This is a genomic window from Nostoc sp. (assembly GCF_036917135.1).
Lineage (GTDB): Bacteria > Cyanobacteriota > Cyanobacteriia > Cyanobacteriales > Nostocaceae > Nostoc.
Genome location: NZ_JBALEA010000091.1, coordinates 57,672 through 288,357 on the forward strand (window position 1 = coordinate 57,672; position 230,686 = coordinate 288,357).

The following is a 230,686-nucleotide window of genomic DNA, read 5'->3' on the forward strand; positions in this document are numbered from 1 at the left end:
AAAGTCTCACGACTACACTCAACCGTCCGGTAAAACTGGGAAGAGTCACACAATTTTCGTTGACGGGAGTGCAGTTTGGGGCTTCAGCTATCCCAGCCACACCCACAGATCCAGATTGGGCTGCAATCGAATCTGTGGAGGTGGGTTTTGACCTGTTGCAACTAATCTTTAACCGCCACTTGAAGCTAGATGTCACCTTAGTCAATCCAGATATTTACATTGAACAGGATGACCAAGGGCGCTGGGTTTCCACTAAAATCGCGCCGTCAGGTGAAGGCGCCGCGATTAAAACCGATTTGGACAATTTGCGGTTTCGCAATGGCAAGCTAGCGTTGACGCCGCAGAAGAGAGCGGGGGAGCAGGGGAGCAGGGGGGCAGGGGGAGCAGGGGGAGATGGGGGAGTAGCGGAATCAACATCTTTATCTCCCTCATCCCCGGTAACGTTTTCTCAACTGAATGGATCTGCCCAACTTTTAGCGAACAACCAGTTGATCAGGTTTGAAGTCGGTGGTCAAGCAGACAGTGGTGGCAGTATTTCCATTCAGGGAGAGACGCGTTCTCGGATGCTAGCAGGGAACTTTCAGGTGCGATCGCAAGATTTGCTAGCTGCGGATATTACGCATCTGATTAAGTTACCAATTAACTTACAGGCGGGTCGAGCCAATGGCGACTTATTAATTCGATTGACGCCAGGAGAGCGCACTTTATTGTTTGGCAGTGCTTCTGTGCAAGGGGTAACAGTTCAAATACCCAAAGTCCCGCAACTGTTGACCAATAGCCAAGGAAATCTCCGCTTTCAGGGAACGGAGTTGCAGTTGGATAATGTCACTACCAACTACGGCAAAATTCCCCTAGTGGCTACGGGAATTATCGACACTAAAGCAGGTTTTAAGTTGGCAGCGCGTGTCAATGCGGTGAGTTTGGCTAATGCTCAGGAGACTCTTAAGGTAAAACTGCCTGTGCCGATTGCTGGACAAGTACAAGCTTTTTTGCAGATGACTGGATCAATAAAAGAGCCAATTATCTCCGGCTCAGTTGCCACGATCCAAACTGCCCGAATTGATCAGGTTGATTTTAATAGTATCAGTAGTAAGTTTGAGCTTGTTACTAGTTCTTCTTTAATTACCCTAAAAGATATTCAAGGTAAAGCCAAAGTTGGTGGTGAAATCACTGGCGCTGGCACAATTCAACTCGGTAAAAACCCTCAACTGGATTTAAATTTCGCCGCCAAGAATGTTCCAGGGGATGCGATCGCCAAAGTTTACGAAACAACACCCAATTTCCAAATCGGCAATGTCTCCGCTACAGCCCAACTAACTGGCGCTCCCACTAATGTCGAAACTGTGGTACAATACCAAGCCCCTAATGGAACTTACCCCGGAACTGGCGAAGTTGCGATTGCTAGCGATCGCACCGTCTCTTTCCGCAATGTGGCTCTGAATGTCGGTGGTGGTATAGTCCGGGCAACTGGTAGTTATGCCAATCAGCATTGGCAAACTGTGGCTGTTGCCTCTGGGGTAAAATTGGAACCCTTTGTAGATAAAAGTCAACTGCAAAATGTCTCTTTGGCGGACGCACAGTTTAATGGTCGTCTCATTCTCTCAGGCAGCACAGCACCATTTAAAATTGCCACGATTCGCCCTGATGGTGCAGAAGTTCAAATTGGTGGCGGCACAGTTGCAATTTCTAATATCCAACTGGAAGACCAAAGCTTCTCTGCTCAACTTGTCGCTAATGGTGTGCGATTGGGACAAATATTGAAACAGTCTCCCCCAGCTTTAAAGAATCCATTGGCAGGTACCTTCCAAATCGCAGGCAATAGAGAGAATTTCAGCCTGAAAACCCTCCGTGGCACTGGTGAAGGTAGTCTTGCTATTGGCGGTGGTACGGTTACAGCCTCTAATATCCAACTGGCTAATGGTGTGTATCAGGCGCAAGTTCAGGCTAAGAATGTGCCTATGCAGCAGTTGGCAGCAGTCCCAAAGCAGTTCCACGGAGCCTTAACTGGTCAGTTCAACGTAGCAGGTTCTGTTGATTCTTTTAAACTGCAAACTATCCAAGCCAACGGTCAGGCGCGGGTAAATGTTGCAGGTGGAACCATTACAGCCTCTAATATCCAACTGGCTAATGGTGTATATCAGGCGCAAGTTCAAGCAAATAATGTCCCATTGCAGCAGTTGGTAGCAGTCCCAGCGCAGTTTCGGGGAGCCTTAACTGGTCAAGCAAACGTGGCGGGTTCTGTGGAGTCATTTCAACCGCAAACTATCCAAGCCAGTGGTCAGGGACGGCTGAATGTTGCAGGTGGAACGATCGCAGCCTCTAATATTCAATTGTCCAATGGTCGCTATCAAGCTGTAGTTAATGCTGCCGGTATGCAATTAAATCGCTTAAATCAGCAATTGCGTGGTCAATTTGGCGGTCAGTTGCAATTAGCTGGCACTGTGGGATCATCCAAATTAGCTGATGTGCGTGCTGCTGGACAGGTGCAATTATCCCAAGGTCTCCCCGGTCTTGAGCAACCCTTGAGTGCTGCGATCGCGTGGAGTGGTGAAAGGCTGACCATTGAGCGAGCAACTGCTCCCGGTTTAAATGTTACTGGTAACATATTAGCCAATGCCAAAACAACAGGTATACCGGAAATTACTGCCCTAAATCTCAACGTCCAGGCGCAGAATTATAACCTCAAACAGTTACCATTCACTCTTCCTAATCAGGTTGCTGTGGCGGGGAAAGTTGATTTTAATGGACAAATCACTGGTAAGCTGCCCTTACCAAATGTAGTCGGGCAAATCAACTTACGAGACTTGGTTGTTCAAAATATTGCTTTTGAGCCGTTGTTAACTGGAAACATCGATTCAGCACAGGGACGCGGTTTGAATTTGAATTTGGCGGGTAATAGCGTAGACCCGAAGGGGCTTCTCGCCAGAGATCGCCTCGACTTCAATTTAGATGCCAATAATCACCCGAAATCCTTCTTAGTCAAATGGCAGCAAGCATCAGCCACAGGTAATGTTCAAGGGAATGATTGGGCGCTGAAAGTTGCAAATTTCCCCTTACAAATATTGAATTTGACTCCGCCAGCAGTTACTCGCCTGGGTACTGGTAAGATAGCTGGGTTGTTAACTGGAGATTTGCTATTTAATCAGCAGACATTGGCAGCAAAGGGGAATTTAGCGATCGCCAGCCCAGAAATTGGCCGTCTTAAAGGCGATCGTTTAGCTGCTCAATTCCGTTACGATAATGGTAAAGCCACAGTTGCAAGTAGTGAATTTCTCAAAGGCAACAGTCGCTACGCCCTTGTCGGTACTTTGGCTCAAACCCCTAAAGGTAATCAACTACAAGGTAAACTGAACATCAACCAGGGTGAGATCCAAGATGTTCTAGCTGTGGCACAGATATTTGATTTACAAAATTTGCCAGGTGGTTCAGCAGAAATCTACGGCACAGCATCGGATCTGACCACCACACCCCAAGGAGCGCTAAATCAGCCCTTATTAACCCAAATCCAACGGTTTTCTGAAATTGAAACCCTAGTAGCAGAACAGGAACAACAGCGACTTGATTCCACTCCCATCCCGGACATAGCAGATTTAAAGGGGACTTTCAACGGGGAAGTGGCTGTAAATACAGCTACAGCCAATGGATTATCAGTGGATTTTAATTTGAATGGACAAAACTTTGCTTGGGGTAAAAAGGAAGAAGAAAATCGTTTTTATACTGCTGATAAAGTGATTGCCGAAGGCAACTTTGAAAACGGTGTTTTGAGTTTGCGACCTTTACGAATCGAATCTAAAAATAGGCTGATTGCCTTCACGGGGAACGTTGGTGGTGATCAACAATCTGGACAGCTGAAGGTGAATAATTTTCCGGTACAAGCATTGAATAATTTTGTCAAACTGCCTGTTGGGATCACAGGTAATCTTAACGCTACAGCAGCCTTAGCAGGCAGCATTGCCAATCCGCAAAGTAGAGGAGAATTGCAAATCACAGAAGGAATGCTAAATCAGAACAAAGTAGAGTCAGCAACAGCAAGTTTCAGCTATGCTAACGGACGGTTAAACTTTGATAGTACTGTCGCCGTTGCCGGACCAAAACCTGTTAATATTACTGGTAGCATCCCTTATAAATTGCCTTTTGCAACCGTTGCACCAGACAATGAGCAAATTACTCTGGATATGAAGTTAGAAAATGAGGGATTGGCACTGTTAAACGCATTTACTAATCAAGTGGTATTTGAGAAAGGTGAAGGAGAAGTAGACCTCAAGGTACGCGGGACAGTGCGAAAACCCGAAGTAGAAGGAATTGCTACTGTCAATGATGCTACTTTTTCAGCCCAGGCTTTGCCAGGTAAGCTCAAACGTGTTACAGGTAAAGTGCTGTTTAATTTTGACAGCATCTTAGTACAAAATCTTCAGGGTAGATTTAGTCATGGGAAGGTAGAAGCGGCTGGGGAAATTCCCATTTTCAACAATGACAACGTGACTATCAACAATCCCCTAACTGTTAACCTCGAACAGCTAGCGTTGAATCTCAAGGGACTTTATCAGGGAGGAGCTAGCGGCAATTTGCAGATTACTGGTTCTGCCCTGAATCCCATAATTGGCGGTAAAGTAAATTTATTTGATGGTCAGGTATTGCTGGCAGAATCTACCGATGCCACTTCATCTACAAATAATAGTAATCTTGGCGTATCACCTACAAAAGCCGATAAAGAGAGCAAAGCTGAAATTGGGAGCGGGACTGGAAATGCGAACGCCAGATTTAATAATCTAGATTTGGAACTAGGCAAAAACGTCCAAATAACTCGTCCCCCGATTCTCAGCTTCCGCGCCACTGGTAATCTTATCGTTAACGGACCAATCAATCAGCCAATACCCGGTGGCACTATCCGCTTAGAGAAAGGTGGCGTGAATTTATTTACTACCCAATTTAATCTTGCTCCTGGCTATACACACACTGCAACTTTTAGTCCCTCTCAACCCCGCGATCCCGACTTAGATATTCGACTATTTGCCAAAGTACTGGACGTAACTCAAAGTAATGATTTTGGTCGAGTAAATAACACAGGTTTATCAGCCTTAGAGAGTGTTCGAGTCGAAGCCACTATCAACGGACTGGCCAGCAAACTAAATGAAAATCTAGAACTAACAAGCAGCCCATCACGTAGTCAAACCGAAATTGTTGCTCTTTTAGGAGGTGGGTTTGTAGACACCCAAGGACGTGGTGACAGTACTTTGGGTCTAATTAACATTGCAGGTTCGGCTGTGTTAAACAATTTTCAGTCGGCTTTTAGCCAGATTGGAAGTACCTTTGGCTTAAGTGAATTGCGGATATTTCCTACCGTTCTTTCTGAGAATCCCGAAGCGGGAAGAAGTAATTCCACTTTGGAATTAGCAGCCGAGGCTGGGGTTGATATTTCTTCCAAAATCTCCGTTTCCAGTATCAAAATTTTGACAACAAATGACCCCTTTCAATGGGGTGTTAATTACCGGATCAACGATCATTTTCGTGTCCGTGCTTCCACTAATTTAACCGATGATAGTCAAGCTGTAGTAGAGTATCAAAGGCGGTTTTAAATAAAAAATAATCTTAACCACAGAGACGCAGAGAACACAGAGTTAAGAGATTAAAGAGGAAATTTTTGAGCAAAATTTTTACTCACCTTGAAAGGGCTAGTGCTAATAATTTCTTGCCCAGTCCCCAGTACAACCAGTTGAATGCGATCGCTTTATCAGTAAACAAAAAGCGTTCCCCAATTGGGAACGCTCTTTTTTGATAAATCCTGTTAAGATAATATGAATTTAAATGGAAAATTGCTAGTTGCTAAAATCAGGCATGGAGATTTGCTTGTTCCTGCAACCAAGGATCTACAGGTTGCCCATCTTTGCGACGTAACTCAATTTCCACTACCATCACTTCTTTGGAACCAGGAGGGGCGGGTTTTTTATGGAAAATAATGTCATAATCTTCTGGATTGTGTTTGCGTTCTTTCAACCATTCCTGTACCTTGGTTGTGGCAAAAAATGATTGCCCTTGCTCGAACATTCGAGTAATCTGCAATTGCAGTGTATAAGGATTTATGCGACTCATTTTCTACCGCCTTTGTTAAGTTAGTTTGAGGACAAGCAATCTGCTTATCCTAGATAATCTAATGTTAGTGCGGTAGATCAACACATAACAAAAATGTCAAAAAGTTGACTACGCTCTACCACTAAAGTTGTACGTATACTCAGGGACGAGGGAAGGGATTAGTTAAGGATTGTTCAGCATTTTCTACTGCCTCCACAACATTTAACCACTCAATTCTGCTATAGATTGGAGAGAGGCACGCCGCTTCAAAAACTGACCAACAGACTGGGATGGTTGTTATGAAGAGCAAAAATCAAACTGTTTTCGCTTTAATTATAAAATACACTATTGTATTTTTACCCTTACTTCTATCCTCTGGAATTGCCAGTGGACAATCTGCACCATTAGCTTCCCCAGCGCTAACTCCTACTCCGGTGTTATCTAATCAGGAACGGGAAGAATTAGCCCGACTTAGAGCAGAAAAGCAAATTCAACACCAAGTCCAATCTGATTTTAAGGGTGCTTTTAGCCGTACAACTATCTTACTTGATGTTTGGTTAGTTATATTAAGTCTATTTCCAATCGCAGTCATTGCTTTATTATGGCTTCTGCGACGGGTGATAATTCGTGAAATTGCTGATAGAGCGATGCAACAACTAGAGGGAATGGAAAAATTGCAAAATCAGCTAATATCTGTTAAACAAGAGGCTGAAAATGTTATTCAAGAAGCTAAAAAAATAAATTATGAATTAGCACAGGAAACAGATGCTCTACAACAAAAAATTAAGAATGGACAAGAGAATATATCTATCTTTACATCTGAGTTAGATTTAGCTAAAGCACAGGTATTAAGTAGATTAGAAACTGAACTCAAAAAATCTCAAGAGAATATAGAAAATTTAGAGTCGAAATTTGCCTCTGGGGTATCTAAGTTAGAGTTGGATGCTCAACAACAAAGAGATATAGTATTGGAGAATCTAGGAAAATTAGTATCTGTCATCACAGAGGAACTTTCTAATTTAAAGTTAGGTGTGCAACAACAGCAAGAAATAGCTGTTGCTGATTTAGAAGTATCAAAGTCGGAGTTCAAATCTCAACTTTGTGGATGGCAATTTGATGCTCAAAAACAAAAGGATATAACTTTTGAAAGTTTAACAAAATTGCAGTCAGAGTTCGCTGATAAATTATCAGAATTACAGGTTGATGCTCAAAAACAAAAAAATATCATATTTGAAAATTTAGGAATATTAGATAAAGACTTGAAATTTCAATTATCTGAGTTACAGATAGATGCTCAGGGGCAAAAAAATAAAATTGTTGAAAGTTTAGGAGCATTGCAGTCAGAGTTTACCGATCAACTATCTGAATTACAAGTAGATGCTCAGAAGTGCAAAGAGTTAATCATTAAAAATTTAGAAAAATCTGGTTCTGAGTTTACTTCGCAATTCTCAGAGTTACAATGGAATGCTCAACAACAAAAGATGATCGTTTTGGAGAAATTAGAAAGATTAGAAACTGAGTTTGTCTCTCAACTTTCTGAGTTAAAATTAGATGCTCAAGAAAGAAAGAATCTCATCCTTCAAGAACTAACTGAAATTACACCTGAATCTATCCCAGATGTGATGAAATCTGAAGTTGAAGAAGAAATCCAAGAACAGCCACAACAACCGAAGTTCACTGCTGATGAATATGTAAAACAGGGAGATGGGCTGTTTTCCCAAAGGCGTTATGAAGATGCGATCGCAGCTTACAATCAAGCGGTTAAAATCCAACCAGATGAGGCTGTGGCTTGGTTAAAACGAGGTTTAACCCTCGGAAGGTTAAAACGCTACAAAGATGCGATCGCATCTTATGATCGAGCTATTCAGATTCAGTCAGATTATCATCAAGCTTGGTGCGATCGCGGCGTTGCTTTTGGCAACTTACAACAACATCAGCAAGCCTTTGCCTCCTTTGAAAAAGCTACACAAATCAAACCTGATGATGCAGTTGCTTGGTTAAATTGTGGTCTTTCCTTAGTAGCATTAGAAAAATACGAAGAAGCAATGGTGTCTTTAGATAGAGCTTTAGAATTTCAACCTAATTCGCCCAAAATCTGGGATAAACGCGGTTATACTTTGGTAAGATTGGGACGCGATGACGAAGCGATCGCTAGTTTTGACAAAGCTTTAGAAATTAAGTCAGATTATGCCAGTGCCCATTACAACAAAGCAGTCTGTTACGCACTGCAAAGACAAGTTGAACGATCTCTGCTAACTCTACAACAAGCGATTGAACTTAATCCCAGGTATAAAGAAGACGCAGCAAGTGACCTAGATTTTGATGATATTGCCGATGATGAGCGTTTTAAGCAGTTAGTCGCAGCCTAAAAATCTAAAAATATTAATTACTCTCCCCCAGTCCCCAGCGATGCACTGAGCTTGTCGAAGTGTCCCCAGTCCCTAGTCCCCACTCCCCCCACTTCGATTCTGTTCCCCAGACATCGCTTTGAGTTTAGATGTAAAAGAGTCAGAGCGATCGCTTTTTTCGGGAGTGAATTGCCCGATTGGGGCATGAATAGTCGCAGGTGGAAGCAGTTTTAGCTGTCGTTGATCGCGCCTTGGTGGTGGGGAAGGCACTGGACTTTCTTGGGAAGTTTGCCTTTGGCTGACAGCAGACGATAGCTGAAGGGTTGCTGAAGAGGTAAATTTCCCAGAAAGGGGAGACTTTAGGACAGTTTTATTGTCTCTATCTTCCTGCTTCCCCTCTTCTTCAGCTAAAGATGCCTTTAGTTCGGAACTTTTCAGCTGTAGAGTTGCAGTATTGCTGTGTTGATAGCCGTTGCGAATCTTCGCTGGTGGTAATTGAGGACTCATCACTTTCTCGACAATGGGGTTTTTCTTGGCTGGCGGTAGGGATGGTGCAGCCAATGAGGTTAAGCTTTGGGGAAATTTGCTACAAACCATGCGTTCAAATTCCATGTTGAAATGATATGTAGCCTGATCCCGGCGCTGCCAAAATACTAAGATTTGTTGCACAGAAACCGCTTTATAACGACCTTGATATAATGCCTCAATCACTGCCAGGTGTAGCCAATTAAGTGGGTATTGCGTTTGCCAACGCTCAACTAGCTCATTGGCACTATACCCACTGAGATCGAAACTATAGTTAATTAATAAGGCGATCGCCAAGTTGGCAGAAGTATCTGGAAGTGTTGTTAACATGGGGCTATTAGCTTGAGGCAATAGGTCTAAGATTTGTCACCCACCGCATATTAGCCTAACGTGCTTTTAACTACATAGTTTTTTTTTCTACGAGTTACCAAGCCGATAGGCAGTGTTCCCTATTCTACTTGTCAAGTTCTGGAATGCAACCCTACATAGACTGATTTAATCGCAGATGTTCGCCCAATGGCAACTAATGCCTGATAAAACATTGCTGCAACTTCGGCACGTGTTGCCAGACGTAAAGGTGCAAGTAGTTTGGGATCTGGATAGTTGACAACTATACCTCTTTGTGTCGCAGTAGCAACTGCTTTTCGGGCATAGTTGGGAATAGTCTGACGATCGCTATATACTTCTAAAACATCGCTATCAACAGCTGATAGTCCCAGTCCGTTGACTAGGGAGACAATCACCTGTAGTCGTTGCACATTTTGATCGGGGCGGAAAGTGCGATCGCTAAATCCGCCAACAAAGCCACCACTAGCCGCGATTTGGATAGCGCTATCAGCCCAAAAATCCTTGGGTACGTCGGTAAAATTAGGTGCTGGGACTTTGGGTAATGGGTTAAAGGCGATCGCTACCATATCTGCATACTGGGCGCGAGTTATGGGTTTATCTGGCTGGTAGCTACCATCAGCAAAAGCACGAGTTAAATCCATGTTCAGTAACGCCTGAATAAATGGTTTTGCCCAATGTCCATCTAGTTCGGGAGACGCGGGGAGTTTTTGAGATGGGGATTCTGTCGGAGTCTCCGAGGAACTAGTGCTAACTGCGACTTGATTGGCTGGGATCAATTCAACTAAGCCCTTCACTAGAGCCGGATTTAATTCATTACCTACGGAAACCAGTTTTTGGGTAGTGGCATTATATAAATCAAATTCATTATTATCACGAAAAATATTAGCGGCGGGATCTTGGGTATTACCTAAATCGGGAAGTGCATTACCATTGATAAATAAGCCACCTTGGGTATTTTTAACAATGAGATTTTGACGTATTACAGGTTGGGCGTTGCGAGAAAGTGCGATCGCCGCGCGATTTTCTGATAATTTATTATTGGCGATCGTCGGAGCCGCAAAATCACTAATTGCTATCCCTAAAGGGTTTCTTTGAAATACATTCCGCAGTACTTCTCCTTGGCTATAACCTGCCATCACTAACCCGCTAGCAGCATTTTGCACAAAGATGTTATCTACAATTGTGGGTTTGGCAGTGCCAGTGGTAAATATACCTTCTCGCCCACAGTCCCTCAAAGTATTGTTAGCTAAAGTAGGTGCAGCCGATTCAATCCAGATACCAGTACCTTTGGCAGAAGGATTGGTGACAGTTACACCTAAAAGACTGGCATTATCTCGTAAAAGCAGCGTAATATTTTGCATCCCAAAACTGGGACTTTGATACTCACCACTGCCAGAAATTACAATCCCTACACCTTTATTAGCTTCGTTACCCACCACTGTCACCCCTCCAGGGATGATCATTGGGAACACCTCACCACTAGCGGCGCTGTAAGTCCCCGATTCCAGATGAATTATCGTCGGGATTTGGGTTAATTTTAAGGCATGGGTGAGACTTTTAAACGGACTCAACCGTGAACCAGTATTAGTATCATTCCCTGTCATAGGGTTGACATAGAGTGTGACAACGAGGCTAGAGTTCACCATTGATAGTTGAGAGTCAATTGTTTTAATTATGACAATCATAAACAACACTACTTGTAGTAAACTTTTTTAAAGTAGTATCTTCCTCTGTCGAAAATATATCTGCCCTACCATTTCTTGCAAGTGGCGGCTGTGTACACACAAGGGACTGACAAATAAAAAAATATCCAACTATTTCTTGTGGGGTGGGCGTCTCGCCCGCCCATCATTAGGGGTGCTGGGGTTTAATTAAGCGACAGCGAAACCCAGCTTACACCCAATGGGAAATAATACAATGTGAGCGATCGCCTGACTAACTTGGGAAATACTGAAATTAGAACAACCAAAAGAGTATTAAAAGTAGTAGAAAATTGTCTCAGTGCTAATCTTTCCCAAACAGATCGTCAAGTGGTAATGCAAGCGATTTCCACTATTCGAGAAAAGTTACCCTTTTTGATTGATTTGACTACAGAAGAACGTAGATCCTTGTCTAAACTCGGTGACAAGAGCCTCAATACGGTTGGGATAAGGTTTTTTGATGACACGCCGCTAATCGCAAAGACGCGATCTAGGGCGTCTCTTGCCTTAACCAAACCGTATTGACAAGAGCCTAGCCTTTGTCAACCGTCATGGGGATACTCCTGGCAGCACTGCAATGAAGTGTTACTGTCAGGCTATCAAGGCTCGTGGCTGGTAGTTCCTGAAAAATTTTTCAACAACTGGTTAGAGGCGAGTTGGCTTTGGGATTGCTAGGTATGCCCCCTACCTCTTCATTAAGGGGTGGAATTCTCATCTAGGATTGTTCCTTCTATATTGGCTCCATCTAAATTTGCTCCGTTCAAATTTGTCTGGTTCAAATCTGCTTGAGTGAGATTTGCCTGGGATAAGTCAGCTACAGTTAAATCTGCACCACTTAAATCGGCTCCATCTAAATTCGCCGCTATCAAGCTTGCTTCGTGCAAATCCGCGTCACTCAAATTAGTGTCAATCAGTTTCGCAACTGTCAAATTAGCGTGATTCAAATTAGCTCCTTCCATTGCAGCTCCATCCAAAATCGCTCCATCCAAAATCGCGCCGCTTAAGTTGCTACCACTGAGGTTAGCATTGCTCAAATCTGCTCCATTTAAGTCCGTGTCAATCAAACTTGCGTGGGCTAAATTAGCGTGACTTAGATTAGCTCCATCTAAAATTGCTCTATCTAAAATTACGCCACTGAGATCGGCTTCTCTTAAGTTGGCCTCACTCAAGTTGACACCAGTAAAGTCTCTGACACCTGCGGCATAGTTTTTTAGGAGTTGATCTGCTTTCATATCTGTCGCTGTGCTAAGGAACGTTTAATTGATTACCCAGACAGGCAGTAAATTCCCAGCACGCGCCACTGAGAATTGGTGCGGTAAATTAGAGTAGAGTGAATATTGAATCAACTTTATCTAGATTAGCGATTCTTAACTACTGGCGCGACTACCTAGAGTTGTGAGTTAGTTTCATCCTTGGGAGAGATGTTGCTGCCTGAAAAATTTCAGCATTAGTGCAAAGCGATCGCTATACTCAATTGTGGTGTTCGTCTGGCAGAGGTTATGGCAAAACCAATTAGTATTCTTTTGCAGACTACGATTCCTACGACTGAAAATGACTGGAGTATTTTTCGTTTCTCGATGTTACAAGATTACTTAGCATCGATTAAAGACGAAACAGGAAACTCCTTATTTGAAGTTACGGGACGCGATTACCAATCAGATGGAGTAGGTGGTGACTCAGTTTTAAGTAGTCTCGACAAATCAAATTTTGATCAACTTTGGCTATTTGGCTTAGAGGTAGATAAGGGTTTAACCGAAAAAGACATTGCCGGAATTAATGCTTTTCGACAACGCGGCGGCGGAATTTTGACAACACGCGATCATCAAGATATGGGCTGTTCCATGTGTGGTTTAGTTGATATTGGTGATATGCATTATTTCAATACCAGAAATCCCGATCCCGACGAATCTCGCTGTTGCCGAGATGACTCATACACAACTGATATATCCTGGCCCAACTATCATTCTGGAGCTAACGGCGATGATCAAAAAATTACCATTGTTGAACCCATTCACGAACTTTTAAAAAATCCTCATTCACCTTCGGGAACTATCGAATTTTTTCCAGCACATCCCCACGAAGGCGGTATTGGCGCACCTGTGGGCAATACAAACGCGCGGGTAATTGCTCTGGGTAAAAGTTTAGTTACAAATCGTAACTTCAATCTGGTTGTAGCGATCGAGCATCATCAAGATGAACAGGGGAATATACTAGGACGAGGAGTAGCTAACTCTAGCTTCCATCATTTAGTAGATTACAACTGGGATATTAATAAAGGCTGTCCCACTTTTGTAGAGGAACCACCGGGAGATGGTATTAAAAAGGAGCCACGCGCCTTAGAAGATATCAAAATCTATGTGCGTAACGTCGCTTTTTGGCTAGCGAATTGATTTGAATTTAAGTATTCCCCCGTAATACTAATAGTCTGTCAAACTAGTTTTGATGGTTTGTAGTAAGCACTTTAGTGCTTTAGAAAATAAGGACTAAAGTCCTTACTACAAACTTGTCCAATACAGACAAGGTGATTTCCGAGAAAGAAAATACCTGTGTTGGCGAGTGTCGAAACCAACGGCGGCGGTATATTTATTCCTGTAAATCGCCCAACTGTTGGGGTTTACGTTTCCCCGCCAACCACTACATCTCGAATTCGCAGACTAGGGCCACCACAACCCACTGACAAGCCGTTTTGCCCTCCCTTACCACAACCGCCGGATTCATCCCAGTAGAAATCATCACCAAGTGCCTCAATATCCGCTAAAGTTTGGAATACATTTCCCGAAAGCGTTACATCCCGAACAGGTTCAGCAATTTTGCCGTTCCTAATCATCCACGCTTCCCCAGCACTAAAGGTGAACATTTCCCCATTCGTCATCCCACCCAACCAATTACGGGCATAAACTCCTTCTTTGATATCGGTAAATAAATCTTCAACTGGTGTTTTACCCCGTTCAATCCAGGTATTTGTCATCCGCACAATAGGACTAAAGTGATAGTTGAGACATCGGGCGTTACCCGTAGGCGCTTCCTCCAATTTGCCGGCAGTTTCACGAGAATGTAAACGTCCAACTAAAACTCCATCTTTAATTAATTGAGTAGTAGTAGCGGGTGTGCCTTCATCGTCGTAAAAATAGCTACCGCGATGTCCCTCTGGGGCGGCACCATCAAAAATTTGGAGTTCTTCTGGGCCAAACCGCCGTCCAATGGTCATGACTTCTAGCAGATCGGGGTTTTCATAAGCCATATCAGCCTCAGAAAGATGTCCGAAGGCTTCGTGGACAAATAAACCCGTGAGAATTGGGTCAATGACTACGGTGTAAGTATTACCTTTGACTGAAGGCAGAGATAAAGCGGCGATCGCTCTTTGAGCTGCTCCTTTGACTTGTTCATCCAAATCAGTTAAATCTTCGTAACCTTTGCGAGAGCCAGTAGTTTCCCGTCCAGTTTGGACGGTTTCGCCATTTCTGGCGGTGGCGGCAAAGCGCATTTCCATATCCACCCAAGATTGCTCGATCAAAGTGCCTTCTGAAGTAGCGATGATCACTTTTTGGGCGCTGTCACCGTAACGTACCGAGGTAGTGGTAATGCGAGGATCAACGCTTTTGAGCAATTGGGCATAGCGATCGCACAATTGTTTTTTCTTCGAGAGGGCGATTTGTCGAGGATCGGTGCCTTTTAAGGGGAGAATGCATATAGCTTGCACCGGGTCAATGGGTGCAAGTAAAGTTTCTTCATCACCAACCATCCGCGCCGCCGCGATCGCTTCTTCAATCCGATCTTTGATTGTCGCCAGCTGGTTAAAGGAACTCAACCCCCATCCGCCTTTATAACAAGCGCGAATATGTCCACCAATAGAGATGCCTTCACTGAGAGTTTCTACCTTGTCGCCACGCAACAAGATATCAGTCCCTTCTGCTTCTTCAAGGCGAATCATCAGATAATCTACACGCCCTGAGTAGCGGGCGATGAGGTCAGAAAGTAAATTTTGGGCATCAGCAAGTGTAGTCGGCATTTCCAGGTAGTAACCAATGACGAACTGCATTTATTTTGCAATTATTTGGGGAATTTCTGCTAATCAATATTGGGGGCTGGGTACTGGGGGCTGGGTACTGGGGGCTGGGTACTGGGGACTGGGGACTGGGGACTAAATTTTTCTCTAATCCCCAATCCCTAATCCCCAATCCCTAATCCCCAATCCCCAATCCCTAATCCCCAATCCCCAATCCCTAATCCCCAATCCCTAATCCCCAATCCCCAATCTTTATGTACTTCTAAGTTACGGTGGGTAAGAACTGAATGATGTGCTAAGGTAGTCAAGTGAGAATAAAATTCGGTTACAGTGTTTGTTTTTAGTATTGACAGGCTTTTCCCTTTTGGTCTTAACAAGCTTGTCTCCGAAATCTAAATCTCTACACACCTATGATTTTGGAGATAATGCATGTCAATTTATGTAGGTAATCTATCCTACGAGGTCACACAAGAAGACCTCAATTCTGTTTTTGCCGAACACGGTACTGTAAAACGAGTTCAGTTGCCTACTGACCGTGAAACAGGACGTCCACGCGGCTTTGCTTTTGTAGAGATGGGTACAGAAGCCGAAGAAACAGCTGCCATTGATGCTCTTGATGGTGCTGAGTGGATGGGACGTGACTTGAAAGTAAATAAGGCTAAACCGAAGGAAGATAGAGGCGGTTCCTTTGGTGGTGGGAACCGAGGCAACAGTGGTGGTGGCGGTGGATACAATAGAAATCGCTACTAAACTTTAAGATCCAAAATTAAGTTTTAACGTCTTAAGGGCAGAATCATTATCTGCCCTTTTTGCGCTCCGGTCTACTGGATGGCTTAAAATTGCCCAGTACCAATTAAGTAGGAGATGAAAATGACCCAAGTATTTGTGGGCGAAAATGAAGGAATTGAGTCAGCCTTACGTCGATTTAAGAGAGAAGTTTCCAAAGCAGGTATTTTTCCAGACATGAGAAAGCATCGTCACTTTGAAACGCCTTTGGAAAAACACAAGCGCAAAGAAGTCGCAAGACACAAACAACGTAAGAGAAATTTTCGTCGTGATTGACAATTAGCGATACCTCCGGTAAGCTATGCTAACTCACCTTCTCGTTAGATTCTTAGCTGTCGAATAGGCGATCGCTGTACTCCAAAAGAGAATCTAAAGAGTAGGTTCTGACCTTCGGAAACCTTTCCTGCTGTAAGATATCTATCAAAATCATTCTGAATTTGTTTTAGTTCCTACTGTTCTGCATCGGTGAGAGGTTCCAGGGTTGAAATACTCACGCCCGCTTAAGCCTCGGTGATTCTTGACGCTTCAACGTATTCTGCTACCAAGGTAGTATTACAATTCCTCTGCGTCCATTTAGAGTCGTGGCGATTCCCCATCCCGACTTGTTCTATATTTTTGGCTGCGTTCCCATCTCTATCGTGTTCAGTATTGCAATTTAAACAGAGTATTGAACGAATAGAGAGGTCAACTTTACCCCATCGAAACCCACAGTTAGAGCATACTTGGCTCGTGGGTTCCCATCTATTAATTACGCGAAACTCTCGAACATATTAATATAATTTACTAGTGACGCATTGACATAAAACACTAAATATATATTATGGAAAAGCCTAATTAGTAATTACTTGATAACATCGGCAGAGTAATAATAAACTTTGTCCCATCACCAGGCATTGACAAGCAGTTGACTTGTCCATTGTGTTTATCAACAATAATTTGGTAGCTGATTGCTAATCCTAGCCCCGTTCCCTTGCCCACGGACTTGGTTGTGAAAGATTGCTCAAAAATCCGAGCCTGCACCTCAGTAGACATACCAGGGCCATTATCCTGAATGCAAATTGTGACGGTTTGTTGCTGAAGATTAACCGATGTAGTAATGGTGATGATGTTTGGACAAGCAACAATCTCTTGATCGGAGTGGTTTTGATGGAGTTCATCAAATGCATCAATGGCATTGGCAATGATATTCATGAACACCTGATTAAGTTGTCCAGGATAGCAGATGATTGGAGGTAAATCACCGTATTGTGTTACAACCTGGATTTTAGTGCGATCGCCCTTACCTTGGAGTCGATGTTTCAACAGCATTAAGGTGCTATTGATTCCTTCGTGAATCTGAAACTCCACCGGAGATGAAATATCTGCGCGAGCAAAAGTTCTCAGAGAGAGGCTGATATCTTTAAGACGGGTAATTCCCTGGTGCATTGATACCAGCAGTTTTGGTAGATCCTCTGCCAGATACTCCAAGTCGATTTCTTCAATCAGCTCTTGAATTTCCGCGTCTGGCTGCGGTAGCTTCTGCTGTTGTAAGTTTACCAAGCGAAGCAGATTATTGACATATTCCTCAATATAGGATAAATTTCCGCTCACAAAACCAACCGGATTATTAATCTCATGACCAATACCTGCAACCATCTGGCCGAGAGCGGACATTTTCTCACTCTGGATCATTTGTAGTTGGGTTTGTTGTAACTGGTGTAGAGATTGAGTTAATTCTGCGGTGCGCTCTTGCACACGTTCTTCTAATGTGCGAGTCAGATGGGAAATTTTGAGGTGTAATTTTAAACGGGCAATGACTTCTTCCTGCTGGAAGGGTTTGGTAATGTAGTCAACTGCACCTATTTCCAATCCCGCCACCTTGTCTGTAGAATCGGAGAGGGCAGTCATGAAAATCACCGGAATATTCTGAGTGATGGGATCGGTTTTCAACCTGCGACAAGTTTCAAATCCATCAATACCTGCCATCATCACATCCAAGAGAATGAGATCGGGATGAGCATAGGCTGTTTGTTCGATCGCTGACTCTCCATCTGTCGCCATGAGAGCTTTCCAGCCACACCTCTGAATGGCTTCAGATAGCAACTTGAGATTGTTTGGATTGTCATCCACCAACAAAATACGTATTGGTTTCGAGAGAGGAACAGCGATCATGGATGTAACTCCGTTGTGACAAATGATTTGAGGAACTTACGGATTTTTCCGGTTTGGAAATTAGCAGTGAGTTTGGTTAACTCTGCCGCGAAGGGAGCTAGCTGACTGTTTTGCTCAATTAGCTCTCCTAATATTCCCTCCATCGCGGAGATATCCCCCATCATTGCCAGATGATAGAGTTGTTGCAAAACATCCTGGGATGGTAAAACCCATTCACTACTAGTTACCTGCTCACCTTTGGGAGGTGAAGATTGAGCATATATCCACTCTACTTTCAACAGCGATCGCAGTCTATTGATTAGTTCATCGATTTGGAGGGGTTTGGATAGGAATGCTGTTGCCCCTGCCTCTAAACTACGCTGGCGATTTTCCTCAAAGACGCTGGCACTAGAGACGATAATGGGAATAGAGCTGGTTTCGGGATTCCCTTGGAGATGAAACATTAGTTCAAAACCATCCATGTTGGGCATAGCTAAATCGAGCAGAATCACATCTGGATTGTGTTCATTTGCCACCTGTAGCCCATGTTTGCCATCGTTAGCTTCCAGGGTTCGACAGCCAATTTGTTGCAACATACTGGTCAACATAGAACAGTGGTTGCTATCGTCATCGACAATGAGAATCTGAGGCGCATTACCCCGAATTCCGATAATTTTCTGGGCAGTTGGGGGAGTCGTTCTTACTTGCCAGTCATGATCCAGTGATACTGGTACTGTCAAATCCAGCCAAAACATACTTCCTTGCCCTGGCTGACTCTGCACCTGGATTTGGCTGCCCATCAATGCGGCAATTCTTTGGCTAATGGCCAATCCCAAGCCAGTACCTTCAGATCGCTGCCCTGCTTCACCCACTTGCTCAAAGGGCAAAAAGATTTTCTGGAGTTGGTTTGGTAACATCCCAATACCCGTATCTTCAATTTGAAAACGAATCTTGGGGGTTGGGGATTGGGGATTGGGGAAGGTGGGGACCCCTCTGGGGATAAGGGGTAATGGGGATTGGGTATTCTCTTTGTCCCCCTTGTCCCTAGTCTCCAGTCCCCAGTCCCCAGCCCCCAGTACTTCTACCTTGAACGTTACGCCACCACTATCTGTAAATTTGATCGCGTTGCCCAGCAAGTTAATCAACACTTGCCGTAGCCGTTTTTCATCGACTTCAATGGCAACTGGTAGGCGATCGCTAATTAAGATATTAAATTTAATGCCTTTCTCTTCGGCCCGGATACCACAAATCTCAGTCACACCATGTAAGAAATTGGGCAGATGCACATTGGTTACAACCAAATCCAATTTCCTTGCTTCTATCTTCGAGAGATCGAGAATGTCATTGATCAGCATCAAAAGGTGCGATCCGCATTGGTAGATAATGCTGACTCCTTCTAGGTTTTTAGCTGTCATGTTTGGCGATGCTTGTAGTACCTGGGCAAAACCAAGGATGCCATTGAGAGGTGTGCGTAGTTCGTGGCTCATATTGGCGAGAAACTCGCTCTTGGCCTGATTGGCAGCATCGGCAGCTTGCTTTGCCTCAACCAATTCATGAGTTCGTTCTTCGACTTTTGTCTCCAGGGTTTTAGAGTAATCTAATAGTTGACTGTTGGCAATTTCTAGTTGACGATTTGTTTCTTCTAACTTCTGCTGTTTATAAGCGTTTGTTGTGGCAATCACACTACCGATAAATGCGGCTAAGGCTGGTGTTACCGGAATTAAAACACCATGCAAAAATATCCCATATCCACCCCCTATGATGGCTCCAGTGATGCCTACAGTTGCCCAAAGAATTTTGCCACCGGGAACCTGTCGTCTGGTACGCGCACTAGCTAACCACCAACTGCCCGTAGAACCGATGACAGAGCAAAAAACAATCCAGAGTGATAGAAAAGTTCCAGAAACGCCTTTTAATCCGGCTTTTCCTGTTTTTGCGCCTTGTACTAGTTGGTGAGCAATGTTGGCATGAATAACCACACCTGGAGTTGGTTTTTGAGCCGATACCCAGGAAGAGAAAGGTGTGCTGAAGAAATCATTGGTACTAGAGGCGATTGAGCCAATAAATACCATGCGATCGCGCATCAAATTTGCTGGAATTTTCCCTGCTAAGACATCGCGCATGGCAACTGTCCGAAATGCTGCCTCTGTTCCATACCAATTGAGCAGAATTTGATAGCCTCCTAAATCGGCATCGGTATAACCTGCTTCTTGATTTTGCAGTGGTAAGTAAATTTCTTTGCCCAAGCGGAACTTTTGCTTTTGGGGGTCAATGTTTTCTAAGCTAATTTTTTCAGCTTCGAGGTACTTCAGGGCGACAAGGGTTGCAAGTCCGGGTTTAAGGGTGTTTTTCTCTTTGGTATCTTCAGCTGTCAGAAGCACCCGACGCACAAAGCGATCGCCATCCAATACCAAATCGGCTAATCCTACCTGATCCTTTTTTTTCAATTCCGGTGGGGGATTGACACGTTCGCCGGTAATTTTCTCGACTCCGATCAAATTGGGAGTGTTGCGAAAAACTTGCACAAGTTGCTCATATCCGCTTCCTTCGGGTAAATCTCGATAGAGATCCAATCCAATGGCGCGGGGCTGTTGCGATCGGATTTTTTCTAGTAATCGTGCCAGCGCCCAGTCTGGAATCGGCCATTTCTGCACCGATTGGATATCGCGTTCATCAATTGTCACAATCACAATTTGATCGGCGATCGCCTGTGAGGATCGCTGACGAACCCATTCGTCACGAATTTTCCATTCCGGTAAATTAAAAAGTCCCAACGATTGCCCAACCATAACCGTCAAGGCAACGCTGGGAGTAATAACTAAAACGCTGCGAGTGCGTTGGATAAAAGCCTGGAATCTGCGCCACATATTTGTGCTATCCGGTTATCTGGGTCAACCTTGATGGAGCAACACCCCACCAAAACCTGTTTAGAATTGACCTGACATTAACATTAGTTAATCGATGCTGTGACAATCTCCTTCAAACTCACTGAGGATAGAAGTTCTTCCCATTGTTTGCGGAGGGTTACATCGTTAGGTTGGGCGGTGTATGTCGCTGCAAGTGTTGCCACACAGTCATACCAAACACCGTATTTCCCCAAAGCAGTAGCCCGCTTCAGAGCATCTTGCTGTTGCATTGCTGTTGCCAACTCTGCACTGGGCTGGATACGCTGAACCCAACCATCGACGTAAGGCGTACTTGGGCTGAGTTGTCCATCTACTTTGAGTGCTAGGAACCATTGATAGTTTTTACCAATGGCTAAAGCGGGTGCATTGGCTGGTAATTTGATCGCCATTACCCCAGTTTTCCCCGCAACTGGAATAGTCATTTGATGTTGCATATTGCCAGCTTCATCCTTGAGGCTGAACACCGCTTCTTGGGCATTGGAAGCCGGGAGATACACCAGAATTGTGGGACGTTCAGACACTGTTGTGCCATAGAAGTTTTGGGGCAAGAGGGCGATTAGTGCTGCTGGTTGTGTTGCACTTACAGTCGATGGATTCAAATAGTAATTACCTACGCGAGAAGCTCCTCCAGTTGCTTGTTGAGGTGTACCTTTTCCGGCAGCAGGTGTAAAGAGATCGCCCCGTGAAGCTCCCCCAGTTGCTTGTCTGGGCGTACCTTTCCCGGCGGCAGGTGTAAAGAGGTTGCCCCGTGAAGCTCCTCCCGTTGCTTGTCTGGGCGTACCTTTCCCGGCGGCAGGTGTAAAGAGGTTGCCCCGTGAAGCTCCTCCCGTTGCTTGTCTGGGCGCACCTTTCCCGGCGGCAGGTGTAAAGAGGTTGCCTCGAGAAGCTCCTCCCGTTGTTTGTCTGGGCGCACCTTGCCCAGCAATAGGTGTAAAGATATTACCCCGAGAAGCTCCTCCCGTTGCCTGACTAGGAGAGCCATTGTTAGGGGGTGGGGTAAATGTAACAGCATGGGCACTAGTCCATGCACTGCTAGTAATCAGAGTGATGACGCTCAATATACTAGCTAAATATCGACGTTTCATGATGTTTTACCTCATCTAATTGAAATGTGAGACAAAATACCTTTCCTTTGACTATGGACAGAAGCTCAGAGAATAAGTCCAAGCAACAGTCAACAGATTTTAAATTTTGGATTGGTGACACCTACAAGAGGTTTACCATAGCGGGATATTAGTCCGGCATGAACAAAAGAATTTAAAATTGGCACAGTCAAATTAGGGAACTTCTAGTATAGGAAAAGCTTCGTGGGAATGCTGTAAATATTACATGATATATTTGGGTTTGAGTACGTGTGATTACTTATTTAAATCCAGTTGCCAATCAAAACAAAGCCAGACCAAAAGAAGGGATCGCGGAAATCAGTTTGGCGAATTAGGTTAATTTGTGCTTGTCTGAGTGCTTCGGCTTTAGTGATTTTGGGCTGTCGCAGTTGGTCATAGAAGCGAGTCATCAGCATCGCGGCTGCCTGATCTTTCACAGGCCAGAGGGTGGCGATAGTTGAGCGAGCGCCGGATTTGACAGCCAAACCCGCCAGTCCCAAGACGGCGCGATCGTCTCCTGCGGCTGTATCGCAGGCACTTAGTACCAACAACTCGATAGCTTTTGATGGATCGTTACCCCGATTTTTCAGAAGTTCAGATAACTCCTTAACGTTGACTTCTCCATCCCAAGTGAGCAAGAAGGTATCTTCGAGGCGAGAACTAAATTGTCCGTGGGTTGCTAGGTGGACAATACCTGCGCTACTAGATTTCACCCGTTCAGCCAGGGCTTGACTAGTAAATTCCTGGTTCAGCAACATCGAGGAGGATACGGTTTTGGAGATTTGTTTCACTTCTGATTCGACGGCGGGCAAAGCCGCAAAGCCAGCACGAGCTTTGCTAATACCACCCACGATCGCACTGATCTGGTTTTGATGATGCGATCGCGTTGCCATCAGTTGCAATCCTGGTGAAAGCGCCACTGCATACTTCTCAATCAGATATTGCTTACCGTCAGAAAGAGCTGCTATGGGAATGTTCCGTAACCGACCATCCAAAACAAACACCAATGTCTTCGTATCAATAAATGCTTGCTCTTTTTCGGCTGGACGAATCAACCAATCATAAATCTCTTGGGAAAATCGCTCCCGATCTTTGGAGTCCGAGACAGGATTGAGAGCAACCAAAAAGTTGTCTAAAGTCTGCTCAATTTCAGCTTGAGATTTGTGAGTGATATATGAACGGAGTGGTTGCCCTGCTTTGGAGACGATGACTGTGAGACGATCTGGTAGGATGATCGGATAAAGGATGGTTGCAGTGGGATCAACTTGATCAATTTGTTGAGTTCTATCTAAACAGGCTTCCCGAAAAAAGTTATCCAGTTCCGCAATTTGCAGTGCCTCAATCAATTCACGAGCTTGCATTAATGCAGCTTGACTCGGTTGATTATCTAGAAGTAAGCCCACCAATTCTCGGTAAACAGGCTCAACGCTGCTGCGAAAAGAGAATTGGAGATCAGGGTTGATGGCCACCAAATCCCCCCGCAGTGCTTTTAAGGCATTGACGGCTTCTGTATAGGCACTAATTGCTTTTAAGCGATCGCCTTGTTGCTTATACAACTGTCCCATTTCCCAGGCAGACTGAGCAATAATATCGTTAGCTTGGAGTTGACGGGCAATGTCAAGGGATTTCTGAGTTAACTCCTGTGCTTCAGATAACTGCTTTGTACGACGATAGAGTTTTCCCCACTCATGCAGTGCATGAGCTTGAGCTTGAGTATCTTGGATTTGCTGTGCAGATTCGACTGTGGCTCCCATCAGTTGCGCCAAATCTTTGAGCGGTAGAATTTGGTTAGAATTTGACTGGTGATTGAGGGTGGCAACAAAATTGATCGCTGCGAAGAGGGAGGTGTGACTGGGGGGCAGTTCCCTAAGTTGTTGGAGTAGTTGCGGTGCGAGTGGGATAGCAAACTCAGCTTTGTCGTAATGGAGAAAAAGTTTGAACTGAGCTAAACGCGCTTGCAACTCATCGCTTGGGTTGCTGGCTAAGAGTTGAGCTTGTTCAAAGTAATCCAATCCTGTTTCGGGATCTTGCAAGTCAACGGCAGTTTGTCCCAGACTAATCAGGATAGAACTTAATTGGGGTTTGGCTGCAATTTTCTGAGCGATCGCTAAACTTTGCTCTAAAATCTGTTGACTTTTGCCAGAATCACCAATTATTTGCAAGGCTAAACCAAGCGATCGCAATCCACTAACTTTGATTTCATTATCCGCCATCCCTTGAAGTTTTTGAGTCAGCGCCTCCAATTGTTGTTTAGAACGGCGGTAAAATCCTAAACTTTGTAAAGCTTGTGCCTGGTTGATTTGACTACCCAAGCTGCCCATTTGATCACCGGCTTGTTCATAAAACTTTTGGGCTTGTTGCCAACTTTCCAGAGCGGTTTCAGCTTTGCCAGTGTGCAATTGCAAATTTGCCTGGGTATTGAGTACCTGTGCCCAAATAATTGCATCAGCAGAGGGTTTAACTATTTGCAATAGTTTCAGACTTTGCTCAATAGACTGTTGGGCTACTTGCCATTGATTAAGTTCTTGTTGTGCTAGTGAAAGGTAACTTAAGGTCAAGGCTTCGTTCAGGCGATCACCTTGGGTATGATACTGTTGTGTTGCGGTTTGCCAAACCGTCACTGCTTCGGTAAAGCGCCCCGATTGGTAGAGGTTTCGTCCTTGTTCTAGCCAATTGGTGGGTTGGGAAGAAGAGAAGGCTGGGGTTGTTACTGGTGGAGATGCTTTTACAGGTGTAATGATAAATGCTAAACATAAAGTGAAAATGCTGAGGCTGACATATAGCCAACGAGTTTGTTTAATTCCGAAAAACATAAATAATTACTTATTATTGAGCAGTTTATTTCAAGATTAGTCACGATTCAAGTGTTCATGAAATCACTAATAGATGTATATTGCCCAACTTGTAATGGGATCTATCAGTTGATGAGCGATCGCATACAATTAAACTACTGTGTCATTCCGGGTTAACCTATGACCACCTTCAATCGCCGCGATGCAGATTTATATTTTCCCGACAGCGACGGTAAGCCAATGGCAGACAATACCGAACAGTTTCGTTGGATTGTTCTAATTAAGGAAAATCTGGAAATTCTGTTTGCTGATGAACGGAATGTATTTGTGGCGGGAGATTTGCTCTGGTTCCCGGTGAAATCGCGCTTAATCTCACCAGTTGCACCGAATACAATGGTGGTGTTTGGTAGACCAAAGGGACGGCGGGGATCTTATAAACAGTGGCAGGAAGACAATATAGCCCCACAAGTGGTATACGAAATTCTCTCCCCCAGCAACAATGCTCTTGAGATGGAACGCAAGCTAGAGTTTTACCAGACTTATGGGGTGGAAGAATACTATCAGTATGACCCAGACCGCTACGAACTCAAAGGTTGGCGTCGTCTTGATGAACAGTTGCTACCAATTGCTCAGATGGATGGGTGGACGAGTCCTCGGTTGGGGATTCGGTTTGCAGTGGGCAACCATGAACTGGTGATTTACCGACCAGATGGGCGGAAATTTTTGAGTCCGGTGGAGTTGGAGCAACGGGCAAAACAGGCAGAGCAACAATTGCAAGATATGCAAGCGCTGCTTCAGCAGTACCGCGATCGCTTTGGGGAATTAGACCATTAGGGACTGACAAATAAAAAAATATCCAATTAACTCTTGTGGGGTGGGCGTCTCGCCATTAGTGTCAAGTTAAGCTAAAACTTCCTACGTCAATAAGCATTTATGCTTAAAAATGTGGTTTAAAAGGGACAAAAAACGAACTTTTTCAGGGATTATTAATGCTTTGTTTATCAGCATCACTGCCAGGTTGCGTATAAAACTCATAAAAAAATTCACATTTATACTTCGTTCCAAACAAAACCTATCGTTGACAAATGGGTTTTAACTTTAAGTTGACACTAATGGCGTCTCGCCCGCCCTATGGACTGGGCGCTGATGTTGCCCACCGCACAATATTCGATAAGTAGGTGGGCGCTAAAAAACACAACTATATTAAGAAATGTAAATAGCTTAAAAGTTTATATTCAAAGCGTTTCTGGGGATTTACATAAGTTTACGTAGTTCGGTTTAATTGTGCCTACCTACTTAATTTATTTCTTGGAGTTCCCTTAGCTCTAGAAAAATTAACTTTTGGTCACAGCAGCACAGGTTAATGGTTGCTGCACCTGAGCGGAAGATTTATCTGCAACTAACTCGATTTTTCCTTGGGCGTTGCGATGCCAAGATGTAGCTTGAATAAGAGTTTCTGGAGCGGTGGGTATTTGTGCTTGTAAAGCTTGTGTTTTGCGGTATGCTGAGAGATCGCGGATATCAGACCAAGTGCGTAGGCGTAGCCCGTCGTAGACATCGCTCCCAATTTGCTGCGTTGGATTTTGCGGAATTCCACCCCGTCCTGTTGCCACAAAACTACTACCAGTATTCTTAGAACAACCTGTAGCAATTTGTTGGGATGAATCAACTAAATTTACAGGTAATTCGACTAAACCAGAACTGGGGTCAACGCCAAAATTATTAATATCTACCGTACCGTTAACCCCAAATTGGGAACTGGCTGTGATGTCGTTTTCTCTTGTGAGTTCGTTACGGTATTTTAGCCCGAATATGCCTTGGGTGTTGATTTGAATGTTGCCCCCATTACCTTGGACTGCGTTGGCGATGATATCGCTATTTTCCCAGCCGACGATGATGGGAGAGTTAATGGTGATGTTGCCACCATTGCCGATACCACCTGCATTAGTAACAATTGAACTACCACGACGCATGATCAAGTCATTTGCCTGGATAAAAATATTACCGCCTTCACCCTGAAAAGTAGCGGCGGTAAGGCTACTACCATTGTCAAGACGGATTGAACCTGCATTAATTTCAAGTTTTCCAGCATCGCCAATGCCTTGATGATCAACACCAACAATCGCCCCATCTGTAATCTGCAAGCGTGGGGTGTTAACAACGAGTTTACCTGTGTTACCTGTGATTACATCTGGTAATCCAAGTAGTTGCCGAATGGGTGGTGGAAGTAATTCGGCCCTAGCACCAATTCGACTTGGGAAACGAGAAATACTACTCATTCCACTGACTTCAACGGTATCAGAAGCATTGATTAGCAAATCCCCTCCATTGCCGCTATTTACGGTAGAGGCAAGGATACCTCCTCCATCCTGTACTCTCAGTTTGGCAGTATTAATAGTTAATTGGCCTGCATTTGCTTGGCTGAATGTGCTAACCACTATGAGGCTATCATTCAAATTTTGCCCCATCACTTCGATGAAATCAGCAGCATTAATCGTGATATTACCTCCCATACCATTTGCCAAGCTAACATTGTCGATCTGAGCACCATCTAAAATCTGCAATTTTTTGGTAACTACTCGAATATCACCACTTTTCCCCGAATTGCTGGTGTTAGTAATCAGTGAACTGCTCAATCCACTAATAGGTGATAATCCCACAAGTTGAAGCAAATCTCCAATTTCCACAGAAATATTACTTCCTGAACCTTTACCAAAATTGAATCCATTAATAGTACCACCATCGTAGAGGAATAGTTGGGAGGCAGAAACTAAAATATTACCCCCAGCACCATCACCAAAATTATCAGCACGCAATAGACTTTGTGGAAATCCATCAGTGCCAACTCCCCCCAGTTGCAATGACTCACTAGCATTAGCGCTAATCTCGCCTGAATTATTGCTTCCTTGATTAACTAATAGGGCAGCAGACCCATCTTGCAAGCTAATATTTCGACCCTGGAAATGAATAGAACCCGCAGGGGTGCCACTGGCATCGGCAAGGGATTGATGGGACAGATGAATATTCCCAAATTGCTTTATATTGTCATAATCAAAATTCCAATGAGGAGAAGAGGTGTTGAGATTAACTGTGCCATTACTGGCGCTACCGAGTTCAATATGTCCAGAAGGTGCATTTAACACTCCACCATCTAAGGCTACTTCTCCCCCGATCAATGCCAAGTTATTACCAGAGGTAACGCTTAATCCTACAGGATTGTTACTTCGATCCAGAGGAGAACCTATAGCATTACCAATATTAATTAAACGGTGTCCGGTGTTTTGGACGGTAATATCTCCCGGATTTTGCCCCATTTGCAACCCAATTGGCACACTTATTGTTAACAACGGTGTAGCACCGGGATTAGTCGCACTAAACTCTATTCCATCGGCAAACTTAATGCTATTCGCCGTCGTTCCCACAAACGAGCCGCCAATATTCAACGAGGCATTTTTTCCAAACACAATCCCCCCCGGATTCATTAAAAACAAACTTACAGGATTATTACCGTTGAGAGTTTGAATTAATCCATCAATATGGGAAACATTTCCACCTGTCACCCGACTAAATATGGTAGTGATATTTGGCGTGTTGATTAAATTAAAGTTGGCAGAACCACCTGTAGGCACAGAGAAATTACTGAAACTATGAAATAAATTATTACCTTTTTCAATACCGTTAAGAATTGTGAAATTATTACCATTTGGATTAACAATGGTGTTGATTGTGCCATCGGATGTCACTTGAGCGTTGGCGCAACCACTCCAAGGGACTATCGCCCTTAGCATGATTCCTGGAGTGAATAACAACCCACTTATTAATATAAATAGAAAGGGTACGACTCTCATCACCAAAGACTTCTTTTACTGATTTAAAGTTAGAGTTCCCATTCAGGGCATGATTAATAACATGATTAACTTTTGGTCACAGCCCCACAGATTAATGGTTGCTGCACCTGAGCGGAAGATTTATCTGCAACTAACTCGATTTTTCCTTGGGCGTTGCGATGCCAAGATGTAGCTTGAATAAGAGTTTCTGGAACGGTGGGTATTTGTGCTCGTAAAGCTTGTGTTTTGCGGTATGCTGAGATGTCTCGGATGTCAGACCAAGTGCGTAGGCGTAGCCCCTCGTAGACATCGCTCTTCATTTCTTGCGTGGGATTTTGTGGTATTCCACCCCTTCCTGTAGCTACAAAACTACTACCAGTATTATGAGAACAGTCTGTAGCAATTTGCTGCGATGAGTCGGTAACATTTGTTGGTAGTTGTACTAAACCAGAACTGGGATCAACGCCGATATTATTAATTTGAACGGTGCCGTTGACATTGAATTCGGAACTGGCAGTGATGTCATTGGTGAGGTCGGTTCTGGGGGTGAGGGTATTGCGAAAAGCTAGACCAATAATGCCTTGAGTGGTGATGTTAATGTTACCGCCACGACCTTGGACTGCATTGGCGATGATGTCGCTGTTTTCTAACCCAACAATTACTGGTGCGTTAATCAACAGGTTGCCACCATTACCGTTGCCCGCAGCAGTGGCAGAAATTAGGCTATCATGACGCATTAGCAGATAATCTTGTAAGTTTAATTTGACATTACCCCCGTTCCCAGAGGCGGTTGATGCGGTGATAGCACCTTGGTTGTCAAGGAAAATAGAGTTGGCGTTAAAGAGCAAATCCCCTGCTCTACCTGGGCCATCATTTTTGACGGTCACAAGTGCCCCATCTGTGATGCGTAACGACGGGGTGTTAATCGTGAGGGAACCCGCATTCCCGCTGGGAATGGCAGAAAGTCCAAAGGTAGCTTGAGTGCCTTGATCGATAATCACGGCGCTTGAACCAATGAAACTAGGTAGGATTGATCCAGCGCCTCTACCCCTGATATCTACGGAGTCTGAAGCGTTAATCGTCACGCTACCGGCTGAACCGGTGGCAACGGTGCTAGACCCTAGAAAGCCACCGTCTCGAATCACTAAGCGGGACGTCTTGATGAACGTATTATTGGCATTGCCAGAACCGAGAACCGATGTAAACAAGGAACTTGGGAATAATGTAATGGGGTTGTTGCCAGCAATCTCGATCAAATCTTGGGCATTCACTCGCATCGTTCCACTCTGTCCAGAACTCAGGCTTGTAGAAGCAAGAGAGCCAGCATTCAGAAGCCTCAGGCTGCCCGTAGAGACAGTCAGATCCCCAGCGTTGGCGGCGGAGAATGTGGTGGTTAAGATCAATGAAGGCAGAACTAGATTGACGGGGGCAAAGCCATCGATATTGGTTGAGTCTGCAACATTGACTGTTATATTGCCACCAGGTGCTTGAGCAAACTTCCGATTATTGATTTGTCCACCATTTTGGAGGGATAGCTGGGCGGCAGAGATAGTAATATCGCCCGTCTGACTCGTTCCTAAGTTGTCGATTTGGATGAGGCTGCCCTGTCTTCCATCGGGTGTATTCCCAGTCAGGTTAAGAGTCCCGGTGGCATTGACTGTAATTCCAAGAGACGGTTGTGTACCAAGGTTTTGGATCAAGGCTACCGAACCCTCGGTGAGGTTGATATTCCGTCCAAGTAATTGGATCGAGCCGTTGCTACCACTGGCATCTAACAGAGATTGCTGGGCGAGATGGATATCGTTGAATTGTCGCACCTCTGAGTAATCCCCGACCCAGCCGGTAAGAGTGGGATTGAGTCTGATTTGCCCATCGCTGACACTGCCTATTTCCAAATGCCCGCCACCTTTAACGGCTGCAATGCCACCAGTGAAGTTAACTGTACTGCCTAGAAGCGCCAGTGTATTACCAGCCCTGACTTCCAACCCACTGGGATTCTGGCTGCGATCTGCGGGAGTAAAAGATCCACTGGTCAGGCGATGTCCATTTCCTTGCACGGTAATCTCTCTGGAATTTTGCCCCATCTGCAACCCAATCGGCACACTCATTGTCAGCAACGGCTTTGCTGTTGGATTTAAGGCACTAAATTCTGTGCCATCGGCAAACTTAATACTGTTCGCCGTCGTCCCCACAAAGGAGCCGCCAATATTCAACGAAGCATTTTGCCCAAATATAATCCCGTTGGGATTCATCAAAAACAAACTTACTGGGTTACTACTATTGAGCGTGCTAATTAACCCATCAATATGAGAAATATTCCCACCAGTAACCCGACTAAATATGGTTGTAATATTTGGTGTGTTGATTAAATCAAAAGTCGCCGAACCACCCGTAGGCACAGAGAAATTACTGAAACTATGAAATAAATTATTACCTTTTTCCAGACCATTAAGAATTGTGTAATTATTACTACTATGGTTCACAATGGTGTTAATTGTGCCATCAGATGTCACCTGAGCGTTGGCGGAGCCACTCCAAGGGAGTATCGCTCTTAACATCATCCCTGGAATAAATAACCCAGTTGTAAATATAAATAGAAAAGCTAGGACTCTCATCACCAAAAACTTCCTTAACCTGATTTCAAGTTATAGTTCCCGTTGCGGGCATTATTGATAACATGATTAATTTTTGGTAACAGCAGCACAGGTTAATGGTTGTTGTACATTGGCAGTAGCAATATCAGCAACTAACTCAATTTTGCCCTGAGGGTTACGATGCCAGGAAGTAGCTTGGATGAGAGTTTCTCTTGGTGCTGATATTTGGGCTTGTAAAGCTTGTGTTTTTCGGTATGCAGAGATATCGCGGATATCAGACCAAGTGCGTAGGCGTAGCCCGTCGTAGACATCGCTCCCAATTTGCTGTGTTGGATTTTGCGGTACACCACCCCGTCCCGTTGCCACAAAACGACTGCTAGTATTATGAGAACAACCTGTAGCAATTTGTTGGGATGAATCAACTAAGTTTACAGGTAATTCGACTAAACCAGAACTGGGGTCAACGCCAAAATTATTAATATCAACTGTACCGTTAACGCCAAATTGAGAACTAGCGGTGATGTCGTTTTTTGGAGTCAGCTGAGTCCCATATTTTAAACCGAAAATACCCTGAGTCGTAATGTTAATATTACCACCCTGACCTTGGACAGCATTAGCAACAATATCACTGTTTTCTAAGCCCAGAATAATAGGTGAATTGATGAGAATGTTGCCACCGTTACCCGTGCCACCTGCGGTTGCAGTTACGTTGCTGCCATGACGCATAACTAAAGTATTAGCTTGCAGATTAATAGTGCCACCGTCACCGGATTTAGTAGCTGCCGTGATGCTACCAGCGCGATCGAGGAAAATTGTATCCGCATTGATGTAAAGGTTTCCAGCATTGCCAATTCCCAGATGCTCAACCCCAACATTTCCACCATCCGTGATTTGCAGGCGTGAGGTGTTGATCAGCAAGTTTCCCACCGTACCTGTGGGAAAAGGCGGTAAGAAAAACCGCTTCTGAAGGATTACAGGGAGTACTTCAGCCTTTGCACCAATTCTGCTGGGTACACCAGAAATACTACCAATGCCACTAACTTCTATTTTGTCTGAAACATTCACTACCAAATTACCTGAATTTCCACTTGCCAAAGCAGAAGCACTTACGGCTGCACCATCCCGCAGGCTCAATCGAGGAGTATTGATAGTCAATTGACCTGCATTTCCCTGACTGTTTGCATTCACCACGATCAAACTTGTAATCCCAGTGAACGCATTTTCTCCAATCAATTCGATCAACTCAGAGGCGTTAATGGTACTATTCCCACCATCTCCCGTTCCACCACTAAAATCCAATATTGCACCACCTTCTTGAAGCCTCAATTGCCTGGTGGATATCTCAACATTACCTGCCCGTCCAGAACCAAGCGTGTTTGCACTCAGCACACTCGCAAAACCGCGATTAGTAAGGGAAGACCCAATCACTTCAATCGAATCTGCTGCCGTTGCAGAGAGTTTTCCCCCAGTCCCTGCACTGAAGTTCTGGGAACTAACATTTCCCCCATCCAATATCCGAATGTGTGCCGCAGATATCACTAGATTGCTCCCCACACCTGTCCCCACATTGTCGGAATGTAAAAAGTTGAAGTCAAAGCCAAAGGTACCCCCTCCCAGCATCTCAAATAACTGACTGGCGTTGACGACAATATCCCCGGTCTGTTTATTTCCCTGATTGAACAATAAGGCTCCAGAACCGCCTGTCAGTCTAATATTCTCACCCTGGAAGTGGATGGAACCAGCAGGATTACCACTGGCATTGGCAAGGGCTTGGTTGGAAAACTGGATATCCTTAAACTGGTGGATATTGGCATAGTCAAACTTCCAGGTGGAGGTATCTAGATTGACTATTCCGGCACTAGCGCTACCCAGTTCGATGTGTCCAGAGGTCGCCTGCAATACGCCGCCGTCTAAGCTAATAGTTCCCCCCAGCAATCCCAGGGTCTTGCCGGAGGTGACGCTTAATCCTGTGGGAGTTGTGCCCAGCCTTAGGAGATTATTCTGACTAGAATCCAAGCGATGCCCGGTGTTTTGGACGGTAATCGCCCCTGGGTTTTGTCCCATCTGTAAGCCAATTGGTACACTGATAGTTAACAATGGCGTACTTTCGGGATTAACTGCACTAAATTCCGTCCCATCGGCAAACTTAATACTATTCGCGGTCGTTCCCAGAAACGAGCCGCCAATATCCAACCGGGCATTTGCCCCAAACACAATCCCCGCAGGATTCATCAAAAATAGACTTACCGCGTTATGACTATTAAGTGTGCTAATTAACCCATCAATATTAGAAATATTCCCACCTGTAACCCGGCTAAATATAGTTGTAATATTTGGCGTGTTGATTAAATCGAATGTTGCCCAAGCACCAGTAGGTACAGAGAAATTACTAAAACTATGAAATAAATTATTGCCTTTTTCTATACCGTTAATAATTGTAAAATTATTGCCACTTGGATTGACAATGGTGTTATTTGTACCATCAGATGTCACTTGAGCGTTGGCGGAGCCACTCCAAGGGAGTATCGCCTTTAGCATCATCCCTGGAGTGAATAACCCAGTTGTTAATATAAATAGAAAAACTAAGACTCTGATCACGAAAAACTTCCTTAACCTGATTTCAAGTTATAGTTCCCGTTCCGGGCATTATTGATAACATGATTAATTTTTGGTAACAGCAGCACAGGTTAATAGTTGTTGAACATTGGCAGTAGCAATATCAGCAACTAACTCAATTTTGCCCTGAGGGTTACGATGCCAGGAAGTAGCTTGGATGAGAGTTTCTCTTGGTGCTGGTATTTGGGCTTGTAAAGCTTGTGTTTTGCGATATGCTGAGAGATCGCGGATATCAGACCAAGTGCGTAGGCGTAGCCCGTCGTAGACATCGCTCCTCACTTCCTGAGTGGGATTTTGCGGTATACCACCCCGTCCCGTTGCCACAAAACTACTGCCTTGATTACTCGCGCAGCCTGTAGCAATTTGTTGTGACGGATCTGTGATATTTGCTGGTAGCTGGACTAAGCCAGAATTAGGATCAACGCCAATGGTATTGATTTGCACATTACCATTTACACCGAACTGTGAACTCGCCGTAATATCATTTTCAGGGGTGAGTTGGTCACGAAATTTGAGTCCAAAGATGCCTTGAGTTGTGATTTGAATATTGCCCCCCTGACCTTTAATAGCATTAGCAATAATGTCGCTATTTTTTAAGCCGACGATGATGGGTGCATTGATGCTGATATTACCCCCATTTCCTGAGCTACCAGCTGTTGAGGTTATCAGGCTATTGTCTTGCAGAAGCAGCAGGTTTTTGGCGGACAACGTAATATTGCCACCATTACCGGATTCTGTTTGTGCCTGGATCAACCCTTGATTCTTTAATTGGATGGTATCTGCACTGATGTTGAGACTGCCACCATTTCCACTGCCTTGACTGGTGACACTGACTGTCCCGCCATTAGTCAGCGTTAGGCTTGGTGTGGTAATGTTCACAGTGCCAGCATTCGCTGTTAGTATATCTGGCAAACCGAATTGCTGCCGCAAGAAGGGATTCGGTCGGATGGTAGAGGCGTTAATACTACTATTACTTGCCCGACCTTGACCACTGATTGCGATCGATTCGGTGGCGTTGATGCTCAAATCCCCTCCATTCCCGACAAAAAATGTGGTGGCGGCAACTGTTGCCCCATCCAGAATTTGCAAGTTCGCGGTATCCAGCATCAAGGTTTTGGCACTCCCGGTGGCAAATGTAGTTGAGATAATATTGCTGTAAAGCCCAGAGGGGCTTTCTCCCTTGACTGTGGTGTTGGTATTGTGAATCGTCACTTTACCACTAGAGCCACTGCCAAAGGTAATCGAAGATAATGAGCCACCGTTTGATACCAGTAGATTATTACCATTGATTAAGATATCACCAGCATTCCCAGTGCCTTGTGTGTTAGTATTGATAACGCTAACGTTACTAGGATTAGTGGGTTGGAAGCCAGACAGATCGATAGCGGTTGCATCAATGTGGATATTGCCACCCGGAGCTGCTCCAAAAGTGGCGCTATACAACAACCCTCCCTGCTGGAGGTTGAGCCTGGGAGTAATGACGCTGATGTTCCCGCCAAATCCAATACCCAGAGCTTCACTACGTACTCCACTGAGAATCTTAGTATTAAGTGTTATGCCAATTATATCAATTCCCTCCGTAGCCTGAAGGCGAATGTCACCGCCAGGGAGATTGCCGAAATTTTGCGCCAGCACCAGAGAGCCATCGGTGAATTGAATTTGCTTACCCTGAATTTGCACCGAACCTGCATTCACCCCGCTAATATCTAATAGCGATCGCTGTGCCATTTGAATATCGCCAAAGCTTTGTATGTCCCCATATCCCAATGTATAGCCCTGTGCAGTTGGCATCAGGTTGACCAATCCTGCACCACTCACACTACCCAATTCAACTCGCCCTTGTTCGGCGAGCAGGGTTGCCCCATTTAGATGTAGGTCGCCACCCACCAAAGCTAGGGTGTTTCCCGACTGTACCCGCAGTTTTGTAAAACTAGGAATCCGAGTCAGGGGAGCCAGAGCCAGTCCACTAGCATTGATCAAGGAGTATCCTGTGCCTTGAACTGTAATCGGTGCAGAATTACTGCCCATTTGCAAACCAATGGGAACATTGATACTCAATAACGGGGTGGCTTGCGAATTAATGGCGCTAAACTCAACGCTATCGGCAAATTTGATGCTGTTGGCAGTTGTGCTGATAAACGAGCCGCCAATATTCAATTGAGCATTTTCCCGAAACACAATTCCCGCAGGATTCATTAAAAATAAACTCACAGGATGATTACTGTTGAGAGTTTGAATTAATCCGTTTATATCGGAAACATTTCCACCCGTAACCCGACTAAATATAGTTGTAATATTTGGCGTGTTGGTTAAATCAAAATTTGCTGAAGTACCTGTAGGCAAAGAAAAATTACTAAAACTATGAAATAAATTATTACCTTTTTCAATACCGTTAAGAATATTAAAATTATTCCCACTTGAATTGACAATGGTGTTAGTTGTGCCATCGGATGTTACTTGAGCGTTGGCGGAGCCACTCCAAGGGAGTATCGCCGATAGCATCATCCCTGGAGTGAATAACAACCCACTTATTAATATAAATAGAAAGGGTACGACTCTCATCACTAAAAACTTCCTTAGCCGGATTTAAAGTTAGAATTCCCATTCAGGGCATGATTAATAACATCATTAACTTTTGGTAACAGCAGCACAGGTTAAAGGTTGCTGCACCTGAGCAGAAGATTTATCTGCAACTAACTCGATTTTTCCTTGGGCGTTGCGATGCCAAGATGTAGCTTGAATAAGAGTTTCTGGAGCGATAGGTATTTGTGCTTGTAAAGCTTGTGTTTTCCGATATGCAGAGAGATCGCGGATATCAGACCAAGTGCGTAGGCGTAGCCCGTCGTAGACATTCCTCCCCACCTGCTGATTAGGATTTTCTGGTATCCCACCACGTCCCGTTGCCACAAAACTACTACCAGTATTATTAGAACAGCCTGTAGTAATTTGCTGTGATGAGTCAGTAATATTTGCTGGTAGTTCTACTAAACCAGAACTGGGATCAACGCCGATATTATTAATTTGAACGGTGCCGTTGACATTGAATTGGGAACTAGCAGTGATGTCATTGGTGAGGTCGGTTCTGGGGGTGAGGGTATTGCGAAAAGCTAGACCAATAATGCCTTGAGTAGTGATGGTGATGTTACCGCCACGACCTTGGACAGCATTGGCGATGATGTCACTGTTTTCTAACCCAACAATTACTGGTGCGTTAATCAACAGGTTGCCACCATTACCGTTGCCCGCAGCAGTGGCGGAAATCAGGCTATCATGACGCATTAGCAGATAATCTTGTAAGTTTAATTTGACATTACCCCCGTTTCCAGAGGCGGTTGATGCGGTGATGCTGCCTTGGTTGTCAAGAAAAATAGAGTTGGCGTTAAGGAGCAAATCCCCTGCTTTACCAGGCCCGTCATTTTTGACGGTAACATAAGCCCCATCTTTAATGCGTAACGATGGTGTATTAATTGTTAGAGAACCCGCATCACCTGTGGGAATGGCAGGAAGTCCAAAAGCAGCTTGAGTAGCTGGGTCGAGAATCTCGGCAGTTGAAACAATGCGGCTAGGCACGATTGAGCCAACAATGCGCCCCCGGATATCGATGGATTCTGAAGCATTCACCGTGACGCTACCGCTTGCACCTGCGCCGACCGTGATAGACCCTAAAAATCCACCGTCTCGAATCACCAATCTGGATGTGTTGACGAATAGACTATTGGCATCCCCGGATCTGATAGTGGATGAAGTCAAGGCACTGGGTGATAATGTAATGGAGTTGTTACCAGCAATCTCGATCAAGTCTTGAGCATTGACTCGGAGCGCTCCAGTTTGTCCAAAACCAAAACTTGCAGAACCGATAGTGCCACCATTCAGAAGCCGGAAACTGCTCGTAGAGACGGTAATATTGCCCGCGTTAGCAAAGGAGTATGTGTTGGTTCCGATCCCTGAAGTCAGAATGGGATTAGCGGGGGCAAAGCCATCTATATCGGTTGAGCCTGCAACATTGACTGTTATATTGCCACCAGGTGCTTGGGTAAGCGTCCGATTACTGATTTGTCCACCATTTTGGAAGGATAGCTGGGCGGCAGAGATAGTAATATCGCCCGTCTGACTCGTTCCTAAGTTGTCGATTTGGATGAGGCTGCACTGTCTTCCATCGGGTGTATTCCCCGTCAGGTTAAGAGTCCCGGTGGCATTGACTGTAATTCCAAGAGACGGTTGTGTACCAAGGTTTTGGATCAAGGCTACCGAACCCTCGGTGAGGTTGATATTCCGTCCAAGTAATTGGATCGAGCCGTTGCTACCACTGGCATCTAACAGAGATTGCTGGGCGAGATGGATATCGTTGAATTGTCGCACCTCTGAGTAATCCCCGACCCAGCCGGTAAGAGTGGGATTGAGTCTGATTTGCCCATCGCTGACACTGCCTATTTCCAAATGCCCGCCACCTTTAACGGCTGCAATGCCACCAGTGAAGTTAACTGTACTGCCTAGAAGCGCCAGTGTATTACCAGCCCCGACTTCTAACCCACTGGGATTCTGGCTGCGATCTGCGGGAGTAAAAAATCCGTTGGTCAGCCGATGTCCATTTCCTTGCACGGTAATCTCTCTGGAATTTTGCCCCATCTGTAAACCAATGGGTACACTCATGGTTAATAAAGGCTGTACTGTTGGATTTAAGGCACTAAATTCTGTGCTATCGGCAAACTTAATACTGTTCGCCGTCGTCCCCACAAAGGAGCCGCCAATATTCAACGAAGCATTTTGCCCAAACATAATCCCGTTGGGATTCATCAAAAACAAACTCACTGGGTTACTACTATTGAGCGTGCGAATTAACCCATCAATATGAGAAATATTCCCACCCGTAACCCGACTAAATATAGTTGTAATATTTGGTGTGTTGATTAAATTAAAGTTGGCAGAACCACCTGTAGGCACAGAGAAATTACTGAAACTATGAAATAAATTATTACCTTTTTCAATCCCGTTAAGAATATTAAAATTATTACCACTTGGATTGACAATGGTGTTAGTTGTGCCATCAGATGTCACTTGAGCGTTTGCAGTTAACATCATTGCTGGAGTGAATAACGCAGTTGTTAACATAAATAAAAAGGGTACAACTCTCATCATAAAAAACTTCCTTAACCTGATTTCAAGTTAGTGTTCCCCTTTAGAACATTATTTATAACATGATTAATTTTTGGTAACAGCAGCACAGGTTAATGGTTGTTGAACATTGGCAGTAGCAATATCAGCAACTAACTCAATTTTGCCCTGAGCGTTACGATGCCAGGAAGTAGCTTGGACGAGAACTTCTGAGGATGCTGGTATTTGGGCTTGTACTTTCTGTGTTTTGCGGTATGCCGAGAGATCGCGAATATCAGACCAAGTGCGTAGGCGTAGCCCGTCGTAGACATCGCTCCCAATTTGCTGTGTTGGATTTTGCGGTATCCCACCCCGTCCCGTTGCCACAAAACTACTGCCTTGATTTGCAGAACAACCTGTAGCAATTTGCTGTGATGGGTCTGTTACATTTGCTGGTAGTTCTACTAAACCAGAACTGGGGTCAACACCAAAATTATTAATATCTACCGTACCGTTTACGCCAAATTTGGAACTAGCAGTGATGTCGTTTTCTCTTGTGAGTTCGTTACGGTATTTTAGCCCGAATATGCCTTGGGTGTTGATTTGAATGTTACCCCCATTACCTTGGACTGCGTTGGCGACAATATCGCTGTTTTCCAAGCCGACGATGATGGGAGAGTTAATGGTGATGTTGCCCCCATTGCCGATACCACCTGCATTAGTAACTATTGAACTACCACGACGCATGATCAAGTCATTTGCCTGGACAAAAATGTTACCGCCTTCACCCTGACCAGTAGCGGCAGTAAGGCTACCACCATTGTCCAGCCGGATTGAATCGGCATTAATTTCAAGTTTTCCAGCATCGCCAATACCTTGATGGTCAACGCCTACAATTGCCCCATCTGTAATCTGCAAACGCTGGGTGTTGAGAGTAAATTTTCCCGTGTTACCTGTGATCACATCTGGTAATCCAAATAGTTGCCGAATGGGTGGTGCAAGCAATTCTGCCCTAGCACCAATCCGACTAGGAAGATGAGAAATACTACCCACTCCACTGACTTCAACGGTGTCTGAAGCATTGATGACCAAATCCCCTCCGTTTCCGGTATTTACAGTAGAGGCAACTATGCCTCCTCCATTCCGCACCCTCAGCTTGGGAGTGTTAATAGTTAATTGACCCGCATTCCCTTGGTTATAGGTACCGACAACTATTACGCTGTCAGCCAAGTTGTGTGGATTTTCTCCACTGACTTCGATGGAATCAGAAGCATTAATCGTGGTATTGCCTCCTCTACCAGTTCCCAAGGTAGAATTGCCGATTACAGCACCATCTAAAACCTGCAATCTGTTGGTAACTACTTGAATATCACCACTTCTCCCAGAACTCTTGGTGGTTATGTCAAGTGAACTGGCAAATCCGCTAATCGGTGATAGTCCCAGAATCTGAAGCAAATTCCCAATTTTCATCGAGATATTACTTCCTGCGCCTTTACCAAAATTGAATCCATGAACAGATCCCCCATCCTGGAGGAATACTTGTGAGGCAGAAACCACTATATTACCCCCAGCACCATCGCTGAAGTTATCAGCACGCAACAGACTTTGGGGAAATCCATTAGTGCCAACTCCTCCCAGTTTTAACGATTCACTAGCATTAACGCTGATATCACCGGAATTGCCACTTCCTTGATTAACTAATAGGGCAGCAGAAGCATCATTCAAGCTAATATTTCGACCCTGGAAGTGAATAGAACCCGCAGGAGTACCACTGGCATCGCTAAGGGATTGATGGGAAAGCTGAATATTACCAAATTGCTTTATATTGCCATAATCAAAACTCCAACTAGGAGAGGAGGTGTTTAGATTAACCGTTTCATTACTGGTGCTACCGAGTTCAATGTGTCCAGAGGGTGCATTTAAGACTCCACCATCTAAAGCGATTTCTCCCCCTACTAATGCCAAGGTATTGCCAGAGGTAACACTTAATCCCACAGGATTTTTGCTTCGATCTGGAGAAGAGGCAAAAGGGTTGATTTGGAATGTCAAACGATGTCCGGTGTTCTGGACGGTAATTGCGCCAGGATTACTGCCCATCTGCAAACCCACAGGTACACTCATAGTCAGCAAGGGTGTTGCAGTCGGATTGACAGCACTGAACTCGACTCCATCTTTAAACTTAATACTATTTGCCGTCGTGCCCAGAAACGAACCACCAATATTCAACGATGCATTTTCTCCAAACAAAATCCCCGCAGGATTCATCAAAAACAAACTTACCGGATTATTACTGTTGAGAGTTTGAATTAATCCATCAATCTTGGAAACACTTCCACCCGTAATCCGACTAAATATAGTTGTAATATTTGGTGTGTTAATTAAATCAAAAGTTGCTGAACCACCTGTAGGTACAGAGAAATTACTGAAACTGTGAAATAAATTATTACCTTTATCAACACCGTTAAGAATAGTAGAATTATTACCGCTTCGGTTGACAATGGTGTTGGTTGTACCATCGGATGTCACTTGAGCCGTTGCTCGTAGTAACATTCCCGAAGTGAATAACCCACTTGTTAATATAGAAAATAGAAAGGGTACGGCTCTCATTAGCAACAACTTTCTGTACTTGATTTCAAGTTAGTGTTCCCTGACTCGTATTATTTATAACATCATTAACTTTTAGGAACAGCAGCACAGGTTAATAGTTGTTGCACCTGTTTAGTCAGTTTATCTGCAAATAACTCAATTTTCCCTTGGGCGTTTCGTCGCCAACCTGTGGCTTGGACAAGAACCTCACTAGATTCGGGTATTTGTGCCGTCACTGCGCTATTTTTCCGATATTCAGAGATGTCGCGGATATCAATCAGACCAAGTGCGACACCGAACAGCCCGTCGTAGGCATCGCTCCCCACCTAAGAGCAAGCGATGAGGGCTTATGATGTACCTCATCTGATCAGGAAACGACATACATCATCCTTAAATATTAAGTAATAATACTTATGCATTACTTACATAATTGAATATTATTTACATTCTGTTTATAATTACTGCCTTAAAACTAGCTAAACTTTATACTTCAGAATACAATTAACTTCTTCGCTATTTCTTAGAAAAACATCCTATCCAACTTCATGATTAATTTAATTAAATGTCATTAGTTATACCATTGTAGTAGCAGCTTACATGATTGATATTAGAGAAGTAGTTTAAAAACATCGCTTGTCTAATAAATGAATAAGAAATGGGCTGCTAAACGACTGACAATCAATCTCACGTCAAGCGAGGCACAGAAGCTTGAACAATACTGTTCAATAACTGGGAGACCTGCAACTGATGTAATTCGAGAGTTAATTCGCTCTCTCGCTCCAAGAGAGGAAAAAGTCTCTGAGGTCTAGAAAATCAGACTGGACAAAAAATAAAACCAGCGTAAGTACATCTCAATTTTTGGGTGAAATATAGTGCTGAACATTTATTAGCTATCAGTGAATCCCCATAACTAAAGTTAGGGGGTTTAAATAAGGATACTCTCTGACAAAGTGACGTTCCTAGCAGACTCTCGATTACTCGCTAATGCTAACAGAGTGGAGACTTCCTCCACTCTGAATTTTGCGTTAGATATTGTCTAATCACCACAACGAAAAATATCAGAATAAATAGTAATCTTACTGATTTTTTCTGGAAAAATGTAAGTTACATATAGTATCTGTTATGTATTTACTTATACTTCTCAAGTATTAAGAATTTAACTGTAATTTATTTAATTATAAATTAATGATTATAAAAACCTTGGTTAGAAATCAGCTAGAGGTCGGCAAGTTCGTGGGTAAACTGAGGATTTTTGCTGGATTTATAACACTCAACTTTGCGATGCCTGCGGCGAGCGTAGCTATCGCAGCAGTATTTTGCAACTATCAGGATGCGATGTCTACGACGGGCTGCGCCTACGCCCAGACTCCCAATCCTCAGATATTACCCCCAGGTAGATTAGAAGATATTCCTGAAACTCCGTTACCGTCAGACGTTCTGCCCAAGCCAGCAGACGATAATCAATTGCTTCCATCCCCACAACTACCGAATCAGCCGATTCTAGAGCAGAATGACCCTAATGCCAAATTTCGGGTTGATCGGATTGAAGTTATTGGTAGTACAGTTTTCAAACCAGAACAGTTTGCTGCTGTCACAGCTTCCTTTGTAGGACGGGAACTGACCTTTGCAGAGTTGTTGCAAGTTAGAGATGCGATCACGAAGCTCTACAGTGATAAAGGTTATGTGACTACAGGCGCGTTGATTACACCGCAGACAGTAGAAACCGGGGTGATCAAAATTCAGGTGATCGAGGGTAGTGTGCAAGAAATCAAAATTACCGGCAATAGACGATTGCACACTCAATACATTCGCGATCGCATTCAACTTGGTGCCCAAAAGCCGCTAAACATACCACACTTACTAGAGAAACTCCAACTACTCCGCCTCGATCCGCGAATTAAAAACCTGTCAGCCGAGTTGCAGACAGGTGTACGTCCGGGAAGCAATGTGTTGCAAGTTGAGGTTGAAGAAGCAGAAACTTTTCAGATGACAGCAACCTTAGATAATGGGCGATCGCCCAGTGTCGGCAGTTTTCGTCGGGGAGTGGATCTGCAAGAAGCCAATTTATCGGGTTTGGGCGATACCCTCAGTGTGGGATACGCTAACACCGATGGCAGTAATACCATTAATGCCAATTACACGCTACCGATTAACGCCCACAATGGCACCGTATCCTTCGGTTTTAGCGAGGGATGGAACCGCGTGATTGAAAAACCATTCAGCGTCCTTGATATTCAGTCAAATAGCCGATCTTACGAATTGGGCTATCGGCAACCACTGGTGCAAAAACCAACCCAAGAGTTAGCGATGGGGCTGTCATTCTCGCGCCAGGAAAGCCAAACTGAGTTGGGTATTGATAACATTGGGCCGTTTCAGCTTTCCCCAGGTGCAGATGCAAACGGAAAAACTAATATTTCTGCCCTGCGATTTTTTCAAGAATATACCCAACGAAGTAACCAATATGTATTTGCGGCGCGATCGCAATTGAGCTTTGGGGTAGATTGGTTTGGTGCAAACGTCAGTGATAATCAACCAGATAGCCGCTTTTTCGCTTGGCGGGGACAAGCGCAGTGGGTGCGGCAATTAGCACCAGACACTCTATTTATCGCTAGGGGCGATTTCCAATTGGCAGCAGATTCCTTAGTGCCTTTGGAGCAATTTGGCCTTGGTGGACAGCTAAGTGTACGGGGCTATCGCCAAGACGCATTACTCACAGATAATGGGCTGTTATTTTCGGCAGAATTTCGAGTACCCATTGTCCGCGCTCCCAAGATTGGCGGGGTGCTGCAACTGACGCCCTTCATTGATGTTGGCAAAGGCTGGAATGTCAAGGGCGAAAATCCATCACCGAGTACGCTGCTTAGTACTGGGTTGGGGCTGTTGTGGAAACAAGACGATAACTTATCAGCCCGCCTAGATTGGGGCATTCCCCTGATCTCGGTGGAGGGTGAAAAGAGTAGTCTCCAGGAAAATGGGCTGTACTTCTCGGTACACTATTCACCATTTTAGCTTGAACTAACTACAGTGTAGGTAAATCATATCTATCTTGATCTTGAAACCTGTAGTTTTTCCGTGATGAAAAGGATTTGCTCTCATCCCCCAACCCCTTCTCCCAGATATGGGATTCGGGGAGGCAGAATTTCAAAGTCCCTCTCCCAGACATGGGAGAGGGATTTAGGGTGAGGGCAAAAACTACGGTTCTCAACTTAGATCAGGTTTAGTTCACAAGGAATATTTATGTAACGAATTAGGGAACACTATTTATATAAGTATTGCTGGATAAGTATTGCTGGAAACTGAGCGATGAAAGCACCCTCTATTTTCTGGGATTTGGTTAATGGAATTTTGACAATTGGGATGTTCCTCTGGTGCGGTTCTGCTAACGCTCAAATCACCTCAGATGGCACACTCAACACCACTGTCTCCCAAACTGGCAAGAACTTTAGCATCACTAATGGCAGTGCCGCAGGCAGTAACCTGTTTCACAGTTTTCAACAATTTTCTGTTCCCACAGGTGGTTCGGCCACCTTTAATTTAATCAACACCCCCAACATCTCCACGATTTTCAGCCGGGTGACAGGAGGTAGTGTTTCCAAGATTGATGGGTTGATCAATAGTACCAAGTCAGTCAATCTGTTTTTACTCAATCCCAGTGGAATTATCTTCGGCCCGAATGCCAGGCTAAATATTGGCGGGTCATTTATTGCCACCACTGCCAACAGTGTAGTATTTGCTGACGGGTTTAAGTTTAACGCCACAAATACAACATCCCCTCTGTTGACAATCAGCGTACCTGTTGGACTGCAACTCGGTCAAATGCCCGGAGCGATTCAAGTGCAAGGAAGGGGTAATGATGGTATAGTTCCTACCAGCAATTTGGGAATTGTGGCAACTCCTGGACAAACCATTGCCCTTGTGGGCGGCGATGTCAACTTTGACGGTGGCGTGATTACTGCTCCCATTGGACGGATTGAGGTGGGTGCAGTGAGCAATGGTACTGTCAGTTTGACACCCAGCCCGGCAGGTTGGCAGTTGGGATACACCCAAGCCCAAGAACTGCGGGATATCAGCTTCACAAACCGCTCGTCTCTCTGGAATCCCGATCCTGTGGGCAATCCTTTTGGGGGGATTCAAGTTGTCGGACGGGATATCAGCTTAAATCAATCTCAAATTGCTGCCGCAACTGTGGGTAGTAGACAGGGGGGAAGTATTACAGTCAATGCCGCGCGATCGCTCTCCCTTGGTGGAGTCAATGCCAATGCTCAAGCCCCTAGCGCTTGGATTGTCAATCAGGTGGCATCAGGCGCAACGGGGAATGGGGGAGCCGTGAATATTCAAGCAGGGCAGTTGACTTTACAGGATGGGGCAGCAATTGAAACCCTGAGCTTAGGTGCAGGAGCAGCAGGTAGAGTGGATGTACGAGCCGATACGATCACCGCCAGTGGTACTGTTCCTCTCAATTCGCCATTAGCATCGACTGGGAGTAGCAATAGCCGCATTAGCAGTGAAAATTACGCATCAGGAGTCGGGGGAGATGTGACTGTAGTGGCGCGGCAACTAACTTTTAAGGAAAGTGGTGGAATTTTAACGGGTGTCTTTCTTGGGGCTACAGGGCGTGGGGGCAACATATTCCTCAACGTGGCAGAAGATATTTCCGCGATCGCCGCACATCCGCTCAGTTTCACTCCTAGTGGAATTGCTGCTTACACATTAGGCCTTAGCAATGGCGGCAATATCTATGTCTCCACAGGGACATTGCACTTCTTAGATGGAGGAGACATTTTAGCCGCCTCTATTCGGATCGCCGGAATACCTGGGACGGGTGTCGGCAATGCGGGCGATATAACGGTAGTGGCGCGGCAATCCATAGATATGGCAGGTGCATACCCAATTTCACCAACCCTGACTAGCGGTATCGGTAACTTTACTACAGGCTCAGGGAATGGGGGTAATGTGTCTGTGACTACCCCCAATTTGACACTACAAGCTGGAGCCGTCTTGCAGGCAAGTAGTCTGCCACTGTTGAGCGTATTTGGTGACGCTAAACAGTCCAATAATTTAGGAAATGGTGGCAACCTCACCGTGAATGTGGCAGATCGCCTTAGCATCACTGGGATAAATCAGTTCACAAAAGTTCCGACTACTGTGGGAAGCAGCACATTAGGCAATGGTTCAGCTGGGGATGTGATAATTAAAACCAATCACTTGCTCGTCCAAAATGGTGCATCAATCAGCACAAGCACCCAAGCTACAGGCAATGGAGGTACATTAACTATCCAAGCAAATGACATTTTGATCGAAGGGAAGAATATATTGCCTTCTGCGATCGCTGCCAGCGCACCCATTGCAAATCAGATTACTAGGCAATTTTATGGTTTACCAGATGCTCCTACGGGTAATGCAGGTAAGTTGAGCATCACCACAAAGAACCTCACAGTGCGCGATCATGCTTATGTCAACCTGACAAACTCTGGCACGAGTAATGCTGGACAATTAAGCATCCAAGCAGATCAAGTTTCTTTGGATAACGCTCTTATTCAGGCAACCACTACCTCTGGGCAAGGTGGCAATATCAATTTAGATGTTGCAAACAATCTCTTGCTCCGTCATGGCAGTACAATCACAACAGAAGCAGGTGGCAGTGGCAACGGTGGCAATATCACCATTAATGCTCCCCTCATTGTCGGATTAGAAAATAGCGATATTATTGCCAATGCTTTTGAGGGCAAAGGTGGCAATATTCAAATTACCACTCAGGGGATCTTTGGTCTCAAATATCGGCCTCAACTGACTTCTGAAAACGATATTACTGCCAGTTCAGAATTTGGCATTAACGGGAATGTGCAAATTACTAACCCTGATGTTAATCCCAATTCCGGGTTGATGCAACTCCCAGTTAATTTAGTTGATCCATCGCAGCAAATTGTCACAGGCTGCGCCAACAATCAAGGCAGTAGTTTTGTGGCAACGGGACGCGGTGGCATACCGCAAAATCCCAATCAGCAAATTGGGAGCGATGTCTACGACGGGCTACGCCTACGCACCTGGAACGATATACGAGATTTATCAGATTACCGCAAAACAAGTCAGGTGAATACCCAAATAACTCAATCCCCAGAGATTCTTGTCCAAGCTACTTCCTGGTATCGCAACGCCCAGGGAAAAATTGAATTAATTGCGGCTCAACCAGCCCATGTACAACCATCTTTAACTTGTGCTGGGGTGCCAAACAATCAGTCCCGAATGAGTAATGAGTAATGAGTAATGAGTAATGAGTAATGAGTAATGAGTAAATACCCATTATTTATAAAGTAAAATTTAATTGCCACATTTTTTTAATTATGATTAATCATAACGCAAATATCAGTATTCAAGAAAGAACAGAAAATTTTGCAATAAGAGTTATCAAAGCTTATTCTGAGCTAAATAAAAGACCTTTTGATGACGCTGGTAAAATCTTGTCTAAACAATTTTTAAGAAGCGGAACATCAATAGGTGCAAACTCTTCAGAAGCTAAGTATGCACAATCAAATAAAGACTTTATCAATAAGTATTCTATAGCCTTAAAGGAAGCCAATGAAACCCTTTATTGGATAAAAATAATGATAAAATCGGAGTTAGTGTCAAAATCAAAATTTCAAAATCTGATAGAAGAGAATGAAAGAATTATTAAAATATTAACAACTTCAATCAACAAGTTGAAAGAAAAATAAAAAATAATCCACTCATTACTCATTACTCATTACTCATTACTCACTACTCATTACTCATTACTCATTACTCATTACTCATTACTCATTACTCATTACTCATTACTCATTACTCATTACTCACTACTCACTTCTTCTTCTTCAACAAGTCATGTGCTAATAATGTATCGGCAGCAGAAATAATCACATCAAATGACATTCCCGACTTTTCGGCAATATCTAGGAGAGTATGGTGGCCATCAGATAAATTTAAAACCCATAAGATTGCCATTTCATTTAGCCCGCTATCTTTGTTACCACCAGCTGCCCGATATATTCCTCTTTTGCCTAACTGTGGCTCACATTTGGGATTTTTGTTGTAGTATACTTCGTTATTGTTGAGGATATACAATATCGAATTACATTGAGAGAATGACTCGGCAAGATATTGGGGTTGAACAAAATTTAAATCATCTGCTGAAGTGTGATATTCAGGAAAACTACCATGAGGCGATCGCATCAAGCAACCTACAGCTAAATTAAATCCAGGTGAGCAATATTGTCGCTCATCATAGCCATAAGGGAAAAAATCTATAATTTTGTAATCTTGTTTTGAGCTTTTGAGTACATAAGCAGCAACTTTATCGATTTCAGTGTCACCTCTACGGCTTTTTTTGTAAGTAAAGTTACCTGAATCTCCTAAACAAGTTAATACCAAACCATGCTTAATATTATTGACTTTCGCCTCGTTGAGAGCCAACCATGTAATTGAGCCAATGGTTCCGGGAATCCAGAGAAATCGATAGGAATATTTTGGTGTCGTTTGACTTAAATATTTAGCGATAAAAGTAGCGATCGCAATTCCCGAAAGATTATCATTACAAAGTGAAGGATGACAGGCATGGCAAGAAATTAAGACTTCATCACTACTTTCTCCAGGGATGAAATACTCGCCATAAGTCAGATAACCTGGTTCGAGGGAAGAATCAATACATACTTCATATTCTCCATCTTCTAGTTGTAAATACTGATTGTGACTGAGGCAAAAGCCCCAACTTTCCTTGTAATATGATGTTCGGTAAGGAATCCAATTAGGATAATCAACAAGTGTAAATAGATGTGATTTTAGTTCTTGAAGAGATAGCTTTTGATGTACTGGAATACTATAATTAACAACGTGTAGATTCGAGTTAGCAAAATCTACAACTTTCTTACCTTCAGAGTTTTTAATATAGGCATCTTTAATATTCCATTCTCTCGGAACTGTCCAATCAAATACCTCAGTTCCCGTCGGCACTTCGTGGGTTGATAAAGGAATATGCTGCTGGATAATTTTCAGAGTTTCTCTAAAACCATTACCTGTAATACTGCGACAGATAGGATATAGCTGATAAACTAGTTGATAAAGTTCCTGAGCAATTTGCTCTGAGGATATTTTTATACTACTAACATTCATATATTTTCAGCTATTTTAAATTTTCAGAAAGTAGGGGTTTGGTAAATGGGCGGATGCTGATATCAGTAACTTCAGCAGTAGGAGGCAAGCTAAGTGCATTGATGACTACACTTGCCACATCTTCTGCTTGTATTAGGCGTTCCGGGTGATAAATTTTACCCTCCATCTCGTGAATTTTTGCTTGCATAGGAGTTGCAGTCCGCCCAGGAAAGACACTAATAACACGTACTTGGTCAGTATTAACTTCTTCTCTAAGACTATCAGCGATCGCTTTTAGGGCGTGTTTGGTTGCTGCATAATGTCCTACATTAGCACTTGCTCTCAAGCCCACAGATGAATTGATAAACACAATTTGACCATGCTGGATTTTGAGCATGGGTAGCAAAGCTTGAGTCAGCAAGTAAGGAGCGCGGACATTAGTACGATATTGTTGGTCGAATTTGGCAACGGGGGTAGTTGCAATCGTACCCATTGAGAAAATACCAGCGTTGTGAATCAGGATATCAACTTGCCCAAAATCTTGCCCAATAGAGACTATGAGTTTCTCAATGTCTTCATCCAACGCCAGATCAACCTGATAGCTTTTGGATTTGGGTGAAGTCTGCTGAATAGTGTGAGCGATCGCTAAGAGTGTTTCTAAACAACGCCCCACTAGACATAATACAGCACCTTGTGCCGCCATTTCCAAAGCGATCGCTTTACCAATACCGCTACTCGCTCCTGTCACCACAACAATTTGGTCAGTGAATTGACTGATCATTTTTTAGATATGACCGTGTTTTTGATTGTAAGTGAGTTAAATAAAGCCCAATTCCTGTCTTTATCAGCTATTTCACTCACAGGTAGAGGCCATTCAATATTGAAAGCTGGGTCATCATAACGATAGCCATTGGCATATTCTGGGGCGTAGAAGTCACCCATTTGATAAGTCACTTCGGTTTCGTCACTGAGCGTTTGGAACCCATGAGCGCACATATCTGGAATATAGAGACCAAGGCGATTTTCAGCAGTCAACTCTATACCAATATGAGCTAAATAGCTAGGAGATTCTGGACGCAAATCGATAATTACATCATAAATAGCTCCCCGAATACAACGCACCAACTTTGTTTCCTGAGAAGGAGGCATTTGATAATGCATACCCCGCAACGTTCCTTTTTTATAGTTAAAAGATAAGTTGCATTGGGCAATAGTCGGCTTTAAACCCCGATCTTCAAATTCCTGCATACAGAAACTCCGAGCAAAAAAGCCCCGAATATCTCGGTGCAACTCTAAATCAACAATAAATGCATCTTTTATTTTAGTTTCAGAAAGTATCATGAATTTGCAAAATAAAATCTAGTTTTTTAGAAAAATATTTTCCGACAGTAAAATGCTTCAGCATACTTACTCGGTGAATTTGATTCAATCCCCCGAATTCTGAGAATAGAACGAAAAGTCTCTTCTGTAAACCACTGCTTATTATTTTGGGTAGGAAATGCATCCAAAATATATTGAATTTTTCGGCGACAAAGTGCCTCATCTAAATGGACAAAGAAATTAGGAATACCCAAATCACCATCATATTTGGGTATTTCATATTCCAAAATTAAATCATTTCTAAAGGTATTCCAAGTAAACTCAGAAATTAAGCGGTGATCTTGGTGGCGATCGTCTCGGTGATGAGTAAAGATGATATCTGGTGAAAATTCTTGCTTCAACTGCTCAAAGCATTCCTTCACCTCTATCCCTTGAAAGGGTAGAAAACCATCTCGAAAATTTTTAATGATAATTTTCTTTTCCGGGATTTCTTTTAAGAAAAGACTGGCACTTGCTGTTGCTTCCTGCGCTCTTTCTTCGTTGGAACTAAAGACAACCCAATAGACAACAACATGCTGATAATTCTCTATCAGCTTTAAGATTGTGCCTCCACAACCAATCTCGATATCATCGCAATGAGAACCGAGACAAAGAATTTTGTACTCAGATTCTTCTGTTTTATTCAAGCTAAGTTGGATCATATATGCCTGACTTCTAGTTGTTCATCTCCCCATACTTCCCAAGGTCTTTCGCCTTGAGCATACATATCATCTAACTGTTGCTTCTCTTTAAAGGTATCCATTACCCCAAAAAAGCCAGTGTATTTATAGGCAAAAAGTTCTTTTTTGGCAATCAGTCTTTGGAAAGGCTCAAGAACAAGTTCTTCGCCACGATTAATATAGTTAAAAATTTCTTTTTTAAAGATAAAATATCCTCCATTAATCCAAATATCACGTTGTTTGACATCTTTGATATCCCTTACCAAGCCATCCTCATGCATATCAACTAGGTGAAAACTTTGGCTTGGTCTGACACACAAAAAACTACCGATTTTATCACGCTGATAAAAATTATTAATATACGTTGGTAGATGCAAGTCTGTCAAACCGTCACTGTAGTTAGCTAAAAATACTTCTTCTCCTTCTAAATACTTTTCTACTGCCTTGAATCTTTGTCCAATATTAGCAGTTAAACCTGTATCTACAAATGTGATATTCCAATCTTGAATATCCCGATTAAATAACTGAATATTACTTCCGTTGGAAAGGCTAAAGTTATTAGAAAGCCATTCATTGTAATTCAAAAAATAGCTTTTAATTAGGTCAGCCTTGTAACCAAGACATAAGATAAAATCTTTGTGCCCATAGTGAGAATAGTATTTCATTACATGCCATAATATTGGTCTATAACCAATAGTCACCATCGGCTTAGGAATACTTTCTGAATACTCTCTCATTCTGGCTCCTAAACCACCGCAAAATAAAACTACTTTCATGTTAATTACCTTTTTTGATGATAAAAAATATTAAATATAGCGGTTCTCGTTCACGTGAGGTACACCCCTAGGGGCAATTCATGAATTGCCCCTACACCTGGCGATTTAATTTTGTACCGCATCTGACTGGGAACCGCTATAAATATTAAACATTTAAGAGTAGACATTAATTTCAGGAATTGGTACAACAAATTTACCTCCCCAATCACGAATATAAGCTATTTGTGCCATAATTTCATTTTTCAGATTCCAGGGCAAAATTAGTACATAATCCGGCTTTGTTTCGGCAATTTTGTCTGGATGAAAAATCGGAATATGAGTTCCTGGCAAAAATTGACCTTGTTTGTAAGGGTTACGATCTACTGTATAGTCAATAAAATCTGTACGGATACCACAATAATTTAAGAGAGTATTTCCCTTACCTGGAGCGCCGTAACCAACAATAGATTTTCCCTCTCGCTTAACTTTAATCAAGAAATCTAATAATTGGCGTTTGGTTTCTTTAACTTGTTCACCAAAGGAAAAATAGTATTCTAATTGCGTAAATCCAGCCGTTTCTTCTCTATATTTCAGTTCTGATACTTGCTGGCTAACGAGTTTGTCAGAGTCTTCGTTGTGGCGGGCATAAATTCTCAAAGAACCACCATGAGTAGTTAATTCTTCTACATCAAAAATTGTCAACCCGTGAGCCGCAAAAATCTTTTCTACGGTGAGGAAAGAAAAGTAAGAGAAATGCTCATGGTAAATAGTATCAAACTGATTTTCCTCCATTAACCGCATCAGGTGGGGAAATTCCATAGTAATTACACCATGCGCTTTGAGGATAATTTTCATCCCTTTGACAAAATCATTGAGATATGGTGTGTGGGCTAAGACATTATTTCCTAGTAATAAATCTGCCTGTTTGCCCTTAGCAATTTGTTCTTGGGCTGTCTCCTGTCCAAAAAATTTGACAACTGTCGGAATACCTTTTTTAATTGCTACCTCAGCAACATTTGCTGCTGGCTCTATTCCTAGCGCTGGAATGTCTTTGCCAACAAAGTATTGCAGTAAGTAGCCGTCATTACTAGCAATTTCTATTACCTGACTTTCCTGGTTTAATTGGAAACGCTCTATTACCAAATCAACATAATTTTTGGCGTGTTGCAACCAGCTATCAGAGTAAGAAGAGAAATAAGCATAGTCGCTAAAAATATTTTCTGGGCTAATGTATTCTTGGAGTTGAACTAAGAAACACTCCTCGCAAACATAGACATGGAGAGGATAAAAAGGCTCTACTTGATTGAGTTGTTTGAGGCTGCGATAGCTTTCGCAGGGAGGAGACATACCTAAATCTACGAAGGTATGGTGCAACCCTGTCCCGCAGAACATACAGTTACCAGTTATTGGTTGATTATTTGTTGGTTTTGGTAAATTCATACATTTATATTTTTATTTAAACACTTCGCCAGAAGAAATCTTGATCGATTTGCTGAGTGCGAATGAGATACTCCAGTTGTTTCAGACGAGTAAACCCTCTAGATTCAAATGTTTCTCTATCCAGATCAATTTGCTGGAAGACATTATAGAGTTGTTGGGCACCGCGCTGGGCATCCCATTCACATTTGAATCCTGGTAAATTTTGGTTAATTTTATTAAATAAAACCCGATAGCTACGGTTGTCAGGATCGTGTTTACCAAAGCTCAATTGACAATCTGTAAAAACATCTGCAACTATCTGAGCAATTTGTTTGACTTGGTAGTTGCTATTTGTATCACCGACATTAAAAATTTGGTTGTGAATTACATCACGCGGAGCTTCTAAGGTACAGCTAATTGCTTTGCAGATATCCAACAGATGAACTAGGGGACGCCAAGGTGTACCGTCGCTGTTCATCTTGATTTCTTTAATTGTCCATGCCCAACCTGCTAGATTATTTAAGACAATATCAAAGCGCATTCTTGGGGAGGCTCCATAAGCTGTGGCATTTCGGAGAAAGGTGGGAGAAAAGCCATCATCAGCAAGGAGTTTCACATCCTGTTCGACAAGTGCTTTGCATTTGGCATAAGCTGTTTGGGGATTGATGATAGACTCTTCGGTAACGTGGTCTTCAGTGGCAAAACCATAGACACTGCATGATGAAGTATAGACAAAGCGTTGGATTCCAGCTGCTTTCGCCAGCTTCGCTAAATCTACTGAGCCTTTGTGGTTGATATCGTAAGTGATGTCAGGGGCTAATTGACCTAAAGGGTCGTTGGAGAGTTCTGCCAGATGAACGACTGCTTCCACACCTTGCAAGTCTTCTGTTGTGATGTGGCGGATGTCTTTGTTGAGGGTTTTGGCAGTTACTTTGGTGCCGTTATATAGCCAACCTACTTTATAAAAGCCTGTATCCAAACCAATAACTTCATGACCTTGTTGGATTAAGAAGGGAGCTAATAAGGAGCCGATATAACCTTCAGTTCCAGTTACAAGTATTTTCATATCTAGCGTGCGATCGCATTTTGTGGGGGGTTTAATTCAGTCGTAATACTTTGTTGTAGTGCAATGCCCAGGTAATGGTGGGCTTCTGTAAGATCAGGCTGAAGGACAATTGCCTGACGATAGTAAGCGATCGCAGTCTCCCAATCACCTACTTGGGAGCGGCTTTCTCCCAATTGGTAGTTTAACATCCCATAGTGAACCTGCTGTTCCGGCAAGAGTTTTCCCTGGGCGTGGAGAGCATTACCCAAATTCACATCGGCTTCAGTAAATTTAGGTTTTAGCTCTAAAGCCTTTTTATAACACGCGATCGCTTCATCCCACTCACCTTGTTGATAAAAAGTGTAGCCCAGATTGTTGTATATTGGGGCTGAATCTGGGCGCAGTTTCAGTGCTTGACGATATGCATCTACAGCTGCGGTCAACTCTCCTTGTGATTGCCGTAAATTAGCCAAACTAAACCAGATGTTGACTGAATTTGGCTGGGCTTGTAATGCCCTACTCAGCAACTCCTGTGCCTTCTGAGGATTCCCCATCTGTTGAGTCAGAATACCTAATCTGTACAATGCTTCTGGGTGATCTGGCTGAATATCTAAAACTTGGCGGTAAGCTTGTTCAGCTTGAGTAAAGCGATTAGCTTGGTAATGTTGAAGAGCTTGTTGCAGCATTTCAATTACACTGTCAACACCTACAACTTCAGGCAAAGAACCAAAATTAAAATAAAGTGAAAACTGTTCTACAGAAATATATTGAAACCCTTGGTTTTTTTCTTTGAATTCTGGAGATAGTGGAACCAGTTTTGCTTCTTTGAATTTATTATCAAAAAATTGATTAAGGTTTTCTGAATGGCTACCATAGTTCCCTAGCCCGCAGTCTTTTTTTAAAAAACGTGTATGCCAGAAAATAAAACCTAAATAATAGTATTCCAGTCCATCCCACCTAACTAGAGAAAATAGCGGATCGTGGGGATTTTTTGCAAATATATGATTGGGTGAAACAGTCCAATATGCTAGGTCTCCGTCACCCAGAGCAATGTCATTTAAATTAATGCAATACTGGCTATTATCTGGGTTTTTCCAAAGATTAAGTCCAGAAAAAAACAAGGCAGTATTTTGAAGCGGATTTGTCTTCAATAAATTATAAATATCCTTGAGGTATTCAGGAATACCAACATGATCTCCATTGATCACAACACATGTTTTGTATCGCGTTTGACTGAGGTTAAAGTTAGCATAAAAGGTAAAAGTATTGATGTTTGTTACATCTAATTCTAATTGCTCTTTTGTATTGGGTGAATATACCCGTTGCAAGTAATGAAAAGCTCTGATTTTAGGATAATACTTCCTCTCATATTCTGCAATAATTTGAGGAGAATTATCTGTGCAATCATTAAAAACAATAACTAATTCATCTATGGCATCAATCCAACTGTCAATCACCTGTGCCAAAAACTCTGCCTCATTATGAATTAGCATCACGCCACTGATACCATCTTGTCGGTTTTCTGGCTCAAAGGAAGATTCATTAATGACTGGATGCTCAACTTGGATAATTGCCATAGCTTTTGTACCTCTGTGTTTAAATTACAATAGTTATATTGATGGCTACGAGATTTTGCTGTGATTTCTACAGGAATATAATCCTCGAAAATCTCAATCGCACGTCGCAGGCATCTACCCTGAGAACCTGATAGTATAGGTTCGTTGGTTCTGCTGTTGGGAAATTTTGCCTAAGTTGAGGTGAACTTCTCTGTAGTTGGCATTAAGTTCCAAGAGTTTTTGATAACAGGTGATCGCCTCTTCTAACTCACCTTGTTCTTGCAGCGTCAACGCCAAGTTATAATAAGCTTCTAGCAAATCTGGCTGTAGTGCGATCGCTTGCTTATAAGAAATAACCGCAGTCTTCAAATCCCCTACTTTTTTCCGAGCCGAACCTAATTTGTGATTTAATTGTGCATAATGGAGTTTTTGCTCCCTAGAAAGCTTGCCTTGTTCGTAGAGGATATTACCTAAACTCACCTCAGCTTCAATACAGTTGGGCTGTAGTTCCAGGGCTTTTTCATAACAAGCGATCGCCTCTTCAAATTTACCTTGTTGTTGCAGTGTGTAGCCCAGATTGTTGTGTATCGCTACCAGATTTGGCTCTAGGACTAAAGCTTGTTGATAAGCTGCTTGCGCTGCTGTTAACTGGCCTTGAGCTTGATGCAAATTGCCTAAACTGAACCAAGCCTTGACAAAATTTGGCTTAACCTTAACGGCTGCATTCAGAAAATTCTCTGCCTCTTGAGGTTGACGTAGCTGTTGCGCTAACATGCCTAACCCATATAAGGCATCAGGGTGATCTGGTTGTGCTTCCAGAATCTGATGATAAACCTGCTGGGCTTCAGTTAAGCGATTAGCTTGCTGATGTTGAACAGCAAGTTTGAGAGCTACAGAAATAGCATTTATGTAACTCTTTTTGTCAAATCCTACATTTATTTTAGGAATAAACTCAAACATTTTGATAATTTCTTCCTTGTATTTAATTGGTAGTTTTATTAAACATTCTAATCCTATCCCATCTTCCATCTCAGAAAACAAAATCATATTATATATGATCTTTAGTGAGTCGCTTAACTGACGATTTTCCCAACAAACATCGAGTTTTTGGAAAATATCCTGATATTGATAAAATTTAGATGCATAAAATTCATCATGTGTATAATATTTTTTTCCTCTTTCGATTATTTTCCAAAAATCTTTCCCAAAAAATTCTTGTTCCCTTTTAAAACTTTCTGTATTACCATGCTCACGATAATAGGATAAATTTTTTGGCAGATAATACCATTTCAAATCAGCTTTGCTTGCCCGTCTCCAATATTCCCAGTCTGCATAAAAACGAATATCGTCTGCAAAATTACCAATTTTATCAAAAACTTCTTTATGGAAAATTGTGCTATGGATGTGGAGAGGATTTCCATAGATAAAATTGTTTATGAATGTATCTCCAACCCATCCCTCCGATTCTAATGCTGGAGACTCAAAGGTAATTTCATTCTGGCTGTTGATATTAAAAAAACGTGCAGTAATTAAATCAGCATCGGGATATTGATCGACTACATTTTCCCATTCTATAAATGCATCATCCATCACCCAATCATCATCATGAAGCAAATATATCCATTCACCATTTGCCATTTGTAAACCCATGTTTACGTTTTTGAATTCTCCTTGGTTTTCTTTTTGACAGAAATAATGAAATACATATTTTTTCTGAGTTATTTCTTGTTCATATTTCGATATTATGGCTTCAATATCATGACGATTTATACTGGTACTGCCATCATCCATTAACAGAATTTCAGTGCTTCCTTGATGATTTTGTCGCAACAAACTTTGCAGCCAATCTTCTAAGTAAGTGACTCGATTATATAGAGGTGTTATGATTGTGAATTTAAAGCTTTCTGAGCTTGAGTAATCTTGAAGAATAGTCATAATTTATATATTGTAACTGTTCGATAAATTTAGATCACTTAAACTTTTCTCTAACTTGAAATTGCTGAAACTACTCTCAATAAACGTTAATTGCTTCGTCAAATAATCCTTAGTTGGTGCATAGTATAGCCCAAGTTGTTGTAAATAGGCAATGAGTCAGGGACTAAGACTAGAGCTTGACGAGCAGGTATGTTTCGTTCCATAAGATAGAGATTTTGTCAACAGTATGTCCGAAAAATAAGCCTTGAGTTAGCAATTGGAACTTTTCGATTACTAACTCAACGACATCATAGAGTTTACGGTTAGCAAAGCCTCTCACAGAAAAGCCATCCCTATTTTATTGGGCGGTCAGATTTTTTAATTACCTGATTGTTTTAACTTAGACGCTTGTAAATCAGAGTCTTTTCGGGAATGAAACAAGCAATTAGCCTTAAGGCGATTTACAGGAATAAATATACCGCCGCCGTTGGTTTCGACTTCGCTCAACCAACTGAGAGATCGAGAGTTGAGCGAAGCGATGCACTGAGCGTAGTCGAAGTGTCGAAACTCGCCAACACAGGTATTTTCTTTCTCGGAAATCACCTAAGTAAAGAATATTGATTGAGAGTTATTAATCTGACTGGCACTCACACCGGAAATTAGTATTGTTTCTTGATTAAATGAAGAACCTAATGTGAGGATAGCACCATTACTGGTATCTGCTATACTACCTAGCTTTGTCCAACCATCTAATACAATCTGATCAATACCAACCTGGAAATCTTGAATGGTATCAAAGTCATTTTTAAACAAGGTATCGCTACGTTTGAAAGTAAATGTGTCATTACCAGCCCCACCAACCAAGACATCACTTCCGGCACCACCAATCAGAGTATCATTACCCAAACCTCCATAGAGTGTATCATTGCCAGCGCCACCTTTTAGCAAATCATTACCTTGTCCGGCGTCGAGGATATCATCACCTCTATTTCCATTTAGCGTATCATTCCCTAAGCTGGCATAAATTTTGTCCGCACCGTTGGTTCCCGTCAGATTATCGTTCCAAATCGTGCCATAGATAAAATCTTGACCCAGGTTGCCAATTAAAGTATCTCCTGCCAATTCAACATTACTGGTATTAATTTCGACTATAGTTAGGTTAGTATCGCTATTAAAAGTCCGTTGATAAGTCCCAACAGCACTACCATTCACGAAGTCACTACCATTGTTGCCATCAATATCATAACTTTTATTACGACTGTCAATCGTAACATTGCGACTACGACTAAAGGTTAGATTCCCCAGTTGATTAGAGGAGACTAATTTACCCTGGACGCCAAAATAATCTATAACTACGGGATTATTAGGGTTTGTGGTGTCTAACACTAAAAAAGTGCTTTTAGACTGAGCCTTGTTATATTCAACGTTACTATTTTCAATTTCTTTAGCTGTCAGTGCCAAATTTGCTGAAAAGTCAAAAGAGAAGAGTTGATCGGCGCCAACTGTAAAACTAGCAACTACCTTTGTTTCGGTGTTGGAATTACCTGTAAACTGACCATCTGATCCAGTGACTGTAGCATTGGTGAAGAGTGAGGAAAAAGTTGGGTCATTGCTAAAACTCGTTCGAGCATTACCAATAGCATTAACTACGCCACCTTGAACTAATAAGTTCACCTGGGCATCAGTCAAGGTTGATGAGGGATTTTGACTATAGTCTGAAAAAGTAGTATCCCCTTGAGCAGTAGCATAATTAGGATTAGAATCGGAAGTGGGAGCTGGGCTGGGATTGAGATTGAGTCTGAGTCTGCCATTGAAAATAGTTGAGTTTGAGCGTATACCTCTTAGTCCTGCTCTTGATGACATAAAAACCTCTATTGATTTTGTTAGTTGTAGTAGTTCTCGATTGGGTGAGGTATAGTTTCGACCTCCCTGCTTCTTAGTAGAGAAGCTGGGAAATTTTCCTCTTCCCGCGTCGGAACGGGGTTAGGGAATTAGGTCACGCCGTGTGCAACTTTATCTCAAACCTAACCCCCAATCCCTTCCCTACAAGGGAAGGGGAGCAAGAATCAAAGCCTCTCTCCGTTTCGGGGAGAGGTTTGGAGAGGGGTTCCAAGAATAAGTCGCACATCGCATTAGGTCTGTCTGTATACCTGTACCTCACCGAATTGAAAACGGCTATAAGATTCAAAGCTTTTTGATCGCAAGCAATATCTACGACGGGCTGTTTGGTGGCGCTTCTTCCATCTTTCCTTGTTCTTTCAGTACCACCTCCAAGTTATTATGGGCTTCTACCAAATCAGGTTGTAGTGCGATCGCAGATCGATAATAAACAACAGCAGTTTGCCAATCAGCTGCTTGTTGGCGGACAATGCCCATCTGATAATTCAAGTCAGCATAATAGGCTTGTTTCTCTGTTGAGAGCTTCCTTTGGGCAAAAAGCGCATTCCCTAAATTGACTTCCGCTTCTATGCAGTTGGGCTGAAATTGCAGAGATTTTTGATAAGATGCGATCGCTTCCTCCCATTTACCTTGTTGTTGCAAGGTGTAGCCCAAATTGTTGTAAATTGTCCCGGCATCTGGCCGCAAGGCAATAGCTTTTTGGTAAGCGTCTTCAGCTTCTGGTAATTGTCCTTGGGCTTGACGCAAATTGCCTAAACTAAACCAAATTTTCACAGCGTTAGGCTGAACTTGCGAAGCTGCACTCAAAAATTTCTCCGCCTCGGTAAATGCACCTTTCTGCTGTGCCAGTATCCCTAACCCATATAATGCTTCTGAATAGTCTGGTTGTTTTTCTATCACCTGACGATATAGCTGTTCAGCTTCGTCTAAGCGATTAGCTCGATGATGTTGAACTGCAAGTTGAAACAGTTCAGCAACATCTTGGGCATCAAATTGTCTTGGTTTATTAACCACCTGCAAAAGAAAATCTTCTAGCGCTCTGACTGGCTTTAAATCGCCATATAATTTATGTTTATTTTCTGCAACTTGCTGGGAGATATATTGCCTATATTCAGCATCTTTCCCCAGACGGATGGCTATTTGCACATATTCTGCTTTATTTGAAGCGATCGTCTCTTCTATACCCATCATCTTCAAAATTGCCAGAGAATGCCGTCCCCGCATCAGTTCTCCTGGTAAAGTGACAACCGGAATATTATGGGCAATAGATTCCAGGGTAGAGTTACATCCAGACCAACCAATACTATCCAAAAAGACATCTGCTAAAGCTGTAGTCCCAGCAAAATCACTGTCATTCAGGTTAGACAAAAATAAACAGTGATTTTGATAATCCAACCCTAATGCTGCAAAAGCATGGTTTAAACGTTGGCGAAATACTTCTGTAACCTCTTCACTTGGGTGTTTAATAAACACAAATTTAGAATTCTCTAACTCTTTAGCAATGGAGGAGAAAACATCATCATGATTTGGCAAATATTTAAATAATGACTGACAACACCAGAAGAAAATATCATCCTCTTTTAAACCTATATCTGGTTTCTTAATTTCTGCGGGTATAATTCCTAAAGGTATGTAATGAATAGATAGATTTGGTAATCTAACTAATTTTTCTGTATAATGTTCTTGAGCATTTTCTGTTTCCATTAAATCACTGCTCAAGTAATAGTCAATTGTCGGTAATCCACTGGTATCAGGGTGTCCCCAAGATGTCATTTGAATTGGTGCTAATCTGAGACAACCAAGTTGGACTGTCATTTGCTCCATCCCAAATTCTGGGAAAATTAGGATATGTAATTTATCTTGCGATATTATTTCACACAACTGTTCAACTGACTGAACACCATGAATAAATTTATCAAAAGTCTTGTTGGCACTGATTGTTAAATTGTCTTTTTTTATCCCAGGCTGATAACCAAATAGTTCAAATTCACTTCTATCTAGATTTTCTATCCAACCTTTAATAGGAATTTTCCAATTAGAATGATTATAGAAAAATGCTGAGATAATACCAACCCGAACCTTTTGATTTTTATCTAAAATTGGCATAGCAAGCGGCTGGCTATATTGGGGATAGCGACTCGACATAATCTGGCAAATCATTTCCCCATAATTTCGCTGTAAGTCTCGGTCATTTAAGCCTTGATATGCTAAATAAAAGGGCTGAAATGCTCCCACAGCCTCGGCTGCTTTTGCCCGTTCTTCCTGATTAGCTAATTCATAACCTTTAGCTAAATTTTGTAAATGCTGTTGATACTGATTTCGTCTGAATTCAATTTCATCAACACTAGAATAAATAATTGGCAGTTGGCTGATACAAATACCCAATTTAGCGCTAGCATAGTTTGGCGTAAGTTTGACAGCTTGTTCAAACGCCTCTACTGCTGCTTGCATTTTGTTATTATGTGTAAATGCTATTCCTAAGTTGTGATGGATATAATCAAGATCAGGTTGAATTTTAATAGCTTGTTGATAGGATTCTATGGCGGCATCAAATAGATTGAGTGCCGCCATAATATTTCCTAAGTTGTTATGGCTAATTGCAAAATCAGGTTGAATATTTAAAGCGGTTTTGTAAGCTTCTATTGCTTTCTGGAATTTTCCTTGTTCCTCGAAAACATACCCTAAGTTATGATAGGCATAATGATAATCTGGTTTAATTTTTATTGCTTGTTGGTGAGAATTTATCGCCTCATTTAATCGCCCTTGTTTTTGGAGTACATCTCCTAAATTAGTATGAGCTGATACAAAATCTGGCTGCAATGCAATAGCTTGACGATAATATAACTCTGCTATCTTGAAATCGCCTGCCTGTTGCTTACCGAAAGCAAATTCATGATTTAAGTCTGCATAGCGGACTTGTTCTTCTGGTGACAGCTTTCCTTGAATGTGAAGAATATTACTGATATTGATTTGCACTTCTATGCAGTCGGGGAGAATTTCCAGTGCTTTTTTATAACAGGCGATCGCTTCTTCTAGTTTACCCTGTTGTTGGAGAGTAAACCCCAAGCTGTTGTGTATTGCGGCTGCTTGTGGCTCTAATTGCAGGGCTGCTTGAAAAAATTGTTCTGCATTTTGATATTTTCCCTGCTGCTGCGCCAGCATACCTAATCCATATAACGCCTCTGACTGCTTGGGATTTACGTCTATTATTTGACAATAAACCTCTTCGGCTTGGGTGAAGAGCTTGGCTCGTTGATATTTGCTTGCGAGTTGGAGAGCCTCAGAAATTGTAGTCACGTCGCTTTCCTCCAAATTCAATTAATCTTTTATTCCCATATCTGCAAGGAACTCAAGTTTCTGAAACTTATAACTGAACTCGCTTAAAATCCACTGATTGATTACTCACTAAACTTAGTACAGCATTTCTTAAGTTTGTAGCTTTTTTCAACGCAGAGGTACGCAGAGTTATCCCAAATTTAATTGGGTACGAATTTGTGCAATTTTGTACTTCGTTAAAACGAATTTTACCTTTCTCTACCTTTCATGGGTTTACCAAAGGCTTAAGGCTACGGGAAAGTGTTTCACTTATTACACGCCAAATCGAAAAATGCCTAGATTCGGAGGTTTGGTTGACGCACGAAACCAAACAAATACCTTGGGTTTCCCTTCGCTCAACCCAACCTACAAAAAAATGGCGAAGGTATTGTTATTACTATTAACCCAGAGTTTCAATTCAGGGCGGGCAGACAGCACAGAGTGTAGCCTGGGTTGAGGACTACATATTGTAAAAATTTATTGCGAAAACATCTCTTTGAGGTCAAACAATGTATTTTAGGTAAAAGCCGAAGGTTCAAATGAGCTAAGAGCCTTCGGCGATTTATGAATCTACTAGATTTTTGAGCCTAACTCTACTTGCAAAAGTTAATACTTTTTGTGAGTAGAGTTTAATTCTTATTAAATAAGTCGGTCACTGGAAATAAACCAAATTATGTTACTAAACGTAAACAGGTTTAAAACCCTTACGAATGACTAAACACAAAGCATAGCCCTCGCCAGTTAGCTTTAATTGCGCCGACCTATTTAATTACTATCAGCTGCTAGAAGCCGAGCCTGATGCGTAAACGGAAGAACTAGTAGGAGTAACGCTGATAACAAGATTACCTACAGTGTTTGTTGTGTTGCCGGTTGCAGTAACACTAAGATTTCCACTAGCGGTGTTGGGGGTAGGCTTAGGTGCTGGGGCTGGGGCTGGGGCATTATAACGATGATGACCACCACCAAGCACGTCTCCTACGGAAACACTAACTTCTAAGTAGTTTAGATCAGAAATAATCATTTGAGTTTCTCCTAAATTTCGTAACTTTGTTTTGGAATCTTTGTAGCCAAATTGTTTTTGTTGCCTACATACTTAATATAGCTTATTTTTCAAGAAAGTCAATCTTTTTTGAGAAATATTCGATTAAAAAAACTAATATGCTTAAGTTGGATTATCATCATTTACAGTATTAATTGAAAATAGAAAAAATCGGATCGGAAATTTAGGCAGTAATGAAAATTATTGCCGCCTAGCAAGAGTTATAGCAATTTAAGGTAGTTTTTTAATTGCGCTAAAATAGCACTTTGTAGATTTATTTACAAAACACTAAAAAAGAAAAATTATTGAGTTTTTAAGTAAAGAATACCTGTATCCACAAGCTTTTTGAAGGCTAGACATATCTATCCTAAATTAGGAGAAATAAGTGAGCTACAAAAATATTTGGAATTTCAAAACTTATTTAGTCTTGGTGAATAACATATCTAGTGATTCCTTCGGCGATCCGTCTGAGTCTATTTGAGTAACTATTTTCATCGCGTTGATTTGTTGCTTTAACCAATCAGCAAATAATTCTGTAATGATTTTTTGGCGCAACTGTTCATCTAATTGGGGTTGAATGACTTCTTCCACCCAAATTAAATACACTCCCTTGGGAGTCGTAATCGGTTTGAGAGCTTCTGGTGGTGCAGCAGCAAATACAGCCGCTCCAATCTCTGGACGAAAATCTTTGCGATATCGGAGTCCTTGATATCCATAAGCACGGCGGAGTTCTGGTGCTGGGATATATAAACGAGCGATTTCTGGAAAATTGATTTCGCCTTCTTCTAGGGCATAAAAAACCTCTAAAGCCAAGTCCCGATCCTCGAAGACGACTTCGTAGGTAACGGCGGCGATATATTCTAGTTGGTGTTCATAAAAGTGTTTTTCGAGTTGATGGGAAAATAGATGATTCGCTAACTTCCGCGAAAGAATGTTGTTGTAGGCTAATTCGTCAAACTCATTCACAGACAGGTGGTGTTTTTCTAGCCATGTCCAGGTGTCTTTAGCTTTAACAAGCTTCTTCGCGAACCTTAATTCATCTCCTTGTTCCTGTACTTCTTCTGGTGTGACTGTAATTCCTGCCTCTTGAGCCGCTTCAGCAATAATACTTTGGGATGCGATCGCTTCCACAACATCAGGGATCTGACAGGAGAGTTTGAGACTGTGAATGATATCTGAACTAGAAATGGTCAGATTGTGGGGCATAACATGATATTGGGTATTGGGTATTGGGTATTGGGTATTGGGTATTGGGTATTGGGTATTGGGTATTGGGTATTGGGTATTGGATATTGGATATTAGAAAAACTCTTCCCTAGTCCCTAGTCCCTAGTCCCCAGTCCCGATCGCTCTAACTACATCTGTAAACCGCCTTTTTGCAGCTTCTTGAACGGATCTAGAACAAAGTCAATCACCCGCCGTTGACGAATGATGACTTCAGCATTTGCTGTCTGTCCGGCACCTAATCGAATATGTTTGTTGCCACTTTGGACATACTGCTGGTTTAGGGTGATTACTAACTCATAGGTTTCGGTGTTGCCTTGGGGTGTTTGGCTAACCTTCGAGTCAGGAGAGATCCAAGTAACTTTTCCTGGCACAATGCCATACTCTTGGAAGGGATAAGCATCAAACTTGACTTTTACTGGCATTCCTACCTTCAAGAAACCGCTATCCTGATTAGGCATACTTGCTCTGAGTACGAAGTCTGCATTGTTGGGTGCGATTTGGGCAATCCTTTGACCGACTTGTACCACTGCACCTGCCTTAGTGGTGGGTAATTCAAAAATCACGCCATTAATTGGCGATCGCACCACTCGTTGCTGAATTTGAAGTCTTGTAGATGTCAGCTCGCTTTTAGCCTGAGCGACGTCTGATTGCGTTGCGGTTATTTGTGTCTGTATATCTTTTAGCTGTTCCTGATTTTTCATTACAGCCAGTTCTCCGGCTTGCACAACACTTTTATAGCTACTTTGTTCCTCTTGCAGTCTGAGTTTTGCTTGTTTGATATCAGACTCCAAGGTTTTGATAGTTACCTGATAACTATTTAGCTCTTGGGCTAAACGCAATTGGGCTTGTTTAATATCTGATATGGACTTTTGATAAAGTCGTTTGCTTTCTTGCTCTTGTTTTTTGAGTTCATCAATTTGGGTATCAGAAACCGCCCCTTCGTTAACGAGTTTAGTATAACGGGCAACTTGCCTAGAATCTATACTCAAACGGGTTTTAGCCGATTCCTGATCATCTCGACTGGTGGAAATTTGCTCCTCTGCTTGTTTAACTAATGATTGTTTTTCTAACTTCTGGACGTTATAGCTACTCAATTTGGCATCCAGATTTTGCTGTACCTGGTTAAGTTGAGCGGTTTTTTCTAATTCTTGGGATTTATTTTGTTGCTCTAAAAGGCTAGTTGACATTAACAGTTGATTTTTGAGCAATTCCAGTTGGGATTGCCGATTTTGTAGCCCTTGCAATTTGCTTTGGACTTGTTGCAGTTCTGTTTGCAGCAAATCGGAGTCCAGTTCCATTAGAACCTGTCCGGCTCTGACTGTATCTCCTTCTTTGACCATAACTGCTTTGACACTCCCACCAGTTTGAGAGTCTAATTTTTGAGTTGCGCCTTGAGGTTCTATACGCCCTCTGGCGCTGGCAGTCTCATCTACTTTCGAGAGAGTTGCCCAAGGTAAGAATAGACCAGTAAAGGCGATGAGTACATACAACAAACCACGAGTCCAAACTCTAGGTAAGGCATTGAGCAATCCTTCAGTACCGTAGTGCAAATCTTGACTGTCATTTTCTGCCTCGGTCTGCTCGTTAAACTCTACCGATTCTTCTTGCTGTGTGTAACTTTGATGCTCATCTTGGGGAAGTGGGGATGATCTATTGGGATTTGGCATGGCTTTATTTGGGATAGGGGAGTTGGGATAGGGGAAGGTGGGGTCACCTCTGGGGATAAGGGGTAATTGGGAGTGGGGGGAGCAGAGGAAGAAGAATTATTAATGCCCAATACTTCTCTTCGAGAGGCTTCGCCAACGGCTTCGCTCAGTACAAGTGGCCAATACTTCGACTTACCTCGGCTTCGGCTCCATCGAGCGAAGTCGAGATGCTCGGCACAAGTCGCGGTTCCTGAGCATAGTCGTTCGCGTAGCGTCTCGTAGAGAAGGGCAGTACAAGTGCCCCATATCCAATGCCCAATTAACTAACTTGAGCGAGTTGTTGTTGATTCAGGTAGTAATAATGACCTTTTTTAGCGATTAATTCGTCGTGGGTACCGCTCTCTACCAAAACGCCTTGATCTAAAACCAGGATTAAGTCAGCGTTGCGAACTGTAGAGAGGCGATGGGCAATAATTACACTTGTGCGCCCTTGAAGAATTGTTTTGAGATTGTTTTGAATAATTCGTTCTGATTCGGAATCTAGGTGGCTGGTGGCTTCATCAAATAGTAATAACCGAGGATTTCCGAGCAAAGCCCGAGTGATCGCTAGGCGTTGGCGCTGTCCACCAGAGAGCATACCTCCACCTTCACCAATTTCAGATTCGTAACCCATCGGAAGTTTTTGAATAAATTCATCGGCTCCGGCATATTTTGCTGCTTGGATAATTTCTTCTGAAGAAGCATTGGGATGAGCGATCGCAATGTTTTCGCGAATACTCCCACCAAACAGAAAAGTATCTTGATCTACAACGCCGATTTGAGAACGGAGCGATCGCATGGAAACACTACTGATATCATCACCATCAATGAGTATTTTTCCATCTGTCGGTGGGTATAAACCCAAAATTAATTTACTGAGGGTTGTTTTTCCCGAACCGCTCCGTCCCACGACTGCAACCATCTGTTCCGGCTTAATTTCAAAGTTGAGATTTTCTAGTACGTTAGTCTGACTTTCTGAGTGATAACGAAAGGTAACATTCTGAAAACAAATGTTACCGCGAAGCTTACCCAACGACTTGCGGGGTTTAGTTTCTAAGTCTTCTTCTGGTTTCGCCTCCAACACATCATTAATGCGTTCGGTAGAAATCACGATTTCCTGTAATTCATTCCACAGCAGAGCAAGTCGCTGGAAAGGATCTAAGACGTTACCCACCAGCATATTGAAAGCAACTAATTGTCCAATACTCAGTTGGCCATTAATTACCTGGGTTGCTCCATACCACAGCAATGAAGTATTCACAAAGGTTTGGATGACACCACTGATAATTTGCAGGCGATTGCCAATTATTTGAGCATTAAAGTCTTTTTTGATTAAATCATTCAGCAGTTCTTCCCAACGCCAACGCACTGTCTGTTCAATTGCTAATGAGCGGACGGTACGAATTCCACTTAGGGATTCGATCAGATAGCTTTGTTCTTTGGTACTTGCATTAAAAATATCTCTGGAGATGCGGCGCAAAATACTTGTGCTGGCCAGCGCCAAGATAAAAAATGGCGGTACAGTACACAGCACGAATAATGCCATCCGCCAGCTATAGGAGAACATCAAGGCCAGATAAACCACTAATGTCATCATATCCAAGACAATGGAGAGTGTCTGACCAGTCAGGAAGTGCTGAATTTTCTGGTTTTCTTGGATGCGCGAGACTATATCCCCAACGTAACGCGACTCGAAATAAGAAAGGGGTAAGCGGAAGGTATGTTTGATAAAGCCTACGAGTAGGGCGATGCTAATGCGGTTAGCAGTATGAAATAAGAGATATTGCCGTATAGCGTTGACAGCCACACTAAACAACCCAAAAACAATCATCCCCAAACCAATGGCGTTTAAGGTTGTCACACTGCGTTGCACAAGTACCCTGTCGAGCAACAACTGGGTGAATACTGGCGTTACCAGTCCAAATAATTGAATTACTACCGAAGCTATAAAAATTTCTACCAGTGTCCGATAGTGAGGTTTGATTAACTCAAAAAATTTCCAGAAGCTTCTACTTTCGTCTTTAGCATTTTTGAGTAGGGCTGTAGGTTCCAGTAACAATGCATAACCAGTCCAACCTGCTTGAAATTCAGCTTTTGTTAGGCTGCGTTGACCAATAGCCGGATCACACACAATCACCCGCTTTTTGGTGATTTCATAGACAACAATAAAATGTTTGCCTTCCCAGTGGACAATTGCAGGTAAAGGTTGTTCTGCTAATTTATCAAGAGTGGCTTTCACCGGACGGGTGGCAAAACCCAGGCTTTCTGCTGTTGTTGCCATCGCCTTCAGAGATGCACCGTTGCGGGTGACGTTGGTCATATCCCGCAGGCGATTGATACTATAATGTTTGCCCCAATAGTTACCAACCATCACCAAACAAGCAGAGCCACAATCAGCTGCACTTTGTTGGGCATAGAAGGGATAGCTCTTGGTGATGCGTTTCCACCAATGCCCCATTTGTACTTTCGGACTGGGAAAGTACAAACGCGATTTTTTTGGCTGTTCTTCTGACTGCTTCTCTCTTTGGGGAAAAGGAATAATTTTAGATTTTGGAGATTGGGAAGTTTTTTCCCCAGTCCCTACTCCCCACTCTTGACTCTCCAATCCCCACTCCCCCAACTCCGGGAAGTATTCTAATGCTGTTTGCTTATGGTCATTTTTCAGAATGTAGGCAATGGTTGGTTGGGTTGCTTGCCAATCTCCTTGTTCTGGTTGGGCAAAGATTGTACCTGGTGTCAAAGAATGACCTTCAGAATGCCCCAGTTGACCTCTGTACAATAGCCACAGTTGCGAATCTTGGGATATTTGTGGATTTACAGAGCCAGTTTCTAACTGGTGGCGCTCAAAGAGAGATAAAGCTTTGAGCATTCCTGGAACTTGTGATGTATGGCGCGGAAATTGTGATGCATGGCGAGATAACAACAGCAAATCCCAAAGTTCTGCATGGGCGAATAGGCGATCGCGAATGCTAGGATACTTCTCTATCAACCTTTGCAATACATCTTGCCGGAAATAGCCAAGTTTTAAGTTTGTCGAAGCTCTGACTACATAAGCACTAAAGTTAGCTTCGGGAAACAGAGTTAGTTCGCCAAAAAAAGACCATGCACCAAAGGTAGTGATTAAATTTTCAGAGCTATCCAATAGTCGTACTTTACCTGTGAGGACAATGTAGATACCAGGATTAGTCTGTGCAGATTGCCAGAACTGCTTTGCTACTGGTGGCTCCACAATCTCCATTTCTGCCAGGAAGTTTTGTAATTCTTTTTCTGAAAGCTTTGCACCTAAGTTGTACAAGAGCCTTTCACCCAGATGTTGCTCAGAAAGCACTGGAGGCATTTTCTAATCTCCACAACAGAATTTAGTTATCAGTCTTAATCAGATTCAAAAATTAATTAAAGATATTCGTCTAATGCCGTATTTTCACTGAGGAAACCCTAAGTCTTCTTAGAGTATTATTAGGAGGATAAAGGATGGTAATAACTATCTTTCTTTTCCATACAAGGTATTTTTATTTGGTGGAGAGCCTTATTAGTACCAGTTAATGTAACAATTTTGGCAATTACCAGCGCCCGTAATTGATGATTAAGAGGAATTATTATCAAAGTGACCAAGATTTGGTAAGTCCAGCGATCGCCATGCAAATTCTTCCAGTTCTCAATCACCAACGGTCAAAATTTTTCCAGCTATTGATTGTTAAGGAAGGTGTCCTGGGTAAAAATTAGGTTTCAGGCTCTTGAGTAAGACCTGACCCGGAAAAAGCCTTACAAAGAATGATTTCAGACTTTTCTAAGTTTTTAACAGCATTATCTTGACTAAAATGGTGTGACATAATTGTGTTTCCATTGAGTCCTAAATTATGGGCAAACCTAATCCATCGCAGTTGTGCTATCAAAGCCTGACAGCAAAAAGACCACAGACACAAGTCTAATTGACCCTAGAAGGTTAATTAGATGTTTACACAATGTGGAATTGGTATCTAGTGTTATTCACCTAGTGTTTTGCAAGTCTAGGGGATAGCCTCGGGCATAGCCTCAGTGTCTACGATGCAACCTCGATCACTAAAAAGCTAGCTTTGGGTAGGCTACAGGAAGTAGAAGATTACAAAAACTAGAGAACAGATCACAATTTGGTTTAAGTGATACTTTACTAATAAAGTAAAATTTTACCTAAACAAATGTTGCTCAAGTTCACTTGGAAGATTCCAGAACCAACCAATTCTTTCCCAGCATTGTCTAGTATCTGTAAGGTAACATCTAGCAAATCATTTGACGCTCATATTATACCTCCGATGATGTGATAAATGCAAGTGATCAAAAGAAAATTACAAACATTATATTTACACAATTAGCTTACACTGCTCAACTTTAAATTTGAATATTTTATGAGTTTCTTAATGTATTTTTTTTTAGAATGACCTAATAGGTAATTTTTATTGAAAAAATATATTTAAAACCCATTTATACATTAAATCTTTAAACATCTAAGTGGCGTAGCATGATAGAAGTCATAAGGCCTTATATTGTTTATTTAACATTTATACTAATTTATTTGAGTTAGCAGTGAGATGAAACACGTTAATACTGTGATCGAGAACACAGCCTAGCAAATTCTTGCAATCATAGCATTTTCACAATGTAAAGATATGGCAGAAATGCATATCATAGCTTGATATAAGTTGAAAAAGATCCGTGATGTTTAAATGAGCCTATAGTTAAAAATATTCATGTAAAATGTTTACGTCACAGTTAGAGCAAGCAGTGCTAGACACTTTTGTAGCCAAAGGCTTAGAAACTCTCCTTAATATTTTCGAGCAGGTTGAAGCTCTGACCAAAGATTTTGCCCCCCGTGCAGGGGCACACAACAAAGATACTTCTTTTCCCCCTGCAAAGAGCCTCTTGTTGAACGAGAGCTAGGAATGGCAGCTAGAGGCGGATTGCCCGGGACAATTGCCCAAGGAACAGCAGAGGGCTGGCGTTTAACAGGACATAACGCAGTACACCACGGGCAGTTCCATTCTCAGCTACTTTGTTGTTTGGGCACGGACAACTGAGAATGAACCCTAAGTTAGAAGTTTTCTGGTTCTGCCTGATCTGCCAGGTTTGCGAATTGTCAAAACCTGGGATCACCTGGGGATGAGAGCTACAGGCAGCCACGATCTAATTTTAGAGAATGTATTAATTCCCTGAGAGTATGCTCTAAATATCAGCCCCATATCAGTTGCACCATCTTTTAAGCCACTGATTTTCCACTTGGGGCAGTTTCACAGTGAGTGCTTTATAAGCTAATCGGCATTTACAGCTATTTTCAGGTAAATAGACCACGCGGTAGGGGCACAGCATGCTGTGCCCCTACGACAGATGTGGTTCAAATACATGAAAACTGCTGTAAGTTGCATAATCAAGGCGCTCATGTTGCCCACCCCACAAAGAGATTAGACTTCTTGCATAAATCAAAAACAAGAACCCCACCCCGCCTTTAACTTACGTAAAAGTCTCCCCTCCCGAAGAGCGGGGAGGGGTGTTAGGGAACTTTTGCAAGAAGTCTATTTATAGTTTGGCTCAAGATATTGACAAGGGCGAGTTTGACACTCTCAGCACTGAATGGCACTAAGAAAACCCTAAAGGCTTGTGTTCCCTAGTTCCCAGCCTAGAGGCTGGGAACTAGGGAACACAAGGGCTGTATTTTAATTTAGTACCATTCCTCTCAGCACTAAAGTGTCTGAGATTCTCAAGAATCAGAATCTCCATAGATACTGATCCGCCAAATAGCCTCTAGACAGTCCCTACGATCGCACCACGAGCAATATTAATTAGGTAAGCAGACTGACGCATAGAGCGCAATGCACTTTCATCGATCAAGCCCCAAAAGCTTTAGCACGGCACGAAATGCGATCGCTTGACCGATATTTCCTGTACCGAGAATTAACAAAGTTGTGTCTGCCAACTCTTCGAGAAACACTCCTCTTACCCAAGTGTGTTCATCCTGCAATGTCTGCAATTTTCGCAGATTCTTGGCATGATAGAGCATGAATGCTAGTACAAATTCCGAAATTGAAATTGCGTGAACTCCTGCGCCATTAGTGAGGATAATATCCTTTTGCAAAAAATTTGGTGTGAGGATGTGATTCACGCCAGCACTCGGTGACTGTTGCCAACGCAGTGCGGGTGCTGCTGTCAGTACTTTGTCAAGGGTAGAAGTTTTCAGGTAAAATCCGTTGACATAAACTTCTGCATCACTGGCATCACCATCCAGATTACCTTCACTATCCACTTCCACAACATCTATATTAGATTAGACATCTCCGAAAAAGAATTGTTTTGACGTAGCAGTGCTACGTCAAAACAAGGGTTCTCGGTAACGCATATTTAATTTCTGGAGATGTCTATTAGACGGTAGGTGTGGCTCAATATCTGCAATGAGATGATCGGGTAAAATTAATTTCACCATTTGCCACTCCCTGATTTTATTTTGGATTTTGGATCGCACCTTTGGTGCGCTTTCAGCACAACTTGGATTTTGGATTATGCAACCCAAGCTTTAGTACCTCTTCATTTTTAATTGTTGGCGTTGCTGATTGCGGGATGAAAAATAAGTTTGCGTTATTTCAAAATCCTTGTAGAGACGTTGCATTGCAACGTCTCTACATCCAAATTCATACCTCGATTCAGCAACACCTAATTGTTTAATATCCTGCTTCTTTGTCTACTACATTTCGTAATGGTTTACCAGCTTGGTAGCGCTTCAGATTGTCGATAAATAGTGCTATTGAACGCTGTTTACACGGTGGTAAACTACGCCATTCATCAGCACCCACTACTTGATCAAAATTTGGTAGCTCTTGGGGATGACGGCGACTGCCAATTATTATTAAGCCGAAGGGTTTAGCACGGGCAGCAATTTCTTGACCAATACCACCAGCACCGATAATTAGCAAAGTTGCATCTGTTAACTCTTGGATGGTGGATGGTAAAGCCTCTTTTTCAGTGACGTTCTGCCTGTAAAGCATATAATTCTCGCAGGTGTTTGGCATGAGCCAATATATAAGTGATCACAAATTCGGCGATGGGAATTCCATGTACTCCCGCCCCATTTGTGACGATAATATCTCTTTTCAAATAAGTTGGTGTCAGGATGTGATTAACTCCTGCATTTGGTGCATGATGCCAACGCAGTGAAGGTGCTGCTTCTAGTATTTTATGCAGCGTCGGACTTCTGGATAAAAACCAACTGAAATAAACTTCAGCATCCCTAGCATCCCCGTCTAAATTTCCTTCAAAATCTACACTTACAACCTCTGTCTCAGGCGGTAGATGAGGCAGAATTTCAGCAACGATATCAAGCGGCAAAATTAGCTTCATTGTAGATTACCTCTTCTTTCTTTGCAGGGCTAAACTTTAGAAAATAGCTCTGTTTAGTCAAAAATTAAGTGCTATTTTACCTTGGCATAAATTATGATATTAAAGTAAGAATATCTGAATTTCTAGTTAATCTTTAAAAACATAAACTCCAGATCGAAATATTGATTATTAAATTTATACGCCATTTTCTCTATTCCATATATTTGAAAACCCAAAGATAAATAAAGTTGTTTTGCGAAGAAATTACTTTTAACAACATCAAGTAATAACATTTCTAACTCTTTAACAAGTTTTGCTCTTTCAATTAATTCATTTAGTAATAATTTACCTATACCTTTCCCTTGATATTCTTGTTGAACATACATACTACTAATATATGCTTTGTGCCTGAGCTTTATTCTGGATTCTTGATGAAATGCAACTATTCCAATTAACTCTTTATTCTCAAAGCAGCCCAAAATAAAGTTATTGTTATCTACTAGTATTCTATCCCGAAATTGTTCTATCGTCTTAATTGCTTCTTCATGATAAGTTGTGCCAAATGAATCTTGATTTTTATATAAAGCTTCTAATCTGATCTGTCTATAATTTTCTGCATCATCCTCTGTTAGTTCTCTAATTATCATTAGATTAAATCTAAGTAATTGATATTTATTGTTTATTTTCAATAAAGCGATATAAATTAATAATTATTATGTTCAAATACGGTTCAGTTAAGAATTGTTGGTATTGATTTTAGGCATATAGAGACGTTGCATTGCAACGTCTCTACAAAAGACATCTCCGAAAATTAATTCTGCGTTGCTCGAAATCCTTGGTAGGGACAATTCATGAATTTTACCTACGTCATTTTCGGAGATGTCTAAAGGATTTGGAGCTTAACTGAAGCGTATTGTATTATGTTCTAGTTTATCTATATCGTGAATATAGAAAAAATCACCAAGAGGTGCAGAGAGCAGAGTTGAGAGGTTTTTTGAGTGTTCATAAACAATTTTCGATTGCTATAGCTGCTTTTTAAGAGGAAGTTTTAATCTGGAAGTAGCCTATTTTACCGCAGCTACCTCAAGCATTATATTAATCAACTAACAAAAGCTAAATCTCAACTACTCAACTGCAACAATTGGTTATTTGCCTGAGTACTTTGATTGCTCATTACTCGCTGAAGAATTGCTTCTCTGATATTGATAAACACTTCACTACTTCTATCTCGCGGGCGTGAAAGTCTCACAGATAAATCCAGAGAAATCTGTCCTTCATCAATCACTATAACTCGGTCTGCCAGTGCCACAGCCTCTTCCACATCGTGAGTAACCAAAAAAGCAGTAAATCTTCGCTCTTGCCATAAGTTTTCAATTAATTGCTGCATCTCTAGGCGAGTTAGAGCATCTAATGCTCCCAGAGGTTCATCTAGCAACAATAAACGGGGCTGACTGACTAACGCTCTTGCTAATGATATTCGTTGCTTTTGTCCACCAGATAAAACGTAAGGCCACTCATCAGCCCGATCTTTGAGTCCGACTTTATCGAGTGCCCACAAAGCCTTCTCATGCCAATTACCTTCTAAGCCCAACCCCACGTTCTGAACAACGCGCTTCCACGGTAGCAAGCGTGGATCTTGAAACATTACTGTTACAGAGCGGCTGAGTCTACGCAGTGGTTCTCCATCCAGTAGGATTCCGCCTGAAGTTGCTTTATCTAATCCAGACACAAGACGCAATAAGGTACTTTTACCACAACCACTTCGTCCGACAATAGCGACAAACTCACCAGTTTCAACTTCTAAATTCAGCGAGTTTAAAACAGTTTTTTTACCAAAAACCTTCGTCAAATCCAAAATACTTAGTTGTGTACCTTGTATAGCATTAGAAATCACTTGGAAAACCTCCTCTTTTAGAACAATTGGGATTTAATTATTTAATGAGACGTTCAAGAAAGCAAATCACACTCGAAATGAATAGAAGTCAAAAGTTAAAATCAGGACTTTTAAACCTTTGACTCTGATGATTTTAGCTTTGATAATTGGGATTCCAAGCCAAGAATTTTTTTTCTAATCCTTTGGCGATCGCATCTGCTAATTTACCCAGCAGCGCATAGATCACAATACTCAAAACCACGACATCAGTTTGCATAAACTCACGGGCATTCATTGCCATATAACCAAGCCCGGAATCGGCTGCGATCGTTTCTGCCACAATTAGTGTCAGCCACATAATCCCCAAGGAAAAACGGACACCAACCAGAATCGAAGACAAAGCTCCTGGAAAAATGATTTGCCACAGAAGTTGTGGTGTTTTCAATCCATAGACTTTTCCCATTTCAATTAGTCCAGGGTCAACACTGCGGATACCATGAAATGTATTGAGATATAACGGGAAAAATACCCCTATTGACACTAGAAATAATCTAGCTTGATCGCCAATACCAAACCAGAGAATCACTAGCGGAATTAATGCTAAATTTGGGATAGTACGGAGCATTTGTAAGGAACTATCCAATAATTTTTCTGCTACAGGGGAAAAGCCGTTGAGCAATCCCAAACCGAACCCAATACTACCACCAACTATAAAACCAGATATCGCCCGCCCAGCACTAATGCCTATATTTTGAAACAGTTCTCCGGTGGAGCCTAGTTTAATAGCTGTAGCGATTACGCCACTAGGGGCTGGTAAAATTCTGGTTGAAAGTAAACCAGTTCTAGAAGCAAGTTCCCAAAGAACTAATACCGTAATCGGCACAACCCAGGGAATTATTTTCTGGACTTGCGGGTTGTCTAACACCTCCTTCAGGGATATATTGCTGTTGCTTTTGGTGTGTTTAAGGGTAATAGTCACGTCGCTTCGCTCCAAATTCAAAATTCAAAATTCACTCATTACAATCCCCATAAATAAATTTAGGGGCTTGTACACTTTTGTGTTTCGGTCATGAAGCACTTGTTAGTTGTTTAGCAAACTTTTCATTGACGACAATTTCGCTAACAGAACTCAATATTGGTGGCGTTAAAGGTGTAGGTTCGCTCTGTAAAGGTAGGCGTGGAAATAATAATTCAGCAGTGCGATACGCTTCTTCTAAGTGAGGATATCCAGAGAAAACGAATGTTTCTATGCCCAGTTCTTGATATTCCAGCATCCTAGCGGCAACGGTGTCGGGATCTCCAACTAGGGCTGTACCAGCACCACCCCGCACTAATCCAATTCCTGTCCACAGGTTGGGGCTAATCTCTAAGGTTTCTCTACTACCACCATGTAGTTGACTCATGCGGTGCTGTCCTTCAGAATCAGAATTAGCTAAGTCTTTCTGAGCTTTTGCGTTAGCGAAGCTCGCCGAAGGCATCGCATCCTCATCCACATACTTAATTAGCTCATTGGCTGCATCCCAAGCAGCAGACTCGGTTTCTCGCACAATGACATGCAACCGAATCCCAAAACGTACTGTTCTACCAAGTTCCGCCGCCAGTTGCCGAACTTGGGCAATCTTTTCGGCAACTTGCTGTGGTGGTTCTCCCCAAGTCAGGTAAACATCAATGTGTTTAGCAGCAACCCGCTTGGCAGCAGCAGATGAGCCACCAAACCACAAAGGTGGATAGGGTTTTTGAACTGGTGGGAATAAAAGCTTACCGCCTTTAATATCCAGGTACTTTCCCTGAAAATCAACTGTTTCCCCACTGACGATACCCCGCCAAACTGTAAGAAATTCATCGGTTAAATCATAGCGATCGTCATGACTAAGATGTAAGCCATCTCCAGCCAGTTGCACCGGATCGCCACCTGTTACTACATTAATCAACAATCTTCCTTTAGAAATCCGGTCAAATGTTGCCGCCATCCGTGCAGCAGCACCTGGAGAAGTAATTCCTGGACGAATTGCCACGAGAAACTTCATTTGCTTGGTGACAGATATGAAAGCGGCGGCGGTAATCCAAGCATCTTCACAAGAACTCCCTGTGGGTAACAATGCGCCCGTGTAGCCTAAACTATCCACAGCTTGGGCAATTTGCTGCAAATAATCAGGTGTGACAACACGAGAGCCAATATCTGTACCTAAATAGCGTCCGTCATGAGATCCAGTAGGAATAAACCAGAGAATTTGCATTTTTGTCAAGGTATGAGGGCTTAATCTACTATAAATCGACACAATTACCGTAGATTGTAATCAGTATTTTACAGCAAATTTTTTAAACCGCCAGTTATAGATTAACGATTCATCAAGAATAACTGCCCAAAAAATTGACTCTTTCGTGGATAATCGTGGTAATCATGACATTTTTGCTGTCACAATGGCTGTCGTGAAGAATACAAGTTTTATGTTAATTACCCACACATTTGCTGACGTAGTAAGTAGGTGGGCGCTAAAAAACACAACTAGATTAAGAAATGTAAATCGCTTAAAAGCTTACATTCAAAGCGTTTCTGGTGCTTTACATAAGTTTACGTAGTTCGGTTTAATTGTGCCTACCTACTTAAGTGTCAGCTTCCGGTTTCATCAAAAAAAGCCTTTCTAGCTTGCGGTTTCTTGGTCTGTGCTTCGATAGAGGTTATGATCGCTGATGGCTAAGACTATTTAATACAATATTAATGATTAATGAAATAGACCACTAGTACCGCAGGGCAGAATTCCAAATTTCAAATTCCAAATTCAAACTAGGTTTACAGCGTAAGCGTTTCATTGATTTGCAATGGGTGGTTTATTTACGCCGTGCTGTACTAAGTCGATAGGTGGGAATAAACCAAACTATGTTACTAAAAGTAAACACGCCTAAAACCCTTACCAATGACGTAGGCGCTTCTCTACGAGACGCTACGCGAACATGAGTTAACTTTATTTACGCCCACCTACTTAGTTTCCAGAAGTAAACTTTTAAATAATTAATTAAAGAAAGGGCAAATTTGAGAAAGATGAGTTTTGTTACAAAAAAAGTAGGGGTAGAGTTCTAGTGTGGAACTTGAAAGCTGGTATTTTAATACTCATACTGGGTTGCATAATTGCAACTGGTATAGCAGTATATCTTCTTGGCGGCATTGAACCAGCACAAATTCAAGCTTTGCTGAAATCCTTTGGGATCTGGGCACCGATTATTTATATTGGTTTGTACGTTGTGGCAACTATGTTAGTTTTGCCGTCAACGGTGCTGAATTTGACTGGAGGTGCAATTTTTGGCCCTTGGCTGGGTACTGTCTGGACTAGTGTTGCAGCAGTGATTGCGGCAATAATTGCCTTTGTTTTTACTCGGAGTATTGGACGCCAAACAGTTACAAAACGACTAGCAGGACGCTGGCAAGCTATGGATGTTGAGGTACGTCGTGGTGGGCTTTTTTATATGTTTGCCATTAGACTCGTACCGATTATGCCTTATGGCTTGGTCAACTTTGTGGCTGGACTGACTTCGATCAGCTTTAAAGATTATGTTCTAGGTACAACACTTGGTACTGTTCCTAGTGTCTTACCTTTTGTACTACTAGGTAGTTCTGGTTTAAAAGCAGTTAAGACAGGTGATTTGTTGCCGCTAGTACTCGCATTAGGTTTAACTGGAATCCTGATAGGGGGGTCTACTTGGTATCGGCATCGTCTGACTTTTCTGAAAAAAGCTGTAGAAAGCCTTAAAAAATCAGACTCTTCAGATGAAATCAACCCGAAGAATAAATAAAGTTATCGCAATCTGACTTGAGTGTTGCTATATATACTGAGAACCAAACCTTTATGATTACAACCAGTCTGTTAGCTTGGCTGTTCAAAAATTAAACAGGACTCATAGATGATACCAAAGTATTCATTCATTGTTCCAATTTATAACGAAGAAGAAATTATTCCTGAACTATACCGCAGACTCAATATAGTTATGAATCGGATGGATGGTCTTGTTGAATTAATTTTAATCAATGATGGTAGCCGCGATCGCTCCTTACAACTACTACGAGACCTCCATCAAAAAGATCCGCGCATTTGCTATCTGAGTTTTGCTCGTAACTTTGGACACCAAATTGCAGTTACTGCTGGTCTCAATTTTGTCCGGGGTCAAGTTATCATCATCCTTGATGCTGACTTACAAGATCCTCCAGAACTAATCCCTGATATGGTTGAAAAATGGCGACAGGGCTATCAGGTCGTCTACGCTCAACGCACTCAACGCCTTAAGGAAGGATGGTTTAAGCGTTTTACTGCCTACTTCTTTTATCGCCTCCTCAAGAAGCTTGCAGATGTAGAGATTCCAACTGATACGGGTGATTTTTGTTTAATGGATCGGCAGATCGTAGATATTCTCAATTCTATGCCAGAACGCGCCCGCTATATTCGTGGTTTGCGTTCTTGGGTTGGCTTTCAGCAAACATCAATTCGGTTCGAGCGCGATCAGCGCTTTGCTGGGGAAGTTAAATACACTTTCAGCAAATCCTTGGCACTTGCCATAAATGGTCTAGTGTCCTTTTCAATTGTGCCACTGCGATTATCAACCTACTTAGGCTTAGTAGCGGCGGCGGCGGCCATCTTCATGGCTTTATTAGTCTTATATTGGCGGCTTTTTGTTCCCCATTCGCCTTTAACCGGGTTTACGATTATTTTGATGGCAATTTTCTTTCTCGGATCTGTGCAGTTAGTCAGTGTTGGTATCTTAGGCGAATATATAGGGCGCATTTACGAAGAAGTTAAAGCCAGGCCACTCTATACTTTGGCTGAGGTGGGTGGTTTCTATTACAAATCCTCCAACTCAACGAATAATTCTGATCAGCTAGATAAATTATCTTGAACAAAAATTTATCCCACACCTCCCTACGGGTCGAATCTAGGATGAATTTTTCATAATTGCAACTTATTAAAACGATGTTCTGACTTCGGCAATCTTTTGTTCTACTTACCGTGGAAATTGTCTAAAATCTGACTATCTGCGGCGATTACCTACGGTACGCTACGCGATCGCAGTTGGTTTAGTTGACTTAGCCAAGAATTTTGACATATTTTCCACTCATAAAAAAGTACTGGGTCTTGCATTGTACCAAGCTCTATGCAAAGATGATTCTACATAAAATCCGGTAAATCTATCGGCTTATCGGGTTTAGCTAAAAAATTGATGCTGTCAAAATATAGCTGATTACAAATTAGTGTTTTCAGCTAATGTTAATTGGCAAATAATAACTTGAATCTAAATCAAGTTTTAGTCAATGTCAGTAGCCATTGATCAACTTTGTACAGCATAACTCTCTAATGGTTTAGCAGAAATATTTGATTAAGAATTAATGCTGGTTTTCTGCCCAAATTAGGGTTAATTGATTCATCTTTAAGGTTGAGGAGTTAAGGAGTCATGTCAAATTTTTGCTGGAATTATAGATCGATCCTATTACTGCTTTCGTTGCTAGATATTCTAGCTATCCTGGTTTTTTACCCAGCTAAAAGTCAGGCTGAACTGCCTAAATCTAACGTATCTACTCTGGAAGTAGAAGTGAACAAAGCTCCCGAAGCAGTTGTCAATCAAACAGTAGAAACTTCAATTGCACCAGTAACTCGTAAAAAGGCTACTAATGATCTCCCAGATCAAGTAACATCCGTCTCGCAATTATCAGATGTTAAGCTGCCAACTAATAAAAAAGCTCCAAATAATTCTGCCGGACAAGTGACATCTGTATCGCAACTATCAGATGTTAAGCCGACAGACTGGGCATTTCAAGCATTACAGTCTCTAGTTGAGCGCTACGGTGCAATTGCTGGATATACAGATGGCACATTTAAAGGCGATCGTTCCCTAACACGCTATGAATTTGCAGCTGGGTTGAGTGCAGCTTTAGATCGCCTCAATGAACTAATAGGGACTTCAACGACAGATTTAGTCAAAGGAGAAGACTTAGATACCATCAAAAAACTACAAGAACAATTTTCTCCAGAACTCGCTCAACTTCGGGGACGCGTAGATAGCTTGGAAACGCGAACTGCAAAGTTAGAAGCAACTCAGTTTACCACCACAACCCAACTTATTGGTCGAGCGCAGATTGTTGCTAGCGAACTTCTGGCGGGCAATAACGTCGTTACTAAGACACCAGCACCTCGCAATGTCACACTTCAAGGTTTAGCTTCTTTAAGGTTAAACACCAGTTTTAACGGTAAAGATTCACTAGGTATAACAATAGGAGGTGGAAATATTGGATCATTGGGACAAACAAGAGCTGGATATTTAGGAACTTATGAGGGGAGAAGTGCTGATAACTCCAGTATTACTTTTGCACCCAATGTGGTTATTGTCAGTGGTATCCGCTATCGGTTTCTACCTTATCCAAATACCCAAGTCAACATTTATCCCCTGTCTGATGGAGCTAGTGAGATCGGTCTTTCTGGTCCCATCAACCCATATTTTGAATCGTCTTCTGCGACAGGTGCGAATGGGATTTCACGATTTTCACGACGGTCTTTGGTCTATAACTATGGAGATAGCGGACCCGGTATTGCCATACTTCAGGGATTAGGTAAACAGCTTCAATTCGGGATAGCGTACAGCGCACCAAACGGTAACAATCCCGGAGCTAATAATGGCTTGTTTAAAGGCAGGTATTTAGCTTTAGCACAGTTAATATACTACTCTTCTAATCGGAATTTTCGGGTGGCTGCAACTTACGTTAATACCTATAGTCCACCAAATACTCTAGGTTTTAGTGGAACAAATTTCGGTCCAGCAGTCGGGAGTAACCTGGTAAACAGCACCGTGGCTGGAGCGGGAACTGTGGGCAACCTTTATGGTCTACAGGCGTTCTATCAAGTTAATCCCAAGTTGGCAATTAATGGGTGGGTAAGTTATGGCGCACACCGCTATTTGGGGTATGGAGATGGTGAAGCTATGGATTGGGCGGTAGGACTGGCATTCCCGGATCTTTTTAGTCAAGGTGCTTTAGGAGGGTTTTTAGTTGGTATGGAGCCGAAACTCATCAGTCTTAGTAAGGGTGTAGATTTGGGAGCAGGTGCGGGACAAGCAGACAAAGACCTTTCCCTACACGTTGAGGCATTCTACCAATATAAAATCGGAGATCATATTGAGGTTACGCCAGGTTTGATCTGGATTACTGCACCGGATTCTAATTCCAGCAATCCTGATAGTTTATTTGCTTGGGTTCGTACTGTATTTAGGTTTTAACCTTTGACACTTCCCTGCCTTTTTCACCTCTGGCTGGAAATGCTGCTCGTGGCGACTCTGCGCCAGCAAGGGAGGCGGCAGCCTCTAAGACGGCATTCCCAGTCGGAGACTGGGAACGAGACAATTTTGATGGGTGAATAAGTTCGTAGTAAGGACTTTAGTCCTTAATTTGAGCGCCCAAGCGCTCACTGCAAACCAAGCATATAACCGACCCATCCATTTAATGCTACAGATGGATTAATCCGATAAAACGCTTCTGCACCATAAGTATTTGCTAAAGTTCCGGCTCCAGCCACAGTGCTGTTTACTAAGTTACTACCGATGACTAGGCCGGATCGCAGCAGGTACATCTATATCCCATGAAATTGTGAAAAAAGCAAGCGCTTTTGAAAGATATTCCAGTTTACTTGACATAAATTTACGTTTGAATTTGTTTGTGAAAGTGCTTGCTTTTTGTTGGAAACTGTGAAAAGCTGTGTTATATCAAACTACGGTTATCTGATAAAGATAAAGTAGTTTTTCAGGAGCTAATCTACTGGCAAGCTTCGTTAAGGAGCCGTAAGTTAAGGCGACTAGTAAGTTGGCAGGCAGATTTATTGTAGTGTGCAGCATCGGTGGGGTGAAGACTTTAGGGCTTACGCAAAACTAGACGCTACCTGAAAATATCGATGGGGGAAATTGTAGATGCTGAAGACGTTAACAACTGATTTTGAACTCGATTTAGAAGCAGATGTGCTGGTGATTGGAGGTGGCCCGGCTGGAACTTGGGCAGCTTGGAGTGCTGCATCAAGTGGAGCGAGAGTTGTCTTGGTAGACAAAGGATATTGTGGTACGACTGGATGCGCTGCTGCATCTGGAAATGGTGTGTGGTATGTGCCACCCGATCCAGAAGCACGAGAAACAGCAAAGGCGAGTCGGGAATCTTTAGGTGGGTTTTTATCCGATCGCAATTGGATGGATCGAGTACTGGATCAGACCTATGCAAACGTCAATCAGTTAGCAGAGTGGGGTTATCCCTTCCCTACCGACGATGAAGGTAAACCCTATCGGCGATCGCTCCAAGGGCCGGAATATATGCGGCTGATGCGGCGGCAAATTCAACGGGCAGGAGTAAGAATTTTAGACAACAGCCCCGCCTTAGAATTACTGGTAGATGACGATGGTGCTGTTGCTGGGGCAACAGGTGTGAACCGTCAAACTGGTGAGAAATGGATAGTGCGATCGCAATCCACAATTATCGCAACAGGCGGCTGTGCGTTTCTCAGTAAAGCGTTAGGATGCAACGTCCTGACAGGGGATGGTTATTTAATGGCGGCAGAAGCTGGTGCTGAGATGTCCGGTATGGAATTTTCTAATGCTTACGGCATCTCCCCCGCCTTTTCTTCAGTTACCAAAACCCTGTTTTATAATTGGGCAACTTTCACCTACGAAGACGGTACTGTAATTCCGGGGGCAAGTTCTCATAGACGTTCAGTAATTGCCGAGACATTGCTGCAACAGCCAGTTTACGCCATCATCGACAAAGCGGCAGAATCGATGCGGGCATCTATGCGTTTAGCACAGCCCAACTTCTTTTTACCCTTTGACCGTGCAGGCATTGATCCATTTACTCAACGTTTCCCGGTGACTCTGCGTTTAGAGGGAACTGTGCGCGGTACTGGAGGAATTCGGATTGTCGATGAGAGTTGTGCTAGTTCTGTACGGGGACTCTATGCGGCTGGAGATGCAGCGACACGGGAACTAATTTGTGGCGGATTTACTGGCGGTGGTAGTCACAATGCTGCTTGGGCAATATCTTCTGGCTATTGGTCGGGGAAATCGGCTGCTGAATATAGCCGCAGCTTGGGAGAACAGAGACGACTAGTTTTGGGAGTTGGGGAGGTAGGATTACAGTGTGGGGGCGATCGCTCCTTAGCAACTGATGAAGTGATTCAGGCAGTCCAAGCTGAAGTATTTCCCTACGAAAAGAACTATTTCCGTACACAACAAGGTTTAACCGAGTCTTTGGCTAGGTTAAATCATCTTTGGCAAGAACTCCGCAGTAGCCAGGTAACATCAGAAAAAGAGCTTCCCAGGGCGCGAGAAGCGGCGGCGATGGTAGCTACAGCACGGTGGATGTACAGCAGTGCCATTGAACGTAAAGAAACTCGTGGTATGCACAGACATCTAGACTATCCAGAACTTGATGCTAACCAGCAACATCACTTGATTAGTGGCGGATTAGATCAGGTTTGGGTGAAGAGTCTGCCTTTACATACTAAAGAAAAGTCACAATCCAAAATAGGAGCAGCAGTGTGATTGAGTTGGTCAGCGAGTCGCGGTGCATAGAATGTAATATCTGCGTGAATATTTGTCCAACCAACGTGTTTGACCGTGTGCCAGATGCGCCGCCAACCATTGCCCGACAGAGTGACTGTCAAACCTGTTATATGTGCGAATTGTATTGTCCAGTTGATGCTCTTTATGTTGCACCAGAGAGTGATATGACGACTTTAGTCAACGAGGCAGAATTAATAGAAGTTGGGCTACTGGGTAGTTACCGTGAAAACATTGGTTGGGGACATAAACGCACTTCAAAAGCAAAAGCCGATCAAACATTCCAAATTCTCAAGCAGATTAAATAGTAACGCGATGTGCAGCTTATCCTTAGAACCCCGCTTCCATTCCTCTCCCACACTGGGAGAGAGGTTTGGAGAGAGGTCAGAATATTAAGTCGCACGTCGTGTTAATTAAGTCTTTCAAAGGTGCAACTTCCATGCTCAAAGGCTCAACTTCCAGGTTCAAAGGCTTCCTAGTTCCCTCCTAACCAATAATTCCTTGATGGTACAGAGCAAGTATCTGTGGAATGAATCCAAAATCCAAAATCCAAAATTGTTTAATCCATTTGAAAATTCAGGTAAAATGCGATGACTATTGCACTAGACCGTCCACAAAAAACCAAGTCTGCTGAAATTCGGGAAAAACTGGGTTATCCGATCATTGATACGGATGTACATACCCAAGAGTTTCCCCCAGCATTCTTGGACTATTTAGAGCAAGTTGCAGGAACTGGGATCGCAGAGCGTTTTCAAGAACACTTACCCGGTGCATCTCGCTCTAAATGGTTCAAGCAATCTTGGGATGAACGCCGCACTTACCGCACCGCCCGCCCTCCCTTCTGGACTCGTCCCACTAACGATCCCCTAAATTTAGCCACTGTTAGTTTGCCAAAGTTGTTGCACGAACGCTTGCAAGAAGCTGGTACAGACTTTGCTGTTGTGTACCCCAACTTGGCAACGATGGCACCACACATCGGCAATGAAGAGATGCGGCGGGCTGTTTGTCGGGCAACTAATACTTACCACGCTGATATTTTCCGCCCTTATAGCGATCGCTTAACACCCATTGCTGCTATTCCAATGAATACGCCCGAAGAGGCGATTGAAGAATTGGAATATGCAGTGAAAGTGCTGGGACTCAAAGCAATTCAAATCCCCGGACACATTCGCCGCCCGATTCCCGCCTTCGAGAAGTATGGCGAAGAAGTAGCTAACGAAGCCATTTGGATTGACACCTTTGGCTTGGATAGCAAATATGATTACGATCCTTTCTGGGCTAAGTGCGTAGAACTGAAAGTTGTACCCACCACCCACTCTTCCGGTATGGGCTGGATCAATCGGCGTTCCATTAGCAATTACCAATACAACCATATTGGTCACTTTGCATCGGCTGCGGAAGCATTATGTAAATCTTTATTCTTTGGTGGCGTAACTCACCGCTTCCCCACACTCAAGTTTGCTTTCTTAGAAGGAGGTGCAGCTTGGGGTGCTAGTTTGTACACCGATTTAATTTGGCACTGGGATACTCGCAATAAAGACCATTTGGTGGAAAACAACAATCCCGCCAATATCGATCGCGAAGAACTGCTAGAACTCTATACCCGTTACGGTGGCGAATTAGTACATGGCCGTTTGGATCAGCTAGGTAGTGGTTTAGGTTTCCACGCTGAGTTATTATCTCCCCTAGAACCAGGAGATTTGGATGAATTCGCCGTTGCAGGAGTTACCAAGCCAGAGGATATCCGCGATCGCTTTTTGAATCACTTCTACTTCGGCACAGAATCAGATGATACCCGTGTAGCTCAAGCCTTTAACCGGAAAGCTAACCCTTATGGCGATGCCTGCGGCGGGCAAAGCCAACGTGTTAAAGCATTCTTGGGTTCCGATTCTGGTCACTGGGACGTACCTGATATTACTGCGATCGCTGCTAATACCTATTCAATGGTAGAACGCAAGATTATCACCGAAGAAGATTTGCAATACTTCCTGTCAATTCATCCCTTGGAGTTGTATACCAGCCTGAATCGTGACTTCTTTAAAGGTACGACTGTTGAAAAAACAGCAGATGAATTTTTGGCAAGCAAGGAGTAGAGGGAAGAAACTGAGGGACTAACAAAGGGATGATATATGGCGACTACCAAAAAATCACAAGTCATACTCCGTGCTTTTGATTCTAGAAATTTCAAGTTGTTCTACACAGGTCAAGCAATTTCTCTAATTGGTACGTCAATGACTCAGGTAGCTACTAGCTGGCTGGTATATCGCCTTACTGATTCTGCTTTGTTATTGGGTGTAGTAGGTTTTGCTAGCCAAATTCCCACATTGCTTTTAATTCCTCTGGGTGGAATTATCGCCGATCGCTCCAAGCGTCACCACATTCTCCTTGTCGCTCAAATTATGGGAATGCTGCGGTCTTTAGCTCTAACGTGGCTAGCCCTAAGCGGTACGATAAACATCTGGTACATTGCGTTTCTTGGTGTATTGCAGGGGATAATCAACGCCTTCGATATTCCAACTCGACAAGCCTTTCTACCAGAAACAGTCAGTAAGGAAAATCTTGGTAATGCGTTTGCGTTGTACTCTTCTCTTGTGAGTGTCACAAGTATGTTAGGGCCAGCGATCGCAGGTTTGTTAATTGCGGCTGTAGGTTCAGGGTTGTGTTTCCTTGTCGATAGTATCAGTTACATTGCTGTAATTATTGCTCTTTTAGCAATAAGGCTCGATCCCAAAAAAGCTGTGATTTCCACACGTAAACCTCTAGAAGAATTGAGAACTAGCTTTAACTACGCCATAGGGTTTTTGCCAATTCGCTCTATCTTGATTGGTTCGTTTTTAGTCTGCTGCGTCTGGGGATTTTACTTAGCTTTGGGGCCGATTTTTGCCAAGGAGACTTTACAAGGCGGGCCTAACACCTTTGGTTTCTTGATGACAGCTTCTAGTTTAGGAACCCTAGCCGGTGGTATCTATTTAACTAGGCAAGGAAATGTAAATGGATTAGGTAAAGTTTTGGTACTGGGCATAGCTTTTATGGGAGTGAGTCTGATTGTCTTTGCTCTATCTCGTGTGTTCTGGCTTTCGTTCCTCTCACTGTTGGCTGCTGGTTTCGGCTTTATTTTGCAGATAATTGCTGGACGAACTCTACTTCAGTTGTTGGTGAGCGATGAAAATCGTAGTCAAATCACCGGTCTTTACGTTATGGCATCTACAGGCGCAGTACCTATAGGTAACTTGATCGCTGGCGCACTGGCAAGCCGCATCGGTGCTGTCAATAGTATCATCCTTGGTGCGAGTTTCTGTATTCTCGGCTCACTCTTTTTTATGCAACAGATTTCTACTTTCCACGAGCAAGTAATGCGTAATTCATAACTCAATACTCTTGTACAGACGCAATTAATCGCATCTTTACTCACCACTTATGACTCAAATTAGGAGACTATCATGACGATCGCTCTAGACCGCCCACAAAAAACTAGGTCTGCTCAAATTCGAGAAAAACTTGGTTATCCAATTATTGACACCGATGTACATACCCAAGAATTTGAACCAGCAGTCTTGGATTATTTAGAACAAGTTGGTGGAACTGCACTTGTTGAACGTTTCAAAGAGAATTTACCAGGATCTTCACGTTTTAAGTGGTACAAGCAAAGTTGGGAAGAACGTTTTGCTTATCGCACAAATCGCCCTAACTGGTGGGGTCGTCCCACAAAAAATACTTTGAATTTGGCTACCATTAGCTTACCCAAGTTGCTGCATGAACGCTTGGAAGAAGCAGGTACAGACTTTGCCGTGGTGTACCCCAACTTGGCAACGATGGCGCCGAATATCGGTAACGAAGAAATGCGGCGGGCTGTTTGTCGGGCAGTTAACACCTACCATGCTGATATTTTCCGCCCTTATAGCGATCGCTTAACACCCATTGCGGCAATTCCCCTGCATACTCCCGAAGAAGGGATTGAAGAGTTGGAATATGCAGTGAATGTTCTCGGACTCAAAGCGATTCAAATCCCCGGTTATGTTCGTCGTCCAATTCCTGCCTTTGAGAAGTATGGCAAAGAAGTCGCTAACGAAGTGGTTTGGATTGATAACTTTGGCTTAGATAGCCAGTATGATTACGATCCATTTTGGGCTAAGTGCGTAGAATTAAAAGTTGTACCGACAACTCACGCTTCTAGCCAAGGTTGGACAACTCAGCGATCTGTCACCAACGCCCAGTACAATCACATTAATCACTTTGCCTTTGCAGCCGAAGCATTATGCAAATCGCTGTTCTTTGGTGGAGTTACTCGGCGCTTCCCACAATTAAAGTTTGCCTTCTTAGAAGGTGGTTCAGCTTGGGGTGCTAGTCTATACGCTGATATTATTTGGCACTGGGAAACCCGCAACAAACAACACTTGTTATCAAATAACAACCCTGCTATTATCGACAAAGAAGCACTCGTAGAGTTATATACTCGTTACGGTGGCGAACTGGTAGATGGACGCTTAGATAAAATTGGTGACGGTTTAGGATTCCACCATCAACTATTGGCTCCAGAAAATCCGGGCGAACTCGACGAATTTGAACTAGCAGGAATTGAAAAACCAGAAGATGTGCGCGATCGCTTCTTGAATCATTTCTACTTCGGTACAGAATCAGACGATACCCGTGTAAGCCAAGCCTTTAATCGTGCAGCTAATCCCTTTGGCGACAGAGTTAAAGCCTTCTTAGGTTCCGATTCCGGTCACTGGGATGTGCCAGATATCACCGCCGTTACTGCCAACGCCTACTCAATGGCAGAACACGAAATCATTACCGAAGAAGACCTCCGCTACTTCCTCTCAATCCATCCTTTGGAGTTGTACACCAGTCTCAATCAAGACTTCTTCAAGGGTACAGGTGTTGAGAAAGCCGCAAACGAATATTTGGCGGCTAAGAAATAACTGTCATTAGTCATTAGTCATTTGCAAAGGACTAATGACCAATGACAATCACAACGTTCCATGTTCCATTTCCTCTGTTCACTTGTAGCGTGGGTCTTACCCACTCTACATTTCTCTTAAATAACGAACCGCAGAGGCGCAGAGGACACGGAGAAATGAGAGTTGAAAAATATCCTAAAACTGATGCAAAAATCCTCTTTATTCCTCCTCCCTCTGCGTTCTCTGCGCGGCAGTCGCTCATGGGGGAAACCACGCCAGATGCTCCACTTGGGGAGACCCCAAGACCGCGCTGCCTTGTCTCTGTGGTTCGTTTATTTGGATAATTTATTGCTTACAAATCCCTAAAAGGACGGTTTTTTATGGTGCTAGAAATTACAAAACCAAAAGACTACATTGACCTAGCAACTTCTCTATCCAAGAAACTTGCTCAATCCGCAGTTGAACGGGATGCTAAAGCTGGAGTTCCAGAAGAGGAAATTAATAAACTACGTGAAAGTGGTTTGTTACCCCTGATTGTACCCAAGCAATATGGTGGCATTGGTGCAACTTGGATTGATGCCTTAAAAATTGTCAGAAAGCTATCAAAAGCTGATGGTTCAATTGGTCAATTATATGGTAATCATCTCAATTTGACGGCTTTGGGTCACGTTTCCGGCACACCAGCCCAAAAAGAAAAATATTATCGAGAAACTGCTAAAAATAACTTATTTTGGGCAAATGCCATTAATACAAAGGATACAAGGCTGAAAATTAACCCAGAAGGCGAGAATTTTCGGGTTAATGGTGTTAAAAGCTTTGGTACAGGTATTTCCGTGGCAGATTATCGGGTATTCTCTGCTTTAGAAGATGGCGTAGAATTGCCCTTCATATTCATAATTCCCAAAGACAGGGAAGGGTTAGTTTCTAATCAAGATTGGGACAATATTGGGCAACGTCGCACTGATAGCGGTAGTTATACATTTAATAATATCCTAGTAGAGAAAGATGAGATTTTAGGGCCATCCAATCCCCCTGATAGTGCCTTCTCAACTTTTCTTGGGATTATTGCCCAGCTAACAAAAACCAACGTTTATCTAGGAATTACCAAAGGAGCCTTCGCCGCCGCTCGTGAGTACACTAAAACTATTACTAAACCGTGGATTACATCAGGGGTAGATAGTGCGACTCAAGACCCATATATTCTGCATCATTACGGAGACTTTTGGGTGGAAATTCAAGCTGCGATCGCACTAGCCGACCAAGCAGCCGAGAAAGTACAAGCAGCCTGGGATAAAGATGTATCGCTGACTTACCAAGAAAGGGGAGAAGTTGCGATCGCAGTTTCCGCAGCCAAGGCATTAGCTAGCCGTGTAGGTATAGATATTACTAATCGGATCTTTGAAGTTACCGGAACTCGCGCCACAGCAACCAAATATGGATTTGACCGTTATTGGCGAGATTTGCGAACCTTTACCCTGCACGATCCTGTTGACTACAAATTGCGTGCGATCGGCGATTGGGTACTCAACGATCAGCTACCCGTCATCACCCAATATTCTTAGGGCATTGGTTATTTCTCTCTCCACCTTTATCCCCAAAGACGCGATGAATCGCGTCTCTACAAAATCTAAAATCTAAAACTTGTACTGAGCGAAGTCGAAGTATCCAAAATCCAAAATTGATATGACTCAACTAAAAACACTTCCTACCTACGACCCAAGTTTATTTGAGGGAGCTGCTGAAGCCTACGCTCAATATAGAACCAAATACCCACCCGTTGTATTCGATAAACTAGCCGAAATATTTAATCTCAATGGTGAAGGACGACTCCTTGATTTAGGTACTGGCCCAGGATTAATTTCAATTGCTCTGCGAACCAGATTTGAAGAAGTTGTGGCGATCGATCCCGATCCCGGCATGATTGCAGAAGCCAAACGCCAAGCAGCAGCAGTCGGAGCAAATAATATTACTTGGTTAGAACAAGGGGCAGAGTTAATCGACTCTAGTTTAGGGAAATTTAAGTTAGCCACTATTGGTAGAGCCTTCCACTGGATGGAACGTGAACTAGTCCTTGAACGCCTTGATGAATTGCTTATTCATGATGGTGGACTAGCACTGCTTCAGACTGGTGACAGCCCTTGGGAAAGCAATCTACCTTGGAAACAAGCTGCTGTTGGAGTAGTGAAGAAATGGTTAGGTGAAGAGCGCCGGACTGGACAACGAGGACAAGGCATTCGTAAACCAGTCGATCCTCCCCATGAAGTCGTAATTGGCAATTCGGCTTTTGCTCGTCAAGAAAACTATGAAGTGCCATTTGAAAAATCTTGGACTGTCGATAGTTATCTCGGCTATTTATACACTACAGCCTTCTCTCTGAAAATTTTCTACGGCGATAACGCCCCAGCATTTGAAAAGGATCTTAGAGAAGCGTTACTAGCAGTTGAGCCGTCTGGACATTTTACAGAAGAACTCAAAGCTACAATTTTAGTCGCTTGGAAGCACTAACAAAATTAAACGCTAACAATACAGAGTTTCACTTCCAAATTTAAATCTTCCACTAGCACCAGATTGGAGTGTGGCTCTCTCACTCCACTTCCTAAATTTTGCCTCCTAACAATTAAATTTTCAGTTCCTCGAGTCGTTGCAGGGTGGGTAATACCCACTCTCTTCCCTAATTTCATAAATGAAGTTTTTGAGTTTACAAAAAATACTTAATTATTGTAGATTTAAAATAAATTAATAGAGAAGATTTTTTGCTTTTACATTGCAATTAGTCATCATTTTTCTAACCACCTCAAGGGGAATCAATAAAACAATCTATGTCAGCTTTAAAAGGAAAATTTGAATTCAGAAAAAGCCAGAGAACAACACGTCGTTCCTTGTTGTTTGCTCTTGGCTACTGCTTAATACTATCAACAGCCCTATCAAGTTGTAGTGAAACAAAAAATAACACTCAGCAATCGGTAGCTTCCCCTGAGTCGGTGGCTTCATTTAGCACTACAGACAAATCAACTGAGAAGCAAGTAGTGCGGATTGTGCGTTCAAAACAACTTTCCGCTCTAGCAGTTTTAGAAAAGCAAGGTTCCTTAGAAAAGCGATTAGAGCCTCTGGGTTTTAAAGTACAGTGGGCTGAGTTTGCGGCTGGTCCACAACAGCTAGAAGCCTTGAATGCAAATGGACTGGATATCGCATCTACAGCCGAATCGCCTCCTGTATTTTCACAAGCAGCAGGAGCGCCTCTTGTTTATCTAGCTACCACACATCCCAGTGGTAAAGCAATTTCACTTTTAGTTCCCGTAAATTCTCCGATTAAAAGTGTCACCGATTTGAAAGGAAAAAAAGTAGCTTTCCAGAAAGCCTCCATTGGTCACTACCTATTAGTTAAAGCATTAGAAGACGCAGGACTAAAACTCAGCGATGTCCAATCAGTTTTTCTAGCGCCGCCAGATGCAAATGTGGCCTTCAGTCAGAACAAGGTAGATGCTTGGTATATTTGGGAGCCATTCGCTACCAGAAATGAACAAAAGAAAATAGCTCGTGTTTTAGCAGATGGTGGTAAGTTGCGAGATACTGGCAACTTTTACTCAACCTCACGCCAGTTTTATCAGGCTCATCCTGACGTAATCAAAGTGTTTCTAGAAGAGCTACAAAAGACAGAAATTTGGACTAAAGATCATCCGAAAGAAGTTGCACAACTGCTTGCTCCTGTAACTCAGCTAGATCCACCGACTCTAGAAATAATGCATGATAAATATGACTATGGGGTGCTACCAATTACAGAGAAAACTATTATCAAGCAACAGGAAGTTGCAGACAAGTGGTATAGCTTAGGACTTATCCCCAAAAAGGTGAATGTTAGAGACGGGTTTTTGACACCTGAAGAGTACGCCAAAATCACTCCCTCAGACGTGTTAGCGAATAAGTAGTTATCCCCAACCAGAAATTAAAACACAGGAGAATATTATGACTACCTCGACTTTTTACTTACAACCCATTTTTGCAAGACCGGAATGCATGCCGCTTTTTATATCGTTTGGAAAAAAATATTCCTTTAATTAGTCCCATCTTTCTTCATCCTTTAGTGAGGACACATCCAGAGAGATTTCTCAACTAGACTAAAAGACTTGATTCACCAAGATAAATCTATATATCAATCCTGAATCATTTGTGAAAAACAATAACCCCGACCTCTCAAAGAAGTCGGGGTTATGCAAGTTGCAATTATCATAAATAAAACAAGATTGCTATAGTTATCTTTATATAAATAAATCAAAAGATAATAAAAATTGTCTAAATGTCACGCTAGATCCTTATAAAGATAAATATTAATAATTTTATTGTTTTCTTTAAAACTAGTGTTTATCAATACTTCATTTCCAGAACAAACTCGATAAAATCTAGAGTGAAATTGATGGTTGTTATCACTCCTTAAAAATGCGATAACGAAAAATCTTAAATTTAAATAGACAAAAAATGTTATGGCATTTTTAAAATCTTTGGAGACTCTCAAGTGTTCTAGTAAGCTGCTGCAATCAAAAATCAAAAAGACAAAGACTGTATATGAGTATAGCCTAAATACTAAATCTAAAGATGGAGTACTTACACCATAAGAATATGCAGCATTCACACCTGATTCAATTAAATCTAATAAGTAAATAATTTAAATCAACTTTACCAAGCTGGAGATTTAAGTTATTAACTGATGTTTTTGTAGAATCATTCAGACATGAAGTATGTTTTTTCAAAGCACCTATAATACCAATTTACTACATAAGAAAAGAGATTTGTTCAATTAGCGTAATCTCAATTTTTAATCATAAATTGGTGTTCTAGGAGGTTGATAGAACAACTTCCTATTATCTTACTTGCTTTTGAAAGTAAGACTGACAACTTAAAAGCTAAAAATTACGAGGAAAATCACAACTGATGAACAAGCTATTTCAACCACAACGCCGCACAGTTTTAAAGCGTATTGTCCAATATTCAGCACTGGGACTGTTTACTTTATTATCTCCCTTTGCAGCTAGCCTTGTGCAAAGCAGCCAAGCGCAGACCGCCAAAGTAATTAACTTGGCCTATCAAAGTTCTGGTGATATTGTCAAAGCCAGAAAATCTGTTGAGCCACGTTTCAAAGCATTGGGTGTAACCGTGAATTGGGTTGGGCCATTTGCAGCCGGACCGCAATTGATAGAAGCGTTGAATACAGGTAAGGTGGATATTGGTAGTGTCGGAGAGACACCTCCAATATTTTCCCAAGCCACAATCCCAGGCGTCCCTCAATTTGTCTATATTTCTGGACGCACGCCCACCGATGGGACAAACCAAGGTATTGTAGTGAAAGCTAATTCTCCCATTAAGACAGTAGCGGATCTTAAAGGTAAGAAAATTGCTTTTCAGGTAGGGTCGAATGCACAGTATTTACTAGCAAAAGCTTTGCAAGAGGTAGGGTTAAAAATTAGCGATATTCAAATCGTTGCTTTGACTCCAACTCAAGCCCGCGACGCCTTTCTTCAAGGCAATGCTGACGCCTGGGTGGGTGGCGATCCCTTGTTAGCTGCTGTGCAAACTACTAATACTACTCCGATTCGGATTTTGAGAAATGCAGCCGGAATTAACACCCTAGGCGGATTTTATCTTGGCAGGCGTTCATTTGTCACCCAAAATCCGACATTGGTGCGAGTGTTTTTAGAGGAAGCAGAGACGGCAGGGGAATTTGCTGAAAAAAACCCAACCATAATTGCCAACGAGTTAGCTCCAACTCTGAATTTAGATGTAGCAATTGTGGAAAATGTGGTACGCCGTAGTGCTTATAGATTGAGAAGACTGACACCTGCGATCATTGCCCAACAGCAGGGCGTTGCTGATTTTTACTTTGCACAAAAAGCCATCCCACGTAAGGTAGATATCCAACAAGCGGTTCTTCCTAATCTACAATATCAAGGCATCACACCTGATAATATCAAGTAACAGTAAACAGGTAGAGGCAGGTTTATTCAGCTATTAAGTTGGCTGGCTTTATTAGTTTGCCAAGATAGCTGTAAAATTTTGCTGAAAACACTTGCTTGGCGTTAATTTCTCCAGCATAGGCAGTAAATGCGATCGCCAGAATTTGTATTCCTTGCTCTGATGGCAGAATTCTCAACTGCCGCATCAACATCTATTCCATCCACTACTGACATCCCAATTTTCCTTAAAAGTTTATAGAAAGGGGCGGGAAACTGCATCCCCAGGTGTCTGTAGAGGAATAGCCACCCCGCCGCTTTAGTCATTAGTCATTGGTCATTGGTCATTGGTACTAATGACTAATGACTAATGACTAAAAACTCCACCCACAAGGGGATGGAGTTTTTTGTTTATTTTTATACCAGATATTGCAATGTAGCAGATGCTATAACTCTGAGTGCATCTATCTAGGATTATAGAGGTAGGGTTGTGTACTACATCAACTATCCTGACTTTTCACGTTATGTGCAAAAGCCACGAGAAACCTAACCCCCTACCCTACTAGCGTTGGGGGAAAATTCAAAGTCTCTCTCCTTTAAGGATAGGAGAGAGATTTTCCAGATACCGTGAAAAGTCAGATCAACTATCATGCAAGCTATTTAAGCTAGTATATAGAGTTGTTTCAATCTAGGGGATGAGAATATGAGGGTTTGGCTTGCCTGCTTTTTGGTGCTGTTTGCTTTGGCGGAACTGTTTGACTGGTTGCAAGAGTTTAATCTGCCATTACCTATCTATATTTTGGGTGGCGCTTTTTTAGCTGTTGCTTCTAACTATGATAAAATATTTGACTCTTATTTTGCTGATTCCAGCATTGAAGCATCACTCGAACAGCCCCAGTTAGATTCACTAACCCCATCTACTAATCCGATTTCTTTCCCAATTGCCAGTCCTGTTGAAGATGCTCAAATATCTCAAGCAGATGATTAAGCCGATCGCTTGTCTTATTCTATGGTTGACGCTGCACCAAGCCAGCTTTCAGAGTAGAAATACGCCAATACCTCTAACCAGCGAGTAAATTGCTACATTAATAGGAGCTTCAGGTTAACTAGTTTTAACCTAGAGTCCGAAAATTCAGTTCTGCGCCTGCAACATCTACCCAATTCAGGCTACCGCCTCAATGCCGTGATTAGTAGACTATTAAAAAAACTCCGTGTCCCCTTTGTCAAAGTTCAGGATTCCCGTGAAACTTCTAAGAACAAAAGCTGGCTGCAAATTATTTTTGTTACCAGTGTAGGAGTTACCGCCCTTATCTGGGGAGTTCGGGAACTCAAATGGTTACAGCCTTGGGAGTTAAGAGTTTATGACCAGATGTTGCGATCGCATCCAGCAGAAGCACCCGATCGGCGGATTTTGCTAGTAAAAATCACTGATCAGGATCTCAAACGAGAGAAATGGACTCTATCACATCGGACAATCAATCAGCTGTTAAAGAAAATAGAGTCTTATCAACCGCGAATTGTTGGTTTATATATTTTCCAACCAGAAGACAGTAATTTGGCGACTAATTTCCCAAATCAAGATAACATTATCAGCACTTGTTTGTTCAGCAGTTTGGGTAGAGATGAAATTCCACCACCGCTTAATTTCCCTATAGATAATGTTGGGTTTAGCGATGTGGTTGCTGACAATGAAGACGACCAAATTCTCCGCCGCAGTTTGTTATTTGCTTACTCTACAGACAAAAAATGTACAACATCATTTGCATTTGGTGCCCTAATTGCAATTGATTATTTGCAAAAACAAGGTATTGAATACCAGTTCACTAAAAAAGGAGATTTTCAGTTAGGTAAAACTCTGTTCCCGCGTTTACGAGCTAATTCTGGTGGCTACCAACATTTGGATGCAGATGGCTATCAAATATTATTAAATTACCGTCATCCTAACAGCCTCGCTGATCAAGTGACCCTCTCACAAGTCCTCAGTGGCCGAGTCAACCCCAACTTAGTTAAAGACCGTCTTGTAATTATTGGCACCACAGCAGCTAATCTCCTTCCAGGTGGCTTTTATACGCCTTACAGCGCTTTGCCAGATCAACCAGCCAAAATGCCTGCTCTGTTTGTTCATGCACAGATAGCAAGTCAAATCATCAGTACAGTGTTGGATGGGCGATCGCTAATTTGGTATTGGCCTAACTGGGTGGAACTTATTTGGGTATGGGGCTGGTCGCTTTTAGGTAGTATTTTAGCATGGCGGTGGCAAAATCCGTTGATGTTGCTAGTGGTGGAAGCGACAACTCTACTTGGCTTAGTAGTAATCTGCGTTGCTTTGTTTTTGCAAGCCGGATGGGTGCCGTTAATCCCTCCGGCTCTAGCTTTGGTGATTAGTAGTATCTGTGTGCTTGCTTATACTAGCTACCAAAATCAGCGTCAAACTCAGGTGATTATTCTGCAAGTTGAAAAACAACAAGAAGCGATCGCGCAATTAAATGTACTCTTAGAAGATAAAACAGCATTTCCCGACTCGTCTCTTGATTTTCCTCCCCCAGCTGATTCACCAGAAATAAAATCAGGTGATTTGCTTTTAAGTGGACGCTACAAAATCTCTAAAAGTCTTGGTGCTGGTGGATTTGGTCGGACTTATTTAGCACAGGATACTCAACTACCGGGTAATCCTATTTGTGTAGTTAAAAAGTTAATGCCAGCCCGTCAAGATACACGATTTTTGCAAATTGCTCGCAGGTTGTTTAATAGTGAAGCTGAAATATTACAATCTTTGGGTAAACATCATCAGATTCCTGAACTACTTGCTTATTTTGAAGATAACCAAGAATTCTATTTAATTCAACAATATATTGAGGGACATACCCTAAGTGAAGAATTACCACCTGTACAGAATGTACAAAACGAATCATTTGTAATGGAAATGCTCAAACAAGTTTTAGAAATTCTAGAATTTGTTCACCAGCATCGAGTGATTCATCGTGATATTAAACCGACTAATATTATTAGATGCGCTGAAGATAATCGCCTGGTATTGATTGACTTTGGGGCTGTAAAATTGATGCAACCACCGAGTATTGACCAAACAGAATTAGCCACAGTCGCCATTGGGACGCGGGGTTATGCACCTCCAGAACAATTTGCCGGTCATCCCCGCTTATGTAGTGACATTTATGCTTTAGGAATGATTGGGATTCAAGCCATAACTGGGATAGCACCGCAAGAACTCCATCCAGATGCAGAAACGGGTAATGTGATCTGGCGGCAAGCAGCAGAAGTCAGCGAAGAATTAGCGGCAATTTTAGATAAGATGGTTTACTATCATTTTAGCGATCGCTATCAATCAGCCGCCGCAGTTTTACAAGATTTGAAACGTTTTTGAATTAATTGAACTGGGGATTGGGGACTGGGACATGCATCAATTCACTTCTAGCGCCCCTAAAGCTTTTAAAGCAGATATTGTGGTGATTCTGTCCCGATTTGCTTGCAGACTTGCTTAATCAAGCACTCTGTCACATATTCCATCACCACAGGTTGCTGTGTGAATCCTCCTGTATTGCTTTCTATCAAGCTACGCCAGCATAAAGATTCGAGGACTGACATTAATTTAGGCTTAGGCAATATTGGTGTGAAGGCTGTTTGCAATTCTGTGGAGGAAAACTTGCCCCGATTAATTGCCAGCCAGTACATCACTTGCTGCTCAGAGGTGGAGAGTCTTTTGAATTGTTGTTCTAGGAGATTGCCAATACCCTGAAATACGGTTGTGCCTTCGGCAAAGAAGCAGGCGATGTTACCTTCATGTAAGTCCCGAATGGAGGTGGCGGCAATTTTCAAAGCTAGGGGATTACCACCGTAACACTCAACCAGTTGGCGGGTTTCGTCTTCGGAGCCTGATAGCCCTTTGAGTGTCAGAATCTTTTGTCCGGCTGCGACTTCTAATCCTGATAAAGCAAGGGTACGAACTGGCAAACCATCACCTTCCAAAGCCGCGACTTCAGTAGGCTTTTCCCGACTGGTGAGCAAGACAGAGCTTTGATGCCCAGTTTCTCCTAATCGCCACAGGAGTTCGCCATAGGGTTCGTAGCCCTCACGGTAACAGCCTGTCCCTTTACCTTGCTGCAATAATGTGTCGAAATTATCCAGAATTAGCAAGCATCGAGATTTGCGGAGGTACTCGATTAAACAAGTAATTTGCTCATAAGGGGAAGCAGGCAATATGGTAACTTGTTGATGAGAAAGGATTTTGACGCACTCCGTCGCCTTGTCATGGAAAAAAGGTGCATGTCGGAGCGATCGCCAAATCACATATTCAAATTCTCCCTGTAATTGTTCTGCTAACTTCACCGAAAGTGCGGTTTTTCCCATACCACCCATACCTAGCAGTGCCACTACACGAGAGCGATCGCGCACAATCCATTGGCTGAGGGTTTTTAATTCAGTAGTACGTCCATAAAACTGGGAAACGTCGATTGCTTCCCCCCAGTTTGTGTAGTTTGTGGAGGGTTGAAAGTTGAAAGAGGCGCTGATGTTTCTATTCTTTTGTAGCTGTACGGTTCGCTTCAGTACTCCGTGCAGGTTCTTTTTGATCACTTTTTCGCCCAAAGCTTGAGAGAGCGATCGCCATAAATCCGAGCCAACATCTTTGATGTGACCGGGGTCATAAGTGACTGCTCGCGCCATTTCTAGGTAAGTTTTCCCTTCCCAAGCGTAGCGAAATACGATTTCTTGCGCTCTCGTTAAGCGTCCTCGTTCTAATAATTGCTCAACTAGTGCGATCGCTTCTTCAACTGTCATTTATTTCAGTGGTAATACAGGGTAACTACAATATTCCCACCCTAAACTTGATTTTTTCATGAAGTTTACGTAAATCTACGAAAAAGACCCGACCTTTTCCCGACCTTTCTCCGACCTTTTCCGACCGACAAACTTGATACCAGACCCTTAGAGTAATTTGTAAGATCACATCGATCGAAAATCTAACCAAATACCCAAGGCAAAGACATGACTTATTACTATTTCGGCACAAGTGGAAATGATTATCAAAATTACACTGGTTCAGACAGTATTCTTGCATTCGGTTATGAGGGAAATGATACTATCTATGGCAATACTAACAACGATGACCTCAATGGAGGTAGTGGCAATGACTACCTAAATGGTTGGACAGGTAACGATAAAATATACGGTGACTCTGGTAGTGATACTTTATCCGGTTACTCTGGTAACGATACTTTATACGGTTCTAACTCAACTGCCTACAACAGTTATGAATATGATGTCTTAAATGGTGGTAGTGGCTACGATACGTTTGTTTTAGGTACAAACTATAGTGGAAACTTTTATCAGGGATCTGGCTACGCTACGATCCAAGACTACAATGGTGCGAATGACTATATCCAAGTCAAAGGAAGTGCAAGTTCTTATTATCTTAGTAAAACTGCAAATTATGGGGGAAGTAGTGCCCTTGATACAGCGATCTATCAGAACAATGGTGACTTGTTAGCAATAGTTCAAGATACAACTAGTATACAGTTAACCAGCTATTATTTTACCTTTGTCTAGTCCTACTACAGTGTTGAAATAACTTTACAGTTATAGCAAGGGACTTGGAGGTTAGGACATTAACTGATGATAAAACCTATATACAAACAGACTTTCAACCCAGTTCCCAGCGATGCACTGAGCTTGTCGTTGGCGCAGCCTCTCCAAGAGTTGTGTCCCCAGCGATGCACTGAGCTTGTCGAAGTGTCCCCAGTCCCCAGCTATATATTAACCCGCTCCTGTCAACACTATAAAAACACATTTTCCTAGTTTTCAGCAAAAAAAATCGCCCCCTGAATTGAGGAGGCGCATCACCTTGTAGAGACGCGATATATCGCGTCTCTCGTTTTAGCTAGCAACGTATTCTTGGACATTAGCCCGACGGCGACGCAGATGAGCCAAAGCTTGATGCTCTAACTGGCGGACGCGTTCACGGCTGAGATTCAATCTCTCACCCACTTTCGCCAATGACATTTCATTACCATCTTCCAAACCAAAGCGTAAAGCTACAACTTCTCGCTGTTGCGGGGTTAGTTCCGCTAGCAGGTTGTTCAAGTCTTGGCGTAAGAACTCCTGGTTGGTGTAATACTCTGGTGATGGTCCATCATCTTCGAGCATTTCTTGCAACTCGGTATCCTGGTTTTCACCAACTCGCACATCCAAAGACACTGGTTGACGAGCCATATTCAGGTACTCCCGAATCTGAGCCGGTTCTAGTTCCAGTGCTTTGGCAATTTCGGCTGGACTCGGCGATCGCCCCAAGGTTTGAGCTAACTCGCGTTGCACTTTTTTGATTTTGTTCAGTTTCTCGGTAATATGGATCGGTAAGCGGATAGTACGACCTTGTTGAGCGATCGCACGGGTAATGGCTTGGCGAATCCACCAGTAAGCATAAGTCGAGAATTTATAACCCCTCATTGGGTCAAATTTCTCCACACCCCGCTCTAATCCTAGTGTTCCTTCCTGAATTAAATCCAGAAACTCCATATTCCGCTTTTGATATTTTTTAGCAATAGCAACTACCAAGCGCAAATTCGCTTCGATCATTTTTTGCTTTGCCCGCTTACCTTGCGCCACCGTTTGTTGCACTTCGGTTTCCGATTGTTGAACGTGGTCAGCCCACTCTGACATATTCGGTTCGCGTTGCAGTTTCTTCGCCAAAGCTTCCTTAGCGTCGATGAGCGTCATCATTTGTTGCACCTGCTTCCCAAAGACAATCTCTTGTTCGCGGGTTAGCAGTGGTACACGACCAATTTCTCGCAGATAGGTTCGCACCATATCAGCCGTGAATCTGGTGTTGAGGTTTTCAGTTTGGGTATTGACAGTAGGCATTGGTGCGATGTCCTCTACTCCGTAAGTACAATGTATATTTTCTTAGTAAACTGAATCTGGAAGGTAGTACATCTATCACGAAATATTGGAAGCTATCAAAAGTAATTATCAATTGATTCAGCCGTTCTTAAGACGGTAAACCCCCAATGATCGGTTCCCCTACCTTCCCTAAATTTTCAATTTCTTATAAGCACGTTGGTTGTTTTTGAGAATTCTTCTTTTGGCCAGTTACTAACGCAACTGGAAAATCCGAAGTCGGTATGAGTTCTACTTAGCTTTATAGTACAATAAATCAGGCAGATAGTAAACTATCTTCAGATAAAGCCTATAATTATAATTCAAAAGCGGTCGTTAGAGAAAAAATTTTAAAGTTCCTTGAAATTACTGACTACATCTATAGTGACGCGAAAAACCCCTCTTCTGTTGCGAGAAAGTAGCCGGATAACCGAACTTAATTTACTGTGACAATGGAGGGATGTTACGAATTGGGCATGGAGCATGGGGCATGGGGCATTCACGAATGACCAATGACCAATGACTATCTAAAATCCCAGGTCGGCTTTGGCTAGTTCAGCAGCTGCGAATACTTCTGCGTCAGGTTTTTCTTCCCAGGCTGGCTCACCAATTTCTTCGTAAAAAGTTGCGTCGTAAGGCCGGGTACGTACTACTACTGGCATGGGAACGGCATGACCCAATATTAAAGCTTGTTGCTTCGAGTCTAATTTTGCCAACACCGATCGCAATCCACTACCACCAGAGACACCCGTGAAAATCGCGTCAATGTCTTTTTCATCATTCAGCAAAGCGGTAATGCGAGTCCCAATCTGGGACATAACTTCATTATCTATGCCTGATGGACGTTGATCAACTACCAAAAGTGTGACAAAATACTTACGCAGTTCACGGGCAATAGTCCCAAAAATAGTACTTTGTACCACTCCTGGGTCTAGAAAACGGTGCGCTTCTTCAATGGTAATCATCAATGGCGTGGGGCGATCGCAAGGATTTTTGCTTTGGAGAAATTTATCTGCTTTCTTGACATAATGCTCGTGAATCCGCCGGGTGATCATATTCGTCACCAACATATAAGAGAGCATATTAGACTGGGAACCAAATTCTATCACAACATTCTTCCCAGATTCCAGGCACTGCACAATTTTACTAATATAATTCTGGGGGCAAACCGCTCGCATATACTTCAAACTATCCATCCGCAAGAGTTTGCGCTGCAATGCCATAATCGAGCCTTTGTGTCCACGCTTCTCGTCGCAGAACATCTCGATTTCTTCGTTACTCATATTCAGCAACTGGACAATCCAAGACTTACCAAACTCGCTATACAAAATATTGGCGTTATCGAGGGCTGCGTCAGAGAGTCCTAAATCTCGACTACATAACTTAATATCTTCAACTTCTATTTGCTCATAACTCAAATAAAGTTCTTGAGCATCACGCACACCCCGGCGCTTTGTCGATTCGGGGTCGAGGGTGTAAACTTCGACTTTACTAGGAAAAAGTTGCTTTAATCCTTTAACAGTACTGACATTTTTACCTTCTGCAACAGCTTCCCAGCCATACTCAGAGTGCATATCAAAAATCAAGTTAACTGCGGCATTTTTACGGATAACGCCAGCTAAAAGTAGCCGTGTTAGAAATGATTTACCAGTACCAGATTTCCCAAAAACCCCATTACTTCGTTCTACGAAGCGGTTTAAATCGATGCAAACCGGCACATCCATATCTAAAGGTTTGCCGATGGAAAAATTGCGCCTTTGGGGGTCATCTTCCCAACCAAATACCCGGCGAAAATCGTCAACACTTGCTTCGTAAACCTGACTAAAGTGGCTAGGAATAGTTTTAACGGGTAACAATTCCATCGTCGTGCTGGTTTGTGGCACAAATGAAGCCAAACCCGTCAGCGATGGCACAAAAGGATTTGCCGATTTGCCATTTGTTGGGGAGAAAGATTCTTCCGATTCGGGAGTGAACATCAACATCGGCGCAAGGTTGATAGTACCATAAGTACCACTTCCGGCTAAAACATCTCGTAAAAAAGTGTCTTCCCAACTGGGGGGATTAGCAATAATTCGGGCATTAGCAGCTCCCAATGCTACATCTGTCAGCATACAAAAAAAACGCGATCGCATCCCTTGCACAACCAGAAACTTACCCACCCGCATATCTTCCACAGAAATGTCAGGATGCAATCGCACTTCTAACCCTTCAGTCAGAGAACCTTGAATAACCGAACCTAATGGTTGTCTCGAATTCATCTGATTTGTCATTTGTCATTTGTCATTTGTCATTTGTTTTTCTCTCCCCAGTCCCCAGTCCCCAGCGATGCACTGAGCTTGTCGTTGGCGCAGCCTCTCGTAGAGAAGTGTCCCCAGTCCCCATTCCCCAGCGATGCACTGAGCTTGTCGTTGGCGCAGCCTCTCGTAGAGAAGTGTCCCCAGTCCCCAGTCCCTAATCAATCTGAATCGAAGTTGGCGAACTTCCCGTTGGTGGAGTAGTACTAATTAACGGTTTGCGGAATTGGGCATAAAGGCGATCGCGCCAGGTAAAGAATGGTTCATAATCTATATTCTCGGCAAAGATTGGCAATCCTTTACCTCTAATAGAAGCTGGCAAATCCAGATAGGGGCCAGGGGGAAACTTGAGCAATATCGATAAGCCAGCCACGGCTAAGTCAGCTAAAGTCGGCTCATCTCCTGTTAAATAAGGGCTATCTGCCAATAATAAAGTCAAGGCTTCTAAGTCTTGTTTTAAGGATGCGATCGCTGACTGTATCACATCTGGACTGTAACCAACGCCAAAACCGAACAGTGTCAAGAAATCAGTCGGCACTCCTTCAACCAGACTTTTAAATATATCGGGTGTTGAGGTGGGTAATAAAGACTTGCGGAAATTTTGATCTTGACTTATAGCAGCAAATAGTGCTTTGCGACCTTTGATGCCTATAGACTCATCCGCCCATTCTTCTATTAATAAAGTTAAACCCCGTTTTTTGGGATCTTGCGGTATTATTGGGCGATCGGGATACTCTAAGTCTAAATACTTAGCTATCTCCGTAGAATCCGCAATATATTTATTACGATCCTTTAATACCGGGACTTGTTTCTGACCAGTCAGCCGGAACAGTTCTACTTGCCCAATCCCAGGCGTAACATCTATTTTGCGGTAATCTAGTCCTTTAAAATCTAGAATTAGGCGCACTTTCTCTGAGTATTGAGAGAGTTCCCATTGGTATAATTCCAGCATTTCTTGTATACCTTGTAACTGGTCAACTTCTTAACTTTACAATTGTATCTTTAGTTTAAGTAATTTTTATTGGCATTAGCGCTCTTCTATGAATCTGGAGAGGGAATAATCCAGGCGATTAGAAATCGCGGCTACACAAACTCTCGTCCACCGACACGGACTAAGCTGTTGCGCTTTTAATTTGCACTAATATTTTTTGAAGATGATTGTGGGGTGGGCAACATGAGCGCCCTGATAATGCAACTTGTACACGTAACAGCTTAACGTCAAAATAGGGTTTCAAATTTAATCTGAGGATAGTAATAAAAGAGCGTTAGTTGCTTAGTTGTCTCTTTAATTGACATTAGGTTTAACTGATGCTTGATTTTTAGTAAAATTACTAATGGAAAAAATATTTTTTTCTGATTGATTAAAATATCAAATAACTAAATAATTTGATTCGGTATATTTTAGAAATAAATCTAACCGCTCAGTCTTGAGTCTTCAGCCGTCAATTTAACTTCTGTCACCTTTAGCGTCAGTTAGAATATTTAGGTATTAATTCTCTGTACTTTTGCTGCTGAATAATCAATGGTTAATTCCCAGATATGGTCTTCTTCCGTATTGGATTCAGGATTTTTGAATCACCTATTGGTTTACGTACAAGTTTGTATATAAATTGGCCTTTCAAGTAGACTCTTTCTCCGAAGTTCATCTAACCCTCCAGGAGACCCCACCATATTGCTCTTAGCAATTGGTGGTGGGTAGTTTACTGTAACTCATAACTTCTAGCTGTAAGATTTTCAAACACTCTTAGATTTTACGCTACACCAAGTGGGGCTTTTTAACTCTTTTTGGTGTGATGCAGAAAATTTGCTCAATATACATAAAAAATATATGCTAGATATATTTCATACTTATTAGGGTGACGATAAGGGTTGATGCTTTACCACACAAGCAGAAATTCTTCTGAGAAAAAATCTTACTTACCTCTTCCGTTAGATTTTGTGACTAACAAAATGTTATAAATCTTTATGTAATGTGAGAACAAAAAGACAAACAAAATTTATGAAGACAAATTACAGCAAATTGCTGACCATGTTGGCAGGCATAGCAGGATTTACTAGTTTTAGCTTTCTGGTTACTTTACCATCTGATGCGAAATCGGCACTAAATCCTAACCCCAGTATTTTCAACGAAGCTCCCTACAATCAGAGTCAACGCCTTCAAGCAAACGCTCAATACACACCTACTGAGGCTGCTTCCCAAAGAGAAAAGGGCAATACCAAAGCCGAAGAAGTAGCACAAAAAAGTGGTGGAACGTTAAATTCCAGACCAAGTATTTTCAACGAGCCTCCCTATAACCGTGGTGGTGGTGCCACACCTGCTGAAGTTCCACTCCGCACCCCACGTCCTACCCCGGAAACTCAACCTACCACACCACCAACAGAAGTACCATCTACTGAAACACCTACCACGACTCCACCAGGCCCGGGGGCAAGCAGCAATCAAAGCAAAAACTTGTTAGCCTTAACAGAGTCAAACGCTTCCTTTACCACCTTAACCAAGGCTTTGAAAGCAGCAGGGTTGACCGCAGCTTTGCAAGGCAAAGATAACTTAACTATTTTTGCACCCACTGATGCAGCTTTTGCTAAGTTGCCACCAGATGCTTTACAAGAATTGTTAAAACCAGCCAACAAAGAAGTATTGCTCAAGATTTTAACTTACCATGTAGTACCTGGTAAGGTATTGTCCAGTGATTTGAAGTCTGGCGAAGTTAAAAGCCTTGAAGGTGGCACAATCAACGTTAAGGTTGATCCTGCTACTGGTGTTACCGTCAATGACGCTAAAGTTACCCAGGCAGATATCACAGGCAGCAACGGTGTAATCCACGCAATTGACCAGGTAATTTTACCTCCTGACTTGTAGTTCTGAGATATCAGTACAACCTGTAGCAGACTAGGTTGGCATTAAGTATTAATAGGAAAAATCCCGTTCAGATGTTAATTTTGGGCGGTTTTTTTTGTAATAGTGCCTAACCGTTCTTCCAGAATGGTTAGGCAGTTATACAGAACATCAGCGACGGTCGTTCCGATGATCGGAAGTTGACACTTCGACTGATTGCGATCGCACACAGCAATCATACAATGTCCAGTGAGCAACGCTGTAGGCGTTATCTTTACTGACTTACTCAGACTTTTTTGGTTATAGGCTCGATATTACATCTCGTGCAACTGCTAAAGTCTGATCAATATCCTCTTCAGTGTGAGCAAAAGACGTAAACCCAGCTTCAAATTGAGAGGGTGCTAAGTAAACACCACGCTCTAACATCCCGCGATGGAAACGTCCGAATTTGGCTGTATCAGACTTTTTCGCATCTTCGTAGTTATGAACTGGACCAGAGGTAAAAAATAAGCCAAACATGGCGCTGATTTGACCACCACAAACCTCATGACCATTTTCTTTAGCAATTTGCAGCAAACCATCTGCTAGCTTTTTAGTAATCCGCTCAAGATACTCGTAAGTACCTGGCTTTTGCAGCAATTCTAAAGTCTTAATGCCAGCAGTCATCGCCAAGGGATTACCAGAAAGAGTCCCAGCTTGATATACCGGACCTGCGGGCGCAACCATTGACATAATATCTCGGCGACCACCATAAGCCCCGACTGGCAAACCACCACCAATTACCTTGCCCAAGGTCGTTAAATCGGGAGTAACCCCAAATTTTTCCTGCGCGCCGCCGTAAGCAATGCGGAAGCCTGTCATCACCTCGTCAAATACCAATAAAGCTCCATGCTCGTGAGTCAGTTCCCGCAATCCTTCTAGGAACCCAGCATCAGGTGCAATAAATCCGGCATTGCCAACAACTGGCTCAAGAATGACACCAGCAATCTCATCGCGGTTTTCTTCAAACAAGGCTTTAACTGCTTCTAAGTCATTGAAAGGCGCGGTTAGAGTAGTACTAGTTGCCGCTTTAGGTACTCCCGGTGAGTCTGGCAAACCAAGTGTAGCAACACCAGAACCCGCCTTCACTAGAAACGCATCGGCGTGTCCGTGGTAGCAGCCTTCAAACTTGATGATTTTGTCTCGGTTGGTGAAAGCCCGCATCAGCCGCAAAACTCCGATACAAGCTTCAGTTCCAGAGTTGACAAATCTGACCATTTCGATGCTAGGAACGGCATCAATAACCATTTCTGCCAAAACATTTTCTAGGACTGAAGGAGCGCCGAAACTGGTACCTTTTTCTAAAGCTTCATGCAACGCTGCAATGACTTCTGGATGAGCATGACCGCAAATAGCTGGTCCCCAAGTGCCTACATAGTCTATGTATTGATTGCCATCTATATCCCAAATATATGCGCCTTTAACACGATCAAAAACTATGGGTTGTCCACCCACAGATTTAAAGGCACGAACTGGAGAACTGACTCCTCCTGGCATGAGGTTTTGAGCTGCGGCGAAGACTTCTTGTGATTTTGTGGTTTTAATTGTCGTATTTACCAAGGTTTTCTCCTAAATAATGGCCAATAAAAAGCTCTATCTTAGGATAGGGTCAAAGAGTGCTTAGAATTTCTATCCTATAGAAAAATTAGCTGAACCAAAAAAATAACAAGATGTTATACAAGTCCAATGAAGACTTGACTTTTGATATTCAAACTCAATGATTTGAGGCATACCAGAATCTTTCCCCAACTATATTTGCATCACTGTAGGAGTATTTCACAGCAAGATAATATAGTTCAATTGAAAAAATGTGCCCGTTGCCCTATTCAGAATGGTATCGTGAATCCATAAGTTATTCTCATTAGAGCAAACTAGCTAGTATGTCTTCTAAGGATTCGCGATCGCTGCATTACACCATCCCTGTTGAGAAAATTCGCTACGATGAACGGGGTTTGGTGCCTGCAATTGTCCAAGATTACTTGGATGGTACTGTCCTGATGATGGCGTGGATGAATCAGGAATCATTACAAAAGACTTTGGCAACTGAGGAAACTTGGTTTTGGAGTCGTTCTCGGCAAGAGTTGTGGCATAAGGGGGCGACTTCAGGGCATATCCAGAAAGTCCAAAGTATCCGTTATGACTGTGATAGTGATGCGCTGCTCATCGGGGTAGAGCAATTAGGAGATGTTGCTTGCCATACTGGAGAGCGCAGTTGCTTTCACCAAATAGAAGGGAAAATTGCCCCACCACCAGGGGATACATTGTCGCAATTATTTCAAATAATATGCGATCGCCGCGACAATCCGATTGAAAGCTCCTACACCTGTAAACTATTCGCAGGTGGCGATAACAAAATTTTGAAAAAGATCGGTGAGGAAACTGCTGAAGTGGTAATGGCTTTTAAGGATGATGAAGCAGATGCGATCGCAGGTGAAGTGGCTGATTTGCTATATCATACTTTGGTTGCCTTAGCTCACCATCAAGTTGATTTAAAATCGGTATATCGCAAACTCCAAGAACGTCGCCAATAGATTTGAGGATTATGTTTAGGACTAGGGCGTGTTTTCAAACTATTTGTTTACCCTTCTAACTTTTTAGCTCCCCCTAAATCCCCCTTAAAAAGGGGGACTTTGATTCTTTTCCCCCCCTTTTTTAAGGGGGGTTAGGGGGGATCAAAACGTTGTGGGGCTAGGTTATAAGACTTGTGTGTACACCCTAGCCTTTTTAAGGGGAAGTTGGGGGGATCTAAGACTTTGAAAATATGCCCTAGTCCTAATGTTATATAACTCCAGCTTCATTTAGTCACTAGTACGGGTGTTCCTATTTTCACGAATTCATAGAGTTTACGCACATCCCGGTTATACATCCGAACGCAACCATGAGAAGCTGCTTTCCCAACAGATTCTACATTCGGAGTACCATGAAATCCAATTTCGGCCTTTCCATCCGTCCAAAATCCAATCCAACGTTCTCCTAGAGGATTATCTGATGAGCCTGGAGGAGAAATTGGTTCATTAGCAAACCCAGGTAAAGGGTTTTTCCAAGCTGGGTTTTGCACCATGTGAATAACTTTAAATTTGCCTGTAGGTGTTTCCCATCTAGGTTTACCAATAGCTACTGGGTAGCTGGCTTGTAAACTGTCACCCCGATAAACGTAAAGTTTTCGTTCATTAAGTTTAAGTAGCAAATGGATTTCTTGCTCAGAAGTCTTGGGAATTATCGGCTCTATGGGATGCTGGAGTTTGAGTAATAATCGGCGCTTTCGCTCAGAGTAGTTAGGAATATTTGACTGTAATGGTAGAGGGTTTAATTCAACTTGAGAAGAGTTTGGTTGACTATTAGTGACCTGAGCAGTGGCGTATGACTGAAGCGACATCAGTACTGCTATTGTCGTTAAGCTAAACTTAAAAGTACTACAAAAATACATCCTACGTATCATTTTCTGTTGCATTAATTATTAATATTATGATTACTTTTAGTAACCAGAAAAAATTGAGAACTCAGACACCAACTAGCTTTAAGTCTTAATTCTGAATTCTCAATCTCCAAATTACTAAATATCGCAAATCAAAAAAGTTCTACCATAGTCCTGGAATTCCATTAGATGAAGGTGCTGGTTGGGGGTCTTGTGTTGGAGCTTTTGGTTTTGGTTTTACTTTTGGTTTTGGTCTTGTACCTGAATTTGAATTACCACTTGAAGGTCGGTCTGAGTTTGTGGGTGTTTCGTTTGTAGTTGCGGGAGTTTTCTTTGGAGTTACGGGAGTTTCATTTATAGTTCCGGGAGTTTCGTTTGTAGTTGCGGGAGTTTTCTTTGGAGTTACGGGAGTTTCATTTATAGTTGCGGGAGTTTTCTTTGGAGTTACGGGAGTTTCATTTATAGTTGCGGGAGTTTGGTTTCCAGTTGCGGGAGTTTCATTTGTAGTTGCGGGAGTTTGGTTTCCAGTTGCGGGAGTTTCATTTATAGTTGCGGGAGTTTGGTTTCCAGTTGCGGGAGTTTCATTTGTAGTTGCGGGAGTTTGGTTTCCAGTTGCGGGAGTTTCATTTATAGTTGCGGGAGTTGCGGGAGTTGCGGGAGTTACGGGAGTTACGGGAGTTACGGGAGTTACGGGAGTTACGGGAGTTACGGGAGTTACGGGAGTTACGGGAGTTACAGGAGATGAATCCTGCGCTAGAGTTACCTGTGGTAAAACAACTACACCAAAGTTTGCGAAGAAGAGTAACCAAGCAGTAGAAACAATGAATTTAAATTTTTTAGATGACTTTTGTTTCATTTTTCGTTAATAGAGCTGATTTACATTCAGTATTAATATTTATCATTATTAAGTATGTACTACATATACTACATTAATATTTTCTAGATATTACATGATAAATTGCTTCCTGGCAATTCTCCCTTCTGCCAAATTCCACTTTTAGAAGATCCATCTGCGGATTGAAATATTCCTTGCCCTTCACAGTTCCCAGCTTTAAAATTGCCTCGATACTCACGACCATCTTTCCATCTAAGTTTTCCTAGCCCCTCAAATTGATCATTGACAAATTGACCTACATAATCTTTACGGAGAAAATAGGTGCTTGGGGTATATAATAATACGCCGCAACCATTGCGCTTACTCTTGTCGAATAGTCCATCGTATCGAGTACCATCCTTAAATTTCATTACTCCCTTACCAAAGGGGTTATTATTTTTATCTTTATCCCCATAATATTCAGTACCATCTGGATACTTTATATCGGGTTTTCTAGTTGATGGAATTGAAGTTAGTTGTGAACTGCAAGGTAGTGAAATAAATTGTTCAGTATTTTCAGTTATTTGGGGAGATTGCTGTCTGAGAAAATAAGATAATCCAAGCATCGCCACTACTCCTACTCCGATTACAGTTGCAGCTAAAACTGCCCCATTAAATCCAAATGTCTGCCTGGTTGTTGATTTTTGTTTTACAGGAGAAGCTGAATAACTTGGAGCTACAACAGTAGTCGGAGATGTTGAGTACGCCAGTGTTTGTAATGCCTGTGCTGCTGACTGGTAGCGTTGGCTAAAGTTGTAACGCACCATTTTTGTTAAGATATCACCGAGGCGATCGCTGACATTTGCCCAATGACGCCAGATAATTTCGCCATTTGCATCTTCTGGGAATTCTTGAGGTATTCTACCTGTCAAAGCTTGAATAGCAACAATCCCCACTGCAAAGATATCGCTAGACAACCTGGGCTTAGAACTCGCTTGTTCATTAGGCATATAACCATTGGAGCCAATGATAATAGTCGAAGTCACTTGACCTTGAGTGTTTTCTGCCAAGCCTTCAATTTCTTTAACTGCTCCAAAGTCAATCAGCATAATCTTGCCATCCTCACGCCGGCGCATCAAGTTTTGCGGCTTGATATCTCGGTGGATAATATTCTGCTCATGTACCACTACTAAAACTTCCAGAATCTCCTGCAACAGTCGAATTACTTGAGCTTCACCCCACGGCTGGCCAGGAATTATCTCTTTAGACAATTCATGTCCATCCACGAATTCTTGTACTAGATAAAATTCCCCATTTTCTTCAAAATGAGCGAATAACTTAGGTATTTGCTTGCTCAGGTTACCTAAGCGGTATAAAACTTCTGCCTCTTTATCAAATAATCGTCTGGCGATTGGTAAAACTGTTGCATTGGAGGTTTTCGGTTTTAAGTGTTTGACAACACACTTAGGCTTGTTGGGCAAATCTAAATCTTCAGCTAAATAGGTATCACCGAACCCACCGCTTCCTAAAAGCCCTACGATTTTATAGTGGTTGCGGAGAACTGTATTTATCAGCATCCATCTTACTCCGTAGGATGTTGTTGGCTAGATTGTACCACTTTTACGGCCCCTCACTCCCTTTAAAAATAGACAAGCATGCAAAAGTCGCCTAAGAGCCTTGTTGGGGTATGTAGGGTACATTTGTACGGTTATTGGACTACAGTATACTGAATATCTCAGTACAGGTAAAAATCCTTACCTTGACATCCTCACCGCACTTCTAGGGCGGTGATTCCTAAACCTCTTGCTGAAATCGCCGTGGCTAGCAACAAAGTGCCCATTCTCCAGAATCAGCCAAAGAACCACCGACAATCCGCCCTACAATGCCGGAAATTGAGGCGCTACCCAAAGCTACCCCAATACTGGCTGCACATAAACCAAGTTGATTGACAAAAAAGATGCGGACTTCTGCGAACCGTTAAATGTCATAGTTTAGTGACATTTTTGTAATTCTTATCATTGGCTGCAATTTTTCTCACTAATTCCACAGAATTTCCACAGGTATTTTCGCAGTTTTCCACAGGTGTTATACGAGCTAATAGGCTTCCTGCACTCTGACTGGGGATTGTTGATTATAAGCAGCAAAGAAGTTTAAGGACTGAGTTTTTATTAAGTAAAGTAACGAAAAAGAGACTCTAATACTGATTCCTTCGTTCGTATTTATTTTTTATACCACCAGTTTTAACATTTCGCAGCATTGACAAACCCACCCCCTCTTGGCGCACAATGATTCGGCTTGCTTTTGTAATCCGTTCAACCGTTGGCATCAAATGTGTAAAATATATTACCACCAGATGTGGGCGTAGATTGTCGGGCTGGCGAAAGAGCGTGTGAAGTAGCCTTGGCACTTCACCGCAAGCAACTTGTCCCTTTTGATTATCCTCATAGGAGGAAAATCTCATGAAATCAACGGTTAGCATCTTTACAGAAATTCCTGAAACACTCCACGAATCCTTAAAAAACTACTTAGAAACCCATCCCGATTGGGATGAAAATAGAGTATTGACGGCGGCGCTATCATTGTTTTTACTCCAAAATGGAGGTAGCGATCGCCGGGCTGCTCGAGTCTATCTGGAAACTTTATTCCACCACTCCTCAGTAGAAATGCCCAGAGTCGATTTGCCCGCAACAGCTAATTTACTAGACACCCCATAGGTACTGGTATGAAGGGCGTTATTCTGGCTCATGCCCTCTTGATGGGGCACGGCATCCCGTGCCCCATTAATGGGATTTTAAGCCAAAGCGATCGGCAATATTACAACAAAAAAGATCAGAATCTACTGATCTTCAAAAGGTTCCAATAGTTTCTCCGGTTGCCAAAACTAGTTGGTAATAGTGCAAGATTTACCTTGTTCTCAGTCTCCGACTGGGAATGCCTATGTTGGGGTTGCTGCCTCCCTGACTTGCGGCAGCAGCCCAATGAGTATTGTTTTCAGCCTCTGACTAAAAACGGGTTTTTTAAGGGGCTTTAGTAGCGATCACACGATCAGAAAACTCTTCCTATTCCACAGTCCTCCCCAACAAGAGATGCCGAAGTCGTTTTTTTGCTGGCGCTACCCGTTGACACCAATCCAAAACCATGTATTCCTCCGAGATCCAACCTAAGTGAGGTACACCCGTAGGGGCACGGCATTGCCGTGCCCCTACACATCGTTATGTAATGTTGTACCGCATCTGAATGGGAACCGCTATAAATAAATACCTCAAATAACTGTCTGACCTGTATTTGAGGAATATCTACCAATTTTGATTGTCTAAATTTATCTTTTACTAAAGCCAAAGAAATTCCCTAACTACTCCCCCAAAAGTTAACAGTCAAGAGTTAAAAAACTCTAGACTATAAACTTAGGATTTGGCTTCCAATTGCTGGGGGTGAGCAGGAGATTCAAACTTATACCCTACGCCACGTACAGTTTGAATTAATGCTGGCTGACTAGCATCAATTTCGATCTTCTTGCGAATTTGGCCGATATGGACATCTACAACCCGTTGGTCGCCGACATATTCATAGTCCCACACCTCTTGGATTAGTTCTGCCCGCCGCCAAACTCGACCTGGATGACTTGCTAAAAAATGCAACAAGTCAAATTCCAGAGCAGTTAAGGGTACTGCTTGGTTATTAAGTGCTACCTCCCGTCGCACCGGATCAATCATCAGTTTTTCAAATACCAAGCGTTTCTGCTCGGCCGTAGTTATCACTCGCTGACGCCTTAGAATAGCTCCGACTCTGACTTCCAGCTCTCCTAGTCCAAAAGGTTTGGTGAGATAGTCGTCAGCACCTTTAGCAAAGCCGCGAATTTTGTCAGCTTCGTCAGCACGGCTAGTCAACATCAGAACAAAAACACCATTACGACTTTGCATCTCTTGGCAGAGGTTAAACCCGGTTACATCTGGTAAATTCACATCTAGAATCACCAAATCAGGGTTAAACTGCTCAAATAGATTTAAGGCTGTCTTTCCATCTTCGGCAGCCTCCACCTGATAGTTCTGCTTAATCAAAAAGCGTTGGATTAAATTCCGAACCGCAGGGTCGTCGTCAACTACAAGAATCTTGGCAGGAGCCATGACCATTACTTTGCACAAAAATTCGTAAGATTAACAAGAGGTTTGCGTAAAAACGCAGTTGCCACTTTGGGACTAATTAAGAATCTACATGGCTACAGTATGAGAATCCTGATTATTCAAAAATAAATACTCTAATCAGGATTATCGGCAATGAGAACGCTAAACTTCTGTTAGCCACAGGATGTAAGCGCTCTGAACTTTAGCCGTAAGCCTTCTTGATCCCAGTGAAGTGGTAACTTAAAACGTTTCAATTTTAAATCGATATGCGGATATATACCACAAGCGATTATTCAGTATAGTTAAAAAAACTCTATTACGGCACAGTAAGTTGCCAAATTTGAAACAGTAAAGTTAATTTTTTCATAAAAACTATGCATTTTAGGTACTCTCCGTTCAAATTCTAGATTAGAGCCAGAATTAGGCAACGACATGAGGGTATACACGGAGTTATAGCGATATGTTAAAGTGACTGTAGTTGAAATTGCAAAGTCGATCAAACTAACCCGTGCTACTATCCTGGTAGGGCGTAAAATAGATCGAGACTTTGGTTTAGATCAAAATAAAACCTAAAGCTGTTTTTTGTTCGACAAAAATTGCCTCTGACTTAGGCTGAAGTAACAAACTCCCATGAGCGATCAAAATCCCTACGAAAAACTTGGGGTATCAGAAGAAGCTAGCTTCGATGAAATTCAAGATGCTCGCAATCGCCTATTCGAGCAACACAATGGCGATGCCAAGCATTTAGAAGTAATTGAAGCGGCTTACGATGCGATTTTAATGGATCGCTTGCGGATGCGCCAGGAAGGTAAAATCAAAGTCCCTGAACGCATCCGGTTCCCAGAGTTGCGAGTGCAATCGGCTCCTAAAGAAAGTCCAGCCCCTCGCCAGCAGTCACCTGCATGGCTGCAACGGATGCTCGATCAGCCAACGCCTGCGGATATACTCTTACCAGGAGCTTGGTTTCTGGGTTTGAGTTCTATTAGCCTGTTTTATCCAGAGGGAGGCGATCAGGTTTTGCAGTTGGCGTTGGTGGTTGGGGTAGGTACTACTATTTACTTTCTCAATCGCAAAGAAGGCAAATTTGGTCGAGCAGTTTTGTTCACCCTGGTCAGTTTAATAGTTGGCTTAATCGCTGGGGGACTAGTTGCTAGCTGGGTTCTATCACAAATATCATTTACAGGTCTAGGAACAAATCAATTATCTACTGTAGTGACGTTTATATTGTTGTGGTTGGTTAGTAGCTTTCTACGCTAAATCGTTACCCGTAAAGAAGCTTCTAAAAACTTCTAAAAAGAAGATGTGGCTGATGTGTGTTATTTATTTGGATGTAACACGCGGTAAGGGTCTATATGTGTGCCCTTACCATGTAGATAAGTGTATCTTAAAATAGTTCGTAGTTAAGTTTTGTAACGGGGTCTAAATCCCCATTACAAAACTTGCCGAGACTCGACTGAACGCTAATATGATTCAAGTTGTTACAGCATAGAGATTTCTAGACAAGACGTTTAGGTTTTAGGACTAAATCTACAGCAGTGCTAAAATCCTTAACGATTAAGTCGGGGTGATAAAGTTCTAATTGGGTGCGATCGCGGATACCTAATTCTACAGCCATCACCTTAATGCCGTGATTTTTCGCAGCAGTAATATCAGCTTCCGTATCTCCCACCATCCAGGTATCAGCAGCTGGGGGTAGTTCTTTCAATGCCCTAGCCATCAATAAGGGCTTATCTTCAATATCACGAGTTTTAACGTAGTCATTACTCAGGCAATAACGACGATCTTCTGGGAAAAATCTACCTAAATCGTATTTGTTGAAGGCATACTCTAGTTCTCGAACTCGGCGCATGGTCATAACTGCTAAATCAATTCCAGCTTCTTGAATTTTTAACAGTGCGTCAACAGCACCAGGTGCGAGAGTGTCATAGTTGAAATAATGTTCTGTATGCACTGTTTGTCGCCGCAATTGGGCGAATTCTTGGGCTTGGGCTTCGTCTAAGCCAGAATTTAAGGCGATTTGTTTTTCGGGAATGCGCGATCGCTTTAACTGCCAAAATTCCCCTTTCGGAAGTTCTTGCACTACTTGGTTTGGGCGACGGGTTTTCTCTAAGCAGAATTGATAAACACGGTAGTACCGTTCGGAAACATCAATAATTGGACCGTCGAAGTCAGTAATCAGTCTTAGCATCGGCGGAAAATGTTAATTTTAATTAAAATTATCTCAGATATTTGTCGATACCGTTCAGTTAAGCCCAAAACCCTTGGTAGAGACGCGAAATTTCGCGTCTCTACAGGTCTAAAATCAGCACCAAAAATCCTTAACCCAAGCGTATTGAGATATATGTCCCTACTTGGCTCAAATATGAGTTAGCGATCGCCTTTACTCTGGGTTCGCTAGCTACGGTAACACCCTGAAGTTGCTAATTTGGCCTGAATGAGGGGAGAATCTATCAGTCAGGTCAAACTAACTTTCCAAAACGTAATAGTGGATGTTACAGAATTAGTCAAAGTTTCAATTATTCTCTTGCTTGTTGCTACAGGTGTAGCTCTGCTGTCCCGGCGGTTGCGAATCCCTTATGTTACAGGTTTAGTATTAGCAGGTTTGCCCATCACCGAGTTATTGTCTCGACGGATTGGTTTAAATCCATCTCTAATTTTGAATCTTTTTTTGCCAATTCTCATCTTTGAAGCGGGTATTAATACTGATGTCAGCCGTCTACGCAGCACCTTTAAACCAATTGCCCTACTAGCTGGGCCTGGGGCTGTGCTTTCTAGCGCGATTATTGCCGTTGTGTTGAAATTTGGGCTGGGACTGAGTTGGATACCTGCCTTATTTGTCGGAGTAATGCTGGCAAACACTGATACTGTTTCTATGATTGCCGTCTTTAAGGATATACCAGTGCCTGCCAGACTTTCCACCATCGTTGAAGGAGAAACTCTATTTAATGATGCAACTGCCTTAGTTTTGTTCAACCTGATTTTGCAAGTATATTCAACAGGTTCAGTCACATTTATAGAGGGAATCGAACAACTACTATTTATCTTTCTAGGAGGCTGCGTTCTGGGGTTGGTTTTGGGCTACTTGAGCATCCCTGTATTCGCCCGTTTAGATGATGCTCTCAGTAGTCTTTTACTGACAGTCGCAGTTGCATTAGGAACTTTTCAGGCTGGGCAATTTCTCGGTGTGTCGGGTGCTGTGGCCGTAGTTGTAGCTGGATTGATTTTTGGGAATTTAGGGCTTTCTCGCAATACTTCTGCTTCTAGTCGCATCACCTTGTTAAGTTTCTGGGAATATGCCAGTTTTACTGTCAACACCTTTATTTTTCTGCTGATTGGTGTAGAAATAAACTTGGTGACGCTCTGGAAAACTTTACCTGCAATTCTACTTGTAGTTTTAGCTTATCAAATTGGGCGAGTTCTTACGGTCTATCCGCTACTAGCAATAGTTCGTTGGATTGACCGCCCAATTCCGCTACGCTGGCAGCATTTACTATTTTTCGGCAACATCAAAGGTTCATTGTCAATGGCTCTGGCGTTGAGCTTACCTGCTACACTCCCAGGGCGAGAAGTTTTGATAGCTATAGTCTTCGGCTGTGTGTTGGTGTCGTTAGTGGGACAGGGTTTGAGTTTGCCTTGGGTGGTAAAACGCTTAAAGTTAACTAAATTTTCTGAAGTTCAACAACAGGTTGAAGAATTGCAAGCCCAGTTGATAACGGGTAAGGCAGCACAAGATGAATTAGATAGTCTGTTGAAATCAGGGGTGTTACCAAAAGCTGTTTATGAAGAGATGCGTTCAGGTTATCAGGTGCGAATTGCCAGTGCAGAAAAGATACTGCGGGAACTTTATAATCGTCGCCCTGATGAGGTGGAAGGCGAAGGTGGTAAGAGTAGTAAACTTGAAGCCATTCGTCGGCGTTTGCTGTTGGCAGAAAAAGGAGCGCTCAATGAGGCAATGCGGAAGCGAATTCTCTCGGAAGAAATTGTGCGCGGGCGGATACAAATTCTTGATGAACAATTGTTGAAATTAGAAGATGATTAAGTAGTTGTTGGGTATGGGGCATAGGGGATAGAAAGAGATATTTTTATTCCCTAGTGTGCCCATTCGAGCGTTGAGGTTTAGGTCGAACTAATTAATTTTTTTTTCCAGGTAGAGACTAGGAGCAACGCAAATCTCGTAATATGAACATACTTCAAAAACTACTTATACCAATTCTGGTTGTTATTGTTTGTATTTTTCTTATAGCCTGCTGTTGGGTTGGCAATATTTTCCCCTTACTACTTGGCGAGAAAATCTGGCTTTATAAAAACCCTGATGTAATGGAAAAAGAAATTCTACACAGATTACCTGTCGGCAGCTCCGTTGATAAAGCTAAAGCAATAATGAAACGAAATGGCTTTAAATGTAAAGACATCCAAAACGGAGTGTACTACAGATATAGAGATATTAGAATAGATTACAGCAAAGGTACTAAACATAGCCACGTAAATTTTCTAGACTGTGAAATTAATAAACCTTCCCTAATTAACACGCAATACTGGTGGACACAGATTGAGTATAAAAATGAAAGTGTTACACGTGTTTCTGTGTCATATCGTAATGTAGGACTTTAATTTGTCTAGTTAGTCGTGCCTGAAAAATACAAAAATACTAGTTTGAGCTTCGTCGATGAACCTTGTATACTCATTAATTATGTCTAACTACCGAGAACTAAAGGTAAAGATATATATCTAAAGATAGAATAGGATTAAGTATTTTCTCCTTCTCTTCCTTTGCGGTAGCCTGCGGCAAGCCGTTCCGCGTCTACGTTAAAAAATTTACTTTGACAAAGAGTTAAGCCTAACTGAACCGTATTCATATATAGCTACCCTAAATCGTTTTTGAGAAACTACAAATCACAAATCAGCTTTTTAAGATTCTTATTTTAAAGGCGATCGCGTATAGTTATTTTGACTTTTAATGACTCTACCAGGACTGATAAAAGAAATTCCCTGTTGAAAGTCAGTACCAATCATCACTGCCTCCACTATGGGTTCGGATATTTCTGTTTGGGCTACCCACTCGACAATAAAGTTTGCGCCTAAACCTCCACTGGTGTCATTTCTATTTATAAAAAAATCTGTAGAAGCTAGGGCATCAAGTTGAATCGGGCGCTCTAAATACTGTTTAACTAGCTTTCCTTCTGAGTTATAGTAGCGCACAGAAGTAATAATAATCGGCTTGGTCAAGTCTGTATTCCGAATACTGAGGGTAACTGCTAACTCGAAAATCTCCTGGCGATTGTGATGATAGATATGAGAGTATACCGGAACATAAACAGTTTGACCGCTTGCTATCTTAAAATTCTTATCCAGCGTCACTGTTTTTTGCACCGGGGTTGCTTGAATAGCACTAGGTTGTGACTTGGGGGGAATATTTGCTGATTCACAAGATGCAAGAATAATAGCGATCGCTAAATAAATATGTGGATACGGTTTCATCAAAACTATCTACACCAATTTTATATATGTATCTAGCTAACTGCCCTCAACATTTTTGTTGAATAAAATCAATGACTTGATGTAAACATCCTGGTTTAGTCACAATCAACACGGTTGAATGAGGTTCCAGTATTGTACTGCCGTTAGGAATCATCAAATCTTCGTGGGGATGAGATTGATAGCCAATAATTAGCGAACCAGTAGGGAATTGGGAATCCTGAGCAATTTCGGCAAGGCTACGGCCAGCAACATAGCAATTGTTGGGGATGGAAAGTTTCAAAACCTCAATCTGTCCCTGCTCAAAATGCATCATTGATTCCACTTGGGGATATTCAATGGCATTCACCATTGTTGAAACTGATAGTTCAACAGTACTGATAATGTGGTTGGCTCCAGCTATTCGGAGTGGTTCGGCAAAATCGGGGTGGCGCATCCGACTTAAAATATGGGTGACTCCGTAGTGTTTGGCAAGAGTTACCATTGCCAAGTTTAAGGCATCACTTCTCAGAGATGCTGCTAAGGAACCGGCTTTGCGAATCCCAGCTTCTAACAATACTTCTGTACTCACAGCACTGCCTTCAAAAGCCATTGCTCCTACTTGTTCACGGGCGTAGCGGCAAGCGATAGGATCAATGTCAATTACAGCAACAGTATGTCCTAGTTCTACCAGTTTTTGCGCTAAACTTAAGCCCACTAAGCCGGCTCCACCGATGAGTACGTACATGAATCTTCCTGATATTCTGGGGATTTTTACTTTACTTTACAGGTTAACAAAATAGTTATTGGGCATTGGGCATTGGGCATTAGTGATTATAGCAGTTCTCAATTGCATGGAATACAGACCTAACCCCCAGCCCCTTCCCTGCTAGCGTTGGGGAGCAAAATTCAAAGCCTCTCTCCTTTTAGGAGAGAGGTTTGGAGAGAGGTCAAAACTGTACTGCACCCAAGCGAGAACCGCTATAGTAGCCATCTCTAGAAATTAAATATGCGTTATGCAGAACCCTTGTAGAGACGTAGCAGTGCTACGTCTCTACATTTTTTTCGGAGATGTCTAGTTAGGGAACTCCAAGAAATAAATTATCCAATATTGTGGGGTGGGCAACATGAGCGCCCATAATATGGCTCTCGTGTCGCCCACCCCACAAGAGTTAATTGAAGATTTTTTTATTTGGAAGTCCCTTAGTTATTAATTTTGCTTCCACAGCGATTGGAGGTTTTTTCAGTTGTAGTTTTTGAATTGGTGTTTTTCGAGTAACTCTTTAACTTGAGCAGCTACCAAAGGATGTGGATCTTTTTGTAACTGGGGGAGGATTTGCAGGAGTACACGATGTGAAACCATATTTAAGTATGCGATCGCAGCTTCCCTGACAAAGCCGGTTGGATGACGCAAACTCACTAATATCTCAGCACTGGTTAGTCGGATGCGTGTCACTTGAGCATAATGAAAGCAGCAAGCTAGACACCAGTCAGAAAGTAAGTTACCCAACATCAGCAATCTGTGGAGGCGATCGCTAATTATCATATTCTCATATTCTCCGATCTTGGCCTCTACAAGATGTTGCAATTTTTCCGACTGTGGCCGGTTATCTAAAATATTCAGCAATAATGACTTTGAAGACAAAGTTATGGTATGCTCTAGGATTTCTAACCCCCGTGCTAAGTTTACCACTGAGAGCGATCGCAGATTGAAGGATGCTGCCTGCATCTTTTCTGGCGAGTAAAGCAGTCTCAGTAACAATAGCAGCCGCTCTTTGACATCCAATTCCAATTCTAAAAGGGCGCGTTGCAGTAACTCAGAGACAATCACAACCCTCTCACTGGATTGATAATTTTCTTTTTCGTCTAGGGTTTTGAAGTCAATGTATGCAGCGTAAATCTCACCTAAAAACTTTAATTCCTGCTTAATTAAATTTTCTACCCGACTTTCATAAAACCGATCTACTAAACCTTTAATTCCTGGTTGTTTATGTATTTTTAGTAAGCTGCGAAGAATATGATCTCTAGTAATACCCCAAGATGTTTCTAAGTTTTCCCATAAAGTCTCTAATGCTTCCTGAGTACCGACTTGAGCAATGGTGCGCCAAGCATACATCCGCACTACTTCCGGTTTGTAACTATTAGTAGCCAACCGCAACAGCATTTCTAACGCTTCATTTTCCAGTCGCATTAGGGCTGACATTGCTGTACTACGAGTTGATTTGTAATAAAGTGCTGCAATCAGTGCCGAATAGTACTCTTCTAAATGGGTTGCTGCAATCATTTCCAATACAGCACAGCGCACCCGTAATGACTCATCTTGTAATAAATTTGGGATGTGAATCCGCAACGCTTGCAAATAAACTGCTTCTCTGAGCGCTCTAACTCCATTCACCCGTTCCCGTTCTTGCTTATGAGTCAACATCCGGCGCATAGTTTGGGTAGCCGCTACCTTTTGCATAGGCGTTCCCTGGCGTAAGACTAAAGCGGCGGCGGTGGCGCGGATGAGTGAGTTTTGCCGGGGGTGTAAATATCCTTCTAAAAGGCTTAAATTGGGATTTGGTTCAGCCAGCCAAACGTAGCGCAGCGCTAAGGCAAAAACTTCGGGGTTAGTTTCTTGAGATTCTTCTAATAAAGGACGGATGGCGGGTAGATAAGCCGAATTTACACCTCCCGTCAGCATCACCTCCAGACTTTGGCGTTGCAAATCTGGGGTTAATTTCACTAGTAGAGGTGCTAAAACTTCCGCAGCTCCTTGCAAGTCCATTTGGGCTAAAAGTTCAATGCAAGAGCGTTTATCAGCCTCACTGCCTTTTTCTGCTAAAGCTTTGACTACTCCCTGTTTGAAGAATCGTAAGCCCATATTGGTTGCACTTAATTGACCCCGCGCCACACTCAAGACTAACAGTTCAACATAGCGCGATCGCAATTCCCAAACTACTTTTAAACAGGTGGCAGCTATCAGCATTGTTTCTGCGACTAACACCCACTTTTGCAATGGTACGGGTACAAACCGTCCACAAAATAATATAGTTGCAAAAATTAGCGCTCCTGTCAAACCTGTGGCGATCGCTTCGGCGGTTCCCCCAGATAAAGTCTGCATCCGACTGCGAATTCCCTCTGGAATCGGTTGGTACAGGATGGGACCGCTACTCATGACAAAGGTGTAGCGCAGAAGTTCATCAAAGAATTTGACAATTATCAAACCCCAAAAAAAGCTTTGCGATTGCATAGCTGGAATTAAATGCAGCAATACCAGCACCCCTGGGAGTGAAAAGCCAACGGTGATTGGTAAAAGTGTCGCCGTGAAAAATACCCCCATGCGTTCGATGAGTCGGCTAGAGATAAACCACTGCAACAACAATTCACACAGTCCCAACATCCCACCAAACAGACCCAAGAAACTAGCGAGTTCTCGGTCGCCTAAATTCGATTGGAGTTCGCGCAGATACTGAAAATCTATTAACAACCCAATGACTTGCAACAGTCCGACAAAAGCAAACAACTGCCAAACATAGCGCTTCAGTGGACTTTTAATGAAACGCTCTCGTGAAGCTTGTTCTTCAGGAATTTGTCTTTGTGGGGTTTCAGGAAAAGCTGCTCGATAGTGATGAGTTAAATAGAATAAAATTCCCGATCCTAATAAAATGACTACACAGGCAATGAGGACAATCCTATTTAGGGTGGTGTATTGTACTAGCCAAGGCAAACTAAAGCCACTGATGACATCTGCGACTAAAAGACCACTACTCACCAGTGGGTAAGTGCGCTTAATTTCCCGAATGTTAAATAGTTGGTTGGCGACGATGGAGATGTTGAGGTCATTGACTACATAAAGTGCATCTACCCACAGCCGCAGCAGAAATACCGAAATAACTGCCAGGTAGGAAAATTGCGAACCCCAACGTAATACTATTAATAAAACTAATGGCACCAACATACAAGGTGCGATCGCCACAATCACCCGCCGTAAGGGGAAAATCTTTTGCAGCCAAGAGTATAAAAAAACCAGTCCGGCACTCATCACGGCGCTGGCAATATACATCCACGGCAGCAGGTGAGTGCCATATTCATCCAAAAACAGCGCCACCGTACTGTCCTCTGCCCACCGCAATCCTACACATACAGTAGTGTAAAAAAGAAACATTATCTGAGTTCGTTCACTCTCCTCTGGTCGGAGATTCACCCACTGTAGTAGTCGTGTTAGAACACCTTTATTTGTAGCCAACCAGTAATTTTTCAGTTCCATGCAGTTTTAGTTTCTGGTAGATATCACCGTTTCAGGAGGCAGGGGACAGGGGACAGGAGTTCTTTAATTTTGAATGCGTGAATTTTGAATTGATTTCCCCTTCATTCCCTGGAAATAGCAAAAGTCCTGAGCAACTGAGTATTATGTTTCCCACTCAGCCTTCAGGACTATCGATTTCAGATAAATTTAATTCACCTCAGAGGTAGGGGCGCACAGATGTAAGTCCAAAGCGCATATTGCAGCCAAAGGAAAAATGAGAAAATCCCCTGGCAGAAGTCAGGGGATTTCCAAACTCGGTCTATTAAGCAGTTAGAAGATTATTTTTTGGGCGAGATGAGCATCATCATGTTTCGCCCTTCTTTTTTAGGCGCTTGTTGAAGCTCACCAAAAGGCTCCAAATCCGTCGCCATTCGCTTAAGCAAATCTTCTGCTAAGTCGCTGTGTTGAATTTCTCGACCCCGGAACATCACAGTTGCTTTGACTTTATCGCCATCTTTCAAAAAGCGCTCTGCTTGCTTGACACGCACGTTGTAGTCGTGTTCTTCTATTTTGTAGCGCATCTTAACTTCTTTGACATCAGCCGTGTGCTGCTTTTTCCGGGCTTCCCGCGCCTTTTTTTCCTGCTCAAACTTGTATTTCCCGTAGTCCATAATCCGACAAACCGGCGGGTCAGCTTTATCACTGATTAGCACCAAATCTAGCTCTTTTTCTTCTGCTAGTTGTACTGCTTCCTGTGGGGGCATAATTCCCATCTGGGCGCCGTCGGTGTCAATAACCCGAATTTTTGGGAAGCGAATTCGTTCGTTAATTTGCGGCAGATCGCGAGTTCTTTTCTTCTCAATCACAGCCATTATGATTTGTGGGAGTTCTTAATGAAGGATTTGGTGTGGTCTAGATTGGTATGCCTCTGATAGGCAAAATACTCAACTAACTCAGAACTGAAAACATCGTCTACAATTCTAGGGTAACTAATCCATAAAATAGTTGCCTGGTAGTATTTGCCATTTTACTAACTCTCAGATAATTTCTCTGCAATAGTTAATCTAAATTACACAACCTAGACTCTGTTAAATATTATTACAATTATTTAGCAATCCTTTTGGCGATCGCAAGATTGGGGACTGGGGACTGGGGACTGGGGACTGGGAAGATTTGAATGGAGATTCAAACCCCAACCAAATCTTACTCATATTTTATTGCCCAATGCCCAATGCCCAATCCCCAAACTCCTACTTCACTATGGTGACAGCCTGATGATCGGATCGGTGTACATTAAGATAAGTAAAGAAAACGCTTGGAACTAAATGGCAGCTCTCAGCTTACAAGAAATTTCTACTCAGTTAGAAAGTCCGAATTTACGCGATCGCATGGTAGCCCTTGCTAATCTGCGTCATGTTGACCCTGAAGATGCAGTCCCTTTGATTAAAAAGGTACTAGACGACGAATCTTTGCAACTGCGATCGATGGCAATATTTGCCCTCGGAATCAAGCCCACGCCAGAATGTTATTCAATTTTGGTAAAAATTCTCGAAAATGACCCCGATTATGGTATACGCGCTGATGCCGCCGGGGCCTTAGGATATTTGGGTGATGCTAGAGCCTTTGAGGTGCTATCGCGGGCATTTTATGAAGATACTGATTGGCTAGTACGCTTTAGTGCAGCCGTTTCTCTCGGTAATATTAAAGACCCCCGCGCCCGTCAAATTCTTCTTCAAGCATTGGATAGCAAAGAAGTAGTGTTGCAACAAGCTGCAATCTCTGCACTGGGAGAAATTAAAGATATTGAGTCTGTCGATAAAATTCTGCGCTTCGCCCAATCAGATGATTGGTTAGTCAGGCAGCGTTTAGCAGAAGCCTTGGGGAATCTTCCTACTCCCAAGAGTGTCTCAGCCTTAAAATACCTAGAAAAAGACAATCATTTCAACGTTGCTGAGGCAGCCAGAATTGGCCTCAAGAAGCTTGAGGAAATAGACAATCAAGCTTAATTTAAAACCTCCTGCTACCTTTTAATAAATAATTAAGTGGGAATCTTAGCATTTTGATGTAGGGTAATTTAATTCATGAATATTGAAGAATTTTTTCAGTTAAGCGCTGGTAAATGGTTTTCTCATCGTACTAGTCAACATTTGGCTTTTAACCAATCTGAAAATAGCAAGTCAGACATCATCATTGAGACGCTGGCAGTAGATCATCCAGAAGTGATCAAACTGTGTCAAAATTATGAAATTAATCCTAGTTCTGCTTCCTATGCTACCAAAATTACCTGGAACGGCATAGTGGAAAAGGATCAACCAAAACACAGTGGTTCAACTGTCTTAGTGTCAGTACCTGATGCGGATAATCCTACTCAAGGTAAGTTACTGCGAGAAATAGTTGATGCTAATAAAACTCCAGTTGCCGGACGCTATAAAATTGACAGTGACGGTGCTTTAATCCTAACTACAGAGGATGAAACCATCTCGTCAGAGGAACGCTTGTGGTTTGCTAGCCCCAATTTGCGAATGCGGGTAAATGTCCTCAAGAGTTTTGGTGGATTTAGTATAACTTCATTTACTTCTGAGATTCGCATGGGTGGCTTTCCACCAGCTGCAAAGGCTTCGGAAGCGGCTAATTCAGTATCTAGTTAGTTAGTTTGATGATAAAATATTCCCTCCGTATCTGGGGGGAATTAACTAGAGATGGGTTAGCATTAGCGAATTACGAATTAAAACGCTACATCACAGCAGCTTGAAAAATCTGGTTTGGAGTGAGATTCAATTCAGAAAAAGTTTGGGAGATAATGCAATCGCTATCTCTAAACTTACTTATCTGATATTCCCCATCAACTAAGTTACAAATGGAAATTGTCGGTTGTTTAGGATTACCGATAAAATTACGTCCACCCAAGGCAGCATAATCGACAATCCAGTATTCCGGGATACCCATCTCTTCATAGTCAGCATACTTCAAGTAGTAATCGTCCCGCCAATTGGTTGATACAACCTCAATTGCCAAAGGGATTGATGCACCCAAACTAACGGTAGATTGTTTTTTCCATAACTTTTCGTTTTCCAGATTTGCACGATTTAGCACCAAAATATCTGGGAAGTAACCAGAATCTTTTTCAGGAGGTCTAACTATAGCTTGGTTGGGGATAACGTAAGGGAGGTTTAATCGGTCAATTGAAGCACTGAGCTTTATTGTCAAAAATCCTTTAACTTCTTCGTGTTCCCCTACTGGTTGCGCCATTTCAACAATTTCTCCCTTATGTAGTTCGTAGCGTACTCGTCGATTTTCGGGTAGCCAATCGACGAATTCCTCAAAGGTTACTAGCTTGGGTATTGCTTGAGTCATAGATGATAGAGAATTAGTGCTTTGGAAATATTATCTCTAATCTAGGCGACTGCCGACAGCTTTTCTACCATTTCAGGCTTTGATTAATTAAAATAGCTGTAAGTTGCACATCGCATAACTTCTATTTTTAGACTAGCGATCGCTTCCACTGATCTGGGAGAGTGTCACAATAGCTATACTGTATGTAGCAATATATTTTGAATTAATTATGGTTCAATTTATCCAAGCTCATAATGTCAGCCTCGCTTATTTAGAAGCGAGATTTGGTCTGCAACAAACTGAAGGTCAAGATTTTTTTACAGAGTGGTTTGAGGCTCTACCAGAAATCACAGATATAGAAAAACAATATTTAAACAGAGTTAAAACTAATTTTATGAGATTGGTCAAACACCCACCAATCTTAGAAAATGCAGTAAAAATGCTAGTTGTATCTCCTTTATTAGACTTGGCGGGATTCTATGGTGAGCCATTTTTTCTTGCTACTGAAGAATCTCTAGAAATCGCTTTAGAGGATGAAGAAGAAATTATCAGAGGGCGTATTGATATTCTAGTTATTCAAGAAAAATTCTGGTTGTTAGTAATTGAATCTAAAAGAGCTAGTTTTTCTCTTTTAGCAGCCATCCCTCAAACATTGACTTATATGTTGGCTAATCCTAATCCAGATAAACCTGTGTTCGGATTAGTGACTAATGGTAGTCACTTTCTTTTCATTAAATTGAGCAAGCAGAATACATTAAAGTATGCTCTTTCTGATGAATTCACCCTTTTAAAGCGACAAAATGAATTATATCAAGTTCTCAGAATTTTAAGAAAAGTAAGTCAAAGTTTGAGTTAATAATTATGTCTAATCGTCCTATATACCTTGATTCTCACGCTACTACACCCATAGATGAAAGGGTACTAGCAGCAATGCTCCCCTATTTTACAGAAAAATTTGGCAACCCAGCAAGTATTAGTCATGTTTATGGTTGGGAAGCAGAAGCAGCTGTCAAACAAACGCGAGAAATTTTAGCAGCAGCAATCAACGCCACACCAGAAGAAATTGTTTTTACAAGTGGTGCAACAGAAGCGAATAATTTGGCGATTAAAGGTGTTGCCGAAACTTATTTTAAAAAAGGTCAGCATATTATTACTGTAGCTACTGAACATGGTGCAGTTATTGATCCTTGTAATTATTTAAAAAGTCTTGGTTTTGAAATTACTATTCTCCCTGTTCAAAAAGATGGATTGATTGATTTAACTGAGTTAAAAAAAGCTTTGCGTCCTGAGACGATTTTGGTATCTGTAATGGCTGCAAATAACGAAATTGGGGTGTTACAGCCTTTGGCAGAAATTGGGGAAATGTGCTTTGATCGCAATATCATTTTCCATACCGATGCCGCCCAAGCTATTGGTAAAATTCCCTTGGATGTGCAAGGAATGAAAATTGATTTGATGTCGCTAACAGCACATAAAGTATATGGCCCCAAAGGTATTGGAGCGCTGTACGTCCGCAGACGCGATCCCAGGGTAAAATTGGCTCCCCAGCAGCACGGCGGCGGTCATGAACGGGGAATGCGTTCTGGTACATTGTATACACCGCAAATTGTCGGCTTTGGGAAAGCTGTAGAAATCGCTTTGGCTGAACAAGCAACAGAAACCCAACGCCTCACCCAGTTAAGACAAAGATTGTGGGAACAGCTTTCGCAAGTTGAAGGAATTCATCTCAACGGACATCCGCAACAGCGATTGGCGGGAAACTTGAGTATCAGTGTTGAGGGAGTGGATGGAGCCGCGCTTTTGCTAGGATTGCAGCCAGTAATGGCCATATCTTCTGGATCTGCTTGCTCGTCGGCATATACTGCACCTTCCCATGTTCTCACAGCATTGGGACACCCCCAACAGCTAGCTTATGCCTCGGTGAGGTTCGGTATTGGACGGTTTAATACAGAAGATGAGATTGATCGAGTGGCAAAGCATGCGATCGCTACCATTCAAAGTCTACAAAATAAACGGTAAGCATGAAAGCCAGCAATGCCTGTTTTTTGCCGCAGGTATTGCTACAAATAGATATTATCTGTGCGATTGCCGTATCCGCTCAATAAATCGCGGTAGTAACTACAGTATTGAATCTGAACAATGGCAACTACCGTGCTACCCAACGTTTCAGCAGACACGCCCAAGTACAAACAGTATTGAAATATGATGATAACCGTCAGCGTTTACAAAAGCAGATGAACGACTCAATATCAGAACTTATTTAGGAAATAGGGGTAAAGTTAGAATTTAAAGAATTATTATAGCGGTTCCCATTCAGATGCAGTACAACGTTACATCACGAGGTGTAGGGGCACGGCAATGCCGTGCCCCTACGGGTGTACCTCACGTAAACGATAACTGCTATAATAGTTGCCTGTGCAAGTTAACTAACGAATTAAATAAAATAAATCAAATCCAACTTTCTACAGGAAATTCCCTGACTTGACGCATTCTTTGAAAATCACTATCTGATGTAACGAGAATTAATGAATGGCGTAAAGCTGTAGCAGCAATCCACAGGTCATTTTCACCGATGCCAATTTCTTGTAGTTGAGTTGTTTTGCGTTTACTCTTTTCTTTGGCTGCAAATCTTTTAATAATTTCCGACTTGAAATCTCCGTAAATTTCTGCCGTTTCATCATCAATTGGATAAATATCAATTCGGTTGAGAAATGTGCGAATTTTGATGAGATTTGCAGTTTTTTGTTGGGAGTTTTGTGCCATGAATCTCAGTTCACCTGCCACAATAGCACTGGTGGCGAGTGTAACCTTACCTACTTCCCGAAAGTGATTGACAACTTTTGGTTCACCTTCTATCAAAAAAGTGCAATGATTTGTGTCAAGCAAATACATTCTTAAAATTCCAGTGGCATACGAGTATCATGAACAAGCTGAAGACATTCTCTGATATCATCACCTGACCAAGTTCCTGCAAATTCTAGTAAATCTTCAGCTGTAGAACCACGTAAGTTATTTGTACTTGACTGTTTTGCTGTATGACTGGTTTTGATTTCTCGAATAAAATTAAGTGCTTCTGTTAACAATTCTGGTGGTAAAGTTTCTATTTCTTGGATTAATAATTCTTTGTTAGTCATCTTCTACCTCTAATCATCGTCCTTACTTTCCACATTGTAAACGGTAGGAATAGCGGTTCTTCCACCGTGCTGCTGACGCACTTTCTCCCGTGCTAGTTCACCCGCACGCTCTCCTCATTCAGCAACGACTCAATTTTATTTAGAATTTCGCCTTGGCGTAAATGGCATCACCGTGTCAAAACGGGAAAATTAAATTGACCTTACCTAACTTTGAGTAAATATCAAGATTGGCGTGTGAATTTAACTGAGGTAGTAAAATTCCATACAAGGCTAACTGGTATTTAATTAAGTGGTAACTCAGATTTTAGAAAATCTCTGCAACTTTTCCTCCATGCCAACATTACCCTGTAAGCCTCCTGTGTGTACTAGTAATAAGCGATGCCTGCGGCAACCCCTTTGGGGAACGCCTTTACAAAAAAATCCCTGCTGTAGTAAATCCATCACTCCGTAAAACATTTTTGCGGTATATACGTAATCAAGGGGTACGCCATGTTCCTGTGTAAACTGCTGGCTGAACAGTAGCAAATCGTCGTTCACCTTTGCATAGCCGCCGAAGTGGTAATCACATACCAATTCCCAAGAAGCTGGAGAATCAACTGGCGAGGGTAAATCAGAGGCGAGGTAATTTGTCAATAAACTTTCCATTTCTTGTGCCAGAAATGCGCCATTTTTCAGAACGGGAAAAGCGATCGCTCTTTGTCCTTCAGACAACGAAAGGGCAATACCAGCCAGCGTGGTAGCTGTACCGCAAGCTACGCATATATGATCAAATGCGTAGGCGTAGCCAGCCGTAGGCATCGCATCACTAACATCATTAACTATCTGACTTTTCACCTCATCTAATGCGAAATCTAACCCCCTAACCCCCTTCCCTACGAGCGTTGGGGGAAAAATCAAAGCCTCTCCCCTTGTAGGGGAGAGGTTTGGAGAGAGGTTTTCCAGATGCCGTGAAAAGTAAGCACTAACTATCTCAGTGCAACCGCGCACACCATTTAAATTACTACCACCTTCGGGAATGATAAACACCTCACCAAAACGTTGTTGCAGATATTCTTGTAGCGCTGATGTGTTGCGCTGTCGATACATCTCGCGGTTGAGGTACACCAGTTGCATACCCTGTTGTAAAGCAAAACTTAGTGTCGGGTTCAGTGGTAGCCTCTCCTCTCCACGAATTACGCCGATAGTACGAAAACCGAAAAGATTCCCAGCCGCCGCAGTTGCATAGATGTGATTGGAATAAGCGCCGCCAAAAGTCAGCAGCGTGTTGAAATTTTTCTCCTTGGCCTCCAAAAGGTTGTATTTCAGCTTGAACCATTTGTTGCCGTTAACTAAGGGGTGCATGAGATCGAGGCGCAGCACATACAAATCAACATCAGCGTCACGGGCAATTTCGCTATTGATTTTTTGTACGGGAGGAGGAAAAAACATTAACGATATCTGTCCAGATTCTAACTTAGAATTTCCATTCTCTCACGTTGATTTTTGAAAAAAAAGTAATGATCAACATTGAGTAATTCAATGGTAAATCAATCAAAATAAAGAATAAATCTTTCTGATGATTATCTTTAGAAATTAGCATTTTACTAATTGAGGATTTCAGGTAAATATAAGAAACATAACACTCGCTCCAGACAATATTTTTTTGGGAAAAATAAATGGTCGCACTCACACAGCTTACTCAAGTTATTCCCAATCCAGGACGCTTGACGGTTCAAACTGTTGAAATTGCTCCTCAAACGACAGCTATCCGTTGTCTAGACTGGGATAGAGAACGTTTTGATATCGAATTTGGTTTACGGAATGGCACAACCTATAATTCTTTCTTAATTCAGGGAGAAAAAGTTGCCTTAGTTGACACATCTCACCGCAAGTTTGAGCAGCTATATCTAGATATACTGGTGGGATTAATTGATCCGACTAAAATAGATTACTTGATTATTAGCCATACAGAACCAGACCACAGTGGCTTAGTAAAAAATATTTTAGAATTAGCTCCCTCGATTACTATTGTCGCTGCTAAGGTAGCTATTCAATTTCTGGAAAATATGGTTCACCAGCCTTTTAAATCAATACAGGTGAAAACTGGAGAACTATTAGATTTAGGTGACGGACACAAATTAGAATTTATTTCTGCACCTAACTTACACTGGCCTGACACAATTTTGACTTATGACCACAAAACTTCGACTCTCTACACCTGTGATGTGTTTGGGATGCATTACTGCGATGACCACACCTATGATGAAAATATTAGCTTAATAGAGGAGGATTTTAAATATTACTATGATTGTCTCATGGGGCCTAATGCTCGCTCTGTATTAGCAGCTTTAAAGCGGATTGAAAAGTTAGAAATAGTCACAGTTGCTACAGGACATGGCCCATTATTACAAAACTATATCTCCCAATGGCTCGGATGGTATCAGAACTGGAGTTTAGAACAAGCAAAAACAGAGACATTAGTGGCGCTATTTTATGTTGAAGATTACGGATATAGTGAGCATTTAGTCCGTACCATAGCTCATGGATGCGCGAAAGCAGGCGCGTCAGTAGAATTAGTAGCTCTCAATAATGCTGAACCTCAAGAAGTTCGAGAATTAGTTGCACAAGCTTCTGGTTTAGTAATTGGAATGCCAAATCAATCTTCGGCGATCGCTCAAGCTGCTTTAAGTACGATTTTAGCTGCTGTTCATAAGAAACAGGCAATTGGTTTATTAGAGTCAGGAGGGGGAGAAGATGAGCCAGTTTATCCCTTACGCAATAAGTTTCAAGAACTAGGATTAATTGAAGCCTTTACACCGATCTTAGTTAAGGAAATTCCTACCCAAGCAACGGAACAACTTTGTGATGAAGCGGGGACAGACATGGGTCAATGGTTGAACCGCGATCGCACCATTAAACAAATCAAATCCATCGATAGTGAGCTAGAAAAAGCTTTAGGGCGCATTAGCACAGGATTATACATCATCACCGCCAAAAAAGGAGAGGTTCAGAGTGCGATGTTGGCTTCGTGGGTGACACAAGCGAGTCTTGAGCCTTTGGGAGTGGCGATCGCAGTATCCAAAGAACGGGCAATTGAATCCTTGATGCACGTTGGCGATCGCTTCGTTTTAAATGTTTTAGAAGAAGGCAAATATCAAGGATTAATGAAACATTTTATCAAGCGTTTTGCTCCTGGTGCAGACCGCTTTGCTGGAGTGAAAACATATCCCGCTAACAATGAATCGCCCGTTTTAGCTGAAGCTTTAGCTTACATGGAATGTGAAATTACTAGCCGTATGGACTGCGGGGATCATTGGGTAATTTATAGCACAGTCCAAACTGGAAGAGTTGCCAAGTTAAATGCACTTACCGCCGCCCATCACCGCAAAATTGGCAATCATTACTAAATTGGGCATTGGGCATTGGGCATTAGGCTCTTCTACTCTCCACAGACGCGATGAATCGCGTCTCTACAACACACTCCTAAAAAACTATGCATAAATCTGCTGAGAATACTCCAATTACTATGTATGAAATCAATCGGGGGCGCGTTGTCCGAACCTTGGAATTTATCCAAGATATAATTGTAATTTCTTTGTGTATAGGTTTATTTAGCTTCATGGTGCTTCAGGTGAGAGATATGTTTCTCTCTTTACTTCCGCCTCTAGATTTTCATGCTGTTACTGCCGATATTCTCTTTTTACTCATCTTAGTTGAGTTATTCCGACTGCTGATTATTTACCTACAGGAACATCGAGTATCTATTGGGGTAGCTGTCGAAGTTTCCATTGTTTCTGCTTTGCGAGAAGTCATTGTTAAAGGTGTTCTAGAAACAAGTTGGAGTCAAGTTTTAGCAACTTGTGCCTTTTTATTAGTGCTGGGAATACTACTGTTTCTCAGAGTTTGGCTACCCCCGACCTTTGAAGGTATCGACCCGGAACAAGAAGCATCTAAACGCTATAGAAGCCGAGCCAACTCTGAATTAATAAAAACTAATGGTCATTAAGAGTGGGGAGTAGGGAGATGAGGGGGACAATTCCCAATTCCCAATTCCCAATTCCCAATTCCCAATTCCCAATTCCCAATTATCAACAAAGCTTATTATGTCTGCAAATACTTTAACTACCAGCCATCCTAGAGATGTGCAAGTTGCTGAAATTGGTAAAAATACTCTGATTCTGCGATCGCGCACTTGGGACAGACTAAAATTTGAGGTGGAGTATTCCCGTCAAAAAGGAACTACGGCGAATTCTTATCTGATTCAAGCTGATAAAAAGGCTTTAATTGACCCTCCCGGCGAATCTTTTACCGAAATTTACCTTCAGCAACTAGCAGAACATCTAGACTTTAACACCCTAGATTACATTGTTCTCGGTCATGTCAACCCCAACCGTAGCGCAACTTTGCAAGTATTGCTCTCTGAAGTTCCTCAAGTCACTATAATTTGTTCTCGCCCCGCCGCCAATGCTCTAAAAATCGCCTTTCCCAAATGGGACTCACGTATTCAAGCGGTGCGATCGCAGGATACTCTAGATTTAGGACAAGGACATGATTTATCATTTATCACCGTACCAACTCCCCGGTGGGCGGATGGACTTTGTACCTACGATCCCGCTACCAAAATTCTCTACACAGACAAACTTTTTGGCGCTCATATTTGCGAAGATACTTTGTTTGATGAAGATTGGAAGGGATTAGATGCGGAACGTCGTTACTATTTTGAATGTCTCCATGCGCCCCAAGCTAAACAAGTTGAAGTGGCGTTAGATAAAATATCGGTTTTGGGAGCCAGATGTTATGCCCCAGCACACGGGCCAGTTGTCCGTTACAGCCTGAGTCGTTTTACTTATGATTACCGTCAATGGTGTCAAGGGCAAAAATCTCAGGAATTGCGTGTTGCTTTGCTTTATGCTTCTGCTTATGGAAATACAGCAACTCTAGCAAATGCGATCGCTCAAGGTTTGATTCAAAATGGAATTAATGTAGAATCGGTTAACTGTGAACTAGCAGATTCTGCCGAGATTAACCGCATTGTCGAAACCTGCGATGGCTTGATTATCGGTTCACCCACTTTAGGCGGACATGCACCGACTCAAATTCAAACAGCTTTAGGAATAGTCCTCTCGGTGGCGGCTAAAACTAAGTTAGCAGGGGTGTTTGGTTCCTATGGTTGGAGTGGCGAAGCAATAGATTTAATCGAAAGCAAGCTGAAAGATGCCAATTATCAACTAGGATTTGAAACAATTCGAGTGCGTTTCAGCCCTACTCCTGAGATTCTCCAGCAGTGTCAAGAAGCAGGTGCTTCCTTTGCCCAAAACTTGAAGAAAACCAAAAAACTGCGTAGTTCCCGTCAGATAGTCACAGAAACCCATGTAGATCGTACCGAACAAGCAGTGGGGCGGATTATTGGTTCTCTGTGTGTTGTCACAACTCGTGATGAACAAACTCACAAAGGCGTTTTAACTTCTTGGATATCTCAAGCAACTTTTAACCCGCCAGGAATTATGATTGCGATCGCTAACGAGCAAAATGCAGATTTAATGCATCATCCTGGTGATCAATTTGTGCTGAATATCCTCAGAGAAGGAAGAAATCTGCGACGCTATTTTTCTCGTCATAGCACTTTAGGAGATAACCCCTTTGCAAATCTTGCCACAAAAACTGCTCTTAATGGTTGTTTGATTCTAAATGAGGCATTAGCCTATTTAGAATGTACGGTGCAAAATCAGCTTGAATGTGGCGATAGATGGTTAATTTATGCCGTCATCAATCACGGTGAAGTGTTAGAAAATGATGGTGTCACTGCTTTAGAGCATCGGAAATCTGGTAGCTATTATTAACCTGACTTTTCACAATCTTGCCCGTCCCTTGTATTTCGGGGCGGCAAGATGCCCACCCTACAAGAATCATCCTTTAATTCAGCAAAGCCAATTTTGCTTTACTATTGATCACCCGTTCTTAACTTTACCCTTTCTATAGATGCTTTAATACCCTCAATAATTAAACCAATTGTTTGTATTTCCTGTATTTTTTGGGAATACTTTACACAGTATTGGTTATAAATATGGCTTTTTTAAACAAAATAAACTGGAATTTCCTACGTAAAAATGCTCCAAATAGCTCTAGGATAAATCCATCTGCTCCAAGCCTTCAACCTGTAGTGCTAAAGAAACCTACGACACCATCAACCCCCAAAAACCTTGCCGAATTAGAGCATGAAATGGATTTAGAGGCGCGGGTTCTCAAAACATCCCCTCAGCAACTGCATAGCAAAGCCAAGGGAGGTATAAGTAGACTTATTTGGATAGGAATACTTGTAGGCATTCCCATTGGTGTCGTTTGGGTGGCGAACCAGCCTTACCCGGTAATTCGCCGTCCGGTGATGCTCCATGCACCTTTTTTGCTGTTACCTAGCTACATTAGTATGGATAATCACTATCGGCAGGCGTTGATATCAGTCGAGCAAGCTGAACAATTGATTGAAAAAGCTACTAGTCCTGCTGATTTGGCTTTGGGAGAACAGAAGCTACAAGAAACACAAAAACATCTAGATCAGTTACCAACCTCCTTTGTTAACGATTGGTCACAATACAGATATTGGTGGTATGACTCACAGTTCAGCATCTACGGTTTTAATGCATTTCGGAGTAAAGTTGGACAGCTAGAAGCTAAGGTTTTTCAAGAAAAGAATGCCCAGTCCTTGCTTACCGATAATATGCAGACCCTCTTAAATGCAAAACAGCAATATGAACAGGCTGCAACAGCAACTGATAAACAAGCTGCAACAAGTGCTTGGCAAATGGCACTTAATCAATTAGATCAGATTCCTGGTCAAACGCTAGCAGGAAAAACTGTACAAAATCAACTAGATACCTACAAGCGTGAGTTTAAGGAAGTTGTTGGATTGGCCGCAGGGAACGAGCGCATCTGTGCCTTAATCACCGCAGCGCGGCAATTTTCCTGGCAAGCTGCCAAAGCTGGTCAAAATCCGCCGCACACCGTAACTGAATGGCAACAGATCGAAAATTTGTGGATAGAAGCAATTGAGCGGCTCAAAGAGATTCCTTCAAAAGACGTGGCGGGTTATACCGAAGCACAGAAGTTATTAGCAATTTATGAGGCTAATTTAGGTCAAGTTAAGGTAAGGCGGCAAGCTGAGGCAGATGCTGTGGACGCTTTGGAGTCGGCGCAACAACAAATCAAAAGCTTGTTGGCTTCAATTCCTGCTGATGCTCATGATGGAGAGCGCAATCGTGTGTTTAGCCAATTGCAGAGTATTATTAATCAATTAGAAAAGGTGCAAAATGGCACAACAGCCTATCTAAAAGCTCAAGAGTTACTACTATCGGCAAATAATAAACTAAGGCAACTAGAGGTTAAATAATTAGATATCGTCGGCTCTATTATCATTATTGATGCCATTAGTCTTCCTGGCAATCGCTAGAAATTTACTTATGTTTACGACCCTAAAGCACGTAGTCCTCAGCATCTTAAGCCTGGGGACTTTTTTATGTCTCATATACCCAAAGTTGTTGGAGTATTAGTCTAAGAACTTTAGGGATATAAAATAGGGGTAGGCTTACCCTTCCCTGAGAGAGTAAGCATTTGTTGAGCATGATTAATGAGTATGATTTCATACCTATTATTCAGGCTCAAATGTTGAAAGTAGGGTATTTGAGTATTTAAGAGTGAAGGCTGAAAGTATTGTTATTATATGTAAATTTATGATCGAAGTTGAACATCTAAGTAAAATATACGGTTCCACCCCAGCGATTACTGATGTCACTTTTAGCGTCGAACCTGGGGAGATTTTAGGGTTGTTGGGCCCCAATGGCGCTGGTAAAACCACAACCATGCGGATTCTAGCTGGTTATTTACCGGCAACCAATGGCAATGCCCGGATTGCTGGTTATGATGTCCATGAAAATTCTCTAGCTGTCCGCCAACGCATTGGTTATTTACCGGAAACACCACCGTTATATCCAGACATGACGGTGGAGGGATTTTTGCATTTTGTCGCCCAAATTAAGGGAGTTCCAGCAGGCGATCGCGCCAATAAGGTAACAGCCGCGATCAAACGCTGTAATTTAGAAGATAAGCGTCGGGTGATTATCCGCAAACTCTCCAAAGGATATCGCCAAAGGGTAGGAATTGCTCAAGCGATCGTCCACGATCCCCCAGCGATCATTTTAGATGAACCCACCGTTGGACTCGATCCTCGACAAATAATTGAGGTGCGGAATTTAATTAAAAGCCTCGCTGGTACTCACACAATTATTCTTTCCACGCACATTCTGCCAGAAGTAAGCATGACTTGTAACCGCGTCGCCATCATCAATCGCGGTAAAGTTGTGGCAACTAATACCCCAGAAAACTTGATGACCCAGTTGACAGGTGGCTCCGGGTATGAGTTGGAAATAGAAGGAGAAGCAGCCCTAGCGAAACAGGTATTGCAAAAAGTGGCGGGTGTGAGTTTGATAGAATCAATTCCCACAGCTGGAATGCACGGCGAACTCCCGGAAAATCGCGCTTACCTGCGGGTGATATCGCAACCGGGAAAAGAACCAGGAAAGGATATTGCCACAACATTAGTACGTGCAGGATTCGGTTTACATGAATTGCGGCGTGTTAACGCCACCTTAGAAGATGTATTCTTGCAACTGACCACAGAAGAAAAGAATTTCGAGACTGAGGTAGACTTAGCAGCAGACAACGAAGGAGAGGCAGCGTAAATGGGTATAGTGCTGAGTAATATTATTGCCATTTATCGCCGAGAGTTACAGAGTTATTTTGTATCACCTTTGGCTTATGCGATCGCAGGTATATTTTGGTTACTATCGGGTTTATTCTTCGTAATGATTTTGTTAGGGCCAGATGGCATTTTAGTAGAGGTAGCGGCAATAGATTCACAAGGGCAACAAATGGGAGTACCAGTACCGCCCATAGATGTCCCCTACGAATTTGTGCGGGCATTTTTGGAGCGCATCGAATGGCTATTGTTGTTTATCCTGCCAATACTCTCAATGGGACTCTATGCCGAAGAACGGAAGCGGGGCACTTTAGAACTGTTAGCCACCTCACCAATTACCAATTGGGCGGTAGCTGTAGGTAAATTATTCGGGGTGCTAACATTTTTTATCACAATGGTTGTACCCATGCTAGTGTTGGAAGCGATCGCGATCGGCGGCTCAAATCCACCAATGGCACCCTCAATTCCCTTACTCGGTCATTTTGGATTAATCTTGCTAGCAGCAGCAATTTTATCTATAGGAATGTTTATTTCCTCATTAACAGACAGCACAATTCTCTCTGCCGTTCTCACCTTTGCAGTAATCTTATTATTGTTATTGATTGATTTAATCGGCAAAATTATTCCTGGCCCCGTCGGCGAAGCCTTAAGTTATCTGTCATTGCTGAAACATTACAACACCTTAATCCAAGGAATTTTCGATACCAGCACCTTAATTTTATTTGCCAGTTACATTTTTTTGGGCATCTTTCTCACCGCTCAATCAATTGATGCACTGCGCTTTCAAAGGCAGTAGTTATATGTCATTGGTCATTGGTCATTTGTCATTTGTCAAAAATTAGTGACAAGTAAAAGTATATGGACGTTTGATTCCGGTTCCCCCCTTAAAAAGGGGGGTTAGGGGGGATCAATAAGTGCAAAGATACAGCCAACCACTTTTAAAACATCCTCTAACTACCGAACAGATAAATGCAATCAAAATAATCATCAACGAACTAGCACCCAAATTAAACTCCTACCTAAATTCAATTGGCAATGTACCAGATGACAAATGACAAATTATATGAAAATAGTTGCAAAAAAGAAACTGTGGAAATATCTATTTTGGTTAGGCCCGTTCCTAATTACTGTGGGCTTAACAGTTGGGTTAGTCTCTGAACAGTGGGGACTAATCCCATTAGCATTTATAATTACGGGAATTGTCATCAGTGGATTGGGGATAATATGGCAAAGCTACGAAACTAACTGGTGGAAACGTCGTTCTACCCAAGCTGGGACTAATGCCCTAGTAGCGACTCTAGCAGTATTAGCAATTTTGGGATTGATTAACTTTTTGGGCACTCGCTACCACCTGCGGGCAGACTTAACAGAAACTCAATTGTTTACCCTTGCGCCCCAGTCACGGCAATTAGTGAGTGTCTTACCGCAGCCAGTTAAAGTGTGGGTGTTTGATATTAGCCAGAATCCCCAAGACCGAGAACTGCTAGAAAATTATCAGCGACAAAGCTCAAAATTTAAATATGAATACATCGACCCCCAAGCAAGACCAGGACTTGCAGAAAAGTTTGGCGTTAAAGATTACGGGGAAGTTTATTTAGAATCTGGGGATAAACGGCAATTAGTACAGACAGTAAATGAAAATCAGCGCTTATCGGAAGTCAGATTAACTAGTCGGCTGCAACAACTAACAAATTCTACAATAGCCAAAGCTTACTTACTGCAAGGTCATGGCGAACGTCAACTTTCGGCTGGTAAAGGTGCATTTTCACAAGCAGTTCAAGGATTAGGCGACAAAAATTTCACAACAGCACCGCTAAATCTAGCAGAAACTTCCAAAGTTCCTCAAGATGCTGCTGTTGTAATAGTAGCTGGCCCCAAGCGAGAATTGTTTGAGGGAGAAGTTAAAGCCTTACAAGAGTATCTAAATCGGGGCGGTAACTTACTGCTGATGATTGATCCCAATACAGATCCCAAACTTGACAGCTTGCTACAAGAGTGGGGTGTTCGTCTGGATAATCGTTTAGCAGTAGATATTTCTGGGGAAAGCGTAGTGGGACTTGGCCCTGCTGCGCCTGTAGTCACAGAATACGGTCAACATCCGATTACCAAAGATTTCGGTAACGGTAATTCTTTTTATCCAATAGCCCGACCACTGGAAATTACCTCTGTACCTGGTATCGAAGCTACTCCACTGCTGCGAACTAAACCCTATCCCAACAGTTGGGGAGAAAGCGACCTCCAAAGCGAAAAATTGGAGTTTAATGCAGGTAAAGACCTCAAAGGACCTCTGACCTTGGGTGTTGCTTTAACTAGAAAACAAGTAGCTAAATCTACTTCCACTCCCCAAGCTTCACCGACACCATCACCAACCACTCAAAGCAAAACTAGCGCTACTCCTTCACCCTCCCCCAAAACTCCGCAAGCTTTACCATCACCAACCACCCAAAGCAAAACTTCCCCCACTCCCTCACCCTCCCCCAAGACTCCGCAAGCTTTACCATCACCAACCACTCAAGGCAAGGCTTCTCCCACTCCCTCATCTCCCCCTACTCCCTCATCTCAAACAGCCACCGAATCCCGGTTAGTAGTTTTCGGAAATTCTAGCTTCGCCACCGATGGCTTGTTTCAACAGCAACTAAATGGAGATGTATTTCTCAATTCAGTTACTTGGCTAAGTCAACAGGATCAACAACCCCTTTCCATTCGCCCCAAGGAACCGAAAAACCGTCGGATAACCCTGACAACCACCCAAGCGAATCTTTTAATATTGTCGTCTTTGTTAGTTTTACCCTTAATTGGGTTCGCGGCGGCAGTTATTATCTGGTGGAAACGACGGTAAGAAGTGAGTTAGGAGTTAGGAGTTATAGTGGCTCCCAATTGCATGGAATACAGACCTAACCCCCAGCCCCTTCCCTTCTAGCGTTGGGGAGTAAGATTCAAAGCCTCTCTCCTTTTAGGAGAGAGGTTTGGAGAGAGGTCAAAGCTGTACTGCACCTAAGCGAGAACCGCTATATAACTATTAACTCTTTAGTAATGCCCAATGCCCAATACTTCGACTTCGCGGTAGTTGAGCGTAGTCGAAACTCAGTACAAGTGCCCAATGCCCAATATTTAAAAAATGAAATTGCCGCGAACGACTTTAATTTTAATACTGCTAGCGCTGGGTTTAGGTGGTTTTGTTTACTTCTCTGAAATCCGGGGTGCAACTGTGCGAGAAGAAAATAAGGAACAAAAGCAACAAATTTTCTCTTTTAGAGAAGATGATGTACAGTCTTTAACAGTCAAGACAAAAAAACTCACCTTGAATCTGGAACGTAACCGTGAATCTAGTAACCCGAAGTGGTTAATCAAATCTCCGATATCGGGGCTAGGAAATGATGCTATTGTTTCTTATTTAATGGATTTATTGGTTAAAGGTAAGAGCGAACGCACCTTATCAACTCCAGCAAAAGACCTTACAGAATTTGCCTTAGATCAACCCCAAGCAACTATCAATATCACCCTGAAAAACCGACAAAGCCATCAGTTGATTTTAGGTAAATCTAACTTTAACGGTAGTTTCTTGTATGCTTTAACTGACCCGGCTACAAAACCCAATGGGAATATAAATGTGCTGTTGGTTTCTACAGATTTTGCAAATGCCGTCAATCGGGAATTATCAGAGTGGAAACAACCTGTAGATAATAGTCAGAAACTTCCTCCGCTCATTATTCCTAAACCGAGTCCGACAAACAGCAAATAATTAATTCAAAATCTGGCGCTATTACTATGACAAATCCGACAGCAACTTTGCTGATTTCCTGCCCCGATCAACGGGGATTGGTGGCAAAATTTGCCAATTTCATCTATTCTAATGGTGGTAATATTATCCATGCAGATCAGCATACAGATTTTGCTGCTGGGTTATTCCTCACCCGCATTGAATGGCAGTTAGATGGATTTAATTTACCGCGAGAATTTATTGCCCCTGCATTTAATGCCATCGCTCAACCTTTAGGCGCTAAGTGGGAAATACGTTTTTCTGATACAGTACCACGCATTGCTATTTGGGTAAGTCGGCAAGACCATTGTCTATTTGACTTAATTTGGCGACAACGCGCCAAAGAGTTTATTGCTGAAATCCCTTTAATCATTAGCAACCATTCTAATTTAAAGGTAGTGGCAGAGCAATTTAATATCGAGTTTCAGCATATTCCTATTACTAAAGACAATAAATCAGAACAAGAATCCAAACAACTAGAAATACTACGCCAGTACAAAATAGATTTAGTTGTATTGGCAAAATATATGCAGATTGTTAGTGCAGATTTTATTATTCAATTTCCGCAAGTTATTAATATACACCACTCATTTTTACCAGCTTTTATCGGAGCCAACCCTTATCACCGAGCTTTTGAACGGGGTGTAAAAATTATTGGTGCAACGGCTCATTATGCCACTGCTGATTTAGATGCAGGCCCAATTATTGAACAGGATGTAGTACGAGTTAGTCACCGTGATGAAGTTGATGATTTGGTGAGAAAAGGCAAAGATTTGGAGAGAATTGTATTAGCAAGAGCGGTGCGATCGCACTTACAAAATCGCGTATTAGTCTATGGTAATAGAACAGTAGTATTCGAGTGATTCTACATCCAAATAAAATAGTTCAGCTTTGATGATTGAGCAAACGGCTATATCTTTGGTAGCAGGGGTTTTTAGTTTCTGCTTTCAGGTGGAATTTTTACCACGCATATTAGACACCTGGTGAAATTAAATATGCGTTACCCAGAACCTTTATAAAGACGTAGCAGTGCTACGTCTCTACATTCTTTTTCGGAGATGTATATTGTTTTATATATTACTAAGTATCTATGCATGAATAAATTTAAAGTTTGTAGTAAGGACTTTAGTCCTGATAATCCTTGCTCTGAGCGATAAATCACTCACTACAAACTAGAAATATATTAAGAAGCTTCTTTAGTCTTATTTATAAAGATTTCAGCCAATGCTGCTCACTGTTATGAAGTATGACCAACTAGACACACTTTTGACATAACTTTGCAACATATTTGTCATTTAGATAGGTTTTACTTAACCTTACGTCAATGTCAATGTAAGTAAATTTGATGAATAAAACCTCTATAGGCTGGCTCAGTATGCTGGTACGGCTCATATAGAGTCTCATTCGTTTTTCACCTTGTGGAAATATGCCTTTATAAGGAGTGATAAATGCTAGCCAGATTTTCGCGTGTTTTCAACGATAGTTCTAGAAACGTTAGACGTAAAGTTATCAACATCTATGCGTTCCTGATTAGCGTGAATATTTTGATCTGGGTACTTGCCCTCATTGCATTTCACAGCTACCCCCTTTTGCTTGGCACCGCCGTATTAGCTTATAGCTTTGGTCTGCGTCATGCTGTAGATGCCGATCACATCGCCGCGATTGACAATGTTACCCGTAAATTGATGCAGGAGAACAAACGACCTGTTTCTGTTGGGTTCTTCTTCTCTCTAGGTCATTCCACCGTTGTAATTTTCGCCTCTGTTGCGATCGCTTTAACCACTGCAACTATCCATAACAACTTTCCCAGTTTTGAAAAGGTTGGGGGGCTAATTAGCAGTAGCGTTTCTGCACTTTTCCTACTAGCAATTGCAGCAATTAATATGGTGGTGCTGTGGGATGTTTATAAGACCTTCCAAACCGTCAAGCGAGGGGGAATCTATGACGAGCAATCCTTAGATGAATTTTTGAACCAACGCGGGCTACTCGGTCGCATCTTCCGTCCTTTGTTTCGGTTGATAGATAGTAGCTGGCAAATGTTTCCTTTAGGTTTCCTTTTTGGTTTAGGCTTCGACACGGCCACAGAGGTAGCACTGCTGGGGATTTCTGCAAATCAAGCCGCTAAAGGTTTGCCCATCTGGTCAATCCTAATATTTCCAGCTTTATTCACCGCAGGTATGTCCCTAGTTGACACCACTGACGGCATTTTAATGCTTGGTGCTTATGGCTGGGCTTACGTCAAACCAATCCGCAAGCTGTACTACAATATGACCATCACCCTTGTTTCTGTATTAGTTGCTGTGGTCATTGGCGGAATTGAGGCTCTGAACATTATTGGCGATCAGTTACAACTGAAAAGTCCATTTTGGGATTTCATTAGTCAACTAGGTGATAACTTTGGCACAATTGGTTACTTAATCATTGCCATTTTTGTATTCAGTTGGTTACTTTCGACCATCATCTACAAAGTCAATAAGTATGATGATTTGGAAGTCACTAGGGCTACAAATGGTAAAGATAATAAAAATAGACATTGAGCTTATTATTATATGCGCGACATAAAAGAAAATATTATGACCCCTGACAACTTCATCGTCCGTACAATGAACAGGTCGGAAATTGATTTGGCCATTACTTGGGCAGCAAGCGAAGGTTGGAATCCAGGAAGGTATGATGCTGAATCTTTTTATCAAACTGACAAAAACGGTTTTTTTGTGGGCGAGTTGAATGGTGAGCCGGTGGCATGCATTTCTGCTGTTACTTACGATCAACACTTCGGCATTCTAGGTTTTTACATTGTCAAACCCCAGTTTCGTGGGCAGGGGTTGGGTATGAAAATTTGGAAGACAGCAATTGACTATCTAGGTGCTGACCGTAATATCGGCTTGGATGGTGTAGTAGCTCAACAAGATAACTACAAAAAGTCTGGTTTCCAAATCGCTTATAACCATATTCGTTATGAAGGGGTGGGTGGCGGTGTTGTGCCTGCTGGTATCATCGAACTGAAAACAGTGCCTTTTGAAGAGTTGGTGGCTTACGATTGCCAACTTTTTCCTTCTAAGCGTCCAGTATTTCTGCAACATTGGATTGAACAGCCAGAAAGTACTGCTTTCGGGTTTCTCAAAAATGGATATCTTGTTGGTTACGGAGTTATCCGGCCTGCACACACAGGTTTTCGGATTGGGCCACTGTTTGCTAATGACGAACAGATTGCTGAAGCATTATTTCAAGCCTTGCTTGCACAAAATCCTCATGCTCCAGTGTTTTTTGATGTGCCGGATACAAATGTACAAGCAATTAACTTAGTTCAACGTTACCAATTGCAGCCAGTCTCTCAAACGGCTCGGATGTATACTAAAGAAATTCCTAGTTTACCTATTAATCGTGTCTTTGCTGTGACAAGTTTGGAAGTAGGTTAGAAACGGAAAAACAATGTGTTTAGGATTGCTATATACAATTCCACTGTGAGCGCGTGAGTTTTCCTATTAGTCCGTCTACGTCCAAGTTGATAACTTTTAAAAGCATCTTCATGAGTAATCCTCAATTCCCTCGATAGCACTGCTCGCCGATCGCAGTAGAGAAATTTCTGACCGTGCAGGCAAGGAGTTGTAACTGTGCGTTCCGAGTTAAACCTTCAAATGTTAATGATCGGCAATTATCCGATCAACAATTTGCTTCATGCCTGCTGGCTGAAAATTATTATCACGCATACGAGCTAAGATCAAATCTCGAAACCTTTCATAAGGAATACCTCGCCCAAATCTTCCTACAAAGAGCTTTATAATGTCGCGCCCAGGAAAAATTCTACGCCAAGTGCCATTTCCAAGAGATGTAGTTGCTTCTAAGCGATATTGTCTTTCAAGGTCAATGAGATGTTTTTCAGAAAGCTCGTTTAAAGTCAATTTTTCAATGCGATCATGGCATCGAGCAACTGCTTTTGCAAGTTCAGATCCTACAGATTGGATACTTCGATCAAAACCAAGATCAAGCTTGCTTTTAAGTTGGCGATCTGCTTGCTTAAGCAACCGATGTGTAACCACATTAGTAATTATCTCAGAAGCGAACTCCGTAAGCTGTTTCTTAATATCTTCTTCCGTCGCAACTTCTTTACATAAGGCATTTATATCCCTGAGAACTTGGAAAATGAAATGTGGTTCGAGGAGATAGTTCTCAATATGGTAAACATCCCAACTCATACGATTGGAATTTTCTAGCACATCTGACTCATCTGTATCGCGGTCAGTTACAGCGTAAAACTTTGCAGGGATATAACGCCGCGCATTCTCCAGTACTTCGTAAAGGTCTGCAACTCGCCTTTTGTTACCACCTGATATAAAGTTGACTGTATCTGAAAATTTTGGGAATAGCTGACTAACCATCCAACGGTCAAACTCAGTATTACCTCCACCTTCAAAAATTACAATTTTGGCACCTGGGCGGTAAGCTGCAAGGTCTCCAACGAGGTCAATAATTATTCGCTCAACATCTTCATCTGCTTTAACTACCGTAGCCTGATTTTTACTCTCAAAATTGCTAGATGGCTGGATATGAAATACTCGGAAGTCATCACGCTCAACTGCTTCTCTGATAAGAGTGTCAGAATGCGTAACTAACCATAACTGATTTCCTAATGGCTTTCCAAGATTATTGTGATAAAAAGATGCTAAACCACTTATCAAGCGTGGATTTAGGTGAAGTTCAGGTTCGTCCATTAGAAGTACAGAATTTCGAGGAGCCGTCTTCCGTAAACGCAGATAACCGTAGAGAACTTCCTTCTCACCAGAACTTAGCTCATTGATATCATGTATCGCACCAGAGGCCGTTCGTACAGGAAATAAAAGCTGTCCATCAGCCTGCGGTTGCGCTCCTAGAAATTCTTTACCAGGGAAAAAAGTTGTAAACAGTTCTTTTAATGTATTGGTTAGCGTGTCAATTTCGCCACCTGTTGTGCTAATCTCTTTCGCAAGAAGTTGACGAATATAGCCTGAAGCCATTTCTGCCTTCAAGTTTAAATATTTGTTTGTGTAGTTGTAGAGTGTATGTTGCCGCAATTGCTGTTCATTCGACTCAAGACTGAGGTTAATTGCGTTAATTTTTTCACGGGCGTAATTTCGACCGGCTCCATGATAATCAATGATGCCAATATGCTGGGGCTTATAATTGCCGAATACAAGCTCAAGAATTTGTGATGGTGCTATGTTTATAGTACTATCAGGCTGTATTTTGATACGACCAATGTGAGAAGTCTGCTTTAAATCATTAATCAGAGATGAAACTGTCTCTCTGGTACGCTGTTCTACAATAGGCGTGTATATGCGTTGTTCCATTGCCAGGGATTCTGCATTGGTGAATCCCCCCTGCCCATGTTGAAGTGAGACCCCCTGCCAAATTTGATTTTGTAGGAGACGACTTGCATTATCTTGTAACCGCTTATTTGCCTCATTTAAAAGGTATTTCTTTTCTTCAGCAGATAGCAAAATCTCTACAACTACTTCTAGTGGCTGATTCTTATCTTGAAACAGAGATAAGATATCCCCTAGACTACTCGTATTAATTTGGAATTCATTGAACCACTGCTGCAACTCATTCTGCTGATAACCTCCATAGACTGACTTTAACAGTCGGATTGCATCCAAAACGCATGACTTACCACAGCCGTTTGGCCCAGCAATAACAACAACCTCGCTCAAGTCTGTAAGCTGAAGACCAGTAATCGCACGAAAATTTTTGATTTCAAGGCTACAAATACGCATTATTTAACTTTAAGACTAATTACTAGCGACATTCCATTTGAATATAGGCTATCTTATTGACGTTTGATAGTGGAATAGTAAAAATTAAGCACTCTATTATTCACATAAATTGAGTCATCCAAAGATGAATGGCGTGAAGAATTGAGCGATCGCACTTTACGAAAATCTCCTCGAACAGCAGGAAAAAGCTCACAACGAAACTTTGGAACAACGTGAGGCTGAAAAGATGTGGATTTACCAAAAGCGCCAAGAACTTGAGGAAGTACAGAATCGGCTGGAAATCATTCTCAGTAAATGCGCCATTGTTTAATCGGCAAATTTACAAGTGTTAGTATCTAGCAGAAATTTCACAGGATTGGTTCGCGTTCTGGTTGTTGTTCTTGGGGATGGCGAAAGAATGTTTCATCCATAGAATTCAGTCAGGGGATATTCTGGGGTTTCAATTTGGGTTTCTGGTTGTAGGGACTCAATAAGGGTTTTTAGCAATGTCAAGCCTCGGCTAAAGTCGAGTTCTTCGGTGAGTTCAGCCAGGGGGGATTGACGGAAGAATTCTGAGAGTTTGGTGGGTTGGTCTGGGTGAGTGTTGTGTGTGGTCAGGCTTTGGGCAAGAAGTTGGATAATATACAGTTTATCGTTGGGGGAAAGCTGAAGGAGTTGTTGTTCGAGTTCTGGGATAGCCATGATGGGGTTTAAGTGGAGGATAATGAAGAAAGATTAAGCTGCACTCAGAAAACTCTCAATGAGCCAAACTAGCCTAAATTTAGTTGCAATATCTATCTTTCTCATGACCCTATCGGTACTGCTGGGGCCATTCTTAAACATATCACCGGCAGTACCAGCGATCGCTACCTTCACCATCTTAGGCATAGCGACATTAGATAGTTTCAGCTTGCAAGGCAAGGGTGGTACTATCTTTTTAGATTGGATTGCTGGTTTTTCAAAAGAACACCGCGATCGCATCATCCATCACGAAGCAGGACATTTCTTAGTTGCTTACCTGTTGGGTATTCCCGTTACAGGCTACACACTCAGCGCTTGGGAAGCCTGGAAACAGGGGCAACCTGGGCAAGGCGGTGTTAGCTTTGATGACGGCGAATTAGCATCTCAACTAGAAGTAGGTAAAATCAGTGCCCAAATGGTAGACCGCTATTGCACTGTTTGGATGGCGGGTATTGCTGCTGAAACCCTAGTTTTTAATAATGCTGAGGGTGGAGGTGATGATAAAAACAAGCTGATAGGAGTCTTGACAATTTTAGGCTTTTCTGAATCAGCTTATCAACAGAAATTGCGGTTTCATGCCCTCCAAGCAAAAACTCTACTCCAAGAAAATTGGTCTAGCTACGAGGCTTTAGTTAATGCCATGCGACAACGCACTTCGGTAGAAGATTGTCGTGCTGAATTAGGAGTAGCGAGTAGGGAGTAATATCATGTCCGCCTGATTACTTATTAAACCCGAAGAACCCCACCCCGCCAAAGCTACGCGCCAGGTATATAACAATCCTAAATCATTTGTGAAAAATTAGATCCCCGACTTCTTAAAGAAGTCGGGGATCTGGACATCGCGCATTTTCACAACTCCTGCAAGGATTTCTATATTGGCAAAGATTGAAATGCTCCCTTCATTAACATTATCTTCAACACAAATACTATTCAAGTCTGGCGCGGAGTGCGGGAGATGGAAAGAGATTTTCAAATCCAGCTTGTCGCTCCTCTAAAGATTCTAAAGCATCGTTCCAAAGACTTTCATAATAAAAGAAGGTTACACCTAGACCGCGTTCTTGGGCAGCCCGCACCTGAGACTTAATTTGCTGCATGGGAATTGGATTATTTCTTAACCCTGTCATAATGCCAATTGCAGTTGGAATGATTTGTTGCGCTTCTTGAATTTCTTGGCGGGAAATATTTGCCACAAAACTTTGCAGATTCGGACGATAAACTTGCACAATTAACTCGTCCACAATATTTTGCCGCATCCAAGTTAGCCAATCTTGTAGTTGAAACTTGTAAGCGAAATCATAATAATTGGGAGCAACAGAGAAAATCGCCTGCGGTTTTCTCTGCTTCACAGCTTGGTTAAGTTGTACCATAAACGCCGTAATTTTATCTGCCCGCCACTTTACCCAGTCTGCATCTTGAGGATCATTTGGGGGAGCATTATTAGTTTCTTGGGTGTACAAGGCAACTGTATATTGATCATAACCAAATTCGTAGGGCAAACTCGTATGATCGTCAAACTGAATGCCATCGGCATCATATTGGGTGACAGTTTCTAGTACAAGATTGGTGATGAACTGTTGCACTTGTGGATGGAACGGATTAAGCCACATAACCTCACCAGCCGCACTGATTGAAGTTTGGCTACCATCCCGCTTTTGTGTGAACCAATCCGGGTAATTTAGCGCCAGTTCTGAGGTTGGGGGAGCCATAAAACCAAATTCAAACCAGGGAATCACCAGCAATCCTTTACGATGTGCTTGGGTAATCAGGTCTGCGAGAATATCATGTCCATCTGAACCTCTGGAGACAAAAGGTTGAATCCCTGCACGCTGCGCTAGGGCGCTAGGATACATCACATAGCCAGAATTCCACACCACAGGATAGATTGTATTGAAGTTCAGCCGCCGCAGTTCACTCACCGCATCCTGCACTTTGGCGCGACTTTTGAGGGTATCAAAATCATTAGTGGTCATCCAAACCCCGCGAATTTCCTGACGGGGTATCTGTGCGATCGCAGGGATGAAACTGTCTACCAGCAATACCGTAACAAAGGATATTAAAATGAGAATGGGAAAAAGATACTTGAGCGATCGCCGCCAACTTTGAACAATAAAAGATGATTTCATAGATTTGAATGATGCATTAACTACCCACACACGCCATTGCTAGTTTTTATAATTGAATCTACTAACCATATAGTCTACAAGTATTTATGCTCACTACAGGATTGGTAAGTTGGTAGTTGTTCGTTCCTTGCTTATAGAACTTTTGCACCAGAAAAACTAAAGCAGACCTAGCAAAGTTATAAGATGCTTGACGTAGTTAGTAGTAATTAGTGCCAATAGATATTGGAATAGGGAATTTGGCATTGCTTATCTTTAAGATTAGGACTAGCCATTTCAAGGTGGGTAAAAATTTTGGTCAAAGAATCCCTCTTTACTCTGTGTTCTCTGCGCCTCTGTGGTTAGATAAATTACTTTTAAACCGCAGAGGCACAGAGAACACAGAGAGGAAATCAGAGATTTTCTGAGTCACCTTGAAAGTGCTAGTCCTAAATATATTCAAGGAGACTTTGAGCAATATACTCTGCAAGCTTGACTGGAACAGCATTTCCGATCATTTGTTCCAGGTCTGTTTTTGTCCCTTCAAAAATAAATGTTTCAGGAAAAGTCTGCAAGTAGCTTCTTTCAATTGTAGTCAATGGGCGCAAGTTTTCTGTAACGTTGACTGGATCTTTAGGGTGTTTCTTATAGGTTTTAGGAATAGGACGATTAACTCCTCTTACTGTTGGGCTGGGTTCATCAATACTAAAAATTCCTCTTCTTTGGTAACTTCTTGGATGTCTGTAGTAATATTCAATTTCTAATTTATTTCCCAGATAATCTCTAATAGTCATTGGTTTATCTGCTAATCTTTTTTTGAGGTAAGGTTCTAGACTTTCGTCTTTTCCTTGTAACTCCCCAAAGCAAAAAAATCTTTTTCGCTTTTGAGGTACACCGCACAGACTAGCATCCAAAATTATTTCACTTAAACCATATCCAGCAGCTTTCAAGATTTGTCTAGCCTCTTGATATTTATTACTTTTACGAAATAGGTCTACGTTCTCGATCACAAACCACTGAGGAAGTACATTTGTAATTATTTCAGAAAAGACAATACTTAAATCCCCTCTTCCTAAATCTTCATCACGTTTGCCGGCACTAGAAAAGTCTTGGCACGGGGGACCACCAATAATAATTTCAGGACACATTTCTCTAAAAAATTCATAGTTTCTCTTCAAATTATTCAGATCGTAATTAAAAATTTCATGGCTAAAGTTTTTTCGATAAACATCTATAGCTGGTTTCCAATTATCAAATGCTGCTACAATATTAAAACCAGCATTTTGAAAGCCTAAAGATAACCCTCCACAACCGGCAAAAAGGTCTAAAACTCTAGGTGAAGAGCTTTTTATATTATCTATATATTTTTCTTTCATACTTTTATATATCTTTTAATTCTTCATATTCTAGTATGTACACGTAAAGTAATGTGTTTAATAAGACTTTTAAATTTACGAACCTATTCCATGCCCTACCTGTGTCACAATAAAGAACTGTAATAAGAAAAATATTGTTAAGGTAATTTAGTGAGTCCAACTGCTCAATCCACGGCAAGTGCGCGTCGCGTAGTATTTCCTTTTACGGCAATTGTGGGCCAGGAAGAAATGAAACTGGCGCTGCTATTGAACGTGATTGACCCCAAAATTGGGGGTGTAATGATTATGGGCGATCGCGGCACCGGAAAATCCACAACTATCCGAGCGCTGGCGGATCTGCTGCCAGAAATTTCTGTGGTTGCTAATGACCCCTTCAGCAGCGATCCTAGCGACCCCGACTTGATGAGCGATGAAGTCCGCCAACTGTTAGAACAAGGGGCGGAAATTCCCGTAGCTCACAAAAAAGTCCAAATGGTAGACCTGCCGCTAGGAGCCACAGAAGACCGAGTTTGTGGCACAATCGACATCGAGAAAGCTTTATCTGAAGGTGTCAAAGCCTTTGAACCAGGATTGCTGGCAAAGGCTAACCGAGGCATTCTCTATGTGGATGAAGTCAACTTACTAGATGACCACCTTGTAGACGTGTTACTCGACTCCGCCGCCAGTGGATGGAACACTGTAGAACGGGAAGGTATTTCTATCCGTCACCCAGCGCGTTTCGTGCTTGTGGGTTCTGGAAACCCCGAAGAAGGCGAACTACGCCCCCAACTGCTCGATCGCTTTGGGATGCACGCAGAAATTCACACAGTCAAAGAACCAGCCTTGCGGGTGCAAATCGTGGAACAACGGGCGGATTTTGACCAAAATCCCCCAGTATTTCTCGAAAACTACAAACCCCAGCAAGAAGCATTACAAGAGCAAATTGTCAATGCTCAACAGCTTTTGCCAGAAGTAAAAATTGACTACGATTTACGGGTGAAAATTTCTGAAGTCTGCTCAGAACTGGATGTAGATGGTTTGCGGGGTGACATTGTTAGTAACCGCGCCGCCAAAGCCTTAACAGCTTACGAAGGACGAACTGAAGTTACAGTTAATGATATCCACCGCGTAATTACGCTATGCTTGCGTCATAGACTGCGGAAAGACCCCTTAGAATCGATTGATTCTGGCTACAAAGTCGCCAAGGTTTTTAGCCGCATCTTTGGAGTGGAACTACCAGAAAGTGATACTGCACAAAAGAACGGCACAGGTCAGAAATTAGGGGCTAGGAGCTAATTAATTTTAGATTTTGGACTTCGACTTCGCTCAGTCGAACGATTTTGGATTTTTCCTTCAATCCAAAATCGAAAATTCAAAATCTAAAATTGGCAGAGTCTAACTCAATATTTAGCACTCAAAACTGATTATGAGATTTTGGTCTTTTTGGTTCAACAGCTTTGTTTTATCTAGCCAATACAACCCGCCCAGGTTTGTAGAATTATTGATGCTTTTATTAGCGATCGCAATGCTGGGAATAGCCAGTATTTTACCCGACAGACCGTATTTAATCTTAGGTTTGAGCTTAGTAGTTGGGGCATCTATTTCCATCTTAGTGCGGGAAGCGATCGCGCCTTCACCCCAGACGCGAATTACCCAACTAACAGCATCCCTATTACTCATCATTAGCCTCTATGGGTTTGCTGACTTAATGTACAGTATTTAATGGGGAATAAGAAATAGGCAAGCAACTTAATCAACAATGCCCAATGCCCCAATCACCAATTCTGCATTTCCACCAATTCCATACACAAATCATTAATTTGCTCTAAATCAGGTTTGTGAGGTAGAGCAGATTGTTCGCAAACAACTTCCATTTTGGCTACCAAATCTTCTGCCATTTTCATCACTTGCTCATAAGAATATTCACCCTTTAAAATAGCTTTTAAATCTTCAACATCACCAGCTATTCTCCTATCTACAATCACTTCACCTTGTCGCAATATTTCTACTCCACTGCGTAACAATCTAATGCAGTGCATCCCATGTTTCAGGTCATAACCCGACTTTCTTTCCATTTCTGCCCTAGCCGGATTTCTATTTTCCTGCCAAGATAAGTAAGCTTTCCATTCTCTTAAAGCTATTTGATAGCTTTGGCTTTTCTGAAGCAGACGGATAAAATCTTTACGGCTATTGGTGAACTTTTGGGTATATTCCAAAGTTTCATCGGGTAATGTATATTGTTTTAATACTCCTTTAAAATCAATATCTGCTGTCAGTAATTGATATAATTGTTCCGCTTCTTCCAAAAACTCAATCCTTCCTCTGATTAAGTTATAAAGATACTCCAGAAAAGCATTTAGCTCATCTTTACTCAGGGGTGTTTCGCCTTCTATAGCGAAGTCAGATGGTATTGGTTTTTTTTGTGGTGGCTTTAACAACCATTTACGATGAGTTTCCATCTTTTTGATTTGGGCAAAAGCATAACCAGTGTAAGTATGTTTCACCTTCTTACTCAAAAATAGCTGTTTATGATTAATTAAATGCTGTCCTCCTGTACTTAAAAAAGGATAGTTATTTAACCAGAGCAATTCTAAAACATTGGGATTCGCCCCCGCTAACAACTGGAGGATTTTTCTTAATTCATATATAACCGTGTCTTTGTTGCTATCCAGAAATGAAAATATTCCTGGTTCATCCCAACCAGTATCTTTTTGTTCTATGCGATCAAATCCTAAGTAGTACCTTTTGGGTGCGATAAATACTCCCCGATAATCAAAGTCGGAATCAGGACGATTTAAACCATAGCCGTGGCTACCTGCTAAACCAATTAAAATACTTCTTTGCTCAACTTCTATTCTTTTCATATCACCTGATTAAAATATAGTCATCCTAACTCATGAGTTAAGCAGGTGGGTAGATGGAGAACAGAGAAAGGATTTTTAACTACAGAAATGCCCCTAAAGGAGATGATGCAATGGTATCCCCTTGAGGAGCAAAACTTGTCAATTCAGTTGTTCCTACACTTTCGGTTTCCTAGAGCCAGAATTATCTAGGATGAATGTGGCGTCTAGTTCCCCATCCTGGATTGACAATGGTGGCTAAATCTTCTTCAGACAATTTGTTGATCTCACTGTCTAGTTCTTGGACGTTGAAATCATAGCCACGCTCTTGAGCAATCTTGATGAAGGCTTTTGGATCAGCTGTTGCTTTGAGTTTTTCCTGTAATGCTTGATCTTCTTTTACGGCTTTAAAAAGTCGGGCAGCATTTTGCTGTGTCATGACAATCCATCTCCTGTTTGAAATATCAGGTTTGAATGTAGTAATTTAACTCCTAGGATTTACTAACTTCTGCAAAGAATTCCTTAATTAAGCATCTATATTTGATATTAAAACAAAGAATAAGAATGCATTGGTTTTGATAGAAAAATATATAATAACACTGTTACTTTTTTTGTAAAGTTCAGCCCTCAGATAGTAGCAATTTTTAGTTAAAAAGCATTAATTCTGACTTGTAAATTATATTTACATTCCTGCTGGTGGGCAATGTCTACGACGGGCGTAGATGCAGCATCTGACGACTGTTGGCTAATTCATCGCCACTCTGGGGAAATTAGCGATCGCCAAATACTCAAATTAGCTGATTTTTCCTCTTCCGGCTGACCAGATGCCAAATCCCAAAATTCTGTTATGGCTTGACTTAACACCTGTTAATAAAGTAGTATTTTAGATTGTCTGTCTAATTCCTGCTCGGATCAGGTAGACATATTACAAAAGCTGGTAAAAGCGTCTCTATAAGAGATAAAAACCAGCTACCTGTACGGCAACCTCAAGGACAATTCCATGACCTACGCAATTATTGAAACTGGCGGCAAACAAATACGAGTAGAGCCAGGGCGGTTTTACGACATTGAACTGCTTGCTACCGAACCAGATGAAAAAGTTACAATAGACTCCGTATTACTCGTGCAGCACGAGGGCGAAGTCACCATTGGACAGCCACTAGTGACAGGTGCGACTGTAGAAGGGACTGTAATGCGACACTATCGGGGTCGTAAAGTCCTGGTATACAAAATGAAGCCGAAAAAGAAAACTCGCAAAAAGCGGGGGCATCGTCAGGAAATTACCAGACTTATGATTGACTCCATCACCCTTAATGGTGCAGTGTTTGCTGCCCAAGGAGCAACGGAGCAAGAAGTCCCTGTTGCAGATGACACTTCCGCCGAAGAATTTGAAACTGCTGCTGAATAATAAAAAGAAGTAGATACACAAGAGGAAATCATGGCTCATAAGAAAGGAACAGGTAGTACACGTAACGGTCGTGATTCTAATGCCCAACGTCTGGGTGTCAAACGTTATGGCGGTCAAGTTGTACGTGCAGGAAACATTCTCGTGCGTCAGCGTGGTACCAAATTTCACCCTGGTAACAACGTCGGTATTGGTAGTGATGACACTCTGTTTGCTTTAATCGACGGTGTTGTAATGTTTGAGAGAAAGGGCAAAACCCGTAAAAAAGTTAGTGTTTATTTACCCATAACTGCTGTTGAGGCAGCCCCTGTTGAGGCAGTAGCAAGTTAGAGCGTTAGGGTGGGTGAACAGTTGCCCACCCTATTTGCTAATTCCCAACAGTTACTTAAAAGTCGCTTTGTTTCTCTGTCGCCCATAGATTAGTATCAGAAGCATCAAAAGGCACAGGTTATTCACTAACAAAATATTACAGAAAAGACATCTCCAAAAATTAAATATGCGTTATCCAAAACCCTTATAGAGACGTAGCAGTGCTACGTCTCTAGGGACTGACAACAAATAAATTCTCCAATCTTGTGGGGTGGGCAACATGAGCGCCTTTGCCTATGGGCGCTCATGTTGCCCACCCCACAAGAAGTAGTTGAGTATTTCTTATTTGGAAGTCCCCTACATTTATGCTAAGTTGCCTTCATTCACTTCAGCATGAGGTTTCGCTGAGAGAATATTTAAATTAGGTTGCGGTTTTGATTATAGCAACGGACAAGGAGGTTAGGACATTGACTGATGATAAAACCTATATATAAAAAGACTTTCAGCCCAGTTCCTAGTCCCCAGCGATGCACTGAGCTTGTCGTTGGCGCAGCCTCTCGTAGAGAAGTGTCCCCAGTCCCCTGCTATACCATGAATACCTGAGAAAATGCTGAGAATTAACTAAATTTTCTCAAGGGATAAATTTATGAAAATCATGGCTTCGTTTCAGACAAACTTCAGTCCTAACAGAGATACTTTGGATGTTGGGGATAACTCAAATATCAGGAGTAATAAATAAAACTAGCCGCCTACTCGTGGAGTACTTACAACTTGAGATTGCTGTCTATCGCCTTGTTGGTCTTGCCGAATGTTTGCAAAGCTGTTACGCATAAATGCTTTGACTTCCGCCGTACCGTCGGCTTGAGTATCAAAAATAACGGTTAAGAAGAGTTGCGATCGCTTTTACTATTATTGTTGTGTTACAACCAAAGGCGTTACTTAATTGCAACGTAGGTGCGATGCCTAGGTTGGCAAGCTACGCAGTAGCAAAAGTCTGATGGAGTCCTCTGCCAGAAGGCATATTCTTGACCCCAATAGCCTTGATGAATCTACTTGTAGCTTAGTTTCCTCTGATCAATCAATACAAAAATAACTATCCAAAGGACGAAAGAAGACTATGAACTGGAAAACACTTTCTTTAATTGCTGGTCTGATTTTAACTACCAGTCTCACTGCTTGCTCTAGCAGTCCTGCAAGCAACAATCAAATTGCTCCTGAAGCCTCTCCTGCGATGAGCAAAGACAAAGCCGGCGATGCGATGGGTAAAGACAAAGCCGGCGATGCAATGGGCAAAGATACGATGGGTAAAGACAAAGCCGGCGATGCAATGGGTAAAGATACGATGGGTAAAGACAAAGCCGGCGATGCAATGGGTAAAGATGCGATGGGCAAAGATGCAATGGGTAAAGACAAAGCCGGTGGTGCGATGAAACAATCGCCGGCTTCCACCAAGCCCTAGCCACAACTGCTTTGCATTTCACTTTTCTCGTACTGGATACTAGTAGTCCGCCAAGTCAACAATGCTTGGTTTGTAGTGAGCGCTTGGGCGCTCAAATCAAGGACTAAAGTCCTTACTACGAACTTATTCACCCATCAAAGTTAGTGTGGTGGACTGCTAGGGACTGGTTGACCAGTAACATCCTAATTCCAATCCCTATATTTTGACGCTTTGACCTCAACAGGAGAAATTCTGATGAATCACAACCTGCTTCGCCGGCGTCAGTTACTTTTTTATCTTGGGTTAGGGGTTGTGGGAGTCGGTGCAGCCACAACAGCTTTTCCCAACTTTAGAAAAGTCAATGCCCCTTCTATAGCGCTTCCTGCAAATCGTCACAATAGCCAAGACTCGGAAACTATTGCGGTGAAATCTCCGAAAGCCAAGAGTCTGCCAGAGTTTCAGGGGATAAGTCAGTGGCTTAATTCTACACCTTTGTCAATAGCTGACCTTAAAGGCAGTGTTGTTCTGATACAGTTTTGGACTTTTGCTTGTATTAACTGCCAGCGTACACTGCCCTACATCACTAAATGGCATCGGCAGTATGAGTCGCAGGGACTCAAGGTAATTGGCATCCACACAGCAGAGTTTGCCTTTGAGCGAGACACTAATAACATAAAAAAGGCGTTACGACAACACCAAATTACTTATCCGGTTCCGGTTGATAACGAATATAAAACTTGGAACGCTTATGACAATCAGTATTGGCCCCATATATTTTTGGCTGATCGTCAGGGCTTCTTGCAATATGACCATATTGGTGAAGGAGCATACGAAAAAACCGAGCAAACTATCCGTCAGCTATTGGGGTAGAAGGAATTATGACGACTTCTACTTTATCAATCAGTCTGGCTTTATTGGGAGGTGTTCTAAATGTGCTTTCACCCTGTGTTTTACCGATTTTGCCTGTGGTATTGGGGCGATCGCTGATGACAAGTCACTCTGTCTCTACGCCCCAATCCCATACCTACGGCCCAGTAGCATTGGTGGCGGGATTAATCGCTGGTTTTGCACTGGCGGGTAGTTTACTAGGTGTAACCGCAACCTGGTTTACAGGCGTGATTAATTTATTACGTAATGGAGCGATCGCACTCCTCTTATTTTTGGGACTACTTGCAATTTTCCCCACCTGGAGTTACCGAATATTTAGTTATATTCCAGTTGGCAAGTGGGCTAAAAAACCTGCACGAATGGGACTGATGGGAGAGTTTTGGCTAGGAACTCAGTTAGGACTTTTGTGGACTCCCTGTGCTGGGCCAGTTTTGGGCGGAATTTTAGTACTAGCAGCTGTTAATCATCAAGTCACAAGTGCATTTTGGCTATTGGTTGCTTATGGAATTGGAGCTAGTTTGCCTCTGTTGGCGATCGCCTATGGTGGGCGAGTACTCAGCCAACGAATTCTCAATATCCGCTCTTATAGTGCAAGTTTACAGCGAATTGGTGGCATTGCGATCGTGTCCACAGCAATTGCGATTCTTCTGGGTTGGGATGTCCAGGTGCAACTTTGGCTGGCTCCGTTCTTTCCCACTCAACCTCTGTGAGACGTGCCAATTTTAGATTTTGGATTACAATACCCAATCCGAAAGTCTAACTGGGAACAATCTAAAAATCTAAAATCGTTCGACTGAGCGACTTGTGCCGAGCGGAGCCGAGGTAAGTCGAAGTCCAAAATTCAAAATCCAAAATTGGTATGACTTCATCTAAACGCAAAGTCCCCTCAACACCAAGTCAGACTTTTCTATCAAAGACATTTCACTGGATTAATATCATCAGTCTCATCTTGATGATCGGTAGCGGACTGCAAATCTATAATGCTAATCCGGTATTTGGAGGGCGTGCAGGTTGGCATTTTCCTGACTTTCTGTTGCTGGGAGGTTGGCTAGGGGGTGGTAGACATTGGCATTTTGCTGCTATGTGGCTGTTTTCGCTGAACTTACTTTGGTATGGACTTTATATCTTTGTAACTCGTCGTTGGCAACGTCGCTTTGCCGATGGCGGTGACTTAAAAGCATTGCAAGTCAGCCAGAACCCAAAGCGCAAGAACTACGCATGGCATCGGCTAGTTTATACTGCGATTATTCCAGTGCTGCTGCTGGCAATTTTGAGTGGTTTGGCGATGTACAAACCTGCCCAACTCCATTGGATTTCTGGGCTGTTTGGTAGTTGGCAGACTCTACGGACTGTTCACTTTATCACTGTTCCTACTGTCATACTATTTACAATTGCTCATTCCTTACTTGCCCTGAAGGTAGGAAGCATCCGTCTAGTTAAATCTATGTTCGTGTAGAGGTTCCATGAGTCTGATTCTTCCCAAACGCACCTTATCCCGCCGCCGGTTACTGCAAGTATCTGGACTTTCAGGGGTAGGTTTTCTTTTAGGTGGCTGCGGGACAAATTTGTTCTCAGAGCAAGTGCAGCAAATATCTGAGCCACTAAACCAACGTTTTGAAGCACTCCTGTTAACTCAAAAACCAGTTCCAGAATTTTCTGTTAGTGCTATAGAAGCAGACAAATTGCTAATCAATACCTTTGACTTCACCCCGCAAATTGATCCGGCGCAGTTTCGCCTGAAGATTGATGGCGAGGTTAATAACGCAATGGAATTGAGCATGGCAGATATTCAAAAACTTCCCTTAACTTCAATGGTAATTCGCCATATCTGCGTTGAAGGCTGGGCTGCGATCGTTCAATGGGGAGGTGTGCGATTACGAGATTTAGTAGCGCTGGTACAGCCTAAGTCAAACGTCCGCTATGTCTACTTCAAATCTGCTGATGGCTATTATGAAAGCTGGGATCTTGCCTCTGCTATACATCCCCAAACCCTGATGGCTTATCAAAAGAATGGACAACCATTATCAGCTGATAATGGTGCGCCGATGCGCCTAGCGTCTCCTATTAAACTGGGCTACAAGCAAAGCAAGTGGGTAACTCAAATTACATTTGTCAGCAATTTGTCGCCGATTAAAGGCTATTGGGAAGATCAGGGCTATGAGTGGTTTGGAGGGCTATAAGGCAGACAAAAAGCTAATCTACATCGGGTTCAACACCTAGCGATCGCAATTGTGCAATCAACCGTTCAGCCCGTTGTTTTTCTTGTTGGGCCCGTTGGCTTTCTTGTTCTGTAGAAGTCAATACCCAGCAGCCTGTCCAATCATACCAGCGTAACCAGGGCTGTTCCACATCTTGATAGCGTCCCTGCCAGACACCCAAGCCTAATTCTAGTTCTGGTATCCAGAAGCGTGATTCTGACAGTGCTATCTCAGCATAACGAGCGCCATCTAACTTAAATATCCTTAATTTATATTTGTACCGATCAAATACTGCATAATAAGGAACACGTAGAATCTGTTCATACACTTCCCATTTTCCTGGTGGTTGCTTGATATCCCGTAATGTCTGCCCCAAATCTTCCTTTTCAGTACTTGGAGACAGCAATTCTACCACAATAAAAGGATCAACTCCCTCTTGCCAAACGACATAACTTAAGCGTAAATCCTGTTGTTCATAGAGACGGGAAACACCTAAGACGGCAAACCAATCTGGTCGCTTATGCCACAGTGGATGGCGCGGGTCATAATAAAGATTCAGATCGCTAGCAACAAATATCTCGTCGCTAGGATAATTTTGTGGACGAAAGGTTTCGTCTAACAGACGAGGTTGCAATAAATGAAACTGATCGGGCAAACCAGGCTCCTCAGGGTCTTCACTAGGAAGATCATACATGGTCGGCAATACATCTTTTGGCGATCGCGGCGGGTCAGTTTGATACATCTTTTAACAGTCCTGATGATGAAACTCTCAGTTCTATTATGATTTAACGCACTTGGAATAATTGAATCCCAAATTTAAAATCTAAAATTTCGATGTCTCTTCAAACAAGACTAACCCATACTTCTCGCCAGTAGGCAAAAAGCCAATTCCTCGATAAACGGCTTGGGCTGCTTGGTTATGATCACCTGTAAACAGGATGGCACGTTTTACTAAGAGCGATCGCGCATCTAACAATGAGCCTGCTACTATATTTTTGGCGTAGCCTTTACCTCGCAGCGCTGGCGGTGTCCAGACTCCACCAATTTGCACAATATCAGGTAAGCTGGCATTGAAGGCAGAGTAGGAGACTAGGGTATCTCCTGCTACCAAAACCCAATGCATAGCCGTAGCTTGACGAACTTCAATTATGCGACGGCTAGCTGTTGTTAAACTGGGAGTATCTCTTTGTCCTAAAGTTTCCACACTATAAGCAGCGCACCATTGAGTGAGTAATTCCAATTCTTCTGGATGCGGCAAACGACACTGCACCTTTGCCGATGCTAAAGCTTCAGGTATTTGCAAGTCTCGTAATGCTAGAGAAAACAATGTCTTAGACTCATCAAGCTGAATTGGTCGGTTGCTAAGTCCCAAAATGCTCTTTGTCGCTTCGACTTGTGCTGCTGGGCCACTAATTCCAGAAATAGCACGTCCAGATTGTACCACAACTGCTTGCACCACCTCTGGCAGATGTACAGGGGCTTGAACTACGATCATCCCATTCCAAAAATGGGCTGCAACTGCCACTATAGTTTCATCTGTGTACGCCGCTATGTAAGTTCCTTGAAATATTTCACCTTGGTCAAGTAGTCCCGCAGCTCGCCAATTAGAGCGCAAAAACATAGAAGTATCGGTGTGTTGCAAGAGAAATGCTTCCAGCGATACTTCATCTCCAGGTTGCAGAGTTCTCAAAGTAGGCACAAAAAACTCCTGAGTGTCCAATTAAGTTTATTCAGTTTAAGTGCCTCCCATTTATTCCTAGAGTGACGATCAAGTGCTAATGACGATTAAACAACCACAAAATTATTTTTGGTTAGTGATAATCCAGCAGATAATTGTGCAAATTTTACCTGAGTAAAGGCACTCGCACTGCCATCTTGGTCAAAGAACAATCCACCTGTAATATTGTCATAGATAAATCGTTGATCGCTACTGGTTGCAGATGTTCCGAGGGTAAACTGGCTTGTCTGAAGTGAACCTATTGATAACCCGCCACCAAAACCAGCAGCAGATACCCGAATCAGTTCATTAGTGGCATTGAAGTCATAAATACTATCAATGCCTTCCTTGTAACTATTGAAACCAAAGGTATCAGTCCCCGCTCCTCCATAGAGGCTATCATTACCGTTGCCACCTGTGAGAAGATCATTGCCATTACCACCTTTGAGGGTATTCTTACCAGAGGCACTAGAGGCTGTAAGAGTATCATTACCATCGCCTCCATCCAGTAGATTATTACCTGATGAATAATCAACAATCAAGCGATCGCTGCCAGCGCCACCATTAAGGGTGTTATTGCCAGAAACACCATAAAGTCCGTGGTCAAAGTATAATGAGGTATCGCTAGAGGCAGTAAGAGAATCATTGCCATCGCCACCAGAGAGCAGGTTATTTCCTGATGAAAAGTTAGTAACTAAATTATCGTCACCAGCGCCACCATTGAGGATGTTATTGCCTAAGAGAAGATTCAGATTGAAGTAATAACCATAGTCGTAGTACTCGCCAGAGGCACTAAGAGAATCATTGCCAGCCCCACCATTGAGGATATCATTACCACCATTGCCTCCAGAGAGCGTATCATTGCCATTGCTTCCTACAATATTGTCATCGTCGCCTGTGCCTGAGATATTTAATTGTTCGATATTCTTGTAGTTAACGCTATTCTTGTAATTAACGCTATTCGTCCCCGCCGTAATTGAGCCAGTGTTAGTAGTGGCATTGAATGTCGAAGTGAGTCCCTGGGTTCGAAGCCCGCCGTTAAACGACAAAGTATCGTCACCCGTCCCTCCGTCTGCTGTTTGAGTTACTGAGTTAGAGGGAATAGGAAAACCTGTACCTATCAAACCATTGCCAAAATCTAAAAAATCATTTCCATTCCCTCCATTAAGGGTGTTGTTGCCATAAGTGTTAAAGACATCAAAGTAATCATTGCCATCCCCTCCATCCAGCAGATTATTGTTTATTGAAGTGTTAACTTTGAGATAATCGTTACCTGCACCGCCAATAATCGTATCATTGCCAGCATAGTCAGTATCGCCCCCGGAAAGCGTATCATTACCATTGCCCCCCACAATCAAGTCATCGTGGGATGTACCTGAGATATTTAATCGTTCGATATTCTGATAGCTCACGCTATTGGTGCCGGCAGTAATTGAGCCAATGTTAGTAGTAGCATTGAAGCTCGAAGTCATTCCCCCAGTAAAATTTCTGTTTTTATAGAGGTCGTAATCGACGGACAATAAATCATCACCATTACCGCCATCTATGGTATCATTGCCACTAAAGCGCGTGGAGAACGTATCATTGCCATTGCTCCCCACAATCAAGTCATCCTCATCTGTACCTGAGATATTTAATCGTTCGATATTCTTGTAGCTAACGCTATTTGTGCCTTGGGTAATGGAGCCAATGTTAGTAGTGGCATTGAAAGCCGAAGTGATTCCTGCGGTAACATTGCTGTAATCGACGGACAATAAATCATCACCATTACCCCCATCGATCCGATCATTGCCACTAACACCTGTGGAGAGGGTATCATTGCCATTGCTCCCCACAATATTGTCATTGTAGGCTGTACCTGAGATAGTTAAAGTTAATCGTTCGATATTCTTGTAGCTAAGGCTATTGATGCCCCCCGTAATTGCTCCAATATTAGTAGTAGCATTGAATGTCGAAGTGATTCCTCCGGTGGCATCCGCAAAAATGATCGATGAGTAATCGTCACCATTACCCCCATCTATGGTATCATGACCACTAACTCCCCCAGAGAGGGTATCATTGCCATCATTCCCCACAATGTTGTCATCGTAGGCTGTACCTAAGATATTTAATCCTTCAATATTCTTGTAGTTAACCCGATAGGTGCCCGCCGTAATTGATCCAATGTTAGTAGCAGCATTGAATGTTGTTGTAATCCCCCCTGTAGCATTGCTGTCATCGACGGACAACAAATCGTCACCCCTACCCCCATCTACGGTTTGAGTCACTAAAGAAGAGGGGGCACTACTTGATGCGGTGCTTACATAGAAGGAATCATTGCCATCACCCCCAAAGAGGAAGTTATTGCCTGTCGAAATCGTAGCACTCAAGCGATCGTCACCAGCGCCACCATTGAGGGTGTTATTGCCTGAGGAGGGTACATAATCATCGTAGACATTTATATAGCCAGAGGTGGAGAGAGTATCATTGCCATCGCCACCAGAGAGGAGGTTATTGCCTGTTGAAGAATCACCAACGAGCGGGTCTGTTGAACCAGCACTCAAGTAATCATCACCATCGCCACCAAAGAGCAGGTTATTGCCTGTTGAAACGTCAGCCCTCAAGGTATCGTCACCAGCGCCACCATTCAGGGTGTTATTGCCTGCGGAGATAAAATTAGGTTCTCCTTTATAAGTAACAACGCCAGAGGTGGAGAGATAATCATTGCCATCGCCCCCAGAGAGGAAGTTATTGCCCAATGGAGACTCAGCCATCAAGGTATCGTTACCAGCGCCACCATTGAGGGTGTTATTGCCTGAAGAGGGATAAACGATGTATGCGTAGTTAAGATAAGAGGTGGAAAGATAATCATTGCCATCGCCTCCAGAGAGGAAGTTATTGCCTTTTGAAGCCCCAGCACTTAAGCTATCATTACCAGTGCCACCGTAGAGAGTATTATCGCCTGTTGAATAATCAGCCCTCAAGGTATCCTTACCAGCGCCACCGTTGAAGGTGTTATTCCCTGAGGCAAAATAGACATTTCCATATCTGTCCTCATAGTCGCCAGAGACCGAGAGAGAATCATTCCCATCGCCCCCATCAAGCAGGTTATCGCCTGTTGAACTGCTAGCATTCAAGTTAAAATTCACCGTACCACCAATGAGGGTGTCATTGCCCTCACCACCAATGAGAGTATCATTGCCCGCACCACCACGTAGCAGGTCGTTGCCACTCTTACCGTCGATTTTGTCATTACCACCCTGACCATTGATCACATCATCTGAGTTGTCAAAGCCGTTAACATTATTATTCAGGTCGTTAAGGAAGGTAACTGTGTTCTTGTTGAAGATAGTGCTTTGGGTGGAGTTGGCATTGAAGACATCAAAGCTATCAGTGATGCTAGTTTGCCCATCAAACTCTATATTGCCTAAGTCTACAGTGGCTCCTGTAGATTTGCTGAGGTTATCCAGGTTTTCCAGGGCAAAGTTTTGCAGGATAACTTTGTTATACTCAACGCCTTCAAAGGTGATTTCCAGATTGCTGCCATTCTGGGTCAGCAGCAGATTTTGGGCAGTTAAGCCGGCACCTTGAAATTTGATGGTATCGACTTCGGCAATGACTGCTGCTGCTGGGTTAGTTCCTTTACCAATGCCACCGAAATCAGTGATGATATCAGTGTCGTCGCCTAAGTTGTAAACAAATTGATCCTTACCGCCGCCACCAGTCAGGGTGTCATCGCCCTGTTTACCTGTGATGGTATCGTTGCCTGCTTCACCATTAATCGTGTCCGCGTCGTTACTACCCAGTAGGGTATCATTACCGTTGGTTCCAATGATATTTGCCATAACTTTTTCCTAGCTAAATTGATTTTTTCACTAACTTCAGTTCTCAACCTTGAGTTTAGTGCTGTTTTGGGGCACAAATAACTCACCGAAATTTGATGTTTTCGGGATACTTGATACGTCATCCTTGAGGAACAGTAATATTTCTGGAATATTCACCTTATTCAAAGGGTTTTACTAGTATTTATCCAACTATTTCAAACTATCTAAGAGGATGTTTGAAAAGTCCTTCTCTTGGTAGCAAAACATTTTAGATCCCCCTAAATCCATGCCACTTGCTCTACTTGGGGAGACCCCAAGACCGCAGTGGCTCCGCCGACTTGAAGCACCTGGCGTGGGTTAGGGGGGATCTAGAAGTGCCTAAAATCACAGCTAAATGCTTTTCAAACTATCTAAGTCTTAAGCGCTGTAGGAATTCATGAGCGTGTACATTCAGGATAATTCAGGCTTTTTTAATCATCTTTGTCCAGCAAAATCACCGAACAAATATCCAAAAATTCAGCTTGAATGACTAAAACTCACCCTTCATATTTGGTTTTTTACCAGCGCCTAACTCCTACTAGAAAAGAAAATACTCAACAGTTGTTGGATCGGTAAAAATATTTTTCTGTCCTCCTTGTGGGCTATTCTCCTTATATGTCTAGCTTGAAAATAGAGAACATCTGAATATCCTCAAAATAACTACATAGTCAGTATGTTACTTAAATATCTATACTTAAGTAACCATCTTTGCATACTCTTCACATTAATTTGCCGACAAATATATATAAAAGCGCTGAACTTTGTGTGTTCTTCATATTCTTTTAGTTTCTAGGCAATAAGAAAGCAGTAAGCAGTAAGCAGTAAGCAGTAAGCAAATGTTTGAATGAGTGATACAAAATACATATTTTGCTTTTGAATGCTGTGATACCTGGGTTACGCTACACCCACACTTCAAGATCGAGCGATCGCCTGCCAATATCTTAGTATGAAGAAAATAATCGCTATAAGTTACCACAACCACGAATGCAGAGATGAGGCAACAAAGCCCAAGAAACGAATGGCACTAAGTTAAGATACAGCCCTTGCCCTTACTGGTTCCCAGCCTCCAGGCTGGGAACCCATTGTCAGAGGCTCCGCCTCCTCTTTCTTGACCGGAGGCAGAGCCTCTCGGAATACATTCCCAGCCCCCAGGCTGGGAACGAGGCTACATAAGTCTTTGGGCTTTTGTTAGTGCCATTGCCTAAGAAACTTGCAGACTATCCGTACCCACGTTGAAAGTTGAGTTACAAAATCTCACATCTACTCTCTGTTAGCACTAATTGTATTGAACAGTCAATGCGAGGTGCTTACAAAAGTACCTCGCAACCCGTACTTAGAGTGATAGCAGAGCGCTAATGACGATTAAACAACCACAAAGTTGTTTTCGGTTAGTGACAATCCAGCAGATAGTTGTGCAAATTTTACCTGAGTAAACCCAGACGCACTGCCATCCACGTCAAAGAACAGCCCACCTGTAGCGCTGTTATAGATAAATCGCTCTTCGCTAGTGGTTGCCGATGTTCCCAGGGTAAACTGATTCGCTGAGAGTGAACCTATTGATAACCCACCGCCAAAACCAGCAGCCGATACTTGAATCAGTTCATTAGTGGCGTTGAAGTCATAAAGACTATCTACACCTCCATTGTAACTATTGAAAGCAAAGGTATCAGTACCAGCTCCTCCATAGAGGCTATCATTACCGTTGCCACCTGTGAGGTAGTCATTGCCATTACCACCTTTGAGGATATTGTTACCAGAGGCACCAGAGGCTGTAAGAGTATCATTACCATCGCCTCCATCCAGGAGATTATCACCTGTTGAACCGCTAGCATTCAAGCGATCGTCACCAGCGCCACCGTTGAGAGTGTTGTTACCAGATGAGCGAGAGTCGTATGTGGAGGAGAGATCACGGGGTTCATAAGGGTCATCGTTGGGAGTGTACTTGTAGTAGCCAGAGATGGAGAGAGTATCATTGCCATCGCCACCATTGAGCAGATTATTGCCTGCTGAACCGCCAGCACTCAAGTTATCATTACCAGCGCCACCATTGAGGGTGTTATTGCCAGACGAGCGAGAGTCGTTATCAAAGTAATTATTTCCATTATAGTAGCCAGAGACGGAGAGAGAATCATTACCATCATCCCCATTGAGCAGGTTATTACCTGTTGAACCGCTAGCATTCAAGTTATCATCACCAGCACCACCGTTGAGGGTGTTATTACCTAAGGAGCGAAGATCATCGCCCTCTGGGTAGTCGGTGTATTGGTAGCCAGAGGCACTAAGATAGTCATTGCCATCGCCCCCAAAGAGTAGATTATTGCCTGATGAAATGTCAACATATAAGCGATCGTCACCAGTACCACCGTCAAGGGTATTATTGCCCTCACCACCAAGAAGAGTATCATTGCCGGCACCACCGCGTAGCAAGTCATTGCCACTTAAGCCATCGATTTTGTCATTACCACCCTGACCATTGATCACATCATCTGAGTTATCAAAGCCGTTAACATTATTATTCAGGTCGTTAAGGAAGGTGACTGTATTCTTATTGAAGATAGTGCTTTGGGTGGAGTTGGCATTGAAAACATCAAAGCTGTCAGTGATGCTAGTTTGCCCATCAAACTCTATATTGCCCAAGTTGACAGTAGCTCCTGTAGATTTGCTGAGGTTATCCAGGTTTTCCAGGGCAAAGTTTTGCAGAATAACTTGAGTACCACCTACCCCTTGAAAGCTGATTTCCAGATTGCTGCCATCCTGGGTCAGCAGCAGATTTTGGGCAGTCAAACCAGCACCTTGAAATTTGATGGTATCCGCTTCGGCAATGACTGCTGCTGTCGGGTTTGTCCCTTTACCTATGCCACCGAAATCGGTGATGGTATCAGTGCCGTCGCCCAAGTTGTAAACAAATTTATCATTACCATTGCCACCTGTGAGAAGATCATTACCATTGCCACCTGTGAGAAGATCATCTCCATTGCCACCGTTGAGGGTGTTATTACCAGAGGCGCTAGAGGCATTAAGAGAATCATTGCCATCACCACCAGAGAGGAGATTATTGCCTGTTGAATACTCAACATTCAAGTTATCGTCACCAGCGCCACCGTTGAGGGTATTCTTCCCAGAAGCGGTGAAGAATCTTAGGTAGTCGGATTCGTAGTAGCCAGAGGCATTAAGAGAATCATTGCCATCGCCACCATCAAGTAGGTTATTGCCTGATGAAGTGCTAACATCCAAGGTATCATTGCCATCACCACCGTTAAGGGTGTTATTGCCAGAAGAAGCGACGAAATATCCAGAGAAGCCGTCGGATTCGGTGTAGCCAGAGCCGGAGAGATAATCATTGCCATCACCTCCATCAAGTAGGTTATTGCCTGATGAAGTGCTAACATCCAAGGTATCATTGCCATCGCCACCAGAGAGGAGGTTATTGCCTTTTGAAGAGTAACCAGCACTCAAAGTATCGTCACCAGCGCCACCGTTGAGGGTGTTATTGCCTAAAGTGGCATCGCCACCATATCTGTTAGCAACACCAGAGGCGGAGAGAAAATCATTGCCATCGCCACCATTCAGTAGGTTATCGCCTCTTGAAGCATTAACATACAAGCTATCATTACCAACACCTCCATCCAGTAAGTTATTGCCTGTTGAATAACTAGCAAACAAGTTATCGTTACCAGCACCACCGTTAAGGGTGTTATTACCTGAGGTGCCAACGATGTCGAAGTACTGGAAACCAACGAGGTAGAGAAAATCATTGCCATCACCTCCAGAGAGGAGGTTATTGCCTGTTGAATAATTAGCATTCAATGTATCGTTACCAGTACCACCATTGAGGGTATTATTGCCAGAGGTACCAATGCCAGTGAAGATGGCGCTAGAGGCGAAGAGAGAATCATTGCCATCACCACCATCGAGTAGGTTATCCCCTTTTGAATAGCTAACACCCAATGTATCGTTACCAGCACCACCGTTGAGGGTGTTATTGCCAGAGACAAAATAGACATCTCTAAAGTTGTACTCGTCGTAGTCGCCAGAGACCGAGAGAGAATCATTCCCATCGCCTCCATCGAGTAGGTTATCACCTGTTAAATCGCTAGCATTCAAGCTATTCTTATTCACCGTAGCACCAACGAGGGTGTCATTGCCCTCACCACCAATGAGAGTATCATTGCCGGCACCACCGCGTAGCAAGTCATTGCCACTTAAGCCATCGATTTTGTCATTACCACCCTGACCATTGATCACATCATCTGAGTTATCAAAGCCGTTAACATTATTATTCAGGTCGTTAAGGAAGGTGACTGTATTCTTATTGAAGATAGTGCTTTGGGTGGAGTTGGCATTGAAAACATCAAAGCTGTCAGTGATGCTAGTTTGCCCATCAAACTCTATATTGCCCAAGTTGACAGTAGCTCCTGTAGATTTGCTGAGGTTATCCAGGTTTTCCAGGGCAAAGTTTTGCAGAATAACTTGAGTACCACCTACCCCTTGAAAGCTGATTTCCAGATTGCTGCCATCCTGGGTCAGCAGCAGATTTTGGGCAGTCAAACCAGCACCTTGAAATTTGATGGTATCCGCTTCGGCAATGACTGCTGCTGTCGGGTTTGTCCCTTTACCTACGCCACCGAAATCGGTGATAGTATCAGTGCCGTCGCCCAAGTTGTAAACAAATTTATCATTACCATTGCCACCTGTGAGGGTATCATTACCGTTCCCACCGGTGAGGGTATCATTACCATTGCCACCTGTGAGGGTATCATCACCATTGCCACCAGTGAGAAGATCATCACCATTGCCACCGTTGAGGGTGTTATTACCTGATGTGGTATATCGGTAGCCGTTGGACTGAAAACTAGAGGTCGAAAGAGTATCATTGCCATCACCCCCAGAGAGTAGGTTCTTGCCTGTTGAATAGTCAACATTCAAGGAATCGTCACCAGCGCCACCGTTTAGAGTATTAAAACCGAATGAGTCTAAGGCGGAGAGAGTATCATTGCCATCGCCTCCAGAGAGTAGGCTCTTGCCACCAGTTCCAATGATATTTGCCATAATTTTCTACTTACCTCAATCGATTTTTTCAGTAACTTAAGTTTTCAACCTGCTGTTTGTGCTGTTTTGGGGCATAAATAACTCGCCGGAATTTGATGTTTTCGGCATACTTTATACCTCACCCTTAGAGGTTATTTGAAAAGTGGTTGACTGTAATTTTAGGCACTGATTGATCCCCCCTAACCCATGCCAGGTGCTTCAAGTCGGCGGAGCCGCCCAACGCACTGGCTCCCCTTAAAAAGCGGGGAACCGGAATCAAAGTCCCCCTGTTTAAGGTGGATTAGGGGGATCTCCAAGAGTTAGGCGTATACAAAAAAACTTTTCAAACATCCTCTTAATGATCAGTAATATTTCTCGAAGATTCACCCTAGAAAAAGGCTTTTGCGTAACATTTATTTAACTATTTTCAGACTATCTAATTTTCAAGTACTGTACAATTAATCAGCATCTCCTTTTCCGATAATCGGTCGTTTCAGGTTTTTTTTAATTATCCTTATTCAGTAGAAAATGCTGAACAATAATTAAAAAAATATGACAATTGGATGTCTAAAATATACTCTTCATATTTGTTGTTTTTGCCAGTGCGTAAGTCCTACTAGAAGAGAAAATACTCAACGGTTCTTGATGGGAAAAAATATTCTTCTGCCCTCCTTGTGGGCTATTCTTCTTATGTATCTAGCTTGAAAATAGAGAACATTTGAATATCCTCAAAATAACTACATAGTCAGTATCTTACTTAAATGTCTATATTTAAGTAACCATCTTTGCATACTCTTCACATTACTTGCCGAGAAATGTATATGTAAATACCGAGCTTTATATATTCTTCATATTCTTCTAGTTTCTAGGCAATAAGAAAGCAGTAGCTAAGTGCTTAAAAAAGTGACAGAAAATACATATTCTTCTTTTTGAATGCTGCGATCGCTAGGTTGGGCTACGCCTACGCCTGAATTGATCTATACCTATACATCCCATAACTAGACTAGAGTTGTATCTAAGCGATAATCGTTATAAGTTGCCAAAATTAACAACGCAGATATGATTAAACTTAGCCAAAAACACTTGCAAACTATCCGCACCCATGCCGAAAGCACCTACCCAGATGAATGCTGTGGCCTAATATTGGGCTATGTGGCTAATGATCGCAAAACTGTGGTAGAAGTCAGACCAACAGAAAATGCTTGGAATACAGAAGCGGCTCAGTTTGGAGGGGAACGCACAACAGAAAGTAAAAGACGGCAATATGCGATCGCACCCCAAGTTATGCTAAAAATTCAAAAGGAAGCACGCGATCGCTCACTAGACATTATTAGCATTTTTCACTCCCACCCAGATCATCCTGCTATCCCTTCAGAATGCGTAGGCGTAGCCCCTCGTAGACATCGCTTATACGCTTGGCAAGGATATTCGTATATAATAGTCTCTGTCCAAAACGGCAAAGCTGGAGAACTCCAAAGCTGGAGCCTTGATGATCATCATCAGTTCCAAGCAGAGGCAATTGAAAATATAAAATAACTGGCTTAGTTTAAAGACAGTCACTCATAGCGGTTTTCCCCGCTACCACAGATGAAAATTAGTCTTGCCTAATAGACATATCTATATAAGATACAGTTTTTCGATAGGATTAATATTCCGCTCTCGCACACCATAACTGCTATGCTAAATCCCAATCTGGATGAAATCCAGTTGACCAAAGACGATTACGAACGCTACTCTCGACACCTAATTTTGCCGGAAGTGGGACTAGAAGGACAAAAGCGCCTAAAAGCCGCCAGTGTACTTTGTATCGGTACAGGTGGACTAGGTTCACCACTACTTTTATATTTGGCGGCAGCGGGTATTGGACGCATCGGCATTGTCGATTTCGATGTTGTCGATACTTCCAATCTGCAACGCCAAGTAATCCACGGGACATCTTGGGTGGGTAAACCTAAGATTGAGTCGGCAAAAAACCGCATTCACGAGATTAACCCCTACTGTCAGGTTGATTTATACGAAATTCGCCTGAGTTCCGAAAACGCCCTGGAAATCCTTGAACCTTACGATATAGTGGTGGATGGTACCGATAATTTCCCCACCAGATATCTCGTTAATGATGCCTGCGTATTGCTGAATAAGCCCAACGTCTACGGTTCAATTTTACGCTTTGAAGGGCAAGCTACTGTATTTAACTACGAAGGTGGCCCCAACTATCGTGACCTTTTCCCAGAACCACCACCACCAGGAATGGTTCCCTCTTGTGCAGAAGGTGGAGTATTGGGAATTTTGCCAGGAATTATTGGTTTAATCCAGGCAACCGAAACTGTTAAAATTATTTTGGGACAAGGTAATACTCTCAGTGGACGATTGCTGCTATACAACGCCTTAGATATGAAATTCCGGGAATTGAAACTGCGTCCTAACCCGATTCGCCCAGTGATTGAAAAGCTGATAGACTACGAAGAATTCTGTGGAATTCCCCAAGCTCAGGCAGAGGAGGCAAAACAACAGTTGGAAAGTCAAGAAATGACTGTGAAGGATTTGAAGGAATTACTGGATAGCGGTGCGAAAGATTTTGTACTGCTGGATGTTCGCAACCCTAATGAGTATGATATTGCCAAGATTCCGGGTTCAGTGTTGGTGCCTTTACCAGACATTGAAAATGGAAACGGTGTTGCTAAGGTGAAGGAAATATTAAACGGGCACCGCTTAATTGCTCATTGTAAGATGGGTGGGCGATCGGCAAAAGCCCTCGCCATCCTCAAAGAAGCCGGGATTGTCGGGACGAACCTTAAAGGCGGAATTACCGCTTGGAGTCGAGAAATCGATCCTTCCGTTCCAGAGTATTAAAAACGCACCGCTTTCTCTGAGTGGATGAGGGGAGGAGAACAAGGGGACAGGGGACAAAGGGGACAGGGGACAAAGGGGACGATTAGGAAGAATAATAATTTTTCGCTTGCTTCTACTGCTTTCTCGTCTCTCCCTACTTTTTATCTCCTCGCTTTCTAATACAGACGCGATTAATCGCGTCTCTTTTCTCTTTGATGTCTTGGGAAAAGTACTGAAAGCCCAACTGAATACTGATAATATTGATGTGCAAATGGTGTGGATTGGACTAGCGATCGCAATTGCCAGCATACCAGCAGGAATCTTCGCCGTCAAAATTGGTAATCGTCAAGCAATGCTTTGTGGAATCTGTGCAATTATTCCCTCGTTACTGATAATGATATCTGTGGGCGCACAAATTCCGATAATTGTGTTGATCGTTGCTGGCTTTAGTTTAATTGTCAATGGGGCAATTCCTTTTGCTTTGGGGCTGGTACCTCAGCAGTGGGGGGGATTAGGAATTGGGATGTATTTTGGTGGGTTCGCTTTAGCGATGAGTTTGTTTGGCGTTCTATTTCCCCAACCGCAAGGGATAACACCTTTTATCGGTGCAGTTGGAGGTGTATTGGCATTTTTCCTGGCTGGTGTTTGCATTGCGATGAGTGGCATTTCTGAAACACATAGGAACGCAGAGGTTTAATGCAATATCTTTGGCTTGATGAAATTTATCAAAATCTGGCGTTGCATAGCGATGAGTTTCAATGTGTTAGGGCGACAAATCGACTGCATTAAGCCCGACGGTGAACTATGTCGATCGAAACAAGCCTTATTATCCAACGGACTCGGAACCGTCTTTGGTGCGATCGTAGGTAGTACTCCTGTCATGCCCTATCTAGTAGCTGCTTCTGGCATCTTTGAAGGCGGGCGTAGTGGATTTGTCGCGATCGTGGTTGGTATCATGAATTTGGCTTAGGTACTTATCCGCGAGATACAGAATTAGGAAACATTCTTTGAATAACTTTTTCTCGTACAATAGGGGCTTCGTCTGACCAATTCCAGAGGCTTTCATAGAAAAAGAATGAGACTCCGGCTAAACCATGTTGGCGGACTTCTTCAACTTGCAATTTAATTTGATTAATCGGTAATGAACTAGATTTTAACCCGCTTAAAATGCCAACAGAAACTGGTAAATGAGTTTTAGCTAAATCAACTTCTGCTCTTTCTAATTCTGTCAGAAAACGAGGTAAATCGGAACGATATACTTGTAAAACTATTTCAGAAATATATTCTCGTCTTTCCCAGGTAAACCAATCTTGTAAAGAAGCAGGTAAAGAAAAATGTAAAGGATTAGGAGAAAGAGAAATTATACAATATGGTTTAACAGCTTTAATTTTAGCCGATAAATGTTTCATAAATTCATTAAGTTTGTCAGCACGCCAACGTACCCAGAAAGTTTCATAAAAATCCTTAGAAGGAATTAAACCCTTTAATTCTTTCGTGTACATTGCTACAGTGTAATCATCATAACCAAACTCAGAAGGTAAGCTAAAATGATCATCTAATTGAATTCCATCGAGATCATATTTAGCTACAGCTTCCATGATTAAATCAATCATAAACTGCTGTACTTCTGGATGAAAAGGATTAAGCCAAGCTTGATTATCACTATCAACTTTAGTACCATCATAACGATTAGTTAACCAATCGGGATGTCCTTTAGCTAATTCGGAATCTATGGGAGTCATAAACCCATATTCAAACCAAGGAATCACAGTTAAACCTTTTTTATGTCCTTCTTTAATAAGCTCTTGAAGAATATCTCTATCTTTTAATTCAGGAATTGGATCGATAGATTGACCTAATACTTTTTGAGCTACACTACTAGGATAAAGTGTATAACCACCATTCCAAACTGTAGGATAAATAGTATTAAAATTTAATTTATTGAGACGATTTAAAGCATTTTTGAGATTTTGAGATGAAAAAAGTACCTGACTATCAACATTAGTAAGCCACACACCCCGTACTTCATGTTTTTGGGCGGCTGTACTCATTTTATTTGTTCCTAATATCACCAAGATAGTTATAATTAAAGAAGAAACCAGTAATATTAATCCGCGTTTGATTCTGAATAATTTAAACATTTTGAGATGTTGCTGAAGAACTTGAACAAATTAAATAATTATTGTTATGGGTTTGAGTAGCAAACACAAAAAAAGTGCCGTTAAGGATTTTGCGGTTGCTGTAGGCGCACCGAAGGTGAGTATGATTTAGTCCGGTGTCAGAAAACCATAATAATGATGGAGAAAGAGCGGCAGAATAGACATGGAAATTAATTTAGGAGAAACTTTTCTCCTAAACCCGATTCCGCACGATTAACACAAAACGTGTAATCGCTATTGATTCGGAAAAATGAAAGTAGACGGCAACGGACAAGGCAAGATTTTAACCCAAGAGGAACTAAAGCGATTATTCACGTCAGGATTTATCACTAAGAGCGATCGCTCTGAAGGCGGACGGTTACGCCATCGCGCTCTGGAAAAGAAATTGCCTGTTTACTGGTTGTCAAGTATCAGAAGCACTAGCACTCCAGACGACTGATATCAAATGTTGTGCTATCACTTTGAGCAAGTCTACCACCAAAGGTAAGCATAAAACTCGGATTGTGGACATCCCACCAGGGCTAGCCGCAATGCTGGGGCAAAGCTTTATGACCAAGTTATTTACCAATTTCTCTAACTTCAAAAAAATGTGCCAACCCCCAGTTATGATATCTAGTTATGAAAAAGCTAACAAAAATCGCTTTAGCAAGTAGTGTTTTAGCGATGACACTCAGTATAAATATTTCGGCTCAAGCCCAAGAAAAACGCCTGCTAACACTCGACGATCAATTCGCCTTTCGCCAAATTAGCGATCCTCAACTATCTCCCACTGGCGACTGGATTGCTTACACAGTAACTAACACCACTCTGAAAAATGATACACGAGATAACCATATTTACATGACTTCTTGGGATGGCTCCCAAACATTACAGTTAACTAATGGTAACGATAGTGAATACAATCCTCGGTTTAGCCCAGATGGTAAATATTTAGCTTTTCGCTCCAGCCGGGAATCGGGAAAACAGCAAATTTGGTTGCTCAACCTAGCAGGCGGTGAAGCCGAGAAAATATCTGACTTTGCTGGTGATGTTAGCGATTTTGTCTGGTCTGGTGACAGTAGACGACTAGCCGTAATTGCCGACTCACCAGTTCCAGAAACACCCTTTAATGGGAAAACCCCACCACCGATTGTTATTGATCAATTTCACTTCTTAGAAGATGGTGTGGGTTTTATCGATAAAAGTCAAGAACATCTTTATGTATTGGACTTAGCAACTCGCAAAGCAGATATTCTCACCCCAGGTTCATTTAATGAGTATTTACCTGCCTGGTCACCCGATAGCAAAAATATTGCTTTTGTGAGCAAACGTGGTCAAGAGAGCGATCGCAATAATAATTGGGATCTGTATGCAATCGCCGCCCAATCGGGAGCCAAAGCCCGTCAGCTAACTACCTTTATTGGGCCTGACTCCGCTCCTGATTGGGATAGCCGTCCGGTTTGGAGTCCAGATGGTAAGTCAATTGCTTATTTGCAGGGAGGTTCACCCAAACTTATTGAGTACGCAGTTCATCATCTCGCCATTATTCCCGCCGAGGGTGGTACTCCCCGTTTACTGACTGCCAACCTTGATCGCAATGTTGCCAAACCGCGCTTTACCACAGATGGTAAATCAATACTGTTTTTAATCGAAGATGATGGCAATGTTCACCTAGCAAAAATACCTGTAACTGGTGGCAAAATCGAGCGATTCCTAGCAGGAAGACGAGAGATTAGTAAATTTGATTTAGGACGTGATGGCAAAATCGCTTTACTTTCCTCAACGCCACAACAACCAAATGCAGTCTTTGCCTTTAATGGTAAAAATTTGCGTTTAATATCACACCAAAACGAGCAGTTACTAGCGCAGTTAAATTTAGCAACTACAGATGAAATCAGCTTTAGGAATAAAGATGGTACAGAAATTCATGGCTTTCTTGTCAAGCCACCTCACTATCAGCCAGGGAAAAAATACCCAACACTGTTAATGTTGCACGGCGGGCCTGTCGGTCAGTTCACAAATCAGTTTATATTTAATTGGCAACTGTTTGCGGCTCACGGCTATGTCGTTGTGGGTGTTAACCCACGTGGAAGTTCAGGCAGAGGTGAAGCTTTCTCCAAAGCGATTTATGCAGACTGGGGAAACAAAGACGCTCAAGATATTATTGCCGGTGCGGATTATGCGATCGCTACTGGAATTGCTGCACCATCGCGCTTGGGAATTGGTGGCTGGAGTTACGGCGGAATGTTAACCAACTACACTATTGCTCAAGATCACCGCTTTCAAGCCGCAGTCAGTGGGGCTGGTGAATCAAATATTTTGGCGACCTATGGTACTGATGAGTATATTGATGACTATGAACAAGAGCTTGGTGTACCGTGGAAGAACCTCGATGTCTGGCTACGAATTTCTTTCCCATTTCTTCACGCTGACCGCATTGTTACACCGACACTATTTATGGGAGGTGATAGGGATTTTTCTGTACCACTACATAACTCGGAACAGATGTATCAAGCACTCAAAAGTCTGAAAATTGATACTCAATTAGTAGTTTATCCTGGACAGTCTCACGGCATCAGCAAACCGAGTTATCAACGTGATGTCCTAGAACGTTATTTAGCTTGGTACGATAAATATCTCACACCCTCAACCGCATCTCCTATTTTTGAGCCAAAATTGATCAAGAAAAAAAGCAACTAACAAAATTTACTATGAATCGGAGAATTTTGGGCATCTGCTGGCATCTGTTTCTAATTTCGCACTATTACCGAAGGAGTTAAGGAACTCAAATTTCCCTAAAGGGACTTCCAAAGAATAAATTATTCCAAGTGGTCGTTCTGGAGCACCAAGGGGCAATCGCCGTCGAGCAAATGCGGACGATCTTCCAAGGCAAGATCATCGCTGCCGGTGGATTTGAGCCAGACACTGCCGAGGCCATCCTGGAAAGCGGGATCGCGGACGCGGTGGCTTTCGGCCGCCATTTCATCTCTAATCCTGACCTGCCTCGCCGCCTCAAGGAGGGGCTGCCACTTACGGCTTACGATCGCAACACCTTTTACACGTTCGACGCGCACGGCTACACGGACTACCCGTTCGATCACGAGAACGCCTTGGTGTAGCGCATCGAACATGAGAGGGTGAACGAATAACTTGTTTTCCAAATGGAGGAAGTATGAACAAAAGTATAAATAAATGTGATGTTGGTACATGGTGCTTGGGCTGACGGCTCGGGCTGGAGCGACGCTTGATGCCGCTCCTCTAACTGAGTCTGTAGCTCTCCTACCTTAAAGCTTTACGAAACGCGAAAGGCTCACCATGTCCAAAGAGACTCTATTTAGTTCCCTTTACGCGCAACCTTTAACAAGTGAGTTATCAAGAAAGGCATTCAGGAGAAGGGATTTATTCCTTCTCCTGAATGCCCGAACCGTCTGTGCGACGGTCGTTTGCAAGGGTTTAATATCCCCACCAAATTGAAAATTTGGTGGCTTTTCATTAAGTAGAGTGTTGAATCCTCTTCTAAATGAAACCTTTTGCCAACTGAGCCTCCTGCCTTCTACCTTCTTCAATCATCTACTTCATTGAGGTGAGCGTCGAAAAACGGGATGCCAAATCCCTGAGTTGCCAGCTTTTGGGCGATCGCTTGTAATTTGATCATTTCCTGACGTGCAAAGACAATATTGTTGGCGTCTTCCATGTCTCCTTTTTTGTAAGCTGCTTCTAAGTTATTCAGAAGTCGCTGGTATGCATCCAGAGCTTGCTTGGCATCTGGATTATCAGTGGGTGCAGGTGTGACATTTCTCAGATATGGTGGTCTAGTACCATTAGCTTGCGACCCACCTTGATAAGCACGCAGCACTGTTTCAATTTCGCTGAACTTGCTAAAATGCTCCACCCCATCAGCAATAATCCGCCCGGCTAACTGATATAAACTGTTGGGGTACTGGGGTTGGCGAAGAGTCGCTACCACCCGTGCATATTGACCATCGATACCACCGCTAGGAGCTTCCACAGCGATGAAATCAGCCAAAGTCTTTCTATTTAAAGGACGGAGTTGGCGGGGACGGGTATGACCGTTACCTACAGGGATGCGTTCTGCAACCTCCAAGGCTGGGACATGAGCTTTAGTTAATCCTGTATGGTCGAGTTCCCAGAGCAACTGATTCACCCACCGCAAATGACGCATTTCGCTCACAGCCACCAACAGCAACTCGTGACTGACGAAAGTTAGGTCATCCCGGAGTGTAGGCCAGGTGTTAACATCTACCTCATCAGGAGCCACTAGGGAGTAAAGAGCATAGAGGTACTCCAGACACAAGACGTGTTCTAAACCAGCTAAATCATACAATTTCGCTGCCAGCACCTCTGGACTTTTATATGGATTAGCAGTGTCTGCTGTTGGCGCTCGATATATCTGAGAGATTTCTTTGCCTCTGAGCACAACAGCCAGTTCTTGCCAGCGTTGGCTAATTTCATAGTGATCCATCTGGAATGGGCGGTTTTCGCGGGGATTTCCCAGAGCGCCTGCACGGCTAGCTAGAGAGCGATCGCTCCTCAGCCAATCAATAGGCGTATTTGCCCGTACCGGGTCGGATGAAGCACCGGAAGGAAGGGTAGATTCACCGAGAGTATCTTCGCCTAGAACTATATCTGGGTGGTTAGAAGCCCAGTAAAAGCAGGCACAGTCACGAAAGTCATGTTGCCAGGGAGAGCAAAGACTCTGAGTTAATTCTCCAGCTTGATAGACTTGCCCAATAACGCCGCTTTGAGAATCGACAAAAACCCGACGCCAGCCGCTCAGTTCAATTTCACTCGTCGCTGGAGGGTTGCTATCAGTGGGTGCATCGCGTCGCCAGAGTTTGATTTTAACTAAACCTGGTTCGAGAGAACGCACTAAACGCCAAACTATTAGACCATCTAGCGGTACTTTTTTGCCATCTTCACCTATTTTAAACAGGGGTATCTGCTTTCCTCCCTGTTCCAAAGAATCAAGATACCATCTAACTGTAGATAAGGTGTTGCCATCTTCACCACCGGGTACTGCACGTAGTTGTGTCGCAGCTGCAATACCGAGTGCTGCACGTAGTTGTGTCGCAGCTGCAATTAGTTCTGGATTGCCAACATGGAAAGCCGGGTTCAACTCAGGATCGCTCAGTTCCAGACTAAGCAATAGGGCACCACCACGCAAAGCATCTGGGTTGGGATTATCGCTTTCAGAAACAAACTCAAAAACTAGCCCAGCAAAAAAGCGGCGGTCAAGATTGCGTTGGTCAAATTCCAACCCAGGATAGCAGTTGCCAACACCGCTTTCTAAGCGTGTGGTAGCTGGATTGCCAACCACTTGCCGATCAGCTCTTGCTGTCAAGTTACGGGGAAAAATTTTCTCACTCATGGTAGTTATGTGTGTGGGTGATCAAAAATCTCAGGACGTTTAGATAAAGCGCGATCGTAATAACGTAAGCAGTAATCCAGCCAGCCCCGGATATAATCGCAACCATGACGGCCAGATGCAATGACTTCAGCATGGCAGCCGCCACCGCACAGGTAACGTGCCCAGCAAGAACGACAAGGTTCTTGGCGGTCAACCGATCGCGCTTGCAAAAACTCCTCACGGGCTACTTGAGAAGGGCCATCAGCAAATGTTCCCAAGGCAAAGCGGTCTTGGTCGATGGTACGGTGGCAGGTAAAGTAATTACCTTCAGCACTCACAGATACATAATTGTCGGCGGCACCACATGGCAATGGACGGCAGGAACCCCGGTGAATTTCCCGCAGGGCGATCGCTAAATTAGAAAAGCGAAACTCCTGACCTCTCAACACTTCTTGCCATTCAGCTTCAGCTACCCGAATCATTTCTTGCAGAAAAATTGACCAGTCCTCTGAGGTAAAAGCCAACTTCGGATCAGGAGATGTCTTCAAAGGGCTAACGCCAATTTCTTGAAACCCGATCGCACTCAAAGCCTCAACCCGTTCCAACACCCGCAGGTCATCACGAGTTACTGTAGAACGTGCTGCTATCTTGGCTCGACCTGGATTGTTGAGTAGGGGACGCAGGCTATCTACAACTGTGGCAAAGCTGCCTTTACCACGATGGTTACTGCGGTGTAAATCGTGAATCGTTGCACCGCCATCAATACTCACCGACACAGCAAAAGCATTGTCCCGCAGGAGTTCAATGTCTGACTGATTGAGTAGAGTGCCATTGGTGGTGACAGAAAAACCTACAGAGATCCCGTGACGAGCAGCCAGTTCATTGGCATATTCCACACTCCGGTATAGAGTAGGGCGATTGAGAAATGGCTCACCACCAATAAAGCCGATGGTGACTCGTCGTCCTTGGGCTTGCTCAATCAGTCGCTCGATTGTCTTCAAAGCAACTTCCACTGACATTAAACGTTGCTTTCCCCCAAAGCGCCCTTCATCCGCGTAACAATAGCTACACGCTAAGTTACAAGATTGTGCCAGATTGAGAGATATGGCAGTTGGCTCTCTATCAGCGTGCCAAGGACTAACTGCTGCTTGAGCAGAGGGGACAGTAGCACGTAGTTCGGCGATCGCTTCTGGATTGCCATTTGCCAAATCTGCAAAAAAATCTGGGCTAACTTCAAAAAGTTGGGAGTTGCCCATCAAAAATACCAATGGTTTATCACCTGCTATCAAGTGAAACCAAGGTTGGGGACTCTCTGCAACCGCCAAATCAGAGTTTGCAAAAGTAGATTGCATATATTAATCCTGTGATTCGGAACGACGAGCTATAACTCTGGCTATGTGCTGGCGAACTGGTGTAGCTACTGTGGCAACTGGAGCAACTTGGTTAGAGGTAAGAGCCAATTCAGTTGGAGTTTGGGCGCGAAGCTTGTCCACAAACCCTAGAATCTGATTATACTGCCGCCTTGTTAGAGATAACGCCGTTGCATCCGAGTCACGCATGTAAGGAGGCATACGCATATCATGAACGCGATCGCGTTCGATACGGACATCTCGATGACGGGGTTCGGGTGTTTCTGGTGGCTGTTCGCCCAGTTCTGCCACCACGCCGTAGGGGGGACGCAACAAATACTCGACCCGTACACCAAAGGTACGCAGAAAATCGGTCAGGGCTTCCACATCTGTTAAAGACGCATGAACGCTGGCAGCAACTGCTGAGTAAGGTAAGTGGTCACGCGCTACAGGTTGACTAATCAAATCTGGCACTTTATCTGCATAAGGCTTGTCTTCGGAAGTCATACTACCAAAATCGGTACGGGGTGGCGATTCTGCAATAGGTTCAGGTATAGTACTGTCCGCATTTTCACTTAATGCCCGCGATCGGTTGGCATCCAAATTTAGTAAACTTAATGTCTCGAACACACGTTGGAAGAGATCAGCAATTTCTGAGGTAGTCAGCTGTTCGTCATCTAACGCTGGAACAGGCAAATCGCGGTCAGCTAAGTCATCAGCTAAGGTTAAGAAAGGACGGCGGTCAGGAGCAAAGTCCGGCGGCCCTGAGAAGAATCGAGTCACTGCCCTAAACCGCTCACCACCCACTACAACAAAAGCTGTAATTATACCATCACAGGTATCATCCACAACACCCCAAGAGCGCTCACTTGTTACAGGAGAATCCACATCAGCCCCATCATAGGTATCATAAGGGTCGGGATTGTTATAACGTGTGAAATCAGCGTTGTAATTGAGCCATGAGGAATTAGAATTGAGAATCCGATTTTGTTCTAAAACGATTTCATGTATGCGTCTAGTTCCGGGAGCAGGGGCTGTGGTAGCCGTTGGTGGCCCGTAGACATGGCCATAGGCAGGCGTAAACCGAATGCGGAGTACACCCAAGTCTACCCCCATCTCCACAGCATCCACAGGGCGAATCACTTGAACGTGCCCCAGAGGTATAGGCTTATCGGGCAAAACTAAGGGTTCCGAACCTACTCCCCGTGGACTGGTTGCCAAAAGTGGGTAAGGCTGAGAATTACTAGCGCGAACCTCAACCCTGGCACTAAAACCACAGGTGCGATCGCCAGTGCGCCTTGCTGCTTTTAAATTTGCCGCCTCTACCACGTAAGAAACAGCATCAAGAGGTACTGCTAATTCTTGAAGAAGTTTGTTTGTTAGGGGAACTTCTTCGATAGAGCCATTGGAATTTTGGACTTGCGCCCATAACTCGAAAAATGGCGCAACTGGACGAAAGAGGTTTTGATCTTTAAAGTGAATAATGCTAGGTAGATAGGGACGGATTGAGCCATCTGGTTGAATTTCCAGACTAATTGCTGGCTCAATAATTGTTTTAGCTGCACCATGTAGGGTGGGGTCTTCCTGCCAGGTGAAACTCTCTAACGGGATATTACTGCCACCTAAGCGACCAATAGCCATTGGTGGATAGAAGAATACTTCAAGTAATCGAGGCTGCACACAAACCTCCGATAAGAAATACTGGGACATAACCGACGCTAGCGTACATTCCCTGAATTTTATTGAATAGTTAATATAAATTGTGTTAACTATTTTTTCAGTGTTGAGTTTCAACTTGTGAATAGCAGTAATTGGGAAAACAATATAGCGATCGCTGGAGTGGGATTGGCTGCCGCCGCCGTAGCGATGCGGTTGCTCAGTTGCGGCTTCCGCCCTTTACTGCTGAGTCGTGGACTGCCTGACATCAAAGGCGTTGAGGCCATTCCTGAGTCAGCCTTGCGGCTATTCGATGCCCTTGAGTTGACACCAGCTTTGCAGATGGCAGGCGGTTTCTGGGTAGAAGGATTTGAAAACGCTTGGGCCAGTAACGAATCTGCAATCAGACCGGGAAGGTATATACATGTTGAAAGATCCTCACTAGCTCAAGCAGCGATCGCTATGGTGATTCATCAAGGTGCAACCGTAGTATCTAGCAATACAATTGCACCACTTGTTGTCGAAAAAGAATCGGTGCGTTTAATGGTAGGTGGCGTAGAACAACGATTTGCCGCAGCTATTGACGCCACAGGACGTTCAGCACTGTGGTCACGACCGATCAAACGACATCAAAGGCAGATGGCCCAAATTTTTAGTACTTCGGGAAATGAGAATTTATTGCGCGGGCGGATAGTCCAATTTTCAGGAGGATGGGCTTATCGTCTTGGCCTGCCGGATACCATGACAGTTGGTGTTGTCAGTTCGCACCATACTAGTTATCAGCAGGTTCAAGACATAATCAGAGAAAGTTTGTGTCTTCCCTCGACGCAACTACACTTACTGGGACGCCGACCAGTCTCTCCCCAGTGGGCAGAAGAACCTATTCAAGACCGGAGACTGGCTGTAGGAGATGCCGCACTGGCATACAGCCCGATTGCCGGACAGGGAATCCGTTTTGCATTATCGAGTAGCTTGGCTGCTGCTGCTGTGGTTCGTACTTGGCGAGATTCCCCAGCAGAGCGAGATTACGCCACACAGTATTATCGCGAACTAGTAGGTGCAGAAAGGCTCCGACATCTATCTAATATCGATTCCTTATCTGTTAATCAACCTCCACCTAGTACTAACCCAACACAATCCTCTTTTAGTAATGCTTCGCTGCCATCCACTGTTTATTACACTGGGCAAACCAAGATGACAGGACTTTACATCAATGGGCTGATTAAATACACTGAAGCGATCGCTCTGCCCGATGGTAACCTAGTTCGCAGGCTGGGTAACTTTGACCTGTTGACTATGCGGGAGTTTTGCATCGCTCCACGAGCGACTGCCAGCTTAATCGAGCAATTGCGCGGGCAGCTATTAAGTCAGACAGAAGCGCTCTACTTAATTCGTTGGTGTCTAGAACGAAACATTCTCTCAACCGCAGACCTATAATTCCATAATGTTATCAAGACCCCGTTTCAATCCTATTAGGACTTACGCATTCTCTACGAATTCTTGGCGTTCTTGGCGGTATGCCTGCGGCACGCTACGCGAACGAGAAATTAAGCTTTTTGGCAATTTTTGCGTAAGTCCTACCTATGAAATAACTCACGAAAAAGCGAATAGCTAATTTAAGCAAGCTACTGTAAATGGGTAGACTTACACTAGATTATGATTGCATGGAATCTGACACAAGCTAATTTAAAAATCAAGCACCAAGGATGACGGTGCTATTGATGCAAGTGATAAAAAGAAAGAAACCATAGGTTTGATACTAGCGATCGCAGTTTACACCAGACTGGTCTGGAAGAAGCGGTTAACAGGGCGTGCCAATCCGAGATTTTCACGCAGCGTCTTGCCCTCATACTCTTTGCGGAAGATCCCACGGCTTTGGAGTTCTGGCACAACCTTGTCAACGAAATCGTTCAGCCCTTCAGGAATAAAAGGGAACATGACGTTGAAGCCGTCAGACCCTTCCTCTGTCAACCATTGTTCCATATCATCGGCGATAGTTTGGGGCGTGCCGACGAAGGCCAGCCCGCCGTAACTACCGATGCGTTGAGCTAGCTGTCGAATGGTCAGGTTCTCGCGTTGCGCCAGCGCGAGAACTCGTTCTCGTGAGGTTTTTCCGGCGTTAGTCTGGGGGATTTCCGGCAAGCAACCGTCTGGATCAAAGCCCGAAACGTCGTAGCCAAGGGCGCTATTCAGGCTGGCAATCCCACTGTCATAATGTACTAGACTGTCCAAATGTTCACGCTTGGCACGCGCCTGTGCGACGGTTTCACCCACGATGACTAAGACACCTGGAAGAATTTTGATGCTATCTGGATCACGTCCGATCGCCTGCGTGCGACCCTTAATGTCGGCAAAGAATGCCTTGCCTGCCTCTAGGCTGCCAGCTGATGCAAACACGACCTCGGCGGTTTCGGCGGCCAGTTGACGACCTGCTTCGGAGGCTCCCGCCTGAACAATCACTGGCCAACCCTGGACAGGTCTAGCGATGTTCAATGGCCCCCGCACCGAGAGATGTTTTCCTTTATGATCAAGAACGTGAATTTTTCCGGGATCGAAATAAATTCCTGATTCTACATCTCGAATGAAAGCATCGTCAGCGAAGGAATCCCAAAGACCTGTGACGACATCATAGAATTCCTTAGCCCGCACGTAACGTTCGTCATGCTCTACTTCCTCTTCTAATCCGAAGTTCATTGCTGCGTCTGGATTTGATGTGGTGACGATGTTCCAGCCAGCGCGACCGCCACTGATATGATCGAGAGACGCAAAGCGGCGAGCGATGTGGTAAGACTGGTCGTATGTCGTAGAAGCGGTGGCTACCAGCCCAATGTGTTCGGTGACGCTGGCAAGGGCAGAAAGCAGGGTAAAAGGCTCGAAAGAAGTGACAGTATGGCTGCGTTTGAGCGCGTTGACTGGCATATTCAGCACCGCTAAGTGATCGGCCATGAAGAATGCGTCAAATTTGCCTTGTTCTAGTTTTTGAATAAATTGTTTCAGCGCCGGGAAGTTGAAATTAGCATCAGGCAAAGCCCCAGGATAGCGCCAAGCGCCAGTATGTATGCTGATCGGGCGCATGAATGCACCCAGTTTCAATTGCTTCGAGCTGCTCATCTGGAATGGGTTATTAGTGAATACAAGTCTTTAAGTATGGGAAAGACAGCCGATGTAACGGGCGATCGCTTTTACAACTCAAGAGTCGCTAGTCACGAGCCTGATCGCAAAGCCGTCGTAACCTTTACTAACCACGGTGTCGTAACCTTTACTACCGACGGTGTTGATTAATTATATAATACGGTAAATCTATCAATTTAAAGTATTATAATTTCAGTGGCGATCGCTTCCTTTGATATACTACTTATATTTCTCCATGCCCATTGACTATTTAGCGTGAAGGATTAACCCGTGGTTAAACTAATTTTACCGATAGAACTTACTGCCGAGATTGAGCCACACCTACCATCGGATACAAAATTTGTGCGGGTAGATAGTGATGGTAATTTTGATAGCGATCCTAGTGATGCTGAAGTTTATCTCAATGGGTTTAAATTGAAACCGACCACTCTACATAAGGTGCTAGCGGCTGCTCCTGGAATACGTTGGCAACAGACTCCTAGTGCTGGTGTAAATCACATTTTGACACCGATTTTTCTCGAACACGATATTACTCTGACTAATGGCGCGGGGGTTCATGCGATTCCGATTTCGGAATTTGTCTTAAGTTTGATCCTCTATCACGCCAAGCAGTTACGGAAACTGCAAGCAGATCACGATCAACACAAATGGGAAAAAAGCTGGTTAGTACTACCAGAGTTAGCAAATTCAACTGTGTTAATTCTTGGGACTGGAAACATAGGCCAAGCGATCGCAGCTCGTATTAAACCATTTGGGGCAAGAGTTTGGGGTGGTCGTCGTCGTCCTGAACCTCTAGCAAATTTTGATAAAATCGTCGGTGCAGATGAATGGCACGCACTGTTGCCAGAGGTTGACTATATAATTGTTGCTACACCTTTGACACCAGAAACTAAAGGTTTAATCAATGAAACAGTACTGCGATCGCTACCCAGTCACGCTTATTTAATTAATGTCGGTCGCGGTGCAGTTGTAGATGAATCAGCATTAACTAAGGCTCTCACTCAAGGCTGGATTGCAGGTGCAGGATTAGACACAGTTTCTATTGAACCCTTACCGCCAGAAAGTCCTCTATGGTCGTTGCCTAACCTCTTTATTACACCCCATACTTCCGCAATTTCCCCAGCATTGAAAGGACGTATTACAGACTTGTTCCTTGATAACTTAGAACGTTACCGAGGCAATAAGCCTTTACGGAATGTAGTCAATAAGGAAGCAGGCTACTAAACAAATTTATACAGCGATGATATGAATACAAAAACTTTTCAAGTCTCGGCAGCACAGAGTGTCATTACCACTGATGTCTTAGTTCTGGGTGGCGGGCCGGCTGGCAGTTGGGCAGCACTTTCAGCAGCAAAGCAAGGTGCCCGTGTCGTCCTAGCGGATAAGGGGTATTGCGGTACATCAGGGGCAACAGCTCCATCCAATACTGGGACATGGTATCTTCCCAAAGGGGCAGAACGTGATGCAGAAATTGAGCGTCGGCTGTCTCGCTCATCAGGACTTGCCGATCGCCGTTGGTTGCAGCGTGTGATTGAGCAGGCACAAATAGGTTTAGATGATTTAGGAGATAACGGCTATCCTTTTCCTTTTGATGAGCAGGGCAATCCCTACCGTGCTAACTTGCGCGGGCCAGATTATATGCGCTTCATGCGGCAGAGAGCGGGAGCAGCTGGTGTAAGCATTCTTGACCATCATCCCGCACTCGAACTACTTTCGGCCGATGGTGCGATCGCAGGTGCAGCAGGTATTCATCCGCGCACTGGGAATCGTTGGGAAGTCAGAGCAGGTGCCGTTGTGCTGGCGACTGGCGGATGCGCTTTTCTGTCTCATGCACTAGGTTGCGATGGTAATACCGGTGATGGTTATCTCATGGCAGCAGAGGCAGGAGTCAGGTTATCTGGGATGGAATTTTCCTCGCAATATGGCTTGTCACCTGCTCATACTTCTGTGACTAAGGGATTGACCTTTACCTTCGCCAGTTTTTATCTTGAGGATGGCTCTCCCTTGCCGGAAACTGGGGAAGACCGAGCTGTACGTATTGCACGCCAGTTGATTGCGGGTGAAAAAGTGTATGCCCTGATGAATCGCGGCAACCCTATCGAACATGAATGGTTGCGCCAGGGTCAACCTAACTGCTTTCTACCATTTGAGAGGATTGGTTTAGATCCATTCCAGCAACCCTTCCCAGTGACGCTACGCTCCGAAGGAACTGTTCGCGGCGTAGGTGGACTGGAAATCATCAACAATGATTGCGCGACAAAAGTGCCCGGACTTTATGCCGCCGGTGATGCAGCCTCTCGGGAAAATCTTACGGGGGCAGTTTCAGGAGGGGGAAGCCCTAATGCATCGTGGGCGATCGCTAGTGGGACTTGGAGTGGTCGCGCAGCAGCACTTTTTGCTGCCTCTTTAGGCGACAAAGCCGGGACACGCTTGGTTCGTGGTTTAGGTCAAGCAGGTTTGCGTCCCCGAAAACAGCCGCTAGAGGATGAGCTAATATCGGAAGCGATTAGTGCTGTTCAGGCTGAAACCTTGCCGCTTGATGTTAATTTCTTTCGTTCTGGAGCGAGGATAGCGCTGTCACGTCAACGTTTGGATGCAGTATGGGCAGATATTAGCGATTATCTAATAGGTGAAGGTCGCAATGCTCTACGCGCACGGGAAGCTGCGGCGATGGCGGCCACAGCTCGCTGGATCTGGGCGAGTGCGGATGCACGTAAAGAAAGTAGAGGAATGCACCGACGCACAGATTTTACAAAAACTGACGTGCAACAAACAAGAAGAATATTTACCAGTGGTATCGATGATGTTGTGGTTGTCGCCCCAGAAAATCAATTGCAAGAGGTAGCGTAATGATTGAAATTGTTAATAGCGATCGCTGTATCGGCTGTGATATCTGCGTAAAAGTTTGCCCGCGCGATGTCTTTGATTCTGGAGACGATGGAATAGCTGTAATTGCTCGTAAATCAGATTGTCAGACTTGTTTTTTGTGCGAGTTGTATTGCCCTGTTGATGCGCTTTATGTGTCGCCTTATGCCGAACTGGATGATGAGGTTAATACAGAACAGTTAATTACCCAAAACTTGCTGGGTAGTTACACACGTAACATGGGTTGGCATCATGGCAAAATGGGAGGCACTGACAAAGATCCAACTCAACAACTTAGAATTTTGAACAGGGCAAGACAGGATAATGCAAAATTGAATGAAACATAAGCAGCAGTAAGGTTTTAAACTAGTGTGGCAGAACTGGAGAAAGCGGAAGTTCGGCTTAATATAGAGTAGACGCGCTTTGCGTAGCTTCTCGTAAGGGACTTCCAAATAAAAAAATACTCAACTACTTCTTGTGGGGTGGGCATCTTGCCCGCCCATATACAAAGGCGGGCAAGATGCCCACCCCACAAGATTGGGTAATTTATTTGTTGGAAGTCCCTAAAGACAAGATACTATATCTGCAATATGGTGTATGCAGATAGCGATCGCCCAGCCCCTAATAGTCCGCCACACAAAGTTAACGTGGTGGCCAACTTTAGGCAAAAACAGGTAAAACAAAGGCTTTTAACTCGCCTACGCGGGTTTTGCCTGTGTAGCCGTGACTTGCAGTACAAGATTACTCTATGGGCGATTTCCAGATGGGTGCTGATGCCCTAGTATAGGATGGGGTGTGTAAGGTTCCTCTAAAAATTTGCGCTCTTCATCAGAAAGCTCTAAATCCACAGCCTCCACAGCCTCTTTAAGATGTTCTATCTTACTAGCGCCAATTATCGGAGATGTTACACCTGGTTGATGCAATAGCCAAGCTAGGGCAATTTGTGTAGGTTTCACACCCCGTTTTCCGGCTAATTCAACTACGCGATCGACTACTTTAAAATCTGAATCTTGATAGTAGAGATTGTGAGCAAATTCGTCAGTTTTTGCCCGTAGTGTTTGGCCATGGTCTGACTTACTGCGATTCCCTGCTAAAAAGCCCCGCGCCAAGGGACTCCAAGGAATAATACCAATCCCTTGATCTAGGGCTAAGGGTATCACTTCTCGTTCTTCTTCCCGATAAACTAGGTTGTAGTGATTTTGAATTGATACAAAACGAGTCCAGCCGTGAATGTCTGCTGTATAAAGAGCTTTAGCAAACTGCCATGCGTAAACACTAGAAATTCCTAAGTAACGGACTTTACCTGCTTTGACAATATCATGCAGTGCTTCTAGGGTTTCTTCAATTGGTGTTTCATAGTCCCAACGGTGAATTTGGTACAAGTCTACATAATCAGTTTGTAGCCGCCGCAAAGAAGTATCAATGCTGTCAAAAATATGTTTGCGAGATAGTCCTCGGTCATTAGGCCCATCGCCGACTTTGCCATGTACTTTAGTAGCAATCACAACTTGATCTCGTTTAGCAAAGTCTTTTAGCGCTCGTCCGACAATTTCTTCACTAGCACCCAAGGAATAGACATCGGCGGTATCAAAGAAATTAATCCCCAATTCCAAAGCCAGTTTGATAAATGGACGACTTTCTTCTTCTTCTAATACCCATTCGCGCAATTTACGCGAACCATAAGTCATCGTGCCTAGTGTAATCCGGGATACTTTGAGTCCAGTTTTGCCAAGATTTACATATTTTGTCATACGGTTTGCTCTACTTTTTGTTGGGATGCTTAATGGTTGTGATATTTATATAGCCTTTTGACATTGATTTTCCTAGAGTATTGCAGAGCTATAAGCATTGCTTTGCAAAAGCTAGGACACAAAATACTATATATGAATCGACTTGCCGGAGTTAACAGCTATAATATTAAGAATTGCATATAAATGAGAAATATGGAACAGGAAATCAGGAAATGTTTGGCAGAGGGGGCTGTTGGTAAAATCTCTCGGATCTGCAATCTGAAAAAATCTCAGTAGTCTTGTAGTCTTGTAGGGTGTGTTACGGCTTCCGTAACGCACCAAAATCTTCGGGTGGTGCGTTAGCCTACGGCATAACACACCCTACAAAACTACTTTTCAAATTTCAAGAAAAATTTTTAATGTAGTCATATTTATCGATATATTTAAAGTGCTCTAAAATAATTAAGGCTATAATTCCCTGAATAAATTGTTATTTTAGTTAAATTAAATACCTGGAATACTATTAGTAAAAAATAATTTTATTACCTTGGATAATAAAAGATAACATCAGGTACATAGAAAATATGTGGCAATAAATATACAGCACTCAAAACGGGAATTCCTTTTTTAGACATTAACCATGAACGTCACCATGCTTACGCTGGTTATGCAGGTTTGGTGGTACTAGCACGCGAGCTACATGAAGCCTTGTATAGTCCTATATGGGAGCAAGTTAGCAAACCTGCTCCTTGGGATGAAAAAATTAGCTATCAGCTATAGGCGCAACTTTCTTCTGTAAAGTCGGTGTCATTAATCATCTCCCGCTAACTTTTTGATTAGCGGGAGATTCTTGGTATTTGTACCAGATATTCCCCAAATTAATACGCTTTACTATATTATTTATAAATATCGCCTTAGCTTTTACAGGCACAAATACTAGGTTATATAAAAAACTATATGTGAGGTAGCAAATGGTTCAACCACAGGCAAGCTCTTTTAATACAATTAGTCCAACAGCTTTGATGGTAGCCTACACTAGGCAGTTTACTGATATTCCTTATAGCAAGGAATTAGCTCAATTAGTTAATGCCGAAAGCTTCATAGAGAAACTGCAACAACAAAAATTAACACAGCCTTCTGAAGTGTCTGTTCTTGTTGAGGCTCGTTACAAAGCTATTAATAAAGTAATATCTCAACATTTGCAATTTGAGGCTACCAAAATTATCGAGTTAGCATCTGGATTATTACCTCGTGGAATGGTAATGTCTCAAAATAAAAATATCACTTTTGTTGAAAGTGATTTACCTGAAATGATTTGTCAGAAGCAGCAACTCGTAAAACAATTGATTGAAGAACGGCAGAATTTGTATTTTGCAGCAATTGATGCTACTAGTCAACCTAGTCAGTTTCCTTTGAACGTAAATTATTTACATAAAAACAAACCTGTAGTTATTCTATGCGAAGGATTGTTAACATACCTAACCTTAGCAGAAAAACAAATGGTGTTTGCTAATGTTCGTGAAATACTGCAAGTTTACGGTGGTGTATGGATTACACCCGACCTAACAACTTTTGATGGCTTGAATCAACTACGGCAGATTAGTCCTGGGTTGCAAAGACTCAATCAAACTGCAAGTAATGTCTCTGGTCGAGCTATTAATAATTATCACTTTGAAAACATCGACCATGTGAAACAGTTTGCTTATGGACAATGATTTGATATTCAAGAATACAGTATGCTCGAAGTGATAAATCAAATTACTTGCTTAAAGCCTTTAGGGATTGAGCCTGATGTTGTTAAATCAATGTTGGCTATTGGCTCTACTTCTGTTTTAACCGTTAGATAAAACTATTCAAAGCTAGTTAATAATAGTATTTTCTTTACAAGATTAAGATAACAATTGGGTGCTTTGAACTTCGGCCACTTTCAAATTTAACCTAGCAACATCGGTGTTAATCCCTTTGCCTTTGAGGATTAGGGACATGGGGGCGAACTATGCCGCTTGCGTAACTGTTTCTTAACCGCAAGGGCGCAGTAGCTCCCCTATGTAAGAGTCACTTACTGTCTAACTAACAGAAGCGACTTGTTCACCGAGCAATCCAACGGCTTACTGCTGGCAATTGTGCAGAGAACCAGAGCGCACCTAAAATAATCAGACTACCACAGACAATCAAGGCATTAGTCGCACCAAAATTATCTGCCAAAGTCCCAGCTAACAAATTTCCAAAGGGCATTGTACCCACCATTGCTAGGGCGTAAAAACTCATTACCCGTCCACGCTTATCCTCGGTAACTAGGGTTTGAATAATCATATTACTACTGGTAATGTTAAGGATAGAAAAGCAGCCTACAAATACCAGAATAATTATAGATAACCAAACTTGACGCGAGAGTGAAAAGAATATCAAACTCATCCCAATCAAAACTTGAGCGACTACAATCAAACGCTCTAAGCCTACAATTCCTCGTCTGACACTTAGATACAAACAAGCAAACAACGAGCCAATCGGTGCTGAAGTGCTGAGGTGAGCCATTGTTGTTGCGTTCCCATTGAGAATCTTTGCTGCAAAAACAGGCATCAGCGCGACATGAGACATCCCGACGAAACCATGTAACGCTAGCATCAATAAAATTACTCTAATCGGCTGGAATTTCCAGACATATTCAAAGCCCTCCCGCAATTTCTCCAAAGTATCGCTAATGCCCGTAAGGGGTTGCATCTGTCTGGCTGGCAACCGCATCACTAGCAAGGTAAATATGGCAGGAATATAGCTGAGGGTATCGTAAAGAAAACAATATTTTACCCCTAGTGTCGCAATCAAAATCCCGCCCATAGCAGGCCCCACGACGAGAGAGGAACTTAACATTACTGAATTCAAAGCGATGCCGTAGGCGGGCTACGCCTACGCATTACCCCAATCAGCGCGATCGCCTACGGTTTCGGTGACGATTGTATGGCGCACGGGCATATCTAATCCCTTGAGCAAACCATTGAAAGCACTCAGTACCAAGAGGATAGGAAAGGTAATCGTCCCCTCTTTCGTGGTCAGAACATTGATCATGCTGCCCAGGTCGAGTTCACATCTCGTTTTGGCGAAGTGACTTTCGCCCATCCCTTGGGAGAGCCTGAACCAGTTCCGGGATTTCCCCAGATCAAACCTGTAGACCGTAGACTCTATGAAAAGCAATATGGTTTTCGCACTGGCGGCCCTTGGCACACAGATGTAACGGCGGCGATCAACCCACCAGCAGCGTCAATTTTACGCGCAGTTAATGTCCCTAGTTTCGGTGGTGACACCCAGTGGAGTAATCTCGTTGCCGCTTATGAGGGACTCTCAGCACCCTTGCGATCGCTAGCAGATACATTAAAAGCGGAACATCGCTTCAATGGAGGCGGTTATCAACCGCGTAATAACAAATTCGACGAGCGCATTGCTGTCAATCCTCTAGTTTCTATTCACCCAGTCGTCAGAGTTCATCCTGAGACTGGTGAGCGTGCCTTGTTCGTCAACCCTGGCTTCGTCTCCCGAATTGTTGATGTGTCACCAGAAGAGAGCAGACTGTTGCTAGAGTTGTTCTTTAACCAAGTCACCAAACCTGCCTACACCACCCGTTTCCGTTGGAACAACGGTGATATCGCCTTCTGGGACAACCGCGCCACCGTACATTTGGCTCCTCAAGATTTGGATCATTTGGATGTCGAACGTCTCCTCTATCGCACTACTATCACAGGCGATGTTCCAGTAGGGGTTGATGGTTTCCGTTCAGAAGTGGTTCAAGGTGAAGCTTTCAGCGCTAAAGTACCAAGCGTCTTCAAGCAGAAAGCTGAGTCTAAGGAAGCACAACCAGTCTTTTCGTAAAGCTGAGTCATGAGTGCTGAGTGCTGAGTAAATTAAAAAGTACTCAGTTCTAAAGGTTTAACAATCTAAGAATATAGAACGAAATGAGGTCGTTGATTGTTGACTGTTAACTGTCAACAGTACGGGATTGACAACCATGATTAAACCTTATGTCAGGAAACGAATAAAAAAATAAAACCCTGAAAGGTAAGTAATTCTCCAGCCTTGTTAGGCTTAAATAAATCTCGTCAAATTGAAACTGAGGTACAAGAAAATAGTGACATTTATTTTTCTAATCATCAACAATGGAACCATGAATGCGGATGGAAGAATACCTTAAATAATCTGCGTCTCATTGCCCAACCACTCTTACTATTTTGGTTGATTTATCCCTGGATACATATTTTCCCAAATTCTAATTTATTGCTGGGATTCAATCAATTAATTAGTGAAATGAATCAATTTAAACCCTGTTATGCTTCTGGATAATTTCACTTAGTTACTACTTGCTAACGCCGGAGAGGGACAGAAGAGGGTTAATGCTAAATCAGTAGTAACATTCTTAATGTTTGCCATTGTGCTGATGTCTGTAGTTTGAGAGAGAAAGCTAAATTAGTGTGGCAGCAACTTGATAATTTTATGTCTGCCTAATTTTTTACCCTTCTGTGGGTTCGCAAGCAGTCTCAAGAGCAGCTTACATATCTGCAATGCCTGCGACGGGCTAACCTACGCATTTCGCAGGTGTATTTCACTGAACTGGAGGAATCGGTGCAGAGGTTTTTGGAGTCGTTGGGGAGGCTGTATCAGGCTTATTTGACTACTCTGGAAGAAAAAGTGTTGAGTATTTTGGAGTCGAAAATTAAAGTTTAATTATCAATCTCTTATTTACTCAAACTTATTTTCGATGGGAGCAAACAGCAAGTAATTATTCTCAAAATGAGAATTGGTGTATAGTTTGAGTTATGCCAGATTATCCTCTCAAGAGTTGCTTTATGATTGCTCTACCTGGTATTGCCATCCAAGACAAAATATACGAAAGTTCCAATTCTCTAGTTTATCGGGGCATCAGAGACGATGGAGTAGGGATCGTCGTAAAAATGCTAAAGCTTGATTATCCCTCACCTCAAGAACTAACTCGCTACAGACAGGAATATAAAATTACCCGCTCCCTAAAATTAGAAGGAGTTATCAAAGCATACAGCCAGCAGGACTATCAACGCACTCTGGTGATTCTCTTAGAAGATTTTGGGGGAGAGTCCCTAGAGCAATGGATGCACAAGCGCCCAGATATCTTTTGCCCCATGCCCTTATCCACTTTTCTTGGTGTTGCGATCGCCCTCACAGACATTCTAGGCAGAATCCATGCAGCCAATGTCATTCATAAAGATATCAACCCTGGAAACATAGTCCTTAATCTGGATACTGGCGTTGTCAAAATTATTGACTTTGGAATTGCTACTGAATTTAACCGCACGAATCCGACTTTCAAAAGTCCTCATGTTTTAGAAGGGACACTCGCATACCTATCTCCAGAGCAAACTGGGCGCATGAACCGTTTACTCGATTACCGCACCGATTTTTACTCCCTTGGTGTGACGTTCTACGAACTGCTAACTGGACATCTGCCGTTTCCCACAACGGACATGCTTGAACTAGTCCATTGTCATATAGCTAAACAGCCTGTTCCGCCTCATGAAATAAATACAACGATTCCTAAGCCAGTTTCAGATATCATTCTCAAACTGATGGCAAAAAATGCTGAAAATCGCTATCAAAGTGCCTGGGGAATCAAAGCGGATTTAGAAATTTGTGTTCAACAATTAGCAGAAATCGGTCAAATCTCTAGCATTCAACTTGGGCTTCAAGACGTTTCGGATCAGTTTCAAATTCCCCAAAAGCTGTATGGGCGGGACAAGGAAGTTGCAATGTTACTGGCGGCGTTTGTTCGCGTAGCGTGTCCGGAGGACAATCGTGTAGCGTGTCCAGAGTCAAATTGCGTCGCGGCTTTACCAAACAATTCAGAAACGACTTCACAAAGGGAACAAGCGGGCGAACCAAAATTCCAAGTCGAAATGATGTTGGTATCTGGCTATGCTGGCATTGGGAAATCTGCGTTAGTGCAAGAAATCTATAAACCAATTACCCAAAAGCGCGGCTATTTTATCTCTGGTAAATTCGATCAATTTCAGCGCAATATTCCCTACAGTGCGATCGCAGATGCTCTGCAAAAATTGGTGCAGCAACTGCTGGGTGAACCAGACGAACAAGTGCAACAGTGGCGATCGCTCTTACTTACAGCTTTGGGAAACAACGGACAAATCATCATTGATGTGATCCCGGAAGTTGAATTAATTATCGGCAAGCAGTCACCTGTATCAGAAGTTGGAGCAACTGAAGCTCAAAATCGCTTCCACAGAATCTTTGGGCAGTTTGTGCGGGTGTTTTGTTCAAAATCACATCCCCTGGCGATCTTCTTAGATGATTTGCAATGGATAGACTCAGCAACGCTGAATTTAATTGAGTTGATGCTGCTGGATGAGCAAGCCCAATCACTATTTTTGATTGGAGCTTATCGAGATAATGAAGTGAAGCCAACGCATCCATTAGCATTAATGCTAGAGAGACTGCGAAAACAAGGGGCAGTGCTTCAAGAAATTATCTTAGCACCCTTAACGCTCTTGCCGTTGAATCAATTGATTGCCGAGACGCTGCATCAGAATGCAGACATCGTTTGTCCCTTAACTGAGTTAGTTTTGCGTAAAACTGAGGGTAATCCGTTCTTTGTCAGTGAATTTTTGAGAATGCTGCATAGCGAGAATCTGCTGACATTTGATGCACAACACTTATGTTGGCAATGGAACATAACTGATATTCAAGCCCAGAATATTACCGATAATGTGGTGGAGTTGATGCTTCACAAGTTGAAGAAACTGCCAGAAAATACACAGCAAATTCTTCGGTTAGCTGCTTGCGTCGGCGCTGAATTTAATTTAGATACTCTATCGATTGTTTGTGATAAACCACCTGAAACGATTTTTCAATATTTACTAACAGCCATACAAGTTGGATTAATTCAACCACTATCTGAATTAGATGAAAACTTGTTAATTCAAGAGTATAAGTTCTTGCATGATCGCGTGCAGCAAGCCTCATACACCTTAATCGATGAGTCGCAAAAACAAATTGTTCATTTACAAATTGGTCGCAATCTCCTCGGAAAAACTTTGCCAGAGAGACTATCAGACCGACTGTTTGAAATTGTCGATCATCTTAATCATGGAATTGAGCTTGTCACAGATCAACTAGAACGCAATGAAATTGCTAGATTAAATTTAATCACAGGACAGAAAGCAAAAGCTGCGATCGCCTATAGTGTGGCTCAAAACTATTTAGCTAGAGCAAGAGCATGGCTGGCAGACTCCAGTTGGCAAACTAACTATGATCTGACCTTAGAGTTATATACAGAAACAACAGAAGTCGCGTATTTGTGTGGCGAGTTTGAGCAGGTAAAATCCTGGGCAGTGGTTGTTCTGCAAGCAGCCAAAACGGTTCTCGACATCGTGAAAGTTTACGAAGTCAAAATTCAAACTGACATCGCGCAGAACCAGCTATTAGAAGCAATCAACACTGGATTGCAAGTTTTGCAGCAACTGGGAATCAGTTTTCCTGAAACGTCAACCCAGTCAGACATTCAGCTAGAGCTAGACGCGATCGCATCACTCATTGGCGAGAAGCCAATCGAGGACTTGCTCCATTTGCCGGAAATGACTGAACCGCACAAGTTGGCGGCGATGCGAATCTTATCAAGCATCACGATTGCTGCCTATGTTGCGGCTCCTGATTTGATGCCTCTGCTTGTGTCTAAACAAGTAAACTTATCAATTCAATCTGGTAATGCTGTTGTATCTCCCTTTGCCTATGCCTTTTACGGATTAATTCTTTGTGGAACGAGTGGAAACATTGAGATTGGGTACGAGTTTGGACAACTTGCGCTAAATCTATTGTCACACCTTAATGTTCATTCCCTCAGAGCTAGAACATTACTCATTGTGAATAACTTTATTATTCATTGGAAAGAGCATATTAGAAACACAACCCAGCCCTTGCTAGAAGCCTACCAAAGAGGTTTAGAAGTTGGAGATTTAGAGTTTGCTGCTTATTGTGCTCATTGTTATTGCTTCCAATCTTATGCAGTTGGAAAAGAACTCGTAGAAGTTGAGCGCGAGATGACGAAATACAATGAAGCAATTCGTCAAATCAAACAAAAAACGGCGCTAACCTGGAACCAAATATATCAACAGGCGATCGCAAATTTGATGGGCTTTTCGGTCAACCCAACTCACCTAGTTGGCGAATTCTACAATGAAGAAAATGGATTGCCACAACATGAAGTAACAAATGATGGAACGGCAATATTTGATGTCTATTTCCATAAACTTTTCCTGTGCTACCTATTTTCTGAGTATGCTCAGGCAGTTAAAAACTCAACCATAGCAGAACGTTATTTAATCCGAATAACAGGCACACCTGTTGCTCCTTTTTACTATCTATATGATGCGCTGGCAAGACTCGCCATATACTCTGAAAGCAGCACTCAAGTGCAGGAGGAACTTCTCAAAAAAGTTACGGTTAGTCAGGAGAAAATGAAGCAATGGTCAAAGTATGCGCCAATGAATTGTTTGCATAAGTATCATTTGGTGCAAGCAGAGACGGCACGAGTTTTGAGCCAGTGGTTTGAAGCAGAGGAATTTTATGAACAAGCAATTCAAGGAGCCAGGGAAAATGAATATATCCAGGAAGAGGCGTTAGCTTATGAATTAGCTGCTAAACATTATCTGGTGCGAGGTCGGCAAAAGATCGCCGAAACCTACATGAAAGAAGCTCACTACTGTTATGAACGGTGGGGAGCAACTGCGAAAGTCAAAGATTTAGAAGCTCGCTATCCGCAGTTTTTTCCTCATTTATCCAGCGTGGCTTCCACACCAATCCGCACTACTGCTGGAACCACTTCTAATAGCTCACACATTGCTTTTGATTTAACGGCAGTAATGAAGGCAATTCAGGCGATTTCGAGCGAAATTGAACTAGATCATCTGCTCCGTTCCTTGATGAAGATATTAATCGAAAATGCTGGCGCACAAACAGGTTCTCTGATTTTAGAAAACTCAGGAAAATGGGTGATTGAAGCGTCTAGTGAACTTAATGAGGGTGAGAATGTCTATGCTACACAAGTGCTGCAATCTATCCCAACTGCAAATCATCTACCTGAATCAATTATTAATTATGTTATTCATACTCATGAATCTGTCATCTTAAATGATGCTACTCGTGAAGGTAATTTTATTAATGAGCCATATATTCAACAGAATCAAACTCAATCAATTTTATGTTTACCTCTGCTCAATCAAGGTAAGCTAGTGGGCGTGTTGTATCTAGAAAATAAATTAGCGGCTGGAGCATTTACACCAGAGCAAGTATCCTTTGGAGACGCTACGCGATCGCAAGTCTTAAATCTGCTATCCACTCAGGCAGCGATCGCGATTGAAAATGCCAAGCTCTACTCAAAGCTACGCACCAGCGAAAGTCAGATGGCTCAATTTCTAGAAGCGGTTCCGGTGGGAATTGGAATAGTCGATGCGACTGGTCGCCCTTACTATGCTAATCAACGGGGCATCCAGTTAATGGGCAAAGCGATTGACCCTGCCGTGCCACGGGATCAAATCGCAGAGGTTTATCAATTCTATCAGGCGGGAACGGATCAAATCTATCCTACTGAAAAACTGCCAGTTATCCGGGCGTTGAGTGGCGATCGCACCACTATTGACGATGTAGAAATTCGCCAAAATAACACCACCATTCCCATTGAGGTATGGGGAACTCCAGTTTTTGACGAACAGGGCAATGTGGCTTATGCGATCGGAGCCTTTCAAGACATCACAGAGCGTAAACAAACCGAACATCTCTTAGCCAATTACAATCGTACCCTGGAGCAACAAGTAGCCCAACGAACGGCAGCTTTACAGCAAAGTGAAGCAGAATTGCGCCATCGGGAACAGGAATTACGACTGATTGCCAACGCTCTACCAGTTCTGATCAGCTATGTAGATGCCAATCGATGTTATCAATTCATCAACCATACCTATGAGGTCTGGTTTAACCGTAGCCGCGATGAAATTCTGGGCAATCCTGTTCGCCAACTTCTTGGTGAGGCGGTTTATCAACGAGTTGAGCCGTATATTAATCAGGTGTTTGCAGGGCAAACGGTACCTCTAGAAACAGAGATCCCTTTTTCGCTTGGCAAGCGATACCTCAACGTGACCTTGATCCCTGATTTCGATGACAATGCTCAAGTGAGAGGCTTCTACAGTCTCATGACAGATATTAGCGAACGCAAACAAGCAGAAGAAGTGTTGCGTCAGTCCGAGGCTCAATTTCGAGAACAGGCAATCCTCTCCGATTTTCGCGCCGATGTGGATAGTGCCTTGGCTCAAAGTGCTAGTTTGCCCTTGATACTGCATCGCTGTGCCCAAGCCGTTGTTAAGCACTTTAATGCGGCATTTGCTCGGATTTGGACGCTAAATAAAGACAATAATGTTTTGGAGTTACAAGCCAGTGCGGGGATGTATACCCGTCTTGACGGTGAATACAGTCGAATTCCTGTAGGTAGCCTCAAAGTTGGACGAATTGCTCAAGAACGCAGTCCTCTGTTGACTAACAATGTGTTTGATGAATCATCCATTGATAAAGAATGGGCAAAACGAGAAGGCATGGTGGCATTTGCGGGCTATCCGATACTGCTGGATGAGCAGCTTGTTGGAGTTATAGGGATGTTTACTCGACATCCCATTCCGTCGTCTAACTTTGAGGCATTGGAGTTTTCAGCCCGCGAGATTGCATTAGGAATTAGACGCAAACAGGCAGAAGAAGCGTTGCAAGCCTCCGAAGCAGAACTTCGGGCGCTCTTTTGTGCAATGCCCGATCCGCTTTTGGTAGTAAATGCAGAAGGGCGGATTTTGAGAGCAAGCCTGATCGAGTCAGAGAAATTATCTAACCCGATTGACGAACAGGTGGGTCGAACATTTTCTGAAATTTTTGAGCGATCGCAAGCCGATACATTTCTTGGCTGTATTCGGCAAGCATTAAGCACTCAGCAGCCCCTAACGGTTGAGTATAGCTTGATTGTGGGAGGGTGGAAAACCTGGTTTGCAACTCGCATCTCGCCCATCTCAGAACATTCTGTCATTTGGCTAACAAGAGATATCAGCGATCGCAAACGAGCCGAAGAAGCCTCCATTCTAGAAGAGCGCAATTACATGGCACGGGAAATTCACGACACTTTAGCCCAAGCGTTTACAGGTATTATCATTCATGCTCGCTCTGCCTCCAATAAGGTAACGGCAGACCCAGAAAAAGCGCAAACTCTCCTCACTCAGATCCTCGACTTAGCCCGTTCTGGGCTTGCGGAGGCACGTCGTTCAGTAGAGGCACTACACCGCCCATACCTTTTAGAGAGCAGTAACTTACAGGATGCCTTAAGCCGTCTTGCTGCTCAATTAGACTCCTCGATCGCAACCCAAATCGTCTACGAAGTCATAGGTACACCCTATCCCCTATCCTCCGATCTGGAAAATAATCTGTTTCGGATTGGGCAGGAAGCTTTGACAAATGCAATCAAACATGCTGAAGCACGTGAAATCCACATTGAACTGATCTATGAACCGACCCAATGCAGCTTGCGAATTAAAGACGATGGGCAGGGATTTAATGTAGAAAACCAGGCGATGCAGAATGGCTTTGGTCTACTGGGGATGGCAGAACGGGCTGAACGCATTAGAGCTGAATTAAAGATTCAAAGTGACTTAGAGCAAGGGACAGAGATCGCGGTATCTATTAATCGGGGGTTAAGTGAGCATGAATCAGCCTAGTAGCATTCGCGTTCTGGTTGTGGACGATCATCCTGTTGTCCGCCAGGGTTTGATCGGAATGTTAGAGGAGGCTCCAGATATTGTCATTGTTGGTCAGGGGCGAAATGGGCATGAAGCGATCGCAGTTTTTCAGCAACAGCAACCTGATGTGACTTTGATGGATTTACGGATGCCCGATATGGGAGGTGTTCAGGCGATTACGCTTATTTGCAATGAGTTTTCCAATGCCCGAATTATTGTGTTGACCACCTATGACACCGATGAAGAGATTTATCGAGGATTGCGAGCCGGGGCAAAGGGGTATTTACTAAAGGACTCTGAGCCAGAGGAACTATTGACAGCAATTCGTACTGTAACTAGGGGACAACAGTATATTCCCCTCAACGTGGCTGCCAAGCTAGCCCAACGGATAACTGCTCCAGAACTGAGCGCTCGTGAGTTAGAAGTTCTCCAGTTAGTCGGACAGGGCATGAACAACCAAGAAATTAGCACTGCTCTCAATATTAGTGAAAGTACAGTGAAGACTCATATCAACCGAATTTTAAGCAAGCTAAATGTCAAAGATCGCACCCAGGCAGCCATTATTGCGTTGAAACGCGGAATTGCTAGCTTGTGAACTACCTACAGCGACCTAACTTTTAGTCTCTGAGGCAATCAAACCTGAGTTTGATTCGTTCTACTCCCTCAAATTGACCGAAAAAATGGGATTCAAGCCCCGTCCTAGAAGGACGGCTTTTCCTGATTTCTAATATATTGCTTAAGAACTTCTAGTGGCGCACCTCCTACAGAAATAGCAAAATAGCTGGGACTCCATAGAGCTTCTTTATGGGGTTTTTCATATCCAGCTTGCCCATAACGGCGACTGGAAACACCTTTTAACGCATTAACTATTTGAGAGATAGACAACTTAGGCGGATACTCAATTAGCGCGTGAACATGATTTCCTTCACCGTTAAACTCAATTATTTGGAAATCCATTTTTCTCGCCACTTCTTGAAAGGACTTTTCAATTCCTGCAAGGCTTTCTAATGTAAATATAGACCTACGATATTTTGTTACACAGACCAAATGTATTTTTAAATCTGTAACACTATGTCTTTCTCTGCGAAATAAGGTTGTCATTTTATGCAGACCAATATATAATCTAGCTACAGACCAATATAGCACTACCCATGAAAGCCAGGTATCAATATCGTTTCTATCCCACAGACCAACAGCAACAGAGTTTAGCTCAGTTGTTTGGTTGCGTTCGTGTTGTGTGGAACGATGCCCTGGCGATTTGTAAACAATCGGAAAAATTGCCAAGTAACAACGACTTGCAAAAATTGGTAATTACTCAAGCAAAAAAAACTGTTGAGCGACAATGGTTATCTGAAGTTTCTAATATTCCATTGCAACAGTCGGTTGCTGATTTAGGCATTGCATACAAAAACTTTTTTGATTCTTTAAAAGGTAAGCGAAAAGGTAAAAAAGTAGGTAGACCAAAATTTAAAAAGAAAACTAATCAACAATTAGCACGATTCAGGATTGGTGGCTTTTCTTTTCAGGGGGAACAAGTTTATTTAGCTAAGATTGGTAACGTTAGTCCTATTTGGTCTAGAGAGTTACCGTCAACCCCTAGTTCTGTTACAGTAATCAAGGATTGTGCTAACCGTTATTTCCTCAGTTTTGTAGTGGAGATTAAGCCTGTTCATATTGATAGCGAAGCGTTAGCGAGTCTTCTCCCAAGGGGAGACGCTAAGAGCGAACGAGCGTCTGCTAAACACATAAGTAGTCGCTCCTGCGTCGCTACCGCTGGCGCTATCGGTATTGATTTGGGAATAAAAACTTTTGCTGTGATGAGTAATGGAGAGAAAGCGAAAAGTCCAAACTACTCAAAAATTGATAGAGAAATTCGCAAACTCCAGAAAAAGCTAGCGCGTCAACCCAAAGATTCAAAGCGTAGAGCCAAAACCCGCATCAAAATAGCAAAACTGCACAACCAGATCGCAGATACGCGCAAAGACTTCTTGCACAAACTGTCTACCAAAATTATTAGTGAAAATCAAACTATTGTTTTAGAAGACTTAAATGTGTCGGGATTAGTCAAAAACCGCAAGCTAGCGAGGTCAATTAGCCTACAAGGATGGAGAGAATTCAGAACACAGTGTGAGGCTAAATCAGCCAAACTATGCAGGGATTTTCGCGTTATAAGTCGATGGGAACCAACAAGTCAAGTTTGTTCTGAGTGTGGTTACAAATGGGGGAAGCTTGATTTAAAAGTTCGGTCTGTTCAATGCTTGAGTTGTGGAACTGAACACGACCGAGACGAGAACGCTGCCAAAAATATAAATAAAGTCGGGATAGGGCATTGCCACGACTCTAAACGGACGCAGAGACGGGATAAGACTACTCCGGTAGCACCTGTCAACGAAGCGTCAAGAATCACCTCGCCTTCAGGCAGGTGAGTATGTCAATCATCCTCAATCATTTTGTTGATTAAAATACAGACCCTGAATTGACGACAAGCCTAAGCAAGTCTCATACATTAAACTCACACCAAATGATTATAGGCTTGAAGGGAAGAAATTTCAGAGTGCAGACGATGAATCTCTTTTCCTCAAAGATTTAAAATGAGGGTTTAGAATGAGCGATGTTATTCCTGGCGACCCTTGCGGTAACTGCGAAGCAGAGCGCAATCAATTAGTTGTACTTCCTTCTGAGCAAGACCATCGACAAGGATCATTGAATGCTCGCGTTGTGCTTGTTGAGTATGGGGATTATCAGTGTCTCCAATGTAGTAAACTTTATACCTCAATTCAGGCAATTCAACGCCAGCTTGAGGCGACCTTATTGGAGAGAGATTCACTATGCTTTGTATTCCGACATTTTCCTCAACCTCAAATCCATCCTCAAGCTCAAAAGGCAGCAGCAGCGACAGAAGCAGCAGCAACACAAGGGCAGTTTTGGCAGATGCACGAGATGTTATTGAAGCATCAGCAAGAGCTAGAAGATGGGTATTTAGCAGAATACGCTGACATTTTAGGGCTTGATGTAACTCAATTTATTCGAGACATTGCCCAAAAAGTGTATGTCGATCGCATCAATCAAGATATTGCTAGCGGAATGAATAGTGGGGTAGTTAGCACTCCAGCTTTATTTATCAATGGTGTGCGTTATAGAGACGCTTTAGAGCTTGAGCCACTACTTGTTGCGATCGTTGGAGCTTCTCATGGCTAGTATTTTCTGTCAATAAATGGACTAACGTGCGCGAACTGCCGTAAATGAGGAATCTGATTGATGAGCAGTCTTCTCAAGCAAGTTGTAGCTCAAGTTTCCAGAACGGTGCCATTGCAGACGGTTTTGATTGTGCCGTTTGTGCTGCAAACTTTGGTGACAGTCGGCTTAGTGGGGTATTTTTCCTTCCAAAATAGACAGGAAGCCATCAACGATCTCACCAGTCAACTGCGGCGCGAACTGACGAACCGGATCGAAGGCAAACTACAAACCTATACCGAGATACCCCATAACATCAATCGGCTCAATGCCAGCACCTTCGCTCAGGGAAAAATTGACCCTAGCGCAGTCAAAGGTGAGTTTCCACTCTGGCAGCAAATTCAGATTTATCCAATGGTGAGTGATATCTACTGTGGCGATCGCCAAGGTTCTCTTCTAGGGGTGCGACGTAGCCCTGCCGATCGCTCAATTGAACTGCGGTCAAGTAATGTTGCTACAGATCATAAACTCTACGGCTACAGCCTCGATCGCAATGGTCAGCGAGACCAGTTAATCAGTCAAGGCAACAAAGCCTTCGATGCACGGGTTCGTCCCTGGTATAAAGCAGCAGTGACGGCAGGCGAACCAAGCTGGAGTGGAATCTATGCCGACTTTGCTAGCCAGTTGCCAACGATCACCGCCAGTACGCCTGTCTATAGCACTGCTGATCGATCGCTGTTGGGAGTCTGTGCCACCGATGTATTTCTGCCTAATGAGATGAGCCGTTTTTTGGCTAGCCTGCAAATTGGCAAGAAAGGCATCGCCTTTATTCTAGAGCGATCGGGGCAACTGGTTGCCACCTCCACCGGAGAGGCGATCATAAGTGGTGGGGCGGCAGCAAATCGATTGTCCGCAGTTGAGAGCCGTAACCCTACCGTGCGAGCTACTGCTGCCTATTTGCGCGAGCATTTCAGCGATTTGTGGCAGATCCAGGCTGCGGAACAGCTTGATTTTAAGTTCGATGGCAGGCGGCAGTTGATTCAGGTGATGCCATTCAAAGATACTCGTGGGCTAGACTGGCTGATTGTCACGGTGTTGCCTGAATCCGATTTCATGGCCAAGATTAATCAAAGCATCCGCACGACGATTCTGCTTTGTATTGCGGTTTTGCTGCTTGGCATTGCAATCTGCATTTTGATTGCCCGATGGATCGCTAAACCGATTGTCAGGGTCAGTCAATCGGCAAAAGCGCTAGCAGACGGTGCATGGAATCAGACGGTAGAAATTGAGCGATCGGGCGATTTGGGCGAACTGGCTCGATCGTTCAACCAGATGGCACAGCAGCTTCAAATCGCATTTGCCAAAATGCAGTCTTTAAACCAGACCCTTGCTCAAAGTGAAACCCGCCTCCAGAAAATTTTAGAGTCGGTTCCGGTAGGAATTGTGGTTATGGACGCAACAGGTCGCCCTTATTACGCAAATCAGAAGGCAATCCAACTCTTGGGCAAGGGCGTGCTGCCGTCTGTCACCCCAGAGCAAATTGCCGAGGTCTATCAACTCTATGTGGCAGGAACCGATCGCCCCTACCCAACCGAACAACTGATGATTAAGCGAGCGCTAAACGGCGAACAGGGCAGTGTGGATGATATCGAAATTCACCAGGGGAATCGTATAATTCCGATCGAAAGTTGGGGAACTCCAATTTTTGATGAGTCTGGCAACATTCTGTATGCGATCGCAGCCTTTCAAGATATCACCGAACGGAAACAAGCAGAGAAGCTTTTAGCAGAATACAATCGCACCCTAGAGCAACAAGTTGCAGAACGAACGACAGCATTGCAGGCAAACGAAGCAGAGCTACGCGGTGTCTACGACGAGCTTCGCTTACAGGAGCAGGAATTACGACTGATTGCCGACGCTCTACCCGTTCTAATTAGCTACGTCGATGCCAATCGCTGCTTTCAATTTATCAACCGTACATATCAGGTTTGGTTCAACCGTAGCCGTGAGGAAATTTTGGGCAACCCTGTTCGTCAACTACTCGGTGAGGCGGTTTATGAACGGGTTGAGCCGTATATTAATCAGGTGTTTGCAGGGCAAACTGTCCCTCTAGAAGCAGAAATCCCTTTTCCTGATGATAATCGGTGCATCAGCGCGACCTTTATTCCTGATTTCGATGACAATGCTCAGGTCAGAGGTTTCTACAGTCTCATGACAGACATTAGCGATCGTAAACGAGCTGAACACACTTCTATCTTAGAAGAGCGTAACCGGATGGCGCGAGAAATTCATGATACACTAGCTCAATCTTTCACAGGTATTCTGCTTCAAGTTGGAGCAGTAACACAAGTACTGGCGGATGACCCGGAAGCAACCCAAGTACATCTGGAAATGATTGAGGAACTAGCACGCGCTGGGCTGGCAGGGGCACGGCGATCCGTATCAGCACTCCGTCCGCGGCTACTAGAAGAAGGTAATTTAGAGAGTGCATTGCATCGGATTGTGGCTCAAATGCGAGCAACGACCGACACGGCTCTGATTTGCGAAACTCAGGGTATAGCCTATTCCTTATCAATCGAAGTGGAGAATAACTTACTCAGAATTGGGCAGGAAGCATTAACCAATGCGATTAAATACGCAAGTGCTGGCGAAATTCGGGTTGAGTTGGTGTACAACGAAACACAGTGTATCTTACGGGTTAAAGACGATGGCAGGGGCTTTGGAGTAGGCAGCACTCCTTTTAGCGGTGGGTTTGGCTTATTAGGAATGAGCGAACGGGCAGAGTACATTGGCGCACAACTATTGATTCAAAGCCAACCAGGTCAAGGAACAGAAATTATTGTCACCACCAATCGAGTGTGAAGAATTAGAATGAGCCAATCTACTACGATTCGAGTGCTGATTGTTGACGACCATGCCATAGTCAGAAAGGGTCTAGCAACCATCATTAACCGCGATCCAGAAATGACCGTGATCGCTCAAGCTGAAGATGGACAACAGGCGATCGAGGCATTTCGAGAATACCAACCTGATGTCACGCTAATGGATTTACGAATGCCCAAAATGGGGGGTGTTGAAGCCATTATGGTTATTTGTGCTGAATTTAAGCAGGCTCGAATCGTGGTACTTACAACCTACGATGGTGATGAAGATATCTATCGCGGTTTACAGGCGGGCGCTCAAGGCTATCTGCTTAAGGATTCTAAACTTGGCGAGCTTTTGAATGCGATTCGCGCCATTCATAATGGTCAGAAATACATTCCGCCAGAAGTGGGCGCAAAATTATTGCAGCGAATGACCAATCCAGAACTGAGTGAACGAGAGTTGGAAGTGCTGCGTTTGATGGCACAAGGAATGGGTAATCAAGAAATTGGGACTACTTTGATTATTGGTGAAAGTACCGTCAAATCGCATGTAAATCGGATTTTGAGCAAACTGGGCGTGAGCGATCGCACACAAGCCGTGATTACTGCTGTTAAGCGTGGGATTGTCAGTTTGTAACAGGACTTACGCAAAATTATGAAAAAACGAACCGCAAAGAACGCAAAGAACGCAAAGGAAAGAGGGTTTCAGAGAGTTATTGCATAAGTCCTATGTAAGTGGGGAAAAGAAGGGAAGGAAAGGGAAGTGAATCTTTACCTTTTCCCCAATAGAATTGGCTTTAGACTCAAACTTTAGTTGGAGACAACCTTCCACTACGAGATGAACAGGTTCATCCATCACTAGATTGTATAAAAATGTCAACTCAGAGTGGACGACAAGAGAGGGTCAATTGTCTATATTGAATCCATAGCAATGTTAGCGCAGTTGGGTTGTAAGGCTTAAGTTTGCTTAATACAAACCGAAACATGACTTACAACCGTGATAATCGTTCTTTATTCGTTCTGCCTTCAACCCAAGATCATATTCAAGGTGTACTGAATGCTGCTGTAGTATTCGTCATGTATGGAGATTATGAATGTTTTCAAAGTGCCAATGTCTATCGATTGATTAAAGTTGCCGGGCAGCAATTGAAGGTTTCGTTTGGAGAAAACAATTTAGGTTTTATCTTCCGTCACTTTCCCCAGAAACAGATTCATCCACATGCTCAACGGGCAGCGGAAGCCGCAGAAGCAGCAGCGGCTCAAGGGCAGTTTTGGCAAATGCATGAAATATTGTTCATTCATCAACAGGAGTTGGGAAATGGCTATCTAGTTGAGTATGCCAATCGTTTAGGACTTGATATTTCTCAATTTTTGCAGGATTTATCCAAGGGAGCGTATATCAATCTTATCAATGCGGATATTGAAGGTGGACTGCGAAGTGGAGTAGAGGCTGTACCCGCTTTGTTTATTAATGGAATTCGCTATCTTGATCGCTGGACTGTTGAGCAGATAATGGCAGCCATTGTTGCTGCAAATGATTAAGGTTTTTGATGCTTATCCCAACAAGTATTTCACAATTTCTATACGGACGACAAGAATCAGAGATTTCAGCAATTTAGCAAGAATATAGAGGCGATCGCCATGATGCTTTTTACATGGAAAAAAGTTCAAAAATTGTTGCTGTGGCTATTTGCATTAAGTGTTGTCGTTGGAATATCAATGCATCCAACACCAGCCACCTCCAAGGAATTACCTCAAGCGTCCAACTCTAAACCTGCGATCGTTCTCGTTCATGGGGCTTATGCTGACGGTACATCATGGCAACACGTTATTCCATTGTTAGAGCAGGATGGCTACAGAGTGACTGCTGTGCAGATTCCGCTCACTTCTCTTGCTGATGATGTGGCAACGACGAAGCGGGTAATTGAGAGTCAGAAGGGTTCTGTTGTAGTAGTTGGACATTCCTATGGTGGAAATGTGATTACGGGTGCGGCGGCTGGCAATCCACAGGTGAAAGCTCTGGTTTATGTTAATGCTTTCGCACCAGATGTCGGTGAAAAGACGAGTGATTTGAATAAAAGGTACGCAGCCCCTCCGATTAGTACGGCAATTGTGTCTGATGCTGCAAACTTCCTCTATGTCGATCGCGGGAAGTTTCACGAATTTTTTGCCCAAGACGTATCAAAGGCTGAGGCGCGAGTGATGGCAGCAACCCAAAAGCCGATCGCCAGCGCAGCCTTTGAGCAATCAGTGAATGAAATCGCCTGGAAAACGATTCCTTCCTGGTTTCTCGTGACTCAAAGCGATCGCGCCATCAACCCTGAACTTCAACGATTTATGGCTAAACGGATTAATGCTAAGACAACCGAAGTTAACTCCAGTCATGTTCCTTTTATCTCTCATCCAAAAGAAGTTACCAAAGTGATTGAAGCAGCAAGCACTGCTGTGAAGTAATCGCAATTTTAAGAGAAGCAGTTTCTCGTTACATACAAATAGAACAGACCTAATTATTGACTCTAGGAGATCCGATCGTGCCGACTCAAAATACAAGTATCACTGAAGTCGATGGCAGTCAACCCTTACTGCATCAACATGGATATGAAATTCAGCAGTATGGGACTCTTCGTGATTTGCCAATTGTTCTCAACCCCAGTGCCCGCAGTGAAAGCTGTGTTTTAGTCAATCAAATTTTGGCAGATACGATTATTCTCTATCACCTTTACAAGAAACATCACTGGTTGATGCGTGGACATACGTTTTATCAACTGCATCTGTTGCTCGACAAACACGCCAGTGAACAAATTGAGTTGATTGATGCACTGGGTGAACGGGTACAAACACTCGGAGGTGTGGCGATCGCTGATCCGCGTCATGTGGCAGAAGTCACTAAGATTAAGCGTCCGCCCAATGGCGTTGAGGAAGTACCCGTGATGTTGTCGCGGTTACTGGAAGCTCACGAGTTAATCATTGAGGAATTGAGAGTAGCGATCGATAAAACAGCAGCGAATCAAGATAGTGGTACTAACGATTTGTTAGTGAGCCAAGTGCTGCGAACCAATGAGACGCAAGTTTGGTTTCTGGCAGAACATTTGGTGGATACACCATTGGTACGCAGTTAAATTCAGCAGATCAGGTGTTGTAAATGAATAAGTAACAGTATTTCAGCGATCGCTCTTTAAATCAGTTTATTCTTGACTCCATTTATCGATTGTAGATAACAGAGGAAGCAAAATTCAGCCCTCGTTGCGATTTTCGAGGAATGGTTGGAACTGGCTTACAGAGCCGATGATTTTCAGAGTTCATAATCTATGCCGTTTGAAAACTGGTTTATCACTTCAAAGGAAAATTCAAAACTATGAATTTACAAACAGCTCAAACCACCACTACTGCTGACGAGTCGGCAATCCGTGCTTTCCATCGCCAGATGATTGATGCTTGGAATCGAGGTAGCGGCGAAGGCTTCGCTGCCCCGTTCAGCGAAACTGCCGATTTCATCACGTTCGAGGGCACGCATCTCAAGGGTCGAAAAGAAATCGCTGCATTTCATCAGCAAGCATTCGATACAGTTGTCAAAGGAACACGCCTAGAGGGTGAGGTGGATTTTGTCCGCTTCGTGAACTCGCAACTCGCGCTCATGCTCGTAGTTATCAGGGTAATACTGCCCGGACAAACCGAAACTTCACCGTCACGAGATTCGCTGCCGCTATACGTCGTAACGAAAGGCGACGAAGGTTGGCAGATCGAAGGGTTACTCAACACCCGGAAGTTAACGCTAGAACGTCAATTTTTCTTAGACGACTTTGACTCACTGAGCGCAGAGGCTCAACGTCAAGTGACCGACCTCGTTGCAAGTCTCAAGCAGCGTCATTAAGCAGATCAATCAAAAGAGATGTAAGGAATGGCACGCTTGTTAAAATACAAAAGGCGATCGCCCTAGCTCCCCAATACGGGTTGACTATTCTTCCTGCTGACTCCACTCTCCATTAGTAACTGACCGCTTTAAACCCAACAATCAAAGGATTAGCATAATGGGAAAACTAGAAGGAAAAATCGCTCTTGTCACGGGTGGCAACAGTGGTATCGGTCTTGCCACAGCCAAACAGTTTGTTGCTGAAGGTGCCTATGTCTACATCACGGGTCGTCGCCAAGTCGAACTGGATGCTGCTGTAGAAGCCATTGGTAAAAATGTTACGGCTGTGCAGAGTGATGTTTCTAATCTGGCAGACCTCGATCGTCTGTTTGCCACCATTAAGCAAGAACAAGGACACCTCGATATCATCTTCGCTAATGCTGGCGGTGGACAAATTGCCCCGCTTGGAGCAATCACTGAGGAACACTTTGACAAAACATTCAACGTAAATGTCAAAGGTTTGCTGTTCACTGTACAAAAGGCACTGCCACTGTTGCCAGAGGGCGCTTCTATTATCCTGAATGCTTCGATTACTTCTATAAAAGGTACGCCAGCTTTCAGTGTTTACAGCGCCACCAAAGCCGCCGTAAGATCATTTGCTCGGAATTGGATACTCGACCTCAGAGAACGCAAGATCCGAGTGAATGCCATTAGCCCTGGTGTAGTTCCAACTCCTGGTTACGATCATTTGGGACTGAATGACCAGCAGTTGCAAGAATTTGTGGATAGCCAAGCTGCCACTATTCCATTAGGGCGAGTCGGCACACCCGATGAGATTGCCAAAGCGGTTGTTTTTCTGGCTTCAGATGACAGCAGCTTTGTGAACGGCATCGAGTTGTTTGTTGATGGCGGTATGGCACAGATTTGAAGTCCAAAAGGAGTTAAAGATGAAGCTTATCTCTGTTAATGTCGGACTGCCGAGTGAAGTGACTTGGAAAGGAAAACCCGTCCGCACTGGAATTTTCAAAGAGCCAGTTAATTCGAGAGTGATGGTGCGTGAACTCAATTTAGATGGCGATGGACAGGCTGATCTCACCGTTCATGGTGGTTTAGACAAAGCAGTTTATGTTTATCCTTTTGAGCATTACGATTATTGGCGAGATGAATTGCCTGACACAGAGTTAACGCTTGGTATCTTTGGTGAAAATTTCACAGTCACAGGATTGAAGGAAGAAGAGCTGAACATTGGCGATCGCTTCAAAATCGGTAGTGTGGAACTAATGGTGACTCAACCGCGCTTACCCTGCTACAAACTAGGGATTCGCTTTGGGCGATCGGATATGGTGAAACAATTTCTCGCCAGTCGCCGCACCGGATTTTACTTCCGGGTTTTGCAAGAAGGCGAAGTGGTCGCTGGAGACACTTTAGAGTTGATGAGTCGAGATACCAACAATATTACTGTTGCTGATATCACTCAGCTTTATGTTCGTGAGCGAAATAATCCAGAGTTACTGCATCGTGCTGCTCAACTGGAAGCGTTACCTGAAAGCTGGCGGGATTACTTTCAGGAACAGATCCGTCGTCAGGATGTGAGATAGATCAACCTGTCGTAAAACGCCATCATGTTACTTTTATCACTTACAAAAAGTAATCCCATGACTACATATCGCACAGTTTCGATCGATGGTTTAGATATCTTCTACCGTGAAGCTGGTTCTCGTAATAATCCGACGATTTTACTATTGCACGGCTTCCCAACTTCCTCTCACATGTTCCGCAATCTCATACCTGCCCTCGCGGATAAATTCCATCTCGTTGCTCCTGACTACCCTGGCTACGGCAACAGTTCGATGCCAACTGTAAATGAATTTGATTACACCTTTGATCGCTTGGCTGAGATTGTGGAAAAATTCATTGCTGCGATCGCTCTCAAAAAGTACAGCCTTTATGTGATGGATTATGGCGCACCCATTGGCTATCGGATTGCCGCTAAATATCCAGAGCGCGTGCAATCTCTGATTGTTCAAAATGGCAATGCTTACGAAGAAGGTCTAGGCGAATTTTGGGAACCAATTAAGGCATACTGGCAAGAGCGATCGCCTGAAAATGCTGAAAAGCTCAAATATCTTGTCAGCTTAGAAGCAACGAAGTGGCAATATACCAATGGTGTTCGCAATTTAGAAGCAATTAGTCCCGATACCTGGACTATCGATCAACATTTCCTCGATCGCCCCGACAACGGTGAGATTCAACTGGCACTGCTGTATAGCTATGGTACGAATCCACCGCTCTATCCCCAATGGCAGGAGTATTTTCGCAAATATCAGCCACCAACCCTGATTGTTTGGGGTAAAAATGACTACATCTTCCCCCCAGAAGGCGCTCATCCCTATAAGCGCGACCTAAAAGACGTTGAGTTGCATTTACTCGATACCGGACATTTTGCCCTGGAAGAGGATGGGGATGCGATCGCAAACTACATCGCTCAATTTCTCACGTCACGACTGCAATCTATCCCTGTTTAACTAAACGGCGAAACTGAGCCGTTGTTCATAACAGGCTCTAGCGAATCCAAACCCACGAACAAAAACCTACTAAGCTGTTACGCAAATAAGATTGCACATCAACTGGTGAGGTTGTTCTTTGTCAATTGTCCTTAGGTGAATTCTAGTAATAAATTTACCATAGCCGTTGGTTTCGACTTCGCTCAACCAACTGAGCAGTCGAGAGTTGAGCGAAGTCGAAACTCGTCAACAGAGGTATTTTTTTTATGACAATACCTTAGTAAACACTAATGACTAATGACTGATGACTAATCACGGTCTACACGGAAAATAGTGCAATATGTAGGCGCGTTAGCTTAACAGCTTAATTGTCTGCTATTCCGATTCTTCCATCTATCGCAACGAGATATGAGGAGATCAATATGACAACGAGCAATTCCGATTTTACTGCCCGCGAAGCACTACGCCTGCTCGGTCCCGATCCCGAAAACTGGGTGCCCGATCGCCCTGGCATCGATCACAATGTCACTATAATAGGTGGGAGCGGTAGCGGTAGCACCTTTGTATTTGCGCTACGACGTGCTGGGATCGGTCGCGTGACGGAGATCGATGCAGCCGATGACGAGGCTCATGCAGGCGTGTGGTTGACGCGAGCGCGGATGAGAACGCTCCGCACACCGAAACATCTGCCTGGGCCAGAACTAGGCATCCCAGAATTGTCCTTTCAAGCCTGGTACGAAGCGCGGCACGGTGCGGCAGCCTACGCAGAGATCGATCGCATTGAGCGAGTGGCTTGGGCTGAGTACCTCAGTTGGTATCGGCATTTCCTGGGTATCCAGGTTCGTTACCAGACGAAGTTGGTGCGGATTGAACCAGTCGCAGGTTTCTTCCGCCTACACCTTGAGGTAAACGGTGTCCCGCAGATAGAGACTACCCGCAAAATTATCTTCGCCAATGGCGTGGCTGGCACGGGTGGTTCGTACATACCTCCAATACTGGCTGACTTACCCCGCACGTTGTACGCACATACCGCCGATGCCATCGATTTTGAAGCACTGCGCGGTAAGACTGTGGCGGTGCTGGGTGCGGCGGCTTCAGCTTTCGATGCAGCAGCAGTGGCGCTGGAATCGGGAGCTAAGGCAGTACATCTATTTGTACGGCGATCGGCGATCGCATCTCTGTCAGTCCTTCGGGTACGGGATTACCCTGGTGCTTACGACAACTATCCCCAACTACCCGATGCAGCCCGATGGTTCCAGGCTTGGCACTTTCGTCAAGCAGGCACCGCGCCACCCCCGAACTCGATTAAGCGAGCGATCGCTTTCCCGAACTTTCACATCCATCTATCTGCACCTTGGAAATCGGCACGGAAACTGGGCGATGCGGAAGCCGCCGCCAAAGGCGAACGCATTGCCATCCAGGTGAACGATGATGTTTTCGAGTTTGATTTTGCGATCGCTGGCACTGGTTACTTCGTTGACCCAACAAAGCGTCCCGAACTAGCCGACTTTGCCCAGCATATTGCCCTCTGGCGCGATCGCTACCAGCCACCAGAAGACCTGCGCGACGACGGTTTGGGGGCACATCCTTACCTCGGTAGCGCCCACGAATACCAAGAAAAAGTACCTGGCACTGCCCCTTATCTGAAAGACATTCACGTATTTAATCCTGCTGGTTTGGTCAGCTTCGGATTGCCAGTTGGTGACATCCATAGTATCCGCCGCGACGTACCTGCAATAGTATCGCGCATCAGTCACGACTTGTTCTTTAAGGACTGGGCGCATCATGAGGCACGTATCACAGGCGATATTGCCCCTGATTTTGAGGACTCGCTCTATGCTGCTGCGGTGTGGAAACAACCGATCGAGGCAGCGTCCCGCTAGGTCAACAACCTTTTCACCAGTAACAAATAATTCCGGCTGGGAAACGATGTCAGTAGAAAGCGATCGCCATTTCATGATCGCTGCCGATCGAGCATCACTGTTAAACCAATTCACTTAACAGTGTCATTTCAACAGATTGTTTACTAATTATCAAAGGAGAATGTCATGGTTGCTCAAGTAAATTCACAAGCAAAGATTTTGGAAGTTGCAGACGATCCACGTCTTTCTAAAGGAGTGAAGGAATTTTTGAAAGTGCTGAATTCAGGAGGTGTGCCGCTAGAGACATTACCTCCACTCGAAGCACGTCAAGTACTCGTGGATGCACAGGCTTCTGTTCCAGTAGACCTTTCAGGCATTGAAGAGTCTGAGAAGAAAATTATTGCTGACGGTTATTCGATTACGCTCAATATCGTGCGACCGGAAGGCATCAAAGGCACATTGCCTGTTTTCATCTTTATTCATGGTGGTGGTTGGGTGTTGGGTGATTATCCAACACACAAGCGCATGGTTCGCGATCTGGTTGTGCTTTCAGGTTTTGCAGCTGTCTTTGTCAACTACACTCGAACTCCAGATGCTCAGTATCCGCAGGCTGTCAATGAGATATATGCCGCTACCAAATGGGTAGCCGAGCATGGTGAGGAGATTAATGTTGATGGCAAAAATCTGGCAGTAGTCGGAAACAGTGTCGGCGGAAATATGACAGCAGTCACTGCTTTGAAGGCGAAAGAAAAAGGAGGACCACACATTAAGCTACAAATCATGATGTGGCCGATCGTCGATGCTAGTTTTGAAACGGATTCTTATCATCAATTTGGTGACAAACGGTTCCTGACTACGCCGTTAATGAAGTGGATGTATGACATGTACATCGCTGACCCAGAAAAGCGCCAAGATATCTATGCCTCCCCCTTACAGGCTACGGTCGACCAACTGCAAGGATTACCGCCTGCGCTCATTCAGGTTGGAGAAAGCGATATCTTGCGTGACGGTGGCGAAGCCTATGGACGCAAGCTCGATGAGGCTGGAGTGAAAGTGACAACCGTGCGCTACAACGGCATGATTCATGACTTTGGGCTGCTCAATGGTTTAGCCGAGCTGCCACAAGTCCGCTCTCTGTTTGTTCAAGCTGCTGCTGAATTGAAGAAACATCTGCAATAGGAAGCGATCGATGTTTTTGGGGAAATGAAAAGACGCTCCTCCATCGCTTTGCTGCTTACTGAGTTAGCGTAGGGGAAAAGGGTAAAGCAGAATGGTACTAAGTTAAGACACAGCCCTTGCCGTGACTGCTTCCCAGCCTCCAGGCTAGGAACTAATTCTGAGAGCCTCTGCCTCCAAAGGCTTGATCAGAGGCAGAGCCTCTCGAAATACATTCCCAGCCTACAGGCTGGGAACCAGGTAAAACAAGACTTTCGGCTTATCTTAGTGCCATTTGATCGTAATACAAACTACTCTCAGGTAATTACCTGCTTTGACACCCTCACCGACCTATTTACCACATTCCATGTAAAGCCGTCCTTTATGACGGGGTTTCTAACCATTTTTCTGATGAACAGCCACACACCGAGCGCTAGAGACATTATCGGATCATCACCGTTGATTGCGATTGAAAACGAAGCACCACCCAAGCTGATTGTCGATCCACCGCTTCCCGAACCGCTAGCACAGGGTCGCGTCTTCATCCAGTACCGGACGGAGAATTTGCGTGTGTTGCCAGTGTTTGGCAAAAGTGCCCTCGAAGTATCGCCGCGCATCGGTCATATCCACATTACCGTTGATGACGCGCCGTGGCACTTTGTCGATGCCAGTGGGGAAACGATCATCCTGGTCGGACTGGAACCTGGCGTACACAAGGTGCTGATCGAACTAGCTGACCCCACACACAAAGTAATCACTAGCGAAACTGTGGAGTTCACGCTGCCCGATTTTAAGAAATCATCATGAAAAAACTAGAGGGAAAAATCGCAGTTGTGACGGGGGCTTCTGCGGAAACGCTGCACATCGCGGGTGGTAGTCATTCGCTTACATACTATGAACAACCCTGAAAATTCTCGACTACCCCTGCCGCCTTTCGATCGTGAATCCGCTATCCAAAAAGTCCGAATTGCAGAGGATGCTTGGAACACACGTAACCCTGAACTAGTATCACTCGCTTACACGTCGGATAGCGTTTGGCGCAACCGTTCAGAATTTCTATCTGGTCGTGAGGCGATCGCACAATTCTTGACATGTAAGTGGCTTAAAGAATTAGACTACCGTCTGATCAAAGAGCTTTGGGCTTTTCAAGACAACCGCATTGCTGTCCGATTTGCTTACGAATGGCATGATGATTCCGGCAACTGGTTCCGTTCTTACGGCAATGAGAATTGGGAGTTTGACGAACATGGATTCATGCGATGGCGTATTGCCAGCATCAACGACCTGCCAATTTCAAAGAGCGATCGCAAATTCCACTGGATATTGGGTCGTCGTCCTGACGATCACCCCGGATTGTCAGACCTCAATCTTTGAAAAGCCCAACGACCATATCACCCAGTTTTTATCTTACAAGAAGTCAACTGCTATGAATGCAAACAACGGCATCATTAGCCAGCTTAGTCAATATTCAGTGCCTGTAACCATTGATCGATTAGAAGCTGTCCTTCAAGTAAAAGGCATCACCATTTTTGCCCGCATCGATCAACAGGCTGAAGCCGAAAAAGTCGGACTAAGCCTGTGTCCTACACAGTTGTTGCTGTTTGGCAATCCGAAAGCTGGAACTTCTCTCATGGTGGCAGAACCAACGATCGCCCTGGACTTACCCCTGAAAGTACTTGCATGGGAAGCGACTGACGGCAAGGTGTGGGTGAGTTACAACGATCCTAATTACTTAAAACAGCGATTTTCTCTCTCGGATGAGTTGGTGAAAAATATCGCTATCATTGCACCTTTAATCTATCAAGCACTTAGTTCCGCCGATCGCCAATAAGTTGCAGAATTGGCACGCGATCGCACCTTGGCCTTTTAGAAACAGCATTTAGGCAGTGGTGTCAAAGTCTGAAATAGGGCGATTACTGCCAGATAATTTGCCCACCGCGATCGCCCTGACAACCAAGATATTCTGATTCTGAATCATTGGGAAAACGCTGCATATCGCGGGTGGTTTTTAAGAAAGAGAACGGTGAAAATCAACAAGCAACGAGAAAAACCATGAACATCAACAAGAATGACACCGCAGTAGTTGTCATCGATCCGCAAAACGATGTCTTGAGCGAAAAAGGGGTTTCCTGGGATTTGGTGGGTGAGAGTGTTAAGGATAACAACACCATCGAAAACATTGAGCGAATCTTCAAAGCCGCGAAGCAGAATGGATTTGAAGTTTTTATCTCCCCTCACTATTACTACCCCACCGACTATAGTTGGAAATTTGCCGGAAACCTAGAGCAAATGATGCTTGAGGTTAAGGAGTTCGATCGCCGTGGTGCATTGAGCCTCGATGGATTCCTGGGATCGGGTGCTGACTGGCTCGATCGCTATAAGCCCTTCATTGAGGATGGCAAGACGATTGTGGCCAGTCCGCACAAAGTCTATGGGCCGCAAACTAACGACCTCGTTTTGCAACTGCGTAAACGCAACATCAGCAAAGTCATTATACTTGGAATGTTGGCAAATCTTTGTGTTGAAGCTCACCTACGCGAATTGCTCGAACAGGGATTTGAGGTTCTTGTTGTCAAAGATGCAACAGCAGCCCCTCGGCATCCGCAACTGGGCGATGGCTACAAGGCAGCACTGATCAACTTTGGCTATATTGCCAATGCAGTCCTTTCTACAGATGAAGTTGTAGCAGCAATGCAGTAATGTCAAACTCATTAATTTTACAACACTTATGAAAACATCCGCGTTACTCCTGGCTCTGCCAATCAGTATCTTAGCTAATTTTTCCTTACCTGCTTCTGCTGATTCTACTGCTGGCCTCATCCTGAGTACAAAATGCCGGGGTGGGTATAACATCAATATTTGGCAGAATTATAATTCCGGTGAACTACTCTATCGCGCAACCAGCCCCAACGGTAATTTAAGTTTGGGCAAAGGAACTAGCCAAGCGACAGAAGGTGTTCGAGTGTATAAGTTTCGGAGTGGAATTTATAAATATTCGGTGTGGGATGGCACGTTAGATAATCCGCAGGCTGGAACTTTAGAGGTGTATAAAAACAACCGTATTGTGATGAAGCAAGCTTGTAGAAAAAGTTGAATCTTTTAGCGGGTGTTATGCACTTTTTGGAAACCCAGCTAGGGCAAGCATCTTGAGTTACGCTCGCCAAATACGCGATCGCTAAAATCCTCTTAGTCAGCCAGTTTTTTCTGAAATTCATAACACCTTCTAGAAATTGTATTCACCCGATCAAACCCAAAGGATATGGAAGTGGACACTCAACACTATGACGACATTATTATCGGCGGCGGCAAAGCGGGTAAAACACTAGCACCAGCGCTAGTTGCTGACGGACGTAAAACCGCTCTGGTTGAACGCAGTTTAAATATGATTGGTGGCGGGTGCATCAATATCGCCTGCATTCCTACTAAAACTATGGTGGCGAGTGCCAATGTCGCAAACACAGTGCGAAAAAGTGCCGCTTATGGGGTTAAAACCAATACACCCAGCGTTAATTTAGCAGAGGTGATTCAACGAAAACGATCGGTTGTGCAAGGGATGCGTGAAATGAACTTGCACAATTTAGAAACGGCTCTGGATAGCAACTTGATCATTGGCGAAGCAAGGTTTGTTGCTCCCAAAACGATCGCAGTAACGACGACTGAGGGGAACAATCACTTACTTACCGCCGAACGCTTATTTATTAATACAGGCACACGACCGTTAATTCCATCTGTACCCGGACTCACAGAAGCTGGATTTTTGACAAGTGAGTCGATTATGGAGCTAGAATATTTGCCTGAACACCTGATTGTTCTCGGTAGTAGCTATATTGGTTTGGAGTTTGCCCAGATGTTTCGGCGCTTTGGCTCTAGCGTTACTGTCATTGGGCAAAGTGAGCAAATTCTGTCACAGCAAGATCGAGATATAGCGATCGCAGTTCAAACACTGCTAGAACAAGATGGTATTGAATTCTTATTAAAAGCGAAGGTGTTGAGGGTTGATCGCACTGGTAATGAAACCATCCTGCAAATCCAAGTTGGCGATCGCTCTCTCAGCCTCCAAGGGTCGCATTTGCTCGTCGCCGTTGGTCGTGCGCCCAATATCGATAGCTTAAATTTAGCTGCTGCTGGTGTGGCAACCGATACACGCGGATTTATTCAAGTCAATGATCGCCTGGAGACGAACATTCCGGGGATTTGGGCGTTAGGCGATATTAATGGCGGGCCGCAATACACCCATATATCGCTCGACGATTATCGCATTATCAAAGCTAATTTAATTGATGGGAGCAACCGGAGTACAGGCGATCGCTTAGTGCCATCCTGTCTGTTCATCGATCCAGAACTGGCTCATGTGGGTTTGACTGAAACTGAAGCACAGCAACAAGGATATACAATCCGCGTGGCGAAGATAGATGCGTCAGCCATTCCTAGAGCAAGAACACTCGGTCAAACCGATGGACTTTTGAAGGCGATCGTAGATACAGATACAGGTCGTATTCTAGGGTGTTCCCTGTTGTGTCATGAAGCAGGTGAAGTGATTTCAACAGTGCAGATGGTGATGCAAGCTCAGATGCCCTACACTGTTCTGCGCGATGGTATTTTGACTCATCCCACGATGACCGAAGGGTTAAATATATTGTTTTCCAAGTTGTAAAAAGACAGCAATTGCAGACTCAAGGACTTACCAAATAAACGACATTTTACTCTTGAAGATCAAGTAGATATAGCATGATTAGTAAAACATCTAAAGTCGGTATTATTGGTGCAGGTAATGTAGGTGCAGACGTTGCAAATGCTTTAGTTCTACTCGGTAAATGTGTAAGGGTTGTCCTTTTTGACCGAACCTTATCAAAAGCTGAGGGGCAAGCATGGGATATTGAAGATAGCATTCCTCTACTTAAAGAGATGGAAATCATGCCATCAAATCAGTATGAAGATTTAGCTGATTCAGATATCATTATTGTGACTGTTGGGGTGCAGCAAAAACAAGGACAGACGCGATTAGATACATTGAGTGACAATGCACAGATTATACGTTCGACAATCAAAGAATTGGATCGAGTTGCACCGAATTCAATCGTACTTATCGTTAGCAATCCAGTGGATGTACTCACGCGGATTGCGATCGCTACTTCCACCAGAGCAGAAAACCTAATTTTCGGTTCGGGAACTGTTCTTGATACTGCTAGACTGAGATATCAACTTGGAAAGCGGCTGAATGTTGCAAAACAAGACGTTCATGCTTATGTGATTGGAGAGCATGGAGATAGTGAATTTGTCGTTTGGTCTAGTGCATTTATTGGGGGAATTTTGTTAACTGAATTTCCCATACCACAAGGAGCAACGCTAGAACAAATTCAGCAAGAGTACGCACAGTTAACTCGTAAAAGAGGCTATAACATTTTTGAACGCAAAGGAAATACAAGCTATGGTATATCAACAGTAGTTTGTCAGTTAGTTGATACCATCCTGCGAGATGAAAAGCAGATATTTCCAGTATCGGCCAGAGCAGATTCTAACTATGGAGTTGGCAGTGAAGTTGTTCTTGGACTTCCATGTATCATTGGCTCAACAGGTATTGAGCGCCAACTGCTGTTATCAAGAAATGCTTATGAACAACGCTTATTAGAAGAATCAGCTAATAAACTCAATGAAGCCCATAATTCTTTGCATAATTAAAATCAAATTGTAACCCTTGACTACTCGGCACTCGGCTACTCGGCATTACATCGAAACGGTTTTTAGTGAGATAACAAGTGATTTACCTAAATCGATTTTCTACAGGAATATCAATTCGAGGTAAACGAACGATTTAGTGTCATTTTGCTTAGTTGTTGCAGACATAAGTTCTACTCCCAATGTGTTCTGGAAAAATGAACGATCGTTAGCTTAGTAATTTGCCCCGTAGCAAGAGCCGCACTGTCCCTAGAGCAATACTGCCGATCGCAATATTTGCGCCAATGAATAGCAGTAGTGCCAATTCTTGCATCACTCCAGTCATGCCGCGTTCAACAAGGCGCAAAGATGCTAGCGACAGGGCAGCAATGCCGAGGGTGAATGCCCAGTAGGAAGCTGTAAAGGGTTGTTGAAATAACCACGGTAGCAACCGCAGTAGAATCAGCGCTTGCAACAGTCCATAACCGAAGAGAAACTGGGCAAAGGCATCGGGCTGACCACTGGTGATACTCAAATAAGCAACACAGCCAACGACAGGGGGGGCAAGTTGAATGCCCAGCGTTGGACGTAGTGGTTTAGGCAACGCTTCTAACAAGTAGAGGCGCTGCATAATCATCGACTCCAGTGCTAGCCACGAAAACAGCCCTCCTCCAAAAAAGAACGGGCCCCACTCTCGATAACCGAGGGTACTAGCAACGATCGCACTGACAAAACTACCCGCGACTGTAGAGAGGTAGAGAATGGGTGTAATTATTTCTGGCTTACGTCCTCCCATCCATAGCTGACCGGAACGATACACGCCAAAGCTTAACTGACCAATTGCACCGACAACAAATAATGTGATGGCGATCGCACGAGAGTAGGGTGCGATCGCTAGCGCCACAAACATCGTAGACACAGGCACTAAGCCGATAAAGCAACACAAAACAGGATGCTCAAATTCAGCTAAGGCATCTGCTCTCGCCCACAGCCATTTACCCACATAAAGCAGCAACAATACGAGCCAGATTGCAATTGTCAGCAGCATAATTGCTTCGCCAATCCAGG

The 230,686-nt window shown here is 43.1% G+C and carries 177 protein-coding genes and 5 pseudogenes (2 of these 182 only partly in view); 99 read left to right on the forward strand and 83 right to left on the reverse strand.

Features of this window, described 5'->3' with window-relative positions:
- Window positions 1-5,576: the 3' portion of a translocation/assembly module TamB domain-containing protein gene (locus V7K50_RS29155; RefSeq protein ID WP_334966263.1), read on the forward strand. 178 nt of this gene lie to the left of the window's left edge; 5,576 of the gene's 5,754 nt are visible here — the last part of the coding sequence; its start codon lies off the left edge, out of view; its stop codon occupies window positions 5,574-5,576.
- 253 nt (window positions 5,577-5,829) lie between these two features.
- Here V7K50_RS29155 and V7K50_RS29160 read toward each other — a convergent pair whose 3' ends face one another.
- Window positions 5,830-6,090, reverse strand: a complete 261-nt coding sequence (locus V7K50_RS29160) for a hypothetical protein (RefSeq protein WP_273764067.1) — start codon at window positions 6,088-6,090, stop codon at window positions 5,830-5,832.
- Window positions 6,091-6,368: 278 nt separating this feature from the next.
- On the opposite strand from V7K50_RS29160, the gene V7K50_RS29165 reads away from it, so the two are divergent.
- Window positions 6,369-8,438: a tetratricopeptide repeat protein gene (locus V7K50_RS29165; RefSeq protein WP_334966265.1), complete on the forward strand. Its 2,070-nt coding sequence runs from the start codon at window positions 6,369-6,371 to the stop codon at window positions 8,436-8,438.
- 72 nt (window positions 8,439-8,510) lie between these two features.
- Here V7K50_RS29165 and V7K50_RS29170 read toward each other — a convergent pair whose 3' ends face one another.
- Both V7K50_RS29170 and V7K50_RS29175 read right to left on the reverse strand, forming a co-directional pair.
- The gene (locus V7K50_RS29170; RefSeq protein ID WP_334966267.1) at window positions 8,511-9,272 is read right to left on the reverse strand and encodes a hypothetical protein; all 762 of its coding nucleotides are present in this window, start codon (window positions 9,270-9,272) and stop codon (window positions 8,511-8,513) included.
- Window positions 9,273-9,403: 131 nt separating this feature from the next.
- Window positions 9,404-10,936 (reverse strand): DUF1565 domain-containing protein, encoded by a 1,533-nt coding sequence (locus V7K50_RS29175; RefSeq protein WP_334966595.1) that lies wholly within the window; start codon window positions 10,934-10,936, stop codon window positions 9,404-9,406.
- A 273-nt stretch (window positions 10,937-11,209) separates the two neighbouring features.
- On the opposite strand from V7K50_RS29175, the gene V7K50_RS29180 reads away from it, so the two are divergent.
- Window positions 11,210-11,515, forward strand: coding sequence for a hypothetical protein (locus tag V7K50_RS29180; protein WP_334966616.1), 306 nt, complete (start codon window positions 11,210-11,212; stop codon window positions 11,513-11,515).
- A 170-nt stretch (window positions 11,516-11,685) separates the two neighbouring features.
- On the opposite strand, the gene V7K50_RS29185 is transcribed toward V7K50_RS29180, so the two are convergent.
- Window positions 11,686-12,222 (reverse strand): pentapeptide repeat-containing protein, encoded by a 537-nt coding sequence (locus V7K50_RS29185; RefSeq protein WP_334966269.1) that lies wholly within the window; start codon window positions 12,220-12,222, stop codon window positions 11,686-11,688.
- Window positions 12,223-12,489: 267 nt separating this feature from the next.
- On the opposite strand from V7K50_RS29185, the gene V7K50_RS29190 reads away from it, so the two are divergent.
- The gene (locus V7K50_RS29190; RefSeq protein WP_334966271.1) at window positions 12,490-13,380 is read left to right on the forward strand and encodes a hypothetical protein; all 891 of its coding nucleotides are present in this window, start codon (window positions 12,490-12,492) and stop codon (window positions 13,378-13,380) included.
- Between the two features lie 224 nt (window positions 13,381-13,604).
- On the opposite strand, the gene V7K50_RS29195 is transcribed toward V7K50_RS29190, so the two are convergent.
- Window positions 13,605-14,999 carry a TldD/PmbA family protein gene (locus V7K50_RS29195; RefSeq protein ID WP_334966597.1) on the reverse strand — a complete coding sequence of 465 codons (1,395 nt, stop codon included), beginning with the start codon at window positions 14,997-14,999 and terminating at the stop codon, window positions 13,605-13,607.
- A 426-nt stretch (window positions 15,000-15,425) separates the two neighbouring features.
- Between V7K50_RS29195 and V7K50_RS29200 the strand changes: the two genes are divergently transcribed.
- Window positions 15,426-15,746, forward strand: a complete 321-nt coding sequence (locus V7K50_RS29200; RefSeq protein ID WP_069073773.1) for an RNA recognition motif domain-containing protein — start codon at window positions 15,426-15,428, stop codon at window positions 15,744-15,746.
- Window positions 15,747-15,866: 120 nt separating this feature from the next.
- A complete protein-coding gene (rpsU, locus tag V7K50_RS29205; RefSeq protein WP_190730471.1) occupies window positions 15,867-16,058 on the forward strand; it encodes a 30S ribosomal protein S21 in 192 nt (63 codons plus the stop codon).
- Window positions 16,059-16,282: 224 nt separating this feature from the next.
- Here the strand turns inward: rpsU and V7K50_RS29210 are convergent.
- The 5 genes and pseudogenes from V7K50_RS29210 to V7K50_RS29230 form a co-directional block, all read right to left on the reverse strand.
- Window positions 16,283-16,534 (reverse strand): annotated as a pseudogene (locus V7K50_RS29210) (zinc ribbon domain-containing protein); the annotation flags it as partial.
- Between the two features lie 82 nt (window positions 16,535-16,616).
- Window positions 16,617-17,933, reverse strand: coding sequence for a hybrid sensor histidine kinase/response regulator (locus V7K50_RS29215; RefSeq protein ID WP_334966273.1), 1,317 nt, complete (start codon window positions 17,931-17,933; stop codon window positions 16,617-16,619).
- Window positions 17,930-20,779, reverse strand: a complete 2,850-nt coding sequence (locus V7K50_RS29220) for a CHASE2 domain-containing protein (RefSeq protein ID WP_334966275.1) — start codon at window positions 20,777-20,779, stop codon at window positions 17,930-17,932. The genes V7K50_RS29215 and V7K50_RS29220 overlap by 4 nt, the downstream gene beginning before the upstream one ends.
- 83 nt (window positions 20,780-20,862) lie before the next feature.
- Window positions 20,863-21,903: a DUF928 domain-containing protein gene (locus V7K50_RS29225; protein ID WP_334966277.1), complete on the reverse strand. Its 1,041-nt coding sequence runs from the start codon at window positions 21,901-21,903 to the stop codon at window positions 20,863-20,865.
- 281 nt (window positions 21,904-22,184) lie between these two features.
- Entirely contained in the window at window positions 22,185-24,734 is a 2,550-nt protein-coding gene (locus V7K50_RS29230; RefSeq protein WP_334966279.1) for a CHAT domain-containing protein, read from the reverse strand.
- 159 nt (window positions 24,735-24,893) lie between these two features.
- On the opposite strand from V7K50_RS29230, the gene V7K50_RS29235 reads away from it, so the two are divergent.
- Window positions 24,894-25,547: a Uma2 family endonuclease gene (locus tag V7K50_RS29235; protein ID WP_334966281.1), complete on the forward strand. Its 654-nt coding sequence runs from the start codon at window positions 24,894-24,896 to the stop codon at window positions 25,545-25,547.
- Window positions 25,548-26,047: 500 nt separating this feature from the next.
- Here V7K50_RS29235 and V7K50_RS29240 read toward each other — a convergent pair whose 3' ends face one another.
- From V7K50_RS29240 to V7K50_RS29270, 7 genes and pseudogenes are all read right to left on the reverse strand, one after another.
- Entirely contained in the window at window positions 26,048-28,501 is a 2,454-nt protein-coding gene (locus V7K50_RS29240) for an S-layer family protein (RefSeq protein WP_334966283.1), read from the reverse strand.
- A gap of 125 nt (window positions 28,502-28,626) precedes the next feature.
- Complete coding sequence (locus V7K50_RS29245) at window positions 28,627-31,155, reverse strand: S-layer family protein (RefSeq protein WP_334966285.1); 2,529 nt, start codon at window positions 31,153-31,155, stop codon at window positions 28,627-28,629.
- 66 nt (window positions 31,156-31,221) lie between these two features.
- Window positions 31,222-33,675, reverse strand: a complete 2,454-nt coding sequence (locus V7K50_RS29250) for an S-layer family protein (protein WP_334966601.1) — start codon at window positions 33,673-33,675, stop codon at window positions 31,222-31,224.
- Between the two features lie 120 nt (window positions 33,676-33,795).
- Window positions 33,796-36,312 (reverse strand): S-layer family protein, encoded by a 2,517-nt coding sequence (locus V7K50_RS29255; protein ID WP_334966287.1) that lies wholly within the window; start codon window positions 36,310-36,312, stop codon window positions 33,796-33,798.
- A gap of 66 nt (window positions 36,313-36,378) precedes the next feature.
- On the reverse strand, window positions 36,379-38,883 hold the full coding sequence (locus V7K50_RS29260) for a two-partner secretion domain-containing protein (protein ID WP_442944680.1): 2,505 nt from the start codon (window positions 38,881-38,883) through the stop codon (window positions 36,379-36,381).
- Window positions 38,884-38,949: 66 nt separating this feature from the next.
- On the reverse strand, window positions 38,950-41,448 hold the full coding sequence (locus V7K50_RS29265; RefSeq protein ID WP_334966291.1) for an S-layer family protein: 2,499 nt from the start codon (window positions 41,446-41,448) through the stop codon (window positions 38,950-38,952).
- Window positions 41,449-41,513: 65 nt separating this feature from the next.
- Window positions 41,514-41,702: pseudogene (locus tag V7K50_RS29270) on the reverse strand (hypothetical protein); the annotation flags it as partial.
- 369 nt (window positions 41,703-42,071) lie between these two features.
- On the opposite strand from V7K50_RS29270, the gene V7K50_RS30855 reads away from it, so the two are divergent.
- From V7K50_RS30855 to V7K50_RS29285, 4 genes are all read left to right on the forward strand, one after another.
- Window positions 42,072-42,236: a CopG family transcriptional regulator gene (locus tag V7K50_RS30855; RefSeq protein WP_442944677.1), complete on the forward strand. Its 165-nt coding sequence runs from the start codon at window positions 42,072-42,074 to the stop codon at window positions 42,234-42,236.
- Between the two features lie 526 nt (window positions 42,237-42,762).
- Complete coding sequence (locus V7K50_RS29275; protein WP_334966603.1) at window positions 42,763-44,436, forward strand: ShlB/FhaC/HecB family hemolysin secretion/activation protein; 1,674 nt, start codon at window positions 42,763-42,765, stop codon at window positions 44,434-44,436.
- A 294-nt stretch (window positions 44,437-44,730) separates the two neighbouring features.
- Complete coding sequence (locus tag V7K50_RS29280) at window positions 44,731-47,685, forward strand: S-layer family protein (RefSeq protein WP_334966295.1); 2,955 nt, start codon at window positions 44,731-44,733, stop codon at window positions 47,683-47,685.
- A gap of 83 nt (window positions 47,686-47,768) precedes the next feature.
- On the forward strand, window positions 47,769-48,140 hold the full coding sequence (locus V7K50_RS29285; protein WP_334966297.1) for a four helix bundle protein: 372 nt from the start codon (window positions 47,769-47,771) through the stop codon (window positions 48,138-48,140).
- A 124-nt stretch (window positions 48,141-48,264) separates the two neighbouring features.
- On the opposite strand, the gene V7K50_RS29290 is transcribed toward V7K50_RS29285, so the two are convergent.
- The 16 genes from V7K50_RS29290 to V7K50_RS29365 form a co-directional block, all read right to left on the reverse strand.
- On the reverse strand, window positions 48,265-49,572 hold the full coding sequence (locus V7K50_RS29290) for a DUF4910 domain-containing protein (RefSeq protein WP_334966299.1): 1,308 nt from the start codon (window positions 49,570-49,572) through the stop codon (window positions 48,265-48,267).
- Between the two features lie 10 nt (window positions 49,573-49,582).
- Window positions 49,583-50,332, reverse strand: a complete 750-nt coding sequence (locus V7K50_RS29295; RefSeq protein ID WP_334966300.1) for an SDR family oxidoreductase — start codon at window positions 50,330-50,332, stop codon at window positions 49,583-49,585.
- Window positions 50,329-50,892, reverse strand: a complete 564-nt coding sequence (gene rfbC, locus V7K50_RS29300; RefSeq protein ID WP_334966302.1) for a dTDP-4-dehydrorhamnose 3,5-epimerase — start codon at window positions 50,890-50,892, stop codon at window positions 50,329-50,331. The genes V7K50_RS29295 and rfbC overlap by 4 nt, the downstream gene beginning before the upstream one ends.
- A gap of 26 nt (window positions 50,893-50,918) precedes the next feature.
- Window positions 50,919-51,572, reverse strand: a complete 654-nt coding sequence (locus V7K50_RS29305; RefSeq protein WP_334966304.1) for a PIG-L deacetylase family protein — start codon at window positions 51,570-51,572, stop codon at window positions 50,919-50,921.
- Window positions 51,569-52,366, reverse strand: coding sequence for a sugar phosphate nucleotidyltransferase (locus tag V7K50_RS29310; RefSeq protein WP_334966306.1), 798 nt, complete (start codon window positions 52,364-52,366; stop codon window positions 51,569-51,571). The genes V7K50_RS29305 and V7K50_RS29310 overlap by 4 nt, the downstream gene beginning before the upstream one ends.
- Before the next feature lie 153 nt (window positions 52,367-52,519).
- Window positions 52,520-53,785, reverse strand: coding sequence for a class I SAM-dependent methyltransferase (locus V7K50_RS29315; RefSeq protein WP_334966308.1), 1,266 nt, complete (start codon window positions 53,783-53,785; stop codon window positions 52,520-52,522).
- 16 nt (window positions 53,786-53,801) lie between these two features.
- The gene (locus V7K50_RS29320) at window positions 53,802-54,830 is read right to left on the reverse strand and encodes an NAD-dependent epimerase/dehydratase family protein (RefSeq protein WP_334966310.1); all 1,029 of its coding nucleotides are present in this window, start codon (window positions 54,828-54,830) and stop codon (window positions 53,802-53,804) included.
- Between the two features lie 2 nt (window positions 54,831-54,832).
- Complete coding sequence (locus tag V7K50_RS29325) at window positions 54,833-56,386, reverse strand: tetratricopeptide repeat protein (protein WP_334966312.1); 1,554 nt, start codon at window positions 56,384-56,386, stop codon at window positions 54,833-54,835.
- A gap of 114 nt (window positions 56,387-56,500) precedes the next feature.
- A complete protein-coding gene (locus V7K50_RS29330) occupies window positions 56,501-58,300 on the reverse strand; it encodes a tetratricopeptide repeat protein (RefSeq protein WP_334966314.1) in 1,800 nt (599 codons plus the stop codon).
- A gap of 357 nt (window positions 58,301-58,657) precedes the next feature.
- Window positions 58,658-58,882 (reverse strand): hypothetical protein, encoded by a 225-nt coding sequence (locus V7K50_RS29335; protein ID WP_334966316.1) that lies wholly within the window; start codon window positions 58,880-58,882, stop codon window positions 58,658-58,660.
- A complete protein-coding gene (locus V7K50_RS29340) occupies window positions 58,883-60,142 on the reverse strand; it encodes a calcium-binding protein (RefSeq protein ID WP_334966318.1) in 1,260 nt (419 codons plus the stop codon). It abuts the gene before it with no gap.
- 348 nt (window positions 60,143-60,490) lie between these two features.
- Entirely contained in the window at window positions 60,491-63,475 is a 2,985-nt protein-coding gene (locus V7K50_RS29345; RefSeq protein ID WP_334966320.1) for a tetratricopeptide repeat protein, read from the reverse strand.
- Window positions 63,476-64,268: 793 nt separating this feature from the next.
- Window positions 64,269-64,514 (reverse strand): hypothetical protein, encoded by a 246-nt coding sequence (locus tag V7K50_RS29350; protein ID WP_334966322.1) that lies wholly within the window; start codon window positions 64,512-64,514, stop codon window positions 64,269-64,271.
- 435 nt (window positions 64,515-64,949) lie between these two features.
- Window positions 64,950-65,738 carry a peptidylprolyl isomerase gene (locus V7K50_RS29355; protein ID WP_334966324.1) on the reverse strand — a complete coding sequence of 263 codons (789 nt, stop codon included), beginning with the start codon at window positions 65,736-65,738 and terminating at the stop codon, window positions 64,950-64,952.
- 149 nt (window positions 65,739-65,887) lie between these two features.
- Window positions 65,888-67,426 (reverse strand): HlyD family efflux transporter periplasmic adaptor subunit, encoded by a 1,539-nt coding sequence (locus V7K50_RS29360; RefSeq protein WP_334966326.1) that lies wholly within the window; start codon window positions 67,424-67,426, stop codon window positions 65,888-65,890.
- Window positions 67,427-67,724: 298 nt separating this feature from the next.
- The gene (locus V7K50_RS29365) at window positions 67,725-70,781 is read right to left on the reverse strand and encodes a peptidase domain-containing ABC transporter (RefSeq protein ID WP_334966328.1); all 3,057 of its coding nucleotides are present in this window, start codon (window positions 70,779-70,781) and stop codon (window positions 67,725-67,727) included.
- A 242-nt stretch (window positions 70,782-71,023) separates the two neighbouring features.
- On the opposite strand from V7K50_RS29365, the gene V7K50_RS29370 reads away from it, so the two are divergent.
- Window positions 71,024-71,167, forward strand: a complete 144-nt coding sequence (locus V7K50_RS29370; RefSeq protein ID WP_334966330.1) for a hypothetical protein — start codon at window positions 71,024-71,026, stop codon at window positions 71,165-71,167.
- Window positions 71,168-73,216: 2,049 nt separating this feature from the next.
- Here V7K50_RS29370 and V7K50_RS29375 read toward each other — a convergent pair.
- The 8 genes from V7K50_RS29375 to ssuD form a co-directional block, all read right to left on the reverse strand.
- Window positions 73,217-73,276 carry a hypothetical protein gene (locus V7K50_RS29375; protein WP_334966605.1) on the reverse strand — a complete coding sequence of 20 codons (60 nt, stop codon included), beginning with the start codon at window positions 73,274-73,276 and terminating at the stop codon, window positions 73,217-73,219.
- A 16-nt stretch (window positions 73,277-73,292) separates the two neighbouring features.
- The gene (locus tag V7K50_RS29380) at window positions 73,293-73,721 is read right to left on the reverse strand and encodes an NAD(P)-dependent oxidoreductase (RefSeq protein ID WP_334966332.1); all 429 of its coding nucleotides are present in this window, start codon (window positions 73,719-73,721) and stop codon (window positions 73,293-73,295) included.
- Window positions 73,722-74,127: 406 nt separating this feature from the next.
- A complete protein-coding gene (locus V7K50_RS29385) occupies window positions 74,128-74,451 on the reverse strand; it encodes an NAD(P)-dependent oxidoreductase (RefSeq protein ID WP_334966334.1) in 324 nt (107 codons plus the stop codon).
- Window positions 74,426-74,803, reverse strand: coding sequence for a hypothetical protein (locus V7K50_RS29390; RefSeq protein WP_334966336.1), 378 nt, complete (start codon window positions 74,801-74,803; stop codon window positions 74,426-74,428). The genes V7K50_RS29385 and V7K50_RS29390 overlap by 26 nt, the downstream gene beginning before the upstream one ends.
- 122 nt (window positions 74,804-74,925) lie before the next feature.
- The gene (locus V7K50_RS29395) at window positions 74,926-75,429 is read right to left on the reverse strand and encodes a GNAT family N-acetyltransferase (protein WP_334966338.1); all 504 of its coding nucleotides are present in this window, start codon (window positions 75,427-75,429) and stop codon (window positions 74,926-74,928) included.
- A 473-nt stretch (window positions 75,430-75,902) separates the two neighbouring features.
- Window positions 75,903-76,673: an ATP-binding cassette domain-containing protein gene (locus V7K50_RS29400; RefSeq protein WP_442944681.1), complete on the reverse strand. Its 771-nt coding sequence runs from the start codon at window positions 76,671-76,673 to the stop codon at window positions 75,903-75,905.
- Between the two features lie 136 nt (window positions 76,674-76,809).
- Window positions 76,810-77,634, reverse strand: coding sequence for an ABC transporter permease subunit (locus V7K50_RS29405; RefSeq protein WP_334966342.1), 825 nt, complete (start codon window positions 77,632-77,634; stop codon window positions 76,810-76,812).
- A gap of 88 nt (window positions 77,635-77,722) precedes the next feature.
- Window positions 77,723-78,892, reverse strand: a complete 1,170-nt coding sequence (gene ssuD / locus V7K50_RS29410) for an FMNH2-dependent alkanesulfonate monooxygenase (RefSeq protein ID WP_334966606.1) — start codon at window positions 78,890-78,892, stop codon at window positions 77,723-77,725.
- Window positions 78,893-79,733: 841 nt separating this feature from the next.
- Between ssuD and V7K50_RS29415 the strand changes: the two genes are divergently transcribed.
- The 3 genes from V7K50_RS29415 (at window position 79,734) to V7K50_RS29425 (ending at window position 83,906) form a co-directional block, all read left to right on the forward strand.
- Window positions 79,734-80,444 (forward strand): TVP38/TMEM64 family protein, encoded by a 711-nt coding sequence (locus tag V7K50_RS29415; RefSeq protein ID WP_334966344.1) that lies wholly within the window; start codon window positions 79,734-79,736, stop codon window positions 80,442-80,444.
- A 108-nt stretch (window positions 80,445-80,552) separates the two neighbouring features.
- On the forward strand, window positions 80,553-81,539 hold the full coding sequence (locus V7K50_RS29420; protein ID WP_334966346.1) for a glycosyltransferase family 2 protein: 987 nt from the start codon (window positions 80,553-80,555) through the stop codon (window positions 81,537-81,539).
- 552 nt (window positions 81,540-82,091) lie between these two features.
- Window positions 82,092-83,906, forward strand: coding sequence for an iron uptake porin (locus tag V7K50_RS29425; RefSeq protein ID WP_334966348.1), 1,815 nt, complete (start codon window positions 82,092-82,094; stop codon window positions 83,904-83,906).
- Here V7K50_RS29425 and V7K50_RS29430 read toward each other — a convergent pair.
- Window positions 83,896-84,030, reverse strand: a complete 135-nt coding sequence (locus tag V7K50_RS29430; protein ID WP_334966350.1) for a hypothetical protein — start codon at window positions 84,028-84,030, stop codon at window positions 83,896-83,898. The genes V7K50_RS29425 and V7K50_RS29430 overlap by 11 nt on opposite strands.
- A 61-nt stretch (window positions 84,031-84,091) precedes the next feature.
- Complete coding sequence (locus tag V7K50_RS29435) at window positions 84,092-84,256, reverse strand: hypothetical protein (RefSeq protein ID WP_334966352.1); 165 nt, start codon at window positions 84,254-84,256, stop codon at window positions 84,092-84,094.
- A 334-nt stretch (window positions 84,257-84,590) separates the two neighbouring features.
- On the opposite strand from V7K50_RS29435, the gene V7K50_RS29440 reads away from it, so the two are divergent.
- The 9 genes from V7K50_RS29440 (at window position 84,591) to V7K50_RS29480 (ending at window position 97,090) form a co-directional block, all read left to right on the forward strand.
- The gene (locus V7K50_RS29440) at window positions 84,591-86,204 is read left to right on the forward strand and encodes an FAD-binding protein (RefSeq protein ID WP_334966353.1); all 1,614 of its coding nucleotides are present in this window, start codon (window positions 84,591-84,593) and stop codon (window positions 86,202-86,204) included.
- Window positions 86,201-86,530, forward strand: a complete 330-nt coding sequence (locus V7K50_RS29445; RefSeq protein WP_334966355.1) for a 4Fe-4S binding protein — start codon at window positions 86,201-86,203, stop codon at window positions 86,528-86,530. The genes V7K50_RS29440 and V7K50_RS29445 overlap by 4 nt, the downstream gene beginning before the upstream one ends.
- Before the next feature lie 282 nt (window positions 86,531-86,812).
- Window positions 86,813-88,315, forward strand: coding sequence for an amidohydrolase family protein (locus V7K50_RS29450; RefSeq protein ID WP_334966357.1), 1,503 nt, complete (start codon window positions 86,813-86,815; stop codon window positions 88,313-88,315).
- 36 nt (window positions 88,316-88,351) lie between these two features.
- Window positions 88,352-89,590: an MFS transporter gene (locus V7K50_RS29455; RefSeq protein ID WP_334966359.1), complete on the forward strand. Its 1,239-nt coding sequence runs from the start codon at window positions 88,352-88,354 to the stop codon at window positions 89,588-89,590.
- A 72-nt stretch (window positions 89,591-89,662) separates the two neighbouring features.
- Window positions 89,663-91,144: an amidohydrolase family protein gene (locus tag V7K50_RS29460; RefSeq protein ID WP_334966361.1), complete on the forward strand. Its 1,482-nt coding sequence runs from the start codon at window positions 89,663-89,665 to the stop codon at window positions 91,142-91,144.
- A 359-nt stretch (window positions 91,145-91,503) separates the two neighbouring features.
- Complete coding sequence (locus V7K50_RS29465) at window positions 91,504-92,685, forward strand: acyl-CoA dehydrogenase family protein (protein WP_334966363.1); 1,182 nt, start codon at window positions 91,504-91,506, stop codon at window positions 92,683-92,685.
- 121 nt (window positions 92,686-92,806) lie between these two features.
- A complete protein-coding gene (locus V7K50_RS29470) occupies window positions 92,807-93,628 on the forward strand; it encodes a class I SAM-dependent methyltransferase (RefSeq protein ID WP_334966365.1) in 822 nt (273 codons plus the stop codon).
- Between the two features lie 314 nt (window positions 93,629-93,942).
- Entirely contained in the window at window positions 93,943-95,049 is a 1,107-nt protein-coding gene (locus V7K50_RS29475; RefSeq protein ID WP_334966367.1) for an aliphatic sulfonate ABC transporter substrate-binding protein, read from the forward strand.
- Between the two features lie 1,000 nt (window positions 95,050-96,049).
- Window positions 96,050-97,090: an aliphatic sulfonate ABC transporter substrate-binding protein gene (locus V7K50_RS29480; RefSeq protein WP_334966369.1), complete on the forward strand. Its 1,041-nt coding sequence runs from the start codon at window positions 96,050-96,052 to the stop codon at window positions 97,088-97,090.
- A gap of 22 nt (window positions 97,091-97,112) precedes the next feature.
- Here the strand turns inward: V7K50_RS29480 and V7K50_RS29485 are convergent, their stop codons facing one another.
- Window positions 97,113-97,274: a hypothetical protein gene (locus tag V7K50_RS29485; RefSeq protein WP_334966371.1), complete on the reverse strand. Its 162-nt coding sequence runs from the start codon at window positions 97,272-97,274 to the stop codon at window positions 97,113-97,115.
- Between the two features lie 494 nt (window positions 97,275-97,768).
- On the opposite strand from V7K50_RS29485, the gene V7K50_RS29490 reads away from it, so the two are divergent.
- Both V7K50_RS29490 and V7K50_RS29495 read left to right on the forward strand, forming a co-directional pair.
- Entirely contained in the window at window positions 97,769-98,053 is a 285-nt protein-coding gene (locus tag V7K50_RS29490) for a hypothetical protein (RefSeq protein ID WP_334966373.1), read from the forward strand.
- Between the two features lie 195 nt (window positions 98,054-98,248).
- Window positions 98,249-100,447, forward strand: a complete 2,199-nt coding sequence (locus tag V7K50_RS29495) for a CHASE2 domain-containing protein (protein WP_334966375.1) — start codon at window positions 98,249-98,251, stop codon at window positions 100,445-100,447.
- A 65-nt stretch (window positions 100,448-100,512) separates the two neighbouring features.
- On the opposite strand, the gene V7K50_RS29500 is transcribed toward V7K50_RS29495, so the two are convergent.
- Window positions 100,513-101,859: an NB-ARC domain-containing protein gene (locus V7K50_RS29500; protein ID WP_334966377.1), complete on the reverse strand. Its 1,347-nt coding sequence runs from the start codon at window positions 101,857-101,859 to the stop codon at window positions 100,513-100,515.
- Window positions 101,860-102,066: 207 nt separating this feature from the next.
- Between V7K50_RS29500 and V7K50_RS29505 the strand changes: the two genes are divergently transcribed.
- Window positions 102,067-102,627, forward strand: coding sequence for a calcium-binding protein (locus tag V7K50_RS29505; protein WP_334966379.1), 561 nt, complete (start codon window positions 102,067-102,069; stop codon window positions 102,625-102,627).
- 327 nt (window positions 102,628-102,954) lie between these two features.
- Here the strand turns inward: V7K50_RS29505 and V7K50_RS29510 are convergent, their stop codons facing one another.
- The 4 genes from V7K50_RS29510 to V7K50_RS29525 form a co-directional block, all read right to left on the reverse strand.
- Entirely contained in the window at window positions 102,955-103,938 is a 984-nt protein-coding gene (locus V7K50_RS29510; protein ID WP_334966381.1) for an RNA polymerase sigma factor, RpoD/SigA family, read from the reverse strand.
- A 542-nt stretch (window positions 103,939-104,480) separates the two neighbouring features.
- Window positions 104,481-106,211, reverse strand: coding sequence for an ATP-binding protein (locus V7K50_RS29515; protein ID WP_334966608.1), 1,731 nt, complete (start codon window positions 106,209-106,211; stop codon window positions 104,481-104,483).
- A gap of 15 nt (window positions 106,212-106,226) precedes the next feature.
- The gene (locus V7K50_RS29520) at window positions 106,227-106,412 is read right to left on the reverse strand and encodes a hypothetical protein (RefSeq protein ID WP_334966383.1); all 186 of its coding nucleotides are present in this window, start codon (window positions 106,410-106,412) and stop codon (window positions 106,227-106,229) included.
- On the reverse strand, window positions 106,405-107,199 hold the full coding sequence (locus V7K50_RS29525; protein ID WP_334966385.1) for a glutathione S-transferase family protein: 795 nt from the start codon (window positions 107,197-107,199) through the stop codon (window positions 106,405-106,407). Before V7K50_RS29525 ends, V7K50_RS29520 begins: the two co-directional genes overlap by 8 nt.
- Before the next feature lie 1,047 nt (window positions 107,200-108,246).
- Here V7K50_RS29525 and V7K50_RS29530 point away from each other — a divergent pair.
- On the forward strand, window positions 108,247-109,107 hold the full coding sequence (locus tag V7K50_RS29530; RefSeq protein WP_334966386.1) for a fasciclin domain-containing protein: 861 nt from the start codon (window positions 108,247-108,249) through the stop codon (window positions 109,105-109,107).
- Window positions 109,108-109,383: 276 nt separating this feature from the next.
- Here the strand turns inward: V7K50_RS29530 and hemL are convergent, their stop codons facing one another.
- On the reverse strand, window positions 109,384-110,682 hold the full coding sequence (hemL, locus tag V7K50_RS29535) for a glutamate-1-semialdehyde 2,1-aminomutase (RefSeq protein ID WP_334966388.1): 1,299 nt from the start codon (window positions 110,680-110,682) through the stop codon (window positions 109,384-109,386).
- Window positions 110,683-111,002: 320 nt separating this feature from the next.
- Here hemL and hisIE point away from each other — a divergent pair, with 320 nt between their 5' ends.
- Window positions 111,003-111,653 (forward strand): bifunctional phosphoribosyl-AMP cyclohydrolase/phosphoribosyl-ATP diphosphatase HisIE, encoded by a 651-nt coding sequence (hisIE, locus tag V7K50_RS29540; RefSeq protein ID WP_334966390.1) that lies wholly within the window; start codon window positions 111,003-111,005, stop codon window positions 111,651-111,653.
- Between the two features lie 263 nt (window positions 111,654-111,916).
- Here hisIE and V7K50_RS29545 read toward each other — a convergent pair whose 3' ends face one another.
- Window positions 111,917-112,498 (reverse strand): L,D-transpeptidase, encoded by a 582-nt coding sequence (locus V7K50_RS29545; protein WP_334966392.1) that lies wholly within the window; start codon window positions 112,496-112,498, stop codon window positions 111,917-111,919.
- Between the two features lie 338 nt (window positions 112,499-112,836).
- Here V7K50_RS29545 and V7K50_RS29550 point away from each other — a divergent pair, with 338 nt between their 5' ends.
- Window positions 112,837-113,403 carry a hypothetical protein gene (locus V7K50_RS29550; RefSeq protein WP_334966394.1) on the forward strand — a complete coding sequence of 189 codons (567 nt, stop codon included), beginning with the start codon at window positions 112,837-112,839 and terminating at the stop codon, window positions 113,401-113,403.
- Between the two features lie 73 nt (window positions 113,404-113,476).
- Here the strand turns inward: V7K50_RS29550 and V7K50_RS29555 are convergent, their stop codons facing one another.
- Both V7K50_RS29555 and V7K50_RS29560 read right to left on the reverse strand, forming a co-directional pair.
- Entirely contained in the window at window positions 113,477-114,928 is a 1,452-nt protein-coding gene (locus V7K50_RS29555; RefSeq protein WP_334966396.1) for a protein kinase domain-containing protein, read from the reverse strand.
- A gap of 617 nt (window positions 114,929-115,545) precedes the next feature.
- Window positions 115,546-115,812 carry a hypothetical protein gene (locus V7K50_RS29560; RefSeq protein WP_334966398.1) on the reverse strand — a complete coding sequence of 89 codons (267 nt, stop codon included), beginning with the start codon at window positions 115,810-115,812 and terminating at the stop codon, window positions 115,546-115,548.
- Between V7K50_RS29560 and V7K50_RS29565 the strand changes: the two are divergent.
- Window positions 115,811-116,002 (forward strand): annotated as a pseudogene (locus V7K50_RS29565) (DUF2811 domain-containing protein); the annotation flags it as partial. The gene V7K50_RS29560 and the pseudogene V7K50_RS29565 overlap by 2 nt on opposite strands.
- A gap of 753 nt (window positions 116,003-116,755) precedes the next feature.
- Here the strand turns inward: V7K50_RS29565 and V7K50_RS29570 are convergent.
- On the reverse strand, window positions 116,756-117,475 hold the full coding sequence (locus tag V7K50_RS29570; RefSeq protein WP_094329363.1) for a response regulator transcription factor: 720 nt from the start codon (window positions 117,473-117,475) through the stop codon (window positions 116,756-116,758).
- Window positions 117,476-118,102: 627 nt separating this feature from the next.
- Between V7K50_RS29570 and V7K50_RS29575 the strand changes: the two genes are divergently transcribed.
- Window positions 118,103-118,729 (forward strand): CPP1-like family protein, encoded by a 627-nt coding sequence (locus V7K50_RS29575; RefSeq protein WP_334966400.1) that lies wholly within the window; start codon window positions 118,103-118,105, stop codon window positions 118,727-118,729.
- Window positions 118,730-118,967: 238 nt separating this feature from the next.
- On the opposite strand, the gene V7K50_RS29580 is transcribed toward V7K50_RS29575, so the two are convergent.
- On the reverse strand, window positions 118,968-119,660 hold the full coding sequence (locus V7K50_RS29580; RefSeq protein WP_334966402.1) for an HAD family hydrolase: 693 nt from the start codon (window positions 119,658-119,660) through the stop codon (window positions 118,968-118,970).
- Window positions 119,661-119,957: 297 nt separating this feature from the next.
- Here V7K50_RS29580 and V7K50_RS29585 point away from each other — a divergent pair, with 297 nt between their 5' ends.
- Both V7K50_RS29585 and V7K50_RS29590 read left to right on the forward strand, forming a co-directional pair.
- The gene (locus V7K50_RS29585; RefSeq protein WP_334966404.1) at window positions 119,958-121,511 is read left to right on the forward strand and encodes a cation:proton antiporter; all 1,554 of its coding nucleotides are present in this window, start codon (window positions 119,958-119,960) and stop codon (window positions 121,509-121,511) included.
- Between the two features lie 140 nt (window positions 121,512-121,651).
- Window positions 121,652-122,083: a hypothetical protein gene (locus V7K50_RS29590; protein WP_334966406.1), complete on the forward strand. Its 432-nt coding sequence runs from the start codon at window positions 121,652-121,654 to the stop codon at window positions 122,081-122,083.
- A 306-nt stretch (window positions 122,084-122,389) separates the two neighbouring features.
- Here V7K50_RS29590 and V7K50_RS29595 read toward each other — a convergent pair whose 3' ends face one another.
- The 4 genes from V7K50_RS29595 to infC all read right to left on the reverse strand — a co-directional run bounded on the left by V7K50_RS29595 (window position 122,390) and on the right by infC (window position 128,026).
- Window positions 122,390-122,950 (reverse strand): DUF3124 domain-containing protein, encoded by a 561-nt coding sequence (locus V7K50_RS29595; RefSeq protein WP_334966408.1) that lies wholly within the window; start codon window positions 122,948-122,950, stop codon window positions 122,390-122,392.
- A 46-nt stretch (window positions 122,951-122,996) separates the two neighbouring features.
- Entirely contained in the window at window positions 122,997-123,674 is a 678-nt protein-coding gene (locus V7K50_RS29600) for a potassium channel family protein (protein WP_334966409.1), read from the reverse strand.
- A gap of 495 nt (window positions 123,675-124,169) precedes the next feature.
- Window positions 124,170-127,175 (reverse strand): MFS transporter, encoded by a 3,006-nt coding sequence (locus V7K50_RS29605; RefSeq protein WP_334966411.1) that lies wholly within the window; start codon window positions 127,173-127,175, stop codon window positions 124,170-124,172.
- Between the two features lie 317 nt (window positions 127,176-127,492).
- Window positions 127,493-128,026: a translation initiation factor IF-3 gene (gene infC, locus V7K50_RS29610; RefSeq protein WP_334966413.1), complete on the reverse strand. Its 534-nt coding sequence runs from the start codon at window positions 128,024-128,026 to the stop codon at window positions 127,493-127,495.
- Window positions 128,027-128,479: 453 nt separating this feature from the next.
- Between infC and V7K50_RS29615 the strand changes: the two genes are divergently transcribed.
- Window positions 128,480-129,160, forward strand: coding sequence for a HEAT repeat domain-containing protein (locus V7K50_RS29615; protein ID WP_334966415.1), 681 nt, complete (start codon window positions 128,480-128,482; stop codon window positions 129,158-129,160).
- 75 nt (window positions 129,161-129,235) lie between these two features.
- Window positions 129,236-129,802, forward strand: coding sequence for a phycobiliprotein lyase (locus tag V7K50_RS29620; protein WP_334966417.1), 567 nt, complete (start codon window positions 129,236-129,238; stop codon window positions 129,800-129,802).
- An 85-nt stretch (window positions 129,803-129,887) separates the two neighbouring features.
- Here V7K50_RS29620 and V7K50_RS29625 read toward each other — a convergent pair whose 3' ends face one another.
- Window positions 129,888-130,508, reverse strand: coding sequence for a Uma2 family endonuclease (locus V7K50_RS29625; RefSeq protein ID WP_334966419.1), 621 nt, complete (start codon window positions 130,506-130,508; stop codon window positions 129,888-129,890).
- A 208-nt stretch (window positions 130,509-130,716) separates the two neighbouring features.
- On the opposite strand from V7K50_RS29625, the gene V7K50_RS29630 reads away from it, so the two are divergent.
- The 3 genes from V7K50_RS29630 to V7K50_RS29640 all read left to right on the forward strand — a co-directional run bounded on the left by V7K50_RS29630 (window position 130,717) and on the right by V7K50_RS29640 (window position 132,751).
- The gene (locus V7K50_RS29630) at window positions 130,717-131,343 is read left to right on the forward strand and encodes a restriction endonuclease subunit R (protein WP_334966421.1); all 627 of its coding nucleotides are present in this window, start codon (window positions 130,717-130,719) and stop codon (window positions 131,341-131,343) included.
- Between the two features lie 5 nt (window positions 131,344-131,348).
- Window positions 131,349-132,506: a cysteine desulfurase family protein gene (locus V7K50_RS29635; protein WP_334966423.1), complete on the forward strand. Its 1,158-nt coding sequence runs from the start codon at window positions 131,349-131,351 to the stop codon at window positions 132,504-132,506.
- A 107-nt stretch (window positions 132,507-132,613) separates the two neighbouring features.
- The gene (locus V7K50_RS29640; RefSeq protein ID WP_334966425.1) at window positions 132,614-132,751 is read left to right on the forward strand and encodes a hypothetical protein; all 138 of its coding nucleotides are present in this window, start codon (window positions 132,614-132,616) and stop codon (window positions 132,749-132,751) included.
- A 184-nt stretch (window positions 132,752-132,935) separates the two neighbouring features.
- Here V7K50_RS29640 and V7K50_RS29645 read toward each other — a convergent pair whose 3' ends face one another.
- From V7K50_RS29645 to V7K50_RS29655, 3 genes are all read right to left on the reverse strand, one after another.
- On the reverse strand, window positions 132,936-133,379 hold the full coding sequence (locus V7K50_RS29645; RefSeq protein WP_334966426.1) for a type II toxin-antitoxin system VapC family toxin: 444 nt from the start codon (window positions 133,377-133,379) through the stop codon (window positions 132,936-132,938).
- A gap of 2 nt (window positions 133,380-133,381) precedes the next feature.
- Window positions 133,382-133,621: a DUF2281 domain-containing protein gene (locus V7K50_RS29650; protein WP_334966428.1), complete on the reverse strand. Its 240-nt coding sequence runs from the start codon at window positions 133,619-133,621 to the stop codon at window positions 133,382-133,384.
- A 297-nt stretch (window positions 133,622-133,918) separates the two neighbouring features.
- Entirely contained in the window at window positions 133,919-135,049 is a 1,131-nt protein-coding gene (locus V7K50_RS29655) for a 1-aminocyclopropane-1-carboxylate deaminase/D-cysteine desulfhydrase (RefSeq protein ID WP_442944678.1), read from the reverse strand.
- Between the two features lie 227 nt (window positions 135,050-135,276).
- Between V7K50_RS29655 and V7K50_RS29660 the strand changes: the two genes are divergently transcribed.
- The 11 genes from V7K50_RS29660 to V7K50_RS29710 all read left to right on the forward strand — a co-directional run bounded on the left by V7K50_RS29660 (window position 135,277) and on the right by V7K50_RS29710 (window position 149,528).
- Window positions 135,277-137,007 carry a diflavin flavoprotein gene (locus V7K50_RS29660; RefSeq protein WP_334966430.1) on the forward strand — a complete coding sequence of 577 codons (1,731 nt, stop codon included), beginning with the start codon at window positions 135,277-135,279 and terminating at the stop codon, window positions 137,005-137,007.
- Window positions 137,008-137,093: 86 nt separating this feature from the next.
- Entirely contained in the window at window positions 137,094-137,606 is a 513-nt protein-coding gene (locus V7K50_RS29665; RefSeq protein WP_334966432.1) for a phosphate-starvation-inducible PsiE family protein, read from the forward strand.
- 97 nt (window positions 137,607-137,703) lie between these two features.
- A complete protein-coding gene (locus tag V7K50_RS29670) occupies window positions 137,704-139,440 on the forward strand; it encodes a diflavin flavoprotein (RefSeq protein ID WP_334966434.1) in 1,737 nt (578 codons plus the stop codon).
- Between the two features lie 224 nt (window positions 139,441-139,664).
- A complete protein-coding gene (locus tag V7K50_RS29675; protein ID WP_334966436.1) occupies window positions 139,665-140,984 on the forward strand; it encodes a hypothetical protein in 1,320 nt (439 codons plus the stop codon).
- A gap of 340 nt (window positions 140,985-141,324) precedes the next feature.
- Window positions 141,325-142,332 (forward strand): ABC transporter ATP-binding protein, encoded by a 1,008-nt coding sequence (locus tag V7K50_RS29680; protein WP_334966438.1) that lies wholly within the window; start codon window positions 141,325-141,327, stop codon window positions 142,330-142,332.
- Complete coding sequence (locus V7K50_RS29685) at window positions 142,333-143,145, forward strand: ABC transporter permease (RefSeq protein ID WP_334966440.1); 813 nt, start codon at window positions 142,333-142,335, stop codon at window positions 143,143-143,145.
- Window positions 143,146-143,412: 267 nt separating this feature from the next.
- On the forward strand, window positions 143,413-145,188 hold the full coding sequence (locus V7K50_RS29690; RefSeq protein WP_334966442.1) for a GldG family protein: 1,776 nt from the start codon (window positions 143,413-143,415) through the stop codon (window positions 145,186-145,188).
- A 279-nt stretch (window positions 145,189-145,467) separates the two neighbouring features.
- Window positions 145,468-146,091 carry a DUF4340 domain-containing protein gene (locus V7K50_RS29695; RefSeq protein WP_334966444.1) on the forward strand — a complete coding sequence of 208 codons (624 nt, stop codon included), beginning with the start codon at window positions 145,468-145,470 and terminating at the stop codon, window positions 146,089-146,091.
- Window positions 146,092-146,117: 26 nt separating this feature from the next.
- Entirely contained in the window at window positions 146,118-146,972 is an 855-nt protein-coding gene (gene purU, locus V7K50_RS29700) for a formyltetrahydrofolate deformylase (protein ID WP_334966446.1), read from the forward strand.
- Window positions 146,973-147,557: 585 nt separating this feature from the next.
- Window positions 147,558-148,646 carry a HoxN/HupN/NixA family nickel/cobalt transporter gene (locus V7K50_RS29705; RefSeq protein ID WP_334966448.1) on the forward strand — a complete coding sequence of 363 codons (1,089 nt, stop codon included), beginning with the start codon at window positions 147,558-147,560 and terminating at the stop codon, window positions 148,644-148,646.
- Window positions 148,647-148,682: 36 nt separating this feature from the next.
- Window positions 148,683-149,528, forward strand: coding sequence for a GNAT family N-acetyltransferase (locus V7K50_RS29710; RefSeq protein WP_334966450.1), 846 nt, complete (start codon window positions 148,683-148,685; stop codon window positions 149,526-149,528).
- Window positions 149,529-149,750: 222 nt separating this feature from the next.
- Here the strand turns inward: V7K50_RS29710 and V7K50_RS29715 are convergent, their stop codons facing one another.
- Together V7K50_RS29715 and V7K50_RS29720 are read right to left on the reverse strand one after the other, a co-directional pair.
- Window positions 149,751-151,862 (reverse strand): AAA family ATPase, encoded by a 2,112-nt coding sequence (locus V7K50_RS29715; RefSeq protein ID WP_334966452.1) that lies wholly within the window; start codon window positions 151,860-151,862, stop codon window positions 149,751-149,753.
- A 402-nt stretch (window positions 151,863-152,264) separates the two neighbouring features.
- Window positions 152,265-152,543, reverse strand: coding sequence for a hypothetical protein (locus V7K50_RS29720; RefSeq protein ID WP_334966454.1), 279 nt, complete (start codon window positions 152,541-152,543; stop codon window positions 152,265-152,267).
- 58 nt (window positions 152,544-152,601) lie between these two features.
- On the opposite strand from V7K50_RS29720, the gene V7K50_RS29725 reads away from it, so the two are divergent.
- Window positions 152,602-153,285: an ATP-dependent Zn protease gene (locus V7K50_RS29725; protein WP_334966456.1), complete on the forward strand. Its 684-nt coding sequence runs from the start codon at window positions 152,602-152,604 to the stop codon at window positions 153,283-153,285.
- Window positions 153,286-153,508: 223 nt separating this feature from the next.
- Here V7K50_RS29725 and V7K50_RS29730 read toward each other — a convergent pair whose 3' ends face one another.
- On the reverse strand, window positions 153,509-154,705 hold the full coding sequence (locus V7K50_RS29730; protein ID WP_334966458.1) for a glycoside hydrolase family 10 protein: 1,197 nt from the start codon (window positions 154,703-154,705) through the stop codon (window positions 153,509-153,511).
- Between the two features lie 425 nt (window positions 154,706-155,130).
- Entirely contained in the window at window positions 155,131-156,057 is a 927-nt protein-coding gene (locus V7K50_RS29735) for a DNA cytosine methyltransferase (protein WP_334966460.1), read from the reverse strand.
- 150 nt (window positions 156,058-156,207) lie between these two features.
- Here V7K50_RS29735 and bchI point away from each other — a divergent pair, with 150 nt between their 5' ends.
- Both bchI and V7K50_RS29745 read left to right on the forward strand, forming a co-directional pair.
- The gene (gene bchI, locus V7K50_RS29740) at window positions 156,208-157,332 is read left to right on the forward strand and encodes a magnesium chelatase ATPase subunit I (protein ID WP_334966462.1); all 1,125 of its coding nucleotides are present in this window, start codon (window positions 156,208-156,210) and stop codon (window positions 157,330-157,332) included.
- Window positions 157,333-157,462: 130 nt separating this feature from the next.
- Entirely contained in the window at window positions 157,463-157,759 is a 297-nt protein-coding gene (locus V7K50_RS29745; RefSeq protein ID WP_334966464.1) for a hypothetical protein, read from the forward strand.
- Window positions 157,760-157,811: 52 nt separating this feature from the next.
- Here the strand turns inward: V7K50_RS29745 and V7K50_RS29750 are convergent, their stop codons facing one another.
- Together V7K50_RS29750 and V7K50_RS29755 are read right to left on the reverse strand one after the other, a co-directional pair.
- Window positions 157,812-158,900 (reverse strand): nucleotidyltransferase domain-containing protein, encoded by a 1,089-nt coding sequence (locus V7K50_RS29750; RefSeq protein ID WP_334966466.1) that lies wholly within the window; start codon window positions 158,898-158,900, stop codon window positions 157,812-157,814.
- A gap of 181 nt (window positions 158,901-159,081) precedes the next feature.
- Entirely contained in the window at window positions 159,082-159,315 is a 234-nt protein-coding gene (locus V7K50_RS29755) for a Nif11-like leader peptide family natural product precursor (RefSeq protein ID WP_334966468.1), read from the reverse strand.
- Window positions 159,316-159,876: 561 nt separating this feature from the next.
- On the opposite strand from V7K50_RS29755, the gene rplU reads away from it, so the two are divergent.
- From rplU to V7K50_RS29790, 7 genes are all read left to right on the forward strand, one after another.
- Window positions 159,877-160,284, forward strand: coding sequence for a 50S ribosomal protein L21 (gene rplU / locus V7K50_RS29760; RefSeq protein ID WP_334966470.1), 408 nt, complete (start codon window positions 159,877-159,879; stop codon window positions 160,282-160,284).
- 30 nt (window positions 160,285-160,314) lie between these two features.
- Window positions 160,315-160,611, forward strand: coding sequence for a 50S ribosomal protein L27 (gene rpmA, locus V7K50_RS29765; protein ID WP_334966472.1), 297 nt, complete (start codon window positions 160,315-160,317; stop codon window positions 160,609-160,611).
- A 1,096-nt stretch (window positions 160,612-161,707) separates the two neighbouring features.
- Window positions 161,708-162,049 carry a hypothetical protein gene (locus V7K50_RS29770; protein ID WP_334966474.1) on the forward strand — a complete coding sequence of 114 codons (342 nt, stop codon included), beginning with the start codon at window positions 161,708-161,710 and terminating at the stop codon, window positions 162,047-162,049.
- Between the two features lie 234 nt (window positions 162,050-162,283).
- Window positions 162,284-162,898, forward strand: coding sequence for a thioredoxin family protein (locus V7K50_RS29775; protein ID WP_334966476.1), 615 nt, complete (start codon window positions 162,284-162,286; stop codon window positions 162,896-162,898).
- Window positions 162,899-162,906: 8 nt separating this feature from the next.
- Window positions 162,907-163,626 (forward strand): cytochrome c biogenesis CcdA family protein, encoded by a 720-nt coding sequence (locus V7K50_RS29780; protein ID WP_334966478.1) that lies wholly within the window; start codon window positions 162,907-162,909, stop codon window positions 163,624-163,626.
- Between the two features lie 149 nt (window positions 163,627-163,775).
- Window positions 163,776-164,372, forward strand: a complete 597-nt coding sequence (locus tag V7K50_RS29785; protein WP_334966480.1) for a cytochrome b/b6 domain-containing protein — start codon at window positions 163,776-163,778, stop codon at window positions 164,370-164,372.
- 7 nt (window positions 164,373-164,379) lie between these two features.
- Window positions 164,380-165,096, forward strand: coding sequence for a molybdopterin-dependent oxidoreductase (locus V7K50_RS29790; protein WP_334966482.1), 717 nt, complete (start codon window positions 164,380-164,382; stop codon window positions 165,094-165,096).
- A gap of 13 nt (window positions 165,097-165,109) precedes the next feature.
- Here the strand turns inward: V7K50_RS29790 and V7K50_RS29795 are convergent, their stop codons facing one another.
- The 4 genes from V7K50_RS29795 to V7K50_RS29810 form a co-directional block, all read right to left on the reverse strand.
- Window positions 165,110-165,856, reverse strand: coding sequence for a Uma2 family endonuclease (locus tag V7K50_RS29795; RefSeq protein ID WP_334966484.1), 747 nt, complete (start codon window positions 165,854-165,856; stop codon window positions 165,110-165,112).
- An 81-nt stretch (window positions 165,857-165,937) separates the two neighbouring features.
- On the reverse strand, window positions 165,938-166,813 hold the full coding sequence (locus tag V7K50_RS29800) for a GNAT family N-acetyltransferase (protein ID WP_334966486.1): 876 nt from the start codon (window positions 166,811-166,813) through the stop codon (window positions 165,938-165,940).
- An 86-nt stretch (window positions 166,814-166,899) separates the two neighbouring features.
- The gene (locus V7K50_RS29805; protein ID WP_334966488.1) at window positions 166,900-170,655 is read right to left on the reverse strand and encodes a beta strand repeat-containing protein; all 3,756 of its coding nucleotides are present in this window, start codon (window positions 170,653-170,655) and stop codon (window positions 166,900-166,902) included.
- 1,380 nt (window positions 170,656-172,035) lie between these two features.
- On the reverse strand, window positions 172,036-175,722 hold the full coding sequence (locus tag V7K50_RS29810) for a beta strand repeat-containing protein (RefSeq protein WP_334966490.1): 3,687 nt from the start codon (window positions 175,720-175,722) through the stop codon (window positions 172,036-172,038).
- 1,038 nt (window positions 175,723-176,760) lie between these two features.
- Between V7K50_RS29810 and V7K50_RS29815 the strand changes: the two genes are divergently transcribed.
- The 4 genes from V7K50_RS29815 to V7K50_RS29830 all read left to right on the forward strand — a co-directional run bounded on the left by V7K50_RS29815 (window position 176,761) and on the right by V7K50_RS29830 (window position 179,500).
- On the forward strand, window positions 176,761-177,237 hold the full coding sequence (locus V7K50_RS29815) for a M67 family metallopeptidase (protein ID WP_334966492.1): 477 nt from the start codon (window positions 176,761-176,763) through the stop codon (window positions 177,235-177,237).
- A gap of 141 nt (window positions 177,238-177,378) precedes the next feature.
- The gene (gene moeB, locus V7K50_RS29820; RefSeq protein ID WP_334966494.1) at window positions 177,379-178,551 is read left to right on the forward strand and encodes a molybdopterin-synthase adenylyltransferase MoeB; all 1,173 of its coding nucleotides are present in this window, start codon (window positions 177,379-177,381) and stop codon (window positions 178,549-178,551) included.
- Between the two features lie 106 nt (window positions 178,552-178,657).
- Window positions 178,658-179,227, forward strand: a complete 570-nt coding sequence (locus tag V7K50_RS29825; protein ID WP_334966496.1) for a hypothetical protein — start codon at window positions 178,658-178,660, stop codon at window positions 179,225-179,227.
- Between the two features lie 18 nt (window positions 179,228-179,245).
- On the forward strand, window positions 179,246-179,500 hold the full coding sequence (locus V7K50_RS29830; protein WP_334966498.1) for a hypothetical protein: 255 nt from the start codon (window positions 179,246-179,248) through the stop codon (window positions 179,498-179,500).
- Between the two features lie 4 nt (window positions 179,501-179,504).
- Here V7K50_RS29830 and V7K50_RS29835 read toward each other — a convergent pair whose 3' ends face one another.
- Entirely contained in the window at window positions 179,505-180,581 is a 1,077-nt protein-coding gene (locus tag V7K50_RS29835; RefSeq protein ID WP_334966500.1) for a glycoside hydrolase family 10 protein, read from the reverse strand.
- Window positions 180,582-180,939: 358 nt separating this feature from the next.
- Here V7K50_RS29835 and V7K50_RS29840 point away from each other — a divergent pair, with 358 nt between their 5' ends.
- The 3 genes from V7K50_RS29840 to V7K50_RS29850 all read left to right on the forward strand — a co-directional run bounded on the left by V7K50_RS29840 (window position 180,940) and on the right by V7K50_RS29850 (window position 183,787).
- Complete coding sequence (locus V7K50_RS29840; protein WP_334966502.1) at window positions 180,940-181,128, forward strand: hypothetical protein; 189 nt, start codon at window positions 180,940-180,942, stop codon at window positions 181,126-181,128.
- Window positions 181,129-181,307: 179 nt separating this feature from the next.
- Window positions 181,308-183,368, forward strand: a complete 2,061-nt coding sequence (locus tag V7K50_RS29845) for a S9 family peptidase (protein ID WP_334966504.1) — start codon at window positions 181,308-181,310, stop codon at window positions 183,366-183,368.
- Window positions 183,369-183,538: 170 nt separating this feature from the next.
- A complete protein-coding gene (locus tag V7K50_RS29850) occupies window positions 183,539-183,787 on the forward strand; it encodes an oxidoreductase (RefSeq protein WP_334966506.1) in 249 nt (82 codons plus the stop codon).
- Between the two features lie 443 nt (window positions 183,788-184,230).
- On the opposite strand, the gene V7K50_RS29855 is transcribed toward V7K50_RS29850, so the two are convergent.
- The 3 genes from V7K50_RS29855 to V7K50_RS29865 are packed head-to-tail and all read right to left on the reverse strand — an operon-like array spanning window position 184,231 to window position 189,065.
- A complete protein-coding gene (locus V7K50_RS29855; protein WP_334966508.1) occupies window positions 184,231-186,057 on the reverse strand; it encodes a ferritin-like domain-containing protein in 1,827 nt (608 codons plus the stop codon).
- Window positions 186,058-186,062: 5 nt separating this feature from the next.
- Window positions 186,063-187,388, reverse strand: coding sequence for a radical SAM/SPASM domain-containing protein (locus V7K50_RS29860; RefSeq protein WP_334966510.1), 1,326 nt, complete (start codon window positions 187,386-187,388; stop codon window positions 186,063-186,065).
- A 3-nt stretch (window positions 187,389-187,391) separates the two neighbouring features.
- Window positions 187,392-189,065, reverse strand: coding sequence for a hypothetical protein (locus V7K50_RS29865; RefSeq protein ID WP_334966512.1), 1,674 nt, complete (start codon window positions 189,063-189,065; stop codon window positions 187,392-187,394).
- A 117-nt stretch (window positions 189,066-189,182) separates the two neighbouring features.
- On the opposite strand from V7K50_RS29865, the gene V7K50_RS29870 reads away from it, so the two are divergent.
- Window positions 189,183-190,478 carry an NAD(P)/FAD-dependent oxidoreductase gene (locus V7K50_RS29870; protein WP_334966514.1) on the forward strand — a complete coding sequence of 432 codons (1,296 nt, stop codon included), beginning with the start codon at window positions 189,183-189,185 and terminating at the stop codon, window positions 190,476-190,478.
- Between the two features lie 336 nt (window positions 190,479-190,814).
- Here V7K50_RS29870 and V7K50_RS29875 read toward each other — a convergent pair whose 3' ends face one another.
- Window positions 190,815-192,152 (reverse strand): LLM class flavin-dependent oxidoreductase, encoded by a 1,338-nt coding sequence (locus V7K50_RS29875; protein ID WP_334966516.1) that lies wholly within the window; start codon window positions 192,150-192,152, stop codon window positions 190,815-190,817.
- A 36-nt stretch (window positions 192,153-192,188) separates the two neighbouring features.
- Between V7K50_RS29875 and V7K50_RS29880 the strand changes: the two genes are divergently transcribed.
- The 5 genes from V7K50_RS29880 to V7K50_RS29900 all read left to right on the forward strand — a co-directional run bounded on the left by V7K50_RS29880 (window position 192,189) and on the right by V7K50_RS29900 (window position 195,820).
- Window positions 192,189-192,323: a hypothetical protein gene (locus V7K50_RS29880; protein ID WP_334966518.1), complete on the forward strand. Its 135-nt coding sequence runs from the start codon at window positions 192,189-192,191 to the stop codon at window positions 192,321-192,323.
- Between the two features lie 120 nt (window positions 192,324-192,443).
- On the forward strand, window positions 192,444-193,397 hold the full coding sequence (locus V7K50_RS29885) for a D-2-hydroxyacid dehydrogenase (RefSeq protein WP_334966520.1): 954 nt from the start codon (window positions 192,444-192,446) through the stop codon (window positions 193,395-193,397).
- 21 nt (window positions 193,398-193,418) lie between these two features.
- A complete protein-coding gene (locus V7K50_RS29890; protein WP_334966522.1) occupies window positions 193,419-195,023 on the forward strand; it encodes an FAD-binding protein in 1,605 nt (534 codons plus the stop codon).
- A complete protein-coding gene (locus V7K50_RS29895; RefSeq protein WP_334966524.1) occupies window positions 195,023-195,385 on the forward strand; it encodes a 4Fe-4S dicluster domain-containing protein in 363 nt (120 codons plus the stop codon). Before V7K50_RS29890 ends, V7K50_RS29895 begins: the two co-directional genes overlap by 1 nt.
- Before the next feature lie 243 nt (window positions 195,386-195,628).
- Window positions 195,629-195,820, forward strand: coding sequence for a hypothetical protein (locus V7K50_RS29900; protein ID WP_334966526.1), 192 nt, complete (start codon window positions 195,629-195,631; stop codon window positions 195,818-195,820).
- Here the strand turns inward: V7K50_RS29900 and V7K50_RS29905 are convergent.
- Window positions 195,785-196,789 (reverse strand): aldo/keto reductase, encoded by a 1,005-nt coding sequence (locus V7K50_RS29905; RefSeq protein WP_194145020.1) that lies wholly within the window; start codon window positions 196,787-196,789, stop codon window positions 195,785-195,787. The two genes, V7K50_RS29900 and V7K50_RS29905, sit on opposite strands and share 36 nt — an antisense overlap.
- A gap of 570 nt (window positions 196,790-197,359) precedes the next feature.
- On the opposite strand from V7K50_RS29905, the pseudogene V7K50_RS29910 reads away from it, so the two are divergent.
- Both V7K50_RS29910 and V7K50_RS29915 read left to right on the forward strand, forming a co-directional pair.
- Window positions 197,360-197,548, forward strand: a pseudogene (locus tag V7K50_RS29910) (nitrogenase iron-molybdenum cofactor biosynthesis protein NifE); the annotation flags it as partial.
- Window positions 197,549-197,739: 191 nt separating this feature from the next.
- Window positions 197,740-198,483 (forward strand): class I SAM-dependent methyltransferase, encoded by a 744-nt coding sequence (locus V7K50_RS29915; RefSeq protein ID WP_334966528.1) that lies wholly within the window; start codon window positions 197,740-197,742, stop codon window positions 198,481-198,483.
- Between the two features lie 373 nt (window positions 198,484-198,856).
- On the opposite strand, the gene V7K50_RS29920 is transcribed toward V7K50_RS29915, so the two are convergent.
- Window positions 198,857-199,648 carry an MFS transporter gene (locus V7K50_RS29920; RefSeq protein ID WP_334966530.1) on the reverse strand — a complete coding sequence of 264 codons (792 nt, stop codon included), beginning with the start codon at window positions 199,646-199,648 and terminating at the stop codon, window positions 198,857-198,859.
- A gap of 24 nt (window positions 199,649-199,672) precedes the next feature.
- A complete protein-coding gene (locus V7K50_RS29925) occupies window positions 199,673-199,831 on the reverse strand; it encodes a hypothetical protein (RefSeq protein WP_334966532.1) in 159 nt (52 codons plus the stop codon).
- Between V7K50_RS29925 and V7K50_RS29930 the strand changes: the two genes are divergently transcribed.
- The 4 genes and pseudogenes from V7K50_RS29930 to V7K50_RS29945 all read left to right on the forward strand — a co-directional run bounded on the left by V7K50_RS29930 (window position 199,823) and on the right by V7K50_RS29945 (window position 209,149).
- Window positions 199,823-200,629 (forward strand): TauD/TfdA dioxygenase family protein, encoded by an 807-nt coding sequence (locus V7K50_RS29930; RefSeq protein ID WP_334966612.1) that lies wholly within the window; start codon window positions 199,823-199,825, stop codon window positions 200,627-200,629. The genes V7K50_RS29925 and V7K50_RS29930 overlap by 9 nt on opposite strands.
- A gap of 192 nt (window positions 200,630-200,821) precedes the next feature.
- Window positions 200,822-201,097 (forward strand): annotated as a pseudogene (locus V7K50_RS29935) (IS701 family transposase); the annotation flags it as partial.
- Window positions 201,098-201,600: 503 nt separating this feature from the next.
- Entirely contained in the window at window positions 201,601-208,533 is a 6,933-nt protein-coding gene (locus V7K50_RS29940; protein ID WP_442944682.1) for an AAA family ATPase, read from the forward strand.
- Window positions 208,520-209,149 (forward strand): response regulator transcription factor, encoded by a 630-nt coding sequence (locus V7K50_RS29945; protein WP_334966536.1) that lies wholly within the window; start codon window positions 208,520-208,522, stop codon window positions 209,147-209,149. The genes V7K50_RS29940 and V7K50_RS29945 overlap by 14 nt, the downstream gene beginning before the upstream one ends.
- A 104-nt stretch (window positions 209,150-209,253) precedes the next feature.
- Here V7K50_RS29945 and tnpA read toward each other — a convergent pair whose 3' ends face one another.
- A complete protein-coding gene (gene tnpA / locus V7K50_RS29950; RefSeq protein WP_334966538.1) occupies window positions 209,254-209,655 on the reverse strand; it encodes an IS200/IS605 family transposase in 402 nt (133 codons plus the stop codon).
- 50 nt (window positions 209,656-209,705) lie between these two features.
- Here tnpA and V7K50_RS29955 point away from each other — a divergent pair, with 50 nt between their 5' ends.
- The 20 genes from V7K50_RS29955 (at window position 209,706) to V7K50_RS30050 (ending at window position 229,642) form a co-directional block, all read left to right on the forward strand.
- Window positions 209,706-210,980, forward strand: coding sequence for an RNA-guided endonuclease InsQ/TnpB family protein (locus V7K50_RS29955; protein WP_334966540.1), 1,275 nt, complete (start codon window positions 209,706-209,708; stop codon window positions 210,978-210,980).
- Between the two features lie 178 nt (window positions 210,981-211,158).
- Window positions 211,159-211,752, forward strand: coding sequence for a DsbA family protein (locus V7K50_RS29960; protein ID WP_334966542.1), 594 nt, complete (start codon window positions 211,159-211,161; stop codon window positions 211,750-211,752).
- Between the two features lie 60 nt (window positions 211,753-211,812).
- A complete protein-coding gene (locus V7K50_RS29965; RefSeq protein ID WP_334966543.1) occupies window positions 211,813-214,590 on the forward strand; it encodes a PAS domain-containing protein in 2,778 nt (925 codons plus the stop codon).
- Between the two features lie 9 nt (window positions 214,591-214,599).
- Window positions 214,600-215,229 carry a response regulator transcription factor gene (locus tag V7K50_RS29970; protein WP_334966545.1) on the forward strand — a complete coding sequence of 210 codons (630 nt, stop codon included), beginning with the start codon at window positions 214,600-214,602 and terminating at the stop codon, window positions 215,227-215,229.
- 347 nt (window positions 215,230-215,576) lie between these two features.
- Complete coding sequence (locus V7K50_RS29975) at window positions 215,577-216,134, forward strand: DsbA family protein (RefSeq protein WP_334966547.1); 558 nt, start codon at window positions 215,577-215,579, stop codon at window positions 216,132-216,134.
- Between the two features lie 99 nt (window positions 216,135-216,233).
- Window positions 216,234-217,046, forward strand: a complete 813-nt coding sequence (locus tag V7K50_RS29980; RefSeq protein ID WP_334966549.1) for an alpha/beta fold hydrolase — start codon at window positions 216,234-216,236, stop codon at window positions 217,044-217,046.
- A 77-nt stretch (window positions 217,047-217,123) separates the two neighbouring features.
- The gene (locus V7K50_RS29985) at window positions 217,124-217,711 is read left to right on the forward strand and encodes a Dps family protein (RefSeq protein ID WP_334966551.1); all 588 of its coding nucleotides are present in this window, start codon (window positions 217,124-217,126) and stop codon (window positions 217,709-217,711) included.
- Window positions 217,712-217,947: 236 nt separating this feature from the next.
- A complete protein-coding gene (locus V7K50_RS29990) occupies window positions 217,948-218,463 on the forward strand; it encodes an SgcJ/EcaC family oxidoreductase (RefSeq protein ID WP_334966553.1) in 516 nt (171 codons plus the stop codon).
- A gap of 157 nt (window positions 218,464-218,620) precedes the next feature.
- Window positions 218,621-219,370 carry a glucose 1-dehydrogenase gene (locus tag V7K50_RS29995; protein ID WP_179076270.1) on the forward strand — a complete coding sequence of 250 codons (750 nt, stop codon included), beginning with the start codon at window positions 218,621-218,623 and terminating at the stop codon, window positions 219,368-219,370.
- Between the two features lie 19 nt (window positions 219,371-219,389).
- Window positions 219,390-220,040: an MOSC domain-containing protein gene (locus V7K50_RS30000; RefSeq protein ID WP_334966556.1), complete on the forward strand. Its 651-nt coding sequence runs from the start codon at window positions 219,390-219,392 to the stop codon at window positions 220,038-220,040.
- A gap of 57 nt (window positions 220,041-220,097) precedes the next feature.
- Entirely contained in the window at window positions 220,098-220,967 is an 870-nt protein-coding gene (locus V7K50_RS30005; RefSeq protein WP_334966558.1) for an alpha/beta fold hydrolase, read from the forward strand.
- 401 nt (window positions 220,968-221,368) lie between these two features.
- Window positions 221,369-222,829, forward strand: coding sequence for a SidA/IucD/PvdA family monooxygenase (locus V7K50_RS30010; RefSeq protein WP_334966560.1), 1,461 nt, complete (start codon window positions 221,369-221,371; stop codon window positions 222,827-222,829).
- A 165-nt stretch (window positions 222,830-222,994) separates the two neighbouring features.
- On the forward strand, window positions 222,995-223,987 hold the full coding sequence (locus V7K50_RS30015; protein ID WP_334966562.1) for an alpha/beta hydrolase: 993 nt from the start codon (window positions 222,995-222,997) through the stop codon (window positions 223,985-223,987).
- Between the two features lie 387 nt (window positions 223,988-224,374).
- Complete coding sequence (locus tag V7K50_RS30020) at window positions 224,375-224,770, forward strand: DUF6130 family protein (protein WP_334966564.1); 396 nt, start codon at window positions 224,375-224,377, stop codon at window positions 224,768-224,770.
- Window positions 224,771-224,857: 87 nt separating this feature from the next.
- Window positions 224,858-225,337, forward strand: coding sequence for a nuclear transport factor 2 family protein (locus V7K50_RS30025; protein WP_334966566.1), 480 nt, complete (start codon window positions 224,858-224,860; stop codon window positions 225,335-225,337).
- Window positions 225,338-225,389: 52 nt separating this feature from the next.
- Window positions 225,390-225,794: a DUF302 domain-containing protein gene (locus V7K50_RS30030; protein ID WP_256874698.1), complete on the forward strand. Its 405-nt coding sequence runs from the start codon at window positions 225,390-225,392 to the stop codon at window positions 225,792-225,794.
- A 221-nt stretch (window positions 225,795-226,015) separates the two neighbouring features.
- Entirely contained in the window at window positions 226,016-226,663 is a 648-nt protein-coding gene (locus V7K50_RS30035) for a cysteine hydrolase (protein ID WP_334966567.1), read from the forward strand.
- 28 nt (window positions 226,664-226,691) lie between these two features.
- On the forward strand, window positions 226,692-227,057 hold the full coding sequence (locus V7K50_RS30040) for a hypothetical protein (protein ID WP_334966569.1): 366 nt from the start codon (window positions 226,692-226,694) through the stop codon (window positions 227,055-227,057).
- A gap of 165 nt (window positions 227,058-227,222) precedes the next feature.
- A complete protein-coding gene (locus V7K50_RS30045; RefSeq protein ID WP_334966571.1) occupies window positions 227,223-228,617 on the forward strand; it encodes a mercuric reductase in 1,395 nt (464 codons plus the stop codon).
- 74 nt (window positions 228,618-228,691) lie between these two features.
- Window positions 228,692-229,642: an L-lactate dehydrogenase gene (locus V7K50_RS30050; protein ID WP_334966573.1), complete on the forward strand. Its 951-nt coding sequence runs from the start codon at window positions 228,692-228,694 to the stop codon at window positions 229,640-229,642.
- 205 nt (window positions 229,643-229,847) lie between these two features.
- Here V7K50_RS30050 and tehA read toward each other — a convergent pair whose 3' ends face one another.
- Window positions 229,848-230,686, reverse strand: the 3' portion of a protein-coding gene (gene tehA, locus V7K50_RS30055; protein WP_334966575.1) for a dicarboxylate transporter/tellurite-resistance protein TehA. Its footprint extends 139 nt past the window's final position; the window shows 839 of its 978 coding nt (coding positions 140-978); the start codon falls outside the window, past its right edge; it ends in the stop codon at window positions 229,848-229,850.

What these genes read in the sequence shown, in the direction of transcription:
- V7K50_RS29160 (WP_273764067.1), bottom strand. Translation starts at nt 6,090, where the DNA reads ATGAGTCGCATAAATCCTTATACACTGCAATTGCAGATTACTCGAATG.
- V7K50_RS29165 (WP_334966265.1), top strand. Translation starts at nt 6,369, where the DNA reads ATGAAGAGCAAAAATCAAACTGTTTTCGCTTTAATTATAAAATACACT.
- V7K50_RS29170 (WP_334966267.1), bottom strand. Translation starts at nt 9,272, where the DNA reads ATGTTAACAACACTTCCAGATACTTCTGCCAACTTGGCGATCGCCTTA.
- V7K50_RS29175 (WP_334966595.1), bottom strand. Translation starts at nt 10,936, where the DNA reads ATGGTGAACTCTAGCCTCGTTGTCACACTCTATGTCAACCCTATGACA.
- V7K50_RS29185 (WP_334966269.1), bottom strand. Translation starts at nt 12,222, where the DNA reads ATGAAAGCAGATCAACTCCTAAAAAACTATGCCGCAGGTGTCAGAGAC.
- V7K50_RS29190 (WP_334966271.1), top strand. Translation starts at nt 12,490, where the DNA reads ATGGCAAAACCAATTAGTATTCTTTTGCAGACTACGATTCCTACGACT.
- V7K50_RS29195 (WP_334966597.1), bottom strand. Translation starts at nt 14,999, where the DNA reads ATGCCGACTACACTTGCTGATGCCCAAAATTTACTTTCTGACCTCATC.
- V7K50_RS29200 (WP_069073773.1), top strand. Translation starts at nt 15,426, where the DNA reads ATGTCAATTTATGTAGGTAATCTATCCTACGAGGTCACACAAGAAGAC.
- rpsU (WP_190730471.1), top strand. Translation starts at nt 15,867, where the DNA reads ATGACCCAAGTATTTGTGGGCGAAAATGAAGGAATTGAGTCAGCCTTA.
- V7K50_RS29215 (WP_334966273.1), bottom strand. Translation starts at nt 17,933, where the DNA reads ATGATCGCTGTTCCTCTCTCGAAACCAATACGTATTTTGTTGGTGGAT.
- V7K50_RS29220 (WP_334966275.1), bottom strand. Translation starts at nt 20,779, where the DNA reads ATGTGGCGCAGATTCCAGGCTTTTATCCAACGCACTCGCAGCGTTTTA.
- V7K50_RS29225 (WP_334966277.1), bottom strand. Translation starts at nt 21,903, where the DNA reads ATGAAACGTCGATATTTAGCTAGTATATTGAGCGTCATCACTCTGATT.
- V7K50_RS29230 (WP_334966279.1), bottom strand. Translation starts at nt 24,734, where the DNA reads ATGTTTTTCGGAATTAAACAAACTCGTTGGCTATATGTCAGCCTCAGC.
- V7K50_RS29235 (WP_334966281.1), top strand. Translation starts at nt 24,894, where the DNA reads ATGACCACCTTCAATCGCCGCGATGCAGATTTATATTTTCCCGACAGC.
- V7K50_RS29240 (WP_334966283.1), bottom strand. Translation starts at nt 28,501, where the DNA reads ATGCTAAGGGCGATAGTCCCTTGGAGTGGTTGCGCCAACGCTCAAGTG.
- V7K50_RS29245 (WP_334966285.1), bottom strand. Translation starts at nt 31,155, where the DNA reads ATGAGAGTCCTAGCTTTTCTATTTATATTTACAACTGGGTTATTTATT.
- V7K50_RS29250 (WP_334966601.1), bottom strand. Translation starts at nt 33,675, where the DNA reads ATGATGCTAAAGGCGATACTCCCTTGGAGTGGCTCCGCCAACGCTCAA.
- V7K50_RS29255 (WP_334966287.1), bottom strand. Translation starts at nt 36,312, where the DNA reads ATGAGAGTCGTACCCTTTCTATTTATATTAATAAGTGGGTTGTTATTC.
- V7K50_RS29260 (WP_442944680.1), bottom strand. Translation starts at nt 38,883, where the DNA reads ATGAGAGTTGTACCCTTTTTATTTATGTTAACAACTGCGTTATTCACT.
- V7K50_RS29265 (WP_334966291.1), bottom strand. Translation starts at nt 41,448, where the DNA reads ATGAGAGCCGTACCCTTTCTATTTTCTATATTAACAAGTGGGTTATTC.
- V7K50_RS30855 (WP_442944677.1), top strand. Translation starts at nt 42,072, where the DNA reads ATGAATAAGAAATGGGCTGCTAAACGACTGACAATCAATCTCACGTCA.
- V7K50_RS29275 (WP_334966603.1), top strand. Translation starts at nt 42,763, where the DNA reads ATGTCTACGACGGGCTGCGCCTACGCCCAGACTCCCAATCCTCAGATA.
- V7K50_RS29280 (WP_334966295.1), top strand. Translation starts at nt 44,731, where the DNA reads ATGAAAGCACCCTCTATTTTCTGGGATTTGGTTAATGGAATTTTGACA.
- V7K50_RS29285 (WP_334966297.1), top strand. Translation starts at nt 47,769, where the DNA reads ATGATTAATCATAACGCAAATATCAGTATTCAAGAAAGAACAGAAAAT.
- V7K50_RS29290 (WP_334966299.1), bottom strand. Translation starts at nt 49,572, where the DNA reads ATGAATGTTAGTAGTATAAAAATATCCTCAGAGCAAATTGCTCAGGAA.
- V7K50_RS29295 (WP_334966300.1), bottom strand. Translation starts at nt 50,332, where the DNA reads ATGATCAGTCAATTCACTGACCAAATTGTTGTGGTGACAGGAGCGAGT.
- rfbC (WP_334966302.1), bottom strand. Translation starts at nt 50,892, where the DNA reads ATGATACTTTCTGAAACTAAAATAAAAGATGCATTTATTGTTGATTTA.
- V7K50_RS29305 (WP_334966304.1), bottom strand. Translation starts at nt 51,572, where the DNA reads ATGATCCAACTTAGCTTGAATAAAACAGAAGAATCTGAGTACAAAATT.
- V7K50_RS29310 (WP_334966306.1), bottom strand. Translation starts at nt 52,366, where the DNA reads ATGAAAGTAGTTTTATTTTGCGGTGGTTTAGGAGCCAGAATGAGAGAG.
- V7K50_RS29315 (WP_334966308.1), bottom strand. Translation starts at nt 53,785, where the DNA reads ATGAATTTACCAAAACCAACAAATAATCAACCAATAACTGGTAACTGT.
- V7K50_RS29320 (WP_334966310.1), bottom strand. Translation starts at nt 54,830, where the DNA reads ATGAAAATACTTGTAACTGGAACTGAAGGTTATATCGGCTCCTTATTA.
- V7K50_RS29325 (WP_334966312.1), bottom strand. Translation starts at nt 56,386, where the DNA reads ATGGCAATTATCCAAGTTGAGCATCCAGTCATTAATGAATCTTCCTTT.
- V7K50_RS29330 (WP_334966314.1), bottom strand. Translation starts at nt 58,300, where the DNA reads ATGACTATTCTTCAAGATTACTCAAGCTCAGAAAGCTTTAAATTCACA.
- V7K50_RS29340 (WP_334966318.1), bottom strand. Translation starts at nt 60,142, where the DNA reads ATGTCATCAAGAGCAGGACTAAGAGGTATACGCTCAAACTCAACTATT.
- V7K50_RS29350 (WP_334966322.1), bottom strand. Translation starts at nt 64,514, where the DNA reads ATGATTATTTCTGATCTAAACTACTTAGAAGTTAGTGTTTCCGTAGGA.
- V7K50_RS29355 (WP_334966324.1), bottom strand. Translation starts at nt 65,738, where the DNA reads ATGCCCCACAATCTGACCATTTCTAGTTCAGATATCATTCACAGTCTC.
- V7K50_RS29360 (WP_334966326.1), bottom strand. Translation starts at nt 67,426, where the DNA reads ATGCCAAATCCCAATAGATCATCCCCACTTCCCCAAGATGAGCATCAA.
- V7K50_RS29365 (WP_334966328.1), bottom strand. Translation starts at nt 70,781, where the DNA reads ATGCCTCCAGTGCTTTCTGAGCAACATCTGGGTGAAAGGCTCTTGTAC.
- V7K50_RS29370 (WP_334966330.1), top strand. Translation starts at nt 71,024, where the DNA reads ATGATTAAGAGGAATTATTATCAAAGTGACCAAGATTTGGTAAGTCCA.
- V7K50_RS29385 (WP_334966334.1), bottom strand. Translation starts at nt 74,451, where the DNA reads ATGCTTTACAGGCAGAACGTCACTGAAAAAGAGGCTTTACCATCCACC.
- V7K50_RS29390 (WP_334966336.1), bottom strand. Translation starts at nt 74,803, where the DNA reads ATGAAGCTAATTTTGCCGCTTGATATCGTTGCTGAAATTCTGCCTCAT.
- V7K50_RS29395 (WP_334966338.1), bottom strand. Translation starts at nt 75,429, where the DNA reads ATGATAATTAGAGAACTAACAGAGGATGATGCAGAAAATTATAGACAG.
- ssuD (WP_334966606.1), bottom strand. Translation starts at nt 78,892, where the DNA reads ATGCAAATTCTCTGGTTTATTCCTACTGGATCTCATGACGGACGCTAT.
- V7K50_RS29420 (WP_334966346.1), top strand. Translation starts at nt 80,553, where the DNA reads ATGATACCAAAGTATTCATTCATTGTTCCAATTTATAACGAAGAAGAA.
- V7K50_RS29425 (WP_334966348.1), top strand. Translation starts at nt 82,092, where the DNA reads ATGTCAAATTTTTGCTGGAATTATAGATCGATCCTATTACTGCTTTCG.
- V7K50_RS29435 (WP_334966352.1), bottom strand. Translation starts at nt 84,256, where the DNA reads ATGTACCTGCTGCGATCCGGCCTAGTCATCGGTAGTAACTTAGTAAAC.
- V7K50_RS29440 (WP_334966353.1), top strand. Translation starts at nt 84,591, where the DNA reads ATGCTGAAGACGTTAACAACTGATTTTGAACTCGATTTAGAAGCAGAT.
- V7K50_RS29450 (WP_334966357.1), top strand. Translation starts at nt 86,813, where the DNA reads ATGACTATTGCACTAGACCGTCCACAAAAAACCAAGTCTGCTGAAATT.
- V7K50_RS29455 (WP_334966359.1), top strand. Translation starts at nt 88,352, where the DNA reads ATGGCGACTACCAAAAAATCACAAGTCATACTCCGTGCTTTTGATTCT.
- V7K50_RS29460 (WP_334966361.1), top strand. Translation starts at nt 89,663, where the DNA reads ATGACGATCGCTCTAGACCGCCCACAAAAAACTAGGTCTGCTCAAATT.
- V7K50_RS29465 (WP_334966363.1), top strand. Translation starts at nt 91,504, where the DNA reads ATGGTGCTAGAAATTACAAAACCAAAAGACTACATTGACCTAGCAACT.
- V7K50_RS29470 (WP_334966365.1), top strand. Translation starts at nt 92,807, where the DNA reads ATGACTCAACTAAAAACACTTCCTACCTACGACCCAAGTTTATTTGAG.
- V7K50_RS29475 (WP_334966367.1), top strand. Translation starts at nt 93,943, where the DNA reads ATGTCAGCTTTAAAAGGAAAATTTGAATTCAGAAAAAGCCAGAGAACA.
- V7K50_RS29480 (WP_334966369.1), top strand. Translation starts at nt 96,050, where the DNA reads ATGAACAAGCTATTTCAACCACAACGCCGCACAGTTTTAAAGCGTATT.
- V7K50_RS29485 (WP_334966371.1), bottom strand. Translation starts at nt 97,274, where the DNA reads ATGCGGCAGTTGAGAATTCTGCCATCAGAGCAAGGAATACAAATTCTG.
- V7K50_RS29490 (WP_334966373.1), top strand. Translation starts at nt 97,769, where the DNA reads ATGAGGGTTTGGCTTGCCTGCTTTTTGGTGCTGTTTGCTTTGGCGGAA.
- V7K50_RS29500 (WP_334966377.1), bottom strand. Translation starts at nt 101,859, where the DNA reads ATGACAGTTGAAGAAGCGATCGCACTAGTTGAGCAATTATTAGAACGA.
- V7K50_RS29505 (WP_334966379.1), top strand. Translation starts at nt 102,067, where the DNA reads ATGACTTATTACTATTTCGGCACAAGTGGAAATGATTATCAAAATTAC.
- V7K50_RS29510 (WP_334966381.1), bottom strand. Translation starts at nt 103,938, where the DNA reads ATGCCTACTGTCAATACCCAAACTGAAAACCTCAACACCAGATTCACG.
- V7K50_RS29515 (WP_334966608.1), bottom strand. Translation starts at nt 106,211, where the DNA reads ATGAATTCGAGACAACCATTAGGTTCGGTTATTCAAGGTTCTCTGACT.
- V7K50_RS29525 (WP_334966385.1), bottom strand. Translation starts at nt 107,199, where the DNA reads ATGCTGGAATTATACCAATGGGAACTCTCTCAATACTCAGAGAAAGTG.
- V7K50_RS29530 (WP_334966386.1), top strand. Translation starts at nt 108,247, where the DNA reads ATGAAGACAAATTACAGCAAATTGCTGACCATGTTGGCAGGCATAGCA.
- hisIE (WP_334966390.1), top strand. Translation starts at nt 111,003, where the DNA reads ATGTCTTCTAAGGATTCGCGATCGCTGCATTACACCATCCCTGTTGAG.
- V7K50_RS29545 (WP_334966392.1), bottom strand. Translation starts at nt 112,498, where the DNA reads ATGTCGCTTCAGTCATACGCCACTGCTCAGGTCACTAATAGTCAACCA.
- V7K50_RS29555 (WP_334966396.1), bottom strand. Translation starts at nt 114,928, where the DNA reads ATGCTGATAAATACAGTTCTCCGCAACCACTATAAAATCGTAGGGCTT.
- V7K50_RS29560 (WP_334966398.1), bottom strand. Translation starts at nt 115,812, where the DNA reads ATGAGATTTTCCTCCTATGAGGATAATCAAAAGGGACAAGTTGCTTGC.
- V7K50_RS29570 (WP_094329363.1), bottom strand. Translation starts at nt 117,475, where the DNA reads ATGGCTCCTGCCAAGATTCTTGTAGTTGACGACGACCCTGCGGTTCGG.
- V7K50_RS29575 (WP_334966400.1), top strand. Translation starts at nt 118,103, where the DNA reads ATGAGCGATCAAAATCCCTACGAAAAACTTGGGGTATCAGAAGAAGCT.
- V7K50_RS29580 (WP_334966402.1), bottom strand. Translation starts at nt 119,660, where the DNA reads ATGCTAAGACTGATTACTGACTTCGACGGTCCAATTATTGATGTTTCC.
- V7K50_RS29590 (WP_334966406.1), top strand. Translation starts at nt 121,652, where the DNA reads ATGAACATACTTCAAAAACTACTTATACCAATTCTGGTTGTTATTGTT.
- V7K50_RS29595 (WP_334966408.1), bottom strand. Translation starts at nt 122,950, where the DNA reads ATGAAACCGTATCCACATATTTATTTAGCGATCGCTATTATTCTTGCA.
- V7K50_RS29600 (WP_334966409.1), bottom strand. Translation starts at nt 123,674, where the DNA reads ATGTACGTACTCATCGGTGGAGCCGGCTTAGTGGGCTTAAGTTTAGCG.
- V7K50_RS29605 (WP_334966411.1), bottom strand. Translation starts at nt 127,175, where the DNA reads ATGGAACTGAAAAATTACTGGTTGGCTACAAATAAAGGTGTTCTAACA.
- infC (WP_334966413.1), bottom strand. Translation starts at nt 128,026, where the DNA reads ATGGCTGTGATTGAGAAGAAAAGAACTCGCGATCTGCCGCAAATTAAC.
- V7K50_RS29615 (WP_334966415.1), top strand. Translation starts at nt 128,480, where the DNA reads ATGGCAGCTCTCAGCTTACAAGAAATTTCTACTCAGTTAGAAAGTCCG.
- V7K50_RS29620 (WP_334966417.1), top strand. Translation starts at nt 129,236, where the DNA reads ATGAATATTGAAGAATTTTTTCAGTTAAGCGCTGGTAAATGGTTTTCT.
- V7K50_RS29625 (WP_334966419.1), bottom strand. Translation starts at nt 130,508, where the DNA reads ATGACTCAAGCAATACCCAAGCTAGTAACCTTTGAGGAATTCGTCGAT.
- V7K50_RS29630 (WP_334966421.1), top strand. Translation starts at nt 130,717, where the DNA reads ATGGTTCAATTTATCCAAGCTCATAATGTCAGCCTCGCTTATTTAGAA.
- V7K50_RS29635 (WP_334966423.1), top strand. Translation starts at nt 131,349, where the DNA reads ATGTCTAATCGTCCTATATACCTTGATTCTCACGCTACTACACCCATA.
- V7K50_RS29645 (WP_334966426.1), bottom strand. Translation starts at nt 133,379, where the DNA reads ATGTATTTGCTTGACACAAATCATTGCACTTTTTTGATAGAAGGTGAA.
- V7K50_RS29650 (WP_334966428.1), bottom strand. Translation starts at nt 133,621, where the DNA reads ATGACTAACAAAGAATTATTAATCCAAGAAATAGAAACTTTACCACCA.
- V7K50_RS29655 (WP_442944678.1), bottom strand. Translation starts at nt 135,049, where the DNA reads ATGTTTTTTCCTCCTCCCGTACAAAAAATCAATAGCGAAATTGCCCGT.
- V7K50_RS29660 (WP_334966430.1), top strand. Translation starts at nt 135,277, where the DNA reads ATGGTCGCACTCACACAGCTTACTCAAGTTATTCCCAATCCAGGACGC.
- V7K50_RS29665 (WP_334966432.1), top strand. Translation starts at nt 137,094, where the DNA reads ATGCATAAATCTGCTGAGAATACTCCAATTACTATGTATGAAATCAAT.
- V7K50_RS29670 (WP_334966434.1), top strand. Translation starts at nt 137,704, where the DNA reads ATGTCTGCAAATACTTTAACTACCAGCCATCCTAGAGATGTGCAAGTT.
- V7K50_RS29675 (WP_334966436.1), top strand. Translation starts at nt 139,665, where the DNA reads ATGGCTTTTTTAAACAAAATAAACTGGAATTTCCTACGTAAAAATGCT.
- V7K50_RS29680 (WP_334966438.1), top strand. Translation starts at nt 141,325, where the DNA reads ATGATCGAAGTTGAACATCTAAGTAAAATATACGGTTCCACCCCAGCG.
- V7K50_RS29685 (WP_334966440.1), top strand. Translation starts at nt 142,333, where the DNA reads ATGGGTATAGTGCTGAGTAATATTATTGCCATTTATCGCCGAGAGTTA.
- V7K50_RS29690 (WP_334966442.1), top strand. Translation starts at nt 143,413, where the DNA reads ATGAAAATAGTTGCAAAAAAGAAACTGTGGAAATATCTATTTTGGTTA.
- V7K50_RS29695 (WP_334966444.1), top strand. Translation starts at nt 145,468, where the DNA reads ATGAAATTGCCGCGAACGACTTTAATTTTAATACTGCTAGCGCTGGGT.
- purU (WP_334966446.1), top strand. Translation starts at nt 146,118, where the DNA reads ATGACAAATCCGACAGCAACTTTGCTGATTTCCTGCCCCGATCAACGG.
- V7K50_RS29705 (WP_334966448.1), top strand. Translation starts at nt 147,558, where the DNA reads ATGCTAGCCAGATTTTCGCGTGTTTTCAACGATAGTTCTAGAAACGTT.
- V7K50_RS29710 (WP_334966450.1), top strand. Translation starts at nt 148,683, where the DNA reads ATGACCCCTGACAACTTCATCGTCCGTACAATGAACAGGTCGGAAATT.
- V7K50_RS29715 (WP_334966452.1), bottom strand. Translation starts at nt 151,862, where the DNA reads ATGCGTATTTGTAGCCTTGAAATCAAAAATTTTCGTGCGATTACTGGT.
- V7K50_RS29720 (WP_334966454.1), bottom strand. Translation starts at nt 152,543, where the DNA reads ATGGCTATCCCAGAACTCGAACAACAACTCCTTCAGCTTTCCCCCAAC.
- V7K50_RS29725 (WP_334966456.1), top strand. Translation starts at nt 152,602, where the DNA reads ATGAGCCAAACTAGCCTAAATTTAGTTGCAATATCTATCTTTCTCATG.
- V7K50_RS29730 (WP_334966458.1), bottom strand. Translation starts at nt 154,705, where the DNA reads ATGAAATCATCTTTTATTGTTCAAAGTTGGCGGCGATCGCTCAAGTAT.
- V7K50_RS29735 (WP_334966460.1), bottom strand. Translation starts at nt 156,057, where the DNA reads ATGAAAGAAAAATATATAGATAATATAAAAAGCTCTTCACCTAGAGTT.
- V7K50_RS29745 (WP_334966464.1), top strand. Translation starts at nt 157,463, where the DNA reads ATGAGATTTTGGTCTTTTTGGTTCAACAGCTTTGTTTTATCTAGCCAA.
- V7K50_RS29750 (WP_334966466.1), bottom strand. Translation starts at nt 158,900, where the DNA reads ATGAAAAGAATAGAAGTTGAGCAAAGAAGTATTTTAATTGGTTTAGCA.
- V7K50_RS29755 (WP_334966468.1), bottom strand. Translation starts at nt 159,315, where the DNA reads ATGACACAGCAAAATGCTGCCCGACTTTTTAAAGCCGTAAAAGAAGAT.
- rplU (WP_334966470.1), top strand. Translation starts at nt 159,877, where the DNA reads ATGACCTACGCAATTATTGAAACTGGCGGCAAACAAATACGAGTAGAG.
- rpmA (WP_334966472.1), top strand. Translation starts at nt 160,315, where the DNA reads ATGGCTCATAAGAAAGGAACAGGTAGTACACGTAACGGTCGTGATTCT.
- V7K50_RS29770 (WP_334966474.1), top strand. Translation starts at nt 161,708, where the DNA reads ATGAACTGGAAAACACTTTCTTTAATTGCTGGTCTGATTTTAACTACC.
- V7K50_RS29775 (WP_334966476.1), top strand. Translation starts at nt 162,284, where the DNA reads ATGAATCACAACCTGCTTCGCCGGCGTCAGTTACTTTTTTATCTTGGG.
- V7K50_RS29780 (WP_334966478.1), top strand. Translation starts at nt 162,907, where the DNA reads ATGACGACTTCTACTTTATCAATCAGTCTGGCTTTATTGGGAGGTGTT.
- V7K50_RS29785 (WP_334966480.1), top strand. Translation starts at nt 163,776, where the DNA reads ATGACTTCATCTAAACGCAAAGTCCCCTCAACACCAAGTCAGACTTTT.
- V7K50_RS29790 (WP_334966482.1), top strand. Translation starts at nt 164,380, where the DNA reads ATGAGTCTGATTCTTCCCAAACGCACCTTATCCCGCCGCCGGTTACTG.
- V7K50_RS29795 (WP_334966484.1), bottom strand. Translation starts at nt 165,856, where the DNA reads ATGTATCAAACTGACCCGCCGCGATCGCCAAAAGATGTATTGCCGACC.
- V7K50_RS29805 (WP_334966488.1), bottom strand. Translation starts at nt 170,655, where the DNA reads ATGGCAAATATCATTGGAACCAACGGTAATGATACCCTACTGGGTAGT.
- V7K50_RS29810 (WP_334966490.1), bottom strand. Translation starts at nt 175,722, where the DNA reads ATGGCAAATATCATTGGAACTGGTGGCAAGAGCCTACTCTCTGGAGGC.
- V7K50_RS29815 (WP_334966492.1), top strand. Translation starts at nt 176,761, where the DNA reads ATGATTAAACTTAGCCAAAAACACTTGCAAACTATCCGCACCCATGCC.
- moeB (WP_334966494.1), top strand. Translation starts at nt 177,379, where the DNA reads ATGCTAAATCCCAATCTGGATGAAATCCAGTTGACCAAAGACGATTAC.
- V7K50_RS29830 (WP_334966498.1), top strand. Translation starts at nt 179,246, where the DNA reads ATGAAATTTATCAAAATCTGGCGTTGCATAGCGATGAGTTTCAATGTG.
- V7K50_RS29835 (WP_334966500.1), bottom strand. Translation starts at nt 180,581, where the DNA reads ATGAGTACAGCCGCCCAAAAACATGAAGTACGGGGTGTGTGGCTTACT.
- V7K50_RS29840 (WP_334966502.1), top strand. Translation starts at nt 180,940, where the DNA reads ATGAAAGTAGACGGCAACGGACAAGGCAAGATTTTAACCCAAGAGGAA.
- V7K50_RS29845 (WP_334966504.1), top strand. Translation starts at nt 181,308, where the DNA reads ATGAAAAAGCTAACAAAAATCGCTTTAGCAAGTAGTGTTTTAGCGATG.
- V7K50_RS29850 (WP_334966506.1), top strand. Translation starts at nt 183,539, where the DNA reads ATGCGGACGATCTTCCAAGGCAAGATCATCGCTGCCGGTGGATTTGAG.
- V7K50_RS29855 (WP_334966508.1), bottom strand. Translation starts at nt 186,057, where the DNA reads ATGAGTGAGAAAATTTTTCCCCGTAACTTGACAGCAAGAGCTGATCGG.
- V7K50_RS29860 (WP_334966510.1), bottom strand. Translation starts at nt 187,388, where the DNA reads ATGCAATCTACTTTTGCAAACTCTGATTTGGCGGTTGCAGAGAGTCCC.
- V7K50_RS29875 (WP_334966516.1), bottom strand. Translation starts at nt 192,152, where the DNA reads ATGAGCAGCTCGAAGCAATTGAAACTGGGTGCATTCATGCGCCCGATC.
- V7K50_RS29880 (WP_334966518.1), top strand. Translation starts at nt 192,189, where the DNA reads ATGGGAAAGACAGCCGATGTAACGGGCGATCGCTTTTACAACTCAAGA.
- V7K50_RS29890 (WP_334966522.1), top strand. Translation starts at nt 193,419, where the DNA reads ATGAATACAAAAACTTTTCAAGTCTCGGCAGCACAGAGTGTCATTACC.
- V7K50_RS29895 (WP_334966524.1), top strand. Translation starts at nt 195,023, where the DNA reads ATGATTGAAATTGTTAATAGCGATCGCTGTATCGGCTGTGATATCTGC.
- V7K50_RS29900 (WP_334966526.1), top strand. Translation starts at nt 195,629, where the DNA reads ATGGTGTATGCAGATAGCGATCGCCCAGCCCCTAATAGTCCGCCACAC.
- V7K50_RS29905 (WP_194145020.1), bottom strand. Translation starts at nt 196,789, where the DNA reads ATGACAAAATATGTAAATCTTGGCAAAACTGGACTCAAAGTATCCCGG.
- V7K50_RS29915 (WP_334966528.1), top strand. Translation starts at nt 197,740, where the DNA reads ATGGTTCAACCACAGGCAAGCTCTTTTAATACAATTAGTCCAACAGCT.
- V7K50_RS29925 (WP_334966532.1), bottom strand. Translation starts at nt 199,831, where the DNA reads ATGATCAATGTTCTGACCACGAAAGAGGGGACGATTACCTTTCCTATC.
- V7K50_RS29940 (WP_442944682.1), top strand. Translation starts at nt 201,601, where the DNA reads ATGATTGCTCTACCTGGTATTGCCATCCAAGACAAAATATACGAAAGT.
- V7K50_RS29945 (WP_334966536.1), top strand. Translation starts at nt 208,520, where the DNA reads ATGAATCAGCCTAGTAGCATTCGCGTTCTGGTTGTGGACGATCATCCT.
- tnpA (WP_334966538.1), bottom strand. Translation starts at nt 209,655, where the DNA reads ATGACAACCTTATTTCGCAGAGAAAGACATAGTGTTACAGATTTAAAA.
- V7K50_RS29955 (WP_334966540.1), top strand. Translation starts at nt 209,706, where the DNA reads ATGAAAGCCAGGTATCAATATCGTTTCTATCCCACAGACCAACAGCAA.
- V7K50_RS29960 (WP_334966542.1), top strand. Translation starts at nt 211,159, where the DNA reads ATGAGCGATGTTATTCCTGGCGACCCTTGCGGTAACTGCGAAGCAGAG.
- V7K50_RS29965 (WP_334966543.1), top strand. Translation starts at nt 211,813, where the DNA reads ATGAGCAGTCTTCTCAAGCAAGTTGTAGCTCAAGTTTCCAGAACGGTG.
- V7K50_RS29970 (WP_334966545.1), top strand. Translation starts at nt 214,600, where the DNA reads ATGAGCCAATCTACTACGATTCGAGTGCTGATTGTTGACGACCATGCC.
- V7K50_RS29975 (WP_334966547.1), top strand. Translation starts at nt 215,577, where the DNA reads ATGACTTACAACCGTGATAATCGTTCTTTATTCGTTCTGCCTTCAACC.
- V7K50_RS29980 (WP_334966549.1), top strand. Translation starts at nt 216,234, where the DNA reads ATGATGCTTTTTACATGGAAAAAAGTTCAAAAATTGTTGCTGTGGCTA.
- V7K50_RS29990 (WP_334966553.1), top strand. Translation starts at nt 217,948, where the DNA reads ATGAATTTACAAACAGCTCAAACCACCACTACTGCTGACGAGTCGGCA.
- V7K50_RS29995 (WP_179076270.1), top strand. Translation starts at nt 218,621, where the DNA reads ATGGGAAAACTAGAAGGAAAAATCGCTCTTGTCACGGGTGGCAACAGT.
- V7K50_RS30000 (WP_334966556.1), top strand. Translation starts at nt 219,390, where the DNA reads ATGAAGCTTATCTCTGTTAATGTCGGACTGCCGAGTGAAGTGACTTGG.
- V7K50_RS30005 (WP_334966558.1), top strand. Translation starts at nt 220,098, where the DNA reads ATGACTACATATCGCACAGTTTCGATCGATGGTTTAGATATCTTCTAC.
- V7K50_RS30010 (WP_334966560.1), top strand. Translation starts at nt 221,369, where the DNA reads ATGACAACGAGCAATTCCGATTTTACTGCCCGCGAAGCACTACGCCTG.
- V7K50_RS30015 (WP_334966562.1), top strand. Translation starts at nt 222,995, where the DNA reads ATGGTTGCTCAAGTAAATTCACAAGCAAAGATTTTGGAAGTTGCAGAC.
- V7K50_RS30020 (WP_334966564.1), top strand. Translation starts at nt 224,375, where the DNA reads ATGAACAGCCACACACCGAGCGCTAGAGACATTATCGGATCATCACCG.
- V7K50_RS30025 (WP_334966566.1), top strand. Translation starts at nt 224,858, where the DNA reads ATGAACAACCCTGAAAATTCTCGACTACCCCTGCCGCCTTTCGATCGT.
- V7K50_RS30030 (WP_256874698.1), top strand. Translation starts at nt 225,390, where the DNA reads ATGAATGCAAACAACGGCATCATTAGCCAGCTTAGTCAATATTCAGTG.
- V7K50_RS30035 (WP_334966567.1), top strand. Translation starts at nt 226,016, where the DNA reads ATGAACATCAACAAGAATGACACCGCAGTAGTTGTCATCGATCCGCAA.
- V7K50_RS30040 (WP_334966569.1), top strand. Translation starts at nt 226,692, where the DNA reads ATGAAAACATCCGCGTTACTCCTGGCTCTGCCAATCAGTATCTTAGCT.
- V7K50_RS30045 (WP_334966571.1), top strand. Translation starts at nt 227,223, where the DNA reads ATGGAAGTGGACACTCAACACTATGACGACATTATTATCGGCGGCGGC.
- V7K50_RS30050 (WP_334966573.1), top strand. Translation starts at nt 228,692, where the DNA reads ATGATTAGTAAAACATCTAAAGTCGGTATTATTGGTGCAGGTAATGTA.